General features: G+C 66.9%; 199 protein-coding genes and 3 pseudogenes (2 of these 202 cut by a window edge). 87 read left to right on the plus strand and 115 right to left on the minus strand.

What is annotated here, in order from left to right; genetic code table 11:
- Both ACSYAO_RS11305 and ACSYAO_RS11310 read left to right on the plus strand, forming a co-directional pair.
- A protein-coding gene (locus ACSYAO_RS11305; RefSeq protein ID WP_149908520.1) for a response regulator transcription factor crosses the window boundary here: on the plus strand, positions 1-156 show its 3' end. It extends 486 nt beyond the left edge of the window; the window shows 156 of its 642 coding nt (coding positions 487-642); its start codon lies beyond the left edge, outside the window; it ends in the stop codon at positions 154-156.
- Positions 153-698 carry a DUF1697 domain-containing protein gene (locus ACSYAO_RS11310; protein WP_149908521.1) on the plus strand — a complete coding sequence of 182 codons (546 nt, stop codon included), beginning with the start codon at positions 153-155 and terminating at the stop codon, positions 696-698. The genes ACSYAO_RS11305 and ACSYAO_RS11310 overlap by 4 nt, the downstream gene beginning before the upstream one ends.
- 99 nt (positions 699-797) lie before the next feature.
- On the opposite strand, the gene ACSYAO_RS11315 is transcribed toward ACSYAO_RS11310, so the two are convergent.
- Positions 798-1,970, minus strand: a complete 1,173-nt coding sequence (locus tag ACSYAO_RS11315) for a low temperature requirement protein A (protein ID WP_149908522.1) — start codon at positions 1,968-1,970, stop codon at positions 798-800.
- A 9-nt stretch (positions 1,971-1,979) separates the two neighbouring features.
- Complete coding sequence (locus ACSYAO_RS11320) at positions 1,980-2,246, minus strand: hypothetical protein (RefSeq protein ID WP_006369821.1); 267 nt, start codon at positions 2,244-2,246, stop codon at positions 1,980-1,982.
- A 203-nt stretch (positions 2,247-2,449) separates the two neighbouring features.
- Here ACSYAO_RS11320 and ACSYAO_RS11325 point away from each other — a divergent pair, with 203 nt between their 5' ends.
- The 4 genes from ACSYAO_RS11325 to blaL1 all read left to right on the plus strand — a co-directional run bounded on the left by ACSYAO_RS11325 (position 2,450) and on the right by blaL1 (position 7,291).
- Positions 2,450-2,974, plus strand: a complete 525-nt coding sequence (locus ACSYAO_RS11325; RefSeq protein WP_065723390.1) for an RNA polymerase sigma factor — start codon at positions 2,450-2,452, stop codon at positions 2,972-2,974.
- Positions 2,971-3,822: a FecR family protein gene (locus ACSYAO_RS11330; RefSeq protein ID WP_149908524.1), complete on the plus strand. Its 852-nt coding sequence runs from the start codon at positions 2,971-2,973 to the stop codon at positions 3,820-3,822. The genes ACSYAO_RS11325 and ACSYAO_RS11330 overlap by 4 nt, the downstream gene beginning before the upstream one ends.
- A gap of 71 nt (positions 3,823-3,893) precedes the next feature.
- Positions 3,894-6,323: a TonB-dependent receptor domain-containing protein gene (locus ACSYAO_RS11335; RefSeq protein WP_049462643.1), complete on the plus strand. Its 2,430-nt coding sequence runs from the start codon at positions 3,894-3,896 to the stop codon at positions 6,321-6,323.
- Between the two features lie 95 nt (positions 6,324-6,418).
- Positions 6,419-7,291, plus strand: coding sequence for a L1 family subclass B3 metallo-beta-lactamase (blaL1, locus tag ACSYAO_RS11340; RefSeq protein WP_149908525.1), 873 nt, complete (start codon positions 6,419-6,421; stop codon positions 7,289-7,291).
- Positions 7,292-7,419: 128 nt separating this feature from the next.
- Here blaL1 and ACSYAO_RS11345 read toward each other — a convergent pair whose 3' ends face one another.
- Both ACSYAO_RS11345 and ACSYAO_RS11350 read right to left on the minus strand, forming a co-directional pair.
- Positions 7,420-7,959, minus strand: coding sequence for a DUF411 domain-containing protein (locus ACSYAO_RS11345; protein ID WP_080356555.1), 540 nt, complete (start codon positions 7,957-7,959; stop codon positions 7,420-7,422).
- A gap of 477 nt (positions 7,960-8,436) precedes the next feature.
- Positions 8,437-10,722, minus strand: a complete 2,286-nt coding sequence (locus ACSYAO_RS11350) for an FdhF/YdeP family oxidoreductase (RefSeq protein ID WP_049462645.1) — start codon at positions 10,720-10,722, stop codon at positions 8,437-8,439.
- Positions 10,723-10,965: 243 nt separating this feature from the next.
- Between ACSYAO_RS11350 and fdhD the strand changes: the two genes are divergently transcribed.
- Positions 10,966-11,805: a formate dehydrogenase accessory sulfurtransferase FdhD gene (gene fdhD / locus ACSYAO_RS11355; protein ID WP_149908526.1), complete on the plus strand. Its 840-nt coding sequence runs from the start codon at positions 10,966-10,968 to the stop codon at positions 11,803-11,805.
- A 70-nt stretch (positions 11,806-11,875) separates the two neighbouring features.
- Here fdhD and ACSYAO_RS11360 read toward each other — a convergent pair whose 3' ends face one another.
- The gene (locus ACSYAO_RS11360; protein WP_149908527.1) at positions 11,876-12,412 is read right to left on the minus strand and encodes a carboxymuconolactone decarboxylase family protein; all 537 of its coding nucleotides are present in this window, start codon (positions 12,410-12,412) and stop codon (positions 11,876-11,878) included.
- Positions 12,413-12,518: 106 nt separating this feature from the next.
- On the opposite strand from ACSYAO_RS11360, the gene ACSYAO_RS11365 reads away from it, so the two are divergent.
- Positions 12,519-13,400, plus strand: a complete 882-nt coding sequence (locus ACSYAO_RS11365; RefSeq protein ID WP_149908528.1) for an AraC family transcriptional regulator — start codon at positions 12,519-12,521, stop codon at positions 13,398-13,400.
- A 116-nt stretch (positions 13,401-13,516) separates the two neighbouring features.
- Here ACSYAO_RS11365 and ACSYAO_RS11370 read toward each other — a convergent pair whose 3' ends face one another.
- The 8 genes from ACSYAO_RS11370 to ACSYAO_RS11405 all read right to left on the minus strand — a co-directional run bounded on the left by ACSYAO_RS11370 (position 13,517) and on the right by ACSYAO_RS11405 (position 20,144).
- On the minus strand, positions 13,517-14,074 hold the full coding sequence (locus ACSYAO_RS11370; RefSeq protein ID WP_100434731.1) for a TetR/AcrR family transcriptional regulator: 558 nt from the start codon (positions 14,072-14,074) through the stop codon (positions 13,517-13,519).
- Between the two features lie 4 nt (positions 14,075-14,078).
- Positions 14,079-15,611, minus strand: coding sequence for an MFS transporter (locus ACSYAO_RS11375; protein WP_149908529.1), 1,533 nt, complete (start codon positions 15,609-15,611; stop codon positions 14,079-14,081).
- Positions 15,612-15,762: 151 nt separating this feature from the next.
- On the minus strand, positions 15,763-16,491 hold the full coding sequence (locus tag ACSYAO_RS11380; RefSeq protein ID WP_149908596.1) for a hypothetical protein: 729 nt from the start codon (positions 16,489-16,491) through the stop codon (positions 15,763-15,765).
- Positions 16,492-16,508: 17 nt separating this feature from the next.
- Complete coding sequence (locus ACSYAO_RS11385) at positions 16,509-17,129, minus strand: DUF3299 domain-containing protein (protein ID WP_049462650.1); 621 nt, start codon at positions 17,127-17,129, stop codon at positions 16,509-16,511.
- Positions 17,119-17,670 (minus strand): DUF3299 domain-containing protein, encoded by a 552-nt coding sequence (locus ACSYAO_RS11390; protein WP_149908530.1) that lies wholly within the window; start codon positions 17,668-17,670, stop codon positions 17,119-17,121. The genes ACSYAO_RS11385 and ACSYAO_RS11390 overlap by 11 nt, the downstream gene beginning before the upstream one ends.
- A 2-nt stretch (positions 17,671-17,672) precedes the next feature.
- Positions 17,673-18,926 carry an ABC transporter permease gene (locus ACSYAO_RS11395; RefSeq protein ID WP_149908531.1) on the minus strand — a complete coding sequence of 418 codons (1,254 nt, stop codon included), beginning with the start codon at positions 18,924-18,926 and terminating at the stop codon, positions 17,673-17,675.
- The gene (locus ACSYAO_RS11400) at positions 18,919-19,614 is read right to left on the minus strand and encodes an ATP-binding cassette domain-containing protein (RefSeq protein WP_032129457.1); all 696 of its coding nucleotides are present in this window, start codon (positions 19,612-19,614) and stop codon (positions 18,919-18,921) included. The genes ACSYAO_RS11395 and ACSYAO_RS11400 overlap by 8 nt, the downstream gene beginning before the upstream one ends.
- Positions 19,611-20,144 (minus strand): ZrgA family zinc uptake protein, encoded by a 534-nt coding sequence (locus tag ACSYAO_RS11405; RefSeq protein WP_049462652.1) that lies wholly within the window; start codon positions 20,142-20,144, stop codon positions 19,611-19,613. The genes ACSYAO_RS11400 and ACSYAO_RS11405 overlap by 4 nt, the downstream gene beginning before the upstream one ends.
- Before the next feature lie 32 nt (positions 20,145-20,176).
- Between ACSYAO_RS11405 and ACSYAO_RS11410 the strand changes: the two genes are divergently transcribed.
- A complete protein-coding gene (locus tag ACSYAO_RS11410; RefSeq protein ID WP_049462653.1) occupies positions 20,177-20,653 on the plus strand; it encodes a MerC domain-containing protein in 477 nt (158 codons plus the stop codon).
- Positions 20,654-20,715: 62 nt separating this feature from the next.
- On the opposite strand, the gene ACSYAO_RS11415 is transcribed toward ACSYAO_RS11410, so the two are convergent.
- Positions 20,716-22,848 carry a TonB-dependent receptor gene (locus ACSYAO_RS11415; protein ID WP_197655831.1) on the minus strand — a complete coding sequence of 711 codons (2,133 nt, stop codon included), beginning with the start codon at positions 22,846-22,848 and terminating at the stop codon, positions 20,716-20,718.
- 188 nt (positions 22,849-23,036) lie between these two features.
- Here ACSYAO_RS11415 and ACSYAO_RS11420 point away from each other — a divergent pair, with 188 nt between their 5' ends.
- The 5 genes from ACSYAO_RS11420 (at position 23,037) to ACSYAO_RS11440 (ending at position 27,382) form a co-directional block, all read left to right on the plus strand.
- Positions 23,037-23,891 carry a helix-turn-helix transcriptional regulator gene (locus ACSYAO_RS11420; RefSeq protein ID WP_049462655.1) on the plus strand — a complete coding sequence of 285 codons (855 nt, stop codon included), beginning with the start codon at positions 23,037-23,039 and terminating at the stop codon, positions 23,889-23,891.
- Between the two features lie 110 nt (positions 23,892-24,001).
- Positions 24,002-24,379, plus strand: a complete 378-nt coding sequence (gene copC, locus ACSYAO_RS11425) for a copper homeostasis periplasmic binding protein CopC (RefSeq protein WP_049462656.1) — start codon at positions 24,002-24,004, stop codon at positions 24,377-24,379.
- A gap of 10 nt (positions 24,380-24,389) precedes the next feature.
- Positions 24,390-25,274 carry a copper homeostasis membrane protein CopD gene (gene copD / locus ACSYAO_RS11430; RefSeq protein ID WP_049462657.1) on the plus strand — a complete coding sequence of 295 codons (885 nt, stop codon included), beginning with the start codon at positions 24,390-24,392 and terminating at the stop codon, positions 25,272-25,274.
- 45 nt (positions 25,275-25,319) lie between these two features.
- Positions 25,320-26,018: a heavy metal response regulator transcription factor gene (locus ACSYAO_RS11435; RefSeq protein ID WP_049462658.1), complete on the plus strand. Its 699-nt coding sequence runs from the start codon at positions 25,320-25,322 to the stop codon at positions 26,016-26,018.
- Positions 26,015-27,382 carry a heavy metal sensor histidine kinase gene (locus tag ACSYAO_RS11440; protein ID WP_049462659.1) on the plus strand — a complete coding sequence of 456 codons (1,368 nt, stop codon included), beginning with the start codon at positions 26,015-26,017 and terminating at the stop codon, positions 27,380-27,382. The genes ACSYAO_RS11435 and ACSYAO_RS11440 overlap by 4 nt, the downstream gene beginning before the upstream one ends.
- A 65-nt stretch (positions 27,383-27,447) precedes the next feature.
- On the opposite strand, the gene ACSYAO_RS11445 is transcribed toward ACSYAO_RS11440, so the two are convergent.
- Positions 27,448-28,341 carry a LysR family transcriptional regulator gene (locus ACSYAO_RS11445; protein WP_049462660.1) on the minus strand — a complete coding sequence of 298 codons (894 nt, stop codon included), beginning with the start codon at positions 28,339-28,341 and terminating at the stop codon, positions 27,448-27,450.
- A 106-nt stretch (positions 28,342-28,447) separates the two neighbouring features.
- On the opposite strand from ACSYAO_RS11445, the gene ACSYAO_RS11450 reads away from it, so the two are divergent.
- Positions 28,448-29,191 carry an SDR family oxidoreductase gene (locus ACSYAO_RS11450; RefSeq protein WP_049462661.1) on the plus strand — a complete coding sequence of 248 codons (744 nt, stop codon included), beginning with the start codon at positions 28,448-28,450 and terminating at the stop codon, positions 29,189-29,191.
- Positions 29,192-29,302: 111 nt separating this feature from the next.
- Here the strand turns inward: ACSYAO_RS11450 and ACSYAO_RS11455 are convergent, their stop codons facing one another.
- The 3 genes from ACSYAO_RS11455 to ACSYAO_RS11465 are packed head-to-tail and all read right to left on the minus strand — an operon-like array spanning position 29,303 to position 34,793.
- A complete protein-coding gene (locus tag ACSYAO_RS11455; RefSeq protein WP_049462662.1) occupies positions 29,303-32,380 on the minus strand; it encodes an efflux RND transporter permease subunit in 3,078 nt (1,025 codons plus the stop codon).
- Positions 32,377-33,549 carry an efflux RND transporter periplasmic adaptor subunit gene (locus ACSYAO_RS11460; protein WP_049462663.1) on the minus strand — a complete coding sequence of 391 codons (1,173 nt, stop codon included), beginning with the start codon at positions 33,547-33,549 and terminating at the stop codon, positions 32,377-32,379. Before ACSYAO_RS11460 ends, ACSYAO_RS11455 begins: the two co-directional genes overlap by 4 nt.
- On the minus strand, positions 33,546-34,793 hold the full coding sequence (locus tag ACSYAO_RS11465) for a TolC family protein (protein ID WP_049462664.1): 1,248 nt from the start codon (positions 34,791-34,793) through the stop codon (positions 33,546-33,548). Before ACSYAO_RS11465 ends, ACSYAO_RS11460 begins: the two co-directional genes overlap by 4 nt.
- A 62-nt stretch (positions 34,794-34,855) precedes the next feature.
- On the opposite strand from ACSYAO_RS11465, the gene ACSYAO_RS11470 reads away from it, so the two are divergent.
- Together ACSYAO_RS11470 and ACSYAO_RS11475 are read left to right on the plus strand one after the other, a co-directional pair.
- Positions 34,856-35,530, plus strand: a complete 675-nt coding sequence (locus ACSYAO_RS11470; protein ID WP_049462665.1) for a response regulator — start codon at positions 34,856-34,858, stop codon at positions 35,528-35,530.
- Positions 35,523-36,902 (plus strand): sensor histidine kinase, encoded by a 1,380-nt coding sequence (locus ACSYAO_RS11475; protein ID WP_049462666.1) that lies wholly within the window; start codon positions 35,523-35,525, stop codon positions 36,900-36,902. The genes ACSYAO_RS11470 and ACSYAO_RS11475 overlap by 8 nt, the downstream gene beginning before the upstream one ends.
- A gap of 436 nt (positions 36,903-37,338) precedes the next feature.
- On the opposite strand, the gene ACSYAO_RS11480 is transcribed toward ACSYAO_RS11475, so the two are convergent.
- The 3 genes from ACSYAO_RS11480 to ACSYAO_RS11490 form a co-directional block, all read right to left on the minus strand.
- Entirely contained in the window at positions 37,339-39,684 is a 2,346-nt protein-coding gene (locus ACSYAO_RS11480) for a GH92 family glycosyl hydrolase (RefSeq protein WP_049462510.1), read from the minus strand.
- A 102-nt stretch (positions 39,685-39,786) separates the two neighbouring features.
- Entirely contained in the window at positions 39,787-40,110 is a 324-nt protein-coding gene (locus ACSYAO_RS11485; protein WP_049462508.1) for a thioredoxin family protein, read from the minus strand.
- Between the two features lie 5 nt (positions 40,111-40,115).
- Positions 40,116-40,532, minus strand: a complete 417-nt coding sequence (locus ACSYAO_RS11490; protein WP_149908535.1) for a baeRF12 domain-containing protein — start codon at positions 40,530-40,532, stop codon at positions 40,116-40,118.
- Positions 40,533-40,694: 162 nt separating this feature from the next.
- On the opposite strand from ACSYAO_RS11490, the gene ACSYAO_RS11495 reads away from it, so the two are divergent.
- The 3 genes and pseudogenes from ACSYAO_RS11495 to proP all read left to right on the plus strand — a co-directional run bounded on the left by ACSYAO_RS11495 (position 40,695) and on the right by proP (position 42,887).
- Positions 40,695-40,922 (plus strand): hypothetical protein, encoded by a 228-nt coding sequence (locus ACSYAO_RS11495; protein ID WP_049462507.1) that lies wholly within the window; start codon positions 40,695-40,697, stop codon positions 40,920-40,922.
- Positions 40,923-41,007: 85 nt separating this feature from the next.
- Positions 41,008-41,136 carry a hypothetical protein gene (locus tag ACSYAO_RS11500; RefSeq protein WP_256200907.1) on the plus strand — a complete coding sequence of 43 codons (129 nt, stop codon included), beginning with the start codon at positions 41,008-41,010 and terminating at the stop codon, positions 41,134-41,136.
- A gap of 263 nt (positions 41,137-41,399) precedes the next feature.
- Positions 41,400-42,887: pseudogene (proP, locus tag ACSYAO_RS11505) on the plus strand (glycine betaine/L-proline transporter ProP).
- A gap of 84 nt (positions 42,888-42,971) precedes the next feature.
- On the opposite strand, the gene ACSYAO_RS11510 reads toward proP, so the two are convergent.
- The 11 genes from ACSYAO_RS11510 to ACSYAO_RS11560 form a co-directional block, all read right to left on the minus strand.
- On the minus strand, positions 42,972-43,592 hold the full coding sequence (locus ACSYAO_RS11510; protein ID WP_149908597.1) for a hypothetical protein: 621 nt from the start codon (positions 43,590-43,592) through the stop codon (positions 42,972-42,974).
- A gap of 109 nt (positions 43,593-43,701) precedes the next feature.
- The gene (locus ACSYAO_RS11515) at positions 43,702-44,328 is read right to left on the minus strand and encodes an AAA family ATPase (RefSeq protein ID WP_049462504.1); all 627 of its coding nucleotides are present in this window, start codon (positions 44,326-44,328) and stop codon (positions 43,702-43,704) included.
- 3 nt (positions 44,329-44,331) lie between these two features.
- A complete protein-coding gene (locus ACSYAO_RS11520) occupies positions 44,332-44,673 on the minus strand; it encodes a type II toxin-antitoxin system prevent-host-death family antitoxin (RefSeq protein WP_149908536.1) in 342 nt (113 codons plus the stop codon).
- Between the two features lie 70 nt (positions 44,674-44,743).
- Positions 44,744-46,339: a PAS domain-containing sensor histidine kinase gene (locus ACSYAO_RS11525; protein ID WP_049462501.1), complete on the minus strand. Its 1,596-nt coding sequence runs from the start codon at positions 46,337-46,339 to the stop codon at positions 44,744-44,746.
- A gap of 9 nt (positions 46,340-46,348) precedes the next feature.
- Positions 46,349-46,753 carry a response regulator gene (locus ACSYAO_RS11530; protein ID WP_024956513.1) on the minus strand — a complete coding sequence of 135 codons (405 nt, stop codon included), beginning with the start codon at positions 46,751-46,753 and terminating at the stop codon, positions 46,349-46,351.
- Between the two features lie 136 nt (positions 46,754-46,889).
- Positions 46,890-48,344 carry a porin family protein gene (locus ACSYAO_RS11535; protein WP_149908537.1) on the minus strand — a complete coding sequence of 485 codons (1,455 nt, stop codon included), beginning with the start codon at positions 48,342-48,344 and terminating at the stop codon, positions 46,890-46,892.
- An 89-nt stretch (positions 48,345-48,433) separates the two neighbouring features.
- Positions 48,434-49,198: a Slam-dependent surface lipoprotein gene (locus ACSYAO_RS11540; RefSeq protein ID WP_032129432.1), complete on the minus strand. Its 765-nt coding sequence runs from the start codon at positions 49,196-49,198 to the stop codon at positions 48,434-48,436.
- A gap of 53 nt (positions 49,199-49,251) precedes the next feature.
- The gene (locus tag ACSYAO_RS11545) at positions 49,252-52,374 is read right to left on the minus strand and encodes a TonB-dependent receptor (RefSeq protein WP_049399755.1); all 3,123 of its coding nucleotides are present in this window, start codon (positions 52,372-52,374) and stop codon (positions 49,252-49,254) included.
- 182 nt (positions 52,375-52,556) lie between these two features.
- Complete coding sequence (locus ACSYAO_RS11550) at positions 52,557-53,513, minus strand: FecR family protein (RefSeq protein ID WP_049462498.1); 957 nt, start codon at positions 53,511-53,513, stop codon at positions 52,557-52,559.
- Positions 53,514-53,595: 82 nt separating this feature from the next.
- The gene (locus ACSYAO_RS11555) at positions 53,596-54,099 is read right to left on the minus strand and encodes an RNA polymerase sigma factor (RefSeq protein ID WP_049462496.1); all 504 of its coding nucleotides are present in this window, start codon (positions 54,097-54,099) and stop codon (positions 53,596-53,598) included.
- A 185-nt stretch (positions 54,100-54,284) separates the two neighbouring features.
- Positions 54,285-55,211, minus strand: coding sequence for a LysR family transcriptional regulator (locus ACSYAO_RS11560; protein WP_440565541.1), 927 nt, complete (start codon positions 55,209-55,211; stop codon positions 54,285-54,287).
- 151 nt (positions 55,212-55,362) lie between these two features.
- On the opposite strand from ACSYAO_RS11560, the gene ACSYAO_RS11565 reads away from it, so the two are divergent.
- The 5 genes from ACSYAO_RS11565 to ACSYAO_RS11585 all read left to right on the plus strand — a co-directional run bounded on the left by ACSYAO_RS11565 (position 55,363) and on the right by ACSYAO_RS11585 (position 59,703).
- Positions 55,363-56,229, plus strand: coding sequence for a pirin family protein (locus ACSYAO_RS11565; protein WP_049462492.1), 867 nt, complete (start codon positions 55,363-55,365; stop codon positions 56,227-56,229).
- A 71-nt stretch (positions 56,230-56,300) separates the two neighbouring features.
- Entirely contained in the window at positions 56,301-56,981 is a 681-nt protein-coding gene (locus tag ACSYAO_RS11570) for a hydrolase (RefSeq protein ID WP_071227966.1), read from the plus strand.
- Between the two features lie 54 nt (positions 56,982-57,035).
- Positions 57,036-57,677: a hydrolase gene (locus tag ACSYAO_RS11575; protein WP_005409869.1), complete on the plus strand. Its 642-nt coding sequence runs from the start codon at positions 57,036-57,038 to the stop codon at positions 57,675-57,677.
- Positions 57,678-57,792: 115 nt separating this feature from the next.
- Positions 57,793-58,182: an OsmC family protein gene (locus ACSYAO_RS11580; RefSeq protein WP_032129425.1), complete on the plus strand. Its 390-nt coding sequence runs from the start codon at positions 57,793-57,795 to the stop codon at positions 58,180-58,182.
- A 126-nt stretch (positions 58,183-58,308) separates the two neighbouring features.
- Positions 58,309-59,703 carry an ABC-F family ATP-binding cassette domain-containing protein gene (locus ACSYAO_RS11585; RefSeq protein WP_049462489.1) on the plus strand — a complete coding sequence of 465 codons (1,395 nt, stop codon included), beginning with the start codon at positions 58,309-58,311 and terminating at the stop codon, positions 59,701-59,703.
- A gap of 131 nt (positions 59,704-59,834) precedes the next feature.
- On the opposite strand, the gene ACSYAO_RS11590 is transcribed toward ACSYAO_RS11585, so the two are convergent.
- The 6 genes from ACSYAO_RS11590 to ACSYAO_RS11615 all read right to left on the minus strand — a co-directional run bounded on the left by ACSYAO_RS11590 (position 59,835) and on the right by ACSYAO_RS11615 (position 66,619).
- Entirely contained in the window at positions 59,835-60,164 is a 330-nt protein-coding gene (locus ACSYAO_RS11590) for a hypothetical protein (protein WP_005409871.1), read from the minus strand.
- 98 nt (positions 60,165-60,262) lie between these two features.
- Positions 60,263-62,008 carry a putative porin gene (locus tag ACSYAO_RS11595; protein WP_049462487.1) on the minus strand — a complete coding sequence of 582 codons (1,746 nt, stop codon included), beginning with the start codon at positions 62,006-62,008 and terminating at the stop codon, positions 60,263-60,265.
- Positions 62,009-62,050: 42 nt separating this feature from the next.
- A complete protein-coding gene (locus tag ACSYAO_RS11600; protein WP_049462486.1) occupies positions 62,051-62,716 on the minus strand; it encodes a cell envelope integrity protein TolA in 666 nt (221 codons plus the stop codon).
- Between the two features lie 39 nt (positions 62,717-62,755).
- On the minus strand, positions 62,756-63,169 hold the full coding sequence (locus ACSYAO_RS11605; protein ID WP_005409874.1) for an ExbD/TolR family protein: 414 nt from the start codon (positions 63,167-63,169) through the stop codon (positions 62,756-62,758).
- A 10-nt stretch (positions 63,170-63,179) separates the two neighbouring features.
- Entirely contained in the window at positions 63,180-64,964 is a 1,785-nt protein-coding gene (locus tag ACSYAO_RS11610; RefSeq protein WP_049462483.1) for a DUF2341 domain-containing protein, read from the minus strand.
- Positions 64,965-65,002: 38 nt separating this feature from the next.
- Positions 65,003-66,619: a ShlB/FhaC/HecB family hemolysin secretion/activation protein gene (locus ACSYAO_RS11615; protein ID WP_049462481.1), complete on the minus strand. Its 1,617-nt coding sequence runs from the start codon at positions 66,617-66,619 to the stop codon at positions 65,003-65,005.
- Between the two features lie 201 nt (positions 66,620-66,820).
- Here ACSYAO_RS11615 and ACSYAO_RS11620 point away from each other — a divergent pair, with 201 nt between their 5' ends.
- Positions 66,821-67,156 (plus strand): hypothetical protein, encoded by a 336-nt coding sequence (locus ACSYAO_RS11620; RefSeq protein WP_049462479.1) that lies wholly within the window; start codon positions 66,821-66,823, stop codon positions 67,154-67,156.
- Between the two features lie 130 nt (positions 67,157-67,286).
- Here the strand turns inward: ACSYAO_RS11620 and ACSYAO_RS11625 are convergent, their stop codons facing one another.
- Complete coding sequence (locus ACSYAO_RS11625) at positions 67,287-67,751, minus strand: general secretion pathway protein (RefSeq protein WP_180862749.1); 465 nt, start codon at positions 67,749-67,751, stop codon at positions 67,287-67,289.
- A 104-nt stretch (positions 67,752-67,855) separates the two neighbouring features.
- Between ACSYAO_RS11625 and gspH the strand changes: the two genes are divergently transcribed.
- From gspH to ACSYAO_RS11640, 3 genes are read left to right on the plus strand one after another with little or no spacing between them, the layout of a single operon-like run.
- Entirely contained in the window at positions 67,856-68,302 is a 447-nt protein-coding gene (gspH, locus tag ACSYAO_RS11630) for a type II secretion system minor pseudopilin GspH (RefSeq protein ID WP_049462512.1), read from the plus strand.
- A complete protein-coding gene (gene gspI / locus ACSYAO_RS11635) occupies positions 68,299-68,661 on the plus strand; it encodes a type II secretion system minor pseudopilin GspI (protein ID WP_032128115.1) in 363 nt (120 codons plus the stop codon). Before gspH ends, gspI begins: the two co-directional genes overlap by 4 nt.
- Complete coding sequence (locus ACSYAO_RS11640; RefSeq protein ID WP_049462478.1) at positions 68,658-69,272, plus strand: prepilin-type N-terminal cleavage/methylation domain-containing protein; 615 nt, start codon at positions 68,658-68,660, stop codon at positions 69,270-69,272. The genes gspI and ACSYAO_RS11640 overlap by 4 nt, the downstream gene beginning before the upstream one ends.
- A gap of 542 nt (positions 69,273-69,814) precedes the next feature.
- Here ACSYAO_RS11640 and ACSYAO_RS11645 read toward each other — a convergent pair.
- From ACSYAO_RS11645 to ACSYAO_RS11720, 16 genes are all read right to left on the minus strand, one after another.
- Positions 69,815-82,198, minus strand: a complete 12,384-nt coding sequence (locus ACSYAO_RS11645) for a filamentous haemagglutinin family protein (protein WP_440565547.1) — start codon at positions 82,196-82,198, stop codon at positions 69,815-69,817.
- Between the two features lie 200 nt (positions 82,199-82,398).
- Complete coding sequence (locus tag ACSYAO_RS11650) at positions 82,399-83,574, minus strand: substrate-binding domain-containing protein (RefSeq protein ID WP_049463623.1); 1,176 nt, start codon at positions 83,572-83,574, stop codon at positions 82,399-82,401.
- Between the two features lie 400 nt (positions 83,575-83,974).
- On the minus strand, positions 83,975-85,150 hold the full coding sequence (locus ACSYAO_RS11655; RefSeq protein ID WP_049463074.1) for a substrate-binding domain-containing protein: 1,176 nt from the start codon (positions 85,148-85,150) through the stop codon (positions 83,975-83,977).
- A 271-nt stretch (positions 85,151-85,421) separates the two neighbouring features.
- Positions 85,422-86,621 carry a type II secretion system inner membrane protein GspF gene (gspF, locus tag ACSYAO_RS11660; RefSeq protein ID WP_049463073.1) on the minus strand — a complete coding sequence of 400 codons (1,200 nt, stop codon included), beginning with the start codon at positions 86,619-86,621 and terminating at the stop codon, positions 85,422-85,424.
- Between the two features lie 7 nt (positions 86,622-86,628).
- A complete protein-coding gene (gene gspE, locus ACSYAO_RS11665; RefSeq protein WP_049463072.1) occupies positions 86,629-88,062 on the minus strand; it encodes a type II secretion system ATPase GspE in 1,434 nt (477 codons plus the stop codon).
- Complete coding sequence (gspD, locus tag ACSYAO_RS11670) at positions 88,059-90,440, minus strand: type II secretion system secretin GspD (protein WP_049463071.1); 2,382 nt, start codon at positions 90,438-90,440, stop codon at positions 88,059-88,061. The genes gspE and gspD overlap by 4 nt, the downstream gene beginning before the upstream one ends.
- The gene (gene gspM, locus ACSYAO_RS11675) at positions 90,437-90,964 is read right to left on the minus strand and encodes a type II secretion system protein GspM (protein ID WP_049463070.1); all 528 of its coding nucleotides are present in this window, start codon (positions 90,962-90,964) and stop codon (positions 90,437-90,439) included. The genes gspD and gspM overlap by 4 nt, the downstream gene beginning before the upstream one ends.
- The gene (gene gspL, locus ACSYAO_RS11680; RefSeq protein ID WP_049463069.1) at positions 90,961-92,124 is read right to left on the minus strand and encodes a type II secretion system protein GspL; all 1,164 of its coding nucleotides are present in this window, start codon (positions 92,122-92,124) and stop codon (positions 90,961-90,963) included. The genes gspM and gspL overlap by 4 nt, the downstream gene beginning before the upstream one ends.
- Positions 92,121-93,026, minus strand: coding sequence for a type II secretion system minor pseudopilin GspK (gene gspK, locus ACSYAO_RS11685; RefSeq protein ID WP_049463068.1), 906 nt, complete (start codon positions 93,024-93,026; stop codon positions 92,121-92,123). Before gspK ends, gspL begins: the two co-directional genes overlap by 4 nt.
- 9 nt (positions 93,027-93,035) lie before the next feature.
- Positions 93,036-93,473, minus strand: a complete 438-nt coding sequence (gene gspG / locus ACSYAO_RS11690) for a type II secretion system major pseudopilin GspG (RefSeq protein ID WP_049463067.1) — start codon at positions 93,471-93,473, stop codon at positions 93,036-93,038.
- Between the two features lie 57 nt (positions 93,474-93,530).
- A complete protein-coding gene (locus ACSYAO_RS11695) occupies positions 93,531-94,091 on the minus strand; it encodes a hypothetical protein (RefSeq protein ID WP_223224629.1) in 561 nt (186 codons plus the stop codon).
- Positions 94,092-94,235: 144 nt separating this feature from the next.
- Positions 94,236-94,787: a hypothetical protein gene (locus tag ACSYAO_RS11700; RefSeq protein WP_049463065.1), complete on the minus strand. Its 552-nt coding sequence runs from the start codon at positions 94,785-94,787 to the stop codon at positions 94,236-94,238.
- A 58-nt stretch (positions 94,788-94,845) separates the two neighbouring features.
- Positions 94,846-95,826: a FecR family protein gene (locus ACSYAO_RS11705; protein WP_049463064.1), complete on the minus strand. Its 981-nt coding sequence runs from the start codon at positions 95,824-95,826 to the stop codon at positions 94,846-94,848.
- 69 nt (positions 95,827-95,895) lie between these two features.
- On the minus strand, positions 95,896-96,426 hold the full coding sequence (locus tag ACSYAO_RS11710; protein ID WP_032128154.1) for an RNA polymerase sigma factor: 531 nt from the start codon (positions 96,424-96,426) through the stop codon (positions 95,896-95,898).
- Between the two features lie 16 nt (positions 96,427-96,442).
- Positions 96,443-97,123 (minus strand): TonB C-terminal domain-containing protein, encoded by a 681-nt coding sequence (locus ACSYAO_RS11715; RefSeq protein ID WP_149908541.1) that lies wholly within the window; start codon positions 97,121-97,123, stop codon positions 96,443-96,445.
- A 553-nt stretch (positions 97,124-97,676) separates the two neighbouring features.
- A complete protein-coding gene (locus ACSYAO_RS11720) occupies positions 97,677-98,141 on the minus strand; it encodes an Lrp/AsnC family transcriptional regulator (RefSeq protein WP_005409896.1) in 465 nt (154 codons plus the stop codon).
- Between the two features lie 127 nt (positions 98,142-98,268).
- Here ACSYAO_RS11720 and ACSYAO_RS11725 point away from each other — a divergent pair, with 127 nt between their 5' ends.
- The 6 genes from ACSYAO_RS11725 to ACSYAO_RS11750 all read left to right on the plus strand — a co-directional run bounded on the left by ACSYAO_RS11725 (position 98,269) and on the right by ACSYAO_RS11750 (position 103,056).
- Positions 98,269-99,000, plus strand: a complete 732-nt coding sequence (locus tag ACSYAO_RS11725; protein WP_049462742.1) for an AzlC family ABC transporter permease — start codon at positions 98,269-98,271, stop codon at positions 98,998-99,000.
- Positions 98,997-99,311: an AzlD family protein gene (locus tag ACSYAO_RS11730; RefSeq protein WP_049462743.1), complete on the plus strand. Its 315-nt coding sequence runs from the start codon at positions 98,997-98,999 to the stop codon at positions 99,309-99,311. The genes ACSYAO_RS11725 and ACSYAO_RS11730 overlap by 4 nt, the downstream gene beginning before the upstream one ends.
- Positions 99,312-99,531: 220 nt before the next feature.
- A complete protein-coding gene (locus ACSYAO_RS11735) occupies positions 99,532-100,113 on the plus strand; it encodes a hypothetical protein (RefSeq protein ID WP_149908543.1) in 582 nt (193 codons plus the stop codon).
- A gap of 380 nt (positions 100,114-100,493) precedes the next feature.
- Positions 100,494-100,967, plus strand: a complete 474-nt coding sequence (locus tag ACSYAO_RS11740) for a hypothetical protein (protein ID WP_049462744.1) — start codon at positions 100,494-100,496, stop codon at positions 100,965-100,967.
- Between the two features lie 134 nt (positions 100,968-101,101).
- Positions 101,102-101,530 carry a PAS domain-containing protein gene (locus ACSYAO_RS11745; protein ID WP_005409905.1) on the plus strand — a complete coding sequence of 143 codons (429 nt, stop codon included), beginning with the start codon at positions 101,102-101,104 and terminating at the stop codon, positions 101,528-101,530.
- A complete protein-coding gene (locus ACSYAO_RS11750) occupies positions 101,527-103,056 on the plus strand; it encodes a diflavin oxidoreductase (protein ID WP_049462745.1) in 1,530 nt (509 codons plus the stop codon). The genes ACSYAO_RS11745 and ACSYAO_RS11750 overlap by 4 nt, the downstream gene beginning before the upstream one ends.
- Positions 103,057-103,418: 362 nt before the next feature.
- Here ACSYAO_RS11750 and ACSYAO_RS11755 read toward each other — a convergent pair whose 3' ends face one another.
- The 19 genes from ACSYAO_RS11755 to moaA form a co-directional block, all read right to left on the minus strand.
- Entirely contained in the window at positions 103,419-104,087 is a 669-nt protein-coding gene (locus tag ACSYAO_RS11755) for a sulfate/molybdate ABC transporter ATP-binding protein (RefSeq protein ID WP_049422059.1), read from the minus strand.
- Positions 104,077-104,760, minus strand: coding sequence for a molybdate ABC transporter permease subunit (gene modB, locus ACSYAO_RS11760; protein WP_049459011.1), 684 nt, complete (start codon positions 104,758-104,760; stop codon positions 104,077-104,079). Before modB ends, ACSYAO_RS11755 begins: the two co-directional genes overlap by 11 nt.
- A gap of 3 nt (positions 104,761-104,763) precedes the next feature.
- Positions 104,764-105,507 (minus strand): molybdate ABC transporter substrate-binding protein, encoded by a 744-nt coding sequence (gene modA / locus ACSYAO_RS11765; protein ID WP_049459012.1) that lies wholly within the window; start codon positions 105,505-105,507, stop codon positions 104,764-104,766.
- Between the two features lie 19 nt (positions 105,508-105,526).
- Positions 105,527-106,303 carry a helix-turn-helix domain-containing protein gene (locus ACSYAO_RS11770; protein WP_049401325.1) on the minus strand — a complete coding sequence of 259 codons (777 nt, stop codon included), beginning with the start codon at positions 106,301-106,303 and terminating at the stop codon, positions 105,527-105,529.
- Positions 106,304-106,314: 11 nt separating this feature from the next.
- Positions 106,315-107,529 carry a coproporphyrinogen III oxidase gene (locus ACSYAO_RS11775; RefSeq protein WP_049462795.1) on the minus strand — a complete coding sequence of 405 codons (1,215 nt, stop codon included), beginning with the start codon at positions 107,527-107,529 and terminating at the stop codon, positions 106,315-106,317.
- Between the two features lie 194 nt (positions 107,530-107,723).
- A complete protein-coding gene (locus ACSYAO_RS11780; protein ID WP_014037437.1) occupies positions 107,724-109,055 on the minus strand; it encodes an MFS transporter in 1,332 nt (443 codons plus the stop codon).
- Between the two features lie 23 nt (positions 109,056-109,078).
- A complete protein-coding gene (locus tag ACSYAO_RS11785) occupies positions 109,079-109,978 on the minus strand; it encodes a peptidylprolyl isomerase (RefSeq protein WP_049462746.1) in 900 nt (299 codons plus the stop codon).
- Positions 109,979-109,981: 3 nt separating this feature from the next.
- Positions 109,982-110,689, minus strand: a complete 708-nt coding sequence (gene narI / locus ACSYAO_RS11790) for a respiratory nitrate reductase subunit gamma (RefSeq protein ID WP_049462747.1) — start codon at positions 110,687-110,689, stop codon at positions 109,982-109,984.
- A complete protein-coding gene (narJ, locus tag ACSYAO_RS11795) occupies positions 110,686-111,366 on the minus strand; it encodes a nitrate reductase molybdenum cofactor assembly chaperone (protein WP_049462748.1) in 681 nt (226 codons plus the stop codon). Before narJ ends, narI begins: the two co-directional genes overlap by 4 nt.
- Complete coding sequence (gene narH / locus ACSYAO_RS11800; RefSeq protein WP_012511273.1) at positions 111,366-112,910, minus strand: nitrate reductase subunit beta; 1,545 nt, start codon at positions 112,908-112,910, stop codon at positions 111,366-111,368. The genes narJ and narH overlap by 1 nt, the downstream gene beginning before the upstream one ends.
- Positions 112,910-116,716, minus strand: a complete 3,807-nt coding sequence (locus ACSYAO_RS11805) for a nitrate reductase subunit alpha (RefSeq protein WP_049462749.1) — start codon at positions 116,714-116,716, stop codon at positions 112,910-112,912. The genes narH and ACSYAO_RS11805 overlap by 1 nt, the downstream gene beginning before the upstream one ends.
- Before the next feature lie 72 nt (positions 116,717-116,788).
- On the minus strand, positions 116,789-118,207 hold the full coding sequence (locus ACSYAO_RS11810) for a NarK family nitrate/nitrite MFS transporter (RefSeq protein ID WP_049462750.1): 1,419 nt from the start codon (positions 118,205-118,207) through the stop codon (positions 116,789-116,791).
- Positions 118,208-118,352: 145 nt separating this feature from the next.
- Positions 118,353-118,718, minus strand: a complete 366-nt coding sequence (locus tag ACSYAO_RS11815; protein ID WP_012511276.1) for a hypothetical protein — start codon at positions 118,716-118,718, stop codon at positions 118,353-118,355.
- A complete protein-coding gene (gene mobA / locus ACSYAO_RS11820; RefSeq protein ID WP_049462751.1) occupies positions 118,715-119,257 on the minus strand; it encodes a molybdenum cofactor guanylyltransferase in 543 nt (180 codons plus the stop codon). The genes ACSYAO_RS11815 and mobA overlap by 4 nt, the downstream gene beginning before the upstream one ends.
- A gap of 141 nt (positions 119,258-119,398) precedes the next feature.
- On the minus strand, positions 119,399-119,899 hold the full coding sequence (locus ACSYAO_RS11825; RefSeq protein WP_049444673.1) for a molybdenum cofactor biosynthesis protein MoaE: 501 nt from the start codon (positions 119,897-119,899) through the stop codon (positions 119,399-119,401).
- 3 nt (positions 119,900-119,902) lie between these two features.
- Complete coding sequence (locus ACSYAO_RS11830; protein ID WP_049462752.1) at positions 119,903-120,163, minus strand: MoaD/ThiS family protein; 261 nt, start codon at positions 120,161-120,163, stop codon at positions 119,903-119,905.
- Positions 120,163-121,416: a molybdopterin molybdotransferase MoeA gene (locus tag ACSYAO_RS11835; RefSeq protein ID WP_049462753.1), complete on the minus strand. Its 1,254-nt coding sequence runs from the start codon at positions 121,414-121,416 to the stop codon at positions 120,163-120,165. Before ACSYAO_RS11835 ends, ACSYAO_RS11830 begins: the two co-directional genes overlap by 1 nt.
- The gene (gene moaCB / locus ACSYAO_RS11840; RefSeq protein ID WP_049462754.1) at positions 121,416-122,411 is read right to left on the minus strand and encodes a bifunctional molybdenum cofactor biosynthesis protein MoaC/MoaB; all 996 of its coding nucleotides are present in this window, start codon (positions 122,409-122,411) and stop codon (positions 121,416-121,418) included. Before moaCB ends, ACSYAO_RS11835 begins: the two co-directional genes overlap by 1 nt.
- Positions 122,412-122,419: 8 nt before the next feature.
- Complete coding sequence (gene moaA / locus ACSYAO_RS11845; RefSeq protein WP_049462755.1) at positions 122,420-123,400, minus strand: GTP 3',8-cyclase MoaA; 981 nt, start codon at positions 123,398-123,400, stop codon at positions 122,420-122,422.
- Positions 123,401-123,594: 194 nt separating this feature from the next.
- On the opposite strand from moaA, the gene ACSYAO_RS11850 reads away from it, so the two are divergent.
- Entirely contained in the window at positions 123,595-123,999 is a 405-nt protein-coding gene (locus ACSYAO_RS11850; protein ID WP_049462756.1) for a hypothetical protein, read from the plus strand.
- On the opposite strand, the gene ACSYAO_RS11855 is transcribed toward ACSYAO_RS11850, so the two are convergent.
- Entirely contained in the window at positions 123,993-124,322 is a 330-nt protein-coding gene (locus ACSYAO_RS11855; RefSeq protein WP_049462757.1) for a hypothetical protein, read from the minus strand. The genes ACSYAO_RS11850 and ACSYAO_RS11855 overlap by 7 nt on opposite strands.
- A 570-nt stretch (positions 124,323-124,892) precedes the next feature.
- On the opposite strand from ACSYAO_RS11855, the pseudogene ACSYAO_RS11860 reads away from it, so the two are divergent.
- Positions 124,893-125,250, plus strand: a pseudogene (locus ACSYAO_RS11860) (hypothetical protein).
- A 45-nt stretch (positions 125,251-125,295) separates the two neighbouring features.
- On the opposite strand, the gene ACSYAO_RS11865 reads toward ACSYAO_RS11860, so the two are convergent.
- From ACSYAO_RS11865 to ACSYAO_RS11875, 3 genes are read right to left on the minus strand one after another with little or no spacing between them, the layout of a single operon-like run.
- The gene (locus ACSYAO_RS11865; RefSeq protein WP_049462758.1) at positions 125,296-125,631 is read right to left on the minus strand and encodes a DUF6984 family protein; all 336 of its coding nucleotides are present in this window, start codon (positions 125,629-125,631) and stop codon (positions 125,296-125,298) included.
- A gap of 10 nt (positions 125,632-125,641) precedes the next feature.
- The gene (locus ACSYAO_RS11870) at positions 125,642-126,031 is read right to left on the minus strand and encodes a hypothetical protein (RefSeq protein ID WP_049462759.1); all 390 of its coding nucleotides are present in this window, start codon (positions 126,029-126,031) and stop codon (positions 125,642-125,644) included.
- Positions 126,032-126,034: 3 nt separating this feature from the next.
- Complete coding sequence (locus tag ACSYAO_RS11875) at positions 126,035-130,822, minus strand: RHS repeat-associated core domain-containing protein (RefSeq protein ID WP_223224632.1); 4,788 nt, start codon at positions 130,820-130,822, stop codon at positions 126,035-126,037.
- Positions 130,823-131,129: 307 nt separating this feature from the next.
- Here ACSYAO_RS11875 and ACSYAO_RS11880 point away from each other — a divergent pair, with 307 nt between their 5' ends.
- A complete protein-coding gene (locus ACSYAO_RS11880) occupies positions 131,130-132,071 on the plus strand; it encodes an aspartyl protease family protein (RefSeq protein ID WP_080356560.1) in 942 nt (313 codons plus the stop codon).
- A 1-nt stretch (position 132,072) separates the two neighbouring features.
- Here the strand turns inward: ACSYAO_RS11880 and ACSYAO_RS11885 are convergent, their stop codons facing one another.
- On the minus strand, positions 132,073-132,702 hold the full coding sequence (locus ACSYAO_RS11885; protein ID WP_049462760.1) for a cation transporter: 630 nt from the start codon (positions 132,700-132,702) through the stop codon (positions 132,073-132,075).
- An 84-nt stretch (positions 132,703-132,786) separates the two neighbouring features.
- On the opposite strand from ACSYAO_RS11885, the gene ACSYAO_RS11890 reads away from it, so the two are divergent.
- The gene (locus ACSYAO_RS11890) at positions 132,787-133,197 is read left to right on the plus strand and encodes a MerR family transcriptional regulator (RefSeq protein ID WP_049462761.1); all 411 of its coding nucleotides are present in this window, start codon (positions 132,787-132,789) and stop codon (positions 133,195-133,197) included.
- Positions 133,198-133,227: 30 nt separating this feature from the next.
- Here ACSYAO_RS11890 and arsH read toward each other — a convergent pair whose 3' ends face one another.
- Positions 133,228-133,956: an arsenical resistance protein ArsH gene (gene arsH / locus ACSYAO_RS11895; protein WP_049462762.1), complete on the minus strand. Its 729-nt coding sequence runs from the start codon at positions 133,954-133,956 to the stop codon at positions 133,228-133,230.
- Positions 133,957-133,973: 17 nt separating this feature from the next.
- Here arsH and ACSYAO_RS11900 point away from each other — a divergent pair, with 17 nt between their 5' ends.
- From ACSYAO_RS11900 to ACSYAO_RS11930, 7 genes are all read left to right on the plus strand, one after another.
- Positions 133,974-134,303, plus strand: a complete 330-nt coding sequence (locus ACSYAO_RS11900; RefSeq protein ID WP_049462763.1) for an ArsR/SmtB family transcription factor — start codon at positions 133,974-133,976, stop codon at positions 134,301-134,303.
- A 15-nt stretch (positions 134,304-134,318) separates the two neighbouring features.
- Entirely contained in the window at positions 134,319-134,822 is a 504-nt protein-coding gene (locus ACSYAO_RS11905) for an arsenate reductase ArsC (protein ID WP_049462764.1), read from the plus strand.
- A gap of 14 nt (positions 134,823-134,836) precedes the next feature.
- On the plus strand, positions 134,837-135,868 hold the full coding sequence (gene arsB, locus ACSYAO_RS11910) for an ACR3 family arsenite efflux transporter (RefSeq protein ID WP_049462765.1): 1,032 nt from the start codon (positions 134,837-134,839) through the stop codon (positions 135,866-135,868).
- 161 nt (positions 135,869-136,029) lie between these two features.
- Positions 136,030-136,377, plus strand: a complete 348-nt coding sequence (locus ACSYAO_RS11915; protein WP_049423027.1) for an RcnB family protein — start codon at positions 136,030-136,032, stop codon at positions 136,375-136,377.
- Positions 136,378-136,449: 72 nt separating this feature from the next.
- On the plus strand, positions 136,450-136,986 hold the full coding sequence (locus ACSYAO_RS11920; protein ID WP_049462766.1) for a nuclear transport factor 2 family protein: 537 nt from the start codon (positions 136,450-136,452) through the stop codon (positions 136,984-136,986).
- Between the two features lie 49 nt (positions 136,987-137,035).
- Positions 137,036-137,662: a hypothetical protein gene (locus ACSYAO_RS11925; protein ID WP_049462767.1), complete on the plus strand. Its 627-nt coding sequence runs from the start codon at positions 137,036-137,038 to the stop codon at positions 137,660-137,662.
- Positions 137,663-137,744: 82 nt separating this feature from the next.
- Complete coding sequence (locus ACSYAO_RS11930) at positions 137,745-138,137, plus strand: diacylglycerol kinase (protein WP_049462768.1); 393 nt, start codon at positions 137,745-137,747, stop codon at positions 138,135-138,137.
- 49 nt (positions 138,138-138,186) lie between these two features.
- Here ACSYAO_RS11930 and ACSYAO_RS11935 read toward each other — a convergent pair whose 3' ends face one another.
- The 4 genes from ACSYAO_RS11935 to ACSYAO_RS11950 form a co-directional block, all read right to left on the minus strand.
- Positions 138,187-138,942, minus strand: coding sequence for a DUF3307 domain-containing protein (locus ACSYAO_RS11935; RefSeq protein WP_134951469.1), 756 nt, complete (start codon positions 138,940-138,942; stop codon positions 138,187-138,189).
- 96 nt (positions 138,943-139,038) lie between these two features.
- A complete protein-coding gene (locus ACSYAO_RS11940; RefSeq protein WP_032129974.1) occupies positions 139,039-139,731 on the minus strand; it encodes a hypothetical protein in 693 nt (230 codons plus the stop codon).
- A gap of 2 nt (positions 139,732-139,733) precedes the next feature.
- A complete protein-coding gene (locus ACSYAO_RS11945; protein ID WP_049462769.1) occupies positions 139,734-140,144 on the minus strand; it encodes a hypothetical protein in 411 nt (136 codons plus the stop codon).
- An 84-nt stretch (positions 140,145-140,228) separates the two neighbouring features.
- Positions 140,229-141,146, minus strand: coding sequence for a M14 family metallopeptidase (locus ACSYAO_RS11950; RefSeq protein ID WP_032129976.1), 918 nt, complete (start codon positions 141,144-141,146; stop codon positions 140,229-140,231).
- 144 nt (positions 141,147-141,290) lie between these two features.
- Here ACSYAO_RS11950 and ACSYAO_RS11955 point away from each other — a divergent pair, with 144 nt between their 5' ends.
- The 7 genes from ACSYAO_RS11955 (at position 141,291) to ACSYAO_RS11985 (ending at position 150,043) form a co-directional block, all read left to right on the plus strand.
- Positions 141,291-141,944 carry a DUF3348 family protein gene (locus ACSYAO_RS11955; protein ID WP_049462770.1) on the plus strand — a complete coding sequence of 218 codons (654 nt, stop codon included), beginning with the start codon at positions 141,291-141,293 and terminating at the stop codon, positions 141,942-141,944.
- 10 nt (positions 141,945-141,954) lie between these two features.
- Positions 141,955-144,219: a DUF802 domain-containing protein gene (locus ACSYAO_RS11960; protein ID WP_049462771.1), complete on the plus strand. Its 2,265-nt coding sequence runs from the start codon at positions 141,955-141,957 to the stop codon at positions 144,217-144,219.
- The gene (locus ACSYAO_RS11965) at positions 144,216-144,854 is read left to right on the plus strand and encodes an OmpA family protein (RefSeq protein ID WP_046986176.1); all 639 of its coding nucleotides are present in this window, start codon (positions 144,216-144,218) and stop codon (positions 144,852-144,854) included. The genes ACSYAO_RS11960 and ACSYAO_RS11965 overlap by 4 nt, the downstream gene beginning before the upstream one ends.
- Positions 144,772-145,221 (plus strand): DUF2894 domain-containing protein, encoded by a 450-nt coding sequence (locus tag ACSYAO_RS11970; RefSeq protein WP_223224633.1) that lies wholly within the window; start codon positions 144,772-144,774, stop codon positions 145,219-145,221. Before ACSYAO_RS11965 ends, ACSYAO_RS11970 begins: the two co-directional genes overlap by 83 nt.
- A 155-nt stretch (positions 145,222-145,376) precedes the next feature.
- Entirely contained in the window at positions 145,377-145,934 is a 558-nt protein-coding gene (locus tag ACSYAO_RS11975) for a YrhA family protein (RefSeq protein ID WP_223224634.1), read from the plus strand.
- 305 nt (positions 145,935-146,239) lie between these two features.
- Positions 146,240-148,558 (plus strand): TonB-dependent receptor, encoded by a 2,319-nt coding sequence (locus ACSYAO_RS11980; RefSeq protein ID WP_049462774.1) that lies wholly within the window; start codon positions 146,240-146,242, stop codon positions 148,556-148,558.
- Positions 148,559-148,579: 21 nt separating this feature from the next.
- Positions 148,580-150,043 carry an esterase-like activity of phytase family protein gene (locus ACSYAO_RS11985; protein ID WP_049462775.1) on the plus strand — a complete coding sequence of 488 codons (1,464 nt, stop codon included), beginning with the start codon at positions 148,580-148,582 and terminating at the stop codon, positions 150,041-150,043.
- Positions 150,044-150,251: 208 nt separating this feature from the next.
- Here the strand turns inward: ACSYAO_RS11985 and ACSYAO_RS11990 are convergent, their stop codons facing one another.
- The 10 genes from ACSYAO_RS11990 to ACSYAO_RS12035 form a co-directional block, all read right to left on the minus strand.
- Complete coding sequence (locus ACSYAO_RS11990) at positions 150,252-150,698, minus strand: REP-associated tyrosine transposase (protein ID WP_049462776.1); 447 nt, start codon at positions 150,696-150,698, stop codon at positions 150,252-150,254.
- 216 nt (positions 150,699-150,914) lie between these two features.
- Positions 150,915-151,673, minus strand: a complete 759-nt coding sequence (locus ACSYAO_RS11995; protein WP_049462777.1) for a 2,3-dihydro-2,3-dihydroxybenzoate dehydrogenase — start codon at positions 151,671-151,673, stop codon at positions 150,915-150,917.
- Positions 151,664-155,554 carry an enterobactin synthase subunit F gene (locus tag ACSYAO_RS12000; protein WP_100437633.1) on the minus strand — a complete coding sequence of 1,297 codons (3,891 nt, stop codon included), beginning with the start codon at positions 155,552-155,554 and terminating at the stop codon, positions 151,664-151,666. The genes ACSYAO_RS11995 and ACSYAO_RS12000 overlap by 10 nt, the downstream gene beginning before the upstream one ends.
- On the minus strand, positions 155,551-155,808 hold the full coding sequence (locus ACSYAO_RS12005) for a phosphopantetheine-binding protein (RefSeq protein WP_049462779.1): 258 nt from the start codon (positions 155,806-155,808) through the stop codon (positions 155,551-155,553). The genes ACSYAO_RS12000 and ACSYAO_RS12005 overlap by 4 nt, the downstream gene beginning before the upstream one ends.
- Complete coding sequence (locus ACSYAO_RS12010) at positions 155,808-156,440, minus strand: isochorismatase family protein (protein WP_049462780.1); 633 nt, start codon at positions 156,438-156,440, stop codon at positions 155,808-155,810. Before ACSYAO_RS12010 ends, ACSYAO_RS12005 begins: the two co-directional genes overlap by 1 nt.
- Positions 156,440-158,092, minus strand: coding sequence for a (2,3-dihydroxybenzoyl)adenylate synthase (locus ACSYAO_RS12015; RefSeq protein WP_049462781.1), 1,653 nt, complete (start codon positions 158,090-158,092; stop codon positions 156,440-156,442). Before ACSYAO_RS12015 ends, ACSYAO_RS12010 begins: the two co-directional genes overlap by 1 nt.
- On the minus strand, positions 158,089-159,282 hold the full coding sequence (locus ACSYAO_RS12020) for an isochorismate synthase (protein ID WP_049462782.1): 1,194 nt from the start codon (positions 159,280-159,282) through the stop codon (positions 158,089-158,091). The genes ACSYAO_RS12015 and ACSYAO_RS12020 overlap by 4 nt, the downstream gene beginning before the upstream one ends.
- Positions 159,279-160,475, minus strand: a complete 1,197-nt coding sequence (locus ACSYAO_RS12025) for an MFS transporter (protein WP_049462783.1) — start codon at positions 160,473-160,475, stop codon at positions 159,279-159,281. Before ACSYAO_RS12025 ends, ACSYAO_RS12020 begins: the two co-directional genes overlap by 4 nt.
- 154 nt (positions 160,476-160,629) lie before the next feature.
- The gene (locus ACSYAO_RS12030; RefSeq protein ID WP_049462784.1) at positions 160,630-160,941 is read right to left on the minus strand and encodes a DUF3817 domain-containing protein; all 312 of its coding nucleotides are present in this window, start codon (positions 160,939-160,941) and stop codon (positions 160,630-160,632) included.
- A gap of 125 nt (positions 160,942-161,066) precedes the next feature.
- Positions 161,067-162,002: a TIGR03571 family LLM class oxidoreductase gene (locus ACSYAO_RS12035; protein ID WP_049462785.1), complete on the minus strand. Its 936-nt coding sequence runs from the start codon at positions 162,000-162,002 to the stop codon at positions 161,067-161,069.
- Positions 162,003-162,068: 66 nt separating this feature from the next.
- On the opposite strand from ACSYAO_RS12035, the gene ACSYAO_RS12040 reads away from it, so the two are divergent.
- The 5 genes from ACSYAO_RS12040 (at position 162,069) to ACSYAO_RS12060 (ending at position 166,094) form a co-directional block, all read left to right on the plus strand.
- Complete coding sequence (locus ACSYAO_RS12040) at positions 162,069-162,518, plus strand: GNAT family N-acetyltransferase (protein ID WP_032970811.1); 450 nt, start codon at positions 162,069-162,071, stop codon at positions 162,516-162,518.
- 119 nt (positions 162,519-162,637) lie between these two features.
- Positions 162,638-164,158, plus strand: a complete 1,521-nt coding sequence (locus tag ACSYAO_RS12045; protein ID WP_149908545.1) for a thioredoxin family protein — start codon at positions 162,638-162,640, stop codon at positions 164,156-164,158.
- Between the two features lie 399 nt (positions 164,159-164,557).
- Complete coding sequence (locus ACSYAO_RS12050) at positions 164,558-165,187, plus strand: superoxide dismutase (protein ID WP_049462787.1); 630 nt, start codon at positions 164,558-164,560, stop codon at positions 165,185-165,187.
- Complete coding sequence (locus ACSYAO_RS12055; RefSeq protein ID WP_033833194.1) at positions 165,184-165,759, plus strand: flavin reductase family protein; 576 nt, start codon at positions 165,184-165,186, stop codon at positions 165,757-165,759. The genes ACSYAO_RS12050 and ACSYAO_RS12055 overlap by 4 nt, the downstream gene beginning before the upstream one ends.
- Positions 165,759-166,094: a tetratricopeptide repeat protein gene (locus ACSYAO_RS12060; protein WP_049462788.1), complete on the plus strand. Its 336-nt coding sequence runs from the start codon at positions 165,759-165,761 to the stop codon at positions 166,092-166,094. Before ACSYAO_RS12055 ends, ACSYAO_RS12060 begins: the two co-directional genes overlap by 1 nt.
- A gap of 5 nt (positions 166,095-166,099) precedes the next feature.
- Here the strand turns inward: ACSYAO_RS12060 and ACSYAO_RS12065 are convergent, their stop codons facing one another.
- Together ACSYAO_RS12065 and ACSYAO_RS12070 are read right to left on the minus strand one after the other, a co-directional pair.
- A complete protein-coding gene (locus ACSYAO_RS12065; protein ID WP_024957648.1) occupies positions 166,100-167,248 on the minus strand; it encodes a fatty acid desaturase family protein in 1,149 nt (382 codons plus the stop codon).
- Positions 167,249-167,259: 11 nt separating this feature from the next.
- Positions 167,260-168,330, minus strand: coding sequence for a ferredoxin reductase (locus tag ACSYAO_RS12070; protein WP_049462789.1), 1,071 nt, complete (start codon positions 168,328-168,330; stop codon positions 167,260-167,262).
- Between the two features lie 92 nt (positions 168,331-168,422).
- Between ACSYAO_RS12070 and fabR the strand changes: the two genes are divergently transcribed.
- The 4 genes from fabR to ACSYAO_RS12090 all read left to right on the plus strand — a co-directional run bounded on the left by fabR (position 168,423) and on the right by ACSYAO_RS12090 (position 174,867).
- On the plus strand, positions 168,423-169,079 hold the full coding sequence (fabR, locus tag ACSYAO_RS12075; protein ID WP_005409961.1) for an HTH-type transcriptional repressor FabR: 657 nt from the start codon (positions 168,423-168,425) through the stop codon (positions 169,077-169,079).
- Between the two features lie 362 nt (positions 169,080-169,441).
- Complete coding sequence (locus ACSYAO_RS12080) at positions 169,442-171,898, plus strand: autotransporter family protein (protein ID WP_049462790.1); 2,457 nt, start codon at positions 169,442-169,444, stop codon at positions 171,896-171,898.
- 259 nt (positions 171,899-172,157) lie between these two features.
- Positions 172,158-174,317 carry a TonB-dependent receptor plug domain-containing protein gene (locus ACSYAO_RS12085; protein WP_049462791.1) on the plus strand — a complete coding sequence of 720 codons (2,160 nt, stop codon included), beginning with the start codon at positions 172,158-172,160 and terminating at the stop codon, positions 174,315-174,317.
- Complete coding sequence (locus ACSYAO_RS12090) at positions 174,307-174,867, plus strand: thioredoxin-like domain-containing protein (RefSeq protein ID WP_049462792.1); 561 nt, start codon at positions 174,307-174,309, stop codon at positions 174,865-174,867. Before ACSYAO_RS12085 ends, ACSYAO_RS12090 begins: the two co-directional genes overlap by 11 nt.
- A 68-nt stretch (positions 174,868-174,935) precedes the next feature.
- Here the strand turns inward: ACSYAO_RS12090 and mntR are convergent, their stop codons facing one another.
- Positions 174,936-175,406, minus strand: a complete 471-nt coding sequence (mntR, locus tag ACSYAO_RS12095; RefSeq protein ID WP_049462793.1) for a manganese-binding transcriptional regulator MntR — start codon at positions 175,404-175,406, stop codon at positions 174,936-174,938.
- 116 nt (positions 175,407-175,522) lie between these two features.
- Here mntR and ACSYAO_RS12100 point away from each other — a divergent pair, with 116 nt between their 5' ends.
- Positions 175,523-176,854: an Nramp family divalent metal transporter gene (locus ACSYAO_RS12100; RefSeq protein WP_049462794.1), complete on the plus strand. Its 1,332-nt coding sequence runs from the start codon at positions 175,523-175,525 to the stop codon at positions 176,852-176,854.
- A gap of 239 nt (positions 176,855-177,093) precedes the next feature.
- Here ACSYAO_RS12100 and ACSYAO_RS12105 read toward each other — a convergent pair whose 3' ends face one another.
- The 4 genes from ACSYAO_RS12105 to ACSYAO_RS12120 all read right to left on the minus strand — a co-directional run bounded on the left by ACSYAO_RS12105 (position 177,094) and on the right by ACSYAO_RS12120 (position 181,398).
- The gene (locus ACSYAO_RS12105; protein ID WP_049461515.1) at positions 177,094-177,420 is read right to left on the minus strand and encodes a thioredoxin family protein; all 327 of its coding nucleotides are present in this window, start codon (positions 177,418-177,420) and stop codon (positions 177,094-177,096) included.
- Positions 177,392-177,859: a flavodoxin gene (locus tag ACSYAO_RS12110; RefSeq protein ID WP_080356501.1), complete on the minus strand. Its 468-nt coding sequence runs from the start codon at positions 177,857-177,859 to the stop codon at positions 177,392-177,394. Before ACSYAO_RS12110 ends, ACSYAO_RS12105 begins: the two co-directional genes overlap by 29 nt.
- 25 nt (positions 177,860-177,884) lie before the next feature.
- Positions 177,885-178,925 (minus strand): ribonucleotide-diphosphate reductase subunit beta, encoded by a 1,041-nt coding sequence (locus tag ACSYAO_RS12115; protein WP_049461514.1) that lies wholly within the window; start codon positions 178,923-178,925, stop codon positions 177,885-177,887.
- 109 nt (positions 178,926-179,034) lie between these two features.
- On the minus strand, positions 179,035-181,398 hold the full coding sequence (locus tag ACSYAO_RS12120) for a ribonucleoside-diphosphate reductase subunit alpha (RefSeq protein ID WP_049461513.1): 2,364 nt from the start codon (positions 181,396-181,398) through the stop codon (positions 179,035-179,037).
- A gap of 433 nt (positions 181,399-181,831) precedes the next feature.
- On the opposite strand from ACSYAO_RS12120, the gene ACSYAO_RS12125 reads away from it, so the two are divergent.
- Both ACSYAO_RS12125 and ACSYAO_RS12130 read left to right on the plus strand, forming a co-directional pair.
- Complete coding sequence (locus tag ACSYAO_RS12125) at positions 181,832-182,809, plus strand: zinc-binding dehydrogenase (RefSeq protein ID WP_049461512.1); 978 nt, start codon at positions 181,832-181,834, stop codon at positions 182,807-182,809.
- A gap of 227 nt (positions 182,810-183,036) precedes the next feature.
- The gene (locus ACSYAO_RS12130) at positions 183,037-185,661 is read left to right on the plus strand and encodes a TonB-dependent receptor (protein ID WP_149908547.1); all 2,625 of its coding nucleotides are present in this window, start codon (positions 183,037-183,039) and stop codon (positions 185,659-185,661) included.
- 98 nt (positions 185,662-185,759) lie between these two features.
- On the opposite strand, the gene betT is transcribed toward ACSYAO_RS12130, so the two are convergent.
- Positions 185,760-187,739 carry a choline BCCT transporter BetT gene (betT, locus tag ACSYAO_RS12135; RefSeq protein WP_049400600.1) on the minus strand — a complete coding sequence of 660 codons (1,980 nt, stop codon included), beginning with the start codon at positions 187,737-187,739 and terminating at the stop codon, positions 185,760-185,762.
- 195 nt (positions 187,740-187,934) lie between these two features.
- Positions 187,935-188,315, minus strand: coding sequence for a VOC family protein (locus ACSYAO_RS12140; RefSeq protein WP_049461510.1), 381 nt, complete (start codon positions 188,313-188,315; stop codon positions 187,935-187,937).
- Between the two features lie 151 nt (positions 188,316-188,466).
- On the opposite strand from ACSYAO_RS12140, the gene ACSYAO_RS12145 reads away from it, so the two are divergent.
- From ACSYAO_RS12145 to ACSYAO_RS12155, 3 genes are all read left to right on the plus strand, one after another.
- The gene (locus tag ACSYAO_RS12145; protein ID WP_005409975.1) at positions 188,467-188,985 is read left to right on the plus strand and encodes a sigma-70 family RNA polymerase sigma factor; all 519 of its coding nucleotides are present in this window, start codon (positions 188,467-188,469) and stop codon (positions 188,983-188,985) included.
- A complete protein-coding gene (locus tag ACSYAO_RS12150) occupies positions 188,982-189,926 on the plus strand; it encodes a FecR family protein (RefSeq protein WP_049461509.1) in 945 nt (314 codons plus the stop codon). Before ACSYAO_RS12145 ends, ACSYAO_RS12150 begins: the two co-directional genes overlap by 4 nt.
- Positions 189,927-189,995: 69 nt before the next feature.
- Positions 189,996-192,941, plus strand: a complete 2,946-nt coding sequence (locus ACSYAO_RS12155; RefSeq protein WP_149908548.1) for a TonB-dependent receptor — start codon at positions 189,996-189,998, stop codon at positions 192,939-192,941.
- A gap of 125 nt (positions 192,942-193,066) precedes the next feature.
- Here ACSYAO_RS12155 and ACSYAO_RS12160 read toward each other — a convergent pair whose 3' ends face one another.
- Positions 193,067-193,390 carry a DMT family transporter gene (locus tag ACSYAO_RS12160; RefSeq protein ID WP_014037506.1) on the minus strand — a complete coding sequence of 108 codons (324 nt, stop codon included), beginning with the start codon at positions 193,388-193,390 and terminating at the stop codon, positions 193,067-193,069.
- Positions 193,390-193,743: an SMR family transporter gene (locus ACSYAO_RS12165; RefSeq protein WP_010485170.1), complete on the minus strand. Its 354-nt coding sequence runs from the start codon at positions 193,741-193,743 to the stop codon at positions 193,390-193,392. The genes ACSYAO_RS12160 and ACSYAO_RS12165 overlap by 1 nt, the downstream gene beginning before the upstream one ends.
- A gap of 160 nt (positions 193,744-193,903) precedes the next feature.
- On the opposite strand from ACSYAO_RS12165, the gene ACSYAO_RS12170 reads away from it, so the two are divergent.
- Positions 193,904-194,755 (plus strand): LysR family transcriptional regulator, encoded by an 852-nt coding sequence (locus ACSYAO_RS12170; protein WP_049461507.1) that lies wholly within the window; start codon positions 193,904-193,906, stop codon positions 194,753-194,755.
- A gap of 95 nt (positions 194,756-194,850) precedes the next feature.
- On the opposite strand, the gene ACSYAO_RS12175 is transcribed toward ACSYAO_RS12170, so the two are convergent.
- Positions 194,851-195,771 (minus strand): M14 family metallopeptidase, encoded by a 921-nt coding sequence (locus ACSYAO_RS12175; RefSeq protein WP_049460968.1) that lies wholly within the window; start codon positions 195,769-195,771, stop codon positions 194,851-194,853.
- Positions 195,772-195,902: 131 nt separating this feature from the next.
- Between ACSYAO_RS12175 and ACSYAO_RS12180 the strand changes: the two genes are divergently transcribed.
- The 3 genes from ACSYAO_RS12180 (at position 195,903) to ACSYAO_RS12190 (ending at position 200,637) form a co-directional block, all read left to right on the plus strand.
- Positions 195,903-197,984 (plus strand): TonB-dependent receptor family protein, encoded by a 2,082-nt coding sequence (locus ACSYAO_RS12180; RefSeq protein ID WP_049460966.1) that lies wholly within the window; start codon positions 195,903-195,905, stop codon positions 197,982-197,984.
- A 62-nt stretch (positions 197,985-198,046) separates the two neighbouring features.
- Positions 198,047-199,819, plus strand: a complete 1,773-nt coding sequence (locus tag ACSYAO_RS12185; protein ID WP_049460970.1) for a chloride channel protein — start codon at positions 198,047-198,049, stop codon at positions 199,817-199,819.
- Between the two features lie 101 nt (positions 199,820-199,920).
- Positions 199,921-200,637 carry an MgtC/SapB family protein gene (locus tag ACSYAO_RS12190; protein ID WP_149908549.1) on the plus strand — a complete coding sequence of 239 codons (717 nt, stop codon included), beginning with the start codon at positions 199,921-199,923 and terminating at the stop codon, positions 200,635-200,637.
- Positions 200,638-200,710: 73 nt separating this feature from the next.
- Here the strand turns inward: ACSYAO_RS12190 and ACSYAO_RS12195 are convergent, their stop codons facing one another.
- Positions 200,711-201,118 (minus strand): MerR family transcriptional regulator, encoded by a 408-nt coding sequence (locus ACSYAO_RS12195; RefSeq protein ID WP_032128067.1) that lies wholly within the window; start codon positions 201,116-201,118, stop codon positions 200,711-200,713.
- A 63-nt stretch (positions 201,119-201,181) separates the two neighbouring features.
- On the opposite strand from ACSYAO_RS12195, the gene ACSYAO_RS12200 reads away from it, so the two are divergent.
- Positions 201,182-202,009, plus strand: coding sequence for a class I SAM-dependent methyltransferase (locus ACSYAO_RS12200; RefSeq protein WP_049460964.1), 828 nt, complete (start codon positions 201,182-201,184; stop codon positions 202,007-202,009).
- Between the two features lie 117 nt (positions 202,010-202,126).
- On the opposite strand, the gene ACSYAO_RS12205 is transcribed toward ACSYAO_RS12200, so the two are convergent.
- From ACSYAO_RS12205 to ACSYAO_RS12220, 4 genes are all read right to left on the minus strand, one after another.
- Complete coding sequence (locus ACSYAO_RS12205) at positions 202,127-202,417, minus strand: DUF6959 family protein (protein WP_019659952.1); 291 nt, start codon at positions 202,415-202,417, stop codon at positions 202,127-202,129.
- Positions 202,418-202,538: 121 nt separating this feature from the next.
- Positions 202,539-203,375 carry an OmpA family protein gene (locus ACSYAO_RS12210; protein WP_012511335.1) on the minus strand — a complete coding sequence of 279 codons (837 nt, stop codon included), beginning with the start codon at positions 203,373-203,375 and terminating at the stop codon, positions 202,539-202,541.
- Positions 203,376-203,436: 61 nt separating this feature from the next.
- Complete coding sequence (locus ACSYAO_RS12215; protein ID WP_149908550.1) at positions 203,437-208,464, minus strand: YadA-like family protein; 5,028 nt, start codon at positions 208,462-208,464, stop codon at positions 203,437-203,439.
- A 235-nt stretch (positions 208,465-208,699) separates the two neighbouring features.
- The gene (locus ACSYAO_RS12220) at positions 208,700-209,680 is read right to left on the minus strand and encodes an AraC family transcriptional regulator (protein ID WP_032128070.1); all 981 of its coding nucleotides are present in this window, start codon (positions 209,678-209,680) and stop codon (positions 208,700-208,702) included.
- Positions 209,681-210,366: 686 nt separating this feature from the next.
- Between ACSYAO_RS12220 and ACSYAO_RS12225 the strand changes: the two genes are divergently transcribed.
- From ACSYAO_RS12225 to ACSYAO_RS12285, 13 genes and pseudogenes are all read left to right on the plus strand, one after another.
- The gene (locus tag ACSYAO_RS12225; protein ID WP_019337868.1) at positions 210,367-210,558 is read left to right on the plus strand and encodes a Flp family type IVb pilin; all 192 of its coding nucleotides are present in this window, start codon (positions 210,367-210,369) and stop codon (positions 210,556-210,558) included.
- Positions 210,559-210,624: 66 nt separating this feature from the next.
- The gene (locus ACSYAO_RS12230; protein WP_032128071.1) at positions 210,625-211,170 is read left to right on the plus strand and encodes an A24 family peptidase; all 546 of its coding nucleotides are present in this window, start codon (positions 210,625-210,627) and stop codon (positions 211,168-211,170) included.
- Complete coding sequence (locus tag ACSYAO_RS12235; RefSeq protein ID WP_149908551.1) at positions 211,167-211,643, plus strand: TadE/TadG family type IV pilus assembly protein; 477 nt, start codon at positions 211,167-211,169, stop codon at positions 211,641-211,643. The genes ACSYAO_RS12230 and ACSYAO_RS12235 overlap by 4 nt, the downstream gene beginning before the upstream one ends.
- Before the next feature lie 23 nt (positions 211,644-211,666).
- Complete coding sequence (cpaB, locus tag ACSYAO_RS12240) at positions 211,667-212,704, plus strand: Flp pilus assembly protein CpaB (RefSeq protein ID WP_049460959.1); 1,038 nt, start codon at positions 211,667-211,669, stop codon at positions 212,702-212,704.
- Between the two features lie 18 nt (positions 212,705-212,722).
- Positions 212,723-214,080, plus strand: a pseudogene (locus ACSYAO_RS12245) (type II and III secretion system protein family protein).
- Positions 214,081-214,107: 27 nt separating this feature from the next.
- Positions 214,108-215,364: an AAA family ATPase gene (locus ACSYAO_RS12250; RefSeq protein ID WP_032128075.1), complete on the plus strand. Its 1,257-nt coding sequence runs from the start codon at positions 214,108-214,110 to the stop codon at positions 215,362-215,364.
- Positions 215,349-216,698: a CpaF family protein gene (locus ACSYAO_RS12255; RefSeq protein WP_032128076.1), complete on the plus strand. Its 1,350-nt coding sequence runs from the start codon at positions 215,349-215,351 to the stop codon at positions 216,696-216,698. The genes ACSYAO_RS12250 and ACSYAO_RS12255 overlap by 16 nt, the downstream gene beginning before the upstream one ends.
- A 2-nt stretch (positions 216,699-216,700) precedes the next feature.
- Positions 216,701-217,657, plus strand: a complete 957-nt coding sequence (locus ACSYAO_RS12260) for a type II secretion system F family protein (protein WP_032128077.1) — start codon at positions 216,701-216,703, stop codon at positions 217,655-217,657.
- 28 nt (positions 217,658-217,685) lie between these two features.
- Positions 217,686-218,621: a type II secretion system F family protein gene (locus tag ACSYAO_RS12265; RefSeq protein WP_032128078.1), complete on the plus strand. Its 936-nt coding sequence runs from the start codon at positions 217,686-217,688 to the stop codon at positions 218,619-218,621.
- Positions 218,621-219,517, plus strand: a complete 897-nt coding sequence (locus ACSYAO_RS12270; protein ID WP_049460957.1) for a Flp pilus assembly protein TadD — start codon at positions 218,621-218,623, stop codon at positions 219,515-219,517. Before ACSYAO_RS12265 ends, ACSYAO_RS12270 begins: the two co-directional genes overlap by 1 nt.
- On the plus strand, positions 219,514-219,972 hold the full coding sequence (locus tag ACSYAO_RS12275) for a DUF3613 domain-containing protein (RefSeq protein WP_049460955.1): 459 nt from the start codon (positions 219,514-219,516) through the stop codon (positions 219,970-219,972). Before ACSYAO_RS12270 ends, ACSYAO_RS12275 begins: the two co-directional genes overlap by 4 nt.
- Positions 219,973-219,980: 8 nt before the next feature.
- Positions 219,981-222,140 (plus strand): TadG family pilus assembly protein, encoded by a 2,160-nt coding sequence (locus ACSYAO_RS12280; RefSeq protein WP_049460953.1) that lies wholly within the window; start codon positions 219,981-219,983, stop codon positions 222,138-222,140.
- A gap of 99 nt (positions 222,141-222,239) precedes the next feature.
- On the plus strand, positions 222,240-222,953 hold the full coding sequence (locus ACSYAO_RS12285) for a DUF2968 domain-containing protein (RefSeq protein WP_043402505.1): 714 nt from the start codon (positions 222,240-222,242) through the stop codon (positions 222,951-222,953).
- Positions 222,954-223,022: 69 nt separating this feature from the next.
- Here the strand turns inward: ACSYAO_RS12285 and ACSYAO_RS12290 are convergent, their stop codons facing one another.
- Positions 223,023-223,409 (minus strand): hypothetical protein, encoded by a 387-nt coding sequence (locus ACSYAO_RS12290; RefSeq protein ID WP_049460951.1) that lies wholly within the window; start codon positions 223,407-223,409, stop codon positions 223,023-223,025.
- Between the two features lie 186 nt (positions 223,410-223,595).
- On the opposite strand from ACSYAO_RS12290, the gene ACSYAO_RS12295 reads away from it, so the two are divergent.
- Complete coding sequence (locus ACSYAO_RS12295) at positions 223,596-224,420, plus strand: alpha/beta fold hydrolase (protein ID WP_049460949.1); 825 nt, start codon at positions 223,596-223,598, stop codon at positions 224,418-224,420.
- Positions 224,421-224,579: 159 nt separating this feature from the next.
- On the opposite strand, the gene ACSYAO_RS12300 is transcribed toward ACSYAO_RS12295, so the two are convergent.
- The 3 genes in view from ACSYAO_RS12300 to ACSYAO_RS12310 are tightly spaced (each overlapping or abutting the next) and all read right to left on the minus strand, a layout consistent with a single transcriptional unit that may run on beyond the window.
- Positions 224,580-226,229 (minus strand): MFS transporter, encoded by a 1,650-nt coding sequence (locus ACSYAO_RS12300; protein ID WP_149908552.1) that lies wholly within the window; start codon positions 226,227-226,229, stop codon positions 224,580-224,582.
- Positions 226,223-227,506, minus strand: a complete 1,284-nt coding sequence (locus ACSYAO_RS12305) for an alginate export family protein (RefSeq protein WP_049462861.1) — start codon at positions 227,504-227,506, stop codon at positions 226,223-226,225. Before ACSYAO_RS12305 ends, ACSYAO_RS12300 begins: the two co-directional genes overlap by 7 nt.
- Positions 227,485-229,052, minus strand: the 3' portion of a protein-coding gene (locus tag ACSYAO_RS12310) for an amidohydrolase (protein ID WP_180844381.1). Its footprint extends 280 nt past the window's final position; only the last 1,568 of its 1,848 coding nucleotides appear in the window; its start codon lies beyond the right edge, outside the window; the stop codon is at positions 227,485-227,487. The genes ACSYAO_RS12305 and ACSYAO_RS12310 overlap by 22 nt, the downstream gene beginning before the upstream one ends.

A 229,052-nucleotide genomic window follows, 5' to 3' on the forward strand; every position in this document is an offset into this window, starting at 1 on the left:
GTGCGCGGCCGCCTCAACAAGCAGATCGCCGGCGACCTCGGGGTCAGCGAGATCACGGTGAAGGTGCGCCGCGCGCAGGTGATGCGCAAGATGGGCGCGCGTACGCTGGTCGATCTGGTACGCATGTACGACCGCCTGCAGGCAGGTTCCCCATGAGCGTGCATGTCGCACTGCTGCGAGCAGTCAATGTCGGAGGTACCGGTAAGCTGCCGATGGTTGAACTGGTGGCGATGTGCGAGGACGCGGGCTTCACCGACGTCCGCACCTATATCGCCAGCGGCAACGTGGTGTTCCGCAGCGGACTTGACGAAGCCGGCGTGCGGAAAGCCCTTGGCCAACGGCTGCAGGCCTATGCAGGAAAACCGGTGGGTGTGCTGGTGCGCTCGGCAGCCGAGATCGCGGCGGTTGCCGCCGGCAATCCGTTCCCGCACGCCGCCGGCAATCGCGTGGTCGCGCTGTTCGTGGATGAGGCACTGCCCACTGATCCCTTGACCGGGGTGACCGGCCTGCGCGATGAGCAGCTGGCGCTGGGTACCCGCGAGATCTTCGTCCACTATGGCGACGGCATGGCCGACTCACGCCTGCGGATTCCCTATGCCCAGCAAGGCACCGCCCGCAACCTCAACACGGTCGGCAAGCTTGCGGCAATGGCCGCCGCGCTCGGCCAAGCCACCTCAGGCGGTAGAGGGCGGCGGTAGAGTCGACTGTCAGTCGACTATCGCGCGCAGCGCGGGATTTTCCACAACCTTGTGGAAGAGCAGTCGACCAACATTCGGCTCTGCCCGGCAGAGGGCTGATCACGCCCGTTGCAGACGGTGCTTCAACCGCGTATCCATCAACCCCACCGCCAGCAGCACCGCACTGGTCAACCAGCCAGCGGCCAACAGATGGGTCTGCGGCAACACCACGCCCAGCACGCCCAGCGCCACCGCGCCGATCAGATGCGAGTACGGTGCGCACCCGTATACCACCCGCTTGTACAGCGCGCTGCCCAGCAGGTAGATCAACGGGCCGGCCACCAGCACGGCCGCATACACCGGCGTCACCACAGCATGCGGGTGGTCCATGACCAGGTCATTGCCCACCGCCGTAGCGATGATCCCTGCGATCAGCAACGCGTGCACATAGTGGAAGTTGGCGCCCATCCGGCCCGGGTCTTCGGCATGGCTGATGGCCTCGGTGGCGTCGCGGCTGGAGATGCCGAAGTACAGCCACCACATGGCGATCGTGCCGGCGAAGGTGGCAAGCACTGCGGACACCACCGCCCCACTCCACTGTTCGACTTCGCTGAGCACGCCACCGGTGGCCAGCAACGTCTCGCCCAGTGCGACGATGACGAACAGCTGGCAGCGCTCGGCCAGGTGCCCGCCTTCGATGGTCCACTCACGGGTGTGCGAGCGGCCCAGCCCCGGGAACGCGAAGCCGAACATCGGTGAAACGTATTCGCACGCCACCGCCACCGCCCACAGCGCCAACCGCGTATTGCCCTCGGCTGCCGCACCTGCCAGCCAGAAGCAGGCCGACACGCTCACCCAGGCCAGCATGCGACGGAAGTTCGGTGCCAGTGGATGCGTGCGACCGACCTCCAGCAACACGAAGGCGGTGCGCCCGACCTGCATGGTGGCGTAGGCCCCGGCAAACACCCAGGCGCGGTCAGCGAACGCCTCGGGTATGGACGAGGACATCAACAAGGCCAGCAGCATGGTGGCGAACAGCAGTCCGCGGATGCGCGGCGCTTCCGGATCGAACCAGTTGCTGACCCAGCAGGCGTACTGCCAGCCCAGCCACACCGCAAACCACAGCACCAGGGTCTGCAGCACGCCGGCCAGATCCAGGTGATGCAGCAGATGGTGGCTGAGCTGGGTGACCGCGAACACGTAGACCAGGTCGAAGAACAGCTCTTCGTAGGTCACGCGCGCATGGTGGCCGTCGCGCTGGCGCAGGGCCGGCAATCGCAGTCGTGTACTCATGGCTTTCCTTCAGCGCGCCAGGCGCCAGTAGAGCAGACCGGCCAGCAGGGCCGGCACCGCGAACACCAGCAGCAGGATCGGCAGTTCTTCGCGCATCCCGTAGCCGGCCTTGCTGACGCCCACCCACAGGTTGGCCACCGTCACCAACAGCCAGGTGGCAATGAACGCGATCAGGGCCGTGGGCAGCTGTGAGGTGCCTACGCTCCACAGCCGTCCGAACAACAGGAACACTCCCAACAGCACAATGCCGCCCACCATCACCAGAAGCACATGCATGGTCCACCTCCTTGAGCCTGCAGGCAGGCTAGCCGTGGGCGATTCTGCGCTCCAGCCGATGATCGTGGATTCACTTTCCAGACGCGGCGAACAATCGCCCTGGCGATCGCGGCATGGCAAACGAGAACAGTTCCCATTAGTATTGCGTCATTACGCAGGGATGACCTCCCGGCACCCGCCTTTCACCCTTGCTGCCCGTCCGGATGTCCCAGCCGACACTTCCCCGCCCACCTGCGCTGCCGCTGGTGACCTCGCTGGTGCGCCACTACGAGGAACTGGTGGACTACCTGCATCGCCGGTTCCGCTCGCCCGGGCTGGCCCGCGAAGTGGTGCACGATGTCTGTGTGCGCCTGCTGGAACGCCCGGCCGTGCATGACGCCCGCCAACCGATCGCGCTGCTGCGCAGGATCGCCCACGATGCGGCGGTCGACCGCTGCCGCGCCGAGGATCTGCGCCGGCACTGGGTGGAGCCCCGCGCCGAGCTCCCCGAAGGCGCCTGCGAGCGCCCCGGACCCGAGCGCCAGGCGCAGGGCCAGCAGGCGCTGCAGCGGCTGACCACCAGCATCGAGCGCATGCCCTGCCGGCGGCAGCAGGTGTTCATCCTGCACAAGATCCACGAGCTGCCCCAGGCCGAGGTGGCGCAGCGGATGGGCATCGGCCTGAAGGCAGTGGAACGTCATCTGCGCCTGGCCATGGCCGACTGCCGGCTGCACGGTGCGCTGCGGTGAGTCCTGCATCCCCCGATCCGGCACCGCCGTCGCAGCCCACCGAACCGTCCGCCGAGGACACGCTCGATCAGCACCGGGAGGCACTGAAGGAGCGTTTCCCGTTGCCAGGCCCGGAACAGCTGCAGCGGCGCCGCGGCGGATCTGGCGCGAAACGGGTACTGCCGGTGCTGTTGCTGGCGGCCGCCGCGCTGCTGCTGGCCGACCCGGCCTGGCAGGTGCGTGACTACCAGACCGCCGTCGGCGAGCGCCGCGACATCGAGCTGCCGGACGGCAGCCGTGTGCTGCTCGACGCAGGAACCCACCTGCAGGTCCGTCGCCATCTGCGTTCGCGGCAGGTGCTGCTGGCGCAGGGCCATGCGCGCTTCGAGGTGCAGCATTCAGCGTGGCGCCGCTTCCAGGTCGATGCTGGGCCGGTACAGGTACGCAACTACGGCACGGTGTTCGATGTTGACCGCCAGGGCGATCTCAGTGAGGTCACGCTGTGGCGCGGCGAGGTCGGTGTCAGCGTGGATGGCGGCGGCACCGAGCAGCGGCTGAAGCCGGGGCAGCGCCTGCTGGCCCAGCCGGGCTCGCTGTCTCCGCCGGAAGCCGTGGATCCGGACCGGGCCGACTGGACCACCGGTCGGCTGCAGTTCGACCGCATGCCACTGAGCGAGGTGCTGCGCATCCTGCAGCGCTATCACGACCGTCCGATCGTGCTGGACGACCCGGCACTGGGCCCGCTGCAGGTGTCGGGCGTGTTCGATGCCGATCGTGCCGAGACGGCGGTCGCGCTGCTGCCGGAGATCCTGCCAGTCCAGGTGCATACCGCCGCCGACGGCAGCCTGCATCTGCGCGCCCGCGATTGATTGCCACGCCGAGGGTGGGTTGCGCGCCGTCCCATCCGGCAAGTGCTTGAACCCTTCCGAAGGACCCCCGCATGACCCGCCCTGTTCCGCCCGCCGCGCTGCGCCGGCTGGCCCCCACCCTGCTCGCTGCCTGCCTGTGTGCGGCGCTGCCCGCCACCGCGCAGACCGCTGCGTCCGCACCCGTCGAACTGCACCTGCCGGCCGGCCCGCTGCAGGCTTCGCTCAACTCGCTGGCGCGGCAGAGTGGCATCCAGCTGCTGTTCGCGGCCGACAGCGTGAGCGGCCGCAACGCGCCCGCCCTCGACGGCCGCTACACCCCGCACGACGCCCTGCAGCGCCTGCTGGCCGGGCAAGGCCTGGCGATGCAGGAGCGCTCGCCGGGGGTGTTCGTGGTGAGTGCCACGCCGGCATCCCCCAAGCCCCGCGCTCCGGCCCGGGCCGCGTCATCGGCAGCGTCCCAGGCCACGACCACTTCGCTGGCCCGGGTCACGGTATCGGCCTCGACCGCGCGCATGCCGCAGGGCGAGACCGCGATGCCCAACACCATCACCGTGCTGACCCGCGAGGACATTGCGCAGCAGCTGGCGCTGGGCTCGGATGTCTCGCGCGTGCTGTCGGCGCAGATCCCGGCATTTGCCCCGGCGCGCGAGAAGATGTCCAACTACGGCGAAACCATGCGCGGCCGCGGCATCCTGTACATGGTAGACGGCGTGCCGCAGTCGACGCCGCTGCGCGATGGCTCACGTGATTCGCACACCATCGATCCGGCGATGATCGAACGCATCGAGGTCATCCACGGTGCCAACGCACTGCAGGGCATCGGCGGTACCGGTGGCATCGTCAACATCATCACCCGCAGCGCGCCCAGCGAGCCCGGCGCCTTCCTGCTCGATACCAACATCAGCTACAGCTCGGCGCTGCCCAGCCGCCGTGATGACAACGGCCAGCGCGGCTCGGCACTGGTCGGCGTGCGCGGCGAGCAGTTCGATCTGGTGGCCGGCCTGGCCTATGAGAAGCAGGGCCTGTACCACGACGGCGAGGGCCGTTCGATCGGTACCAACGCCCAGGGCGAACTGATGGATTCGACCTCGTCGAACGTGTTCGCCAAGCTGGGCTGGAACATTGCCGAGGGCCACCGCCTGCAGCTGATGGCCAACCGCTACGAGCTGCGCGGGCTGGACAACTACCTGGCGGTGAACGGTGATTACCGCACCGGTCGCCCGACCATTTCGGTGCCCGGCGATACCCCGTTGGAGCCGCCGATGAACCGCTCGCGTTCGTTGACGCTGGACTACAGCGCCGCCGATCTGCTTGGTGGCCGCTTCCAGGCGCAGGCCTTCGCGGTGGACTTCGAAGGCCGTTATGGCGCCAGCCAGTGGGACCCGTGGGGCAACACCGGCGCCAACGCCGCCTGGGACCAGACCCAGAACGAATCGGACAAGCGCGGCTTCAAGCTGACCCAGAGCTGGGCCCGCATCGCCGACACCACGCTGGACGTGACCCTAGGCCTGGACGGCCTGCGCGACCGCACCCACCAGGTGCTGCTGGCCAGCGGCATGAACTGGGTGCCGCAGACCACCTACCAGAGCCTGTCGCCGCTGCTGCAGCTGCACTGGTGGCCAACCGACCACCTGATGCTGTCCGGCGGCCTGCGCTACGAAAAGGGCGAGCTGGAAGTAGGCGACTACACCACCCTGCCCCGCTACGGCGCACGCAAGGTGGCTGGCGGCAAGCCGACCATGAGCGAGACCCTGCCCAACTTCGGCGCGGTCTGGTACATCAACGATCGCCTCAATGCCTACGCCTCGTATTCGGAAGGCTACACCGTGGCCGACGTCGGTCGCGTACTGCGCGCGATCAACCGCGACGGCCAGCGCGTTGACAATCTGATTGACCTGTCACCGGTGGTGTCGGACAACCGCGAGATCGGCCTGGAGTACGACGATGGTCGTTTCAGCGGTGACATCGCCTACTACACCTCCGAATCCAAGCTGGGCTCGGTGCTGATCTACGATCCGGGCATCGACGCCTATGCGGTGCAGCGCCAGGCCACCCGCGTGGAGGGCTTCGAAAGCAACCTGCGCCTGCGCCTGGGCGACAGCCGGCTGGGCCTGGGTTATGCACGCGCCAACGGCCGCTACGATGCCGACGTCGACGGCCGCCTCGACAGCGACCTGGCCGGTGTCAACATCGCGCCGAACCGGCTGACCGCGTTCTGGGAACAGAGCTGGACGCCGCAGCTGAGCACCCGCCTGCAGGCCAGCCATGCCTTCGACCGCGACTTCGACCTGCGTGGCGCGCGGGTGGCGGAGTTCAAGGGTTACACCACGGTGGACCTTGTGGCCCGCTACGTGCTGGACAAGCACGCCTTCACGCTGGGCGTGCAGAACCTGGCGAACAAGCAGTACATCAGCTACTACTCGCAGACCACGCCGTCGAACCCGAGCTATTTCTCGGGCCGTGGCCGGGTGGTGACGCTGGGGTGGCAGTACCGGTACTGATCCATGGCGCCCTTATGGGAGCCATGAAATCTATGCGCGACGCGATGAAGGAGGCCCATGCTAGTTTCTGGGCCTCCTTCAAACGGACGTGAACCATGCGTTTTTCCCCGCTCGCCTTCGCCCTGGTCACTGCTCTCCCGATCGCGCACGCCAGTGGCGCCGAGACACCACTGCCGCAGCTGCGGGCCTACACCGTGGACGCCTCGTGGCTGCAGCCGATGGCACCGCTGCAGATTGCCGACCACACCTGGCAGATCGGCACGCAGGACCTGACCGCCCTGCTGGTGCAGACCGCTGACGGCGCGGTACTGCTCGACGGCGGCATGCCACAGATGGCCGGCCACCTCATCAGCAACATGAAGGCGCGCGGCGTGGCCCCGCGGGACCTGCGGTTGATCCTGCTCAGCCACGCACACGCCGACCATGCCGGGCCGGTGGCGGAGCTGAAGCGCCGTACGGGCGCCAAAGTAGCGGCCAGCGCCGAATCGGCGGTGCTGCTGGCGCGCGGTGGCAGCGACGATCTGCACTTCGGCGATGGCATCACCTACCCGCCTGCCAGTGCAGACCGCATCGTGATGGATGGCGAGGTGGTCGAGGTGGGCGGCATCGAATTCACAGCGCACTTCATGCCCGGGCACACCCCGGGCAGCACCGCGTGGACCTGGAGCGATACCCGCGATGGCAAGCCGGTGCGCATCGCCTACGCCGACAGCCTGAGTGCACCGGGCTACCAGCTGCAGAGCAACCCCCGTTATCCGCACCTGATCGAGGATTACAGGCGCAGCTTCGCGACGGTGCGGGCGTTGCCCTGTGACGTGTTGCTGACCCCTCATCCGGGTGCCAGCAACTGGGACTACGCCTCCGGCAGCAAGGCCAGCGCCAAGGCACTGACCTGCAAGGCCTACGCGGATGCGGTCGAACAGAAGTTCGACGCACAGCTGGCCAAGGAAACAGCCCGCGCCCGCTGATTCTGTAGAGTCGAGCTTGCTCGACTGAAGCAGAGCAGTCGAGCATGGCTCGACTCTACAAAGAGCACTCCGAGGGTGGGCTCGGCTCTCCAAAGGGTGCCGGTCAGGACGACCGGCACCCGCGACCATCAGCCGCCCTGGCCGTGCTGGGCAAACGGCTCGGTGGTGCCATCGTTGCGCACCAGTTCAACGGTGTACGGCTGCACGTAGCCATCCGGCATTTCCATGCCCGGCGAGCCGGCCGGCATGCCCGGCAACACCAGGCCGCGCGCTGCCGGCCGCTCCGCCAGCAGTCGCTTGATGTCCTCGGCCGGGATATGGCCTTCAACCACGTAGCCACCGATCTCGGCGGTGTGGCAGGAGGCCTTGCCGACCGGCACACCCAGCCGGACCTTGATCGGGTTCATGTCATCGGTATTGCGTACATCCACCTGGAAGCCTTCGGCCTTCAGGTGGTCGACCCAGATGCCGCAGCAGCCGCAGCTTGCGGTCTTGTGCACGATGGCGATGGGCAGTGCCGGATCCACCTGCGACGGGCTGGCCTTGATCGGTGCCGCCGGGGCTTGGCTGGCAACCGGTGCGGCAGGCGATTCTTCAGCTGCACGTGCGCAGGCGGTGCTGACCAGCACGGTGCCCAGCAGCAGGCCGAGGGAGAGAGAACGGTTCATGGTGTTGATTCCTTTGCAGATGCGGGCAACGCGGCCCGCTGCCTGCGCATCGAAGGCACAGGCAGAGTCGAGAATGAGTCGAGCAGCTACGGCAGGCGCTTGAGGCCTGCAGGGAATCACACGATGGGAGGCCGTAGCGGATCCGGCAACGGCGGCGGTGCGCGTTGCTGGGTGCTGGCTGGCAAAGGCGCCTCACGCCAGGGTGACGCTGGCGTTCCGCTCAGGGTGGCCAGCATGCCGAGGCTGGCCGGCGGGCATTCGCACTCATTGCTCTGGCAGACCGTTGATGCTGCCTCGTCGCAGCATCCGGCCATGGCCGCCGAATGCGGTGCGGCGCAATGCTCCGCGCTGGACTGCGCCGCGTACGAGGATGAGGCAATCGCAAGCGCCGGTGCGTTCAGCACCAGGGCAAGGAGGAGCATCCATCGCAGCAGCAGGCCAGGCAGGTTCACCGGACGATGATAGCCGATGAACGCATCACGCAATTGCCTCGGCCATCGCCCGCATCCGCACCGGAATCGACTTGGCCGCCGGCGTGCCGCTGACCCGGTCGTAATAGTCCAGCGGCAGCAGCGGGTTCAACTCGGGGTAGTAACCGGCCAGCGCGCCGCGCGGCATCGGGTAGTCCAGCACGGTCAGGCCCTCGATGCGCCGGTTCACGCCGTCGCCACTGATCGTCTCCAGGCTGACCAGCGCTTCCTTCTCCAGCCCGCGCGCCAGCCGATCCTCGATGTTCATGAACAGCACCATGCGATCGTTGTACACGCCGCGGTAGCGGTCGTTGTAGCTGTAGATGGTGGTGTTGTACTGGTCGTGCGAGCGCACTGTGGCCAACCGCAGCATCTCGGGGTCGTCCACCGGCGCGTCCACGTCCAGGCCCGGCATCACCAGGATGTTGGCCTTGCCGTTGGGCGTGGGCCACACCCGACGGCGCGGTGGAATGTCCAGATGGAAGCCGTGCGGCTGCTGGATGCGCTCGTTGAAGCCGGTGTAGATCTCCGGGTACACCGCCGCGATCAGCTCGCGGATGGGAGCGTAGTCATGCATGCACCCCGCCCAGTCGACCTTGCTGTGCGGCAATGTTGCCATCGCCATGCGGCAGACGATCTCGACCTCCGGGAGCACGTCCGTGCTGACCGGCTCGAGCACGCCGCGCGAAGCGGTCACGTTCGACATCGCGTCTTCGATGGTGACGAACTGCTCGCCGGCAGGCGTAACGATGCGCTCCGAGCGCGCGACCACCGGCAGGATCAGCGCATCGCGACCATGCACCAGGTGACCCCGATTGAGCTTGGTGGCGATGCCGACCGTCAGCTCCAGGCCACGCATGGCCTCGTACGCGCGCGGTGTATCGGGCACGGCGTGGATGAAGTTGCCACCCATACCGATGAACACCTTGGCGCTGCCGTCCAGCATCGCCTCGATCGATTCGACCACGTGATGACCGTGCTCGCGCGGCGGATCAAAGCCGAACACCTGCTGCACGCGGTCCAGATAGGCCGGTTTGGGTTTCTCGTCGATGCCGACGGTACGGTCGCCCTGCACGTTGGAATGGCCACGGATCGGTCCGATGCCTGCGCCGGGCTTGCCGAAGTTGCCACGCAGCAACAGCAGGTTGGCCACCTGCTGCAGCAGGGTCGAACCGTACTGATGCTGGGTCAGGCCCATGCCATAGCAGATCACCGTGGCCTTGGAGCGGATGTAGATCTCGGCGCAGCGGCGGATCTGCGCCTGGGTGATGCCGGAGACCTCCACGATCTCGTCCCAGTCCTGCGCCAGCACGTCTTCGCGTAGCGCCTCCAGGCCCACCGTGTGTTCTGACAGGAACTCATGGTCGAGCACGCGCTCACCCTGCGCCTCGCGCTCGAACATCACCTTCATCATGCCCTTGATCAGGGCCAGGTCGCCGCCGATGCGGATGTGCACGAACTCGCTGGTGATCTCGGTCGAACCGAACGTGGCCATCTGCACCATGTCCTGCGGTTCGGCGAAACGGATCAGCGCGCGCTCGGGCATCGGGTTGACCGCCACGATCGGGATGCCGCGTTTGCGCGCCTCGACCAGGTTGCTCATCATCCGCGGCGAATTGGTGCCGGTGTTCTGGCCGATCACGAAGATCGCCTCGGCGTGCTCGAAATCCTGCAGCACGATGGTGCCCTTGCCCACGCCGATGGCCGGCGGCAGGCCGCGGCTGGTCGGCTCGTGGCACATGTTCGAGCAGTCCGGGAAATTGTTGGTGCCGAACTCGCGCACGAAGATCGAATACAGGAACGCGGCTTCGTTGGGTGTACGGCCGGAGGTGTAGAACTCGGCCTGGTGCGGGCTGTCCAGCGCCTGCAGATGACGGCCGATCAAGGCAAACGCCTCGTCCCAGCTGCACGGAACGTAATGATCGGTGGACGCGTCGTAGCGCATCGGCTCGGTCAGCCGGCCCTGCATCTCAAGCCAGTAGTCGGTCTGCGCCATCAGCTCGGTGACCGTGTGCTGGGCGAACAGCTCGCGGCCAGCACGGAACTGGGTGGCTTCCCAGGCCAACGCCTTGGCACCGTTCTCGCAGAATTCCAGCTTCTTGCGTTCGTCGGCATCAGGGAACGCACAGCTGGGGCACTTGAAGCCACCGGGCTGGTTCATTGCCAGCAGCGCCTTCGAGCCCTTGCCGATCACACTCTGCTGCAACAGCACCTTGGCCGTGGCACCGGCGGCACCCCAGCCACCGGCCGGCTGGTTGTAGGGCTTGTAACGCGGCGGCTTCTGCTCGGACATGTTCGGGAACCTGGCGGGAGGAACACAACAATCAACGGCGCGGGATGGGCCGGATGCGGCTTCTGCAGCGCGGCCAGCCCCGCAGTCAAGCACGGACAAGGCCGCTTCGCCAGAGGCAAAAGCTGTTTTCAGCGCAGCCTGCCATGACAACGGTTACACCCGCGTCAGCGCCCGGCCACTGCGCTATTCTCGAAGCCGTGGGTGGTCCACCACCTGCGTATTTCCCTTGCCCGGACGCGCTGCATGCCTGACTCGACCCCGCCGCACACCCCGCCTGCCGGTACGGCCCAGCGCCCGTTGCAGCGCTGGCGCAGCGAGGGGCACCAGCAGCAGGTCGACGTGGTGGCCGAGGAAGTGCCGGTTGCACTGCGCTACAACGAGGCCGCCTTCGCGGTGATGATGGCCACGCCCTGCGACCTGGAAGACTTCGCGCTGGGTTTTTCGCTCAGCGAGGGGCTGATCACTACGCCCTCGCAACTGCTGTCGATCGAGGTCCGCCCGCAGCTGGAGGGCATCGAACTGCAGATGACCGTTTCCGAAGACGCACCAGGTGCCGATCTGGATCCGGCCAATGGGCGCCTGCTGCCCGGTCGCGGTGGCTGCGGCCTGTGCGGCACGCGCCAGCTGGAGGATGTGCTGCGCCCGCTGCCGCAGATCCGCGAGCGTCGCACCTATCCGCATGCCGCGTTGCAGCGGGCACTGGCCACGCTGGCACAACATCAGCCGATGAATGCGGTGAGTGGATCGACGCACGCCGCGGCCTGGGCCGATGCCAGCGGGCGGATTGGCTGGGTGCGCGAAGATGTGGGCCGTCACAATGCGTTGGACAAACTGATCGGCGCCCTCCATCACAACGAGCATGCCATCGACGGTGGGTTGCTGGTGATTTCCAGCCGCGCCAGCTATGAGATGGTCAGCAAGGCGATACGTGCGGGTGCCAGCGTGCTGGCAGCGGTGTCGGCGCCGACCGCGCTGGCGATCGACCTGGCTCGCAGTGCCGGACTGTGCCTGGTCGGATTCGCGCGGGAGAGCGGGTTCAATGTGTATACGCACCCCGAGCGGCTGCAGGCGGACGACAGGTAGCGCCGATCACCCCGTCTGCTCCATTTCGACCGGCCCGGGCGGCCCATTGCCACCCGGGCCAGACCGTACCTCAGCGCAGCGCCACCTTCGGGAAGTCCACCGGCACGTCGAACGCCACGTTGACGTAGTTGGTGAACAGGTTGAGCGCCACATGGGCGAGGATCTCGACGATCTGCTCGTCATCGAAGCCGGCTGCGCGCAACGCCTGCACATCACTGTCGGCGATCTGCGCACGTTGCTCGACCACCTTCAGCGCGAAGTCGAGCGCCGCCGAAGTGGCCGGATCGCTGGACTGGCCGATCTGCGCGGCAGCCATCTGCTCGCTGCTGGCGCCGGCCTTGCGACCCAGCGCCGTGTGCGCGGCCAGGCAGTATTCGCAGGCATTGCGGTTGGCGATGGCGACGGCGATCTGCTCGCCCAGCAGCGGCGACAGGCGACCGCCGCCCAGTGCGCCGAACGAGCCCCACATGCTCTGCAGGGCGGCCGGCGAATTGGCCACCGCGCGGAACATGGCCGGGGTGGCACCGAAGGCGGCGTGGACCTGGCCCAGCAGGGCCTGGCGGTCGGCGGTGGTGTTGGCGGCATCGATCAGGCGGACACGGGACATGGTGGATCTCCTTGGGAAAGCGCCCGGGATTGGACGACCCGCTCATCCTAGGTAGACTTATTGGACGAATCAGGCCGTATCAGCCACATCTTTTGTCCATACGTCCATGAGCATTTCCCTCGACACCACCGCGCCCGACCGCCTCTCCTCTCTGCTGGAACGCTTCCGGGTGCAGGCCGCGCTGTTCCACAGCGGTCCGCTGTGCGGGCGCCATGTCTTCGAGCCGCAGCCCGGTCGTGCGTTCCTGCATATCCTGCGCCAGGGTGAGATGGAGGTCCGCCATCCCGATGGCGATACCGCGCTGCCACGGTTGAAGATCGACACCCCCAGCCTGCTGCTGTACCCGCAGCCACTGCACCACGTGTTCTTCAATGCGCCGCTGGATGGCCCCGACTTCACCTGCGCCACGCTCGACTTCGATGGTGGCGCGCGCAACCCTATCGTGCAGTCGCTACCGCCGGTGATGGTGGTGCCGCTGGCCGCGATCAGCGAACTGGACGACACCCTGCATCTGCTGTTCACCGAGGCCGACCGCCAACGCTGCGGTTCGCGGCTGCTGACCAACCGGCTGTTCGAAGTGGCGCTGATCCAGATCCTGCGCTGGGTGGTGGATCATCCCGATGCGGCCGGGGTCAGCCACGGGCTGATGCGCGGGCTGTCCGACGCGCGGCTGGCACGCACGCTGGTGGCGATGCACCAGGCGCCGCAGGACGAATGGACGCTGCCGCGCATGGCGTCGACCGCCGGCATGTCGCGTAGCGCGTTCGCAGCCGTGTTCAAGGAGGTGATGCAGGCGACGCCGGCAAGCTATCTGCTCGACTGGCGGCTGAGCCTGGCCTGCGCGCAGCTGCGGGCAGGTGTGGCGGTCAAGCAGGTGGCGATCGAGGTGGGGTTTGCCGATACCGCGTCGTTGTCGAAGGCGTTCCGCAAGCGGTTGGGGGCTTCGCCGAGGGCGTGGTTGGCTGCGAGTGCAGCGCAGGTCGAGTAAATGGAGAGGGGTAGAGTCGACCGCTGGTCGACTATCGCGCGAAGCGCGGGATTTTCGTGAGCAGCCGACCAGCGGTCGGCTCTACCAAGAGCGGCGTCCCCGCGTCGGTCGACGGCTCAGCTGGACGTCCCATCAGACTTCGCCAGCAGCCCGGCGATACGCTCCGCCACCTGGGCGCGCACGCTTTCATCCAGCTGCCCTTCGTACATCGCTTCGTAGATCCACAGGCCATCGGCCGCCAGCCGCGCTACGAAATTGTCGAGCGCGGCCGGATCCTGTTCCGCGGCCGACGGCGGCAACGGTGCCCAGCGCCGCACTGCCGGTCCCCACGGACGCTCGTCGGCGTCCGGGTCGGCCGATTCGAGCATGAACATCAGCTCGGCGCGGGTGGCGCTCTGCGCCGACACACGCACGAAGGTCTGGTAGCGCTCCAGCGCCGTGGCCTCGCCTGCGGTCTTGCCCAGCAGCGACTCCATCGACGCTTCCCAGGCCTGCACCAGGTGCTCGTCGATACCGCGCAGCAGCGCTTCGCGCGACGGGAAGTGATACAGCAGGCCGCCACGGGTCAGCTTGGCCTCGGCCGCCACCGACTCGAAGGTCACCGCGCGCACGCCGTCACGATTGATCACGTTGACGGCGGCGTCGAGGATGCGGTCGCGCTTGCTGGTTCTCATCGCGTCATTTTACGCGATCGGCCGCACCCTCGCGGCCACCGACGCGCCCCCGCAGCAGGCGCGCGATGATCGCCGCACCCACTGCCAGCACCACCGTGATCACCAGCAGCACGATCTGGTAGCCACGGTCATATGCGGCCGCAGCCAGCGCGAACCACTCGCCCTGCCCGCTTTCGCGTGCGGCATGCAGCGCCTGCGTGAAGCCCTCTCGGGCAAGCTCGGGCATGTCCGCCGAGACCGGCAGGAAGGCACCGTACATTGCCGCACTCAGGCTGCCCAGCATCGCCACCGCCAGCAGGCCACCGAATTCGTAGGACACCTCTTCCACCGACGAGGCCATGCCCGCGCGGTGCGCCGGTACGTTGTTGAGGATGGCAGTGGACGCCACCGAGATGGCCGAGCCCATGCCAAAGCCGGTGATGGCCATGCCAGCCACCACCCAGCCGAGGCCATGCGGGAAGCCGAACGCCACCACGCCGACACCCAGCGCACCTGCGGCGAGACCGCCGCAGATCAGCGGGCGCAGGCCCACGCGGTGCAGGATGCTGCCACCCAGCAGCGCACTGGGCAGGCTGCCCAGCGCCGCCACCGATACCAGCAGGCCTGCCTGCAGCGGTGTGAAGCCTGCCACCAGCTGGAAGCGCTGGGTTGTAACCAGCTGCAGGCCGGCCATCGCGAACAGGGTGAACACCGCCGACAGCGTGCCGGCCAGGAACGCCGGATTGCGGAAGATCGCGAAGTCCAGCAACGGGTACGGCAACTGCTGCTGGCGACGTGCGAACGCCGCGCCGCTGATGACGGCCAGCAACAGCGCACCGGCACCCAGCGCATACGACGGCGGCGTAGCGATCAGTGACTTGATCGCCAGCACCAGGCCGGACAGCGCCGCCAATGCCAGCAACGAAGACACCAGATCCCACGGCCGCGAGGTATCGCGCTGGCCTTCCGGTGCCAGCAGCAGCGTGGCCACGAATGCGACCACCACCACCGGCACGTTGATCAGGAACACCGAGCCCCACCAGAAGTGCTGCAGCAGCCAGCCGCCGATGATCGGACCCAGCGCTGCACCGACGATGGCCACCGAGCCCCAGATCGCGATGGCGATGTTGCGCTCTCTCTCTTCGTGGAAGCTCAGGCCGATCAACGCCAACGTGGCCGGCATCATCGCGGCCGCGCCGATCGCCAGGAACGCGCGCGCGGCAATCAGCTGCGCCGCTGTACCAGCGAACGCCGCTGCCAGCGAGGCGATGCCGAACACCACCAGGCCGATCAGGAACATGCGGCGGTGGCCGATGCGGTCGCCCAGCGTGCCCGCGCCCAGCAGCAGGCCGGCCATCACCAGCGGATAGGCGTTGATGATCCACAGCGCCTGGCCGGCACTGGCCGAGAGTTCCTCGGTCAGGGTGGGCAGTGCGGTGTAGAGCACGGAGTTGTCGAGCGTAACCAGCAGCAGGCCAGCGGCGACGGTGAACAACAGTGCCCATCGACGGGCACGCGACAGGGCCGGAGCACCGGCCAGGGGCTGGGACAAAGCCATGGGAGAACCTGGTGGGATCGAGTACGGCCATAACTATACCGGATATCCTGTATAGTTATGATCTTCGGAATCCACCAGTTCAGGGTCTGTAGGGGCAAGTCTGTTTGGCTGAACCGCCAGCCAGGCATGGCCTGGCTCTACTGGTAAACGCTTATCGGCAGTGTTCCGGCAGCGCGGAAATCGCCGACACCACCGCACCCTGCATGCCCTGCCCCACGGCCATGTCCAGTTCCCCGCCCGTTCCCCCATGCTGGCGCCGCAGTTCGTCCTCGCACAGCCCGCGCACCCGCGCACGGGCATTGGCGCGCAGGCTGCTGCATCGCCAATCGGTGCCACCCAGCGGCAACACCGAATACACCACGCTGTTGCAGGCGTTACCGGCCCGCTGCTGCAGCGACAGGCCGCCGAAATCACGCGGTTCGCTGCTGCGCTGCGGATCGAAATAGCTGTCCGGGAAGGTGCGCGCGTACTGTTCGATGTCCACCTGCATGCTGCGCCCGCCGGCCAACGGCATCTGCAGCGGCTGGCCACAGCGCGTGGCGTCGGCCCGATGCTGGATGTACTGGTAGATCGGCCGGTCCAGCGTTGGATCCTGCTGGGTCACCGCACTGACCGCCGCCAACACCGGCAGCGATGCACGATTGGCCATGCGCGCCAGCAGCCCCGTCTGTGCCGGCTGGCAGCGGTCGCGCAACGTTGCCGCAAGCAGGAACAGCACGTCGTTGCGAAAAGCGTGGTCTTCGCCGAGGCGTTGTTCGATGCGCTGGCTGGCATCGGTCGCGGGTGCCGGGAAGGCGATCGCCGGTGGCTCGGTCACGTCGACGCGCAGGTGCCACCACACCAGCAACACCACGCTGGTGACCAACACGCCCGCAACGATGATCCAACGCGTGCGCTTCAATTGTGGATCGCCGTCAGTGTCGCCGCAGCCGCGTCGTAGGACGCGCTGGCGATATCCGCATCGAAGCGCTTGACCTGCAGGCGACCGGCCAACCGGTACGGATCCCACAGGTCGCCCAGTGCGATCGGCGTGGCCAGGGTCACATGGATGATCTGGTTCGGTGGCGGTGGCGGCACATGGATGCAGGCCCCGTAGAACGGCACGAACAACAGTTCCTCGACCAGTCCCGCGTCGTTGGTGCCCAGCGGCACCACGTAGCCATCCAGATCCACCGCGCGACCGTCGACAGCGTCGACCACGCGCGAAGAGCCGAACTGCTTGGCGCGATCCGGGCTGGAATGGTCGATTTCCTGTCCCGGTGGCGTGCCCGAGCCGGTGTCGTCGATCAGCCCGCCCACCCCGTCCATGCCATTGCGTGACAGGCCGATCTGCGGCGGCGGACGCTGGTAGGTCACTTCGTCGGGCCGCAACGCGTCCCAGCGAGCGATGGGCGCTTCGGTCGTGGCGGAGGGCGCCGGTTTGCCCTGCGGCGTGACCACGACGGCATCGTCGCCCGGCGACGTACAGCCTGCCAACCAGACGCATCCCAGCACCAACAGCAGATGACTACGGCTCATAAGGCCTCAACTGTGCGTCACGCATGGTATAGGCGGAGCCGGCCAGATCGTCATCCAACCGTTCGGCACGCAGTGTGCCGGCCAGGAAGAACGGCGAATACATGTCCGGCATCTCGATCGGGCGCGGCAGCACCACGTGCACGATCTGGTTCGGCGGTGGCGGCGGCACATGGATACAGGCGCCGTAGTACGGCACGAACAGGAATTCGGTCAGCCGCCCGTCCTCCGCGTTGGCCAGCGGCACTACATAACCCGGCAAGCGCACCGGCCGCTGCAATACGGTGTCCACGGTGCGGAACGTACCGAACTGCGGCATGCGCCGGTTGCCGTTGTGCTCCACCTCCGGGCCCTCGCCGCGCTCCAGCGCCGCCAGTTCTTCCTTCGGCATCATCTGCAACCAGTCCAGTTCCTGTTCCTCCGCAGCTGCCGGGGCATCGCGATCGATCACCGGCGACGGTGTCAGCGCCTGCACGCCGGTATCGACCGGGCGTTCGCAGGCGGTCAGCACCAGCAAGATTGGCAACAGCGGCAACCAGCGCATGCTCAGCCCCCGGGTGACAGGCCATCGGCCAGCGTGCGCCGATAGGCCAGCAGCGCCGGTACCAGGCCGGCCACCGCGCTGATCGCCAGCACACCCGCGACCCACGCCAGTTCGCGGCCATCCGGCCAGATGTGGGTGATCGACAGGCCGAAGTTGGCCAGCGCCCAGCCGCGCCCGGCCAGGCTGGCCACCACCAGTGCGGCCAGTGCGAGCACGCAGGCAAGCGCGCTGGTCGCCACCGCTTCCACCACCAGCAGGCTGGCGATATAGCCAGGGCGTGCACCGATGGCACGCAGCACCGCCATCTCGCGCCGGCGCTCCTGCAGGGTCGAGACCAGCAGCGCCACCAGCGAGAACATGCCCAGCAGCACCACCATCGCGCTGATCAGCTGCAGAGCCCGCTCGGCCGTGCCCAGTGACTGCCACAGCTGCTGCAGGGTCACGCCGGGCAGGATCGCCAGCATCGCCTCATCCGGATACTCGTTGATCCTGCGCTGTACCGAGAACGTGGCGATGCGCGAATTCAGGCCGAGCATGAAGGCGGTGATGCTGGTCGGGGTCAGGTCCAGATGGCGCGCCTGCTCGGCGCTGACACTCTGGCTGCGCAGCTGCACACCAGAACGCCAGTCGACATGGATCGCCTCGATGGCCGGCAGCGAGACCAGCAGCGACGAATCCACCGGTGTGCCGGTGCGCTGCAGGATGCCGGCCACGCGGAACGGTTTGTCGGCGTGCGTGGCCAGGGTGACTGCGCCGGTGCCGTGCGCCAGCACGATCTCGTCGCCAACACCGACCTTCTGCGCGCGCGCCACCTCGGCACCGATCACTGCATCGTACAGATCATCGAATGGCCGCCCCTGCGCGAACGCAAGCGCATGGCCCGCGCCGTAGCGGTAGTGCTCGAAATAGCCACCACTGGTGCCGACCACCCGGTAGCCGCGCCACGAATCGCCCAGCGACAGTGGCACCGCCCACTTCACCTGCGGCAGCGAGGACAGCTCCTGGTAGGACTGCCAGGACACGTTGTTGGTCGGGTCGCCGATATGGAACACCGAATACAGCAGCAGGTTCACCGGGCCGGAGCGGGCACCGACGATCAGGTCCGTGCCTGAAACGGTGCTGGCGAAACCTTCATGCGCCTGCGTGCGCACGCGCTCAACACCGAGCAGCAGCACCACGCTGAGGGTGATCACCAGCACGGTGAGACTGACGCTCAATGCGCGGCTGCGCAGGCTGGCCCAGGCAAGTTCAAGCATGGGTGCCACCTGCGTGATTGATCTGCGACAACGCGATGGTGCGGTCGAACAAGGGCTGCAGGCTTTCATCGTGGCTGACCACCAGAACCGTGGTACCGGCGGCCCGGCACTGTGCGGACATCAGCTGCAGGAAGGCGGTCGCGGCTTGGCGATCCAGCGCCGAGGTCGGCTCGTCGGCCAGCAGCACCGCCGGCCGGCCGATCAGCGCACGTGCAGCGGCCACGCGTTGCTGCTGGCCGACACTCAGGGTGCCGGCCGCACGCTTGGACAGCGCCGGATCCAGCTGCAGCGCTTCCAGCAGGCGCAGGATCTCATCGTCCAGCGGCCCGCTGATGCGCTCGCTGCGCACCGGAGAAAAGCGCAGGCCCAGCGCGATGTTGTCGCGCACGCTGAGGAACGGCAGCAGGTTGAACTGCTGGAAAATCACGCCCAGGTGATCGGCACGAAAGCGATCACGCGCGGCACCCCGCATCATCTGCAGCGCGTGACCCGCCACTTCGACGCGCCCCCTGCCGGGCAGCAGGACGCCGGCCAGCAGGCCGAGCAAGGTGCTCTTGCCGCCACCGCTCACTCCACGCAACAGCACGCTGCTGCCCTGCTCTATCAGCAGCTGCGGGATATCCAGCACCAGGCGTGTTGCGTAGCCGAACTGCACATCCTCCAGGGCGATCACCGCTGGCGTGCTCACGGCGCCAGCACCACGCGCAGGTTGTCGGCACTCAGCACGCTGCGGTCCTGGCCGTTGGCCGTCGCACTGTTGACGATGACTTCGTGCAACCCGGGGAACAGCACCGGCAGGCGCACGACCAGGGCGCGCAATGCACTCGGATTCGTGCAGCGATACTGCAGGTTGGCACTGAAACCGGCGTGGCGATGCTGCCCGGCCGCTGGCACAGCGGCGGTCGCAGCGAAGCCTTCGGCACTGGCGTCACTGCTGGCCAGGCGGCAGTTGGCGGCGGTGGGCAGGGTGACCCAGCTGCCGCCCTTCAGCAATGCCGTGGCGCGCGACAGTGCCGCCTGCTCGGTCGCGTTGGCGGGCGGTCGCTCGAAATCAAGAATGCCGATGCCCGGCGCCTGCAGGGCGAACTCCAGCGTTCCCTGGTCGAGAGCGAGATCAACAGTGGCCTGGCCGTGCACGTGTGGCGCGTGCTGGCGGACATCGTGTGCCTGAGCCGCGTTGGCAGCCAGCAGCAGGAAAAGAGCAGCAGGAAGCTTCATGGGGGAGACTCCAATTGTTACTATGTAACATAATGGACCACATCCCCCCGACCCCCGCAAGGGCTCTGGCCCAGCCGCCAACTTCGGCACGCTGGCATCCCCGTTTCGATCTGGCCGGCGCCTGGCTGTCGCTGGCCTGCGCCGCCCATTGCATCGCCCTGCCCCTGCTGCTGGCCTTCGTGCCGGCGGCAATGATGGCGCTGCGCTCGTTCCAGCACCCCGGCCACGGTGTGATGACGCTGCTGTTGATGATGTCGCGCTGGGAATGGTTGTTTGCATTGATGGCCTCGACTCTGGCGCTGGCCAGTACCACGGCCGGGCTGTACCGGCATGGGCGCTGGCTGCCGATGCGGCTGGCCGTGGTTGGCGCGATCCTGCTGGTGTCGGCGTCGCTGTACCTGCCGCTGAAGGAATCGCTGCTGTGGCATGGCGTGGCCACCGCCTGCGGTGGCGTGCTGCTGGCATGCGCGCACATCGGCAACCGGCGGGCATTGCACGGCCCACGGTAGCGCCGGGCCATGCCCGGCGGGGTGCCGCCATCCACGCTTGGCGTGGATCTACCGTGGATTCGTCAGAAGCGGTAACCCACTTCCGCGCCGAAGATGCGCGGGCTGTCGACCGGGCCGTAGTAGTTTCCGTCGCGCCCGAAGGCCAGGTTGTCGAAGATCAGGCCATTGATGCGGCGCTTGTTGGTCAGGTTCTGCACGAACACCCGCGCGCTCCACGGCCCGGTCTCATAGCCCAGCTGCGCACCGAGCACGGCCACTGCGGGCTGGAACGCGCGGTTGCGTTCATCCAGTGCACTGGAGCCGGTGAACTGCGATTCCAGCCGTGCATGGATGCCTGAGTCGAACTGATAGCGCGCCGCCAGATAGCCAGTGTAATGAGGGGTCAGCTTGACCCGCTTGCCATCCAGGTTCTGGTCCACGCTGACCCACAGCTTGGTGTACTTCGCATCGACGTAGCCCACATTCGCCATCAGGGTGAAGCCCGGCAGCACTTCAAACACGCCCTCCAGCTCGGCACCGCGCGAACGGATCGAGGCATCCGAACCTACGTAGTCCGACGAGATCGGGCGGCCGTTGGCATCGGTGGCCACCTGGATCTCCTGCCATTTGTCCGAGGTGATGTGGAACAGCGCGCCGCCGATGTGGCCACGACCTCCGGCCAGGTTCATCTTGAAGCCCAGCTCATGGCTCCACATGCGCTCGGATTCGTAGCGCAGTACCTTGTCGTTGACCACATCGCTCTGCGCCGCGGCCAGATTGAAGCCACCCGGAATATAGCCCTTCGCCGATGCCGCATAGAACGACAGATCGTCGGTGGCGTCGTAGCGCAGCGACACCCGCGGCAACGTGGCCGAGAAGGTGTGCGCCAGTGCGGCATCGCGATACAGCACGCGGCCGCCGGCGCCCAGGTCCAGCGCACCGGCGCGCTGTTCGGTGGAACGCCGCGCCTGCTCATGGCGCAGGCCGGCGCTGGCGGTCAGCTTGGGCAGCCCCGGGAAGGTGTAGCTGGCGGTGGCGAAGACGCTGTAGTCCTCGCCCTTGGAGGTCTGCCGCGGTGCCAGGTTGTAGCTGTCCAGCCCATGCAGCGCCGGGCCGACGAAGGTGCCGAGGATCGAATCCTTGCTGTTGCGGTAGGTCGACACACCGGCCATCCAGGTCAGCGCCTGGTCGCTGGGCGAGCTGAAGCGCGCCTCGGCCGTCCATTCCTTCTTCCTGTCGTAGATGCGACCGGCCAATGCCGGGCTGTTGGTCATGTCGAAGTCGTAGCCGGCCGAGGTCACCTCCTCGTCCCGCCAGGAAGCGGCCACGTCCAGCGTGCCGGCCTGCAGCTGCCATTGCGCACTGAGGCCGCCCACCGTTTCGTCCTTTTCGGTGCGCTTGGGCGCATCGTTGATGTAGGTGAAGTCACCGGCACGGCGCCCGCCATTGAGCGAGGTGCCGTAGGTGCGGTTGTAGAGGCCGGTATCCAGCGGCAGGTATTCATACTCGAACATGCCCGGCGCGCGGGTGCGCAGGTGGTAGGCCAGCGCGTTCACCGAAACGTAGTCGCTCGGCCGCCAGCGCAGCTTGCCCTGCAGGTAGCCTTCGCCGACCTTGCCGCGTGCACCGGAAGGCGTGAGGTTCTTCAGGTATGCATCCTCGTCGGAGCCCGTGAACGCCACCGAGCCGGACAGGCTGTCCGTCTTGTTCAGCGGCCCTGCCAGGAAGCCGTCGAGAGAGGTGCCATTGCCGTTGCCGAACCAGGTGCTGCGCACATTGATCTCGCCCTCGCGTGCATCAGCCGGGCCGCGTGTGCGCACCAGTACCAGGCCGGATTCGCTGTTGGCGCCGTACAGCGTGCCCTGCGGGCCGCGCAGCACCTCCACCGACTTGACCTGGTTGAGCACGGCATTGCTCAGCTCGCGGAACGGAATGCCATCGATGTAGACCGAGGCACGATTGACCAGGAATGGATTGGACTCGATGCCGCGGATCGAGATGAACATGTTGCTGAGCTGCCCCATCGCATTGAACTTCACGTTGGGCGCGAGCTTGTCGAGGTCACGGAACTCGATGACGCCCGCTTCTTTCAGCGCCTGCCTGTCGAGCACCGTCACCGACAGATCGCTCTTCAGGTATGGGGTATCGCGCTTGGAACCGGTGACGCGGACACCGTCGAGCGTGGCCGGGTCGGCCTGCTGGGCAAGGGCGGGCAAGGCAGGAACGAGCAGGGATGCTGCGATGAGCGCGGCAGCAGGCGTGGACGACTTCAAAGCGGGAACCTCGACGGATGGAGTGGCGGACGCGCGGGCGGCGGCAGCGCGGGACAAGAGTGTTATCCTGTAACATTCGCGTCCTGCCGCCACTCCATTTCCGGCAGCGCCGCTCCATTCCCGGATCCGTGATGCCCGCCCTCGCCGACCAGCTGCTGCAGGAAACCCGGTCGCAGGCCCCTGCGGCCTACGCCAGCCACGATGGTGCGGTGGTGCTGCTGCGCCATCGCTTCGATGCCAGCGAAGGTGAGATGGGACATCCGCAGCAACTGCGCCTGGGCCTGGCCGTGGGCGGCGGCGGTCGGCTGCAGCAGCACACCCTCAGCGGTCTTCTGCAGGCGCCGTGGCGGCCCGGCCAGTTCAATCTGGTGCTGCCGGGAGACACCGGCACCTATGCCAGCCCCGCGGTCGATCTGCTCGGCATCGCCATCGATACCCACCTGCATCCGCAGGATCCGCAGCAGTTGCAACAGCTGCAGCCGCTGGCGGCGCGGCTGCACCACGACCCGGTGATTACTTCGGTGCTGCAGGCGCTGTGGTGCAGCGCGCAGGCTGATGTTTGCCTGCCCGGCCTCCTCGAGCATGGCGCGCAGGTGCTGCTGCACCGCCTGGGTCAGCTTGCCGGTCAGCCGCGCCAGGCGCGTGGCACGGTGTCCCCACTGTCGGCCCGACGGTTGCGACAACTGGAGGCCTACATCGACGCGCAACACGGCCAGGCGCTGACCGTTCCACAGCTGGCCGCTGCAGTGCAGATGGAGGCCGCGACGTTCGGCCGCGCGCTGCGTGCGGCCACTGGCCTGCCGCCCTATGCGTTCCTGACCGAGCACCGCATGCAGCGGGCGCGCGCCGAACTCGCGCAGGGCCGGCGTGTCACCGAGGTTGCGCTGGCCAGCGGATATGCCAATCCCAGCAAGTTCAGCGCGGCGTTCCGGCGTGTGGTCGGTTGTTCGCCGTCAGCATGGATCGCGCAGTCACGGGCCCGGTAGTGCCGGCCGCTGGCCGGCCGCCAACATTACAAACTGGTAATGTCCAGGTCAGGGCCTCGAAAGGCGGTGGACGTCACCCTGCAGGCCACTTCCTCATCGGTGATCCGCATATGACCCGCTCCCTGTTCCGCGTCGCCCCGCTCGCCCTGCTGCTGTCCGGCCTTTCGGCCGCGCCGCTGGCGCTGGCCCATCCCAGCCTGGTGCGTTCGACGCCAGCGGCCGATGCCACCGTGGCCCCGGCCAGCCAGATCGAGCTGCAGTTCAGTGAGAAGGTGATGCCGCGTGCCACCCGCATCGAACTGAGCATGGACCACGGCCGCATGAAGATGGCGATGCCAACCACGGCGCAGGAGATCTCCGAGGACGGCCACACCCTGCGCGCGCGCTTTGCCAAGCCGCTGCCCGCCGGCAGTTACGCACTGCAGTGGCGCGCGGTCGGCCAGGACAGCCATCCGATCACCGGCACCTACAGCTTCACCGTGAAGTAAGGCCATCGCTGTGGCCGAGCTTTCGCCATACGCGCTGCGGCTGGCGCTGTATCTGGCCCTGATGCTGCTGTTCGGGCGGATGCTGTTCGTCCGCCCCGGACTGCCGCGCAGCGTCTCGCTGGCCCTCGTTCTGGTGGCACTGGTGCTGGTCGGCATCGATGCGGTCACCCGATTGTCCGGCGTGCTTGGCATATCACCGGTCGACATCGATGGCGAGACAGCGCGCTGGTTTCTTACCGGTACGCCGGTGGGCGAGGCGGGACTGCTGCGCATCCTGGCCCTGCTGGCGATGCTGCCGCTGCTGGCAGTCAATCGCCCGGTGCAGGGCCTGCGCCGTCCTGCACTGCTGGCACTCTCGGCGGTGACCCTGGCCAGCCTCGCCTGGAACGGCCACGCCGCTGCTGGCGATGGGGTCGCTGGCCGGCTGCGTCTTGCTGCCGGCATCGTGCACCTGCTGGCGGCCGGTGCCTGGATCGGTGCGATCGCCGCCATCGTGCAGCTGGCACTGCGCCGCCAGGGCCTGCGCCTGCGCGAACGCACCCACGAGCTATGGCAGGCCGCGCACGGCTTCGCCCTGCCCGGCACGATCATCGTCGCCCTGCTGGCGATGACCGGCACCTATACCTATGTCGATCTCGGCGGTTCCATACAGACCCTGACCGGCGCCGCGCATGGACGCTGGCTGCTGCTCAAGCTGGCACTGGTGGGTGGCATGCTGGGCCTGGCCGCGCTGCATCGCTGGCGGCTGGTGCCGGCGCTGGCGGTCTCCATCCGGGGTGGCTGGCAGCCCAGGCCGCTGCGTTCACTGCGCCACAGCCTGGCCTGCGAATCGGTACTGGCGCTGCTGGTGCTGGCCTGTGTCGCGATTCTCGGCACGCTGGATCCGCTGGCATGAGACTGCGCAGCCAGCCCACGCCCAAGCTGCGATGATGGGCGCACCATGAAACTGCTGATCGTCGAAGACGAACCCAAGACCGGCAACTACCTGCGCCAGGGCCTGATCGAGGCCGGCTACGTGGTCGATCTCGCCTGCAACGGCGTCGACGGGCTGCACCTGGCCGGTAGCGGCGAGTACCAGCTGGTCATTCTCGATGTGATGCTGCCCGGTCTGGATGGCTGGAGTGTGCTGTCGCGGCTGCGCGAGGCCGGCTGGCAGGTGCCGGTACTGTTCCTGACCGCGCGCAGCAGCATCGCCGACCGCGTGCAGGGCCTGGAGCTTGGGGCCGATGATTACCTGGGCAAGCCGTTCGCCTTCGCCGAGCTGCTGGCACGCGTGCGCACGCTGCTGCGCCGTGGCCAGGCGCTGCCGCAGGCCGAACGCATCGTCATCGCCGACCTGGTGGTGGATACCCAGCGCCGCCGGGTGGAGCGTGGCGGCCAGCGCATCGCGCTCAGCCAGAAGGAGTACACCCTGCTGGAGCTGCTGGCACGCCGCCGTGGCGAAGTGCTGCCGCGCTCGCTGATCGCCTCGCAGGTGTGGGACATGAACTTCGACAGCGACACCAATGTCATTGATGTGGCGATCCGCCGCCTGCGCGCGAAGATCGACGATGATTTCGACGCCAAGCTGATCATTACCGTGCGCGGCATGGGCTACGTGCTCGAAGCACCAGACGACGGCGCTGTGAGCAACGGATGAGCCTGCGCCGTTCCATCGCGGTGCGGCTGACCCTGCTGTTCGCCATCGTGGCCACGCTGGTGCTGGCCGCATTGGGCGTGGCCATCTATGTCAGCGCCCGCCATGACCTTGTCGCCCAGGACTTCATCGAACTGGAGAACAAGGTTGCATTGATCCGCGATATTGCTGGCAATGGGCCCGCCGCCGCACGCGGCCCGCGGTTGGCAGAGGCGCTCAGCCATCATCCCGATATCGCCTTCCACATTGTCGATGGCCACGGAGCCGTGCTGTTCTCGACCGCACCTGCACTGCTGCGCGAGCACGCACGCAGCCAGCCCATCGACGCCGCGCCACGGCGGCACGACTGGATTCTCGACGATGGTCGCTGCATGCATGCCCTGCACCTGCGGCAGACCCTGGCCGACGGCAGCCAGCTGGTCACCCTGCTGGCCATCGATGACGACCGCCATGCCGATTTCCTGCAGCGCTTCCGCCATCTTCTGGCGATCGCCATCATCGGCGCCGCCGTGGCCAGCAGCCTGCTCGGCGGCTACGTAGTGCGACGCACGCTGCGACCGCTGCGCACGTTGGCCGATGAAGCCCGGCAGATCACCGCCGGTCGATTGCAGCGGCGTCTGAGCGCGCGCACGGCACCGGCCGAACTGGAACAGCTGGCACAGACACTCAACGGCATGCTGGCGCGCCTGCAGCAGGACTTCGCGCGCCTGACCGAGTTCTCTGGTGATCTGGCCCATGAGCTGCGCACGCCGATCACCAACATGCTGACCCAGGTACAGGTGGTGCTGGCCCACCCGCGCAGCAACGAGGCCTACCGCGAGACGCTGGCGTCGTGTGCCGAGGAGCTGCAGCAGCTGGCGCAGACCGTAGGCGACCTGCTGTACCTGGCGCAGGCCGAAGCGCCGGGCGCACTGCCCTCGCGTGAGCCGGTGGCGCTGGATGCGGTGGTGGATTCGCTGCTGGAGTTCTATGACCTGCTGGCCGAGGACCGGCAATTGACCCTGCGCCGCGACGGCGTGGCGAGCGTGGAAGGCAACCGTCTGATGCTGCACCGGGCGATCGCCAATCTGCTGTCGAATGCGTTGAAGCACGCAGCCGTGGGCAGCGAGGTGCGGGTGCAGCTGGTCGAGGGCGATGGCGTGTGCAGGGTCAGCGTGCACAATCTCGGCCCGCCGATTGCCGAAGCAGCACTGCCGCGCCTGTTCGATCGCTTCTATCGCGGCGAGCGTGGCCGCCACGAAGGTGCCGGACTGGGCCTGGCGATCACCCGTGCGATTGCACAGGCGCATGGCGGAACGGTAAGCGTGACCTCCGATGAAACCGGCACCGTGTTCGAGCTGGTGCTGCCAAGCGCATCAGCCCGGTAGTGCCGGCCGCTGGCCGGCAACCTTGGCACATCACGCGTGTTGCAGTTGCCGGCCAGCGGCCGGCACTACCTCATCTGGTCGAACACCCCGGCCACCCAGTCGATGAACACCCGCAGCCGCGGCGACGGTGTGCGGTTGCGGGGGTAGACCAGGCTCAGTGGACTCGGTGTCGGCGGCGCGTCCGGCAACAGCTCGACCAGCTGCCCGCTCGCGATGTAGGGGGCCATCCGGTAGCGCGGTGCCTGGATGATGCCGAGACCCGCCAAGGCGGCACCAAGGAATGCGTCCGCGCCGGAAACCCTCACCCGCGCGGGCAGCGGCACATAGCGCACCTGCCCACCCTGCTGGAACTCAAGCGGAATCAGCTGGCCGGTGGCGCTGGAGCGATAGCCGACCATCTGGTGGCCTTGCTCCAGTGATTCGATGGTCTCGGGCACACCGTGCGCCTGCACATAGCCCGGTGCGGCCACCGTAACTTCCCGCAACATCGTCAACCGGCGCGCCGCCAGATCGCTGTCGGCCAGGGTCCCCACCCGCAACGCCGCATCCACGCCTTCGCGCAGCAGGTCGACATAGCGGTCGCCTTCGCTGACCTCCAGTTCGATCTCGGGGTAATGCTGCAGGAAGTCCGGCAGATGCGGAAACAGCAGGTGCCGGCCCAGCGTGCCATGCACTTCAATCCGCAGCGGGCCGCGCGGCGGCACGTCACGGAACGCGGCTTCGGCGTCGTCCATGTCGGCGATCAGGCGCAGGCAACGGCCATAGAAGGCCTCGCCCTCCAGGGTGGGCACCACCAGCCGGGTGGTCCGGTGCAGCAGGCGCACGCCCAGCCGATTCTCCAGTGCCTTGATCGCATCGGTCACCGTGGCCCGCGGCAGGCCCAGGTCCTCGGAGGCCCGGGTGAAGCTGCGGCGCTCGACGATACGGACGAAGGCACGCATGGCCGTGAATCGGTCCATTGTTCGGCAATCCGGATGATGTTGGCGGATTATGCATGATTATCCGAACTGATGAGATGGCGAAGATGGCACTGCGCCAGTCCGGCGCGCCCTGCTGGAACCAACCATGCCCACCTCCTCCGCCCGCCGCGTCGCCCTGGTCACCGGCGGTTCCCGTGGCATCGGCGCGGCCATTTCGCGCCGCCTGGCCGCCGACGGCCATGCCGTGGCGATCAACTACGCCGGCCGCCGCGACGATGCCGAGGCACTGGCCGCCGAACTCACGGCCACTGGCGCGCAGGCCATCGCGCTGCAGGCCGATGTGGCGGACCCGCAGGCGGTGCGCCAGCTGTTCGACGCCATCGAGGCCCGCTTCGGCGGTATCGACGTGGTGGTGAACAGCGCCGGCGTGCTGCAGCTGGCGCCGCTGGCCGACAGCGATGACGCGTTGTTCGAGCGGGTGATCGGCATCAACCTCAAGGGCGCGTTCAACGTGCTGCGCGAAAGTGCACGACGGGTGCGCGACGGCGGCCGCCTGATCAGCCTGTCCACCAGCGTGGTCGGCATCAGGCTGGAGAACTACAGCGTGTACGCGGCCAGCAAGGCGGCGGTGGAAACGATGGCAGCGATCCTCAGCAAGGAGCTGCGTGGGCGCAACATCACGGTGAACACGGTGGCCCCCGGCCCGACCGCCACCGACCTGTTCCTGGAGGGCAAGTCACCGGAACTGATCGAGCGGTTGGCGAAGATGAATCCCCTGGAACGGTTGGGTACGCCGGAGGACATCGCCGGTGCGGTGGCCTTCCTGGCCGGTGCCGATGGCGGGTGGATCAACGGCCAGGTGCTGCGCGCCAATGGCGGGATGGTGTAGGTAGTCGCCCACCTTGGTGGGCGCGTCGCCGCGTGCCCACCAAGGTGGGCACCTACCGGGCCATGCCTGGCGGCCGGGTCGCAGCCGAGCATGGCTCGGCTCTACACGTCGTCATCCGGCGCGGGCCTCGCGGCGCCGGTGCACCCAGTAGTACAGCGTCGGCAGCACCAGCAGGGTCAGCAGCATCGCCGACAGCAGGCCACCGATCACCACCACCGCCAGCGGCTTCTGGGTCTCTGCACCGATCGCATGCGAGGTCGCCATCGGCAGCAGGCCGAACATCGCCAGCAATGCGGTCATCAGCACCGTGCGCAGGCGCTGCAGCGAGCCCTGCACCACCGACTGCAGCAGGTCCATGCCCTGCTCGCGCAGCTGGGCGAAGCGACTGAGCATCACCACCCCGTTCAGCACTGCCTGCCCGAACAATGCAATGAAGCCGATCGCCGCCGACACCGACAGTGGAATGCCGGTCAGCCACAGAGCCAGGATGCCGCCGATCATCGCCAGTGGCACGTTGGCCAGGATCAGTGCTGCGCTGCTGATGTCCTTGAAGGCGTCGAACAGCAGCACGAAGATGAGCAGCACCGACAGCGGAATCACCCAGCCCAGCCGCTTCATCGCACGCTGCTGGTTCTCGAACTCGCCGGACCATTCCAACCGGTAGCCTTCCGGCAGCTGCACACTGGCATCCACGCGCTTGCGCATGTCGGCCACCACGCTGCCCATGTCACGCCCGGCGATGAAGATGCTCACTGCCTTTACCCGCTGTGCGTTCTCGCGCGAGATGTTGATCGCGCCGCTGGCCATGCGGAAGTCGGCCACGTCGGACAATGTCACCGTGTGGCCATCGCCGATACCCACTGGCACCGTGCGCAGCCGTTGCAGGTCGCGGTCGGCATCGTCCAGGCGCAGCGAGATCGGGAACTTGCGATCGCCCTCCCATAGCTCGCCTACCTGGCGCCCGCCCAGCGCGGTCTCGATCACTTCGTCGATGTCGCGCACGTTCAGGCCATAGCGTGCTGCACGGTCGCGGTCGATCTCGATCTGCAGCTGCGGCAACGAGCCATCGCGGTCGATGAAGGCGCTCTCCACGCCCTCCACCCCGCGCACCTGGCCCAGGATGGCCTGGGCGTGCTGGTTGAGCACGTCCAGATCCGAACCGCTGACCTTGATCACCACCTGGCCCTTGATCTGCGAGATGCTTTCCAGGATGTTGTCGCGCACCGGCTGCGAGATCGAGAACTCCGGCCCCGGAATGCGCTGCTCCAGCGTGCGCTGCAGGTCACTGACCAGCTGCCGCTTGTCCACCCCCTTCGGCCATTCCTTCTCCGGCTTCAACGCCACCAGCGCCTCGATCTGGTTGGCGCCCTTGGCATCGGAGCCGTCTTCCGGCCGCCCCAGCTTGGCCACCACCGTCGATACCTGCGGGAAGGTTCCAACCAGCTCGCGGATGCGCCGCGACTGCTGCTGTGCTTCGGCCAGGCTGGTGCTGGGGTCAAGCGTGGCGGTCAGCCAGATCGAGCCCTCGTCCAGCTCGGGCAGGAACTCCGAGCCCAGGCGGGTACCCAGTGCCAACGTACCCACCAGCAATGCGACCGCGGTCAGCACCACCGCACGCGGTCTGGCCAACGCACGCTCCAGGATCGGCCGGTACCAGCCGGTCAGGCGGTCCATCAGCGGATTGCCATCTCGCATGCGGTCCCGTCGCAGCCACCAGTAGCAGAACAGCGGCACCACGGTCAGCGCCAGGATCAACGCACCGATCAGGGCCGAGGTCACCGAGTACGCCATCGGTGCGAACATGCGGCCTTCCTGCCGCTGCAGGGTGAAGATCGGAATGTGCGCGGCGATGATGATCAGCATCGAGAAGAATGTCGGCCGGCCCACTTCCGATGCGGCTGAAAGAATGGTCGAGAACCGCGTCTTCCGGTCGGCCGTAGGTGGCAGCTTCGACAATCGCGAGACGATGTGCTCGGTGACGATCACCGCGCCATCGATGATGATGCCGAAGTCCATCGCACCCAAGGACAGCAGGTTGGCCGGCACGCCCCACAGGTGCAGGCCAAGGAAGGTCGACAGCAGCGCCAGCGGCATCATCGCCGCCACGATCAGCGCGGCGCGGGCGTTGTACAGGAACAGCCACAGCACCAGGAACACCAGCACCGCACCTTCCAGCAGGTTGCGGAAGACCGTCTTCAGCGTGATCGTGACCAGCCACGAACGGTCGTAGAACGGCTCGATGCTGACCCCGGCCGGCAGCTGGTTCGCTTCGATCTCGGCGATGCGCGCATGCAGGGCGTCGAGCACGTCGGACGGATTCTCGCCCTTGCGCATGAGCACCATGCCGAACACCGCATCGTCATTGTCGTCCTGGCCGACCAGGCCCTGCCGTGGCAGGCCGGTATCGGCGATGCCGGCCAGGTCGCGCACCAGGATCGGCGTGCCACCGCGCTGCGCCACCACCGCGTTGCCGATGTCACCCGGCGAACGCATCAGGCCCACGCCGCGGATCAGGAACTGCTGCTGGCCACGCTCCACGTAGCCGCCGCCGGCATTGGAGCTGCCCTTCTCCAGCGCCTCGGCGAATTCACCGAGGCTGATGCCGCGATCACGCAGCTTGTCCAGGTCCGGTTTGACCTGGAAGGTGCGCGCGAACCCGCCGAAGCTGATCACATCGGCCACGCCCGGCACGGTGCGCAGGCTGCGCTCCATCGTCCACTCCTGCACGGTGCGCAGCTGGGTCGGTGTCATGTGCGGGCCCTTGAGCACGTAGCGGTAGATCTCGCCCACCGCAGAGCTCATCGCCTCCAGCTCCGGGGTCACCCCTTCTGGCAGCTCCACACCCTGCAAGCGCTCCAGCACCTGCTGGCGCGCGAAATAGTCGTCGGCCTTGTCGTCGAAGGTCAGGATGATCATCGACAGGCCGAACTGGGTATGCGAGAACACCCGCACCGAATGCGGGATGCCGGACAGCGCCACTTCCAGTGGCATCGTCACTTCGCGCTCCACCTCTTCGGCGGCGCGGCCCGGGTGCAGCGACACCACCGTTACCTGGGTGTCGGAGACGTCCGGGAACGCCTCCACCGGCAGCACGCGGAACGCGGCAATGCCGGCGCCGATGAACAACAGCAGTGCCAGCATCACCATCAGCGGCTGGCGCAGGCAATAGGCAATCAGGCGATCGATCATGGGGCGGCATGCCCCGCGCCGGTGCTGGCGGCCGCTGGCGCGCTGTCGACCAGCTGCTGCAGCAGCAGGCCGCCTTCGACCACCACCCTGCTGCCAGCCGCCAGACCGTCACGCACCCACAGTCGGCCGTCACCCAGCTCCTCGGCGTGCACGGCGTGGCGCAAGTAGCGGCCCTTGCCCTCTTCCACGAACACCACCTGCTTGCCGTCGATCAGCAGCACCGCCGCATCGGGCAACGAGACACCGCCCTCGGCCGGCAACGCCACCTGGGCACGCACGTACTGCCCGGCCTTGAAGCCGCGTGCGCGATTGTCCAGCTCGGCGCGCGCCTGCACCACGCGGCGTTCGCTGTCGACGAAGTCATCCACGTGCTGGAGGGTCGCCTGCAGTGGTTGCCCATCGGCGCCGGGCACGCTCACCTGCATGCCCGCCTTCAAGCGTCCGGCGAGGCTTTCGGGGATGTCCAGCAACAGCCACAGGCGGTCCGGATCGCCGATCACTGCCAACGGCTGTTCACTGTCCGGGCTGACCGACATGCCCGGGCTCATTCGCCGCTCCACCAGCACGCCATCGATGGGAGCGCGCAGCGGCAGGCGCTGGTCGACGCGCTGGCCGTTGCCATAGGCCTTGGCGAAGGCGGCCGCGCGTGCATGATCAGCCTGACTGCCAGCGAAGTTTGCCTCGGCCTCGTCCAGTTCACGACCCGACGCCACTCCCGCCGCATGCAGTTCGCGGGTACGGTCCAGTTCCTTGCGTGCCTGCTGCAGCTCGGCGCGACCACGGGCACCTTCAGCCTGAGCCTGGCCGAACTCGGGCGAGGTGATCCAGGCGATGACCTGGCCGGCTTTCACCTTCTGCCCCGGCTGTGCCTCGATGCGCGCTACCTGCCCCGACAGCGGCGTGTGAAGTGCGCTGGAGCGCGTCTCATCCCAGACCACCCGGCCCGGCAGCTGTAGGCTGGCGCTGGCGCCGGCACTCACTGTCTCGCTGCGCAGCACGTCCAGCTGGCGGCTGTCGGAAGGAAACTGAATCTGGCCGGCGCTGACCCGAGGTGCGTCCTCAAGATAGGAAGCTGGCTCTCGACCACAGCCGCCCAGCAGGATCAGCGCCAGCAAGACGGGCAGCACGGCGTATCGCGCCTGCGGGCGATAGGCGACGGTGGACTTCATCGGGATTCTCCTTCGGCAACGGATGTGGCGGCTTCCCAGCGCGCCAGTGCAATGGCATGGTCGGTGCGCGCCTCGATCAGTGCGGCCTCGAAGTCGCGCCAGCTGCGGCGCGCATCCAGCAGATCGGTCAGATTGGCGGCACCGCGCCGGTACGCCAGTTCGATGCCCTGCACCGCCTTGCGTGCGGCGTCGGACTGCAGTCCCTCATACTCGCTGCGGCGCTGTGCGGCGGACTGCGCGCTGGCCTGCAGCTGGTCCAGCTCGGCGCGTGCTTCGCGCTGCAGCACCTGCAGCTCCAGCGCGGCCCTGTCACGGTCGGCCTCGGCACGCTGGATCGCGCCGCGCGCGCGCGACGGCCCCCCCAGCGGAATGGTCAACGACACGCCCCAGGTAACACCGCTGATGTCGGTCGGCTCTCGTTCGGCCTCCACGCCCAGCTGGATATCGCGATGGCGCTCGCTGCGCGCCAGGGCCACGCCGGCATCGGCGGCTGCCAGGCGCGAGCGTGCAGCGCGCAGATCCGCGCGCTGCTGCGGATCGAACGCGCGCTCATCGGCCCTGGCTGCGGGGTCTGGCCACGGATCATCGGCGCTGAGGTCATGGCTGTCGTCACGTCCGAGCAGCATCCCCAGCACACTCCGCGCGTCACGCAGATCCAGTGCTGCCTCGCGCGCCGCATCCGCCACAGCCAGGTCGTCCACCGCCAGGCGCGCGCGATCCACCGGTGCCATCGCCCCTGTCGCAACCTGCTTATCCGCCGCCGCCATCTGCTCGGCCGAACTCTGCCGGTTGGCGTCGGCAATCTGGGCCCGCTCCTGCGCGCCCTTCAGGCCGAAATAGGCTTCATGCAGTGCCACCTGTTGTCGGCGACGGGTATCGAGCATCTCCAGCCCTGCGACTTCCAGCAGCGCGTCGGCCTGGCGGATGCGCAACGCACGCTTGCCACCACGTTCCCAGGTCCAGCCCAGGCCCACGGTGCTGTCCACGCGCTTGTCCTGCCAGCGCCCCGGGCCGATGCCATGCTTGGGGCTGATCTTGCTGGTACCGAGCGACAGCTCGGTGGCCGGGCGCAATGCCGCCGTCTGCGCATCGCCCTGCACACCGCGCAGCTCCAGTGCCGCCGCACGCAGGTCAGGGTTGTGTGCGTCCATTGCGCGCTGCGCGTCCTGCAGGGACAGCGCCGAAGCCACAGGCGCGCACAGAAGAGTGGCCAGCACGGCCGCAAGACGAGAGGAGAAATTCATGCACGTCACGGTAAGGTGACGGACTTGCGCCAAACTTGCCCCAACCTTGCACGAAGCTTGCAATGCGAATCCTGCTGATCGAAGACGATGCCGCCCTGGCCGATGGACTGATCCGCGCCCTGCAGGGTGCCGGCCATCTGTGCGACCACCTCTCGCGCGGACTGCACGCACCTGCGGCGCTGGCCAGTGCACCCTATGACGTGATGGTGCTGGACCTTTCCTTGCCGGACGTGGATGGCCTCGACCTGCTGTCGCGCCTGCGCAACGATGGCGCCACCCTGCCGGTGCTGATTCTCACTGCACGCGATGGCGTGGAGGATCGCATCCTTGGCCTCGACCGTGGCGGCGATGACTATCTGGCAAAACCATTCGCGCTGGGCGAGCTGGAAGCGCGCCTGCGTGCGTTGTCGCGCCGCCGCAGTGACGCACCGGCGCAGAAGCGATTGGGCCGGCTGTGCTTCGACAGCATCCGCAACGAAGTGCAGGTGGACGGCCAGCGTATCGAGCTGACCGCGCGCGAGCTGTCGCTGGTCGAAGCGTTGATGCAGCACCCTGGCCGCACCGTGACCAAGCAGCGGTTGTTCGATGCGTTGTACAGCTGGGACCACGAGGCCAACCTGTCGGTGATCGAGGTGCATGTCAGCCGCCTGCGCCGCAAGCTGGAACAGGCGCGTGCCGGCGTCGGCATCCGCATGCTGCGCGGCCTCGGCTACCGGCTGGAGGCCATGGGTGACTGAGCGCGTGCACAGCCTGCGTGGCCTGCTGCTGCGGCGCCTGTGGCTGCCGCTGCTGGTGCTGCTGCTGTGCAGTGCGGTGGGTTCATTCGCGTTGGCGCGCTTCTATGCCGGCCAGGTCTACGACCGCTGGCTGCTGGATTCGGCGATGTCGTTGTCCGAGCTGGTGACGGTGCAGGACGGCCGCGCATCCATCGAGATCACCCCGGCGGTATCACGCATGTTCACCTGGGACAACGCCGACGAAGTGCATGGCGAGGTGGTCGATGCGGATGGCGGGCGCCTGTATGGCGACCTGCCCGAGGCATTGCCACGTCCGGCGAGCGCCGCCGCGAATGACGATGCGGTCTACTACGATGCGCGCCTGCGTGGTCAACCGGTGCGCATGGTCGAAGTGGTGGTCAGCGCCGGGCCGGGCCATGACATCCGGCTGCGCGTGGCCGAGACACTGCGCAAGCGCCACCGGCTGGAACGCAAGCTGCTGCTGACCAGCGTTCCGTTCCAGGCCGCGATCCTGGCACTGGCGGCGTGGCTGGCATGGTCCGGTACCGGCGCCGCCGCAGGCCACGCCAACCTGGTCGCGCGGAAGCTGGCCAGCCCGCGGCCGGATCCATTGGCACCGCTGGATCCGGCGCAGGAGGCACCGCGCGAACTGTGGCCGGCGGTTGAGGCGTACAACGCCCTGCTGCAGCGCCTGGACGCGATGCAGGATGCGCAGCGGCGCTTCGTCAGCAACGCCGCACATCAACTGCGCACACCGTTGGCGGCCATGCAGGTGGAGCTGGAGAGCTCATTGCGGCAGCATGATCCGCAGGCCCAGCAGCTGGCGCTGTCCGGCACGCTGGCCGGGTTGGCCCGCTTGCAGCATCTGGTCAACCAACTGCTGATGTTGAGCCGCTCCGAAGATCCACATGGCAGCGCACTGCCGCTGCAGCCAGTGGACTTGGCCGCGTTGGCGCGTAGCGTGGTGGAGCGCTATGCGGACCGCGCATTGGCTGCAGGCGTGGACCTGGGTTATGACGGGCCCGACGACGGCGTGCAGGTACAGGGCGATCCGCAGCTGCTGCGCGAGGCGTTGGGCAACCTGCTGGACAACGCGCTGCGCTACGGTGCCGTGCCAGGCGTGATCACCCTGGGACTACAGCAGGGTGCCGAGAGCGTGCAGGTGTGGGTGGACGATGACGGCTCCGGCATTGCCGAAGCCGAGCGCACGCGCGTCACGGAACGCTTCTACCGGGCCAGCACAGAAGGCGACGGCTGCGGACTGGGATTGGCGATCGTGGCCGAGATCGCGCAGCGGCATGGCGCGATCCTGATGATTGATACCGCCCCGATCGGTGGCGCGCGGGTGGGGTTGCGGTTTCGTTCCCGCTGACGTGCCGCGTGCCAACCGAGGTTGGCACCTACCCGGTCACGCCATCCGGTAGACGCCCACCTTGGTGGGCGCTGTTGACGTCCCGCATGCCAACCAAGGTTGGCACCTGCCAAAAGCACCCCAGCCGGCGGATCCCGGTAGATGCCCACCTTGGTGGGCGCCGTTGACCTCCCGCATGCCAACCAAGGTTGGCACCTACCAAAGGCACCCCTCCGGCGGATCCCGGTAGATGCCAACCTTGGTTGGCGCTGTTGACGTCCCGTGTGCCAACCAAGGTTGGCACCTACCAAAAGCACCCAGCCGGCGGATTCCGGTAGACGCCAACCTTGGTTGGCGCCGTTGATGTTCTGCATGCCAACCAAGGTTGGCACCTACCAAAAGCACCCCAGCCGGCGGATTCCGGTAGATGCCAACCTTGGTTGGCGCCTACCCATCATCATCGGCTCATCGAATACGGCGCCTGCGCGCCCTGCCCCGGCCAGTCCCTGTTCGGCTCGGCCTGCATGCTGAAGCGTAGTTCGCCACCTGCCAGGATCTCGTCGTGGCGCAGGAAGGTGCGCTGCAATGGCTTGCCGTTGAGGCTCACATTGCCCACATAGGTGTGCCTGTCATCCAGCCCATCGGCCACGATGGTGAACGTCTTGCCGTTCGGCAGGCGCATTGCGGTCTTCGGCAGGAACGGGCGACCCAGGATGTACTCGCCCGAGCCCGGGGCCACCGGGTAGAAGCCCAAGGCGGTGAACAAGTACCACGCCGACATCTGGCCGACGTCATCATTGCCGGCCAGGCCATCGGGGCGGTCGGCGTACTGGGTGTCCATTATCTGCTTCAGGCGCGCCTGCGTGCGCCACGGCTGACCGGCATACGCATACAGATAGGCGACGTGGTGGCTGGGCTCGTTGCCGTGCGCATACCAGCCGATCAGCCCGGTGATGTCTTCCATGTGCTCGAAGATGGACGGGTCGACCTTGGCGTTGAACACCTCGTCCAGGCGCGCGAGCAGTTTGTCACTGCCACCGTGCGCTGCCGCCAGACCGGCCACATCCTGCGGCACGTACCAGGAGTACTGCCAGGCATTGCCCTCGGTGTAGTCGGTGCCGTATCCACTGGCGCTGGGGTCGAATGGCGTGCGGAAGCTGCCATCGCGCTTGCGTGCGCGCATGAAGCCGGTGTCTTTGTCGAAGGCGTTGCGCCAGTTGCCGGCGCGCTTGTCGAAGGTGGCCGCAACATCGGTCTTGCCCATCGCCTGTGCCATGCGCGCGATGGTCCAGTCGTCGAAGGCGTACTCCAGTGTCTTGCTGGCCGCTTCGCCTTCCTCGTCGATCGGCACATAGCCCAGCTCGCGATACTGCGAGATGCCATCGTACGGGCCGTAGTTGGCGGTCTCGACCATCGCCTTCAGCGCCTTGTCGGCGTCGAAGCCGCGGATGCCCTTCACGTAGGCGTCGGCGATCACCGGCACCGCGTGATAGCCGATCATGCACCAGTCTTCCAGGCCGTGGAACGACCACACCGGCAGCATGCCGTACGGGCTGTGCTCATGGTGGGCCAGCATCGAATTGACGAAATCGCTGTTGCGCTTCTCCGGCTGCACCAGCGTCAGCAGCGGATGCAGCGCGCGGTAGGTATCCCACAGCGAGAACGTGGAGTAGTTGGTGTAGCCCTTGGCCTGGTGCACGGCATTGTCCGAGCCGCGGTACTGGCCATCGGCATCCATGAACAGCGTTGGCCCCAGCATCGTATGGTACAGCGCGGTGTAGGCGCTGCGCCGGGCATGTTCGGGGGCGTCGATATCGAGCACCGACAGCGCCTGCGTCCATTCCTGCTTTGCCTGCGCGCGAACGCGGTCGAAATCGAAGCCGGCCACTTCCGCGTCGAGGTTTGCGATGGCACCGGCTTCACTGACCGGCGAGATCGCCACCTTGACCACCAGCGGTGCATCCAGTTTGCCGAAGGCGAAGGTGCCGACCAGCTGGCGCCCCTCGATCTGTGCGCGCTGCGCCGGATCCTTCTCGCCCGGCGGCGGGAAGCCCTTGTAGACAATGTCCTGCTCGGTGTTGTGCAGCTCATGCCCGGAAAGCGGCCGCGAGAAGCGCATCGCGAAATACAGCTGGCGGCCTGGCGCCCAGCCACGGGTTTCGCGGAATCCGGTCACCGTGCCATCGGCGCGCACCCGCACCCGCGACCACAGCACCTTGCCCGGGTAGTCGTACATGCTGGTGCGCATGTCCAGCAGCACCTTGGCATCGGTGCCCTTGGGGAAGGCATAGCGGTGCACGCCCACGCGCGCACTGGTGGTCAGCTCCGCGCGCACCTTGTAGTCATCCAGGGTGACTGCGTAGTAGCCCGGCTCGGCCTTCTCGTCGTCGTGGCGGAAACGCGAGGCGTAGCCGCTGCGTGGCTTTTCCGGATCACCGCGCTCCAGGCCGGGATTGCCGGTGAACGGCATCAGCAGGATGTCGCCGAGGTCCGAATGACCGGTGCCGGAAAAATGCGTGTGCGAGAAGCCGACGATGCTGCTGTCGTCGTAGCGATAGCCGGCTGCCCAGCCATAGGCCTTTTCGCGTGGTTGGATGCGTGTGTCCGGGCTGAGCTGGACCATGCCGAACGGCACTGTGGCACCCGGGTAGGTGTGGCCTTCACCTCCAGTACCAATGAACGGGTCGACCGAGGCGTAGGCCTTGTCGGCGGCGGTTTTGGCGGGAGCGGCCGACGCCAGGCCGGAAGCGAGCATTGCCGTGGCGGCGACAGCGATCAGGAGACGACGGTCCAGCGTGGGCATCGGCGTTTGGATCGATTCAGGTGGTAGCCGGATGCTAGCACCGGGCCTGTCACGCCGCATGCTGCAGTGCGACTGCCCGGTGTCCCGCGCCGGGTTCAATCATCAACCGGGAAGCGCGCTCTGCAACGACATGAGGTCCGCACTGTCCAGCGGCCTCACCACCCGCGCGACCTCTTCTCCATCGCGCAGCAGCACCACTGTCGGCCACAGCTTCACCTTGAACGCTCGCCCCAATGGCCTTCCCTTGCCATCCTCGATCTTCCAATGCGGCAGATCGTTCGCTTCGACGAAGGCCTGCAACGCGGGCTGCGCGGCCTGGCAATGACCGCACCAGGGCGCACCGAACTCCAGCACCTGCCACCCAGCCTGCGCCGCCACCCCCGCAAAGGTGGGCTCGTTCGGAAGGTGATCACGCATGAACGGCATGAGCGCTACGCCGCCAGTGCCTTCTGGATGTCTTCCAGCGGCGCGTTGGTCAGGTCCTTGGCAATATCCCCGAGCAATCGCGCCTGGACCTCTTTATGCAGCAGCGGACGGATGCGACCCAGCGTGGCCGGGTCGGCGATCAACACCAGGTGCGCATAGCGGTTCTTCAAGGCATCCTCATTGAGCTGTTCGGCCACCTGCTTGGCGAACGTCGCCTCGTTGAGCTGCGAGACCGACATGTCCTTCGGCACGGCACCCGCAGGCCCCTGCCCGGACACGCCCTGCTCACTGATGTCCTGCAGGCGCAGCTCGCCCTCCTGTTTCAGGGTCAACTGATGGTTGCTGCCCACGTTGGTAAACACCCGTGCCGAACCACCGTCGGCTACCACGATCAGCGTTCCTTCGGGAATCGTCCGCGCCATTGCATCCTCCATCAATTTGAAAAATGGGTGTGTGCTCCACCTTATGCACGCCGATGTCACCAGAGCGCGTACAGGATGTGATTCCGTCATCGCAATCTGAAATCGGCCCTAAATTTACCGGGAGGCCTGCCGCTATGGCCTCCATCATCGCGAGGAACCGCTGTGCACGCTGGCTCACTGTTCCACGTCTGCTTCGCCACCAGCCTGGCCATTGCCGGCTGTGCCGGCTGCATCCACCAGTTCCTGCAGGGCCAACCGTTCTTCGCCCTGGCCATCATGCTCTCGGTGCTCACGATGATCGGCGCCGCACTGGTCACGCGGAAACTGGCACTGCCGGGCGCCTTGGCGATGGCCTGCACGGTGTTCGGTTTGCTGGCGAAGTCAGCCTGAGCCTTCTGAACAGGCGACGTGGAACACAGCGTGCAGATCAGCCCGCTTCGCTGCACGCTCACGCCGGTGCCGTTATGATGAACGGATGATCGACACGACCCACTACGTGACGGGCGCACCTGTTACGTGGGAAGCACTGCCGACCGGCGCTTCGCTTGCCACGATTGCTCCCGCCCTGCATTTCCATCGCCTCGCGCTGGATCCCGGCGGATGACGCCCGCAGGCCCACGGCCTGCCATCCCCACACGCTGATGTGACACGCGGCTGCCAACTGCGCGGCCGTTGTGATCCCGTTGCCGCGTTTCCGCCCTTGCGGCGGTGCTTTGCCGTTCGCGTGGCGTTGCGCCTGCACACATTCCCCGGCCCCCACGCCGCCTTCCGATGCCCCTGCGCCACTTGCGCCTGCATCGCCGTTTCCGATTTCCGGGACACACCACAGCACCCATTCCCCTATTTCATACCTACAAGGGAGCCCCTATGCAGGACACGCCCGATTCCCATGCCCACTTCGGCTGGTTCAAACGCCGCCGCCACCTGAAGGTCGATGAGATCACCGTCGTCGACAAGCCCATGCTCAAGCGCGCCGTCGGTGCCGCTGCACTCGGCAATGCCATGGAGTGGTTCGACTTCGGTGTCTACGGCTATCTGGCCGTCACCATCGGCCAGGTGTTCTTCCCGTCGAGCCATCCCACCGCACAGGTGATCGCGGCCTTCGCCACCTTCACCGTGGCATTCCTGGTGCGTCCACTCGGCGGCCTGGTGTTCGGCCCGCTCGGCGACCGCTATGGGCGCCAGAAGGTGCTGGCGTTCACCATGATCCTGATGGCGCTGGGTACCTTTGCGATCGGCCTGATTCCTTCCTACGAGCGGATCGGCATCTGGGCACCGGTGCTGTTGCTGCTGGCGCGTGTGGTGCAGGGCTTTTCCACCGGCGGCGAGTACGGCGGTGCGGCCACCTTCATCGCCGAGTATTCCACCGACCGCAACCGCGGCCTGATGGGCAGCTGGCTGGAGTTCGGTACGCTGGGCGGATACATCGCCGGCGCCGGTACCGTGACCGCGCTGCACATGCTGTTGAGCAGCGAACAGATGCTGGACTGGGGCTGGCGCATTCCATTCCTGGTGGCCGGCCCGCTGGGCCTTCTCGGCCTGTACATGCGCATGAAGCTGGAAGAGACCCCGGCATTCCGCGCCTTCGCCGAGGAAGCCGAGAAGCGCGAACATGATCGGCCCGGGCTTGGCGCGCTGTTCCAGGTGCACGGCCGCCAGCTGCTGGTGTGCATGGGCCTGGTGCTGGTGTTCAACGTGACCGACTACATGCTGTTGACCTAAATGCCCAGCTACCTCAGCGTCACCATGGGCTACGCCGAGAGCAAGGGCCTGCTGCTGATCATCATCGTGATGCTGGTGATGATGCCGCTGAACATCGTCGGCGGATTGTTCAGTGACAAGCTGGGCCGCCGGCCGATGATCATCGGCGCCTGCATTGCGCTGCTGGTGCTGGCCATTCCGTGCCTGCTGCTGGTCGGCAGCGGCAACGACTGGATGATCTTCCTCGGCCTGATGCTGCTGGGCCTGGCGCTGGTGTGCTTCACCAGCTCGATGCCATCCACGCTGCCGGCGCTGTTCTATACCCCGGTGCGCTACAGCGCGCTGTCGATCGCCTTCAACGTCTCGGTGTCGCTGTTCGGTGGCACCACGCCGCTGGTCACCGCATGGCTGGTGGAACGTACCGGCGACCCGCTGGTGCCGGCCTACTACCTGATGGGCGCGGCGGTGGTCGGCCTGATCACGATGCTGTTCGTGAAGGAAACCGCCGGCCTGCCATTGCGTGGTTCACCGCCGGCCGTCGGCAGCGACAGGGAAGCTGCGGCGCTGTTGAAGAGCGATGTGCCGGTCACGGTGGACCCGAGCCTGCCGCCGCTGCCGGACGTTGCTGAGCCCGAGCAGGTGAAGCCGGCCTGAGGCTCGCCGCGAAATGCCACACGCATGGCCTGGATCTACATGGGGCCTGTGGCGCCGGGCGGATACGCCCGGCGCTACCTGGCGCTATTTCTTGATGCGGGTCAGCTTCCCCGGCGTCCAACGCAGCGTCCATGTGTAGTTTCCGTCCGGCGGACAGACGTGGCGGTTCGGGCTCTTCCATTCGCAGACCGTCGCCCCGGCACTGACGGTGAAATCGACAATGATGCGATCACCCTGGATGCGGATCGCGCGGATGGCGCCTGGAATCTGTTCAGCCGCATCGTCAGCATAGCCATACCTGCGGATGGCGGCATAGTCCTCTGCTTCCACCGGCGACAGGCTGTTCGGGTTCTCCTGGCCGCGCGGATCGTTTGCCGTCAGCGCCGTCATCACCGCAACAACGTTGCTTTGGGCGAAGCTGCCGCCGGAATAGTCGGACGTGTAGAAATACACGACCTCGGCACGGCCATCGCCATCGAGATCGGCAACAGCGGTCCAAACCGGGCGGAAGCCGGATTCAATGTCGCCGCCGGGAATCAGCCGCAGGTTGGCTTCGGCGGCGTGGAAGGCCTGCACCAGGCTGGGCGGCGATGGTCGCTTGGCGGCAGGCGACGCTGCCATCGTCGGCATGCAGGACAGCGCCAGCGCCAGCGCGGCAAGCACCAGGCAGATGGAACTGGAGCGGAACGTCGCAGGTCCGTGCATGTCGTCCTCCATGAGTGTGCGGTCAGTCTAACCGCAGCTCCGGTGGCGCCCAGTCGTGCACGGCGCGGTTTCGCGCGATGCGTGAAAGACATCCACACATGGCGTGGATCTACTGCGGGGTGTCCAACTCCATCGCACGCATCACGATGGGTTTGGCCCAGTCCGGCGTGTGCAGCAGTTCGGCCACCGAGACCGGATACTGCAGCTGGCCGCGCTCCATCGCCAGCACCGGGAGGGGCGCGACGCAGCCTTCTGCGTCGGCCGGCGCGCTGTTGTCGTAGACATGCAGCTCAGCCAGGTGCGGCAGCAGGTCCAACAGGTTCTCGCGCGCCGAATCGAAGCGGGCGTGGATCTTTTCCACCGGAATATCGTGGCCACCGGCCTCTACTCGCGCCGCCACGCGGGCGATGTGCAGCTCGACCGTGGCCAGGCCACAGAACCAGATCGCGACGTGATGGTGCTCGCAGGCCTCGCGAAGCAGGCGTGGAATGGTGTTGCCACCCAACGTGGTCTCGAAGGCGAAGTCCGTGCCATCGGCCATGGCCTGGCGCAGGCGGCGGGTGCCTTCCTGCCAGGCCTCGGCATTGGCTTCGGGCAGCGGCCAGCCAGCCTCGACCAGGCGGCGGGTGAACGAATCGGGGTTGAACCAGCTCAGTCCTTCGGCTTCCAGCCAGGTACCCAGCAGCGAGCTTTTGCCGGCGCCATTGACGCCGGCCAGCACCAGGATCCGCCCCATCGTTCAGAGCGGACGGCCGAGGGTGACCTTGCGGCCACGGCGGATCGGCTGGCCCAGCACCTTGCCCAGCCCCTCACCGCGCTGCAGGCTGGCCAGGGTCTGGTCGAACTCACCGCGCAGGCGCAGCAGTTCTTCACTGCGCTCATCGGCGTCACCGCCGGCGGCCTTGGCCAGCAGCTCCTGGTACGTGCGGATATCCACGATCACCGCTTCCGGATGATTGTGGTTGGTGATGACCAGTGCCTGCTTCTCGCGCACGGTGCGCATCAGGCTCGGCCAGCCACGGGTCTTCACCGACGAGGCCGGGGCCTTTTCGAGGCCAGGCAGATCCAGCGGCAGGGTCATGGCACGGCTCCAGACGGGGATAGTTGAGGCCATTATGCCCAATTTGGCCCAATTGGGGATAAATGGACCTTTACCTGACGGAACCCTCCGCCGCCGCGCCCGGAGCATCGGTCTGCAGCAGGCTGTCGCGCTCCCGCAACGGGAAGCGGATCCAGGCATCCAGGCCTTGTGGGCCAAAGCGCAGCTCCCCGCTGCCAGCCAGCTCGTACGGCACGCGCTGCTCGATCAGCGCCCGGCCCAGGCCGCGCTGGCGTGGCAGCTCCCAGTCCTCCACCTCGGCATGACGCTCGCACCAGTGCAGGCCCAGCCATGGCTGGCCGGCCTGAACCTGCAGATCCCAGGTGACCTCGATCCGGCCATCCTCATGGGTGAGCGCGCCATGCCTCAGCGCGTTGGTCGCTAATTCGTGGATCGCCAGGGACAGTACTTCGGCTGCTTTCGGCGGCAGCAGCACGTCCTCGCCCTGCAGGCGGTAGGCGGCCGCTGCCGGCGTCTGCGCAGCGATCTCCTCTTCGAGCATGCCACGCAGGCAGACGCCGGCATTGGCACCACGGGTCAGCAGGCTCTGCGTGCGTGCCAGCGACATCAGTCGCCCGCACAACCGTTCAGCGTATTCATCCACACTGCTGACCGACTCGCGGGTCCGCCAGGCGATGGCATGGATGGTCGACATGATGTTGCGCACCCGGTGCTGCAGTTCGGCCAGCAATACCGATTGACGCTCAGTGGCACGCTTGAGGTCGTCGATGTCCACCGCGATGGCAAATACCCCGCTGACCTCACCGTCGCCATCGCGCAGGGGCGCGGCAGCGACCCGGGTCCAGCGCGCGCGGCCATCATCATGCAGGTACTGGAACTCCAGCCCCGGCACCACGGTCTCGCCGCGCATCGCGCGGGCGATGGCGAAGTCGTCCGGTGCAATGGGGGTGCCATCGGGATGGCAGCCGTGCCAGCGATGCTGGTTGTCGGCGTCTCTGGAAGGCACCTTGCCGGTGGGCAGATAGGCGCGCATCTGATCGTTGGACAGCAGCATGCGGCCCTGCAGATCAACAATGCACAGGCCGACCGGCAGCATCCTGAAGGCCAGCTCCAGGCGCCGCTCGCTCTCGCGCCGCCGTAGTTCCTCGCGCTCGCGCGCGGCCAGCGCAAGATGCGCGGCGGTGGTCTCCAACATCGTCACCAGCACGCCGTTGATCCGCCCTTCCTCGCCGCGGATCGGGCTGTAGGTGATCGTGAACCAGATGTCTTCCAGCCGGCCGCGCCGGACCAGCGGATACAGTTTGTCTTCGAAGGTGAGCGTCTCGCCCTGCCAAACCCGGGTATAGAGCGGCCCGTTGATGTGCCACACCTCGGGCCAGCACTCGCGGGTCGGCTGGCCGAGCCCGCCGGGATGCTTGTCGGCCAGGATCTCGGCATAACCATCGTTGTAGAGCTGCACCAGCTGCTCGCCCCACAGCACGATCATCGGGAAACCATGGGCCAGCATCAGGTCGACGGTGGCGCGCAGATGGGGCGGCCACTGCTCGCAGGCACCCAACGGCGTGGATGACCAGTCGTGGCGGGCGATGCGCGCGGCCATGCCATCGTGGCGCACATGCAGCTGCGGTGCAGGTGGCATCTGGCCACGCAGCTTGGCGGCGTGGATGTCTTCAGGACGGCGCGACATGCCGCGCAATCAGGCAATGCCCGCAGAGACCTGCGGCGCCGCCACCAGCGCGGCCAGCTGCTGCACCAGCGCTTCGATGTGATAAGGCTTGGTACAGCGCGGCGCGCTGGCAAAGCGGCTGGGCAGGTTGTCGTCGTAACCGGAGGTCAGCAGGAAGGGGATACCCGTCTCGGCCAGCCGATCGGCCAGCGGATAGACCTGCTCACCGCCCAGGTTGATATCCAGCAATGCCACATCGATGGGATGGGTATCGACCAGCCGCCCCAACGCCTGCAGATCACCGGCAGGCCCCACCACCTGTGCGCCTTTCAGCTCCAGATAGTCGACCAGGAACATCGCGATGGCGAATTCATCCTCCGCCACCAGTACACGCAGCCCTTTCAGGCCCTCTGGTTTGTTGCCCGCTTCCAGCACGACCGGCGCTCCTCGATACACGCGGCCCACCTCCGCCGCAACGCCCGCAGGATGCGCGAACCGGGCTACAAGGGCGCGTGATGATCGATGAAGATCGGCGCCATGGCGCATTCACTCCGGCATTGCAGCGGCACGTTCAGAATGCACGCTCCCATTTCAGGCTGAGCAGGCTGCGGTCGTGGCTGTACAGCCAGCCGACGCTGCTGTCGATGCGCGCGTAGCGCAGGCTCAGGCTGGGTACCAGCCCGGCCACGGCAAGGCGCTCGCTGCGCACGATGGCGATCAGGTTCTGTTCGCTGTCCTCACGCCGCGCCTCCAGCAGCGGACTCCACGCGTCGTAGTCGCGCTCGCGCAACGAAACGAATACGGTGGCGGTGGTGCCACTCCATTGCCGCGCTGCACCCAGCCGCACGCCGCGCTGGCGGTAGCCGTTGGCTGGGTTGGCAGCGCTGCTGTCACTCAGGTCCAGCCCGGCAAAGAGCGTCCAGCGCGGGTTGAGCGCACGGAACCAGGTGGCATACACCGCGGCCAGCTCACCGTCGTAATTGCTGGCCAAGCCACGCTGGCGATAGCACTGGCGCTTCCAGTCGGCCTCCAGCTTGAGCAGGCTGCGCGCGTCCAGCGCATATTGCCATTCGCCATGCAGCCCGCTGCCGCCCTGCAGGGCCCGGTTGCCGAGGCCCTGATAGTCATAGCTGGGGGCGATCTGCAGGGTATGCCGTGCGCTACGCCAGCTGTAACCCGCCTGCACGTTGGCATTGAGCTCGTTGTAGGCGCTGTGCCCACGCCATGCCTGGCCGAATGCGAGGCCACGCACGTACACGCCATGGTGGCCCTTCAGGGCCCAGCGACGTTCGAGGTTACCGTCGTAGTCCAGGCCCATGGCGCGCTGGGCATCGGGAAGATTGCGCTGGATGATGCAGGTGTCGCCTACCCCGAACAGGCAGGTGCGGCTGGCCGAACTGCGGTTGATGTTGTCGCTCCATGCCGGGCCGGCGGACAGCGCGCCTTTCCAGCGCTGGCGCGCCTGCAGCGCAGCCAGATAGGCGTCCACCCGTCCGCGTACACCTGCGGTGGCGGGGTCATCGGCACTGATGCCATCCGCGATCGCCGTGAACAACGCCACCGCATCGCGATCGCGCTGGTCTTCGGCGTAGACGCGCGCAAGTTCAAGGCGGGCCGGCAGGAAATCCGGCTGTGCCTCCAGCAGCGCCTCGTACTCGTTGGCCGCGCGATGGTGATTGCCGGCCACCCGCGCCAGGCCGCCCTGCGCATAGTGGCGCAGCAACGGGTCGTGGCCAGGCAGTTCGATGTATTCATCCAGGAAGCGTTGCGCGGCGCCCCATTGCTGATGCTGCAGTGACAGGTACAGCGCCTGGCCCAGATCATCGACCGTGCGCTCCACGCGCAGGGTCTGGCCGTCGATGGTGATGGTCGGTCGCTCCGACTCGGCCCGCTGCAGGCGCTGCTGGTCCTGCTGCTGGTGGCGCAGGTCGGTGCCCTGTTCGAGCACGCGGCGAAGATCGTCCTGCTGGGCGCGCACGTCGGCGGCCGCCAGCAGCAGAACGACAAGGAAGATGGGATGGCGCATGGTCGATCCGTGGTGGTGCATGCAGCGGGCCGAAGCAGGGACTGGCGGATCGCGGCTTGTCCCTGCCCTGCCCTTCAGGGGCGTGGCAATCAGTTCTTGCTGCCGCCGAAGGCGGTGTCGTACTGGCTGTTGCCGCTGAAGGTGGCGATACCGGCCAGGGCAGCCGCGTTGGCGCCGAAGAACTGCCCCTGGGTGGTGCCGGCAACGCTGCCGTTGGCGGTGGCCGAACCCGCGAACGATGCGTCGGCACTGTTGATGTTGGCAACGATGGCCAGGTTCAGGCCGTTGCCCGACAGCGCACCATCCAGGGTGCCGGCGCCGAAGTCGGCGTCGAAGGTGCCGCTCAGCAGGTTGCTGCCGTTGAACTTGTTCAGGCCAGCAACGGTGTAGGACGCCACGCCAGCAGGCAGCGTGGTGCCGGCGCGGTCACCGACGAAGTAGACCTGGCGGTTGTTGAAGCCACCGGCGGCGCCATCCTTGGACCATTCACCGAACCAGACATCGCCACTGCCGACCTTGACGAAGTTGAAGTGGCCCATGCCGGCGTGGCTGCCCGGTGCGCCGGTGATCGGCATGGCCAGGGTACGTACCGTCACGCCATTGACGGTGGTCGGTGCCGAGTAGGCGCTCAGACCCTGGAAGTCCACCGGCTTGGCCTGGGACACGGTACCGACACCGATACCGGCCTTGCCAGCGCGGTGCGGGCCGCCATTGACCTGCGATTCGCCAACCGCCACATACAGCTCGGCATCGGTCTTGGCACTGGCGGCACCGACGATATCGGCAGCATGCGCGGCACCGACCAGAGCCAGCGAGGCAGCAACGGCGAGAACCGAACGGGAGATCATTTTCATGGTATTGCTCCTTGGTTGAGGGAACTACGGGTACAACGCTTGAAGGTGGGAGATCAGAAGCGTGCGGTGACGCCGAGCTTCAGGGTGCGACCCGGGGCCGGCAGCGTGGACCGCGTGGCTGGATCGACGTAGTAGCGGTTGCCGAGGTTGCTGCCGACCAGTTCGACGCTGGCATGCTCGTTGAAGCGCCAGCGCGCATAGGCATCGACGGTGGTGATGTTTCCCCAGGTGAACGGCACGTTCTGCCAGAGCAGGCCGCTGCCACCGCTCAGCAGGCGGTCACGGTAGGCCTGCAGATCAGGGTTCTCGTGGCGCTGGTAGTGCACGATGCGGCTGCCAAGCTCCAGGCGCTCATCGAACAGGCGCGTGCCCAGCGACCAGTTGATCGACAGCTTGGGAATGGCCTGGGTCAGCAGGTAGCCACCGACGAAACCATCCTGCACGCAGTTCGGGACCAGGCCGCGGTTCGCATCCAGGAGCACCGCCGTGCTCTCGTCACACACCTCGTTTTCCAGCGTGCGGGTGATGCCCAGATCGGTGAAGAAGCGCCGGTTGTCGAAGCGGGCCTGCAGTTCGATGCCACGGATGGTCTGCTTGTCGATGTTGTCGAACAGGAAGTTGCCATCGCGCTCGATCACGTCACGGGTCTTGTGCACGTAGTACGCCAGCTTGACGTCGGCATCGGCGGTGTTGCCGAACAGGGCCGACAGGTTGTGCACGTAGCCCACTTCGTAGTTGTAGGCGTGCTCGGGCTTGAGCGCATGCAGCGGATTGAGGCTGCCGGAGAAGGCGATGGTGCTTTCGAACATGCTCGGGAAGCGCACCGCTTCGCTGTAACGCACGTAGGCACGGGCGGCCGGGGACAGGTGTGCAGTGGCCGAGAAGGTCGGCAGCCAGGCATGGTCGCGGCGGCGGCTGTTGCGTGCATCGACCGGCTGCGACTGTACGCTGTTGCCGATGTTGCAGACCTGGTCGCTGCCGGCAAACACCGGCTGCACGCCGGGAATGGCCGCCACTTCGCCATTGAGGCAGGGATTGCCGGCGCGGGTGTAGTTGCCATCGGCATCGGGCAGCCAGGGCCGCGTGTACCTGACCGGACGCGGCGTCTCGTACGGCGCCAGCAACGCACGGATGCTGTCATCGATGAACCAGCCCATGCCGCGCTTTTCCCATACGGCGCGGCGTGCTTCCAACGCGTCGATGCGGGCCTGCAGATTGGCGGGACGGGGCGGCAACTCGTTCACGGTGTACTGCGCTTCCTTGCCACCTACGCCCTTGGTCAGCAGCTCGGGGTGCGCCTCGAGGAAATCGTCGAAGGCCCAGTAGCGGCTGTAGCGCACGCCTGCATTGAGGGTAAGGAAGTCGACCGGCCGCCACTCCAGGGTGAGGTAGCCCTCGCCCTCCTGCCGGCGCCCGGCACGCGGGAACATGCGCCAGCCATCGGTGGTACCGAAGTACGGATCGCTCGAGCCGAGCTTCTCGTACTGCCAGTTGCCGCCCACGGTCAGGTCCAGGGTCGAATGCAGGGCGAAGCGGTTGCTCAGGATCAGGCCGGTGCGGTCGTTGCGCGCGTTGGCCAGCGCGGTGTTGCGCAGGATCGGGCTGGCGTCCGGGTTCCATGCCGGATTACCCACTGCGAAGTTCGGGAAGCCGCCAGCACTGTAGGTATCGCTGTCCGTCTCCGTGCGCCACAGGTTGGCGTAGAGGTCCAGCCAGCGGCTGCCGGCCGGTTGGAAGCGGTATTCCAGGTTCCAGGCATCGGACGCAACCCGGCTGAGCGGCCACTGGATGCGCCCGTAGTCGGGCGCGGACAGGATGCGCGACGGCATGATCTCGCCGTAGTGCGACAGCGTGCGCCGCCAGGTGGCCTTCAGCTGCTGGTCGTCGTTGATCTGCCAGCTGCCCTTGACCAGCCAGGACTCCTGTTCGCTGGAGGTATTGGGCACTTCATCGCCCGGTTTGAAGTAACGTGCCAGCGTGGTGATGTAGTCGATGCCCTGGTACTCGTACTGCTCGCGCCGGTCCTGGTCGTAGTACGCGCTCCCTTTGCTGCCGGAGAAGTAGTTGCCGCGCTTGCGCCAGGCGTAGGCGGCCATCAGGTCGACGTTGTCGCCGCGTACGCCCAGTGCCAACCGCCAGGCCTGGTCTTCGCCATCGAAGGGGTTGTTGCCGCTGCGCGACTTCACCGGCACCACCAGGGTGCGGTCGTCATAGGGTGAGTTCGGCGAGCCCTGCGGGAACCCCGGCACGGTGCGGTAATCCTCGCCGGTGTGCAGCCTCGGCAGGCGCGGTGCCACCGCATTGCTGCTGCCTTCGATCTTCAGCTCCCCGCCGAAGCGCTCGCCGGCAGCAACAATGTCGTCAACGTCGATGGTCTTGATCACCAGCGCACCGCCGATCCCGCTGTGCACATCGCGCACCAGCCCTGGCCCCTTGATGACCTGGATGCCACCAATCAGGTTGGGATCGATGTAGTTGCGGTTGCTGACGCCGTTGTAGCCGCGCCAGACCGTGAGCGCCTGTTCGCCACCGTCGATGCTGACCGGCACCCGCCCGGGCCCCTGGATGCCACGGATGTTGACGTCCAGCGCGCCGCTGTTGCGCGCATCGCCGCTGAACACGCCGACCAGATCCTTGACCACGTCGGCCGGATTGGAACCACGATAGCGCTCCACCCGGTCGCGCCCCGAATACGCCGTGGTCAGGTCCAGCGCGAACACATCATCGTAGCCGCGCCGATCGCGCGCCTCACCCCCTTCCGACTGAAGGCGACCGGCCACGTCCAGTGTTTCGGTCACCCGCACCCCCTCCCCTTCACCCGCCTCCGCTGCGGCCCGCAGGCTCCAGGTACCGTCCATGCCGCGCTGTGCGCGCACGCCGCTGCCGCGCAGCAGCTGCTGCAGGGCCTGCATCTGGCTGTACTCGCCACTCACCGCACTGGAGCGGCGGCCCTCCACCAGGTCACTACGGAACACCACCTGCACATCGGCCTGGCGGCCAAAGGCACGTACGGCATCAGCCAGTGGCTGCTCCGGGATGGCGTACTGGCGCACCGGCGCGACGATCGCCGGTTGTGCCTGCACGGCCGGCACCCAGGCCAGCGGCAGCAATGCGGTGGAAACGGCCAGGGCCAGAACGGTGGCGCGACGATGACAGGCGGATGCCGTGGACGGCATGGACAGGAACTCCTCAAGCGTGGCTGGACCACGGGCACATCCGGTGCCGGTGGTGTGTCTGGCTTGAGGAAAAACGGTGTTTCGCTCTGGCTATACCTCTATAGACAGCGGGACACTGCAGGTGCCCACGGTTTTTTCATGCTTTTTTCATGCCGCGTATTCCGCCATGAACCGGCGGCACCTCACCACAGCACCAACGCGCCACCGGGCAAGCGCTGCACGCGCAGTCCTGCCTGTGCGGCCACGGCATCGATGGCCGTCTCCGGCTGCTGCAGGTGGAACAAGCCACTGACCCGTACGCTGGCACCCTGCCCCCCCAGTACCCAGACCGGGGCACGACGGTAGCGCGCCAGATCGGCGATGGCCTGCGCGGCCGGCCGATCATCGATCACTACCTCGCCCCGCCGCCATGGCGCCACGGCCTCGGGATCTTCCAGCCGCACAGGCTGCAGCCAGCGACCGTCACGGAACGCCCGTGACTGCCCCGCATGCAGGCGCTGTACGCTGCCATCGCCCGGACGCACCTCGACCACACCCTCGCTGACCTGGGTGGTGACCGTGGTATCCAGCATCGACACACTGAAGGCGGTACCGATGTCACGTACCAGGCCGCCCACCGCCTCGACCTGGAACGGGCGCGCCTCGTGCGCCACCTGGAACCAGGCCTGGCCGCGCAGCAGGCGCAGGTGCCGCTGCTGGCCATCGAACTCGACCGCCAATGCGGTGCCCGCATCGAGCACGGCAGTGCTGCCGTCGTCCAGCTGCACCACGCGCGGCGCATCACTGCTGCGCAGGTCACTGCGTGCCAGCAGCAGCGCGTGCGGTGCCGCCGTCACCATCAGTGCGACGGCGGCGGCACTGGCCAGCAGCCATGGCAGGCGACGGCGCGGCGCGATCGGGCGCAGGCCCTCGCGATCGGTGGTGAGCTCGGGCAGCGCCGCCAGCACGTCGGGCCCGGCGGCATCCAGCCCCTGCCAGAAGGCCTGCTGCTGGCGCCAGGCCAGCGCATGGCGCGGATCGGCCTGCAACCAGCGCTGCAGGGTTCGTTGCTGGCGTTCTGGCAGCGGGCCTGCACTGCACCGGATCACCCAGCGCAACGCCTGCCTGGCCTGACGCGGCGAGGGTTCGGACGTGGTCATGGTTGTGGCCTGCCGCACCACGAACGGGTGCGCTTTCCTGTTGTGACAACGGCGGGCGCGATCTGCCCACTGCAATCGCCGCTCATCGATGCATTCCCTGCTGGTGCTGCTGGATCAACAGTGCCGCGCGCAGCACATGCTTGCCGACCAGGCTCTTGGAAATACCCAGCCGTGTGGCGATCTCGCGCTCGCTCAGGCCCAGGTAGCGGTTGAGCACGAAGCACTCGCGGACCTGCGCTGGCAGCGCGAGGATGGTCTGGGTGATCTCGCGCAGCTGTGCCTGGTCCAGTGCCTGGGCCTCGCCGTCGTGGCCCGCCTCGGCCATGTCGGCGGCGTACTCGGCCATCGCGCGCCGCTCGCGTGCGTCGGCCTGGCTGCGGTTGAGCGCATGGTGATAGGCCATCCGGTACAGATAGCCGCGCGGCTCCAGGATCGGTGGATCACCGGGCACGCTGCTGGCCTTCAGGTACAGGTTCTGCAGGGTGTCCTCGGTACTGGCCGGGTCGAGATAGCGCGCGATGAAGCGAGACAACGCACGGCGCTCGCGGATCAGCAGCTCGACCAGCGCCAGGGCATTGGGAGACATAGGTGCCAAGGCCGGACCGGGGAATGATGGGCGTGATGGCGACGGTCCGGACATGGATTGTGGGCTGCGCGGCCGCAGGCGGCAAGCGAAAGCCCGTCGCGCGGCACCAGGATCATCCACGCATGGCGTGGATCTCCCAGGCGGCGCCGGATCCAGTAGATCCACGCCATGCGTGGATGCGGAGCCTACGGTTCGTCCAACGCCTCGAAACGCTCGGCGAGGTAATCGATCAACGCACGCACCGCCGGCAGCAGCCCACGCCGCGAAGGGAACACCGCATGCACGATGCCGTATTTCGGCACCCACTCGGGGAGCACCGGCAGCAGCGCCCCGCTCTCCAGCTCATCGGTGATCATCATCCGCGGCAGCATCAACAGCCCGACCCCGGCCACCGCGGCTGCGCGCAACGCGATCATGTCATCGCTGACCAGGCGCGGGCGGTGATGCACGCTGGCCTGGATCTCGCCGGGCCCACTGTATTCCCACACATGCTGCTGACTGGGCGAGGCCAGATCGACGGTCGGCATCATCGCCAGGTCGGCCGGCACCTGCGGCGTGCCCAACCGTTGCAGCAGCGCCGGGCTGGCACTGGTGCACCAGACCCGGCGTGCCAGCACGCGCACCACCAGGTCGCTGTCTTCCAATGGCGGCGGCCGTACCCGGATCGCCACATCCACGCCCTCGCCCACCACGTCCACGCGGCGGTTGGTGGCGTCCAGCTGCACCGTCACCTGGGGGTGCAGGGCCAGGAAGTCGGCCAGCATCGGGCCGATGCGCGCGTGCAGGATCGCGATCGGGCACGCCAGGCGGATGGTGCCGCGCGGCTCGGCGCGTGACATCGCGATGGCTTCCTCGGCTGCTTCGGCCTCGACCAGCATCGCCTTGCAGTGGCGGTAGTAGCCCTGGCCGACCTCGGTGACCGAGAAGCGCCGGGTCGAACGCTGGATCAGGCGCACGCCCAGGCGTTCCTCCAGCAGCGCGATGCGCCGGCTCAGTTTCGACTTCGGCATGGCCAGCGCCCGGCCGGCCTGCGAGAAGCCGCCGTGCTCGACCACCATGGCGAAGTAGAACAGGTCGTTGAGGTCGCAACGGCGGATATCAGCGGTGAACACGGGGCGATCTCCTGTGGCGCAAGGCCCGCACCAATTGTTCACCAGACAGGACTATGACGGCAAATATTGGCGTCTACCGGCCCCATTGTCGCGGCGATATCGTCCCCTGCAACGAAGAACAGCGGCCGGCAACCCCGGCCAGGAGATCGCCATGAAGCGTGTCACCGGTACCTACAGCGCCCCCCGCCCGCACTGGGTGGGCGACGGATTCCCCGCCCGTTCGATGTTTTCCTACAACACCCACGGCCAGCACCTGAGCCCGTTCCTGCTGCTGGACTATGCCGGCCCCTACACCTTCGCCCCCAGCGATACCCCGCGTGGGGTCGGCCAGCATCCGCACCGCGGTTTCGAGACGGTCACCATCGTCTATGAGGGCGAGGTCGCGCACCGCGATTCGACCGGGGCCGGGGGCACCATCGGCCCGGGTGACGTGCAGTGGATGACCGCCGCCTCCGGCATCCTCCACGAGGAATTCCACACGCCGGAATTCAGCAGGCGCGGTGGCACGCTGGACATGGTGCAGCTGTGGGTGAACCTGCCGGCACGCGACAAGATGGGTGCGCCGGGCTACCAGACCCTGCTCGATGCAGACATTCCCTCGGTGGATCTGCCCGACGGCGCCGGACGCGTGCGGGTCATCGCCGGCCGCTTCGACGGCCACGCCGGCCCGGCGCGTACCCACACGCCGATGGATGTCTGGGACATCCGCCTGCAGCAGGGCCACCACGCCGAACTGCCGGTGGCCGATGGCCGCACGCTGGCGCTGGTGGTGTTGAAGGGCCAGGTCCGGATCAACGGCGGCCAGCCGGTCGGCGAGGCGCAGCTGGTCACCTTCGACCGCAGCGGCGAGGACGTGTTCGTCGACGCCGACAGCGACGCCACTGTGCTGCTGCTCAGCGGCGAGCCGATCGACGAGCCGGTGGTGGGCTATGGCCCGTTCGTGATGAACAGCCAGGCCGAGATCAGCCAGGCGGTCAACGATTTCAACAGCGGCCGCTTCGGCCGGATCGCGCACTGAGCGCTTCCGCGCGGCGGGTGATGACCCGCCGCGCCAATGGGCCATCGCCCACCTTCCCCAGGAGACTGACCATGAGTACCCCCGCCAACTTCAATGGTGCCCGCCCGGTGATCGATCCGGACAACGCCGCGATGCTGCTGATCGACCACCAGAGCGGCCTGTTCCAGACCATCGGTGACATGCCATTCACCAGCGTGCGCGCCCACGCCACTGCGCTGGCGAAGATGGCCACGCTGGCAAAGATGCCGGTGATCACCACCGCCTCGGTCCCGCAGGGCCCGAACGGCCCGCTGATCCCGGAGATTCACGACGCGGCCCCGCATGCCCAGTACGTGGCGCGCAAGGGTGAGATCAACGCTTGGGACAATCCGGAATTCGTTGCTGCAGTGAAGGCCACCGGCCGCAAGCAGCTGATCATCGCCGGCACCATCACCAGCGTGTGCATGGCCTTCCCGTCGATCGCCGCCGTGGCCGATGGCTACCAGGTGTTCGCGGTGATCGATGCCTCGGGCACCTATTCGAAGATGGCCGAAGAGATCACCCTGGCCCGCGTGGTGCAGGCCGGCGTGGTGCCGATGGACACCGCCGCGGTGGCCTCGGAAATCCAGCGCAGCTGGAACCGCGACGATGCCCAGCAGTGGGCCGAGGTCTACACGAAGATCTTCCCGAACTACCAGCTGCTGATCGAAAGCTACCTGAAGGCGCAGGACGTGCAGAAGAACCAGGAGCAGCTGGATTCGCAGCGCAGCTGAGCTGCCCCCGGGGTGCCGGCCAGCCGCCGGCCCCCTCCCAACCGGAGACCCACCATGTCCAGTGAACCGATCCGCGACCCGGCCAGCGACCACCTGCTGACCCCGCAGAATTCCGCCTTCATCATCATCGACTACCAGCCGGTGCAGGTAAACTCCATCGCCTCGATGGACCGCCAGCTGCTGGTCAACAACATCGTCGGCACCGCCAAGGCCGCTGTGGCTTACGGTCTGCCGATCGTGCATTCGACGGTCAACGTCAAGACCGGCCTGAACAAGCCGCCGATTCCGCAGCTGCGCAAGGTGCTGGGCGACTACCCCACCTACGACCGCACCACCATCAATTCCTGGGAAGACGTCGAGTTCCGCAAGGCGGTGGAGGCCACCGGCCGCCGCAAGCTGATCATGACCGCACTGTGGACCGAAGCCTGCCTGACTTTCCCGGCCCTGGATGCGTTGAAGGAAGGCTATGAGGTGTACGTGGTGGTCGATGCCGTTGGCGGCACTTCGCTGGCGGCGCATGATGCCGCGTTGCGCCGCATCGAACAGGCCGGGGGCCAGCTGATCAGCGTGCCGCAGTTGTTCTGCGAGCTGCAGCGCGACTGGGCCCGCTCAGAAACGGTGCCGGCGTTCATGAACCTCTTCATCGAAACCGGTGGTACGGCAGGCATCCAGTTCTCGTACGATCGTACCGAGTGATTTCGTGGCGGCGCTGGCCTTGGCTGGCGCCGCCTTTTGGAGCAGTCGAGCACGGCTCGACTTTACAGTGGGTTGGTCGAGCATGGCTCGACGCTATAGACAGATGGAGACTCCGATGGCCTACGCGCGCATTGTTTCGACCGGCGACAACTACCTGCACCACATCAGCAATGGAAGCTTTGATGTGGATGCGGACGAGCCCGCCTCGCTGGGCGGTCAGGGCAAGGGCTTCGCGCCCTTCGATCTGTACCTGGCCTCGCTGGCGGCCTGCACCGCCATCACTCTGCGCATGTATGCGCAACGCAAGGGCTGGGAGCTGGGCGAGTTCCATGCCGAGCTGCGCTCGGAACGCGACGAAGATGGACGCTTCCACGTGCACCGCGTGCTGCATGCCAGCGCCGAGCTGAGCGATGCGCAGTGGCAGCGGTTGCTGGAGGTGGTGGAAAAGACCCCGGTGACGCTGGTGATGCGCGAAGGTGCGCGCATCACCAGTGAGCGCGGCTGAAGGAGGTCTGGCCCACCTGCGGCGGATCTTGGCCGGTTCCTCGCTTGTTCCGGCCTCGCCCCTGTTCCAAGCTGCGCGTCCGCGTTCGGATGCAGTGAGCGCGCAGCAACAGGAGGACCGCACGCGATGTTACGTGCCCATGCTTTGGATCTGGATTTCAACGGCCGCGCCCTGCTGGCCGACGTCAACCTGCACCTGCCCTCAGGTGCCCGCATCGCCCTGATCGGCGACAACGGCAGCGGCAAGAGCTGCCTGCTGCAGATATTGGCCGGTACTCTGGTGCCCAGTGGCGGGACCATCATCCGGCGCGATGGCGCACGCATCGCCTACGTGCCGCAGCACGTACCGGATGACTCCTCTCGCAGCGGCGGCGAGCAGATGCGCCATTCGCTCGCCCGCGCGCTTGATGCCGAGCCCGACGTACTGCTGCTCGATGAACCCAGCAATCACCTGGACCGCAGTGCACGCCGCTCGCTGATCGCGCGCCTGCGCCAGTTCCATGGCGCGCTGTTGGTGGCCACCCACGATGAAGCCCTGATCGATGCGCTCTGTAATGAGCTCTGGCACATACGTGGCGGGCGCGTGAGCCACTTCGGCGGCCGCTACCGCGACTATCGGGCGGACCTGCAGCAGCGACGCGAGGCCAGCGACCGGCAGCTGCGCCAGCTGGATCAGGAGCGCGGCCAGGCCCATGAGGCGTTGATGCGCGAACAGCAGCGCGCTGCCAGCTCGCGGGAACGCGGTGTGCGCAAGGTGGAACAGCGCAAGTGGGGCGGCGTGCGTTCAGCCACCAAGCTCGGCCGTGGCAATACCACCGCCGGCAGCAAGCAACTGCTGATCCGTGAGCAGCAGGAAGACATCGTGGCTCGTCGCAATGACCTGCAGCGGGAGACCATCATCGAGCCTGCCTTCGCGTTGCCGGCCGGCTGGCGACGTGAGGGAGTGGTGGTGCAGCTGACCGACGCCAGCGTGGCGCATGCCACGGAAACGGTGCTGGGTGGACTGCATCTGCGCCTGGATGTCGGCGATCGCCTGGCGATCACCGGTGACAACGGCAGCGGCAAGTCCACGCTGGCACGCGCGCTGTGCGGCGACCCAAGCATCCGCCGTGATGGTGACTGGTTGCTGCCGCCAGCTGATCAGATCGCCCTGCTCGACCAGCACTACCGGGACCTGCCGATGCAGGCCACGCCTCTCCAGGCGCTGTCTGCCCAGATGCCGGACTGGAGCCAGACCCAGTGCCGGCTGCACCTGGCCGACTTCCTGTTCCGCGGCGATGCCACGGCGCAGACGCCCGTGTCCGCATTGTCCGGTGGCGAACGGGCGCGGCTTTCATTGGCATTGATGGCGGCCAAGCCCCCAGCGCTGCTGGTTCTGGACGAACCAACCAACAACCTGGACATGACGCTGCGGATGCACCTGCTGCAGGTGCTGCGGATGTTCCCGGGCACTTTGGTGGTGGTGTCGCATGACGACGCGTTTCTGCAGGCGCTGGAACCGGGACAGGTGCTGGCGTTGTAGCTGCGGCCGAGTGTGGCCTATCCACATACGGCGTGGATCTACTGTAGAGCCGAAGGCAACGGCAGGGGCTGTTGCCAACGTCGCGTGCACCCGCCCGAAAAGCCGAGCATGGGCCCGGCTCTACGGAAGGCTCAGCGCCGCGAATGCAGCACGGTGCGCTGGCGCATCGCGTTGAATTCCTGCTCCACCTGCTGGATGTCCTCGGCCTGGAAACCGGCCGCATCCAGCAGCTGGTCGGCGGCAGCCGCCGCCAGCGGATCATCGTCACGCTGGCGCCAGCAGCGCGCCGGCAGGAAATAGCCCACTTCGCTGCGCCCGCGCATGATCACCACCGGCCGGCCCGCATACAGCAGGAACTCGGCCAGGTGCTGGCGCAGGCCCTCCACTGAAACATAGGCCGGTCCAACACCCAGCATCTGGCTGGACGGTTCGGGACTCTCGAACAGCTTGCGACGGCTCATCCACTCCTCCTTTTGAACAACGCGTGGTCTCCTTTCCTTAGACGGGCGCATCGCTGCGCCCCCGCCACGCACTACGTGATCCGCATCACGCCCGCCACTCAGAAGCCGGTGTTGAACTCCAGCTGGAACACGTCGATCGACAGCGGCGCACCGGACACTTCCTTGGCCGCCATCCACTTGCCGCTGATCCAGCTGCGCGCGTCCAGCGCGTAGGCACCGCCCACGTAATAACCGCGGGCGTTGGTGCCGCCCAGGTGGAAGTTCGGATCGTTGTAGGCGTCGGGCAGCGCGTCGGCCTCAATGTGCTTGTAGCCCAGCAGTGCCTGCCACTGGCCCTTCTCCTTCAGCTCGGTGGCACCGAAGGTGGCCTGCAGCATCCAGGCGGTGTCGCCGCTGCGGAAGGTATCGATGCCGACAGTATCGCCGGCGCCGTAGTTGTTGACGATGCCGTTCTGGGCACGACTGAACATGGCCTGCTTGTCGTAGGCCAGGTTGCGGATGTAGTCGCCATCCAGGCGCAGACCGATGCCCTGCGCCAGCTGCGTGTCCCAGCGCAGGTTCAGCGTGGCCAGGCGGAAGGCCGAGGCCAGGCCGACATACTGCGGGGTCGGCGTACCGGCCGGATCCACCGGATTGCGCGCGATGTTGCGGATCAGCATCAGGGTGTTGCCCTTCTGCATGAACGCCGGGCGCGACCAGTCGGTGTCGCAGCCTACCGCGCCCGAATACAGCGAGCACGTTGAGGACAGGCGGCCGCTGATGTTCTTGAAGTCGTAGTAGCCCAGCGCGGCACGCAGCGCGTTGTCATCGTTGAAGCGCCAGTTCACGCCTACCTGGGCACCGGACAGCCACTTGTTCTCGTTCGGAGTCTTGACCTTGCTCTGGCTCGGCGAGCTGTCGGAGGTGTACTCCAGCGGCACCACCGCGAGGTTGCCGAACAGGTCGAGGTCGCCACCATCGAAGTCATACTTCAGGTTCGCGGCCAGGCCATCGAAGTTGAGATCGCTGGAGAACAGCGTGTCGCTGGTCCAGAACGGATTGCCGAAGCGGCCGCCACGCACCGTCACCCAGTCCGCCGGGCTGTAGGCCAGCCAGGCCTGGTCCAGCCACACGTCCTTCTTGCTCAGGCCGCCGCCGAGCTGCTCGGTGGTCGACACCGGGCCATTGCTGCTGCCGCTGGCCAGGCGCACGCCGGCCGTGGTGTGCTGGCCAATGGTTGCCTCGATGCCCAGGCGGGCACGGATGCGCCACAGGTTGCGGCGGTCCTGGCGGGTGTTCAGCAGCGGCGGCAACTGCAGGTTGGTATTGGTGTTGGTGTCGAAGCCGTTGCCGGCGTTGATCGACGACCAGTTGCTCACGATGTCGCTGTTGCGCTCGGAGTAGAAGCGCGACTCGCTGCGCACACGCATGTCACCGGTGACCTTGATGCGCTTGGTCCACTCGGCCACTTCGTTGGGTGCCGCCCAGCCTTCCGACTTCGCCTGCGCCATCACGTCCTGGCGCACTTCGTCACGGATACCGTCGCGCACGCTCTGCGGTACGTACGGCACGCGCACGTCACCGGCTTCCAGTGCCACGCCACCGCTCGCTGCGGTGCTGCCCGTGGCTGCAGTGCGCTGTGCGGCCGCCGCTTCGGCCTCGGCCTGCACCAGCAATGCCTGGCCATCTTCGGGCTTCAGCGCACCGCTGGCGATCAGGCCCTTGATCAGCTTGACCATGGTGGTTTCGGCGGCCATCGCACCGGCCGGGGCGGCCAGGCTGAGCAGCACGGCGCAGCACAGCAGCGCCCGTCGGGCCGGCCGCGGGCGGCGGGAGTCGGTTCGTGCGCGGACGTGGTCGTTCATCACGGTTCTCATCGAAAGAAGGGAAATCACGGAGGTCGGGAATCAGGCCCCGGGCCGGCGGCCCTGGATCAGGACGCGGGCGGGGAAATCGAGTGACGGCGGCGGTGCCTGGTCAACCTTGCCGATGCGACGCAGGGCATCGAGCACGGCCGCGTCGGCCTCCTCGTTGCCACTGCCGCGTACCAGCTCGACCTTCTCCAGGCGGCCGTCGTTGGCCAGCCACACATTCACCTGCAGCTGGAACGCCAGGCGCTTGACCTTGTCGTCGCGCGAGATCGCCTGCTGCATCAGGTAGCCCAGGTAGCGGCCGTAGGTAGCGTTGCCGGCGCCACCACGGCCAACGCCGGACGAACCGCCACCACTGCCGGACTGGATACCGAAGTTGTCACCACCGGCCTGCGCATCGGCGTTCATCGTTACCGGATCGGCGTTGTCCGGCGTCGGCGTCGGCTCTTCGGCCGGCGTCGGCTGATCCAGCGGCTCCGGCTCGGGCATCGTCTCTTCCGGCGGCGTCTCCGGCTCCGGTGGTTTTTCCGGGGGCGGCGGGGGCGGCGGCGGAGGGGGTGGCAGCGCCAGCATCGGCGGCTGCACCACCGGCCGACGGGTGCTGGCGGTGTCCTTGAACAACAGCCACCACACCGCGATGCCGAGCACCAGCAACGCGGCCAGCACCAGTGCCACGGTCACCAGCAACTGGCGACCGCGCATGCCGGGCTCCGGCCGAGGGGGTTGATGGGCCGTCATGCCTCAGCCCTGCGCCTTGCCGGTGACCAGGCCGACCTGGGCCAGCTCCAGGCGCCGCAGCAGGTCCAGTACCTCGACCACGCGGGCGTACTGCACCTGCGCATCACCGCGCACGATCACCGGGAAATCCGGTGTGGTCGCGCGTTCGGTACGCAGCCGGTCTTCCAGCTCGGCCATCGTCACCGGGTAGGCATCCAGGAACACCTGGCCACTGGGGTCGATGGTGATCGCCTTGGTCTTCGGCTTTTCCAGGGCCACGCTGTTGCTGGCCTTCGGCAGGTTGACCTCGATGCCGGGGATGGAGGCGTTGCTGGTCAGGATGAAGATCACCAGCACCACCAGCAGCACGTCGACGAAGGGCGTTACGTTGATGCCCTTCTCGCGCTTCTTGATGCCGAACTTCGCCTTCTGGCCCATGGCGCGCCCCTCAGCCCTGGACCGCGGCCGGGCCGCGCCCGTCCTGCTCTTCGGCCAGGCGCGCGGCGAACTCGTCGATGAACACCGCCATGTCCGCGCCGATCGCTTCGGCACGCGCACCCAGGTAGTTGTAGCCGAACAGTGCCGGGATGGCGACGCCGAGGCCGGCAGCGGTACACAGCAGCGCCGCGGCCATGCCTGGCGCCACCGAGTTGATGTCCACCGCGCCGGCCATCGCCGCCACCACGAACACCAGCATGATGCCGATTACGGTGCCGAACAGGCCCACGTACGGCGCACCTTCGATGGTGGTGGACAGCCAGTTCATGCGCCGCGCCATCGCTTCCTGCTCGCGCACCATCACCGCATCCATCGAGGCGCGGATCGCGGCGATGGTGGCGCCGCTCAGGTAGCCACTGTTGCCGTCGCGCTGGTGGCGCTGCTGCATTTCGTCGATGGCCACCTGGTAGATGCGCCACAACGAACCATCGTGCATGGCGGTCGGTGCCTTGCCCTGGCGATCCATGTCCGACAGGGTACGCAGCGGCACGCCGGACAGCTTGCCGAAGCTCTCGGTGAACACCGCATTGGCCTTGCTGGTACGGCCGAAGTGGCGGCTCTTGGCGATCATGATCGCCCACGACAGCAGCATCATCAGGCCAAGGATGGCGACCACCACCCAGGCATCGAACGGCATCGCCTTGAGGATGAAGGCGAAGTGGCTCTGGCCGGCCGACTGCTCGTCGGCACCGTAGCTGATCAGGCGTGAATCGGCGCCCTGCGCGGTGGCGTCGGCCAGCAGCAGCGCCGCCGGACGTGCAACCCGCGAGATGCGCAGCTCATCCAGAGCGCCTTCGAAGTTGGCCAAAGGCTGTGCAGCACCCGGGGCATCGGCGCCCACCACCGGCGCGGTACCCATCGCCGGCAGCTCGCCGCTCAGCTGGGCCACTACACGGCCGTTGAGGTACAGCTGCAGCGCGCCCTTCTCCGCGGTCAGTGCCACGTGCGCCCACTGCCCTTCCGGAATCGGCTGTGCCGGCGTGCTGCGCTGGCCATTGAGCTGCACGAACGGCACCCGGTTCTCGATACCGACCACCAGCTCGGAGGCGCCATCGCGACGGGCATAGATTGCCTGCGCCGCATTGTTGCTGCCCGGCTTGATCCAGGCCGAGAGGGTCAACGGCGCGCCCGCTTCCTGTGCCAGCGAGGCGCTGGCCGGCAACGGCAGCGGGCCTGCGCCCAGCTGCACGCCACGACCGATCACCGCGCCTTCGGACGGCGGCACGACGGCGCCGGCATTGTTGCCGTAGGCGGTGGTGTCGCGTGCAGGCGCATTGGCTTCGGCGAAGTGGTAGACCAGCGTGTAGTCCGGGTCGAACACCTGCTGGCCGTTGCCGCTGGCCGGGGCCTTCTCGTTGCCGTAGTACATCCAGATCGTCTGCGGCGCGGCGGCGCTGACTGCCGGCACGTCCACCCAGACCAGGGCCAGCCCCAGCTTGGGATCGAACTGTTCGATCTGATGGGCCAGCACGGTGCGGCCATCGCCCGACACGAAGCGCAGGTCGTTGCCCGCGTCCTGGGTACCGTCGAAACCGAAGTTGCCGGTATGCAGGCGCAGCAGCAGCGGCGTGCGGCCCGGGTCACCGGCCAGGCCCGCGCCCTGCGGGCCGGCATCGACGGTGATCGGCTTGCGGTACTTCCATTCGGCCTGCCACCAATTGGCATCGGCCGCAGCAGCAGGCAACGCAACCAGCGCGGCCAGCAGCAGCAACACTCGGGAAAGCAAACGGTCCATGCGAAGGGTCTCCGGAGAACGCATGTTCAAGGGAAGGGTCAGTAACTGGTGCTGATGTTGAAATGCAGGCGTGGGTCGTCCTTGCGCGTGACCGGGCCATCGGCATAGGGCCAGGCGTAGTCCAGGCGCAGCTGCAGGTGCTCACCCAGGCGCAGCTGCGCGCCCAGGCCGACCGAGACCAGGTTGTACTTGTCACGCTGTTCGGGCAGCGGCTGGCGCAGGCGCAGGTAGGCGGCGTCGGCAAAGCTGTAGACGCGCAGATCCGTGCCGCTCCACAGCGACCACGCCGGGGTACGCCATTCCAGGCTGGCCAGGCCGCCGTAGTCGCCGATCGCCTCGGCCGACAGATAGCCGCGCACGGTGTACATGCCACCGGCGGCGAACTGCTCGGCCGACACCAGCGGTGCGTCGGTCACCTGCAGCGAGCCGCGCGCGTACCACTGCCAATCGCTGCCGAAGGTGTGGGTGTTGGCCACATCGGCCTTGAACGCGATGAAACTGGGGTCCGCCCAGTAGCGCTTCTGCCCGAATCCGATGGCATCGCTGCCATAGCCGAACAGGCGGCGGGTGCCGGCCACCAGCTGGGTGTTGATGCTCAACTGATCCTGCTCGCCCTGGCGCACACCGACAAACGCCAGGGTGATCGGCGCGTACTTCAGCGGCGTCTTCAGGCTTTCCTTGCCCATCTGCGTGTCTTCCTCGGTGTCCTTGAAGTCCACGCCGAGGCTGAGCTGGCGCCACCACTGGCTGCTGCCGGCCAGTCGATAGTTGAGCTTGAGACCGATCGAATGGCCGTTGCCGATCACATTGGTTCCGGTGCCGGTACCGACCTGTCCGCCCGCGTTCAGCACGCGGCTGTCGGACTTGTAGCCGGACGCTTCCAGGCTCCACGGCGTGCCCTCGAACGGCATCATGTACGAGGCCGAGAACACCTTGGCCTGCTTGGTATCTTCCGGCGCCAGGTACACGCCGATGTTGGCGCTGTGCCCGCGCTTCCACAGGTTGTCGTAGGCCAGCGATGCACTCAGGCGCAGCTTCTCGGTGTCGGCGCTGTGGTCGTTGTTGAGCGCCGCGCTGGCACGCCACGGCGACTTCTCCTCGACCTGCAGGTCCACATCCATCGTGCCCGGCACCTGACCCTCGCGCACCAGCGGCATCACCTGCCGACGTCCACCTTCATTCAGCGCGGTCAGTTCCTTCTGCGCCTGGTCGAAGTCCGGCACCTTGCCCTCGGCAAGTGCCGGCACGCGTTCGCGGATGCGTTCGGACGATTCGTGCTTCGTGCCTACGACCCGCAGCTGCCCGATCGGCGTCTGCTGCACCTTCAGCAGCACCACGCCACCACTGACCTGCTGCTCGGGCAGCTCGACGTAGACCGACTGGTAGCCTGCCTGCTGGTACAGCGCATTGACGGCATCGCGCGCCTTCTCGACATCGGCCAGGGTCTTGCCCGGGCCGAGGAACGGCTCCACCGCACGTTCGATCTGGCGCGGATCGAGCACGGTGTTGCCGCGCACGATGTATTCATTGATGTTCACGCTGGGCGCAGGCGCCGCGTCCTGCGCGAACAATGGCAGCGGCATCGCGGCCAGAGCCAGCACCAGCGGATGCAGGCGCAGCGGAAGGCGGACGGCTCGGCACGGAACAGGAGTCATCGAAGGCATCGCGTCGTATCGAAGGGAGTGGCCAGGGAGCGGCGCGTGGGTCTATCAACAGGACGTGTACGTCGCGTCAAAACCGCCAATAGTTTTGTGACAGTGCTGTCATCTTTTGACAGCGCCGGAACAGTTGCAGGCGGACACTGTCTTCGCCATACGTCTTCATTGCTGAGCGTCGGTTTTCGCAGGAGATTCAAGATGGGTGAGTCGTTGAAGGCGGGCCTTCGCCCTGCCCTCGCCCTTGCCTTGTTGCTGGCGTTGCCATCGGCCTGGGCCGGAGAGACGAAGAAGCAGGACGATGCCGCACCCTGCATCGAAGTACAGGTCAACGGCGAGCGCATCCCCGCCTGGGAGTGCCTGCAACGCAAACTGGCCCCGGCACCGAAATCGGCGAAGTCACCGGCGCTGCCTGAAGCCGAACGCCTGATGCGGCAGCCGGGCAACCAGCTGATGCAGTACAACCTGGAAGGCACACGACAGCGCATGGGCGATGCCTTTGGTCGTTCGGTGGAACCGCAGCGTCCGGCGCGTTGAGCCTGCGCAGCTGTAGAGCCGGGCCCGCGCTCGGCAGGATTCTGTAGAGTCGAGCCATGCTCCACTGGATTTTGTAGAGTCGAGCCTTGCTCGACTGTTCTTCCAGACGCAGCCGAGCGTGGGCTCGGCTCTACAGGGAGCCGGCGGGCACGATGCCATCGCTTGGCACCGGTGGCAGCGCGGGCACCGGCAGGCTGCGCGATTGCCCGGCCTGGTTCAGTTCCACTGCGCTGGCACTGATGCTGGCCAGTACCGTGCAGGGTCCGAGTCGTTGGCCGGGCGCATACGCTTCCGCTGGGCGTCCATCTACCGAGAGCAGGGCCAATGGCGCATGGTCACCCGCCATCACGCCCAGCACCACCACCTCGGTCTGCACCGCGCCGGGCGACAGCAGCCGCACCAACGGCAGGCTGGCCACTGCATCGAACATCGGCCGTACCGGCGCCTCGGCATGCGCTTCGCTCGCGGCCGCCGCTGGCGCCACCGCAGACAGGGTGACGCTCCAGTAGGCCACCACGGCCAGCAGCAGCGTCGCCGCCAGCAGGGTCAACATCCGATTCCGATCCCAGCGCCTGCCGTCCATGTTCCACATCATCGCCACGTTCGTGTCCGCCTACGCTAGCAGGTGCGGCTGACGCTTTTGTTTCATCATGCGGGCCTACGCTGGCACGCATCGGCAAGGGACAGGAGGCAATGTCGATGCGACGCATCCCGCGTGGTTTCACCCTGCTGGAACTGATGGTGGTGCTGGTGATCATCGGCATCTGCACGGCAGGCATCGGCCTGGGCCTGGGCAGTCTGCTCGACCCCGCGCGCCAGCTGCGGCAGGAAGGCGAACGCTTGGCGCAGCGCCTGCAGGTGGCGCGCGACGAGGCCCGCATCGATGGCCGCCCCCTGCGTTGGCAGGCCGACGCAGCCGGCTATCGTTTCAGCCGCCTCGAAGGCAGCCGCTGGGTCACCGTTGAACGCGATGATCTGCTGCGTCCACAGAAGTGGCAGGCTGCAGGCATCGCGGTGCAGCCCACCAACGCCATCGAGCTGAGCCCGGAGTGGATCGGTACCGCCTGGGAGCTTGGACTGTCGCTGGACGGCCGCGCACTGCGTCTTCGTGATGATGGCAGCGGACAATTGCAGGTCGTGCAGTGAAGCAGACGGCGCGCGGATTCACCCTGATCGAGGTGTTGATCGCGCTGGCGATCGTATCGATTGCACTGGCTGCGGTGATGCGCTCGGTGGCAGTGGCGACCGACGATCAGTCACGGCTGCGCGACCGTCGCCTGGCGCTGTTGTGTGCACAGGACCGCTGGCAGGAGCTGCGCCTCGCCGGGCAGCCGCCGCAGGATGCGCGGCAGCGCTGTGTGCAGGGACGCGGCAGCTTTCTGGTCCTGCAGCATCTGGGCACTGGCAGTGACGGGCAGCCGCAACTGGAATTGACCGTGGTGGCCGAAGATGCACCGCGACAGTCGCTGGCGCGGATGCAGCTGCCGTGGACGGCGGCGCAATGAGGCGCGCCGCACGCGGCTTCACCCTGATCGAGGTGATGATCGCGATCACCATCATGGGCGTGCTGGCGCTGATCTGCTGGCGTGCGCTGGACAGCGTGGCCAGCAGCGACCAGCGCCTGCGCCAGGCCGATGCCGGGACCACGACGGCGCTGCGCGTGCTGCAGCAGTTCCAGCGCGATATTGAAATGCGTGCCGACGATGCGCTGATGAATGGCGCGGTGCGCCCGGCAGATCGTCCGCAGCGATTGCTGCCCCCGTCGCTGGTGAGCGAGCGGCACCCGGATGGCAGCTTCGCGCTGGAGATCACCCGCAGCGTGGGCAGCGATGGGCTGCACTGGCAGCGGGTGCGCTGGTGGCGGCAGGGCAGCACGCTGTGGCGGGCCAGTGGTGCGGCTACGGACCGGTATCCCCTGCCCGCACCGGATCCGTCGAAGGGCATTGCGGTGGCGCGCGATGTGCAGCGGTTCGAGGTGCGGGCGTGGCAGCCTGGAACGGGATGGGCCGTGTTGCCGAGCGAGGGCGAGGTATTGCCGGCCACCGGACTTGAACTGCGGTTGGGCCTGCGCGATGGGCGTGGGCCGTTGAGTTACCGGCGGGTGCTGGAGCTTTAGGGCGCTTTCCTGCAACGCATCCACGCATGGCGTGGATCTACTGCCGAGCGGCTTCTACTGCCAGGCCTGCTCTGGTGGGTGCCGACCGTTGGTCGGCACTGGAGCTGGCCAAGCCATCCACGCATGGCGTGGATCTACTACCGAGCCCACCCGGTGGGTGCCGACCTTGGTCGGCACTGAAGCTGGCCCAGCCGTCCGCGCATGGCGTGGATCTACTACCAAGCCCGCTCCGGTGGGTGCCGACCGTTGGTCGGCACTGAAGCTGGCCCAGCCATCCACGCATGGCGTGGGTCCACTGCCGAGCCTGCCGCCGGGTGCGCTCCTGCACCCGGCGGCGCTGTGTCGGTGGTCCTCACCGCTGATGGCCGCTCCCTGCCCTCCGTGCCGTCCTGGCTGGGGCCGCTGCCGTTCCGTGGCGGCTGGCCCGATGCTGTCGGTTCCTGCGGGCGAACTGCATCCACGCATGGCGTGGATCTACTACCGGCCACGTTCGGCAACATTGCGTGCCGACCAAGGTCGGCACCTACCGGGGCGTGCTATGCCTATCGGCGCTGCGTGCCTTCGTCGCGGCTTGCCTGCGGGAACTGGAAGGCGCTGTTGGCGTCGTAGCCGCTGCTGGCGGTCGTGCCGCGCGCCGGCGGCGCAATGCTGCTGGTGCCGCTGCCGAAGCCGAGAATCTGCACGCTGATCACCGAGGGCTGGTTGCGCCGTGCGTCGTCCTGGCTCTTGCGCATCACGTCCTGTGCCGCCTGGCTGGCACTGTTCGCTACCGCACTGGCCGAAGCCAGCGCATTGACGTTCACCGTGGCCAGCACCGGCAGGCCCTTGCTCTCACCCTGCACCTGGATGTTGGCCGCGTTGAGCACCTGCAGTGCGGCGAGGTTGATGTTGCCCGAGACACGGATGCCCGCTTCGCCCGCATCGATGGTGCCCAGCGGCGCGATCAGGTCGACGTCGCCCGGCGGCACTTCGGCGATGGGGTTCAAGGTCGCAATGCCTGCGCCACTGGCGGGAGCCTGCGGCGACAGGATCACATTGCCCCAGCCGTCATAGAGGCGACGCGGTGGCGTGTACAGCAGCGTCGTCTGCGAACCGCGACCGGCATTGATGTCACCCTGCTCCGACCAGGCCAGGATGTCGCCGCCGAACGTGGTCATCACCCGCGACAGGCCCAGCAGGACGCTGTCCTGGCTGAACAGGCGGATATCGCCCTGCCCCTGGGTGACGAGGCCGGCGCTGGCAGGCGGCACCACGCCCTGTACGCCGACCACGATCTGTCCGCCCGGTGCCATCAGTTCGACGTTGCCGCCCGCCTCGGTGCGCACGCCGGAACCGCCGTACATCACGATATCGCCGGTACGGTCGATCGTCGCACCGGCCGCATTCCTGTCCGGCATCAGCGTGGCAATGGCTTCGCGCCCGCGCAGGTAGGAGCCGAAGCGGGGCCCTTCTGCATCGGTGTACTCACGCCCACCTTCGCGCAGTTCGGCGTAGTACACCTGACGCAGGAAGATGCGCTGCTGTTCCTGCGGCAGTGCGTCGAATGCAGCCAGCGCCCCGTCGCCGTCGGCAGCCACGCCGAAGCGCTGCTGCAGCCACTGCTTCAGCTCCTGGTTGTAGACCTTGACTGCCTTGCCCGGCTGCGACGCGAGCGATTGCGCGGGATCGGCAAGGTTGACTGGGTCCAGATAGCGGGCACGCAGGGCCGCGAAATCGATCTGCTGGTTGCCGGCCGTCAACGCGATGCTGGCGCCGGGACGGGCATCGCCCTGCACGATGCCACCGAGGCTGACGATGCTGCCCGCATCCTCCTGGCGCAGCTGGCGGCCGGCACTGACCTCGGTGTCGCCGGGGCCGGCGATGGTCGCGTTCAGATGCACGATGTCGCGGCCCGCCGCCACCACCGTGATGTCGGTGGGCGCGGTGTTCAAAGCGGTCATCGACACCCCGAGGATGTCCCGGCCTGCCCGCAGTTGCACGGCGCCGGCGGCCTCGAACCAGTTCAGCTGCGTGCGCCGCCCCCCGTTGGCATCCAGCGTGCGTTGGGCGCCGGTGGCCAGACCGATGATGTCGCCCTGCACCGCGTAGAAGCGGCTCGGTGCCAGTGCCGCAGAGACCGTGGACAGCGGTGTACCGGGGCCGAAGGCGAACAGCGGAAGCGATGCCTGCGGCGATGCAATGTTGCCGTCCACCGACAGGTTGTGACGCGAGCGGGTCACATTGCCGCTGGAATCCCCCTGCTCGGCCATGAATGCAGGGTCGAAGGGTCCCGGCAGGCGCGCGTCGCTGGCGGAGCGCGCGATCTGGGTCGCGCCACGCTGGGCGAAGATGCCGCCACCGGCCAGGACGTCCAGCCGTCCTGTCGCCGAGGGTGCCAGCAGGATCACATCCTGCGTCCCCGGCGTGGTGCTGATCCGGTGCAGCTTGACGTCGCCCTGCGCAGCAATGGCGCTGAAGCGCGAAGGATAGAGCCAGTAGTTCAGCAGCTCCTCCCGGCTCCCCGGTGCCAGCGCAACCTGCTCGGGCCACAGATTGCTGCCGGTCACGTTATCCGGCCCGGCCAGGCCCGGCGCCAGGTCGCCACCGGCACTGAACAGGTCCACGGCGGTCGTGTCGGTCCACAGGGAGAACCAGGTGCTGCCTGCAGCGCGGCTGCCGTTGTCGTGCACCACCGCGCTGTAGTTGGCCAGTGGAACCCGACCGGCATCGGCGACGCCGCCGAGCACGACGTCACCCCGCGCCTGCAGCTGCGCGACCGCATCGCCCAGCACCAGCACCGGCCCGCCCATCGGGCGAGCGGCGTCGGCGGCGAACAGATCGGCCGCACGCAGCTGGCCCAGCGTCGCGTAGCTTTCCAGGGTGACGCCCATTGCACCGATGCGTCCCGCATCCAGCTGCAGGCTGCCACGCAGATTGCTGAAGGTACCGTTGAGGTCGAGATTCTGTCCCGCCCTGGAGGCATTGAGGCTGGAGAACGTCGCCCGCAGATTCGGATTCAGTGCGCCACCGATACGCAGTTGCAGGTCGCCGCCGCCGGTCAGGTGCAGCTGGCCATCGCTGACCCGGCCGGTCGATCCCACCGCCGCGATGATCGCACCCGAGCGCGGTGCGATCGTCGAGTCCAGCGCGTCACCTATCGCATCGCGCACGCCGGCGTCACGCCCGGCCTCCAGCGTCAAGTTGCCGCCGCCCAATGTACCGAAGCCGGTGAAGCCGACCATCCGCGGAGAGGCGCCAGCAGCAGCGGACACGTTGGTGTAGGCGCCAAAGTTCACCCACCAGCTGGTCGGCACCGGCTCCACGCCGGTGGTGCTGCCGGTTCCCTGCCGCCACAGCCAATTGCCGACCGCGGCACTGGAGTACAGCGCCCAGTCACGCTCGCTGGTGCCCGACTCTGCGCGCCCGGTCCAGACGTCACCGGCGATATCTCGCCCGGCTTCGACGCGCAGGTTGCCGCCATGATCGGGATACCAGGCCTGATAGCCGGCCAACGCGGCATCATAGCTGCCCGGCACCAGGTTCGGACCCAGCAGTGCGGTGTTCCTGGGGGCTGCTGCACGGGGCGAATTGAAGGCAGCGTCGCGGCCCTCGCCCAGCGTGGTGGGAGTGCCCGCCGTGTACACACCGAAGCCGGACTTCATCACGACATCACCGGCAGCGAGCAGTTCCAGGTCCCCCTTGCCGGTGCGCAGCACGCTCCAGGCCGGCGTGCCCGCGCGCTTGCCGTAGGTGGTCACTTCGGTCTGCGTGCCACCGCCGGCGCAGTAGCTGGGTGCGGTGCTGCAGAACTCGTCTTCGGTCATGCCGAACATCGCCGCGAAGTCCTTCGCAGGGGTGCCCACGTAGGACTCATCGCCCCAGTAATCCAGCGAGCCCTGCGCGGCCACCTGGCGGGGGGCCGGGCCGCAGTAGTCAGCCGACATCGCACAGAACTCATCTTCGGTGAAGCCGTACATGTCGGCCAGCTCCGCGATCGGACGGCCCGCATAGGAGGTGTCGCCGATCCAGTCCAGCGATGCCCGCTCAGTCAACGCACGATCACCCACCCAAATGATTTCGGTCTTGACCGTACCGATTGAGCCCTGGTGGGTGTCGGCCAGCACCACGCTGCCTTCGGCGCCCCAGCGCCGGCTGCGTGGATCGGCCGCCCCGGAATCGGCACCGGCAACCACGGTCAGGTCCCAAGATGTGGTGCCCTCGGCCAGCATCGGCGCCAGCGCCCAGTTGCGCCCCTGGTTGCCGTTGGCATCGGCCGGCCGCAGATTCACCGGCCCGTTGCCGGGCAGCTCCACCTTGGTCAACGATGGGATGTAGGCGCCCACCTTGAGCTCGACTTCGCGTGCCAGGCGCAGCGCAACCGGCAGCACCGCGCCGGCGGGCCACTCCTGTGCCGCCATCTGTACGGCGCTGCGCAGGCGGAAGCCGGCCCCCAGGCGCGCACCGGCCGCCAGCACCAGCGGCTTCTGCAGCACGGTGCCCGCCGCCAGCGTCTGCCCGGAGTCGGTGGTCACCGCCGCACCCAGCACCGTGCCCGCAGGCAGGCGCAGGGTCTGCGAGATCACCATCGGCGCGGGCAGCACGGTACCGACCGGAAGCGTTACCGATTCGACCGGCACGTCATAGTTCAGGCGGGTGCCGGCCTGGAACTCGGTGCCGGGCTGCAGCTTCACTCCGTCCACCGGCACCACCAGGTCGCCACCGAAGGGGGTGTGCCCGGCGCTGCCATTGCGAGCCTCATACAACTGCCAACCGCCCTCGTCCGGCGTGGACGGCGGCGGTGCGAAACCATCGTTGATGCTGCCATGGACGTTGATGTTGCCTTCGGCGCGCAGTACCAGCGAAGCCGATTCACCGAAGCCACGCCGCGATGGATCGGCGCGGTTGGCTTCGGGCCCGTAGCGGTAGCCGGACAGATCGATGTCGCCGGCAATGGTCAGGTCGCCCTCGGGATTGGCCTCGCTGCGCCGCGCCACCACCTGCACGCCGGGACGCAGGCGGACGTCGCCCAGCGCGGCGGTGCGCTGCTGCAGATCCGGATTGCCCAGCGCGCCATCGATCCAGGCCACGCTGTGCGGATCGACCACCTGGTCCAGCCACTGCTGGGTGACCAGCTGCGCGCGGTTGCCGCGCACATCAGCGGTGCTGGCCAGGGGCGCATCGTCGTAGCGACGGACACCATTGAGCTGGATGTCGGCCGCGCCATCGATGCGCAGGCCGCTGGCCGCAGCAATCGCCGCGTCGTTGCTGCCCAGCCGCGGCACATCGATCTTCAGCGAGCCCCGCGCCATGCCGTCGTTCTGTCCAGGGCCGTCACCGAGGGCAACGTCGCTGCCTGCACGCATGTCCAGGTGCGCCGCGCTGCCCAGACCAACGGCGCCTTCGGCGCTGCCCAGCGTGATGGTGGCCCGGTTCGGACTGTCGATGATCTTGCCATGGCTGTCCACGCGCAGGCCGGTACCGTGCGCGTCCAGCGTGCCGTCCACCTGCAACTGATCACGGGCGTACAGGCGGATGCTGCCGACCTGCTCGCCGCTGGCGTCGATGCGGCCGGCCACGGTCATGCTGCCCGCGTCGACACTGATGTCGACCCGGCGCGCCTTCACTTCGTCGCCGATCCGCAGATCGCCTTCACCGATCTGGAAGCTGCGACCACCGACGACGCCGCCGGCGGTCAATCGCTGGTTGAGGCCGGTGAAGTCTTGCAACTGGCGTGCCCGCACCACAAGTTCACCACCGTCGTAGGGCACCAGCGTGCCACCGGCATCGTAGCGGCCACTGGCGGTGCCCTGCAGATCACCCGCCAGATCGGCTCGGCCGGCCATTGCGGTGACCGTCATGCGCCCGCCGCGGTTGTTGCGGGCGGAAACATCGATGCGGGAGGCCGCATCGGTGCGGATGTCCCCCGTGTCGCTGGACAGCAGGACATCACCGCCCCAGCTGAACTTGTCCACGTCGTACAGCGAGACCTTGCGCCCGGCAAGGTCCAGCGCCGCCCGGCTGCCAAGCGTGATGCCCTCGCGCGCGTTCGCAGACAGCCGTCCTGAAGCCAGCGCGATCGTGCTGTCCAGCGTGATCCGGTTGGCGTCGATGCTCAGCTCACTGCCCAGTGCATCGCCACCCGCCTTACCGGTGCCCCCCTGCAGGCGGAAGTCGCCGCCGGTGCGCACGCGCAGCTGCGCGGCGGGATCGGCGGTCAACAGCGGTGTATCGATACCCAGGCTGCCTCCGCTGTACTGCCAGCCCTTGTCGGCCAGATAGTCGCCGCGCTGCTGGAACACGTCCAGCGTGCCCTGCGCGGAGAACGACAGCTGCTCCGAAGCACTCAGGTTCAGCGCACTAAATCCGAGTACCTGACGGTTGGCAGGCACCTCGGAGCTGGGACGGCTGAACGGGGCGCGCGCCAGCTGCAGGTTGCGGGTGACGATGTCCAGCTGCCCCGCGCCGAGCCGGTCCACCATCGGATCGGCCGGCGGCACCGACGCATCGCTGCCCGGCGCCTGCGTCGCCGCCAGCGAACCGTCCCAGACCAGTGTGTCCACCAGGATGCGCGCACGGTCGCTCGCCGCACCATAGCCATGGATGGCCTGCGCGCCCAGTACCAGCGTCTGCAGGCCACCGCGGCCGGTGGCACTGTCGCGCGCATCCAGGTCGACGCTGCCGAAGACGTTGACCGAATCCCGTGCGACCAGGCTCAGCGTATCCAGCGCCGGTGCGCCGGTGGCATCATTGCCGCGCAGCAGCTGCTGCAGCACGGACTGGTTCATGGTCATGCCATTTGGCAACGCCCCTGCGGCCGCCGCCTGCGCGATCGCCTCGGCGGTGCCGAGGTTGAGCGCCGCCATGCTCACGCCAAGCTGACGCGTGCCGTAACGGGCGGAATCGCGCATCTGCAGCACACCATCGGTGGCCACCCCGATGCTGCCATCGGACACCAGCCGTGCCTCGCCTTCGCAGTCGTTCTGGCAGCCGCCGATGTCGATCGCGACCGGCCCGGCCGCCACACCGGTCGTACCGGTGATCAGGTTCAGGCGCTGGTTCGAGACGGCCAGCAGGCCGCCATTGACCTGATAGGGCACGGTCGGCGCGGACGCGCTGTCGCGTGCGAAAGACAAGGTGTCGAGTGTCGCCCCGGCTTCGACCAGGATGCCGCTGCCACCGGACGCCGCAGCCACCAGTATCTCCGGTGCCTGCAGGGTCGCACCGGAGCGGATCGCCACATCGCGCACCGAGCCGGACACCGCCACCAGCGAAGCCGACTCGTTGAACTGTCCGCCGATCACCATGCGTTCCGGCCGCAGCGCATTGAGTGCGTCGTCGGTGAAGGTTGCGCCGCGATCGTGCGCCTGCGACGGACTGCCGGCAGCAGCGACCTCCAGCGAACCCACGGCCGGGCTGGCGAGCGTGGCGACCAAGGTACCGCCGCGTCCCTTTTCATTGGCCGCGGAGAAACGCGCCGTGCCGGCGAAGTCGATGGCCGCGGTTCCCTCGCGACCAGCGCCTTCACCCAGTGCCAGGGTCAGGCCCAGCGCATCGATGGTCTGCCAGCCGCGCGCCTCGCCACGACGGTCGGCGGTGGCCTGCACGAAGCTGTTGTAGCTGGTTTCGTTGTAGCCGGAATGCCGGCGTACCACCGCCGCCGGCGTCAGCAGGATATCGGTGAGCAGCGGCGACGCCACCCCGCCCAGTGCCGATCCCTGCCGGCCGGACACGCGCCAGGTACCGGTGCCGGTCTGGATCGGCTGTGGCACGCCGGAGGTCCCCGTCGCGCCCAGCTCGACGCGGAATGCACCCGGCTGCAGCGCGAAGCTCGCCGGCAGCAATGTGTAGGTGCCCGCAGGCAGGCCGGGAACGCCGGCGGGTACGGTGATCTGCTGGCCCACCGCTGGAGCAGCGAAGCCATCATCACTGCTGGGTGCGAAGCTGCCGGCACGTCCCGGCACGATCGCGTACACCGGGTTGCCGGAGGCACTGAACGCATAGCGCGGGTTGGCATCGGCCAACGCGGTGCGCAGCACGTCGACGGAGCCACCGCGGCCTGAGACGAATGCCGCGCCGGTCAGTTCGCCGCCACCTGACACGTCCAGCAGCGCACCGGCATGCACATCCACGTCGTTGGCGGTAAGGGTCACGCCCTTGGACGCAATGCCGGCCGGCGTCAGTGACTCCAGGCTGCTGCTGCCCCTTCTCCACGACACACCGTCCACGGTACCGCCGTAGGGCAGCGCCAGACCTGCGCCACTGGTGGAGGTGATGCTGCTCGGCAGCAGCTCCACCCGGCTGGCGCGTGTGCCGCCCAGGACCAGGCCGCCCAGCTGCAGCGCCCCCATCGGCGCCTGCACGTTGCCGCCCTGCTGCACGGTGGCTGCCACCAGCTGCAACGCGCCCAGCGCTGACTCGGGCGGAGTGGTCGCCGCCGTACCCGTACCCCGGATGCGCAGCACCGCATCCGGATCTGACCAGTATCCGGGCGTCGCCACGGTCGCCGCAGACGCACCCGCGACCAGATAGCCCGTCGCACCGGAGGTGGGGTACAGCCGGGCGGCACTCACGTCCATCGACCCGCTCGCCATCAACGCACTGATCGATCCGCCGTTGGACACCGCGTTGAGCAGCCGCACGTCGCTGCGGCTGTCGAGCACGACCTGGTTGAAGCCGGGCAGCCAGGTGACATCACGGATGTCGATCAGATCAGCCCTCGCCGACAGCACGTGGTCGCCTTCCGCAGCCGACGCCACGGTATCGGTGACCACCAGGTTCTCACCCGGCAGCGACTGCCAGTGCGACTGTGCCAGCAGCAGGTGCGGAGCACTCAGCGAAATGCCGCTGGACTGCGGTGCTGCCACGGCCATGCCGAGGCTTGACTGCCCCTGTCCGTAGATGCGCAGGCTCTGGCCCATGCGCAGGTCGACATCGCCCTCCGCGCGGACGTCACCGAATACGGACAGGGTGTCGAAGCCACCGGCCTGGATCTGCTCCACCGACAGCGCCGCGTGCCCATACTCCAGCCGGTCCGGCAGCACCGCGTCGGCCGGGCTGCGCTGGCTGAGCGTAATGCCGCGCGCGCGCAGCACCTCCTTGCTCGCGCCGCGCGCATGAACACTGCCACCAAAGGCCACGCCCAAGGTGCCGCCATGCGCGCCACTGCCGCCGGCAGAGGCATCCATTGCGCCGTCCAGGTACAGAGCGTTGGCCGAACGCAGCACGATCTGCCCGCCGTCGCTGTCTACCCGGGTGCGCCCCTTCCCGTCGACATCCAACGGCGCCGAGGCGCCCGCTGCCCGCAGCTGCGCGCCACGCTCGAGCACGACGAAGGCTTCAGGCGGACGGTTGTCCACCGACGCGGAGCTCTCCCAGTCGAGCGCGCCGCCGATCTCGATGCGCCCCCCCGCCCGCACCTGTCCCTGCAGGCGGCCACCGGCGTCGGCCAGTGACACCGCATCCGCACTGGCATCCAGCAGCGCACCGTCGGCGAACCGCCAGGTCCGCTCGCTCCGCTGCCCGGCATAGAGCGTGGTCGGCAGGCGCACATCGTCGATGCTGATGCGTCCTCCCTGCGCACGCAGCGTGCCTTCCACATCGATGTTGCCGGCGCCGAGCAGGGAGATCGCCTGCCCCGGGTCGACCTCGATCAGTGCGGCCTTGCCCACCCGCAGGTCGCCGCCGACGCTGTTGCGATCCGAGCGCAGGCTCACGCTGGCACCGCTGCGCTGGCGGACCAGCCCGCTCATCGGATCGGCACTGTAGAGCGGTGCCAGCCAGCTCTCCAGTGCCTCCTTCCGGTCCGTCGCGACGCGCGCGTCTGCGGTCATCCGAAGGCCCGGCATGCGCGCTGCCAGCTGCGTGCCATCGGCAACCTCCAGCCCTTGATGGCCATTGATGTCGTACTGGGCAAAGCCACTGCCGAACAGGCCGGCATCCACCTGCAGCGCTGCTGGGTCCGCCGGATCCGCATCGCCCACCCGCACCCGGCCACCGGTGCCCAGCGAGAACGTGCCGCTGCCCTGGCCACGGCCACTGAACCGGCTCCCCTCGCCCAGCTGCACCCGGCCACTGCCGTCGGTCGCAACTGTGCTGCTGTTCGCCTGCAGGCTGACGCTGCCCCCTTTGCCGATGCGGCCCTTGCCGCGCAGGTCCAACGCGGCGCCGGCCTCCACGTCAACCGTTGCCTCGGCGCCCACGACCACGTCATGACTGTTGCTCAGGCTCAGGCGACCACCATCCGTCCAGGCACCGCTGGCGTCGAGCGGCATCGCCAGTGACGCATTGCTCCATTCACCGGAGAGATCGATCCGCGTGCCGTCGGCAATGGCGGTGCGGGCGCGGCCATCGTGCAGCAGCGCCGTCGGCCGGCCCTGGACATCCAGCAGGTTGCCCGCCGACAGCTGGCCGCCGGCAATGCCGATGTCGCCTGCCAGTTCCACCTCGCTGCCGGTCAGATTGAGCTGTCCGCCTGCCTGAAGGCGAAGGCTGCCATCGATGCGGATGCGATCGGCGGTCGCCAGGTCGATCCGTCCCCACTGCTGGGCACTCAGCTCTGCGGTATCCAGCCACACTGTGTCACGCCGCTCCTCGTTGACCGGCGCCAGCAGCGACCACGCCGCCTTCGTCGGAGCCTTGTCATCCAGGCGCACCTCCGAGCCGAACACACCGCTGCGGCCCTGGCCGTCGTAGCGCCCCAAGTACAGCTGCGCGTTGCGTGCGGCCGCCGTCTGCGCCTGCGCATAGCCCTCCAGCGCGGAATCCGGCCTGCGGTTCTGCTGCGCGCCTTGGAAGGTGGCAGTCTCAACCTGCCCATCCAGCACCGCGGTCGGTGCGGAGACGATCAGGCGTCCTGCGTCGCGGCCGACCGTGTACCCGTTATCGACACGCTGCGCCGCGAATACGATCGGATCACGGAAGGTCTCGGTGATGCCCCAGCGCTCCTGCTTTACTTCGTGGCCCCTGTACAACCCATCGAACAGCATCTCCGCCGGCGCATCATCGAGGCGGTAGACCTGGCCATCGACGCCGCGCACCCAGCTCTGCCGGATCACGCCGCTCTGCACATCCAGGCTGCCGCCGGCAAGGTTGATGCGTGAGCCGCCATGCGTGATCACTTCCCTGCCGCCCAGCAGGACGGTGCCTCCCTGCGCGGCCCATTCGCCGATCGAGTGCCCCTGGTTGTCGAGGTAGCCGCCCACTTCCAGCAGGCCACCCGCCGCGTACCAGCGCTCACCCTCGTAGCCCCCGGTACCGGCCGGAACGTGGACCAGCCTGCGGCGGTCGACCCAGATCTCGCTGCTGGTCAGCTTGCCGCTGTCGCGGTTGTCCAGGGCGTCGCGCAGTTCGTTGCCCTGCACCTTGACCTGGACATTGTTGCTCTCCATCGACACCTGTACGCCCACTGCGCCGGACACGTCCACGCGCGCGGCGTCGCCTACGTAGCTGCGGGCCGCCGCATCGGCGATGATCTGGCCGCCCGTGGCAACCGTCAGCGAATCCGCACTGAAATGGATGTTGCCACCCGAAACGATCTCCACCCGCGACTGGTCCCGGCGATCATTGTGCTGGGACAGATTGTCGAAGGTTGCCGAGCGCGCGCCGGCGCGGATCGCGTCCTGCTCTGCCGACTCCTTGATGAGGCTGTTGCGCTGGGTATCCAGCACCGTGGCCTTGCCATCGTCCTCGATCAGCACCGCCGTGGTGGCTCCATCGGCAAGCGTGACGCTGCTGCCGGCATCACTGGCCGAAGCCAGAAGATGCACGGTGCCGCGCTGCGCAAGCGTGGTGCTGGCCACGGCCACACCGGCCTGCTCGACGCTGCGCCCGGCCAGGGTCACGTCACCCTCGCGGGCGCGCAGCAGGCCGGTGTTGCGCACGCTGCCAGCCGTGCTGCCAGCGATGAAGCGCGGCGCGATTTCATTGCCGCGGGTGGTGGAGCTGGTATTGGTCGCCGTACCCACGCCGCGCCGGATCACGAAACTGTCACCGGCAGCGAGCTGCACCTGGCCTTTGCGCGCCTCGATCTGGCCGGCGTTCTCCACGCTGTGTCCCGCCAGCAGCACGTAGCCACCGCCGCGCGTCGCACTGGTCGGCTCATGGGTCGCGATGCGGGCGCCCTGCTCCACCATCACCTTGCCGAATGCATCGCTGAGCGCGCTGCTGCTGGCGTCGGGGCTGTACAGGCCGTTGTCGCGGAACTGCGCATCGCTGATCCGCGCTGCGGCTGCCAGCAGGTTGCGTACATTGACCTGGCTGTTGTTGCCGAACACCACGCCATTGCGGTTGGCCAGGAACACCGTGCCGTTGGCGTTGAGCTGCCCCAGGATCTGGCTGGGCCGCGCAGCCGGGTCGTTGACCCGGTTCAGCACGGCCCAGTCAGGGTTCTGCAGGAAGTTCAGCGTGGTGTTACCGCCGATGTTGAAGGTCTCCCAGTTCAGGATCGCCTTGTCCGCGGTCTGCTCGACCGTGACCTGCACCCGTCCGTCGCTGCCCTGCGACTGGATCGCCTCGCGCGCGTTGAGCCAGCCACGGGTCAGCGGGTTCTGGTCGACGCTCAGGCCGTCCTTGCCGAGGCCATCGGCAACGATGAAGCCAGCCTCGCGGCGCGCCTGCCGCGCCTGTTCCTGCAGTCGCTGCTGCAGGGCAATCGCCTGCGCTGCGGTGCCGAGATTGTCGATCGACTGCTGCAGCTTCTGCCGTGCTGCATCCTGCTGCTGGGCCGGCAACTGGAACTGGATCGGCACGCCGTTGGGCATGCGGCCACTCTGTGCCGCGCTGCCCTGGGCCGCACCGCGGTCGGCGAACCAGCCCGGGCTGAACGCCTGCTGCGCTTGGCTGGCCGGGGCCACCATGCTGCCCAGTGCGACCGCGATGGCCCACGCCATCGGATGATTGCGGCGCATCGGCGCGGCCGGATGAAAAGCGGACGGGAGCGGGTGCGACATCGGAACCTCATCAACCTGGTGGGCCGCGGCTGCGGCGACGATCGGGGAGGCACGCGCAACGCATGCCCTGCCACTGATAGACGGTTCACGTGACACGAAGCCGACAGCGAAGCGCTGCGGCGGCGGGACCGTCGCGGAAATGGCGACGCCGGCCCAGGGGGCCGGCGTCGGGTCAAACAGAGTTCAACCGGTGTTGCGGATTACAGCGGACGGCCGATGCCCGAGCAGGTGCTCGGATTGTTCAGGCCGGCTGTGCTGCTGGCCAGCACGAAACGGTTGCGGATCGCATCGCGCCACATCTTGGGCAACGGGGCGAAGCCATGGCCGGTGATCGATGCCTCGTAGGCTGCCGGGTAGGCCGCCGAATAGTGGCGAGCCAGGAAACCCCTCAGCTTATTGGCAACCGTCTGATCCTTGTAGCACTGACCAATCAAGAGGTACGTGTAGCCGATGATGGGGTAGATGACTGAAGGATTGCCCATGTAGGGAGCCCAGTTGGCAGGGTCCTGAGCAGCGATGCCGGACGGAGGATCGAAAACAGTCAGGATGAATTCCCATTGCGCCCGATCCGGCGAGAAGCCTCTGACCTTTGCGACCTTGGTCGCATCGGTCAGGCTCGGGATCACGTCCGGCCCGGCGTAGCCGATACGGCCTTCAAACGCGTAGACAGCGTTGTACAGCGAGGTGTCCCCGGTGGCCGGGGCGGCCACCAGGAACCCCGGCAGGCTGCCGTTGGCATCGCGCTTGTAAAGGTCGGCGAAGGTCGACTTGATGGCGAACGTGCCGCCCACCAGGTTCGAGGTCTCAGCCCGCTCACGGGCGCAGTTAGTGGCAAGGAATCGGGTGAGAATCTCGCTGGTTCCGCTGCTTTCCGGACGGTACACGACCTGGATCGGGCCGCTGCGGTCGGTGTCGATGGTCGACCAGTCGCTGATCGCACCCGAGAACACGCCGCAGATCTGCGCCACGCTCAGGTCCACCGCCGAACCGGCCTTGTTGAACGGGATGGTGACCGAGGTGGCCACCGACGGCACCTGGATCAGCGCGCCGTAGCGGTTGGCGTTGGTCGGCCGGTTGAAGTTGGTGGTGTAGGTACTCAGCTCGGCGCTGCTCAGCACCGAATCGCTGCCAGCGAAATGGACGGTGCCGGTGGTCGAGAACAGCGCCGAATTGTTTTCCAGAAACGCCTTCTTGCCGGTACCCGATCCGGTCACGGCGTAGCTGAAGTTCGCCGGCAGGATGCTGTCGGCCGAACCCTTGTAGAGGTCGGCGGGCAGCGAGGCACCGCCGCCGGTAACGGTCTGCGCCGAGGCGGCGCCCACGGTAGCGAGCAGCATGGTGGCAACCAGCGCGGCGAGAGTCTTGTACTTGTACATGATCTTCTCCTGAAGGGTTTACTGCGAAGGGAAACGCCAAGGGAGGTACCGTTACTGCACGCCCACTGTCATCTCCCAGCCCGCTGCATGAGGACACGTCCATCCTCATTCGTGCCTACGCGAGCTCTGCAGCGCAGCCCCGTGTTGCCGGACCACCAACCGCAGCTGGAGGCGTCCGACGCCGTGCATTCGCCTGATGCGAGTGACCGCGCACTGGACCGCACCGGCGGCGGTGATCGGAGACACGCGCAACGCATGCCCTGCCACTGATAGACGGTTCGCGTGACATGAAGCCGACAGCGTGCAGCGGACCATGACGTTGCACGCCGCACGGCGGAAATGGCGACGCCGGCCATAGGGGCCGGCGCCGGGTCAAGCTGGGTTCACGCGGTGCTGCGGATTACAGCGGACGGCCGATGCCCGAGCAGGTGCTCGGATTGTTCAGGCCGGCCGCGCTGCTGGCCAGCACGAAGCGGTTGCGGATCGCATCGCGCCAGGCCTTGGTCAGCGGGATGAAACCATGGCCGGTGATCGACGCCTCGTAGGCCGCCGGGTAGGTCGCCGGATAGTGACGGGCCAGGAAGCCGCGCAGGCTGGTGGCAACCGCCGAATCCTTGTAGCACTGGCCGATCACCAGGTTGGTGTAGCCGGCAATCGGATAGCCGGCCGACGGGTTGCCGAACACCGGCACCCAGTTGGCGGGGTTCTCGGCAGCGGTGCCGGTCGGCGGAGCGACAGTATCCAGGGTGGCCTGCACGCTCACCTGGTCAGGCGAGAAGCCCTTGACCTTGGCAACCTTGGTCGCATCGGTCAGGCTCGGGATCACGTCCGGGCCGACGTAGCCGATGCGGCCATCCGCCGCATAGACAGCGTTGTACAGCGAGGTGCCGCCCGTGGCCGGCGCGGCAACCAGGAAGGCCGGCAGATTGTTGTTGGCATCGCGCTTGTACAGGTCGGCGAAGGTCGACTTCACGGCGAACGTGCCGCCGACCAGGTTCGAGGTCGCAGCCGGCTCGGCGGCGCAGGCGGCAGCCAGGAAGCGGGTGAACATTTCGCTGGTTCCGCTGCTCTCGGTGCGGTAGACCACACGGATCGGACCGCTGCGGTTGGCGTCGATGGTCGACCAGTCGCTGATCGCGCCCGAGAACACGCCGCAGATCTGCGCCACGCTCAGGTTGACGGCCGAACCCGGCTTGTTGAACGGGATGGTCACCGAGGTGGCCACCGACGGCACCTGGATCAGCGCGCCGTAGCGGTTGGCATTGGTCGACTGGTTGTAGTTGGTGGTGTAGGTGCTCAGTTCGGTCGCGCTCAGCACCGAGTCGCTGCCAGCGAAATGGACGGTGCCGGTGGTCGAGAACAGCGCCGAATTGTTCTCCAGGAACGCCTTCTTGCCGGTGCCCGAACCGGTCACGGCGTAGCTGAAGTTGGCCGGCAGGATGCTGTCAGCCTGGCCCTTGTAGAGGTCGGCCGGCAGCGATGCACCGCCGCCGGTAACGGTCTGCGCCGACGCGGCGCCCACGGTAGCGAGCAGCGCGGTGGCAACCAGCGCGGCCAGGGTCTTGTACTTGGTCATGATCTTCTCCTGAAGGGTTTACTGCGAAGGGAAACGCCAAGGGAGGAACGGTCATTGCACGCCTGCTGTCGCCAGGGGCCTCCCAGCCCGCTCTGCGACGACGTGACTATGCTGGTCCGTGCCGATGACAGGCCGCTTAAGAAACCTGTGGAAGATCGAAAAAAGGTGTGGAGGATTGTGTGGAGAAATCCAGGCACCAGTAGATCCACGCCATGCGTGGATGTGCCGCCCATGTCGCGCGTCGGTTGATCCATCCACGCATGGCGTGGATCTACTGCACCAGCTGATTCATTTCCATGATCGGCATCAGCACGGCCAGCACGATGGTCAGCACCACGCCGCCCATCACCAGGATCATGGTCGGCTCCAGCAACGCGGTCAGTGCCATCGCGCGGCGCTCGATCTCGCGCGAGATCGTCTGTGCCGCGCGATCCAGCAGTGGCGCCAATGCGCCGGTCTTCTCGCCACTGGCTACCAGATGCACGAGAATCGGCGGATACACCTTCTGCACCTTCAGCGCAGAGCCAAGCGCGGCACCTTCGCGTACGCGCGCGGACACGTCATCAGCGCAACGCGCCAGCAGCGCATTGCCAAGCGTCTGCCGCGCCGCTTCCAGTGCACGCAGCAGCGGCACGCCGGCATCCAGCAGGATCGCTAGGGTCGAGGCAAAGCGCGCACTGTTCACACCCAGTACGAAACGACCGACCATCGGCACCCGCAGCAACATCGCGTCCCAGCGCAGGCGCAGCTCGGGCCTGCGCAGAGCCAACCGCCATGCCACCACCAACGCAGCGATGCCGAGCCCCGCCCACACTCCCCAGATGCGAACGAATGCACTGGCCGCCAGCATCACCTGGGTCAGCATCGGCAGCGTCTGCCGTGCCTGCACGAACGCGGTCACCACCTGCGGCACTACGTAGCTGAGCAGGAAGATCACGATCGCCACCGACACCAGGCTGATTGCCGCTGGGTAGATGAAGGCGGTCAGTACTTTGGCCTGCAGCGCGTTGCGTTCTTCGATGTAGTCGGCAAGGCGCTCCATCACCCGCGCCAGGTCACCGGAGTCTTCACCTGCGCCCACCAGCGCCCGATAGATCGGCGGGAAATCGCGCGGCCGCGCGGCCAGCGCAACGGTCAGGCGCTGGCCGGCACGCACGTCGGCGCGTACGGCGGTGAGTGCCTGGGCCACATGCGGGCGCTCGGCCTGTTCGATCACCGCAGTCAATGCGGCTTCCAACGGCAGGCTCGCGGCCAGCAGGCTGGCCAGCTGGCGCGTGGCCCAGGCCAGCTCGCTGGCAGACAGCCGGCGGGCGCCCCAGCCACTGCCCGCACCGCGCGCCGCGCTGACCTGCACGGGTGTCAGCCCGCGACCGCGCAGCAGCTGGCGTGCGCCGCGCGGGCTGTCGGCGTCCAGCTGACCCTTCTCGATGCGGCCCTGCGCGTTGGCAGCCTGGTAGTCGAACAGTGCCATGCAGGCCTCAGTCGTCGCCGGTGACGCGCAGGATCTCTTCCAGCGTGGTCACCCCGCTGTCGACCCAACGCTGGCCGTCCTGGCGCAAGGTCCGCATGCCGGCACGCCGCGCAGCCTCGCGCAGCGCAGGTTCACCCTGCCCTTCATGGATCAGCGCACGCACGCGATCGTCGACCACGAACAGCTCGTGGATGCCGGTACGCCCCCGGTAGCCGCTGTTGGCACAGGCCGCGCAGCCCACCGCGCGCCACACGGTACGGCCCTCGCCGTCCACCTCGGCGCGCCGGCACTGCGTGCACAGCCGCCGCACCAGCCGCTGCGCCAGCACGCCGCGCAGCGACGAGGCCAGCAGGAACGGTTCCACGCCCATGTCGGCCAGGCGGGTCACCGCCGAGATCGCGTCGTTGGTGTGCAGGGACGCCAGCACGCCATGGCCGGTCAGCGACGACTGCACCGCAATCTGTGCGGTTTCCAGGTCGCGGATCTCACCGATCATGATGGTGTCCGGGTCCTGGCGCAGAATCGCGCGCAGCGCCGTGCCGAAGCTCATGCCGATACGCGCGTTGACCTGGATCTGGCCGATGCCGGCGAAGTCATACTCCACCGGGTCCTCCACGGTGAGGATGTTGCTGGTGCTGCTGTCGAGCTGGCCCAGCGCCGCATACAACGAGGTGGTCTTGCCGCTGCCGGTCGGGCCGGTGACCAGCACGATGCCGTGCGGCTGCCGGATCAATCCGGTGAACGTAGCCAGGGTGTCATCGGCCATGCCCAGGCGCTGCAGCTGCAGACGGCCGGCATCCTTCTCCAGCAGGCGCAGCACAGCACGCTCGCCATGCCCGGTCGGTACCGTGGAGACGCGGATATCCAGCGGCCGCCCCCCCACCCGGATCGCGATGCGCCCGTCCTGCGGCAGGCGCTTCTCGGCAATATCGAGGTGGGCCATGATCTTGATGCGCGACACCAGCGCCGCGTGCAGTGCGCGCCGCGGCTGCACCATGTCGCGCAGGGTGCCGTCCACGCGGTAACGCACCACCGAGTGGGTCTCGAATGGCTCGATGTGCAGGTCGCTGGCGCCATCGCGTGCGGCCTGTGCCAGCAGCGCGTTGATCATGCGGATCACCGGCGCATCGTCCTGCGCGTCCAGCAGGTCGGTGACTTCCGGCATGTCCTGCATCAGCCGGTCCAGATCCACTTCACTTTCAGCAGCCCCGACCAGGGCAGCGGCATCGCCGCCGTCACGGTACTGCTCACCCAGCCGCTGCTGCCAGGTCGCTGCATCCAGCGCCTGGAACGGCAGCGGGCCATGCCGTCGGCGCAGTTCGGCCACAGCCCACGCCGCGGTGTCGGCGGTGCCCAGCAGCACCGACTCGCCGCCAACTTCGGACAGCATCACGCCATGGCTGCGCACCCAGGCGTACGGCAGTGGTGCGGCGGCGCTCACGGCCCGATCACCAGTTCCGGCGTGTAGCCCAGCCCGCGCAGCTGCTGCAGCGCCGGGTCCAGCGTCGCCGGATCGCGCGGCAATCGCACGCGCAGGCGTTGCCCGCTCTCGCCGGGCGTCGCTTCGGCATAGGCCTGCAGGCCCAGTGCCCGCACCTGCGCCACGCCCTGGCTGGCACGCGCCGGGTCCAGCCCCTGCGCGAACTGCACCAGCTGCGCATCGCCGTCACCAGACGGGTACAGCGCCGCCAGGCTGCTGTTCTGCAGCGGCTGGCCCTGGCCATCGCGTGCATTGCCCTGGCCGAGTACAGACAGGTCCTGCGGTGGCAGCTGCGGTGCCGACAGCGCCGGCAAGGCCCAGCTCTGTACCGGCTGCGCGCCGGCCTGCGCGTTGCGCATGTAGTCGTAGCGGTCGCGGGTCAGGCGCTGGCCGGCGGCCGGGTCACGCACCACGTGCGGGCGCAGGAACACCATCAGGTTGGTCTTGGCGCGCTTGCGCGTGTCGCTGCGGAACAAGGCACCCAGCACCGGGATCTTTCCCAGCCCCGGCACCGCATCACGGCCATGGCTGACGCTGTCTTCCAGCAGGCCACCCAGCACCATGATCTGGCCATCGTCCAGCAGCACGCTGGTATCCAGGGCGCGCTTGTTGGTGATGATGCCGGCCGTGCTGTTCGCGCTCTGCGCGTCGATGCTGCTGACTTCCTGGTAGATGTCCAGCTTCACCGTGCCGCCCTCGGAGATCTGCGGGCGCACCCGCAGCTTCAGGCCCACGTCCTCGCGCACGATGGTCTGGAACGGGTTGTTGCTGCCACCACCACCGTCGGTCACGTAGCGGCCGCTGACGAACGGCACGGTCTGCCCGACCATGATGCTGGCCGCTTCATTGTCCAGCGTCATCAGGTTCGGCGTGGACAGGATGTTGGCACCGCCCTTGCTCTGCAGCGCGTTGGCCAGCGCCTTCATGTTGAGGATCTGGCCGACGCCGGGCAGGTTGATGGTGCCGTCGATCACGCCGATCTTCAGGCCATCCTTGGGCAGCACGTCCAGGGTGGTGCGTGCGGTGGTGTTCAGCCCGCTGCCACCGGTGGTGCCGCCGAAGTGGGTGCCGCCGAAGGTGCGGCCATTGCCCAGCATCCACTGCACGCCCAGTTCGGCCGCGTCGGTCTGGTTGACCTCCACGATCAGGCTTTCCACCAGCACCTGTGCACGACGCTGGTCGAGCTGGTCGATCACCCGCCGCAGGTTGCGGTACACCGGCTCGGGGGCGGAGATCAGCAGCGTGTTGGTGGCCACGTCCGCCTGCACCGAAATGCCATTCTGGCTGAAGCCGGTGCTGCCGGCGTCGATCGGGTCGCGGCGGTTCGGGTCCAGCCGCTGCGATTCCAGCGCATTGCCACCGGTCTTGGCCTGCTGCGGCTGCGACGGCTGCGCCGGTGTGGCGCGGTTGGCGTCACCCGGCAGTGGCGTGATGCCTTCGTTGCTGCCCATTGCCGGTGCATCGCTCTGCCCGGCCACCACGCCGCGCAGCACGCCGGCGAGCTGGTTGGCCTGGGCATTGCGCAGGTAGACCACGTGCAGGTTGCCGGACTCGTCCTGCGCGCGGTCCAGCTTCTCCACCAACTGCCGCGCCAGGCGGGTGCGGCCCGGGCTGCTGGAACGCAGCAGCACGCTGTTGCTGCGGGGGTCGGCCATCACCACCACCTTCTGGCTGGGCTCGGCGCCCTGCGCATCCAGCAGCGGCGCGACCATCGCCGCTACGTCAACGGCAATGCCCTGCTGCAGCTTCACCACATCGGTGTCCATGCCGGCCGGTGTATCGACACTGGCGATCACCCGCGCGATGCGCTCCAGGTTGTCGGCATAGTCGGTGATCACCAGGGTGTTGTTGCCCGGATTGGCAGTGATCGGGTTGTCCGGGCTGATCATCGGCCGCAGCACCGCCACCAGCGCGGCCGCGTTCTCGTAGCGCAGCGCGAAGGTGCGCGTGGCAACCTCACCGCCCGCACCGCCGGTGCCGACGCGCCCGCCCAACAGCTTGGCGTCGGCCTGCGGCACCACCCGGCTGACGCCGCCGTTCTCGACCACCGCAAAGCCACGCATGCGCAGCGCGCCCAGCAGCAACTGGTAAGCCTGGGTACGGCTGACCGGACCATCGGAAACCACGGTCATCTTGCCGGTCACCCGTGGGTCGACCAGGAACTGGCGCCCGGTGAACCGTGCTGCCATGCGCAGCACGCCGCCGATATCGGTATCCACCAGGTTCAACTGCACCGGCTCATCGCGGGCGTCCTGCGCCTGTGCCGGCGTAACAACGTGAGCGGCACCCACGATCAGGGCCAATACAGTGCTGCAGGCAAGGCTGCGCATCGCCCTCATGAATGGCCACCCGCAGTGAGTGCCATCACGATGTTTCCGGATATCCGTGCCGCCGGCATGTTCGCATCCCCTGTGCGTGTCAGTTGCAGCTGCTGCAGTTCGATGGCCGGATCGGCCAGCACGGGCAGCAGCCAGTTCCACAGTGCGTCAGCAGGTACCGCCTGCACCTGCAGGTGCCAACGCCCGTCGCGTGCTTCGACATGCAGTCCATCGGCGAGGCCGGCGGACTTGATTCCATTACGCAGCGCGGCCAGCGTCGGGCGCTGCCCCTGCACCTGCTGCTGGCGTTCGCGTGCACGCAGCAGCGGCGCCAGTGCGCGCGCCTGCGCCTGCAGCCGCGGCAGCTCAGCCTGCCAGTGCGCACGCTGTTTCAGCAGCGGCTCCAGCCAGAAGGACCACAGCCCCGCTGCCAGCAGCGCCAGCACCATCACCCACAGCATCCAGCGGTCGCGCGGCGGCAGGTGCTGCCAGCGTCGCTGCAGACCGGCCACACCCTCGCCCAGGCGCATAGCTCTGGCGGTCACTGTCCGCCCCCGCTCACGCGCAGGCGTCCACCGGCCTCGCGCGCCAGCTGCAGGCCCTGCGCCTGCGCCGCCTGCTGCCACTGCTCCAGCCGCTGTGCGTCATCGGCTACCGCCTGCGCATCGGCGTCCAGCTCCAGTTCCAACTGGCCGGGTTGATAGTGCAGGCCGCGCACCTGGCCGCCCAACTCCGGAATCGCCTGCAGCGTCGTTGCGACCTGCCGCTGCACCGGTGGCAACGGCGGCGCCGGCAACGGCACGGCCAGCGCGCGCCGCGCCTGCAGCACCGGGTCCACCACATCGGTGATCTCCGGAAAGTGCGAGCTGAACTGCCGCGCCATGTCCTGCTGCAACGCCTCGCCCTCGCTGCGCCAGCGCGAGACCTGCAGCTGCAGCCCAAGCGCAGCCAGCAACACCGCCGCCAATGCGAGGCCGATCGCCACGCGGGGTGCCTGCCTGCTGCGACCCGGCAGTGGCAACGACCACGCTGGCACGGGTCCGCACGCCTGCCGTTCATGCGCGACCACGGTGGCCGGCAGGTTCTCCGGCCACGCCGACGGCACGCTGTCGATCCACTGCACGGCCTGCACCCCGGATTGCTGAAGACGCGCCGCGAGCGACTGCAGCACCGCCGCTGTGTCGCGCCCACCGCACCACTGCACAAAACCACGATCGCGCCCGCAGCGCACCAGCAGATGCTCACCGTCAGCCTGCAGCGTTGCCTGGCCGTTCTGCCACGGCAGCAGCAGCGGCGTCGGATACAGCGCCTGAAGCTGCAGTGCGCACGAGGCCAGCAGCTGCTGCGCCTGCAGGACTGCCTGCTGGCCGAGCCAGGCCACCGGAACCGTGCCGTCCGCCGCCTGCGCACCGTGTGCCAACGCGACCTCCTGCAGGTCATCCAGCAGCATCGCCTCTACTTCGCCCTGCAGTGCGGCCTGCAGCCTGCGGCCCGACAGTGGCGGCAGCTGCAGTTCCAGCAGGATCAGGTCCTGCGGATCGAGACAGGCCAGCACCTCGGCCTGCGGATGACGTTGCCCGAGCACGGCCAAGCCCTCGCGGCCATGGGCCAGCACCCCACCCTTGTGCATCTGCGCCCACTCGACCGTACTGTCGGCGCGCAGGTGTTCCAGCGCCGGCAGGCGCACCCTCAGCTGCACGCTCATGCTCCAATCCTCGTCCACACACGCTGCACGCGCACACTGTCATCGCGATACTCGCGCCAGATCAGGGCCCGGAAGTCGACCGCATTGCCATCGGCCTGTACCTGGCCGACGGCAAGGAACCATTCGCTATGAATGCCAAGCGGCACCACGGCCATCTGCGCGCTGCTCAGTTGCAGTCGATTGGCGATATCACCGCGGTTGAGCAGCCAATGGCCACCGTCGCGCTCACCGAGCAGCGCCTGCAGGCGCCCCGGCTCCACGCCGGGAGTGACCGCCTGCAACACGCTGATGTCACTGGTGTTGGCATTGACCAGGGTCTGGGCCGGCAGCACCACGGTGCGCCCAGCGAGTGCCTGCACCGCCACTGGGTCGGCGCCCGCCAGGGCCTGCTCGATCAGCGATTCACGCGGCAACGGCGCCTGCGCCTGCAGGTCGCCATCACGCAGCCGCGCCTGGATGTGGTCGGCAGCAGATGCACAGGCACCCTGCCCCAGCCCCTGCCCGGCACACAACGCGATGAACGCGCGTCGCGCCTCGGGGTTCGGCCGGCCAAGCGCCAGCAGGTTGCGCAGGTTGAACATGGACTGTGCATCGACCAGCTGCAGCTGCACCGGCAGCGGCGCCTGCAGCGTCAGTGGACGCGCCCAACGGCCGCTGCGCACCGTGGTCAACTGCTCCTTTACATCGTCACGCAGCTGCTGCGCCGCGCGCTCCAGGGTGGCATCGACCGCCATGCGCACCTGCGCACGCAGCTGGTCGCCACGCAGCGCACGCAGCTGTGCCGACTGCCGGGTCAGCAGTGCAGTGGCAATCACCGCCACCAATGCCACCACCAGCAGGGCGACGATCACCGCCATGCCGCGCTGGCGGGTGCACGGGACCGAACGCGTCCGGGCTGTCATCTGCACGCCTCACAGCTGCCAGGAGCCGATGTCCGCGTTCCCGGCGTCGCCACCGGACTTGCTGTCCGCACCCAGCGAGAACACATCGATGTCGCCATGGGTTCCGGGAATCTGGTACTGGTACGGATGGCCCCATGGGTCATTCGGCAGGCGATCCAGATACGGTGTCACCGGCATCGCACCGCCGCCCTGCGGCGGCTTCACCAGCGCCTGCAGGCCCTGTTCGGCGCTGGGATAGCGACCGTTGTCCAGCTTGAACAACTTCAATGCCTGCATCAGCGCCGCGATGTCCTGGCGCGCCGCCACCACGCGCGCCTGGTCGGGACGGTCCATCAACCGCGGCACGATCAATGCCGCGAGAATGCCGATGATCACCACCACCACCATGATCTCGATCAGGCTGAAGCCCTGCTGCCGAGCCCTGCGACCACCCACCTGCCTTGCCATTGTTCCGCCCTCGTCATCCTGGAAGAGACCGCTGCGCCATGGTCAGCGGTGCATGTGTCAGTACGATAAACATCCGCCTGCTATTCGCTGCGCGTGTGCCTGTGCAGGCGCAGCACGTGCCGCAGGTACACATGCAGACTCGAACAAGTGCTGCGGCACGCTGGCCAGCGCATCGTCGATGCAGCCGCGCAGCAACGGGTGCGCGCAGGCCTGCAGCAGGCGCACGCACTGCATCGGCGACCACGCGGTGCCATGGTCGAGGCCGATGAACATCCGGTAGGCCTGGTGGTAGCGCAGATCGTCGTACACGCGCTGCGCACTGTTGAGATCACGCATGACCACCAGCAACGCCGCACGTTGCAGCTGCCGCACATCGCCCGCGTCAAGCGGCAGCGTGTTCATGGCCGCTTCGGGCCAGGGCCGCAGCTGCAGATCGAGGGCGCGCCGCAGCGCGGCCAGCGGATGCGCGCTGCTGTCCAGTGCCGCCCAGCGCGCCGCATCGGCCCAGGCATCACTGGACAGCACCCAGACCCACGAGTGCCCATAGCGCTGCACGTTCACAGGCGTGTGCCGAGCCTGCTCCAGCGACTGGCTCAGGTGGCGATCCAGTTCCAGCATGCTGATCCTGCGACTATCTGCCATCGGCGCCGCCCGTGCTCCACGACGCGTGGTGCGTCGTACTCTGGAGAAGACGTCAGCAAGGCAGGTGAAGCGACAACGCGAATGCGTCTCTGTGCGCTGCGTGGCGCTTCATCAGCAACGTCATCGCAGCGTCATCTGCCTGCAGGCTTCGCGCTCCAGTCGCGGCGCTTCGCCCCCGCAACGGCGCGCCAGTATCGCCACATCGCTGCGTGCGGCGAACGTTGTCAGCGCATTGGACATATCCACGTCATCGCACCATGACGCCATCGCAACACGCAGCGCCGGCAGCTGCCAGCCATCCATCACGCCCTGGGTGCCGGCCACGAACCAGTGCCAAAGACGATGGTGCTGCACCTGTTCGTGCAGTTGCACGAGATCGTCGATGCCGTGCATGCCCATCAGCAGCAGCACGCGCGCCATCGCCGCAGGCGGCAGCGTGCCGGCCTCAGCGAGGGGCAGCACCTGCTGCTGCAGCCGCAACAGCATCGCCAACGGGTGGGACTGCGGATCGAACTCCAGCAGAACGGCCTGTTGCTGCCATTGCGCATCGGAGACCACGCACACCCACGGCGATCCATAGCGATGCACCATCAAAGGCCGTCGCTGCGTGGTTTCCAGCAGCGCCGACAGATTGCGGCGCAGATCCAGCACACCGATGGTCTCGTTGCGCATCCTTGGCGTCTCCTTGCTTGCAACAGCCCTGCGCGGCGCGCACGGCCAGCGTCTTCACCTAACCAAGGACGGCAATGCCACCCGGAAAGCGACGCAGATCCAGCGACATCGTCAGTCGCAGCTGCTCCAGCGCCGCGTCCGGATCATCGATGCGGAAACGGCCGCTGACCGGGGCCCGCGCCAATGCCGATTCGCCCAGCAGCACCTTGCCGCGGCGGTAGCGGTTGATTTCATCCACCACCTCGCGCAATGGAGCGCGGCGGAACACCAGCATGCCCTCGGTCCAGGCGCTCACTTCCGAGGCCAGGGCTTCGGCCACCACGCCACTGAGGCGCTCGTCGTACTGGGTCTGCTGGCCCGCCTGCAGCTGCAGGCGGCCCTGCGGGTGCTCGATGCGGGCGCTGCCCTGCAGGCAGGTTACCCGTACCTGGCCGTGGGTGTTGCGGACGTCCAGGCGCACCGCACCTTCATCGGCAATCACGCAGCCCGGCCCCGCGAACAGGGCAAGGCGCAGGCCTGCCTGGGTTTCGATCGCGGCCTGGCCCTGCACCAGCTCGAAGCCTTCGCCCTGCGTGTCCGAACGACGGCGCAGGCTGCTCTGCGTATCCAGTTCGATCTTCAGCTGCGGCAAGGGCGCGATCTGCAGCCGTTCACCGGTGCCGGTGTGGAAATCGGCCGCCATCGCCGTCACCGAGGGCCACAGCCCCAGCGGCGGGCGGATCGCCGCCACCACCACCAGACTGGCCGGTGCGGCAATCGCGGCGCCCAGGAAGGCGCGCCGGCTCCAGCGCTGGGCCGGTATCGGCGCGACCGGCTGGCGCGCAGCGGCGGGCAGCTGTTCGCCGGCCAGGCGTACCTGCTCCCATTGCCGGCGCGCACGGCCGAATGCTTCGCGATGACGCGGGTCAGCCTCGCACCACTCACGGAACCTGCGCCCATCGGCGGCGGTGGCCTCGCCCGAGGTCAGCCGCACCACCCACGCGTGGGCCTGACGCTCGACGGCATCCAGCGGGCGTTGCGGGCGATCGTCAGGATCCATGGGGGCTCATGCCGGACCCGCACGCTGCGGGGTTCTGCTCGGCGTCAAAGTGTAGACGGATGCCGCCGCTCAGAACCGCACCTGGCGCCCCTGCCCGCTGCGCTCGGCCAGGTAATCCTGGGCCGCCTTCAACTCACGCTGCACCAGCCGCAGCGACACGCCAAGCTGGTCGGCGACGTCGCGCTGCTGCAGGCCATCGACGCGGATCGCCAGCAGGATGCGGCGTCGGCGCTCGGGCATGCGCTGCAGCAGGCCGACCATGTCTTCCAGCGCGAAATCCAGTTCGGCCGCCTGCGCCGGGCCCGGTGCCGGGTCGGCCATCTCCATCAGCGTATCCACCTCTTCCAGGCTCAGCAGGCGGTGGTCGGCACGCTGGCGGTCGATCACCGTGTTCATCGCCATGCGCAACAGGTAGGCCGCGGGGTTCTGCACGGCATCCAGGCGGTCACGGCGCGCACTCAGGCGCATCCAGGTGTCCTGCAGCGCATCGCCGGCCAGCTCCTCCGAGCCCAGCTTGCGCACCAGCCGGCGCTTCAGCTCGTCGTAGGCCCCCAGAAGGTGGTCCATCAGGTCAACTGCCCCAGCCGTACCGTTGCTCATGTTCGAATCCTTGAAGTCATGGAAGGGGCGCGCGCCGGCCACAGTCGTGGTCGGCGCCGGAAGGACGGATCTGCAGGGTCACCGGCTGCGGCAGCGCAGCGGCATCGCGCGCCAGCACCAGGCCCTGCAGCGCCTGAAGCAGGCGCGCATCGCGGCGGGCACTGCCACTGCCGGACAGCAGCTCGGGCTGCTGCACCTGGCCCTCGCCGTCGACGCGGAAGCGCAGCGTTGCGGCATAGCGGCCGGGCGCGATCTCGGGGTCGTCACAGAACGCCGCACGCAGCCGCTGCTGCAGGCCGCCATAGCGGCGCCGACACTCGGCATCCGGGAGCTCGGCGCCAATACCAGGTTCGGCTGCCGCGGGCGTGCCCCGGCGTAGCACCACGCGCTGCTCGCCGATCACCTCGGCCTCGATACCGGAATCCTGCAGCAGCATCTGCAAGGCAGGCAGCGGCGCAAGGCTGGCGCGCAGCGCATGGCTGCTACGGCCGGCGGCAAGGTCGCCCGGGTACATCACCGACCACCCGCTGATGACGCTGAAGCGCTCGACCGCCTGCTCCAGCGGCTGCGCAGGGATGTCGTAGGCGTGAACACCGTCCTGCGCCACAGCGGCAAAGGACAGCAGCAGCCATGCGGCGATGGCCACCTTCCAAGTTCTGACCGCATGGTGTCCATTCAGCCCCCTGACGTAGAACACATGACCCTCGGCAGCGACAGCAGCTGCAGTGGACGCGCGCCACGACCGAAGACCCGGCCCGCGCGCGACCAGCAAGCGGGCTCAAACCGTACCGGGGCCAGATGTCATTGCGATGACCGCTGCCTACGGCCGGCGTTGAGCCAGGCTCCGTGAACCAAGTCACGCATCAGGAATCAATGAATCGAACAGACATGTCCATCTGCTCCCGGGGTCAGAGCCCGTTGCACAGCAACGGGATCCGACCCCTTGCCGACCCAAACGTGTCGACCAAGGTCGACACCCACCAAGAGCGGCTCATGCCGTTCCGACAGATCGCGGAAATCTGTCGAAGGCGGGGTGGGTCCGGTTGCGGGGGCGTGAGCCGCATGGATGCGGCGACCGAGCTTACATGGACGTACTTGCAGCGTCCCCCGCAATCGGACCCACCCCGCCATCCCTCAGCAGGCCTGCTGTTGCTGTTGCTGTTGCTCCTGACGTTGCTCCTGACGTTGCCGGCCAGCGGCCGGCACTACCGCGGGTGCCGGGTGCAACCCGGCCGGAAACCACCCGTTACTCAAAGAGGCAACTGGGTCGTCTGCTTGATCCGCTGCATCGGAATCTCGGTCTTCGTGTTCTGCACCCCGGCAATCCGGTTCAGGTGCTGCATCTGGAACTGCCGGTAGGCATCAAGATCCGCCACCGCCACCCGCAGCAGGAAATCGCAGTCGCCCGCCATCAGATGGCATTCAAGCACTTCCGGGAAAGACTTGATGCTGTTGATGAAGTGATTGGTGGTGTCCTCGTCCTGCCCGCGCAGCCAGACCCGCACGAACACCGTGAAGCCACGCCCCACCTTGGCCTCATTCAGCAGGGCAACGTAGCGGTCGATGTAGCCGCCTTCCTCCAGCAGCCGCACCCGCCGCAGGCAGGCCGAGGGCGAAAGGCCCACCTGCCGGGCCAGCTCCAGGTTCTGCAGGCGTCCGTCACGCTGCAGGGCGTCGAGAATGCGGCGATCAAGGTTGTCGAGCTGGTACTGCATGGAATTTCACCGTTGGCGACATTGGCCGCATGGAATCTCAATATTCCCGAATCGAATGGCATCAACGCAACCCGATTTCGCGATCAGGCCGCTAGCATGGGCCACCCCCACCTCGTTGTGCCGTTCGATGGACGCCCGTACCACCCTCCCCCTGCCCGATACCTGCGATACCGCCCCGCGCGCCGAATTCCTGCGCGGCCTGCGCGCCGCCGTACCGGTGATGATCGGCTTCATTCCCTTCGCCCTGGTGCTCGGCGCCCAGGCCGCCCAGAAGGGCCTGAGCGCACTGGAAGTGCCATTGATGACCGGCCTCAACTTCGCCGGCGGCTCGGAATTCGCCGCCGTCGAACTGTGGAGCTCGCCGCCGCATATCGCGCTGATCGTGGCGATCACCGCGCTGGTCAACAGCCGCCACCTGCTGATGGGCGCCAGCCTGGCCCCGCTGTTGCAGCACCTGCCGCGCCGCCGCGTGCTGCCGGCACTGTTCTTCATGTGCGACGAGAGCTGGGCGATGGGCGTGGCCGATGCGCGCCGCCGTGCGCTCGGCTTCAGCCTTTCCTACTACCTGGGCGTGTCGGCAGGCCTGTACACGGTCTGGGTGGCCTGCACCGCGCTGGGCGCGATCGTTGGGCCGATGCTGGGCGACATCCACGCCTACGGCTTCGACATGGCCTTCCCGGCCGTGTTCCTGGTGCTGCTGCGTGGCATGTGGCAGGGCATGAAGGCCGCGCGCCCGTGGCTGGTCAGCCTGGTGGTGGCCGCGGCCACCTATCTGCTGATCCCGGGCGCGTGGTACGTGGCCAGCGGCGCATTGGCCGGCCTGGCCGCGGCCTGGCTGCTGGCGGAGGACCCGGCATGATCTTCAACGGACTGATCCACTGGACCTCGGTGCTGACCATCGTGCTGATGGCCGCCGCCACCTACCTGACCCGCATCGTCGGCTTCCTCGCCCTGCGCAACCGCACGCTGAGCAAGCGCGCGGTAACGGTGATGGAAGCCGCGCCGGGCTGCGTGTTGATCTCGGTGATCGCCCCGGACTTCGTTGCCGACAAGCCGGCTGATCTGGCCGCGCTCGCCATCACGCTACTCGTCGCCACGCGCTTTTCAATGCTGCCCACGGTGCTGATCGGCGTGGTGTCGGCCGGCGTGTTGCGTTACCTGATGGGCTGACGCAGAAGCGCCTCCACCACGTGGTGCGACTGGAGACACAAGTGTCGCCATTGGCACGAACTGTGCATTTGTCTGGCGCGTCAAATGTGGCTCCGAACCAACTACTGGAGGTATTTGAAACAATTCCGATTGCCTGATCGAGCCTGAGCCGATACGGATTGATTGCCGAAACAGCAGGTTGAGCTGATCGGTCAATCGAAGTCCAACATGGAGAATACCAATGAGCAATCTACGAATTATCGTGGCAGCTGTCGGTATCACCCTCACCTCTACTGGCTGCGGGCCAATGGAGTGGCAGTTGAGCGCATCGTGCGAAGAAACCAAGAAGTGCCGGATGGAAGGCAGGATTGGAGGCAAGATCGGCGGAGGCGAACGCGACGGCCTACCTTGGTTCGAGCGGATTCTGCTGGCGTCGACATCAGAAGTACCAGACGCCGCGCAGTTCGAAATCGACGTCTCGGGTTCATCCATAGCCTTCCCGGCCAATGGGTCTGTAACCCTGCTGCTGTTTGATGGCCGGCAAGGAGCCACCATCGCCGCCAAGCTGTTCCAATGGCATCGAACAGGAACCATCCTCCGGCTTGTCGATCCGGATGGAGTGAACGCGTGGGCCGCATCCGCGTCCGGTCCAGCGACCGAGTTGAGGTACGACCTCGCAACATTCGATGTAAGTGCAGCCCCTGGACCAAACACCATCGCGGCGGCCTCACGATACGGCGGAGCCACCAAGGCGGCCTCAGTCTCGGACTTTCAAGTCTGTACGAAGTATCCATCGCCGTATCAATGCGGGCTGACCCCCTGATGCAGCGCCGTCAGTCCAGGCGTGCCCAACCGGGCCTCCCCCTCGGGCTCTATGCTGGGCTGGCGGCAATCCTTCTGGCCACAAGTGCGTGCCAATCCATCCAGCTGCCTCCCCGGAACCTGGTCAGTCCCGATGGAGGGTATGCCACCCTGCTGCGAGGCCCTTCCTCACATCTGAAGATCAGCACAGTGTCGGTGCTACCCGGCCCGGAAAGCTCGGAGTATCCCAATCGATCCATCGAGTGCGGGTGGTCATCCGTCACAACTCGAGTCCTCTGGCAAGATCGAGCGCTTTCAGTCATGCAGGCGTCGCGGCTCTGCGAGGCCGCCGCACGATCCGCTGGATTGCCGCTCCAGGCCAATGGGCAGGAACGGACACCAATGCGCTATCAGCTCACGATCGTAAGTGACGGAGGCGGCATCTGGCGACAGCTGCCGGGACCAGAGCCGCCGGGTCAGATGGTCAGCTTCTGGTTTCCCTCCGGCCCCGACACCGACTCGCTGCGCAGGCGCGTGATCGCCACCACCGCCCATGAGTTCCAGCATATCGCCACCGCATTGGCAGGACACCCTCGGCGCGGCGGGCAGCGCGAACCAGACGCCTATCTGGCAGGCGCATGTGCCCAGCTGATGATCGAAGGCGCCGTTGCACGTGCGGATCTGCCTGGCGGACACGATCCGCGAGCTGATCCGTTTCTGCCATCGGCAGCCAGGCGCTCCGCGCATGCAGGCAGTACGACCGGGGGAGCGCTGCTGCGGTTCTTCGGTGACGCGGACACCTTGCACATCAATGAGGGAGGCCGCCACCTGATGCGGCATTGCCACGAGACGATCGGCTTTCCCCTGCAGCAGTGAACGCACCCTGCGACACCCGGTCGCAGCCAATCCAGCCACCCGCTTGATCAATGTCAATCCGCCCGCCGCTGCGCGGGCGTATCTCTATGCAGGAACCCAATACGCCGGCGTCACCGGCATCCAAAGGACCTGCGATGAGCTACACCCCCGACAACGCCCAGCTGCTGAATGCCATGCAGAACGTCATGGTGATCTCGACCACCGACCTGCAGGGCAACATCACCTACGCCAACGACCTGTTCTGCACGCTCACCGGGTTCGCGCGCGAGGAGCTGATCGGCCAGCCGCACAGCATCGTGCGCCATCCTGATGTGCCCAAGGCGGTCTACAAGGACATGTGGGACACCATCAAGGCCGGCAAGACCTGGACCGGCATCGTGCCCAACCTCGGCAAGGGTGGCGTGCTCTACGTGGTCGACACCACCGTGCAACCGCTGTTCGACGCCGACGGCAACATCACCTCGTACATCAGCATCCGCCGCGTGGTGAACGACCTGATGCAGAACTACGACCTGGTCGAGTTCAGCAAGGAAAAGTTCGACGACTTCTACGAGGCCGCGTGAACGCCCTCCCGACCAGTACGCCCTTCAGCCGCCTGCTGGTGGGTTTCGCGTCCGAGTCGGGCAATGCCCGCGCCCTGGCCCAGCGCCTGGGCGCGGACCTGCAGCCGCACGCGCCGCAGGTGCTCCCGTTCAACGATATCGACGTGGCCAGTCTCGGCCACGGCGATGTACTGCTGGCGATCTCCAGTTCCTTCGGCGATGGCGAACCGCCGGCCAACGGCGAACAATTCTTTGAAACCCTGCGCCAGACTCCGACACTGAGCGGCCTGCGCTATGCAGTGTTCGGCCTCGGCGACACCGGCTACCCCAGCTTCTGCGGCTTCACCAAGGCACTGGATGCGGCGCTGAGCGAGCGCCAGGCGCAGCCATTGCTGCATCGCGTCGATGCCGACCTGGGCTACGAGCAGTTCTTCCAGCAATGGCAGCCGGTGCTGGGCCAGGTGCTGGATGGCGACGCGAACGCTGGCCAGGACCTGCACCTGCAGGTCACTGCCTATGGCGAAGACAATGCCTTTGCCGCCCCCATTCTCGAACGCCGCCGCTTGAACAGCAGCGACCCGGCTGCCTGGCACCTGCAACTGGACATTGCCGGCAGTGGAATGGCCTACCGCGCCGGCGACACCCTGCACGTGGTACCCGAGAACGACCCTGCCCTGCTGCAGGCATTGGCCACCTGGTACGGCGACACCGCCGCTGTGGCTGCGCTGCATGATCGGGAGCTGCGCCTGCTGAGCAAGGGCGTGTTGCGCGAACTGGCCAAGCTCGGTGGCAGCGACGTTCTAAAGAGCCTGTTGAAGGTCAGCCAGAAGCGCGAGCTGGAAGCCTACCTGCACGGCCTGGACCTGCTGGACGTACTGCAGGACCACGCCACCCCGGACAGCATTCCGCTGGCCCGCCTTCGCGAACTGCTGTCACCGCGCCTGCCGCGCGCCTATTCCATCGCCTCGCACCCCTGCGACGACCAGCTGAGCCTGTGCGTGCGCGAAGTGCGCTACACCCTGCGCGGTCGCGAGCGCTTTGGCACCGCCACAGGCAGTCTGCTGCACGGCGGCGATACCGCTCGGGTGTACTGCCGCTCCAATCCCGGCTTCCACCTGCCCGATACCGGCGAGGCACCGCTGCTGCTGGTCGGCACCGGCACCGGCATCGCACCGTTGATGGGCCTAATGCAGGAGCTGCAGGCCGGTGTCTGCGAACGCGAAGTGCACCTGGTGTTCGGCGAGAAGCACAGCCAGCACGATTACCTGTACCGCGAACAGCTGCAGGACTGGCACGCGCGCGGTGTGCTGGCCGGCCTGCATACCGCGTTCTCGCGCGATGGCGCCGAAAAGGTCTATGTGCAGCATGTGCTGCAGCAGCGCGCCGCCGAAGTGCGCGATGTATTGGCCCGCGGTGGGCATCTCTACCTGTGCGGCAACAAGAGCCACCTGGAAGGCGCGGTGCGCGAGGCCATCGATGCCATCGGTGGCGAAGGGCACTGGAACGCACTGCGGAGCGAAGGCCGCACGCACTGCGAATTGTATTGATCCATCACCACTGGACCGCACGAACCCTGGAACGGTAGAGCCGGCCGCTGGCCGGCTGCCCCAGATTCCGTGGTTGCCGGCCAGCGGCCGGCACTACCATCAGATGCAACCATTCATCGCCTGAGCGTCGCGGAACTCCTGAACCGGTAGAGCCGGCCGCTGGCCGGCTGCCCCGGATTCCATGGTTGCCGGCCAGCGGCCGGCACTACCATCAGCTGTAGTCAACCATCGCCTGTGCGTCGCTGAACCCCTGAACTGGTAGAGCCGGCCGCTGGCCGGCTGCTCCGGATTCCATGGTTGCCGGCCAGCGGCCGGCACTACCATCAGATGTAGCCATTCATCGCCAGTGCGTCCATCGCGGGTCAACCGCCGACGATGCGACCATCCACCACGCGTGCTACCTGCTGGCCGAACATGGCCACATCCTGCGGGTCGTGGCTGATCAACAGCAACGGAATACCAGTCTTGTCCAGCACGGTCTCAAGCTCCTGGCGCAGGTGCTGGCGCAGATCATGGTCCAGCGCGGAGAACGGCTCATCCAGCAGCAGCGCCTGCGGCTGTGTCACCAGGGCCCGTGCCAGTGCAGTGCGCTGGCGCTGTCCCCCGGATACCTGTGACGGTAGAAGATCACCGACCGTGTCGATGCGGAATGCGTGCAACCACTGCTCCACCGCTTCGAAGCGCTGCCCGGCGCGCGGATTCAACCAGCCCTTCTGCAGACCGAACGCCACGTTCTGGCGCACGCTCAGGTGCGGGAACAGTGCGTAATCCTGGAACACGTAGCCCAGCCGGCGGCGCTGCGGCGGCAGGTCCACGCCGGCCGCCGCGTCAAACAAGGTCTGCCCCTGCAGGCGCACGTGGCCCTGGCCCGGCCGCAGCAGCCCGGCCACCGCCTTCAGCGTCAGGCTCTTGCCCGCGCCCGAGGGCCCGAACAGCACCACCTGCCGCTGCGTGCACTGCAGCGATACGTCCAACACGAAATCCTGGCCGGCCGCCTGCAGCCGACGCTGGACCTGCAGATCAAGCCACATCACGCAGCTCCCGGCGACGCCCGCCCACCAACCGTGCGGCCAGCAGCAGGATCACGATGCACACCACCGAGGTCAGGATCACCAGCGCGTTGGCCTTGCCGTCCTGACCGGCCTGCACCGCCTCGTAGATGGCGATCGACAACGTCTGCGTGCGGCCCGGAATACTGCCTGCCACCATCAGTGTCGCGCCGAACTCGCCCATCGCACGTGCAAACGCCAGCAGCAGGCCGGCGAGGATGCCGCGCCAGGCCAGCGGCAGCGTGATGCGGAAGAACACCGCCGCTTCGGACACACCAAGCGTACGTGCGGCCTGCTCCAGCTGTCCGTCCACTTCCTCGAACGCCGCGCGTGCCGGCTTGAACACCAGCGGCAGCGAGGCCACCGCCGCAGCGATCACTGCCGCCTGCCAGGTAAACACCAGGTTGATGCCGAACCACGACTGCAACCACGCACCGATCGGTCCGTTACGGCCGATCAGCACCAGCAGGTAATAGCCCAGCACCGTCGGTGGCAGCACCATCGGCAGGGTCAGCAGCGAATCCAGCAGCTCGCGGCCGGGAAATCGCCGCCGCGCCAGTAGTGCGCCCAGCGCCACGCCCACTACAAGATTGATCGCGGTGGCCCAGCCGGCCACCTTCAGCGACAACCCCAGTGCGCTCCAGTCGAGATCCATGCCTCAGGGCTTGCCGAACCCGTGCCTGGCCAGGATCGCCTGGCCCTGTGCCGAACGCACGAAGGCGGTGAAGCGCTTGGCTTCAGCCGGTTGCGTACTGGCCTTGGTCACCGCCAGCGGATAGGCAATGCGCCCCGCCACAGGCACCGCGAAAGCGCGGCGCACGCGGTCGGGCATTGCCTGCGCATCGGTGGCATAGACGAAGCCGGCGTCCACTTCACCGCGCGCGACGTAATCCAGCGACTGGCGCACGTTCTGCGTGGTGATGGTCTTTCCCTGCACCGACGGCCACAGGCCCGCCGCTTCCAGCGCGCCCTTGGCGTAGCGGCCGACCGGCACGCTGTCCGGGTTGCCCAGTGCGATGCGCTGCACGCTGCCACCGGCCAGGTCCTTCAGGGTACGCGGCGCGGCCTTGGCCTGCGGCGGCACCACCACCCACAGCGCGTTCACCGCGAACACCTCGCGGGTACCGGCCGCCAGCAGGTCCTGCTGCTGGGCCTGGTCCATCGTGGTTTCATCGGCCGAGGCGAACACGTCCACCGGCGCGCCACGACTGATCTGCTGCAGCAGCACGCCTGAGGCGGCGAAGTTGAAATCGACCTTGGTTCCCGGGTGCGCCTTCTCATAGGCGGCGCCGAGTTCGCGGAAGCTCTCGGTCAGGCTCGATGCCGCCGACACCGTCAGGTCGGCCGCCCAGGCTGGCAGCGTGGCCAGCAGTCCCAGCAACAACAGTCCAGCGCGTTTCATCGTCGGCTCCCGGCTAGGTTCAGTTCGAATCGGATTCGTCGGCCACCGCCAGCGCCGCCAGGCGCTCGGGCTGCAGCAGCAGAATCTCGCGCTGCTTCACCGCGATGATCCCATCATCGCTCAGGCGGCGCAGCACGCGGCTGGCGGTTTCCGGCGCCATCCGCAGGTAGTTGGCGATCTCGGTACGCGCCATGGTCAGGTTGAAGCGCGTGGCGGAAAAACCGCGCCGCGCGTAACGCTCGGACATGTCGAGCAGGAACGCCGCCATGCGCTCTTCGGTACGGTGATTCGCGGCTAGCGTGGCGACCTTGCCGATCTCCGCGCTGAGCAGGCTGAACAGCTTGGCCTGCAGCCCCGGCATGCGTGTGGCCAGCAGGCTCAGCTTGGGGAACGAGATGCGGCACAGGTGCACGGTGTCCAGCGCCACCGCATTGCAGGGGAAGCGCGAGCCGTGAATCGCATTCAGGCCGATCACTTCGCCCGGCAGGCTGAAGCCCAGCACCTGCTCGTTGCCCTGGCTGTCATCGACGAAGGTCTTGACCATACCGGCGCGCACCGCAGCAATCGAATCGAACGACTCACCGGCGCGGAAGATGTAGTCGCCGGCATGGAACGGACCGACGTGGTCGACCAGCACATGCAGGTCACCCAGCGCGGTCTTGTCGTAACCCTGCGACATGCAGGCATCGGAAAATGCACAGGTACTGCAGAAGTGCAGCGCGTCGCCATCATCGGCGGCGGCGGGGTTCGGCGTGGCCCGGCCGAGGCGACCCTGGGAAGGCGGAGTTGAAGACATCGGGGCAGGACTCAAGCGATGGCGGCCGCCGGCCGGAAGCATGCGGCCATCATACGCCACAGCAACCGCCCTTCTTCGGCCAGCCGCAGCACACGTGCATCCCACTGCGCCCAGCCGCGCGCCAGCAGCGGCGACAGCGCCGGCAGCTGTTCGGCGAAGCATTCCTCGAAGGGTTCATCATTACGCCACTCGAAGGCGGCCGCATCGAGGGCATGGTCGCAGGCGATGCTCTGTGCCACCTCGGCCGCCATCCGCTCGTCCTCGGACAGGATCAGGCCCGCGGCCACGCCCATGTGACCGGACTGCAATCGCGCCCGCCATTCGCCCAGCTCGTCCTCCAGCCGATAGAACACTTCGCCGATCTGGCTGCAGGCGGACAGGCCAAGCCCGATGAAATCACTGCGGTCACGGCGCGGCACGCCGGCCAGGTCGCAGTGGCGCTGGCCATCGCCGGGCCCATGCGGATTGGGCAGGTCACCACGCTGGTAGTGGTCACCGCCGATGGGTTCATAACCGGCATCGCGCAGCAGGCGCCAGGCCTGCAGCCAATGCGCTGCCGACGGACGCTGCGGCAGCGCGCACGGTGCCGGCAGCAGGATGCGCTCGGGTGCCTCGGCCAGCACCTCATGCAGACGCTCGATGAAACCGGTGTCCTCACTGGCGGGAATGCGCAGCTGGTAGTAGCGCGCAGTGAAGCCGACCTGCCGCGCCTGTGCCAGCAGGGTCGGCCCCGGCGCATCGGCACGGTCGATCACGTTCAGGCGGGTGCACCCCACCGCGCGCAGCTGCGCCGGTGACAGCGCGCTGCCGGCGTCCAGCCGCACTTCCACCTGCGGCCGCGCCACCGTGCGCAGGTGCTGCGGCACGGCGTCCAGCAGCTGGCCCAGCTGCGGCGGCGGCAATGTCTCCGCCAATCCCAGCTGCAACACCATCGCCACCACTTCGCGGTCCTCGGCCAGGGCATCGGCCTGCAGCTGCAGGGCCAGCAGCAAGGTGTCCAGATACGCCTGTGGCGGCACATCGCGACCACCACGACCGGCCTGGAAGCCGAGCGTCAAGCCACGCGGGATCAGGTGCTCATTGCTGGCGCGCACGGCGGCGCGCCAGCCGCTTTCGCCAAAGCCGGTGCTGAACTGGTCAGCCGCCGGGAACAGCACATGCCGGGGCTGCCGCAGCAATGCTGCCTGCAGCGCAGTGTCCTCACTCTCATCGACGTGGAAGCTCATGGCAGCCATCTTCGGGCGTTCCTCTTCGCGTGGCCCTGATTGAAATCAAGCGTGGCGCATCGGTGGGTTCATGCCGGCCAGCGGCCGGCACTACCCTTTCGCCCGCTACCCGGTAGTGCCGGCCGCTGGCCGGCAACCCCCTCCACCCACCGCGCACCGTTCCGGTAGTGCCGGCCGCTGGCCGGCCCCCCCCTTCACCTGCCGCGCACCCGCTCGGCGGCGGCCGCATCGATGGCTTCGGGCAGGTCGGTCTCGCGGTCGATCTGCGGGAAGTGACGGCGTTCCATGCGGCGTATCGCAAAGTGCATCCATGCCAGTGCAGCCGCCACCAGCACGAACAGCAGCATGAAACAGCTGCTCCAGATGCCCACGGCATCGTTCAATGCGCCGAACACGATCGGCAGGATGAAGCCACCCAGGCCGCCGATCATGCCGACCACACCGCCCACCGCACCCACGTGCTGCGGGTAGTACACCGGAATGTGCTTGTAGACCGCCGCCTTGCCCAGCGACATGAAGAAGCCCAGCACGAATACCAGCACGGTGAACATCACCACGCCGATGGCCAGATGGAAGTGGATCGGGCCATGGATACCCTTCACCACGTACTCGGTATCCGGGTAGGCCAGCAGGAAGGTGCAGATGGCCGACACGCCGAAGGTCCAGTACATCACCCGGCGCGCGCCCATCCGGTCCGACATCCAGCCACCGACCACGCGGAACAGGCTGGCCGGGATCGAATAGCACGCCGCCAGCATGCCGGCATGACCCACGTCCATGCCGTAGGCGCCCACCAGGTAGTGCGGCAGCCACAGCGCGAGCGCCACGAAGCCACCGAACACGAAGAAGTAGTACAGCGAGAACCGCCAGACCTGCAGGTTCTTCAGCGGTGCCATCTGCTCGGCGAACGGCACCGGCTTCACGCCCTCGCGGCGGCGCTGCTCCAGCGACGGATCTTCCTTGCTGAAGAGGAAAAACAAGACCGCGGTGACGGCCAGCGCGACCGCCCATACCTTGGCAACCATGGTCCAGCCGGCCGCCACCATCACCAGCGGCGCCAGCAGCTTGGTCACCGCCGAACCGATGTTGCCGGCACCGAAGATGCCCAGCGCGGTGCCCTGCTTGCTGGCCGGGAACCACTTGGAGACGTAGGCCACGCCCACCGAGAAGTTGCCGCCGGCGATGCCCACGCACAGCGCGGCGATCAGGAACTGGGTGTAGGTCTGCGCATAGGTCAGCATCCAGGTGGCCACTGCGCCACACAGCATCACCAGCACCATCACCTTGCGGCCACCGAACTGGTCGGACCAGATGCCGAGGAAGACGCGGCTGACCGAACCGGTCAGTACCGGCGTGGCGATCAACAGGCCGAACTGGGTGTCATTCAAACCAAGCTGTTGGCTGATCTGGATGCCGATGATTGAAAAGATCATCCACACCGCGAAGCACACGGTGAAGGCGAACGTGCTCAGCCACAGCGCACGCTGCTGCTGCCCGGCACTGGCGGGGGCAAGGGCCTGGTTCATGGGGTCTCCTCGTTCAATGGGGGTCAGCCGATATCCGCGTCGGCTTCGATCTCGTCCAGCCCGCGCACCGGGTAGCGTTCCTGCAGCTGCAGCAGGTAGGCCTGCACCTCGCGCTGGCGTACCTGCAGTTCCAGGTAATCACGCAGCTGTGGCAGCACCGCCTCGAACGACTGTGGCTGGCCTTCCTCGCGGGCATCGACGCAGACCACGTGGTAGCCCCAGCGCGATTCCACCGGGAATCCCGCCAGGCCCTCGCGCAGGCGGAACACCTGGCGGTCGAACTCCGGCGTGGTCTGCCCACGCTGCAACCAGCCCAGGTCGCCGCCTTCGCTGCTGGACGGGCAGCGCGAATGGCGCAGGGCGAAATCGGCGAACAGGTGCGGCGACTCCTTCAGCAGTCCGACCAGCCGCTCGCCTTCGGTGCGTGCGGCAAACCGCCCGGCCACGTCGTCGGCCGGCGCCGCCAGCAGTATATGGCGCAGGCGCACGCGATCGGGCGAGCGGAAGCGCTCCGGGTTCTGCTCGAAGTAGCGGCGGCAGTCCTCGTCGGTCGGCACGCGGTCTTCGATCGCGTCCTCCAGCAGCTGCTGGATCAGCACTTCCTCGTCGCTTACCCGGTTGCCCTCCGGTGCCTGCAGGCCCAGCCGCTGCGCTTCCAGGCGCAGCAGCTCGCGCACCACCAGGGCACGCGCTGCTTCGGCGCGCGACTGTTCCGGGCGCATCGCCCGGTGGTGCTGCATCTCGCGGGCGATGTCGGCCTCGCTGATCGCGGTCTCGTCCACGAACAGCCGGCAGGGTGCCGGCTGCCCAAGCGAGCGCGACCCCTGCTCCGCCGCGTCGTGGTGATGCGAATGCGCCTCGGCAGGCACCGGTGCGGCGGAGTCGATCACGGTGACCGGCAGGAATTTCGGCAGGCTGCCCATGGTTTACTCCCGCGGACCGTAGCGCAGCGTGGCCTGGCGGCGGCGCACCACCTGGTACGGCCGCCACAGGTAGCTGATCGGAATGCTCCACACGTGCACCAGGCGGGTGAACGGCGCGATCAGGAACAGGGTCAGGCCCAGGAAGATATGCATCTTGTAGACCCAGCTGACGCCCTCGATGTAGTCGGCGGCACCGGCGCGGAAGGTCACGATGTGCTGCGCCCATTCGGCCAGCTGCACCATCACCCCACCGTCCAGGTGGCCGGACGAGATGCGGATGCTGTAGAGGCCCAGGCATAGCTGGGCGAACAGCAGCACCAGCACCAGGGTGTCACCGAAACTGCCGGTGGCCCGTACCCGCGCATTGAACAGGCGGCGTACCAACAGGATGCTGATGCCGATGAAGCACAGCGCGCCGAACACGCCGCCCACCACCATCGCCAGCATCTGCTTCTGCGACGAGGTGATGAAGTGCTCGTACACCGCATGCGGGGTCAGCAGGCCGACCAGATGGCCACCGAGGATGGCCAGGATGCCGATGTGGAAGCAGTTGCTGCCGATCCGCATGCCCTTGTCCGACAGCATCTGGCTGGAGCCGGTGCGCCAGGTATACATGGCCTTGTCGTAGCGGGCCCAGCTGCCGAACAGCAGCACCGCCACGGCGATGTACGGGTAGTACTGGAAGGCGAATTGATGCAGGGAGTAACTCATGGCTGGACCTCTCGATGCGAAGGACGGGCCGGCGAACGCACGGGCGGCTTGCAGTCTTCGGCGGGGGCTTCGGCGCCGAAGCGCACCGCCTCCTCCTCCCACAAGCGGTCCATGGCCTCGGCGGTATCGTCGCGGACTTCTTCGCTGGCACGCTGGCGCAGCGCCTGCAGATCGGCCTTGCCGTCACCGGCTTCGACCAGGATCTCGAACAGCACCCGGTGCGGCAGCTCACGCTCGGCGGCACGCGCCGCCAGCATCCCGGCGATATGGCCGATGTGGTGCAGCCACTCGCGGGCCTCACTGCCGGGGCGATGGGCCAGGAACTCCAGCAGCAGCGGCAGGTAGTCCGGCAGCTCGCGCGCATCCAGTTCGAAGCCGTTGCGGCGGTAGGTCTCGACCAGATCGACCATGGCCTGGCCACGATCTCGCGACTCGCCATGGATGTGTTCGAACAGCAGCAGGCTCATCGAGCGGCCGCGGTCGAAACTGGCCAGCCATGCGGCCTGTGCGTCCAGTGCATCGGTGTCCAGCAGCTGCTGCACGAAGCTGCGCAGCTGCTGGCGGCGGGCGGCGTTCAGCGCCGGGTCGTCGCAGGCGGCGAGCAGTTCCTCGCCGTGCTGCCACAGTTCTTCACGGGGGTAATCCAGCAACACCCCGACCAGCTTGAGCACGCTCATCACACCACCTCCTTGCGGCGGTGGTTCGGGCCCTTGTCCACCACGAAGGTGGTGCTCTTGCGCTGGCCGAACAGATCGGCCGGGCTGTCACCATTGCAACCGTTGCCGAAGGTGAAGCCGCAGCCGCCGCGCTCGCCGAAGGCATCGTTGGCATACTCGCGGTGCCCGGTCGGAATCACGAAACGGTCCTCGTAGTTGGCGATGGCCAGGTAGCGGTACATCTCTTCCACCTGGGCGATGCTCAGCCCAGTCTGCTCCAGCACGGCGGTGTCTTCCACGCCGTCCACGTTCTTGGCCCGGCGCCAGGCACGCATCGCCATCAGGCGCTCCAGTGCGCGTACCACCGGCGCTTCGTCACCCGCCGTCAGCAGGTTGGCCAGGTAGCGCATCGGGATGCGCAGCGAGGCCACGTCCGGCAGCTCGCCGCTCATGCCCACGCGGCCACGCTCGGCGGCGGACTGGATCGGCGACAGCGGCGGTACGTACCAGACCATCGGCAACGTGCGGTATTCCGGGTGCAGCGGCAGCGCCAGCTTCCAGTCGATCGCCAGCTTGTACACCGGCGACTGCTTGGCCGCATCCAGCCAGCTGTCCGGGATGCCTTCCTTGCGCGCCGCAGCGATCACCGCCGGATCGTTCGGGTCCAGGAAGATGTCCAGGTGGGCCTGGTAGAGGTCCTTCTCGGCGGCCACCGAGGCGGCCTCGGCAATGCGGTCGGCGTCGTACAGCATCACGCCCAGATAGCGGATGCGCCCCACGCAGGTCTCCGAACACACCGTCGGCTCACCCATCTCGATGCGCGGGTAGCAGAAGATGCACTTCTCCGACTTGCCGCTCTTCCAGTTGTAGTAGATCTTCTTGTACGGGCACGCCGACACGCACATGCGCCAGCCGCGGCACTTGTCCTGGTCGATCAGCACGATGCCATCTTCCTCGCGCTTGTAGATCGCGCCCGACGGGCACGCCGATACGCACGCCGGGTTCAGGCAGTGCTCGCACAGGCGCGGCAGGTACATCATGAAGGTCTTCTCGAAGGCGCCGTAGATCTCCTTCTGCACCTGGTCGAAGTTGTAGTCGCGCGAGCGCTTGCTGAACTCCGAACCCAGGATCTCCTCCCAGTTGGGGCCCCACTCGATCTTCTGCATGCGTTCGCCGCTGATCAGCGAACGCGGCCGCGCGGTGGGCTGGTGCTGGCTGTCCTTGGCGGTGTGCAGGTTCTGGTAGTCGAAATCGAACGGCTCGTAGTAGTCGTCGATCTGCGGCAGATCCGGATTGGCGAAGATCTTCGCCAGCATGCGCCAGCGGCCGCCAGCACGCGGCACCAGCTTGCCGGCGCGGGTGCGCACCCAGCCGCCGTTCCACTTGTCCTGGTTTTCCCATTCCTTCGGGTAGCCGATGCCCGGCTTGGTTTCCACGTTATTGAACCAGGCGTATTCGACGCCCTCGCGCGAGGTCCAGACGTTCTTGCAGGTGATCGAGCAGGTATGGCAGCCGATGCACTTGTCCAGGTTCAGCACCATCGCGATCTGTGCACGGACCTTCATCACACCACCTCCTTGCTGGCCGATGCCGAAGCACCAGCAGGCTGCTCATCGGTCGCTCCTGCGCGTCCTGCGCCCGCGACACTCGAACTTCCTTGTTCATCGTCCAACCAATCGATCTTGTCCATCTTGCGCACGATCACGAACTCGTCGCGGTTGGTGCCGCAGGTGCCGTAGTAGTTGAAACCGTAGGCCAGCTGCGCGTAGCCGCCGATCATGTGGGTGGGCTTGAGCACAATGCGGGTCACCGAGTTGTGGATGCCGCCGCGGGTCCCGGAAATCTCCGAGCCCGGCACGTTGATGATGCGTTCCTGGGCGTGGTACATCATCGCCATGCCCGGCATCACGCGCTGGCTGACCACCGCACGCGCGGCAATCGCACCGTTGACGTTGAACAACTCGATCCAGTCGTTGTCGACGATGCCGGCACTGCGCGCGTCGTCCTCGCTCAGCCACACGATCGGGCCACCGCGCGACAGCGTCTGCATGATCAGGTTGTCGCTGTAGGTGCTGTGGATGCCCCACTTCTGATGTGGCGTGATCCAGTTCAGCACGATCTCCTTGTTGCCGTTCGGGCGCTGGTTCAGCAGCGGCTCCACCGTGCGCGTGTTGACCGGCGGCCGGTAGCCCATGAAGGCCTCGCCGAAGTCGATCATCCACTCGTGGTCCTGGTAGAACTGCTGGCGACCGGTCACCGTGCGCCACGGAATCAGCTCGTGCACGTTGGTATAGCCGGCGTTGTAGCTGACGTTGTCGTCTTCCAGGCCCGACCAGATCGGCGAGGAGATGATCTTGCGCGGCTGCGCCTGGATGTCACGGAAGCGGATCGCCTCGTGCTCCTTGCCCACCGCCAGGTGGGTGTGCTCGCGGCCGGTGAACGTGCCCAGCGATTCCCACGCCTTCACTGCCACGTGGCCGTTGGTTTCCGGTGCCAGGTGCAGGATCACCTCGGCCGCGTCGATCGCGGTCGAAATGGCCGGACGGCCCTGGCTCACGCCCGCGTCGTGCACGGTGTGGTTGAGTTTGCCGAGGAATTCGACTTCGTGCTTCGTGTCCCAGCTCATGCCCTTGCCGCCGTTGCCCAGCTTGTCCAGCAGCGGGCCCAGCGAGGTGAACTTGCGGTACAGGTTCGGGTAGTCGCGCTCCACCACCGTCATCGACGGCATGGTCTGGCCCGGGATGGCCTCGCACTCGCCCTTCTTCCAATCAGCCACGCCGAACGGCATGCCCAGCTCGTTCGGGGTGTCATGCAGGGTCGGTACCAGCACCAGATCCTTCTCCACGCCCAGCACACCCGGCGCCATTTCGCTTACGGTGCGGGCGACCTCCTTGAAGATCTCCCAGTCGCTGCGCGATTCCCAGGCCGGGTCCACCGCCTTCGACAGCGGGTGGATGAACGGGTGCATGTCCGACGTGTTGAGATCGTCCTTCTCGTACCAGGTGGCCGTGGGCAGCACGATGTCCGAGTACAGTGCGGTGGTGCACATGCGGAAGTCCAGCGTCACCAGCAGGTCGAGCTTTCCTTCCGGCGCTTCGTCACGCCACTTCACCTCCTCCGGCTTGACCGCGCCCATCTCGCCAAGGTCCTTGCCCTGCAGGCCATGACGCGTGCCGAGCAGGTGCCGCAGCATGTACTCGTGGCCCTTGCCCGACGAACCCAACAGGTTCGAGCGCCAGATGAACATCATCCGCGGATGGTTCTGCTGTGCATCCGGATCGGCGAAGGCGAAGTCCAGCGAGCCGTCCTTGAACTTGCCCAGCGCGTAGTCGGCCGGGGCAACACCCGCCGCTTCGGCCTCGCGTACCAGCTGCAGCGGGTTGCGGTCCAGCTGCGGCGCACACGGCAGCCAGCCCATGCGCACCGCGCGCAGGTTGAGGTCGGCCAGGCTGCCGCTGTACTTGCTCGCATCCGCCAGCGGCGACAGCAGCTCGTCCACCTGCAGCTTCTCGTAGCGCCATTGCCCGGTGTTGAAGTAGAAGAACGAGGTGCCGTTCATGTGGCGCGGCGGGCGGCTCCAGTCCAGGCCGAAGGCCAGCGGCTGCCAGCCGGTCTGCGGGCGCAGCTTTTCCTGGCCCACGTAATGCGCCCAGCCGCCACCGGTCTGGCCCACGCAACCGCACATGATCAGCATGTTGATCAGGCCGCGGTAGTTCATATCGTTGTGGAACCAATGGTTCATCCCGGCGCCGACGATGATCATCGAACGGCCATGGGTCTTGTCGGCGGTACGTGCGAACTCGCGGGCGATCTCGATCACCTCGGCGCGCGACACGCCGGTGATGCGCTCCTGCCACGCCGGTGTGCCCGGCACCATGTCATCGAAGCTCGATGCCACGTTGCCGCCGCCAAAGCCACGGTCCACGCCGTACTGGGCCAGCAGCAGGTCGTAGACCGTGGCCACCAGGGTCTCGCCACCGTCTGCCAGCGCCAGGCGACGCACCGGGATGTTGCGTTCCAGTACCTCGTCGGCCGGCGCGGCGGTCCAACCTTCCGACTCGATGCCACCGAAGTACGGGAAGCTGACCGCCTCGATGCCCTCATGGGCGTCGGCCAGGCTCAGCCGCAGGCGCGTATCGGCGCCCTTGCTTTCCTTCTCCTCGATGTTCCACTTGCCCTTCTCGCCCCAGCGGAAGCCGATCGAGCCGTTGGGCACCACGATCTGGCCGCTGTTCTCGTCGTAGGCCAGGGTTTTCCAATCCGGGTTGTTGGCTTCACCCAGCCCGCCCAGTTCACTGGCACGCAGGAAACGGCCCGGCACCAGGCGGCCGTCATCGCGGCGCTCCAGGCGCACCAGCATCGGCATGTCCGAGTACTGGCGGCAGTAGTCCTGGAAATACTGCGAGGGCGAATCGACGTGGAACTCGCGCAGGATCACATGGCCGAAGGCGAAGGCCAGCGCCGCATCGGTGCCCTGCTTGGGGTGCAGCCAATGGTCGGTCAGCTTGGCCAGCTCGGAATAGTCCGGGCAGATCGCCACCGTCTTGGTGCCGTTGTAGCGCGCCTCGGTGAAGAAGTGTGCATCGGGCGTGCGCGTCTGCGGCACGTTCGAGCCCCAGGCGATGATGTAGCGGCTGTTGTACCAGTCGGCCGATTCGGGCACGTCGGTCTGCTCGCCCCAGATCTGCGGCGAGGCCGGCGGCAGATCGCAGTACCAGTCATAGAAGGACAGGCAGGCGCCACCCAGCAGGGACAGGTAACGCGCGCCGGCGGCATAGGACACCATCGACATCGCCGGAATCGGCGAGAACCCGACCACGCGGTCCGGGCCGTACTGCTTCACCGTGTACAGGTTGGAGGCGGCGATGATCTCGTTGGCCTCTTCCCACTGCAGGCGCACGAAGCCGCCCATGCCGCGGCGGGTCTTGTACGAACGCGCCTTCTCCTTGTCCTCCACGATGCTGGCCCAGGCATCGACCGGAGCCTTGCTCTTGCGCGCTTCGCGCCACAGGCGCAGCAGCGTGCCGCGGATCAGCGGGTACTTCAGCCGGTTGGCGCTGTACAGGTACCAGGAATAGCTGGCGCCACGCGGGCAGCCACGCGGTTCATGGTTGGGCAGGTCCGGGCGCGTACGCGGGTAATCGGTCTGCTGGGTTTCCCAGGTGACCAGGCCGTTCTTGACGTAGATCTTCCAGCTGCATGAACCCGTGCAGTTCACGCCGTGGGTGGAGCGCACGATCTTGTCGTACTGCCAGCGGGCGCGGTAGCTGTTTTCCCAGTCACGGCCTTCGCTCTTGGCGAATCCGTGGCCATCGGCAAAGGTCTGGGGGTCACGCTTGAAGAACTGCAAGCGATCGAGGAAATAACTCATCGGGGGTCTCCCTTTGCGGACATCGGCATCGTGGCTGTGTATGTCATCTGGCTGCGGTGCGTTTTCATGTCGTCAGCAGGGTGTCTCGGCACCGCGCCGGTAGTACCACCACCAGGTCACGGCCAGGCAGGTGACGTAGAAAACAACGAATCCGTACAGCGCCATGTCGGGGCTGCCGGTCAAGGTGATGGACGAGCCGTAGCTCTTGGGAATGAAGAAGCCGCCATAGGCGCCGATCGCACCGGAGAAGCCGACCACCGCGGCCGACTCGATGCTGGCCTGGTGCGCGGCCGTGGCCTTGCCTTCGGCGTTGTCGTTGGCCGACCAGCGCTCATGCAGGGTGCGGAAGATCACCGGGATCATGCGGAACGTAGTGCCGTTGCCGATGCCACTGAGCACGAACAGCGCCATGAAGCTGAGCAGGAAGCCATGGAAGTTGCCGCCCTGGCCGTGGCTGGGCAGGAAGTGCAGTACGCCGAACACGGCCGCGATCATCAGCGCGAACACCCAGAAGGTCAGGCGTGCGCCGCCCCAGCGGTCGGCCATGCTGCCACCCACCGAGCGCATCAATGCGCCCAGCAGCGGGCCGATGAAGGCGTAGGCCAGCGGGTTCACGTCCGGGAACTGGCTCTTCACCAGCATCGGGAAGCCGGCCGAGAAGCCGATGTAGGAACCGAAGGTGCCGATGTACAACCAGCACATCAGCCAGTTGTGCTTGCGGCGGAAGATCACCGCCTGCTCGGAGAACGACGAGCGGGCGCTGGTCAGGTCGTTCATGCCGAACCAGGCCGCGATGGCGCACAGCGCGATGGCCGGCACCCAGATGAAGCCGGCGTTCTGCAGGAACAACGGCGCCCCACCCTCCACCGTGGGCAACGGTGCACCACCCAGCGCACCGAACACGCCCACGGTGATGACCAGCGGGATCACCGCCTGCGCCACCGACACGCCCACGTTGCCCAGGCCGGCGTTCAAGCCCAGCGCCAGGCCCTGCTTCTGCTTGGGGTAGAAGAAGGAGATGTTGGACATCGACGACGAGAAGTTCGCGCCACCGAACCCGCACAGGATCGCGATGGCCACGAACACCCCGTACGGCGTGGCCGGGTTCTGTACCGCAAAGCCGAGCCAGAGCGTCGGCGCCAGCAGCGAGGCCGTGGACAGCGCGGTCCAGCGGCGGCCGCCGAAGATCGGGATCACGAACGAATAGAAGATGCGCAGCGTGGCGCCGGACAGGCTGGGCAGCGCCACCAGCCAGAACAGCTGGTCGGTGCTGAAGTTGAAACCGATCTTCGGCAGGCTGATCGACACCGCCGAGAACAGCACCCAGACCGAGAAGGCCAGCAGCAGCGAGGGGATCGAGATGACCAGGTTGCGGGTGGCGACCCGCTTGCCGGTGCGCTCCCAGTAGCCGGGATCTTCCGGCGTCCAGTCGCTGATGACGCGACCCGGACGGGCAGTGCTGCGGACAACAGGATCGCTACCGACGGTCATACATGGCTCCAAGGCTGTGGAATGACGTGGGTACTGCGTTTCAAGTTGTGACCCGTCGTCATGCAGCCATTAGGCCGCGCAGCAACAACGACGGGGTTGATCTGGATCAATCAGGGGCCGGTTTCCGCCGTGCCCCTGACAAATGTCAAACCGGTGAAGCGGTGTTGCGGCGGGTCACCCCGCGCTGGCGCACGCTGTCGCGCACGTCCACATCGAACTGCAGCTGAAGCTGGCCGCCATCTTCCAGGGCAATGTCGAATGGCAGCCCATCCCGGCACGGCAGCCGCGCCGCCAAGGCCTCGACTGCCGGGCGCGGCAGTACCAGGCGGCAGAAGGTGCCGCCATCGAGCAGCACCGGTTGATCGCCGCCATGCAGCGACACCGCCATGCCCCAGCCCTCGATGCCGCCAAAGCGGGTCATGTTCTCGACCGATTCACCGGCCAGCAGGCGCGCCAGTTCGGCCTCGTCCAGGCGAAGCCGTACTGATTGATCCTGCAACTGCACTTTCATGACGCAACATCCTCCCATTGTTCGGGGGTATTGCAGTTGACCAGGCAGGCTTCGTCAACGCTTTCCAGCAGCAGCGCGTGCATCTGCAGGCGGCGCTGGAAGGCCTGTACCGAGCGCGGCCCGTCCGCATCATCCAGCATCGCGGCCAGCACGCTACGAGTGGCATTGTCCACATTCAACCGCATGGGAAAGGGATGCCCGTCAAAGATCGTGCATGCGCCCTGCCCCTCGGCAGCCAGCCGTTGCAGCAGCCGTGGCGCCAGCAACGGCGTATCCACCGCTACCACCCAGGCCGGGCTGTCGGGCATCTGCTGCATCACGCTGTGCAGTCCACCCAGGGGGCCGCAGCGCGCTACCTGATCGGGGATGCCGCCGAAGGCCGGATAGTCACCGCTCACCCAGACCCGACCGGCGCCAGCCTGCAGCAGCAGGCCACGCATGTGTTCCAGCAGGGTGCGCCCCTTCCACGGCAGCAGCGCCTTGTCGCGCCCCATCCGGCTGGACAGGCCACCGGCCAGCACGATGCCGTTGATGCTCATCGCAGTAGTGCCACGCCATGCGTGGCTGCGTCGGCCGGATTCATCGGGAAGGCCGCATCCACGCATGGCGTGGATCTACTGAACCCCACGGCCATCCAGATATTCGGTGGTAGAGCCACGCCATGCGTGGCTGCAGCGGGCTCAATGCTGGTGGTCGTGCGCATGGTCATGGGCATGTGCGGGCTCGCTGTCCGCATGGCACAGGCTGCAACCCTCGCTCCACTCGCTGTCGCCGTCCTCGTAATGCTCCTGCTTCCAGATCGGGCACTGATGCTTCACCACCTCGATCAACTGGCGGCAGGCACGGAACGCCTCGTCCCGGTGCGGGCTGCCCGCAGCCACCACCACCGCCACATCGCCAATGCCCAACCGGCCCTTGGCATGGGCCACATACAGCTTCAGCTTCGGACCGAACGTCGCCTCGACCTCCGCGGCCAAGCGCTTGAACTCGTTCAACACCAGCGGCTCGAACAGGTCGTAGGTGATCCCGGTCACCGGTCGGCCGATATTGACGTCGCGCACCTTGCCGATGAACACATCGATGCCACCGAAACCCGGATCGGACACCGCAGCGATGCCCTCGGCCGGATCGATCGCCGCCTGCGCGCGGTCCACCACCTTGGCGATGATCTTCTCGCTCATCGCTCAGCCCCCGCTTACCGGCGGCAGGATCGCCACCCGGCCATCGTCGGGCAGCGCTTCGTGGTCACGCAGCACGCGTTGCTGGTCGGCGAACGCCGAGTAGTCCAGCAGGCCAGCGCGGAAACCCGGCCAACGCGTCGGCAGCAGCTCGCGCAGCGCCTGGCGCAGATCGGCCACGGTGCCACCGGCCACCTCCACCGCGATCTCGCGGCTGGCATCCAGATCGGAAAACGCACCAAACAACTGCAGATTCACCTGTTTCATCATGACTCCTGGCTCGCCAGCTGCACCGGGTCATGGTGACCCCAGCCCTGCACACGCACGTAGGTGCCAGCGTTGGCCAGGTCTCCCTCGGCCTCCAGCACCACCCAGGCGTTGGCCTGCAGCATGGACATCAAACGGAACGACTCCTGCCCGGACAGCACGCGCGCACTCAGGCGCCCCTGCGCGTCCACTTCCACCCGCGCACGCGCATGGAAGCGCAGGCCCGGCGGCTTGCGCACGTCGGCCTGCAGCGGCAGCTGCAACACGGTTTCCGGTGCCAACCCCAGCAGGCGGCGCAGCACCGGCTCCACGAAGAAGCGCTGGCCCACAGCGGCCGAGACCGGGTTGCCGGGCAGACCGAAATACAGCGCACCATTGGGCAGCACCGCGAACAGCAACGGCTTGCCCGGGCGGATCGCCACCTTGTGGAACACGATGCGCGCACCACGGCCACGCAGTGCATCGGGAACGAAATCGTAGCGGCCGGCCGACACCGCGCCGGTGCTGATCAGCAGCTGCGCGCCGGCAGCCAGCGCGTCGTCCAGCACCGCATTGAACGCCGCCACATCGTCACCCACCGTGCCCTGCCACACCACTTCGGCACCGGCCGCCTGCAGGCGACCCACCAGATACGGCCGGTTGCTGTCACGGATCTGGCCGGATTCCAGCGTCTGCGTCGCCTCGGTCACCAACTCCTTGCCGGTAGCGATCACTGCCGCCTTCGGCCGCGCCACCACCGCCACCTGGCCCACGCCGATGGCATGCAGCAGGGTGCGCGCATTGATGTCCAGCACCTGCCCAGCCTGCAGCACACGCTCGCCGTCGCTCACATCCTGGCCGCGCAGGCGCACGTTCTGGCCCGGCTTCACCGTGCCCTTCAGGGCAATGCGGGTCGGGCGTCCTTCCTCGCTGGCGAGGATCTCCACGTTCTCGACCGGCACCACCGTATCCAGGCCAACCGGCATGCGCGCTCCGGTCATGATTTCCCAGGCACCCTCGCCGCCTTCGGCACCGGCATCGCCGGCCGCCTGCCAGCCCTGCACCGCGAATTCGGTACCAGCCTCGAACGTCGCGCCGTTGGCGCGCAGCGCGAAGCCGTCCATTGCCGAATTGTCGAACGGCGGCAACGACTGCCCGCTGTGGATGTCACTGGCCAGGGTACGGCCGCCGGCCTCATGCAACGGCAGGCGCTCGGCCGGCAGCGGCGTGGCCGCATCCAGCAGGTGCTGCAGGGCTTCGCTATAGGCAATCATCAGTGGCCACCACCCTCGACCATCGCCAAAGCGTGGCCCAGCACCGGCGCCAGAATATCGAGGCACTGCGCCGCCGCCTTCGGGCTGCCCGGCAGTGCGAACACCAGCATGTTGCCCAGCTGCACCACCTCGGCGCGGCTCAGCCAGGCCATCGGCGTGTGCTGTGCGCTCAGTGCCCGCACCATCTGCGCCAGGCCATGCACCGGCCGTGCGTTCAAGGAACGCAGCGCCTCCGGGGTCAGGTCACGCGGGCCCAGCCCGGTACCGCCGGTGCACAGGCACAGGCGCACGCCCTCGGCGGCCAGTGCCTGCAGGCGGCCCGCCAACGGCTCGATGCCGTCGGGCAAGATCTCGGCGGCCACGACCTCACCGCCCAGCTTTTTCAGGCCGCTTACCAGGGTTGGGCCGGACACATCTTCATAGGTGCCCTCGCTGGCGCGATCGCTCAGCGTGATCACCGCGCAGGCCGCGCCCTCCAGGCCCTTCGGCGCACGCGGCTTGAAGCGCGCGCGCTCGGCATCGTCCATGCCATCCGGGTGCAGCCACACGCCGCGCTTGCCACCTTCCTTGAACAGCAGGCGGATGCCCTCGATGCGCAGTGCCGGTTCCACCGGCTTGCTCAGGTCGTACAGGGTCAGCAGCGCCGCGTTGACGCCGGCCAGTGCCTCCATCTCCACGCCGGTGCGCGCCTCGCTGGCGCACTCGCACCACACGCGGATCGCCTGCCGTTCCGGTACCGGCGCGCAGAACACCTGCACCAGTTCCAGCGGCAGCGGGTGGCACAGCGGCATCAGCATCGAGGCCATCTTGGCGCCCTGCAGGCCGGCAATCTCGGCCATCACCAGCGCATCGCCCTTGGGCAGGCGGCGCTCGACGATCAGCGGATAGGCCACCGGACCGGCATGCAGCTCGCCCACCGCCACCGCACGGCGGCGGGTGATGCGCTTGTCGCGGACATCGGCCATATGGAAGGCCGCATTCAATTCCCCACTCATCGTGTTGCTCATCCTCCGATGGAGGCCAGGTGCGGGGTCAGCCCGGTCTGGCCCTGGTGCAGTCCATGCCCGGCCGCTTTCAGGCCAAGCTGTGTGGTGATGCGTGCCAGCAGCGCGTCGTGGTCATCGTCGCTCTGCAGCAGCGGGCGCAGCGGCACGCCGAACTCGCCGAACAGGCACAGCCGCAGGTCGCCCTTGGCGGTCACCCGCAGGCGGTTGCAGCCCTTGCAGAAGTCACGCGAATACGGGGCGATGATGCCGATGCTGCCGCGATGGTCGGGGTGGCCGAACTCACGCGCCGGGCCGGCATCGGCCGCGCGTGGACGCTCGTGCCAGCCTGCGGCAAGCAGCTGCTCGATCACCACGTCGGCACGCAGGTGGTGGCGCTGGAAATAGGCTTCGTTGTCGCCGGTGCGCATCAGCTCGATGAAGCGCACGCTGAAAGGACGGTCACGCAGGTAGTCCATCCACTGCGGCAGCTCGTCGTCATTCAAGCCGCGCAGCAGCACCGCGTTGAGCTTGATCGCCGGCAGTCCCAACGCCTGCGCCAGGGCCAGGCCCTGTTCGATCTCCGGCAGGCGGTCATGCCCGGTGATGGTCCTGAAGCGTTCGCGCTGCAGGCTGTCCATGCTCACGTTCAGCGCGGTCAGGCCGGCGCGGTGCCAGCCCGGCAGGCGACGCGGCAGCAACGTGCCATTGGTGGTGATGGCCACCTTGCGGATGCCCGGCGCCGCCGCCACGGTGGCGATGATCTCGTCCAGATCCTTGCGCAGGCTGGGCTCCCCACCGGTCAGGCGGATCTTGCTCATGCCCAGCGCGGCAAACGCACGCACCAGGCGCGCGATTTCATCCACCTGCAGGAAGCGCGGGCGGCCATCGGCCTGGTAACCGTCGGGCAGGCAGTAGCTGCAACGGAAGTTGCAGGCTTCGGTCAACGACAGGCGCAGGTATGGAAAGCTGCGTCCAAAACCGTCGGTGAGTTGGCTCATGGCTGGTCCACCTTGTTGCTCCACCGTCTTGCCTGTGCCCGGAACGGCCCGGAAACCCTCGTCTGCTGGAACGATTGCCAGAGTACGCGGCAGTCAGTTCCATGGGCATGACTTAAATCAATCGCCTTCGGCCCCGCGCGGCAGGCGTTGTGGCAGCATGCGGCTTTCCGTGCAGCGGGCGTGTGACAACCCTCATGATGATGAACGATTTCCAGCAGCTGCTGCACGCCGCAGGCCAGCAGGCTGAACCGCAACGCTTGTTGTTCGTATTCGTGCGCGCCGAGCTGCCCGAATCGCCCACCAGCGACCAGCGCGACCGGCATGACCGCCGCGAGGGCGGCACCCTGTCGCCGGTGCTGTGCGTGGACAAGCTGCCGGCCGAGGTGCCCAGCTTCCAGGCGCTGGCTACGGAATCGACCACCACCGGCATCGACTGGGACCTGGTCTTCGTGGCGGCGCTGGACGGCCGTGGCGGTTTCGCGCCCAACAGCGACGAAGCCGCGCGCCCGCTGCAGCTGATGGTCAACGCCATCCATGACGGTCAGATCGGCCGCTTCGCCGCCTTCGACCGGGGCGGCGAGCCTGTTCAGTTCTATTGAGCCACCAGCTGCAGGGTCAGGAAGAAGATCACCAGCACGGTGTTCAGCCCCCAGGCCACCGTCAGCCCGCGCGCGGCCACGCCCAGGTTGGGGTTGTGCGCAGTGGGCGCCGCCCGCCACACCGCCGGGATGATCCAGCCGGTATAGAGCAGCAGCACGGCAAATACCCCCAGCAGCAGCGTGGTGCGCTGATTGGCCAGGGCCCAGAGGGCTACCGCCCACAGAATGTTGCTGGGAATCACGCCCTGCAGCCAGAACACACTCCAGAGGCGCGAACGGCCTTGGGTGGCGGGGGTTGGGTGCAGCGAAGCGGTCGCGGTCATAAGTCTCCTTCTGGTTAGGAAACGTGCCGGACCAGCCTGCGCTTGGTGGCTGGGAACGTCAACCCGAGTCGCACGTCACGCTTTGGCGCCGGGGGGGGGAGCCAGCGACGCTCGACTCAGGCCCTTGCGGAGCCTGTCGCCATCGCCCCGCCACACCCGTGCCCTTCCCTCCCCCAGCCTCGACACCTGTCGCAGATTGCACGGTGTGGACGGATCACCACGCCAGCCAGCGCTGGCAGTGCTTAACAGCGTGGGAGAATGCCGAAAGCGTCTCCAATCGAGTGATGTTTGCAACTCTTCTGATTGGCATTGCACAGCGCCAGGGGCTCAGATGGCGTGCCACCGGAAAAGGGTGGCCGGGCTTCGAATCCCGTGTTGGCTTTGAGTAAGTGCGCTTGCCAGCCGGCGTCACCATGCGTGGCGCCGGCTGGCAATCCGTCTGCCGGCTATGGCGGGCGGTGCGTTGGGGGCGTTCGCGCCCGCCGGCTTGAAGCCAACCCGGATTCGAACCACGTACCGCCCGCCACCTTTCGGGTGGCGGCTACCGATTGCCCTGCACGGAGCTCTGCCATGAACGAATCGGACTTCCCCCATCTGCACGCCTATCGCAGTACCGCCCACGACGACGGTTCGCCACAGGCTGCGCCCGCAGTGGACAGGAACACCTTCATTGCCAATCTCAACCGCATCGGCTCCGGTGCGGTGGCCGGAGCGGCATCAACTCCCCGGCCGCTGCCTGGCCCTGGCCGATGCCGATTGCGCGTTGAGCGGATTGCGGGTGGTGCTGGAAATGCTATTGGCGGCGGAGCGCACCCGCCAGAACGGCGAACCGGAAGAGTACGTGGGCGACCGGGTGATGGAGGGGTTGGTACTGGCCAGCCAGTCATTGTGCGCGCAGGCGGTGGGGCGGTTGCAGCCTGAAGGGTGAATGCCATGCGCCACGGCCTTCAGCGAGGACCGCTTTCAGCAGGCGTCAGTGCTCGCTGAAAGCGCTTCTCAGATCGACGCCGATGATCGAAGAGAAGTCCACCTTCCACAGCTCCAGCTCGAAGAGCTGATCGTGATTATCCAGGCACAGGGTGACTCTCACCGGCACGCCGTCAGCATCGGCAAGCATGGCCGTAGCAATGTCACTGCCGAAAAGCTGGGTCGTGCTGGACAGGAACACCACGCCCCCGAATCCGACGACACCCACATCCTCCACCTGAGCGAGCGCCAGATCCTTCAACAACCGTTCGGACAACTCGGTCGTCTCCGGCAGCAGCCTGTGGATGAGGGAGACCTCGTCGGGGGTGAGGAACCTGGGCATGGGATGTCCTTCAGGGCACCGCGTCCGCCATCGGCTGATTCTCGATCCGCCATGTCTTAGCGTAGATGAGAATGACGCTTCCGGTCGAGCTGGTCTCGATACGAAAACACTTCAGACCGGACAGCGGATAGCCGACCGCCTTCCAACGATCAAGAAGATCAGCGAGTCCCGGCTCGTCATCATCCACCATGGCGAACTCAATTCCCTCGTCACCCAGTACGCCGAAGTTCATGAGCGCCGAGCACCCGTAGGCTTCCGAAAAGCAAACGGTTGCCTGCCGGCCGTCCGGCCAGCGCACCTGAACCTTTACCTCATCGCATACGCCTGGATTGCTTCTGTCAATGTTGATAGCCAGCAACGTGGCATCACACCATTCAAGGGAGTTGAAATCTTCATTCATAAGCTAGAATCCTGGATCACGGTCCCCAGGCGCAGGACTGAAATGTTCACGTTTCTGGTCCAAGTGGTAGTGGGAGTAGTTCGGCCCTTTGGTACCCGGCGGCGTTGCCGGATCAATACGCAGTCGCTCTTGATACTTGCCACCCACCATCTCACCGAAGCTTCCAGGCCTATGCGGATTTTGAACATAGTGACTTGGAATCGCGTACTTACCACCAGGAGGAAGAGCAACCCCCGATTTTGTAACGTGAATGACCGCGCTGGACTTCCGTGCAGCAGACGCGGCTCTTATCCCCACCCTTCCAACTTTCGAAGAGATCTTGCCAAGAGGTCCGAGTGCTCCGCTGGCCAATGATACAAAGTTTCCAATGCTGGGGGACTCGCAGAATTCATCAAGTGCGCGCAGGTCACCCAATATTGGCGTGATGTCTGCAAGAAGCGGGAGCACGTCCCTTGCCTGCTGCTCGGTAGTGGGATTCATCATCTCCCGCGGACTTCCCATCACCTGAAGTCCGTAGGGATCGGACAGTGAAAGGGAATTCGCTTCAGCGTAGCCGTAGGTGCTAATACCGGCGTCCAACCCCAGCGGATCACTCTGCGAGTACCGCCCAACTACCGGGTCATACTCCCGCTGATTGTTGTAGAACAGCCCACTCGCATCCGTCGCCTGTTGGCCCGGGAATCGCAGCGCCAACTCGAATGCCACGCCATCGCCGTCCGGGTCGGTACTCGGAATCTGGTTGCCGAACACCTCGCTCTTGTTGCTCCACTCCCAGATCGCCACATCGCGCGCCGGGTCGATCACCACGCGCGGCGTACCCAGATGGTCCGGCTGGATGTAGGCCAACTCCGGCACACCTGCGCTTGGCACGCTGATCAGCGCCACCGGGTAGTTGTCCAGCCAGATGGCCTGCTGCTGCGCCTGGCCCGTGGCCGAGTAGTTGCCCAGCCACTGCCCTGCTTCGTTATACAGAGTGATCTGTGCAGCGCCACCAGCCGGGGTGCGCAGCACGCGCTCGCCGCGATGGTTGTAGGCGTAGCTTTCCAGTACGGCGTTGCCTTGCTTCACCGCGTTCATGCGGTTGGCATCGTTGTAGATGAACGTCTTGCCGCCGATGCTGGTGGTGTTGCCCACCGCGTCATGGTTGCGCGCTTCACCATCCACCGCAGTCAGGCGATGACTGGTTGCGGGATAGGTGTAGCTGGCAGTGCCCGCCGAAGTGGTCAGCGCGGTGCGATTGCCGGTGGCGTCGTAGGCATAGGTTTCAATCGGCGTGCCGGTCGCACCGTCCTGGGTCTGGGTCAGGCGACCCAGCGCGTCGTAGGCGTACTTGGCCAGTACCGTCGAGCCAGTGCCGTTCTTCAGCTCGGTGATCGAACCGACCGGATCATAGCCGTAGCCCAGCGACAGGCCACCTGCAGCCGGGTCATGTACCGCCTGCGGGCGGTAGTCCAGATCCAGCGGACGCTGCAGCTGGCGGCCATTGCCGTAGGTCCAGCCGGTCGCCGGACCGAAGGCTGCATAGCTCACGTTGTTCACCACGATCTGGCGCGCCTGGCCGGGCCGGGTCAGGCCGATCTGGCTGATGCGGCCCTGGATATCACGCACGTAGTCGGCCACGCTGCCGTCGGGGTAGGTCAACGCAGTCAGACGGCCCGACTTGCTGTAGGCGTAGCGCAGCGTGCTGGCCACACCATTGACGGTCTGCACCTTGCGGGTGACCTGACCGAAGCGGTCATGGCAGTACTGGGTGCTGCCGTTGGCATGCAGCACCTGCCCCAGCCGCCCCTTGGCGAAGCGCTCGTCGGCGGCGCAGGCAGCCGGCGCCACGTCATAGCTGTAGCCTACGTCCAGATTGGGGTCCGGATAGGCGACTCCGATCAAACGGTTCAGCGCATCGTAGTGATAGGTGGCGGTGACGCCGCGCGCGTCGGTAACGGTCTTGCGATTGCCTGCCGCGTCCACGGTGTAGCTGCTGGCGCCACTGTCCGGGCTGACCTGTCCGGTCAGATCACCGAAGCCGTTGTAGGCGTAGGTGGTGTGCAGGCCCTTCGGATCAGTGACCTGGGTGACCTGGTCCAGCGCGTTGTACTGGCTGCGGATCTCCGCCGCGACGCCGCCCACGTCCTGCAGGGTCTGGGCCAGGCGGTTCAGCGGGTCGTACTGCTGGCTGGTCACGCGCTGCAGTGCGTCGGTCACCGTCTGCAGGTTGCCGTTGGCATCGTAGGCAAAGCCGGTAGCGTGATTGCCTGCGTCCTTCAGCGCGGTCAGCTGGCCGAGTGTGTTGAACGTCCGTGCCAGGGTACGGCGCAGGGTGCCGCCGGTATCCAGCGTGTCTTCCTTGAGGCGGTTACCAGCATTGTCCAGCGTGTAGTGAATCGTGTTGCCCGCGTTGTCCTCGATGTCGGTCAAGCGCAGCGCAGCATCGTAGACGTAGGACACGCTGCTGCCATCCGGCTCGGTGATCTTCTGCACCTGGCCCGTCGGCCAATAGCTCAGCTGGGTGACCCGATCCTCGGCAGTGGTCGCGCCGCGTACGGTGATCGAGGTCGGCCAGCCGCGAGCATGGTACGTGTAATCGGTGACCACGCCGTTGGCGTCCTTGACCGACAACGGCCGCCCGAACGCGTCGTAGGCCAAGGTATCGACCGTCTGGCCCAGCGCATTGGTCACGCTGCGCAGGTCGCCCTTGCGATAGCTGCAGGCACCTCCGGTCGCGCACCCTGCATCATCCGCCGGGTAATAGGCATAGGTAACGGCATCGGCCACATCCGTGCGCGGGCCATCCACACTCTTCAGCAGCCCCTCCACCGGGCAGCTGCCTGCCGCTGCCACATCAGCGGCTTCGCAGTACGTGTAGCTGGTGATGCGCGTCTGACCGGAAGCGGTGTCGGTCACCGTGTTGGCCGTCGGCTGGCGTCGGGAATTGAAGGCCGTGCGGGTTTCGCGGCTACCGATCCGGGTGGTCAGTACCGCATTGGTTTCGACGTCGCGCGCCGTGGTCATCACCCGCTGCTCGGGCAAGCCGACCGCTTCGGTCACGGTATGGATGCTGACGGCACGACCGCTCACCGGATCGGTGCCCTGCGCATAGGCGTGCTTGGTCTGGATGCCGCGGCGATCGGTGTAGGTATTCAGACGCCGGCGGAAGTCGACACTCTGGTCGTAGTAGGTTCGGCTGACGGTTCCCTGCGAATCCGTCAGGCCGGTCACCTTGCGCGACGGAGCGCTATCGCCTCCGGGTGTAAGGGTGTAGTCGGTCTGCCGCCCCAGCGCGTCGGTCACCACCGCACCGCGATTGGGGCTGTAGGCCAGTGTCACGCCATCGGCACCGCCGGCGTGCTGACTGGAAATGACACGACCGTCGGAATCATAGGTAAAGGTGCTGTAGCGCCGGCCGTCCTCGGCGGTGATGCCGGTCAGGTGCTGGGGGAAAGCCTGGTTCTCGTAGTGATACGTGCGCACACCGCCACCCGCATAGGTCACCGTGGCGACCTGGTTCTGCGGCGTGTAGGTATAAGTGGCGAGCGCAATGCCCTCGACCAGTACCGAACTGATCAACGCCTCATAGTCGTTGGACTGGTAGACGAACTCCAGCGTGCGGCCACTGCTGTGGGTGACGGCCGCAAGGCGGTCGCTGTCATCGTAGATATAGGTCAGCGACGTGCCATCCGGGAAGCGCTTGGCGGCCAGGCGCCCGTCCGCGCCGAAGGTCGAGATGGAATCCGCCGAATACAGTGTCCAGTTGCCGTTCTGGACGAGACGATCGCCACTGTCGTCGTCCGCCTCATAGGCTGGGCCGATCTTCTTGAATGCACGCTGGAAACCGGTGCTTTCAATGATGCCCACACTGTCAACGCCATCCAGTGCCAGGTGGGCGCCCAGCGAATGGGTCCAGCCATAGCCGAAGCCACCGGAGGACGTGGAAATGCCGGAGTGATAGAAACGCGTCAGTGCGATCCAGCCAAGATCGAAGTCCTGCGCGATTTCGTACTTCTCGCCGGTTTTGACATCACACGGATTGCCTACGGTGCCGTCGCAAGGTGCCTTGTTCGCCGCCTCGCCCTCTTCTGTCGAAGGACAATTCGTCCCAGAACTGTCCTTGTCGCATTTCTGCGATTTGGAGGTGATGGTCGCAACGAATTCCTCGCTGACGCAGGCGTTGTGCTTGTTGGACCATTGCGTGAACGGAATGGGGCAGTTCAAGCGTCGCATGCGAGCGAGCCCTGTCGTTCCTGCGTCGAAGGGTACGCACGGAGACTCCGCCGTGTTGCTGCCCAGCATTCCGGTGACGCGGTACTCCCTGAACTCCGAAATCCCATCCATCTCTGGAGCAGTTGGGACCCAGCCTCCTTCCGGCACAGCGGTTTCCCCAGGACAGTGGGGATTGATGTCTTGCAAGTCTGCAATGAGCGCTTCCAGCACATCCTCTTCGGACTGGAAGCCACCATTTCCTGCGCCATGGTAAGTCCACTCAGGATCTGCTGGCTGAGATTTACCCATCCAGTAGGTGATCGACGTATTTCCGTTCAAGTCCACGACTTTGGACTTGATCTTGTCGACGTACTGCCAGCCGAACTGGAATTCCGGTGGGAACGGGCTGGGCGCGGGCAGGTTCTTGATGGCAGCCACCGCCGCCTGTTGGGTCTTGTATTGCGTCGCATCGCCGCCGGGCTGCGAAATGCGCCAGGTAATCTTGCTTTCCTGCGCCTGTGCCACTGCAGAGGCGAAGCAGCCGAGGGCAATCATCGCCAGCACGGCACGCGAGAGGGTCTTCAGTCGTTCCAACATCCCTGTTCTCCTTCCTGGACGAACACAGCGCCGGCGGGAACGAGAACGCGGGGGTAGAGCCCCATCACGTCATGCTTCGGATCGTCCCTGGTCCGGAATGCGGCAGTGCCACATGCCGCCTTTATCGTTGAAGACGGTGACATGTTCAAGTCAAGGCCCGCGACATCCGTCACATTTCCACCCGCGCGGATTCCAGATCCAGCCGATTACCGCGACAGCTTTCGGAGCAGCCTGCGGGCAGGAAACACCTGCAACCGCCTGCACCCCTCACGCATCAGAAGATCCTGGACACCCATGGAACAGGATCATGAGGCGCATTCCCCCGCATCGCCGTACCGCACTCGGCACTCGCCGTTGGCGCAGCACTGCCATCGCCATCCTCACTCTGCTGACGCTTCCCGTGGCCACCCTCGCCTTACCCGTGGCGGATAGCACCTGTACCCTCCCCGCCCGCCCGGGCGAGCGCATCATCGACGTTCCCTTTGACGTCGTCGACGGGCGTATCCATGTGCAGGTGCAGGTCAACGGCAGCGGCCCGTACCGCTTCGCCATCGATACCGGCGCCAGCGGCATGGCCCGCGCGGACGCCCGCCTGGTGCGTCAACTGGCGCTGCCGGCGGGCGCCAGCGCCCGCCACTCCGACGGCGTACAGACAGCGCAGGCCGATACGGTGCGCATCAACGCCCTCGCGCTCGGCGGACTGCGCCACAGCGACGTGACCGCGCTCACCCGCGACTACAACGCACGGCAATCCAAAGACGCAGCGTTCGACGGCATCCTTGCGCGCGGATTCTTCGCTGATGGCGTGCTGATCATCGATTACCCGCAACGGCGCCTGCAGTTCCGCCGCGACATCAGGCTCCTGCCCGCGCAACCGGACGCGCTCGCCTACTCACGCGCCTTCCGCATCCCGTTGACGATTGGAACAGTGACCACAGAGGCGCAGCTGGACACCGGCGCCAACGTCGCAATGGTGCTGCCCACTGCGCTCTTCCGGCAGGTCGCCGGTACCGCAGTGACCACCGGGGATCGACTGACCCTCAGCCACGGCGAGGTCGATGGCGGACGTGCACGGCTGGATGTTCCCGTGCTGATCGGTGGCCTGGCGCTGCAGGGGCTGCATGTACGGGTGTCCGACCGCTATCCCGAAGCGGTGGTGGGCGCCCATGCGCTGCAGGACGCAGTGGTGCTGATCGATCAGCGCAGCCAACAGGTGGCGATCTGCACGGGCAGGCATCACCGCAACTGAGTCACTGGCGGCGTGCTGCCCGCCATGCCGGCCACGCTTCGGCGATCACGCCCACTGCCGACCTCAGGAACAACAGGGCGATCACTGCGCCGACGACAATATCCGGCCATCCGCGCCCGGTCATGGCCACGCCACCTGCGGCCACCAGCACGCCCAGGTTCGCGGCCACGTCATTGCGCGAGCACTCGAACGTGCTCTTCATGTTGATGTTCAACCCGCGGAAACGCCACAGCAGCGCCAGGCAGGTGAGGTTCGCCACCAGGACAATGCCACCGAACACCAGCATCAGCGTGCTGGACGGTGGCACCCCATTGACCAGCTTGCCGGCCACTTCGAACACGATGAACACGAAGAAGGCCAGGATCAGCAGACCCTTGGCCAGCGCCGCGCCCGCCTCCCAGCGCGCGCCCCGGTTTACCGCCCACAGGCTCAGGCCATAGACGATGGCATCCCCCAGCATGTCGACCGCGTCGGCCTGCAGGGCGCTGGATCGCGCGGCAAGGCCCGCGCCGAACTCGATGAAGAACATCGCCAGGTTGATTGCCAGCACCGCCACCAGCACCCGCCGCTGGGCGCTGTGCAGCGCTATCGATGCCAGCTCCTGGCGTTTGTGGCCGCAGCACTGGTCCATGGAGGCGCTCCGCCGGGCGCGCCCGGGCTTGAAATGAAAGGGAGCTGCCTTTATCAACCTTGTAGCCCCTACAAGGTCAAGCCCATGACAGCCCCACTCACCATCGGCCAGTTGGCCCGCCAGACCGGCACCAAGGCAGAGACCATCCGCTATTACGAAAAGATCGGCCTGCTGCAGCCGCCGCTGCGTTCGCAGGGCAACTACCGCTGCTACGACGCACAGGACCAACGGCGGCTGGCATTCGTGCGCCGTGCGCGCGAGCTGGGGTTCGCCATCGAGCAGATCCGCGAACTGATCGCCTTTGGCGAACAACGCGAGCACCAATGCAGTTCGGTGGATGACGTGGTGAAGGCGCACATTGCCGACATCGCGCGCAGGATTGCCGACCTGCAGGCGCTGCAGGGCGAACTGCAGCGGATGATCGGCAACTGCCCCGGCGGGCGCGTGGCCGACTGCCAGGTACTGGAAGCCCTGCGGCCCGCGCCGGCTACCTGAACTGGAATCGTGCGCGATTCGGCATCTCCCTCAGACGCCGGTCGCTCCCGCCGCCCGCGCCAGCTCGACCGCCAGCGCATCGCCCTTCCGCTCGCTGTAACGGTCCACGAGGTAGTCGGCGCGGCCGCGGGTGAGCAGCGTGAACTTCACCAGTTCTTCGACCACATCCACCACACGATCGTAGTAGGGCGAAGGCTTCATCCGCCCGTCTTCGTCGAACTCCTGCCAGGCCTTGGCCACCGACGACTGGTTGGGAATGGTCAGCATGCGCATCCAGCGGCCCAGTACCCGCAGCGTATTGACCGTGTTGAACGACTGCGAACCGCCGCAGACCTGCATCACCGCCAGCGTCCGGCCCTGGGTCGGCCGCACGCTGCCGTCTTCCAGTGGCAGCCAGTCGATCTGGTTCTTGAACACGCCGGTCACCGTGCCGTGCCGCTCCGGGCTGACCCACACCTGCCCTTCCGACCAGTGCGACCACTCGCGCAGCCGCTGCACTTCCGGATGCCCCTTGTCCACGCTGTCCAGCAGCGGCAAGGCATGTGGATCGAACACGCGCGTTTCGCAGCCCAGATGCTGCAGCAGGCGTTCGGCCTCCAGTGCCAGCTTGCGGCTGAACGATTGCGGACGCAGTGAGCCATACAGCAGCAGGATGCGCGGCGGTCCCTGGCGTTCGGCCGCCAACCGCTGGTGATCTGGCTGGGGAAGCGAAGCCTCCCTCAGATGGGGCAGCGAAGGACTTGTGATCGGCTTATTCATTCGACTATTCTAGAAATATGGAAACGTCAAATGCAATCGCTGCGCTCACCGCGCTCGGCCACGCCACCCGCCTGGCAGCCTTCCGCCTGCTGGTCGAAGCCGGCCCGGCCGGTCGCATGGCCGGCGACATCGCCACAGCCCTCCAGGTTCCTCCCGCCACCCTCAGCTTCCACCTGAAGGAGCTGGTACAGGCTGGCCTGGTCGAGAGCGAGAGCCAGGGCCGCCACGTCTGCTACCGCGCGAACTTCAGCGCAATGACCGGCCTGATCGAGTACCTCACGCACAACTGCTGCGCCGGTTCGCCCAGCGAACAGTGCGCGCCGTTGGGCAATCCCTGCAGCTGCTGACTCGGAAACGCCATCATGTCCCGCTCCATCCTGTTTCTCTGCACCGGCAACAGCGCCCGCAGTGTGCTGGCCGAAGCCACCCTGCGCGCATGGGGCGGCGGCCGCTTCACGGCCTACAGTGCCGGCAGCCACCCGACCGGCCAGGTCAATCCATTCGCGCTTGCACAGCTGCGCGCGGAAGGCATGCCGGTCGCGGGACTGCGCAGCAAATCCTGGGATGAGTTCGCTGATGCCGCCCCCATGGATCTGGTAATCACCGTTTGCGGTGCGGCGGCAGCGGAAGCCTGCCCGGTGGTGTTCGGTGATTTCATCCGCAGCCATTGGGGTCTGCCGGACCCGGCCGCGGTAGGGGGCAGCGATGCCGACAAGGCTGCCGCCTTCGCCCACGCGCATGCCATCGTGAAGGCACGCGTGCAGGCCCTGCTGGCGCTGCCCGGGCACGTGTGGCAGGACCGCGGAATGCTGCAGCAGGCGCTGGACCAGATCGGCCATCTGCTGCCGGCAGCGCGCACGCCATGAGCACAGCGGCACCCATGGGCCTGTTCGAGCGCCACCTGACGCTCTGGGTCGCGCTGTGCATCATCGTCGGCACGCTGCTCGGGCACTTCCTGCCAGGTGCTTTCGCCTCCCTGGCGGCGACTGAAGTGGCCAAAGTCAACCTGCCGGTGGCGGTGCTGATCTGGCTGATGATAATCCCGATGCTGCTGCGGGTGGATTTCGGTGCGATGCGCCAGCTGGGCCAGCACTGGAAAGGCATCGGGGTGACGCTGTTCATCAACTGGGCGGTGAAGCCATTCTCGATGGCGCTGCTGGGCTGGCTCTTCCTGCGCCACGTCTTTGCGGACTGGCTGCCCGCCGGCCAGATCGACAGCTACATCGCCGGCCTGATCCTGCTGGCGGCCGCGCCCTGCACGGCCATGGTGTTCGTATGGAGCAACCTGTGCCGCGGCGATGCCAACTTCACGCTGAGCCAGGTGGCACTGAACGACGCGATCATGGTGGTGGCCTATGCGCCGGTGGTGGCGCTGCTGCTGGGGCTGTCGGCCATCACCGTACCGTGGGATACGTTGCTGCTGTCGGTCGGCCTGTACATCGTGGTTCCGGTACTGGTGGCCGCATTGCTGCGGCGCTGGATCCTGTCGCGCCATGGCGAATCCGGGCTGCAGACGGCGCTGCGCCAGCTGGGGCCACTGTCACTGTCGGCGCTGCTGCTGACGCTGGTGCTGCTGTTCGGGTTCCAGGGCCAGCAGATCGTGCAGCAGCCGCTGGTGATCGCGTTGATCGCGGTCCCGATCCTGATCCAGGTCTATTTCACCTCCGGCCTGGCCTACCTGCTCAACCGGCGCCTGGGTGTGGCGCATTGTGTGGCCGGGCCGTCGGCACTGATCGGCGCCAGCAACTTCTTCGAACTGGCGGTGGCGACGGCCGTGGGCCTTTTCGGTGTCCACTCCGGTGCGGCGCTGGCCACGGTGGTGGGGGTGCTGATTGAAGTACCCGTGATGCTTTCGGTGGTGAAGATCGTGAACCGGTCACGCAACTGGTATGAGGCGCGCGAGCGCGCTTGAGGCGGCCATGCCGGAGGCGGCGGCGTCGTGCCCGAGCCGCCAGCTGCAACGCCGTGGAATGCGCCCTGCTGCTACGGTGACAGCTCAAAAGTCCGTTCACATTCCTTGATCCATACTCCACGGCACGACGCCGCATGCAGCGGCAAGGCCCGGAGGTTGCGATGAACACCGCACGCTTGTTCGCCATTGCTTTGACCACGGCTGCCGCGCTGGCCGCGGCACCGGCCTTCGCCGATCCGCCGCACCATGCGCGCGGCAACGGGCCACCGCCGCACGCCGGTGGCCCGCACAACCGTGATGCACCGCCGCCGGGCTGGCAGAAGAAGGCCTGGCGTCGCGGTGAGCGCCTGCCATGGGCGGAAGTGGACCGCCGTTACTGGGTGGATGACTATGCGCGCTACCACCTGCGCGAGCCGGGCCGCGACCAGCGTTGGGTCCGGCAGTCCGATAGCGAGTACCTGCTGGTGGAGATTGCTACTGGGTTGATCATCGACGCGCTGCATCGTTGAATGAGGGGATGCGCCGGGGCGCTGATGTAACGAAACGTCCCGGCAGCATCCCCTTGTCCCCGGAAGCTGCAGATGCAGACATCAAGAGCACCACTCGCCCTCCTCGCGCTTCTGCTGTCAGCGTCGCCAGGCCATGCCGGCAACAACAGTCCAGCCCACAGTCCAGCCGATGGAAAAGCCATCGAACAGGTTGTCGAATCCTTCCGCACCTCGTTGATCAACAAGGACAAGCCGACCTACATGAGCCTGTTCTTCTCGGACAAGGCGGAAGACATCGGCTGGCAGTTTGTCTCCGAGGATGTGCGCCTGCAGGACATCCGCAAGGCCAAGCCCGATGCGATCAAGGCACGGCAGATTCCCGCCAACAACTTCATCGCGCTGATCGACGGCGTCGTTGCGTCGCCGAAACCGAAGGAGGAGACATTCTCCAACACGAAGATCGAAACGGATGGCGATGTGGCCTCGGTGTCGTTTGACTACAGCTTCCACGACGATGGAGTGAAGACCAACTGGGGCAAGGAAATGTGGCAGCTGATCCGCACCGAACAGGGCTGGAAGATCTTCTCGGTGATCTATTCGATCCGCGATTCACGCAGCCCGGCCGAATGAGTGATCTGTCAGAGTGGTGCCCACCGTTCGTCCATGCCAGCCAGACCCGATGACCCGGATTGCCGACCTCAACGCCGACCAGCTCGCCCACCACGCGCTCAACATCTTCATCGCCCAGGGCCGTCACGTGGAAGGCGCCCGCGTGATCTACCGTGCGCTGCAACTGGACCCGCATCATCCCGCTGCACTGCGCTGCCTGAGCGATTTCCTGGCCCACCAGGGCACCGAGCCGTTCGCAGCGGCCACGCTGGAGCACGCCCTGTCCGGCGCCGTTCCACTGAATGACGATGCGCGCCGGATGCTGGATGACCTGCGCTTCCTCGACATCTGGTCCTGGGGATTCTCCCGGCACGTCTCCGGCGAAACCAACCTCAGCGGCGAAGCGTTCAAGAACCGCGAGGATTTCATCTTCGATGGCCCGGCCTATGCAGCCTTCCTCAACACGGTCACCGAGCCGGCCGGTTCATTGCAGGGTGCCTTCCAGGCGGCCGTCCGCATCTGCGGGCTGATGTCCGGACTGCTGCGCCATGCGGAGAAGGACAATCCGGCATTCGATGATGTGCTGCGATCCTCCGCCTTCGTCGAGACCGAGGCGTACCCGGCATGGCTGGCCTCGCCGACCGACGATCTGGATGCCCTCGACCAGGCCATCCAGGCGCAGCGCCAGGCCGGCTGAAGGAAAATCCAACGGGCGTCCGACGCTTTCCCGACGCCCGCCTGCACATCCTGTCGTGAGATCACTTCATGGCAGGACCGGCATGCAGCCACCCTCCCCCAAGGACAGCGGCAAGTACCCGCATGGCAAGACCGGCCTTCGCCGCATCTTCTACACGCTGATCCATTCGCGCGACGGCTTCATCGCCACCTTCCGTGGCGAAGCCGCATTCCGGCAGCTGTTGCTGCTGCATGCGCTGCTGATCGCCACTGCGTTCCTGCTGGACATCAGTCCGGTCGAACGCGCCGTGGTGCTGGCCGTCTGCTTCATCAGCCTGCTGGTGGAACTGCTGAACTCGGCCATCGAAGCGGTGGTCGACCGCATCTCGCTTGACCACCACCCACTGTCCAAGAACGCCAAGGACATGGGCAGCGCCGCCCAGACCACCGCACTGCTGATGGTCGGCACGGTGTGGGGCGTGATCCTGCTGGGTTAGCTCGCGCCCGACCCGCCGGGCATGGCCCGGTGCCACAACGCCGCAGCCGCTAGCGCCAATGCGAGATGGCGAGCTTGGTCAACATGGTTGCGGCGATGGCCCAACCGAAGCTGAGCATGGTACCGATGATCACATATTCGGTGTGTGCCCGCGCCTGCCGGTCGGCGAAGCGCAGCACCGATTTGGCGGCCAGCATCAACCCCACGCCCTCCGGCTGGCCCAGCAGCAGGAACATGAAGATCAAGCCTCTTTCCAGCCGCCCGATATAGCGCCCTGCGGTCTGCATACCCTTGTGATCGTCGCTCTGCACGGCTGCGGTCGTAGGCGCCGATTCTGCGCTTCCCATATTGAGTCCTGCCGTGAACGGCGCAAGCAGCTTCTCCACCAGGACGCCGCCGACGTTGACCACCAGGATCAAGCCGCTCGCGATCGACATGCCCTGATACATCAACAGTTGGACCTGGGTCGGGATCATCCCGTACCAGCCATCGCGGGCAACGTGAGGGAACATCAACGCGATCAACACGATGAAGGCGATATGCACCAACTGGTCAATGACGAATGCGTGCACGCCATCGGGGAGCCAATGCACCTTGATCCAGTCCATCACCGCATGGCTGAAACCGATGATGAGATAGACCCATGGGTTGATTGAACCGGTCAGCGCGGCGATGACGAGCAGCACCACTGCTACGTGCAGCAGCAGGCCATGCAGTTCCTGCTTGCGCGCGATCATCTTCGTGGTCTGAAGCACGAAATCGGCGACAAGGTGAGCGGTCAACAGTACGAGCAGCGTTTCAAGCATGTCCTTTCTGCCTGTGAGTCCTTCCTGTGGCTCGCTTCGCGATAGCCAAGTCGCCGCCAGAAGCAACGAAATTTAGTTGCTTAAGCCAAAGCAACGCTATTTAGTTGCTTTTCCAGAACCGTGAACGCTCCCGTACGGCTGCATCAGTGCACGTTCAGCCGCGGTGATCAGCGCCAGCAAGGCAAAGACGCCAGCATCGTGATAGACCCGGTTCACCGATTGTCGGTGCCGGTTCAACGCATTGGCAGCTTCCAACTGCGAGGGGGCATCGGGGATCAGAAACAACGACGCCACCTCAGCCTGACTGCGTGTCCAGCGCGCGACAATAACATCGCAGGCAGACACCACTGCCGGTAACCAGTACAGATCCTCCCGTTGTACTGGCAGGGCTACGTCCATGTCCTGCGTGCGCCCCATGGATTCAAGCAACCGACCGGACAGCACGAATGCCTCACCCAGCGAACGCGACACCGCCTTCCGGTCCAATGCCTCTACCGTACCCAGTCCAATCGCGATCCGGGTGCGCGCCCGCGACTCCGATGCGGCAAGCTTGGCCTTGATCCAGGTCGCCAACCTCAGGAAACCGTGCGGCTGGGTGACCGCCAGCTGCCAGGCATCGCCCCGGTAGAACTCGGGGCCGACAATGCCCGGCAAAGGCCACTCCATGGCCTGGGCCACGGCAACGGAAATCACTTCACGGACGTCATCAATGGTGGCCGCGTCCATCTCCGTGGACTTGACCAGGTCGCCGGTAAGCACGGCAATCAGATCAGACGATGTATCGGGCATGTTCATACCTTGGGCTGCACAGGCTGTACCTCACAGGACATCTGCGGCTGGCCAGCGCCGGCCACATCTGTGCCGGGCCCGCTCAACGCCATTCTACCGTCGTAGCGGTTGATCACCGCCTGCAGCCTGCCCGCGCCAGCGACCGGCGGAAAATCCAGCCGATACACGTTTGCCTCCACCTCCAGCCTGCCCGCGCGCGCGCTCGGACGGTTGACCCAGACCACCGACGCCTGGCCGGAGTCCAGGATCAACACCATCGGCGTCTGGGGCGTGGCGCTTGTGCTGCTGCAGGACAGCTGGATCACCCGCGGCGGCGTCAGATCGAGCGCCGACAGCTTGCATCCACCGAGTGCGGTCGTCGCCACCAAGACCGATACGAGTGATGGCCGGGGCAGAATCTTGATCGTGGTCATCGCCCGATCGTAACCCGACAATCGATCCTATGACCCGGCGCATCGTGCAGGAACCTGCCGGGTCCGCTTGCACACCCACGTGCCTTACTTCGTCAGGGCGAAATCCAGGCCTGCGCACACCGCCGCCACCTGCGCATCATTGCATTCCTGCGGGTTGGTACGCGGGCTGTCCGGGTAGACCTCGGTGGTGGTGGCAAAGCGCGCGTCGGTGAAGCCGGCGCAGGCGCCGATCGAACGCGACTCACCCCAGACCACGCCTGGCGACTGCAGCGGCAGGCCGACCAGGTTGCCTTCGGCGTCTGCCGGGGCGATGTGGGTGATGGGCGCCACTGCGGCGATCAGGGCCTTCTGGAACTCGGCCTGCGGATCTTCACTGTTGCCGATCACGTAGAAGCCATCCGGAATGGTGTCGCGCTCGAACGGCTTGCCGTCGCGGGCGCAGCGCGCCGGATCGAACTCGTGCAGGTCGCTGTCGGTGGTCTCGTGCAGGTCCAGGTGCACCAGCAGGTTCGGCTTGCGCTCGGCCACCCAGCGCATCAGCGCGGCGGCTTCCTCGATCTGGCCGCCGTCACGGAAGCTGCGGTTCGGGTCGATGGCATCCGGGTTCCAGCGCTGGATGCGCTCGTAGCCCCACGGGCTGACGCACGGCGCCACGATCAGGTTCAGCCGGCCCAGGTAACGCTCGGCCTGCTGTTCCAGGAACTGCAGCGCGCCGTGCACGCCGCTGGTCTCGTAGCCATGCACGCCACCGGTGATCAACGCGGTCGGCAGCGCCGGGTTCCAGTCGTGGTTGACCACGGCGAACAGCGGGTAATGGTCAGGTGCATAGTCCAGCTGACCGTACTGGATCACATCGAAGCTGTCGTCCAGGCGTTCAAGGGCGGCCACCACGTCGTCGTGGTAGCTGCGCTGGCGCTGCTGGCGGGCCCGCCACTGTGCGCGTTCCGCGTCGCCCCAGGGCTGTCCGGGGGTGCCGATCGGGTAGAACTGCGCAACAGTCATGGGGTACTCCAAGGGTCGAACGGATGGGTGCAGCCGGACATTCTAAGCCCTGTCGCGCCTGCGGGTGCCCTCCCCCGGCCCCGCCTTCATCCAGGCCGGGTCATCTGGTTGTAAAATCGACGGTTTTTGGCCCCTCACCCCTTGATGGCGAACGCAGCGCAGCCGGTCCTGGGTGGACCGGAATTCCTCCGCCTGCTCGCCCGTCTCAGCGACGGCGCGATGCCGGCCAGCAGTCCCGCCCTGACCGATCGCCTCGGCCAATGGGTGGACTGGAGCCGTGCCGTGGCCCTGTCCGGGGCGCTCGGCGGACGCCTGCCCGAGCCGGGTGAGGCCACCGAAGCGGCCGGGGATGTGCTGGGCGACTGCGCCCAGGCCCATGCCAGCCTGCTGGCCTCGATCAGTGAGGATGCCGAGGCCGAGCGCCTGCTGGACCTGGCCGAAGCCACCGCCGCACCCAACTTCGCCTCGCTGCGCCAGCGCTACCGGGTGCTGCAGCAGGCCATCCAGACCGCCACCGGGCGCCTGCGCGGCCGCCTGCGCGACCAGCTGGTGCAGGTTTCACCCGAGCTGGCACGGCTGGCCGAGGTCGATGCGGTGATGGAACAGACCCTCACCCCGCGCGAGCACAGCCTGCTGGCCACTGCGCCGGCGGTGCTCGGCGCCCGTTTTGAACGCGTGCACGGCCAGCCCGGCTGGCGCGCGGCCTTCCGCCATGACATGCGCATCCTGCTGCTTGCCGAGCTGCAGCTGCGCTTCCACCCGATCGAAGGGCTGCAAGACGCCCTGCGCTCCCACTGACCGGAACACCATGTCCAGAACTGCTTTCCATGTCGTTGTTTTCCTTGTCGGCCTGCTGGCCGTGTGCTGGATCGGCATTGGCTACGTTTCGGTGCATCCGTTGGGTGCAGCGGTGGCGGCGATCATCGCGGCCTGCTACATCGCCGGTGGCGTGGAGCTGCATCGCTATCGGCAGGCCAGCAACGGCCTGCGCAGCGCGCTGAGCGATCTCTCCAGCGCGAAGGAAAGCCTTGCCCCCTGGCTGGAGCGCGTGCCGATGGGCCTGCGCAACGCCGTGCGCCTGCGCGTGGAAGGCGAGCGCACCGCCCTGCCCGCGCCGGTGCTGACCCCGTACCTGGTTGGCCTGCTGGTGCTGCTGGGCATGCTCGGCACCCTGCTGGGCATGATGGACACGCTGCGTGGCACCGGCCTGGCCCTGCAGAGCGCAACCGACATGGCCGCCATCCGCGGCTCGCTGGCGTCGCCGGTCCAAGGCCTGGCCGTGGCATTCGGCACTTCGATCGCCGGTGTGGCCAGCTCGGCCATGCTCGGCCTGCTGGCAGCGCTGCTGCGTCGCGACCGTCTGCAGGCCGTGCAGCAGCTGGACCGCGCCATTGCCGGCGACCTGCATCCTTACTCGCAGGCCTGGCAACGCGCCGAGTCGCTGCGCCTGCTGCAGGCACAGTCCGCGGCGCTGCCAGCGCTGGTCGACCGCCTGCAGGCGATGACCAGCACTTTTGAACAGCACAGTGCGGCCGCCAATGAGCGCCTGCTGGCCGGCCAGGCCGAGTTCCTGACCCAGAGCCAGGCGCTGCAGGAACGCCTGGCCGTCTCGCTGCAGCAGTCGCTGCGCGAGGGTGCCGAGGCCAGCGCCGCCGCCATCGGTGGCGCGCTGCAGCCGATGGCCGAGACCACCCTGGCCGGACTGGCCCACCATGGTGAGGCGCTGCATGCCCGTGTCGAACAGGCGGTGCAGCAGCAGTTGTCTGGCCTGAGCGAAGGCTTCGAGCGCAGCCGCGTGGCGACCGAGGCCAGCTGGGCCAAGGCGTTGAGTGAACAGAGCCAGACACAGCAGGCACTGGTCAGTGATCTGCGTCAGCACCTGCAGGCCTTCAGCGATGGCCAGGGCACGCAGGCCGAAGCACTGGTGACACGCATCGGCGAGCGCCTGCATGCCGATGCCAGCGGCAATGCCGAGGCCTGGCGCGCCGCCGCCGAACAGCAGCAGGCGTTGAATACCGCGCTGGTCGAACGCCAGCAGCAGGCATTGCTGGCCACCAGCGAGCATCTGGACGCGCGTGCGCAGGCGCTGCTGCAGGCACTGGAACAGCATCACAGCGCCAGCCAGGCGCTGCTGCAGAATCATGAAGAGCAGCGCTCGCAGCGGTGGCAGGCCGCGCAGGCCGCCGCCGCGACCGCGCACGCCGAACTGCAGGCCAGCCTGGACAGCCGCGAGCAGCAGCGCCAGGCACGCTGGGATGCGGTCAGTGCCGAACTGCAGCAGGCCCACGCCGCGCTGCAGGCCCAGCTGCAGGCCGGCGACGAACAGCGCCTGCAGCGCTGGAGCGATGCCCTGCAGCACGTTTCCGCCGATCTGGCCGAGCGCCTGCAGGCCAACGGTGAACGCCTGGCCGCGCAGCAGCAGCAGGTCTGCGACACGCTGGCGGCCACCGCACAGCAGATCGGCGAGAACGGCCGCGCCCAGGCCAGCGCCACGCTGGCGGAAGTGTCCACCCTGCTGCAGACCGCCGCCGCTGCGCCGAAGGCCGCCGCCGACGTCATCAACGAGCTGCGCAGCACGCTCTCCGAGAGCCTGGTGCGCGACAACGCGATGCTGGAAGAGCGCGGCCGGCTGCTGGCCACCGTGCAGACCCTGCTGGATGCGATCAACCATGCCTCGCACGAGCAGCGCACCGCCGTGGACGCGCTGGTCGGTGGTTCGGCCGAGCTGCTGGAACGCGTCGGCAACCGCTTCACCGACCATATCGCCGCCGAGACCGGCAAGCTGGATGGCATTGCCGCAGCGCTCAGCGGCAGCGCGGGCGACGTTGGCCAGCTGGCTGGCGCCTTCGGCGACGCGGTTGCGCAGTTCGGCAGCGCTTCCACCGAGCTGTCCGGCCGTCTGGAACAGATCGGCGGCGCACTGGATGCCTCGCTGGCGCGCAGCGACGAGCAGCTGGCCTACTACGTGGCGCAGGCACGCGAGGTGGTCGACCTCAGCCTGCTGTCGCAGAAGCAGGTGATGGAAGAACTGCAGCAGCTGGCCACGCGCCGCGGCAAGGCCGGCAGCGCATGAGCGACGAGCTGGAGGTCGACGGCGGCTCACACGCCCCGATCTGGGCCGCCTTCGGCGACCTGATGTCGGTGCTGCTGGGCGCGTTCGTGCTGATACTGGTCGGTGTGGTTGCCGTGCAGCTGGAGCTGTCGCAGCGACTGGACCAGGAAGTGAAGCAGCGCCAGGCCGAAGCCAAGCGCCTGCAGACCTTGGAACAGGCGCTGGCGGGCCCGCTGGCCGCCGGTCGCGTGACCCTGGTCGATGGACGCATCGGCATCAGCGGCAGCGTGCTGTTCGCGCTGAACTCGGACCAGCTGCAGCCGGAAGGCCAGGAGCTGCTGCGCAGCCTGGCCGCACCGCTGGCCGCCTATCTGGGGACGCGCGAAGAAATCCTGATGGTCAGCGGCTTCACCGATGACGCACCGGTGCGCGAAGGCAACCGGCGTTTCGCCGACAACTGGGAGCTGTCCGCGCAGCGTTCGCTGACCGTGACCCGCACGTTGATTGCCGATGGCGTACCGGCTGACGCGGTATTCGCCGCCGCGTTCGGCAGCGAGCAGCCGGTCAGCTCCAATGCCAGCGAAGACGGCCGCGCGCGCAATCGTCGCGTGGAAATCGCGCCGATTCCCAAGCCCAAGGCCGCGGATGCCAAGTAAGCCGCCCGCACTGGAGGGCCTGCGCGCACTGGTGCGCGATCTCGATGCGGGATCGCGTTCGCTGCCGCATTACCCGCAGGTACCGATGCTGCAGCAGGTGCAGCGCGAGTGGTCGGAACTGCGCAGCGAACTGCAGGTGCGCCGCTCGCTGCGCACCGAGGCTCCGGCCGATGGCGGCCCGTTGAACTCGGCGGTGCTGGTGCAGCGCATGCTCGACACGATGCAGTCGACCAGCCCCGGTTACCTGCGCCACTTCATCGACTACGTGGACACCCTGTCCTGGCTGCAGGCGCTGCAGGATGGCGCCGCCAGCGGCGGCGATACCGCGAAGCCAAAGCGCACGCGCAAGCCGCGCAACGCGGGTTGATCGCGCATTGACGCCGCCCCCGTTCGGCGCTCCTGGATACGAGAATCCTGATCCACGCTTCTGGTAGACGCCAACCTTGGTTGGCGCTTTTCGATTCCCAGCCGCGCTGCTGCCCAATCGACGCCGATTGCCAATCGCGTCATTGATTGACTGGCTTGACCTGTCTGGAACGCCTTGAATTGACGTCGGGTGATGAATCTCGCCAATGTCTGCCTGATACCCTCGCCCGTGAGCTCCAACCTCAGCAGATGCAGCCTTCAATAGAAGCCAGACTTCTCAAGCTCCGCGCGGCTCTCAGCAAAGCCGAGATGTACCTTGGCCCTTCACTTGGACGTTCCTGCATCGAAGCCCTCCAGAGCTTGGCGCTTTCTACGCTTGGCATCGCCCTGCCGGAGTCCTATCTGGACTTCCTTTCAAGCCACGACGGTCTGGCAGCAGAGGGAGCATTCCTTTACTCGAGCATTCCACGCCCCTATTCCGATGGCGGCTCAGCCCTTGCGTTGGTGGAAATGAATCTCCTTGCACGCGACCAGGGATTCATGGACGGCTATATAGAGCTCGGAGAGAGTGATATGGACTGCTATGTCTTCGACTCTGGAACCGGCCTGGACCAAGTCCGCGACAAAGTGGCGTTCGATAACGTCTATGAAGAGTTTGCCTCCTTCGACAGACTTCTGTCCCACATACTCGATTTGATAGAACAACGCTGTTGACGGCAACCTGGGCCGAAACTCTTACAACTGAGTGGCGCAGCATCCATTCAACGCTGCGCATGCCAACCAAGGTTGGCATCTACCAATGCAGTAAACCGGCCGTTTGGAGTGCAACGAGACGCCGCGCCGCGGGCCAGTTGCCAGCACAAATGACAGTGTCACCAGACAGTCATCTGTCTAGCGCACCATTTTCACGTTGATCCACGGCGCCTGCAGCGTCACCGGTCGCATCGGTTGTCTCCCCTTTTGAACTCCATGAGCTCCGCGCCCGTGCGGTGGCTTGTGCCTGCCTGAGTGTCCGTAACATGACGAAGACTTTGTTGGCCGCTGCGCTGTCGATCGCGCTCGCTCCCGCGGCCTGGGCGCAGGATGCTGCCCCGACCTCCACTGGCACCTCCGCCACCGATCTCGATGCGGTCTCGGTGATCGGCAGCGGTGAAGCGCGCCAGGTGCAGCGCATCACCCGCGAGAACCTCGACATCCTGCCGCCGGGCACCAGCCTGCAGAAGACGCTCAATCTACTGCCTGGCGTCAACGCGCAGTCGGCCGATGCGCTGGGCACCAACGAGCAGTCGATGACCCTCAGCCTGCGCGGCTTCAACTCCACCCGTCTCGGTTACACGCTCGACGGCGTGCCGCTGGGCGATGGCGCGTACAACAACTACAACGGCCTGACCATCAACCGTGCGCTGATCAGCGAGAACATGGCCGGCGCGGAACTGGCGGTGGGCATCGGCAGCCTCGGCACGCCGTCCACCAGCAACCTCGGCGGCACGATTTCCTATACCTCCGACCGCCCGGCCCAGGAACTCGGCGGCCGCGTGGTGCAGACCTTCGGCAGCGATGCCAACCGCCGCACCTTCGTGCGCGTGGACAGCGGCGAGTACAACGGCTTCTCCGGCTATGTTTCCGGCATGAATGCCGTCTCCGATCTGTGGAACGACCAGACCGCCTACAACAAATCCACCACCAAGCAGTTCAATGCCAAGGGCGTGTGGAACTTTGGCCGCGGCCAGATCACCGGTTTCGTCGATACCTCACGCACCACCCAGGCGGACTACTTCTACCTGTCCAAGGACGAGATGTCGCGCGGCCTGGGCTGGGACTGGGGCGGCTACGCGCCGGACTGGAACAAGGCCGTGGCCAAGGCCTACTGCAACACCGCCAGCTTCAACGCGAAGAAGTGCGACAGCAGCGGCCCGGACAAGGATGCCGATGGTGCCTTCACCGCCGGGCAGATCCTGCGCGACGATAACCTGTACTACCTGGCCGGCGACTTCTTCCTGGCCGATGGCTTCAACCTGCGCGCCCTGACCTACCACCACGATGACCGTGGCGAAGGCCACAACTGGAACAGCGGCGCGTGGTCGAACAAGGGCACCGCGCAGGAGATTCCGATCATCTTCCGCAACACCATCTATACCATCGACCGCGACGGCGGCACGCTGTCCTTCGACTGGGAACTGGGCGCGCACCGCATCGAAGGCGGCGTCTGGTATGAGCGCAACACCAGCAGCGCCGAGCGCTACCAGACCGCCGTGGACGGCCCGCGTGACCTGAGCGGCATGAACACCCTGCCCTCCGATGTGGGCGTGTTCGCCCAGCGCACCCGCTGGAAGACCCATCAGTTCTTCCTGAAGGACACCTGGCGCCTGCTCGATGACCGCCTGACCCTGGAATTTGGCGCCAAGAGCCCGCACGCCACTTCCGACGCACAGGCACTGCCGGGCGACGCGAAGACGCCGATCTCGCCGACCTCCAACAACCAGTTCGCCACCGGCTCGCTAAAGGCCAGCAAGAACTTCCTGCCCAGCATCGGCGCCAACTTCCGCTTGGCCGAGCACCACGAGATTTTCGCCAGCTATGCCGAGAACATCGCCATGTTCCAGGGCGGCTTCAAGCTCGGTCCGCAGGCGGTCAGCCAGGCCACCTGGAACGCACAGGGCAACCTGAAACCGGAGGAGTCACGCTCAGTCGAAGCCGGCTACCGCTTCGTCACCGATACCCTGCAGGCCTCGATCGCGGCCTACAGCGTGCGCTTCGACAACCGCCTGCTGCAGTACAACCCCTGCGATTCGCGGCAGCCGGTCGGCCCGACCTGCGGCAACCGCTTCTACAACGTCGGCGGCGTCGACAGCCGCGGTGCCGAGCTGACCGTGCTGTGGACCCCGAACGAGCACTTCAGCTGGTACACCTCGGCCTCGCTGAACCGTTCGACCTACGCCTCCAACTACGTGCAGGCCGGTGTCGAGCAGCAGATCAAGGGCAAGATCCAGACCGATACGCCCAAGCAGCTGCTGGCCACCGAGATCACCTGGCGTGACAACGGCTGGTTCGCCAGCCTGCGTGGCAAGTACACCGGCGAGCGCTTCTACACCTACACCAACGACCAGGGCTTCGGCAGCTTCACCGTGTTCGACCTGGCCGGTGGCTATGACTTCGGCCAGGTCGGCTTCGCCAAGGGCATGCGCCTGTCGTTCAACGTGACCAACCTGACCAACAAGCGCTACGCCAGCAACCTGGATTCGAGCGTGTTCGCGCCCAGCGACCCGGCCGGCAAGCTGTACGTGTTCCATGCCTCGGCACCGCGCCAGGTGTTCGGTACGATCGACCTTCGCTTCTGATCGACCACCCGGAGTCCACCGATGCTCGCGACCGCCCTGCTGCTGGCCACCCTCTCCGCCAGCGGATACTCCGCTCCGCATGAGGCAACGGGTGCACCACCGCGCACCCTGCAGCTGGGCGGTCGTACCTATGTGGACAAGGGCCTGGTCGCCGCCGGGCGATTGCCCGCGGGCACGGTGGACTTCCTCGGCGATACGCTGGGCTCGTTTTCGTCGCTGGCGGTGCAGCCCGGCACCTGGAAGCGCACCGCCAGCGGCTACGAAGGCGTGCTCTGGACCCTGCCCGACCGCGGTCGTAATGATCCCGAGGCCGGCCTGTTCTACGACTACGCCGGTCGCGTGGAGCGCATGCAGCTGCGCATCGACGTTACCCCGGGCAAGCCTGCGCTTGGCACGCTGAGCATGGTGCCCGACAAGGGCGTGGTACTTAAGGATTTCAAGGGGCAGCCGTTCACCGGTGCCGACCCGGGTGAGCACACGATCACCCAGCGCGAGGTGGTGCTGCCCTCGCCGGCCAGCGGCGCAGGCGCAGGCGCAGGCAAGGTCTCGCTGGATGCGGAGTCGCTGCAGTTCACCGCCGATGGTCATTTCTACATCGGCGACGAGTACACCGCCAACGTCTACTACTTCGATGCACAGGGCCAGCTGCAGGGCGTGATCGTGGCGCCGCCGGCGATCCGTCCGCAGCGAGATGGCAAGCCAGCGTTCGGTTCACTGGCGCCACCGCAGACCGGCCGCCGCAACAACCAAGGCGTGGAAGGCATGGGCCTGTCACCCGACGGCAGCCGCCTGTTCGTGGCCCTGCAAAGCGCGACGCTGCAGGACAGCGCGCAGGGCAATGCGGCCGGACGCATCAACACCCGCGTGCTGGTCTACGACGTGACGGCCTCGCCAACGCCACAGCAGCCGATCGGCCATTACGTGATGGCCCTGCCCGCCTACGCGCACGACGGCAAGGGCAAGCTGGACCGCACCGCCGCGCAGAGCGAGCTGCGTGCACTGGATGCCCACCGCTTCCTGCTGCTGGCCCGCGATGGCAACGGTCTGGGCAAGGACGGCGATGACCCGATCGTCTACAAGTCGGTGCTGCTGGTGGATGTGGCCGATGCCAGCAACCTGGCAGGAAGCAACTATGAGTCCGGTACGGCCTCGGTGCTGGCCGACCCGGCGGGCACCGTGTTGAAGGACGGCATCGTGCCCGCACGCAGCGACGAACTGCTGAACCTGCTCGACCGCCCGCAGCTGGCGCGTGCCGGCCTTGACCTGAACACCAAGCGCGGCCCGCATGCCGGGCTGCTCTCGGAAAAGTGGGAAGCCATGGACGTACTGCCAGCGCTGGACCCGCAGCATCCGAACGACGTGCTGTTGCTGATCGGCAACGACAACGACTTCATCGCCCGCCACTGCCGCATGCAGGGCCAATCCTGCGACAGCGCGTACGACAACGACAACCGCGTGCTGGTTTACCGCTTCACGCTACCCTGACTGCAACGGGTAGTGCCGGCCCCTGGCCGGCAACCGCCATGTTCGAACCCCTGGTAGTGCCGGCCGCTGGCCGGCATCACGACCAGACCGACCACGCATACGGATAATTGCCAATCTGCCCAGCAACACCGACGCGTACCGGATTCCCAGGATGTACAGCGCCTGCTCAGCCCTCACCGCAACCGGTAGTGCCGGCCGCTGGCCGGCATCACGCCCATATCGACCACGCATGCGGATACTCGCCAACCTGACGGGCAAGACCGGCGCGTACCGGATTCCCCAGGATGTACAGCGCCTGCCGCGCCAGCGACTCCTCGGCCCTCACGGCGTGGTCGAAGTAGCCAGGCTGCCACACCGTACTTCGACGACCCGCCAGGCGATTCAGGGCAAGCGCGCTCGACGACTTCATTCGGCGCGCAATGCCTGAAAGGTGAGCTGCACGCAGCTCGAACATCCAGTGGACGTGATCCGGCATGACGACCCATGCGAGTGACTGTACGAGCCCGCGCTGTTCGATGTAATGAAGCTGGTCGATTACACATGCCACTGCAGCTTCGCTTTCAAAGAGCCGGCGGCGCTGATGTGTGGTCGTTGTCAGAACGTAGACCTGGCCGATGATCGAGTGACGGCCCAGGCGGAGGCGATGGCTGCTCATGCCCCATGGTGGAGCGATCATTGCGCGTTGAACGTCAGGCCCTGCCTCGATGGAAGTTCGGAGATGTCTGAAGTTGAATGAGGTTGCCGGCCAGCGGCCGGCACTACCGGAGACTATGGGCTGCCGGCCAGCGGCCGGCACTACCAGGGACCATGGATTGCCGGCCAGCGGCCGGCACTACCGGGGCCATGGGTTGCCGGCCGGTATCGACAGGACTCAGCCGCGCAGGGTGGCGCCGCCGTCGACGTACAGGTCGCTCATTGCCACGTGCCCGGCCTGCTCGGAGAGCAAGAACATCACCGAATGGGCAATGTCTTCCGGGGTCGCCAGCTTGCGCAGCGGGATGCCGGCCTTGTACGTCTCCAGGTTGCCGGCAATCACCCGCTCGGCACCGTGCTCGTCCTGCCACATGCCGGTCTGCATCGGGGTCAGCGTTGAACCCGGGGCGACGATGTTGCAGCGGATGCCCAGCGGCGCCAGCTCCAGCCCGAGGCAGCGGGTGAACATCGTGGCGGCAGCCTTGGACGCGGCGTAGGCGGCCATGCCGTGCCGCGGCACGCCGGCGGCATTCGAACTGACGGTGACGATCGCGCCCTGGCCTCGCGGTGACATCACCCGCGCCAGCGCACGGCCAACATGGAACACACCATCGGCATTGACTGCGAACACCCGGCGCCAATCGGCATCGGTAGTCCCGGTCACCTCGCCCACGTGCAGGACCCCGGCCACGCTTGCGGCGAGACCGATCGGCCCAATGCTGGCTTCCACACGATCCACCAGTGCGTCCACCGCTACGCTGTCGGTCACATCGAGCGCAAATGCCTGTACACGTGCATCCATTACCACGGGCGCCTCGCGGTCGGTTGCCACCACCGTGCAGCCGGCCTCGGCCAACAGCCGTACCAGGGCCTCGCCGATGCCGCCGGCGGCGCCGGTCACCAGTGCCACGCGACCTTCAAAGCCGGTCAACTGCATGTTGCGATCTCCTGTTGCTCATCCCAGTGGCGCAGGCGCGCCGACAACCACGGTGCCAGCTGCGCCACCGCATCGCGGCCGGTCAGCTCGGCGTGCAGGAACGGCAGCTCCAGCGCCTGCACCTTGCGCGCGTGCGTGCGCCACAACGCCGACTGCAGCTGCGGCCGCGTCTGATGATCCCGACCAGCGCGCACGTGCACCAGCGTGCCGTCGAACGGTTGGTGGATGTGTTCGCGGATCAAGCGATTGGTGCCGGTCACCGCACGCACCACGCCATCGAGCACTACATCCGGCAGGCTACCGAGCGCACTACCGCCACGGCGCAGGAAACCAAGAATGCGTTCACGGCTGTCCAGCTCCGGATGCGCCTCCGGGTCATGGCCGGCAATCGCCAGCAGCGCACGCAATGCGGCGATGGCATCGGGTTCCGGCTCAGCCCGCCAGCATTCGCTGGGGTAGGCGTCGAGCAGCACCAGTTCACCGACTTCACGCCCGATTTCATGAAGACGCACCGCCATCGCCTGGGCGAGGATGCCGCCCACCGACCAGCCCAGCAGATGCACCGGTCCCTTCGGTTGCAGCGTGACCACCCGCTGCACATAGTCATTGGCCATGGCTTCGATGCTGGACGGCAACGGCTGCTTCGGATCCAGCGCGGGCGACTGCAGGCCATATACCGGGCGTGCCGGCTGCAGGGCGCGCGCCAGCGTCCGGTAGTTCCAGGCGATGCCACCGGCCGGGTGCAGCACGAACAACGGAATGGGCCCATCAGCGTCAGTCGCAGCCAGCGAGATCACCGGCCCCAATGCGTGGTCGGCCAGCGCCGGCGGTTCGGCAATGCGCGTCGCCAATGCGGCCACGGTCGGCTGCGCGAACAGGGCACCGAGGCCGAGGTCACAGCGCCAGCGTTTTTCGATGGCCAGCAGCAGGTGCACCGCCGAGAGCGAGTCGCCGCCGAGGCTGAAGAAGTCCGCATCCACCGCCACCGGTGTCTCGCGGCCCAGCGCCTGTGCGAACAGCGCGGCCAGTTCCTGTTCCAGCGGCGTGCGCGGCAACAGTCCACCCGCTTCCTGCTGCGGTGGTTTCGGCAGCGCGTTGCGGTCCAGCTTGCCGTTGGCGGTCACCGGCCAGTACTCCACGCCGACAAAGGCCGACGGCACCATGTAGTCCGGCACCCGCGTGGCCAGATGGCTGCGCAGCGTCGCCGCATCGGCAAGTGCCGAAGGCACGTAGGCCACCAGCCTGGCGTCACCGGGAGCGTCCTGGCGCAGCAGCACCTCCACCCGATCCATGCCCGGCAGCTCGCGCAATGCCGCTTCAATTTCACCGAGCTCGATGCGCAGGCCGCGCAGCTTTACCTGATGGTCGCTGCGGCCCAGGTATTCGACTGCGCCGTCGCTGCGCCAGCGCGCCACGTCGCCGGTGCGGTAGATGCGCTCCCCTGGCAGGAAGGGATCGGCCAGGAAGCGCTCGGCGGTCAAATCATCGCGGCCGAGGTAGCCACGCGCCAGCTGCACGCCACCCAGATACAGGTCGCCCGGCACACCCACCGGCAGCGGCTGCATCCGCGCGTCCAACACGTACAGGCGGGTATTCCAGACCGGGAACCCGATCGGTACCGGCCGTGAGCGGTCATCGGCCGAAGCCGGCCAGTAGCTGACGTCCACTGCCGCTTCGGTCGGGCCATACAGGTTGTGCAGTTCGGCCTGCACGCGCCCATGGAAACGATCGCGCAGCGATGCGTCCAGCGCCTCGCCACTGGTGAATACCCGGCGCAGCTGCAGCCCTGCCGAGGCCGGTGCGGCGAGGAAGGCATCGAGCATCGACGGCACGAAATGTGCGGTGGTGATGTCGTGGGCACGCACAAGCCGTGCCAGCTCGGTCGGATCGCGATGCGCGTCCGGGCCCGCCACCACCAGCGTCGCGCCGCACAGCAGCGGCAGGAAGAATTCCCAGACCGAAACATCGAACGTGGCCGGGGTCTTCTGCAGAACACGGTCATCGGAACGGATGCCGTAGTGCTCGCGCATCCACAGCAGGCGGTTGACGATGGCGCGGTGCTCGATGACGACGCCCTTCGGCTCGCCGGTCGAACCGGAGGTATAGATCACATAGGCTGCATCGCTGGGCGCCGGATCGGCCCACGGTGCTGCGAAACTCAGCGCGGTCCATTGGTCGGGGGCAAGCACCGGCACGCCGTCCATGCGCGCCGATACCTCTGCCGCAGCCAGTACGCACGCCGGCTGCGCCGAGGCGAGAATACGCGCGAGGCGCTCATCGGGATGCGCAAGGTCCAGCGGCAGGTAGGCGGCACCCGCACGCAGCACCGCCACCAGCGCGATTACCAGTTCCAGCGAGCGCGGCAACGCCACCGCCACCACACTGCCCGGACCGACCGCCATCGCCCGCAGTTGTGCCGCCAGCGCGAAACTCCGCGCTTCCAGCGTTGCGTAGTCCAGCGTAGTGTCGCCGAACACCAGCGCAGGCGCGTGCGGATCACGGTCCATGCCCTGCTGCAGCAGTTCAACCAACGTAGTCTGTGGCAGCGCATGCGCGGTGGCATTGAAACCATGCACCACCTGCTGCGCTTCCGCGACGGTGGCCAGCGGCACCGCCGCGATGTCTCCGGCCTCCAGCGCCGCCGACACGAAATGCAGCAACCGGGTCGCGTGCGCCTCCACATCGTCCCGACTGTACAACGCGGGATTGGCTTCGATCTCAAGGTCCAGCAGGTGCTGGCCATCGCCACGGAAGCCCAGCGTCAGATCATCCACCGGACCGGTGCACAGCACCTCCAGCGTCGCCCGCACGCCGCTCAGTGCCAGTGGCTTGTAGAACGGCTGCACATTCACCAGCGGACCGTGCAGGCGCTGCTGCGCGCCGACCAGGCCCAGGTCCCGGCGCAACTGCTCACCGCGGTAGCGGCCGTGCTTGCGGCCCTGGCTGAGCTGCCGGCCCAGGCCGCGGGTAAAGGCCTCGACGCTGCCCTCGCCGGCCGCCACGCGCAGCGGCAGCACGTTCATCACCATCGCCGGCACCCGCGCCGACGCGTTGCCAAGCCGCCCCATGTAAGGCACGCCCAGCACCACTTCATCGGCAGCGCTCATCCGTCGCAGATACTCGGCGGCGAGCGCGGCCAGTACATCCGGCCACGGCTGCAACCAGCGCACCGATGCCTGCAGCAGCTGCTCCCGGAACCCCGCATCCAGCGGCTGCACCCAGCGCAGCGCATCGTCGCTGGCCGCCACGGTACCCGCCAGGCCTACGCCTGCCGGTGCGCCCTGCATGTACTCGCGCCACCAGTGGCCGGCCTGCGTACGGCGCGGATCGGCACGGTAGGCGGCATCATCAGCCAGCACGCCCGCCAGCCCCGGCAGTGACTCACCGATACGACCGGCATACAACGCGCACACGCGATCAGTGAACAGCGCCATGCCGTAGCCATCGGCTGCAAGGTGATGCACACGCAGATACCAGACCCAGCGCTGCCCTCCCAGATCGAACAACACCTGCTGGCTTATGCGGTCGCGGGTCGGATCGACCGCACTGAGCCGGTCGGCCTGCATCAGGGCACGCGCTGCCGATGCCGGATCGGCCTCGACGGATAGATCGCGCACCGACAGCAGCGGCACATGTGCCGGGTCATGCCACTGCAGCGGCTGGCCGTCGGCCCCCTCGGCAAAGCGCAGCGCGAAGGCCTCGGCTTCAACCGCCGCCCGGTTGGCAGCCGCCATGAACGCGGCCACGTCCAGCGGACCGTCGATCCACACCGCATGTGCGGTATTGAATGACGGATTGTCCGGTGCCAGCCGCTGCGCGAACCACAGTCCGGCCTGGGCCTCGGTCAGTGCCACCGGCGTGGCCAGCACAGCGACGTTCATGCGTTCTGCGCGGCCTGCAGCTTCTGCACCACACCCCACCACTGGCGCAGCGTGGTGTGTTCGGCCAACTGCGAGAACTCCAGCGGCAACCCGGTGTTGCCCCAGGCCAGGACCAGGCCGAGCATGCGCATCGAGTCCAGGTCCAGGTCGATCAGATTGTCGTCGTCACCGATCTCGGCCGGCGTGCACTCCAGCACGCGCGCAACGTCGGCACGCATCCGCTCCAGATCCAGCGCATCACCCGTGGCAGCCATCACAGCACCTCCAGCAACTGATCGGTGGTCATCGGCACGCCACAGGTGCGTGCGATCCAGTGCAGCGCCTGATCGTGATCGGCACGCGAGAAGTCCGCCACCGCATCGGCTGCGATGAAGGCCTCGATATCACGCTGGAACGCCTCCACCACGGTCGCGGTGCAGCCGATATGCGCGTACACGCCGGTGACCAGCAGCTGGTCGCGGCCGCGCACCCGCATCAGCGTCTCCAGGTTACTGCGCTGGAACGCGCTGTAGCGGTGCTTCACCAGCACATGCTCACCCGGCTGCGGTGCCAGCGCCTCGATGATCGGCTCATGATCGGCACTGCGGCGCATGCCCGGGCCCCACAGGTCGGCCTGCAGGCCACGGTCACGGCGATCCTGGTCGCCATGCTGGGCGGTGTAGAAGACCGGAATGCCATGTGCGCGGCAATGCGCCAGCAGGCGCGCGATGTTGTCCACCGCCGGCCGCAGCGGCGCGTTTCCGGCATCGAACGCGGCCAGGAAGTAGCGCTGCATGTCGTGTACCAGCAGCGCGACACGATCGCGTTGCGGGCGCCAGGGCCCGCGCGCCTGCGGCAGTTCGGCAGCGGTCGGCAAGGAATAGTTGGTGATGCGGGGCAGCGCCATCAGCGCGTTCCTCCTGTCTGTTGCAGATGACGCGCGCGCAGCTGCGCGCGCAGTTCGCGGCGGCTGATCTTGCCGACCGCGGTGGTATCGAAACTGTCGACGAACACGACCTGATCCGGCACCTTGAAGGCGGCCAGGCCGCGCGTACGCATCCAGGCTTTCAGTGCCGGCGCCTTGATCGGCTCCCCCTGCTGGATCACGAACGCGCAGCTGCGCTCACCGAGATACTCGTCGGGAATGGAGACCACGGCGGCGTCGAACACGCCGGGGTGGGCCAGCAGGTGATCTTCAATCTCCTCGGCGGAGATCTTCTCGCCCGCGCGGTTGATGTGGTCACCGGCGCGGCCCTGCACCACCAGATAGCCGCCGGGCAACTGCTGCACGCGGTCGCCGGTGCGGTAGAACCCATCGTCGGTGAACGAGCGCGCGTTGGCCACCGCATCGTTGTGGTAACCACGGATGGTGTACGGGCCGCGGGTCAGCAGATGGCCCACTTCGCCCTCAGCCACCGGCTGGTCGTGGTCATCGACCACGCGCACTTCGTCGTCCGGGCTGATCGGCCGGCCCTGGCAGGCCACGATCAGTTCCTCCGGATCATCCAGCCGGGTGTAGTTGACCAGGCCTTCGGCCATGCCGAACACCTGCTGCAGGGTGCAGCCCAGGCCGTCGATCACTCGCCGTGCGGCTTCCGGTACCAGCTTGGCGCCGCCCACCTGCAGTACCTGCAGGCTGGACAGGTCGTGCTTGCTCGTAGCCGCCGCCTGCGCCCACAGCAGCGCCAGCGGCGGCACCAGTCCGCAGCAGGTCACCTGTTCGCGGGCGATCAGCGGGAAGGCCGCATCCGGGCCGGGACCGGGGCTGAGCACCACGCGGGCGCCGGCATACAGCGCACCGAAGAAGCCGGGCGAACTCATCGGGAAGTTGTGCGCGGCCGGCAGCGCGACCAGGTAGACGCTGTCGCGGTCGATGCCGCAGAGGTCATTGCTGGCGCGGAACGAATAGATGTAGTCGTCGTGGGTACGCGGAATCAGCTTGGACAACCCGGTACTGCCACCGGAGATCTGCAGGAACGCCACCGACTGCGGGTCCGGGTCGGCCGGCAGCTCGCTGCGATCGCCCTGCAGCGCCTGCAGCGCGGTGAACTCCGCCGCATCGCCATCGATGACCACGTGGCGCAGCGCCGGCACCTCGGCCTGCAGCGCCCGCGCCAGCCCGCGATGATCAAAGCCATCGTGCAGGTCGGCAGTGATGTAGGCACTGGCCTCGGCCTTGTTGGCGAAGTGCACCAGTTCGGTGATGCGATGCGCCGGCAACGCGTATACCGGCACCAGACCCGCACGGAACAGACCACAGACCGTGGTGATGAAGCCTGCGGTGTTGCCCAGCTGCACCAGCACCCGCTCACCGGGCTGCAGGCCGAGTGCCAGCAGGCCGGCACCGATGCGACCGGCTTCGTGCCAAAGCTGCGCGTAGCTCAGGCGGACGTCACCGGCGACCACCGCGATGTCATCCGCATAGCGTTCCGCGCGCTCGCGCAGGAACGCCGGGAAGGTCTCGCCGCGCCAGTGACCGGCCTCGCGATAGCGCGCCGCCAGCGTATCGGGCCATACCTGCTTCAGTGGCAGGCGGGAGGAATCAATGGAGGTAGTCATGCGGCAGGCTCGATGGCGGGCGCGGATTCATGGACACCCAGCGCGTTCAACAGGGCAGCGAACTTCGCCGCGGTTTCGGCCACCTCGGCCTCGGGTTCCGATTCGGCGACGATGCCGGCACCGGCATACAGGCGCAGCTGCGTGCCCTGCAGGCGTGCGCAGCGGATCGCCACGTACCAGTCGCCGTCACCCTGCGCATCCAGCCAGCCCACGGCGCCGGCGTAGAAGCCGCGCGGCACCGGTTCCAGTTCGCGGATGCGCTGCAGTGCCGCCAGCCGCGGCGTACCGCAGACCGCCGGCGTGGGGTGCAGCTGTGCCAGCAGTTCGGCGGCAGACGTCTGCGGATCCTTCAGGGTGGCATGGATGCGGGTGCCCAGGTGCCACATGCTGGCGGTGGCATGCAGCATCGGCCGTGGCTGTGCATCGATGTGGCTGCAGTACGGTGCCAGGCCCTCGACGATGGCGTCCACCACATGGCGATGCTCGTCATGGTCCTTGGTCGAGGCCAGCAGCGCCTGCGCGGCACGCTCGTCCTCGGCAGCATCGGCGCTGCGGCGTGCTGACCCGGCGAGCGGATGCGACAACAGTTCGGCACCGCGCTTGCGCAGCAGCAGTTCCGGGGTTGCCCCCACCAGCCACGCCGGCGCCTGGCCCAGCTCCACCGGCAACGGCACCGCGTAGGTCGCCACCGACGGATCCGCGCCCAGGCGTGCCAGCAGCACGTCCGGCGACAGCGCCTGGCGGGTGCGCGCCAACAGGCTGCGCGCCAGCACCACCTTGTGCAGGTTCTGCTCGGGCGCACGCAGGACCTGCACCGCCGCGGCAACCGCTGACGCATAGTCCTGCGGCACAGGCTCGGCCCGCAGGGCGCCGTCCAGCGGCGGTGCGGCCTGCGGTTGCAGTGCCAGCGCAGGCAGCAGGCGCTCGGGCTGGTACAACGCATCGTCCGCGCGCGGTTCGAACGGCACCGCGCCAACCAACAGGCCCGGACCACCGCGCTGCTGGGCAAAGAACTCCGAAACGCGCTCTGCCAGCGTCGCCAGTGCACCGACCGGCAGCGCGGCGCGGCACCCGCGTGCGTGCACGTGCTGGCCCGCATGCTGCAGCAGGAACAGCGACGCGTCGTCGGTGTTCTCCTGCGGCGCTGGCGCAGCCTCCGGCCACGCGCCCTGCATCAGGGAATCGTTCATGGGGTCTCCTTCATCCGATGCGCTGCGGCCAGCGCGCACAGCAACAGCAGCAGCGCGCCGACCAGCAGGTAAGGCAGGCTTGGCCCGCCGCGATACAACAGCGTGCCGAGCATCGGCCCGGCCACCATGCCCAGCCCCTGCGCGGCCGCCACCGTGCCGGCCGCGGCGCCCTGCTCGTGCGCCTCCACCGCATCGGCGGCCAGCGCCTGGAACGAGGGGAATACGAAACCCATGCCGAACGCGGCCAGCGCGTACGCCGCCGGCAACTGCCAGGCCTGCTGCACGCCCGCCACCGAAGCGAAGCCGATGCCGGAAATGAGCGCGCCGAGGACGATCCAGCGGCGTGGATGTACCTCCAGCTTCATCACCAGCGCCTGCGCCAGGATCAGGCCGACGCCAACCGCTGTGAGTGCAATGCCGGCCATGCGCGCGCCCGCCGCTGCATCCAGGCCGAGGCGGTCGATCGCGAAGAAGCCGACCGTGACCTGCGCGATGGTCACCGAGATCATGGCGATGAACGCCGCCAGCTGTGGCAGGCGCAGGCGCGGGTCGAGACGGCTCATCGGCTGGCGGCGTTGCGCAGAAGCGCTCTCCACCGGCGGTGTGGCCGGCAACCGCCACGCCAGCAATGCCAGCGCAAGCAGCGGCAACAATGCGGCCACATACAGCGCCAGCGACAGATTCGTATAGGCCAGCCAGCCAGCGGCGGCCGGGCCAAGCACCATGCCCAGTGCGTTGGCGCTGCCCAGCCGGGCGAGGAATTTCGCACGCTGCCCGGTCGGTGCCTTGTCGGCGATCAGCGCGGCAGCGGCAGGAGGCACCGCGGCGTAGAACAGGCCGATCAGGCCACGCGCACCGACCAGCACCAGCACCGATACCAATACAGGCGGCACCGCCTGCAGGGCCACGTCGATGAACACCGCCAGCGCGATGTAGACCACGGTGTAGGCACTCATCGCCAGCATCAGCACGCGCTTGCGGCCGATGCGGTCGCTGAGCTGGCCCCACGGGCGCGCGGCCAGCATCCACAACACACCGGCGGCGGTGACCGAGAGGCCGGCATGCCACTCGGACAAACCGAGCATGCGGACCACCGGGCCGATCACGGCGACGAAGGACATCATCGCCATGGTGCCGATCAGGGCAGCCAACACCAGCGCCGGCAAGCCGGGAACGACGGGACGTGCGTGCATGAAACACCAGCCGTAACAGGAAAGGATGGCCGGGTGCGTCTGTACGCCCCCGCCCGGCATCAGTCCTGCTCAGGGCCCGATGCCATCCTTAAATGATAACGGCTCGTATTTGCATTTGATACCCATTCTCTTGAATGGGCATGCAACAGTGGGTTCAGCGCATTGCACGCAGGCCCAGCAGACCACGGCGCTTGAACCACCACTCCAGCGGCAGCGTCACCAGCGGCGGGATCGCCGCCAGCAGTGCCAGGGCACTGGCCCACCACGGCCAGCGTAGCCGCACCGCCGCGAACAGAGTGACCGCCACATAGGCCAGGAAGGCCACGCCGTGCAGGGGCCCGAACAGCTTGACCAGCGCAACGTTGGCCATCGGGCCGTACTTCATCCACATGCCGATGAGCAGGCCGGCCCAGGTCACGGCCTCGATGAAAGCGACCACCGCGAACAGGCGTCCGGTCGGGTGCATGGGGGAACGTTGGGTCACGCGGAGCTCCGGCATCGGGGTATCAAATGCGAATGATACGCAGATGCGAACCCCATGTAGAATCGAGCCGTGCTCGACTGCTGGAACGTGTCCACCAGGGTGGACACCTACCGGAGCACATCCGGCAGAACCTGCTCGCCGATCTCGCGCAGCACGGCGCCCATCGACCGCCCGTTGTCGACCAGGTTGAACATCACATGTGCCACGCCCTGCGCATGCACGCGCAGCAGGTAGTCACGCAGGCCATCGCGGCCGACCTTCAGGCCCAGCGGCAGCGGCTCGGCTGGCGCCTGCGGATCGGCCTGCAGATCCAGCAGCATCGACTGCACGAAAGGCTTGGCTGGCCCACCACGCTGCACCAGCGCCTGCTGCCACAGGCCGATGCGCCCTTCCTGTGCGGCCTCGTCGCGATGATAGGTGGCCCAGCCTTCGGCCTCGCGCGCGATCCACTGCAGGCTCTGCCGCGCGGTACCCACCACCAGCATCGGGATGCGGGTTGCCGGCGCCGGCAGCACGTCGAAGCCACCCGTCGCCTGCAGTACGGCCGTCCGCTCATCGGCCTCCGGTGACAGCGCCGCCCGCAACAAGGTCCAGCGCTCACGGAACGTCGCCGCCCTGCCCTCCAGATCCTCGCCGAATGCGGCGAACTCTTCCGGTCGGTCACCCGAACCCAGGCCCAGCACGAAGCGTCCGCCACTGATCCGGTCCAGGCTCAAGGCCGACTTGGCCACCTGCAGCGGCTGGCGCAATGGCAGCACGATAGCTGCGCTGCCGACCACGATGCGCTCGGTCGCGGCAGCCAACATGCCCAGCCACAGGAACGGGTCATCCAGCGCACTCGCTGTTGCATCCGGGCCCTGCGGCACCATCAACGGTACATCGCGGGTCCAAAGCGCGGCGAAGCCAAGATCATCGGCCAGTCGCGCAATGCGCCGCGCCTCATGCGGATCGGCCAGTCCATGTGCGGCGACAGGCGTCATCAGGCCCAGGCTCAGACCCTGTTGCGGAAACAAGGCAGCGTAAGCAGGATTGAAATCACTCATGCCGCCAGCTTAGCGCGCAGGCCTGCGGCGACGATGACGCGCCGCCTACCACTGGAAGAACACTGCATGCCGACGATCCGCCCTGCCCACGTCGATGACCTGCCCGCGATCAGCGCGGTGTGCCTGGCTGCGTTCACTGCAGCGGTCGCGCCTTCGCTCAGCGCGGCCGGCATCGCCACCTTCGGCAGTGTCGCTGCAGCCGATGCGTTTGGTGCACGCCTGCAGGGTGACAACCACATCCTGGTGGCCGAGCAGGATGCGCGCGTAATCGGCGTGGTCGAATTGAAGGAGGGCCGGCACCTGGCGATGCTGTTCGTCGATCCCGCCTGCCAGGGCCAGGGCATCGGCCATGCCTTGTTCGAAGCCGTGCTGCCGCAGGTACGCGAGCCGGTACTGACGGTGCGCGCCTCGCTCAATGCAGTGCCTACCTACCTGCGCTATGGCTTCGTGCTGGATGGCGAGGTCGGCGAGATCAACGGGCTGGTGTACCAGCAGATGGTGCGGGCAGCGGCCTGAAGGCATCCGCCCGGCAATGCCCGGTGGGCGTCATGCCCTGCGGCACGCCTGTCATAAGCAAACTGAATCAGCAGGCTCCCCGGCGGTTCCTACAATGGCCTGTCACCCTGCCCTTCGAGATGCTGCCGATGCGCGTCGCGCTTTCCGTGTTGCTGCTGGCTTCGGCGCTGAGCGCCTGCACCCCGGCCCCGGTATCCACCGCCAACTCTGCCGAGGCACCCGCGCCGGCATCCGCCATCGCCTGGCGCCAGGGCGATGTGGACGATGCCTTCGCCGAAGCCGCCGACAGCGGCAAGCCGGTGCTGCTGTACTGGGGTGCGGTCTGGTGCCCGCCGTGCAACCAGCTCAAGGCGGGCCTGTTCAAGGACCCGGCCTTCATCGCGCTGACCAGCAAATTCGTTCCCGTCTACCTGGATGGCGACGAGGAAGGTGCGCAGGCCTGGGGCGAACGCTTCGGCGTACGCGGCTATCCCACGCTGATCGTGCTGGACCCACAGCGCAACGAAATCACCCGCGTGGCCGGTGGCAATGACGCCGCCGAACTGACCCGGGCCCTGACCGTCGCCGCAGGCCGCCGCAGTGCCGTTGCGGCCACCTTGGCCACCGCGCTGGCAACGCCGGACCAGCTGGCCACCGAAGACTGGCAGGTACTGGGCGACTACGGCTGGGAAGTGGACGCCAACCGCCTGGCCGGCGAGCGCAGGAGCCAGGACGTGCTGCGCCAGTTGTCCAGGGCGGCACCCGACGCCGCCCTGCAGCGCCGTTTCGCCCTGCTGGCTCTGGCCACAGCCGAGAAGCCCGATGCCTCGCCCACCGAAGTGCGCGAGCTGCTGCAGGCCGTACTGGCACAACCGGCGGAAGTGCGCCGCAATCGTGAGTTGCTGGGCTATGCAGGCGTGCAGCTGGTCAAGCAGGCCAATGCAGGCCCGGCCACGTCCAGCACCCTGGGCCAGCAATTGCTGGTCGCACTGGAGCGCGCCGATGCCGAGCGCGGTGACCGCGCCGACGACGCGTTGTCGCGTGCGCTGACCGAAGTATCGCTGGCCCGCCAGCAACAGCCCAAGGGCGCACTGCCCGCGCCGCTGGTCGAGCGGGTCAAGCAGCGCGTGGCCGCTGCCGATGCCGCCGCCACCGATGCGCATGCACGCCAGGCCACGATCAGCAGCGCGGTGTACGCGTTGCGCGAGGTAGGTGACGACGCGGGTGCCGAGGCACTGTTGCTGGCCGAGCTGAAGCGCAGCGAGCAGCCGTACTACTACATGCCCGAGCTGGCCGAACTGGCCGAGCAGCGCGGCGACACCGCCGGCGCGCTGGGGTGGTTGAAGCGCGCCTACGATGGTGCGCAGGGCCCGGCCACCCGAGTGCAATGGGGCGTGCTGTACGTGGAAGGCCTGCTGAAGCTGGCGCCGGACGATGCACCGCGCATCGAGCAGGCGACCGCCTCCTTGATTGCCGAACTGGAGGCGCAGCCTTCGGGCTACCACCAGCGTACCCGCCAGCGTTTCGAGCGACTTGCCGGGCAGTTGAAGGCGTGGAGCGGCAAGCACCAGGGTGCGGAGACGCTGGCACGGCTGCAGCAGCGGATGCAGCAGGCGTGCGGTGACCAGGTGGATGGCGCCTGCAAGGACTGGTTGAGTTGAGTTGATGAAAGCGCTGGCGGCGGGTTCGCCTGCCGGCGCTTTTGTTGATCCGTGTGGGAGGGGGCGGGGGCCGCTGGCCAGGACACGCAAAAGCCCCTCCATGGTGCTCGATGGCGCCATCCTTGGCGCCAACGGTCCTGGCCAGCGGCCCCCGCCCCCTCCTGACAGTTTCCTGCGAGCGCGGGCAGCGCATCAGCGCGCCGGTGAGGGTTCGGAAAGCGGGTTCTGGTAGTGCCGGCCGCTGGCCGGCAACCCGACCTTCGCTGAATGCCGGCCAGCGGCCGGCACTACCATGCCTCCGTCTTGACCTCTTGATCTATTGACCTCAACCAATGTTGAGGTGCGATAACAGTCTCCCCACGGCCAGCCCCCTTGGCCTTCCCCACGGAGATTGCTTCGATGTCGTACTCGCTTCCCCCGCTCCCCTACGCCTACGACGCCCTCGAGCCGCATTTCGATGCGCGCACGATGGAGATCCACCACAGCAAGCACCACCAGACCTACGTCAACAACCTCAATGCCGCCATCGAGCAGGCCGGCATCGCCGAGCAGCCGGTCGAGGCGCTGATCGCCAACCTCGATGCAGTGCCCGAGGCGCAGCGTGGCGCAGTCCGCAACAACGGCGGTGGCCACGCCAACCACAGCCTGTTCTGGACCGTGCTCAGCGCCAACGGCGGCACGCCCGATGATGAGCTGGCCGCCGCCATCGACCGCGATCTGGGTGGCTTCGATGCCTTCAAGGAGGCCTTCACCAAGGCCGCGCAGACCCGCTTCGGCAGTGGCTGGGCCTGGCTGACCAGCGATCGCGACGGCCGCCTGAAGGTTGAAAGCAGCGCCAACCAGGACAGCCCGCTGATGGGTGCAACGGTCGGCCTGTCCGGCAATACCCCGATCCTCGCACTGGACGTCTGGGAACACGCCTACTACCTGCACTACCAGAACCGCCGCCCGGACTACATCGGTGCGTTCTTCAACATCATCAACTGGGCCGAGGTCGGCCGGCGCTACCGCCAGGCCCGGGCCTCATGAGCGGCGAGACACTGCCGTACGCCGGGCCGTGGGCGGGGGTCTTCCCCGCCCCGGCCCCGGTGCCGTCGGTCGAGATGCCGCCGCGTGCCCTGCGGCGGCTGCTCGGCCACTTTCCTACCGGCGTGGCCATCGTCTGCGCGCGCGATGCGCAGGGCAAGCCCATCGGCCTGACCATCAATTCGTTCGTGCCGGTGTCATTGCAGCCGCCACTGGTGCTGTGGAACCTGGCGTTGCACGCGCAGAGCCTGTCCACCTTCCAGCGTGCCACCCGCTTTGCGATCAGCGTGCTGGCGGCCGACCAGGAAGCACTGGCCCGGCGCTTTGCCGATCCGCAGGTACGCAACCGCTTCGACGGTCTGGCATTGCTGGATGACGACGAGGACGCCCCACCGCGCATCGCCGGTGCGGTAGCGCACCTCACCTGTACCCGCCACGCGCAGTGGCCGGTCGGCGATCACCTGCTGCTGGCCGGCCGCATCATCGAAGTGCACGAGAACGGCGGCGCGCCGCTGCTGTTCCATCGCGGCCGCTTCCAGCCGGGACCGGCCGAGCTGCTGGTGGAGGTGCGCTGATGAACATCGAGACTCTGGAATGCATGCTCGCCAGCGGCAAGGACGGCGCGCTGCTGCGCTTCGGCCTGGGCAAGGGCTGGCTGGATGCCGGCAACCCGGTGCGCGCAGCGACCCATCTGGGCCGTTGCGTGGTCCTTGATCCGCAGTATTCGGCAGCGTGGAAGCTGCTGGGCAAGGCCTGGCTGGCCAGTGGCCAGCCGCAGGCGGCGCGCGAAGCGTGGCAACGCGGTTTGAGCGTGGCCGGCAGCAAGGGCGACCAGCAGGCACGCAAGGAAATGCAGGTGTTCCTGCGCCGCCTGGACCGCGAGCAGGCGGCTCTGGCGAAGGCGGGCTGAGTCGATCAGCCCGCGTTGGCCGATGCCGGTGCGGACATGATGTCCGACATCGGCAGGCGGCGCGGCTTGCTCGGGAACGCGTGGCGCAGGATGCGCCAGACGACCTGGCCGAACTGGCGCGGCAGCGAGCCGTTGTTGTAGTGCTGGCCGTAACGGCGGCAGATGTCCTTCACTTCCTTGGCGATGGCCGCATAGCGGTTGGCCGGCAGGTCCGGGTAGAAGTGGTGCTCGATCTGGTGGCTGAGGTTGCCCGACAGCACGTTGATCAGGAAGCCGCCGCTGATGTTGGACGAACCGCGCAGCTGGCGCAGGTACCAGTGACCGCGCGACTCATTGCGCAGGCACTCCTTCGGGAAGGTTTCCGATTCGGCGGTGAAGTGCCCGCAGAAGATGATCACGTAGGTCCAGATGTTGCGCAGGCCGTTGGCCACCAGATTGCCCAGCATCACGGTGAGGAAGAACGGGCCGGCCAGCAGCGGGAAGAACACGTAGTCCTTCAGCACCTGACGGGCCATTTTTCGCGCCACCGGGCGGGTCTGCATCCACATCGCACGGCCACTGATGCGGCCCTTCAGCCAACGGCCCAGGCGCAGGTCCTGCGCGGCCACGCCCCACTGGAACAGCAGCGCGAAGATCGGCGCGATGATCGGCTGCAGCAGGTAGAACGGCTTCCAGCGCTGTTCCGGGAAGATGCGCAGCAGGCCGTAGCCGATGTCATCGTCCATGCCACGCACGTTGGTGTAGGTGTGGTGGCGGAAATTGTGGGTCTTGCGCCAGTTGTCGGCGGTGGCAACGATGTCCCACTCGTAGGTGTTGCCGTTGAGCTTGGGGTCGCCGGTCCAGTCGAACTGGCCGTGCATGACGTTGTGGCCCAGCTCCATGTTCTCCAGGATCTTCGACAGCGCCAGCAGCAGCGTGCCTGTGATCGCGGCCGGCCACAGCAGCGGCATCCAGAACAACGGCGAGAACGCCGCCAGGAACAGCAGGCCACGGCCACCCACGCCGAACCAGCGCACGGCGGCGGCCACGCGGCGGATGTAGCGGGTATCGGAGGCGCCGAGGCTGCCGATCACACGGTCGCGGATCGCGTCGAGTTCCTCACCGAAGGCATGCATCTCGGCAGTACTCAGGGCACGGTCGGTAGCGCGGGTCATGGCAGGCGTCCTCAGAGATCCAGGGTCAGGTCGGTGGTCGGTGCGCTCACGCAGATCCGCACCGGCTGCGCCGATTCGGACTGCAGGTCGCCGGTGCGCAGGTGGCGGGTGGCGCCACTGACGCGGTCACAGCTGCAGCTGTTGCAGATACCCATGCGGCAGCCGTGTTTGGGCTTGATGCCGTGGGCTTCGAGGCTTTCCAGCAGCGAGCGGCCACGCGGCACGCTCAGCTGGCGGCCACTGCGGGCCAGCGTCAGCGAGACTTCGCCTTCACTGTCGGCATCGCGCAGCGGCGCTGGCGGGGTGAAGGCTTCGGCCTGGAAGCCGGCCACCTGGTGCGCCAGGCGCTCGCGCGCGGCGGCAACGAAGCCATCCGGGCCGCAGGCCAGCACATGGCGCTGCGCCAACGGCGTGTCATCGCCGGCCACCTGCAGATCGTGGGTATCGATACGCGCGGCCGGTGCTTCGCCTTCTCGGGTGGTCAGCAGGTGCACGCGCAGGTTCGGGTTCGCTGCGGCCAGCGCCTGCAGTTCATCACGGAACTGCAGGTGGGCGGCGGTGCGTTCCCAGTAGAACAGGTCCACCGGCGCCGCGAGCGGGCGCTGGCAGGCCTCGCGCAGGAGGCTGCGCATCGGCGTGATGCCACTGCCGGCCGCCAGCAGCAGCACCGGCGCCGCGGCCGGCATATGGAATTCGCCGAAGGCGGCATCGAGACGGAACAGTTCGCCCGGCTGCGCATGGTTGACCAGATGCTGGCTGACCCGGCCGCCGTCGATCGCCTTGACGGTAATCGCCAGCTCGCGCCGACCCAGTGCGGTCGGGCTGTAGCTGCGCTGCCACAGGCGTCCTTCAATCTCGACGCCGAGGGTGACGTGCTGGCCGGCACGCATGCCGGCCCAGTGCCGGTTGGTGCGCAGGACCAGGGTCGCCGCGCCCTCGCCGGCCGGCTCGCGCCGGACCAGGCGGGCCACCGGCTCGCGCAGGGTCCACAGGGGATTGAGCTGGCCCGCCCAGAAATCGAACAGCGACGGCGAGACCCAGCGGTACGGAGAGAACAGGGACGGACGGACGACAGCGCTCATGGGCGCACTATACGGGCGCACATACACCTGTGTATACATGTGTATATTGAACCGGATTGGGTATGATTCAGCCTCGCCCCACCGGAACCCCCATGGCCGCCGCCACCGCCTTGTCGACGCCCGAAGATGCCAACAGCCCGGCCCGCCGTACGGTGAGCCGCGAGGATCTGCTGGCTGCTGCCCTGAAACTGATCGGGCCGCACCGCAGCCTGTCCACGCTCAGCCTGCGCGAAGTGGCACGTGAGGCCGGCATCGCGCCGAACAGCTTCTATCGGCAGTTCCGCGACATGGACGAACTGGCCGTGGCGCTGATCGATGCGGCCGGCCGCTCGCTGCGCACCATCATCGGCGAGGCCCGCCAGCGCGCCACCTCCACCGCCACCAGCGTGGTGCGGGTCTCGGTGGAGACCTTCATGGAGCAGCTGCGCGCCGACGACAAGCTGCTGCACGTGCTGCTGCGCGAGGGCGCGGTCGGCTCGGACGACTTCAAGCATGCGGTCGAACGCGAGCTGCACTATTTCGAGGAAGAGCTGCAGCACGACCTGGTGCGCCTGGCCGCACTGGATGGCGCCGTACTGCATGCCCCGGAACTGGTGGCCAAGGCCATCACCCGGCTGGTGTTCGCGATGGGTGCCACCGCCATGGACCTGCCACCGGAGAAGGATCCGGAGCTGGTTGAACAGATCTCCACGATGATCCGCATGATCATCGTCGGCGCCCGTACCCCCGCCGCGTTCCGCCGCGGCTGATCGAGGCCCCTGGGTCGGATCCCTTTCCAGAGGAAAGGGCTCTGAGCCGTCCCCGACTCCATGCCCCCCGCCACGCAGCGCCACGGCGCCGATGAACTGTGGCCGCTGTCACGGATTTAGATTGCAGATGCGCAGCTTGAGCATCCTGCACGCGCCATTCACTGCGCTCTCACGCACGCTGAATTATTCAGACCACGCGCTCCATTCAGTTTGGTGAGTTATTGAACGGGGTTTGAATCCGGCAAGTGCCGCTGCAGTCGTTTCAGATTAATTGCATGGCCCAGGCAAGACCCGATCCGCACAGTGCCGCCTCCGGTCCTGCGGATGCAGGTCCCCCCAATAGGCTTCAAGGAGAAACACCCATGCGCATGATGCAGTTCACGCCGAAGTTCCGCGTTATCTCAATATCACTCGCCAATCCAATGGACGTCTCCACGCGGCGGCGCGTTTCCTACCCGGCCGTGCTGGCAAGCGCACTAATGGCATGCCTGGGCCTGTCCATGGCAGATGAATCAAGCGCCCAGATCGTCGTGCGCAACGGTCAGACCTTCACTCTGCGCGCAGGCAGCCCCTTCGAGGGACAAAGTGCACAGGTCATCGAACAGTCCACGCTCAACGTCATTGGTGCGAGGATTCATGGCGTCTCATCGACACTCAGCCAAGTGAACCTGGATCAAGCAACCGTCACCGGACAAACCCAGTTCATCAACTCTTTCGTCAACATCTCCGACTCCTCCATCATCGGTGGAAGCTGGAACTACGGTCTTGGGACTGGATCCAACCTCAGGGCGCCGCCTGGAACCCCCCTGACGGTGGTGACTATCAACAACAGCCGCGTGGCGGGCAATCTGGCCGCCGCAAACGTCAGCGGAGGTGCATCCATACTGGCAAATAGCACTATATTCTCCGGCACGCGATATGGAGTGCAGGCACTGGCTGGCGTGCTGGAGCTCCGCAACGGATCGACAGCCGTTGGTGGGCAGGACGGGATTTTTGCTTCTCTATCAACCGCCGGCCAGCCTGCCATCGCAGACCCTGACGACTGGTACGCGCTGGTCGACGGCTCGCGCGTGGAAGGTCTGCAGGGCAGCGCTATTCGTGCCGCAGGCAGGGGCAGCAGTACGGCACTCGCACGCATCATCGTACAGAACGGTTCCACCCTCATCGGCGGAAACGGCGTGATCGTGGAAGCCGCTGACAACGCCCTGCTCGATTTCACCGCCCGCACCTCCAAGCTCAATGGCGACATCACCATCGCCGATACCGCCACCGCAAAGATCAGCCTGCTCGACGGCCTCGACCTCACCGGTCGCATCCTCGGCCCGGCCGACGTCATCGTCGACCAGGGCGGTCGCTGGACGCTGTCCGGCGACAGCAACACCGGCAACCTCACCCTGGGTGCAGGCAGCAATATCTTCCTCGGTGCCGCGGGTACGGCGGCCTATCCGCAGCTGACCGTCAACGGCAACTACACCGGCAATGGCGGCACCCTGCACTTCAACACGGTGCTGGCCGGCGACGACGCAGCAAGCTCGCGCGTGCATGTCACCGGCAATACCAGCGGCACCACCCAGGTCACCGTCAACAACATTGCCGGCGCTGGTGCACAGACCGTCAACGGTATTCCGCTGGTGCAGGTGGACGGTGCCAGCAATGGTCACCTCGCGCTGCAGGGCCGCGCCATCGGCGGCATGTACGAGTATTTCCTGCGCAAGGGCACTCCGGGCGCGACCAACGGCAACTGGTACCTGACCTCGGCCTATACCGGTAATCCGTGCGATATCAATCCGTCACTGCCGGAGTGCCAGGGCACTGGTCCGGTGGATCCGGTCGATCCTGTGGACCCGGTCGATCCCATCGATCCCATTGATCCGGTCAATCCCGTCGATCCAGTGCCGGTGCTGCGTCCGGAACCGGGCGCCTACCTGGCCAACCAGGCCGCGGCCGTGCAGATGTTCCAGCTGCGCCGCCACGACCGCGGCGAGTCCGGCTTCGACCGCGCCCGCATCGGCACCTGGGTGCGCGCCGGGCGTGACCAGCTGCAGGCGAACGTGGCCGGCCAGGTTGACGCCCGTACCCACATCAACACCCTGCAGCTGGGCAGCGATGTCTGGCGCTGGGGCGATGGCCGTGGCCAGGTCGGCGTGATGCTGGGCACCGGCGAGGCGACCACGCAGGCGGTGTCGACGCTGAGCGGCTATGGCACCCGCGGCAAGGTCAAGGGCAAGTCGGCCGGTGTCTACCTGGGCTGGGTGCAGGATGCGCAGAGCAGTGCCGGCCTGTATGTGGACGGCTGGCTGCAGGCGGCGCGCTTCGACAACGAGGTGCAGGGCGAAGGCATCGCCCGCGAGACCTACGATTCCAGGACCCGCAGCGCATCGCTGGAAGCCGGATATGCCTGGGCCATCCGCAGCAGTGAGGCCAGCACGCTGTACCTGCAGCCGCAGGCGCAGCTGACCTGGACCGACTACGACGGTGACAGCCTGGTCGAAAACAATGGCACCACGGTCGAGGATGGCCGCGGCGGCGGCCTCAACAGCCGCCTCGGCGTACGCCTGTTTGGCCAGGGCACGCTGCAGGGCAACCGCGTGCAGCCGTTCCTGGCGGCGAACTGGCTGCGTGGCCAGCGCGATGAGGCCATGCGTTTCAACAGTGAGTCGTTGAGCGCGAAGACGCCGGAGAACCGCTACGAAGTGCAGGCCGGTGCCCAGCTGCAGCTGGGCCAGCGCTGGAGCGCATGGGGTGACCTGCGTGTGCAGCGTGGCGACAGCGGCTATCGCAACCACGGTGCCCAGGTGGGCCTGCGCGCCGCCTGGTAATCCCCTCGCCGCCCCGGGGCCAGACCGGGGCGGCGTTCCTCGATTTCGATCGCACCCTGCCGGGCATGACATCCGGCAGGGTTCTGGCGTTGATTTGTAATGTTATAACACTGTCGTCCGCGATGTTCTGATCCTGCTTCCGGCTTCGTGATTGCACGGACTTATTTATATAGCAATTGCTATATCTATGACCCTCTGCTTTCATATGCGTCAGCCAGGTCGCCCTCGCCGCCTTTCCTCTCCCAAGGACGACGCCTTCATGCCCGTTTCCAGACCCCTTTCCCGCCGGCTGCCTCTGGCTGCCGCCATCGCCCTGACCCTGCCGTTGCCCGTGCTGGCAGCCACACCAAAGCCGACCGAGCTGGACCGTGTGCAGGTCAAGGTCAGCACTGCCACCCGCAGCGAACGCCTGCTGTCCGATGTCCCGATCCGCACCGAAGTGCTGCGCAAGGAAGACATCGCGCTGCGCGCGGCCACCGACTTCTCGCGTGCCGCCGAACTGATCAATGGCCTGCGCGTGGAAAGCAACTGCCAGAACTGCAACACCAGCGAGGTACAGCTGCTGGGCCTGCCCGGCGCCTACAACCAGCTGTTGTTCGATGGCATCCCGTTGCTGTCCACGCTGGGCAGCGTGTACGGCCTGGAACAGATTCCGGCCGGGTTCGTCGACCGCATCGAAGTGGTCAAAGGCGGTGGTTCGGCGCTGTATGGACCGGGCGCGGTGGCCGGTGTGATCAACCTGATCCCGCCGCTGCCGGCGCGCAGCGGTGGCCATGTGCAGGCCGGCGTGGATGTGCTGAAAGGCACGCCGCAGAAGAATGCCGATGTGCGCCTCGACCTGGTGGCCAAGGATGCCGACGCCGGGCTGTCGGTGATTGCCCAGCGCAACTGGAACAGCGGCATCGACTACAACGGTGACGGCTACACCGAGATCACCCGCAAGAACCTCAAGGTCGGCGGACTGCAGGCCTGGTATGCGCCCACACCGGGCACACGGCTGCGCCTGGACCTGCAGGTGACCGATGAAACCCGCCGCGGCGGCAACCGCCTGGACCAGCCAGAATACCTGGCCAACATCGCCGAATCGCTGGATACGAAGTACCGGCGCGGCAGCGTGTCGTGGAATCAGGAGATCAATGCCGACGTTGATTTCCGCCTGGCCTATGCCTTCGCCGACATCGACCGTGACAGCTTCTATGGCGGCCTGGGCGATGTGGTCACCGATCCGTCTGCGCCTGGCTATGACCCGTCGCAGCTGGACCCGAACGTGGCCGGCAGCGCGGCCTCGCGGTCGTGGCGCCAGTACGGCCGCACCCACAACCCGCTGCACTACATCGACAGCCAGTTGAACTGGCGGTTGGGGGCGCACGCGCTGGCCTTCGGCGTGCAGTACAAGCACGAGGCGCTGCGCGACGACAACCGCACCGGTGACGGCCAGCGGTTGGCAGTGCTGGAGGACGCTACCTTCCACAACCTGGGCGCCTTCATCCAGGACGAGTGGAGCCTGCGCGACAACGTCGACCTGGTGCTGGGTGCGCGCGTGGACAAGAGCTCGGAGCTGGACAGCGCGGTGTTCTCGCCGCGCATCGCGCTGGCCTGGCAGGCCACGCCCAACCTGAAGTGGCGCGCCGGCATTGCCACCGGCTTCCGTGCCCCAGAGATCTTCGTTGAGGATGTGCATGTCGATACGCTGGGTGGCGAACAGGTGCGCGTGCGCAACACCGACGGCCTGAAGGAAGAGCGCGCGTTGACCACCCTGTTCGGCTTCGACTGGCGCTCGGACCCGGCCAATCCGGTGTGGAGCTGGGATGCCGCCGCCTCGTATGCGCGCATCCGCGACACCTTCGCACTGGGCGAGATCCAGCGCGGCGATGACGGACAGCTCAGTCAGCTGCGCTACAACGCGTCCGGTTCCAACGTGCTGGGCGCGGAAACCAACCTCGGCTGGCAGCCGTCGCCACAGTGGCGCCTGACCGCGGGTGCCTCGTGGTACCGCTCGCGTTTCCGCGAACCGCAGCGCATCTTCGACGACACCGGCGACGGCGGCGACACCGTGATCGAAAGCCGGGACTACCTGAAGACCCCACGCTGGACCGGCCTGGCCCAGCTCAGCTGGATGCCGGCCGAGCCGTGGGAGACCTTCGTCGCGCTGCGCCACACCGGGCCGATGTCGGTGCTGAACAACCGGCTGGGCGAACTGCACCGCACGCGTTCATTCCTGGTGACCGATCTGGGTGCGCGCTGGCACCGCCACCTGGGCGCGCAGGCGCAGCAGGAAGTGTCGGTGGCCGCAGGCGTCAAGAACGTGTTCGACCAGCGCCAGAAGGATCTGGAAGTGGGCGCGCTGCGAGACAGCGACTATGTCTATGGGCCGCGCTTCGCGCGCTCGTGGTACGTCAACCTGCGCTATGCGTTCTAAGCCGCTACGAGCGTTGTTGCTGGCCTGTGCCGTGCTGCTGGCCGCACCAGCGATGGCTGCGGACCTCCACGCGCAGGTCTCGGCCTCGCTGATGCGGCCGGATCAGCGCTCGCTGCGGCCGATGCAGTGGTCATCGCCACCGAAGCTGGTGGCGTTGTACTTCGGCGCCGACTGGTGCGCGCCCTGCCATGCCTTCGTACCCACACTGCGCAGCGTGCGTGACGCATTGCGCGAGGCCGGCGCCGATACCGAAGTGGTGTACGTCAGCCTGGATGAGAGCGAGGCCGCGCTGCGCCGCTACATGCATGCGCAGGAGATGCCGTGGCCGGTGCTGGACCCGCGCCGCGCCGCGCGCATGCCGGCACTGCAGGCATTGGCTGGGCTGGCACCGCCGAATCTGGTGCTGATCGATGCCGACGGCAAGGTGCTGGCCAATGGTTGGCAAGGCCGGCGTTACGAAGGCCTGCAGCCCGTGTTGAAGGAATGGACGAAGCAGGCGTGTGCGCAGCAGCAGGCCCGTTGCCCCAACGCCGGCATCCAATCGCGGTAGCGCCGGGCCCTGCCCGGCGAAATGCGTGACGCAACATTACGGCCGCCGGGCATGGCCCGGCGCTACCGTTACGGCGCCGCGCCCCTGGCCTTGCGCACAAACGCTTCGAACAACGCCAGCGTCTGCTCGCTTACATGGTGCTCTATACCTTCGGCATCGCGCCGTGCGGTATCCGCGTCCACGCCCAGCGCCAGCAGGAAACGCTCCACGGTCTGATGACGCTGGCGGCTGGCATGCGCCAGCGCCTCGCCTTCCGGGGTCAGGAACACGCCGCGGTACGGCCGCTGCACCACCCAGCCATCACGGGCCAGCCGCCGCAGCATCTTCGCCACGGTGGGCTGGGCTACGCCCAGGCGGGTGGCGATGTCGACCTGGCGGGCCTCGCCGCCGTCGGCCAGCAGGTCCGAGATCAGCTCGACATAGTCCTCCACCAGCTCCATACGGTGCGCCTCGCGCACTTGCCGGAAGCTCTCGACCTGGCGCTCGGCCTCGATCAAGGGGGTGCTTTTCAGCGATGTCGAATCGTCGGTCTTGCCCACGCCTGCGCCTGTCCTTCCGGTTGTTCCGGTGTTGAACCTGAATTCTGGACCAGTAACGCGATAAAGACGATTGTTTCACATTGCTAATGACTATAGCAGGAGCTATATTCGGAGCCATGAACACCCTGGCATCCCGCGACCCCTCGGCCTCCACTCCGGCCAGCCTGGGCGCGCTCAACGCCTCGGTGGCGGTGCCCGACAAGGGCCACTGGTGGTTCCGCCTGCTGGCCTTCCTCGGCCCGGGCTACATGATCTCTGTCGGCTACATGGACCCGGGCAACTGGGCCACCGACCTCGCCGGCGGTTCGCGCTTCGGTTACCTGCTGCTGTCGGTCATTCTCATCTCCAACCTGATGGCAGTGATCCTGCAGGCGCTATCGGCGCGGCTCGGCATCGCCACCGGCATGGACCTGGCACAGGCCTGCCGCGCGCGTTACCCGAAGCCGGTGAACCTGGCGTTGTGGGGGCTGTGCGAGGCGGCGATCATCGCCTGCGACCTGGCCGAGGTGATCGGCACCGCGATCGCACTGAAGCTGCTGTTCGACCTGCCGTTGCTGTGGGGCGCGGTGATCACCGCGCTGGACACGCTGCTGGTGCTGCTGCTGATGAACCGCGGTTTCCGTGCGCTGGAAGCCTTCGTGATCGCATTGCTGATGGTGATCTTCGGCTGCTTCGTGGTGCAGATCGCGCTGGCTGCACCGCCGGTGATGGAAGTGCTGGGCGGCTTCATCCCGCGCGCGCAGGTGGTAACTGATCCGCACGCGCTGTACATCGCCATCGGCATCATTGGTGCCACGGTGATGCCGCACAATCTCTATCTGCACTCGTCCATCGTGCAGACCCGTGCCTACCCGCGCACCGATGAGGGCCGACGCAGCGCGCTGCGCTGGGCGGTGACCGACAGCACCCTTGCACTGACCCTGGCACTGTTCATCAACGCCAGCATCCTGATCCTGGCGGCGGCGGTGTTCCATGCCAATGGCCGATTTGATGTGGAAGACATCGAGCAGGCGCACCAGCTGCTGGCGCCGATGCTCGGCGTAGGCGCGGCGGCGACACTGTTTGCGATTGCCCTGTTGGCCTCGGGCCTGAATTCAACGGTGACCGCCACGCTGGCCGGCCAGATCGTGATGGAAGGCTTCCTGCACCTGCGTCTGCCGCCGTGGCTGCGTCGGCTGATCACGCGGGCGCTGGCGATCATTCCGGTGGTGGTGGTGATCATGCTGTTTGGCGACCAGGGCGCGGTAAAGCTGCTGGTGCTGAGCCAGGTGGTGCTGTCGATGCAGCTGCCGTTCGCGATCATTCCGCTGGTGCGGATCGTGACCGACAAAGTGACGATGGGCGCGCTGGTGGCCCCGCGCTGGCTGGGCGGCATCGCCTGGGTGATCGCGCTGGTGATCGTGGTGCTGAACGTGAAGCTGCTGGTGGATACCTTCAGCGGCGGGTAATGCCAAACGCCGGGCTCGGTCCTGCCCCAAGTAGATCCACGCCATGCGTGGATGCCTTTGTAGAGTCGAGCCATGCTCGACTCATCGCACACCGCGCGCAAAGCAGTCGAGCATGGCTCGACTCTACAGAAAGCAAATCCCGCCAGTAGATCCACGCCATGCGTGGATGCCTTTGTAGAGTCGAGCCATGCTCGACTCATTCCATCACCGCGCGAACAGCAGTCGAGCATCGCTCGACTCTACAGATACAGCGCAATGGCGGCTTCAATCTGCTGCGGCGACTGGAACCCGGCCAGGCGGGTGCGTTCGTCGCCGTCACGGAACAGGGACAGCGTCGGCGTCTGCCGCAACCCCAGTCCCCTGAAGAACGCTTCACCCAGCACTTCCAGCTGCACGCGCAGCAGGGTGATGCCCTGCCCTGCACTGCTGGTCGCCACGCGGTGCAGCGACATCTCCAGCATCCGGCACCCTGGGCACTGGTCCTTGTGGAAATCCACCAGCACCCGCGGATGTTCGGCCAGCAGCTGCTGGAACTGCTCAGGCGTGGTGGCGTCGATGATCTGCATCGGTGTTGCTCCAGTAATGGGCCAGGACCGCGTCGGTCCAGGCCTCGATGGCCGCGGCATGGCGAACGCCATGCGGCATCTGTTCGATCTCCAGCGGCGGGTAGTCGCTGCGGAAGTAGCGGATCAGCCGGTGCACGGCACCGCAGTAGTACTCCTGCCCCCACTGCGTTTCGCCGGTGCCGAACACCGCCAGCTGCCGTGGCCGCTCGCCGCGCTCGGCAATGCCGGCCACCCACGCCTTCATCTCCGCCGGCGTGCGGCCGGCGTTGTCGGTCCAGCAGCCCAGCAGGACCAGATCGGCCTCGCCGGCGGCCAGCGGCGGCGCCTGCCGCAGGTCGTCGGCCTCGTGCCAGTGCACGGCGTGACCTGCAGCGCGGCAGCGCTCGGCGATCTGCCGGCCGAGCTCTCGGGTGTTGCCGCTCAAGGAGGCGACCACCAGCAGAATGCTCAGCGCTTCGCTGGGCTCAGAGGTCGTCGAAGCCGTTGTCGACGTTGGTCTTCTTGTAACTTGCATTGCGCATCTCGAAGAAGTCGGTCTTGGTTTCGGTGAAGTTGTCGGCGTAGGCCTTGATCCACGGCATCACATTGTCGGTGGTGTCGCTGTACAGGCGTTCGATGCCGAGCATGCCGGCCATCTTGTTGGCGCGGTACTTCACGTAGCGCACCATCTCGTCCACGTCGATGCCGTCAATACCGTCCAGCACCTCCGACGACCATTGCGTCTCCAGCTCGATGGCGTGCTCGAACGATTGGTGCACGTAGGCGGTCAGCTCGTTGGTCTGAAGCTCCGGGTTCTCGCCGATGATGGCGCGGATCAACTCGCTGATGAACTTGGTATGCGCCAGCTCGTCGCGGTTGATGAAGCTGATGATCTTGCCGGTGCCGTTCATGCGGTTCTGCCGCACCATGTTGTAGAAGTAGGCGAAACCGGAATAGAAGTTGATGCCTTCCAGGATCGAGGACTGGATCAGCGACTTCAGCAGGGTCTCGGCGGTCTTCTCGCGCATGAAGTCGTCATACGCGCCCATGATAGGTGCGTTGCGCTTGATGATGGTCGGGTGGGTGCGGGCGATCTCGAAGATGCGGTTCTGGTTCGGCAGGTCGGTGATCGAGGCCAGCACGTAGCTGTAGCTCTCGTTGTGGATCACTTCCTGCTGGCCGATGATCGCTGCATTGGCATGCGCGGCGGGATCGGTGATGTACTCGGCCACGTTGTAGATGAAGCGGGTCTGCGGTGAGTCGAGCGTGGCCAGCAGGCCGATGATGGAGTCGTAGGCGTTCTTCTCACGCGCGTTGAGCTCGCCGTACTGGCGGGCATCGAGCTTCATGTCGACCTCGTCGGGAATCCAGAAGTTGGTCGACAGCTCCTTGTAGGCCCGATAGAACGACGGGTAAGGAATGTCGTTCCAGTTGAGGATGCCGCTGGTGCAGCCGTTGATGATGCCGGTGCTGCGGTTGGGATGGCGCGGTTCGAGGATCTTGATGCGGTCGAGGGGGGTTGCCATGGGTTTCTGCCTTCGTTCTCGTTCTATCGTGTTGCCGGCCAGCGGCCGGCACTACCGTGGATCGCGGGGTTGCCGGCCAGCGGCCGGCACTACCGTGGGTCGCCGGCGGTCAGCTGGAGCACCACTCGCATTCGCTGATGTCGATGTCGTTGGAACGCACGTAGTAGGTGGTCTTCAGGCCTTCGCGCCATGCGCTCAGGTGCAGCTCCAGCAGCGTGCTGGCGCGGATCGTGCTAGGCACGTACATGTTGAAGCTGATCGACTGGTCGACGTGGCGCTGGCGGCGCGCGTTCTGGCGCACGCTGGCGAACTGGTCGACCTTGTAGGCACCCTTCTCGTAGTACGGCCAGGTCTCCAGCGACAAACCCGGAGCGGCCACCGGACGCCGGAAATCCTTCTTTTCCTCGTAGTAGAACGCGCTGTAGATCGGGTCGATGGAGGCGGTGGAACCGGCAATCTGCGCGGTGCTCATGTTCGGTGCCACCGCCAGCAGCCAGCCGTTGCGCAGGCCGTGCGTGGCGACCTCGCGGGCCAGGCTGTCCCAGGCCGCGCCGCTGTAGTCGCGGTCACTGAAGTAGCGGCCGTTGTGCCAGTCGCTGCCGGTGAACATCGGGTAGCTGCCTTTCTCCTTCGCCAGCTGCGCGCTGGCCTGGATGGTCAGGAAGTTGATGCGCTCGTAGAGGCGGTCGGCCAGCGCTTCGGCATCCGGCGATTCCCATTGGATCGCCTGCTGCGCCAGCAGATGGTGCCAGCCGAAGGTGCCCAGGCCGATGGCGCGGTATTTGCGGTTGGTGATGGTGGCCTGCGGCACCGGCAGCGCATTGAGGTCGATCACGTTGTCGAGCATGCGCACCTGGATCGGGATCAGGCGCTCCAGCACGTCGGTGGCCAGCAGGTCATCCGGCGCACTGATCGCACGTCCGAGGTTGATCGAGGACAGGTTGCAGACCACGAAGTCACCGGCGCGGCGCGTAGTCACGATCTGGTCGCCGCTGACGATCTCCTGGATCATCCGCGTCGGGCTCATGTTCTGCAGGATCTCGGTGCACAGGTTGCTGGAATAGATCATGCCCGCGTGCTTGTTCGGGTTCCGGCGGTTGACCTCGTCGCGGTAGAACAGGAACGGGTTGCCGGTCTCCAGCTGGCTGAGCATGATCCGCTTGAACAGATCGATGGCCTTCACCGTGCGGCGGCTGATGCGCTCATCGGCCACCAGCTCGGCGTAGCGGTCACGGAAGCTGCCAGAACCACGCTTCTCGTCGTAGAAGTCCTGCAGGTACCAGCCCTTGGCCTGCTTCACCTCGTGCGGGTCGAACAGGTACCAGTCGGCGCGACGTTCGACCGCTTCCATGAACAGGTCGGGCACGCACACCGAGGTGAACACATCGTGCGCGCGCAGGCGCTGGTCGCCGTTGTTGAGGCGCAGGTCCATGAAGGCTTCGATATCGCGGTGCCAGATGTCCAGGTACACCGCCACTGCACCCTTGCGCTGGCCGAGCTGATCAACCGACACCGCCGTGTTGTTGAGCTGCTTGATCCACGGCACCACGCCACCGGAGGAATTGGCCACGCCACGGATCGGCGCGCCGCTGCTGCGCACATAGCCCAGATAGGCACCAACGCCGCCGCCGTGTTTCGAAACACGGGCGATATCGGTGTTGGAGTCATAGATGCCCTGCAGGCTGTCGTCCACCGTGTCGATGAAGCAGCTCGACAACTGCCCGCCCACCTTGCCGGCATTGGCCAGGGTCGGTGTGGCCACCGTCATGTACAGGTTCGACAGCGCCCAGTACGCCTCACCGACCAGCTGCATGCGCCGCTCGCGCGGCTTTTCCTCCTGCATCAGGTACAGCGCGATGGTCAGCCAGCGCTCCTGCGGCAGTTCATAGACCTCGCGGCTGCGGTCGCTGGCCAGGTAGCGCGTGGCCAGCAGGTACAGGCCGTTGTAGGCGAACAGGCGGTCCCGTTCCGGGTCGATCATCTCGCCGGCCTGCTGCAGCTCTTCCTTGGAATAGCAGCGCAGGATGTCGTTGCTGTAGATGCCGCGGTCGGCCAGGCTTTCCTGCAGGCCCACGTAGGAACCGTACTTCAGTCCAACGTCGTAGAAGCGGTTGCGGCTGGCGCGCTTGTACAGGCGGCGCAGGTAGATGCGCGCGGCAAACTGTTCCCACTCCGGCGCGACCAGGTCCACCCGCGACTCGGCCTCGCGGATCAGCAGATCGACCAGGTCATCGGCGCTGATGCTCGGTTTGCGTTCGACCATCGCCTGCACCACGCGGCGGTAGTCGCTCACATCCAGCTGCGGGAACTCGGCATGCACGGCATCGATGCTGCGCTGCAGGCGCTCGGCCTCGAACGGCAGGCGACGGTTGCCGGCCTCCTTGGTGATCCAGGTCGGCACGCGCTCGCCACCGGCGCGCAAGGCGTCGCCGGCGCCGGCCAGATCGGCCACGCGGAAGGTACTGTCGGTCATGGTGGTGAAACTCCAGGCTCGCACGCGCGTTGGCGGTCGATGCCATGGCGGCCCTGCACGCGATACCGGCGCACGGGGCGGTCGGGGTGGGATGCCAAAGCGCGGGAACACCAGATCGTCGGCAACAGCCTGCGCCTGCGGCCGGTATCCGGGCCGTGGGGGCGATCTGGGTCCGCTCGATGGCGGCCGCGTCGACACGGCAAGCCTTCAGGGGCGGGCCGCGGGACGTTTGCTGCATGTCCGGCGGCGGCGGCTGACCGGGAGTGACGGACACAACATAGTGGGGATATTCCAGCCCGTCAACACAAGATGCGGTAATCAACACATGTCGCGACGATCAGTCGCAGGATGCCGTGTTGCACCTGCGGCGCCTTGTCGACAACGCCTGCGTCCCCAGTTCGGTACAACATCAACTTTCCCCGGAACACCGCCCATGCGCGCTGCCCAGTACCCCTCCTTCGGCGACCCGGCCGACGTCCTTGCCATTGCCGATGCCGCCTTGCCCGAGCCCGGCCCCGGCGAGGTGCGCATCCGCACCGTGCTGGCCTCGATCCACAACCACGACCTGCTGACCGTGCGCGGCCTGTATGGCTACAAGCCAACGCTGCCGGCGATCGGTGGCAGTGAAGCACTGGGCGTGGTCGATGCACTCGGCGACGGCGTCGACGGCCTGCAGATCGGCCAGCGGGTGGCCGCCGCATCGGTGCACGGCACCTGGGCCGAGGCCTTCATCGCACCGGAACGCATGGTGATTCCGATGCCGGAGGCGATCCCCGACGAAATGGCCGCACAGTTGATCGCGATGCCGCTGAGCGCGCTGATGCTGCTGGAGTTCCTGCACGTCGAGGCGGGCCAGTGGGTCGTGCAGAACACTGCCAACGGCGCGGTGGGCAAATCGCTGGCGATGCTGGCGCGGGCGCGTGGCGTGCATGTGGCCAACCTGGTGCGCAATGCCGATGCGGTCGCACAATTGCAGGCGCTGGGCATCGATCATGTGTTCGACACCTCGGTGGACGGCTGGAAGGATCGCGTGCGTGAGGCGACCGGCGAAGCACAGGCCGCGGCCGCGGTGGATTCCATTGGCGGCGACGCCAGCGGCGATCTGGTCGACCTGCTTGGCCACCACGGCACCCTGGTGTCGTTCGGTGTGATGAGCGGCGAACCCATGCGCATTCCCGCCGGCGGCCTGATCTACAAGGAAGCCACGGTGAAGGGTTTCTGGGGCAGCAAGGTCAGCCAGGCGATGGCGGTGGAGGACAAGCGCCGGCTGGTTGGCGAACTGCTGAAGCGCGCGGCGAGCGGCGAACTGACCCTGCCGGTGGAGCAGATCTTCGCACTGGACGACATCGCCCAGGCGGCAAAGGCCGGTGCGGGTTCGGGCCGCAACGGCAAGGTGCTGCTGCGGCCTTGATGGCCGGACAACCGGGGTCGGATCCCTTTCCGTTGGAAAGGGATCTGACCCGCAGCAGGAGTGCGGACCAACGGTCCGCACCCACCGAAGCACAGACCGCCCCACCGAGGCCACAGACTTTCGTTAAGAACCTGTGATGTATAACTGAATGCGCTTTCGTCATTGGAAGGCGCACGTGGCTGCGTGCGGTACTGACGGCTCCTCCCCCGTTCGGCGTTGTCGCTTCCATGTACCGCACCACCCTGAACCTGCTTGCCGGCGCGATCGCGCTGGGCCTCACCGCCGGCGCTGCCGGCGCCGCTGAAACCGCCGATACCGGCAAGGACAGCACCACCTTGGGCGCCGTGCTGGTGACCGGCTCCAACATCAAGCGCAGCGATACCGCCGGGCCGAATCCGGTGCAGATCGTCAGCCGCGAACAGATCGAGCAGACCGGCCGCTCCACCCTCACCGACGTGCTGCGCAACCTGTCGGCCAATGCCGGCAACAGCTTCGACGAGCAGTACACCGGCAGTTTCGCCGCCGGCTCGGCCTCGATCGGCCTGCGTGGCCTGTCTCCGAAGAACACGCTGGTGCTGGTCAACGGCTACCGCGTCTCCAACTTCGGTTTCGCGCTCAACACCCAGGACACCTTCGTCGACCTCAACGCGCTGCCGATCAGCGCGGTCGAACGCATCGAAGTGCTGAAGGACGGCGCTTCGGCGGTGTACGGTTCCGATGCCATCGCCGGTGTCATCAACATCATCCTGCGCAAGAACTTCCAGGGCGTGGAAGTCGGCGGCGGCTTCGGTACCGCCACCCAGGGCGGCCTGAACGAGCGCAAGGCCAGCCTGCTGGCTGGCTTCGGTGACCTCGAACAGCAGGGCTGGAACGTGCTGTTCGGGCTGGACCTGCTCAAGCGCGACCGCCTTGATGGCGATGACCGCGCCTATACCCGCAGTGGTGACTTCCGCGACAAGCCCGGTGGCCGCCTGGCCGGCTGGTCCACTGCCGGTGGCAACTGGCTGAGCAACCCCCGTGCACCGCAGCCGTTCGCCAACTGCCCCGACGGCAGCCAGCTGCGCCCGTACAGCGACTTCGGCAGCACCCTGCCCGGCCAGGCCTGCGCCTTCAATGCGCAGCCGTTCAAGACCCTGCAGCCCGGCGCCGAGCGCCTGCAGGCGTCGCTGAGTGCGACCTACCGCTTCAATGACAGCGTCGAAGCGTTTGCCGATGTGCTGTACAGCCACAACAAGGCCGACCAGATCTTCAGCGCGCCACTGACCGTCGGGCCGGGCCTGCGTGCCTACAACCCGGCCACCGGCACCCTGATCGATGTGCCGGCGGTGCTGCCGGTCGGCCACCCGAACAACCCGGGCAGCACGCCGCTGCCGTTCGAGTACACCTTCTACGATCTCGGCCCGCGCCTGAAGGACAACACCCAGGTGTTCTACCGTGCCCTGGCCGGGGTGCGTGGCAGTGGCGAGCGCTGGGACTGGGAAGTGGCAGCGCTGACCTCGCAGAGTGCACAGCGCGAGTACGTCGACAACTTCGTCAACCGCTACGCCTTCGAGCAGATCCTGCGCGATGGCAGCTACAACTTCCTCAACCCGTCCAGCACGCCGGGGGCGCTGGATGCACTGCGCCTGCAGACCAAGCGTCCGGGCTGGTACAAGCTGCACTCGTTGAACGTAAAGGCGTCGACCACGCTGTGGGAGCTGCCGGCCGGTGCAGTCGGCTTCGCCTGGGGCGCCGAGTTCCGCAAGGAATCATTGGATGCGCGCACCAGCGCACAGGTGCTGTCGGGTACCGAGCTGCGCCCGGCCATCAACGTGGTCAACGGCGAGCGCCAGGTCAGTGCCGCCTACGCCGAACTGAGCGTCCCGCTGCACCGCACGCTGGAACTGCAGCTGGCCGGTCGCGGCGACCGCTACGATGACTTCGGCAAGGCGTTCTCGCCGAAGGTGGCATTGCGCTGGCAGCCGCTGGACAGCCTGCTGCTGCGCGGCTCGTTCTCGCGTGGCTTCCGTGCGCCGTCGCTGCCGGAGATCGCGCCGGGCCAGACCGTCAGCTACGGCTCGGTGATCGATCCGTTCGACCCACTGCAACCGGGTGGCAGCCGCGGCGTGACCAACATCCGCACCGGCAACCCGGACCTGAAGGCCGAGCGCTCGCGTAACTTCAACGTGGGTGCGGTGTGGTCGCCGGATGGCGATACCAGCATCGGCCTGGACTGGTACCGCATCGAACAGGACAACCTGGTCAAGCCGGACAGTGCGCAGTTCATCGTCGACAACCCGACCCTGTTCCCGGGCCGCGTACAACGCGAGAACGGACGCATCCAATTCATCACCAACCAGTACGCCAACCAGGGCGAACTGACCACCTCGGGGCTGGACCTGGACGCCAGCCGTACCTTCCGCACCGACGGTTGGGGCAACTTCACCGTCGCCGGCAGCTGGACCCACCTGCTCAGCTTCAAGCAGCCGCTGGTGGCCGGCCAGGCGCCCTATGACGGGGCCGGCAACAACCGCCACGGCGCACTGCCGCGCACCCGCGGCACCACCTCGCTGAACTGGGCGGTGGGCGACTGGAGCAGCACGCTGAGCCTGCAGTACGTGAGTGGCTACGACCAGCGCGTGGCGACGGCCACCAGCAACCCGGGGCTGCGTGACCGCATCAAGCCGTATCACCAGCTGGACCTGTACGTGGCGTACGAAGGTATTCCCCACACCACGTTGTCGCTGTCGGTGCTGAACCTGACCGACAAGGACCCGCCGTTCGACCCGGCCGGTGGCTCCAACGGTTTCGACATCAGCCAGTACAACCTGCGCGGGCAGTTCGTCTCGCTGGGGGCGCGCTACCGGTTCTGATGCGATATCGGGGCGGCGGTGATGCGCCGCCCCAATTGTGCTGCCGGCCAGCGGCCGGCACTACCACTGACCGCCGGGGCCAGCCCGGCGGTCGTGCATCAGCGGCTCAGGTGCAGGAACTGCAGGTGCCGTTCGTACTGGCTGATGATGTCGTTGATGATCTGCTTGCGGCTGTAGCCGACCAGGTCGTAGTCCTGGCTGCCTTCGAACAGGTGCACTTCAGCGCGGTAGTAGCGCTGGTTGCGCAGCTGCTGCGCGGCGAACGACGGGGTCAGGTAGCCGCTCAGGATCACCCGGTACAGGAAGTCCTGCTGCTCGCCGTGATTCACCGTCAACTCCATGTCGCCAGCCTCGAAGCGCGTCGCCACGTCCCAGCCCTGCCCGCGCAGCTGTTCGGCCACCGCCTCCATCGCTGGCTTCACGGTGTCGTCCATGAAGCGGTAGACCTGGTCGCGCACCGGGAAGTGCATGGCCTGGCTCAGGCGCTGGCGCCAGCCCTGGTGGTGGCGGTCGTCACCGATCAGCGGCGAGGGACGGTACTGCAGCGCGCGCTTGCGGTGCGATTCGTCACTGAAGGCGCGGGTCAGGCCCCACATCATCAGCAACAACACCGCCGAGAACGGCAGCGACGCCAGCACCACCGCCGATTTCAGCGCATCGATGCTGCCGGCCAGCAGCAACCCGGCGGTCAGCACCGCGATCACCGTGCCCCAGAACACGCGCAGCCAACGCGGACCATCATCCTCCGGCGCCCCGCCATGCGAGGACAACGTCGACAACACCACGGCCCCGGAATCCGCCGATGTCACGAAGAAAATGAAACTGACGAACACCGTCACCGCGATCACCGCCTTGCTCCACGGATACCCATCCAGCAGGGCATACAGCACGGTGGGTGGATCATCCACCGCCAGTTGCGCCAGTTGCTGCTGGCCATGGTGCAGCACCTGGTCCAGTGCACTGTTGCCGAAAATCGACAGCCACGCCAGGGTGAAGCCGAGCGGGATCAGCAGCACGCCGAACACGAATTCGCGGATGGTGCGGCCACGCGAGATGCGGGCGATGAACAGGCCGACGAACGGCGCCCAGCCGATCCACCAGGCCCAGTAGAACACCGTCCAGCCGCCCAGCCATTCCGGTCGGCCGCCATAGGCGTACACATCGAAACTCTTGCCGACCACGCTGCCGAGGTAGTCGCCCAGGTTCTGCATCAGCGTGCTGAGCAGATACTGGGTGGGGCCGGCGCACAGCATGAACAGCACCAGCGCGATCGCCAGCAGCATGTTGATGTTGGCCATCCAGCGCACGCCCTTCTCCACGCCTGAAACGGCCACGGCCACCGCCGCGCCCATCATGCTGACCACCAGGATGATCTGCACCAGGTTGGAGTGCGGGATGTTGAACAGGTGCGACAGGCCAGCGTTGAGGTGCAGCACGCCGAAGCCCATGTCGGCGCCGATGCCGAACACGGTGGCGACAATGCCCAGCGCATCCACGGTATAGCCGATCGGGCCATTGATGCGCTTGCCGATCAGCGGGTACAGCGCCGAACGCAGGGCCAGCGGCAGGTTGTGGCGGTAGGCGAAGTAGGCCATCGCCATCGCCGCGAGTGCGAACACGCCCCAGCCATGCAGGCCCCAGTGCAGGAACAGCAGCTGCATGGCCTGGCGCGCACCAGCCTCACCGGCCGCCGGATCGCCCTGCGGCGGCTGCAGGTAGTGGGTCAGCGGTTCGGAGACGCAGAAGAAGAACAGGGTAATGCTGATGCCGGCGGCGAACAGCATGCCGGCCCAGGAGAGATAGCTGAACTCCGGCTCGTCATGGTCGGCACCGAGCTTGATGCCACCGTACTTGGACAGCGCCACGCCGACCACGAACACCAGGTAGAGGGTCATCGCCAGCAGGTAGTACCAGCCGACATTGAGTGCGGCCCAGTCCTGCGCCTTGACCAGAAGGCGGCCCGCACCGAGCGGGAACAGGCTGACAAACAGCGCGAACGCCACGACAACGATCGCCGCGAAGGCGAACACAGGTCGGAGGGTGCGCACCGGGGATTGTTGCGGCTCCAGTACTTCCATGGGGCGGCGTTCTCCGGTAGATCAAAGGGTTAGCCGACCGATTCTGGCTGAACCGCAGTGGACAGAGCATGAAGTTGCGGCCTGCGGTCACAGGCCCGGCCCACCATTCCGTGCTATCACGCGCGCGCCGAAGCGTGCCTGCGAGCGCAGCCGCGCGCGGACCGCGTGCATCGCGGCCACGCGCGTACTGTCCAATCACGACATCACATGCACCGCGCACAGCTTGTTGCCATCCGGGTCGCGCAGGTAGGCCAGGAACAGCTGCCGCCCGGCCATGTTGCGGATGCCGGCCGGGTCTTCGATGGCGGTGCCACCGTGGCTTACGCCCGCATCCTGCCAGCCACGCACCGCCTCGGCGCTGTCGAGGGTGAAACCAATCGTGCCGCCGTTGGCATGGCACGCCGGCTGCCCATCGATCGGTGCGGTGACGATGAACATGCGGCCGTCCTTGAAGTACACCAGCCGCCCCTTGTCATCGAAGACACCCGGACGGGCGCCCAATGCGGTGAACACGGCATCGTAGAAGCGATGCGCGACGTCCATATCGTTCGTTCCGACGGTGATGTGACTGAACATGCGGGCACTCCTTGTGGAAAGACCGCAGTGTCGGCGAGCGCGGCGGGCATCGCAAATGCACGCCTCCGGCCTGCTGCCAAGTGCGCAGGGTTTGTCGTACACCGCTCGATCACCCTATAATGGGAATCATTCTCATTAATGATCGATGCCGATGGCCGTGCCCGCCGCCTCCAGCACCGCGCTGGCGGGGTTCTACCGCGAACACCATGGCTGGCTGCTGGGCTGGCTGCGCCGCCGCACCCACAACGCCGACTGCGCTGCCGACCTGACCCAGGACACCTTCCTGCGCCTGCTCAGCCGTCGCGTCGATCCGTCCGAACTGCGCCTGCCGCGCGCTTACCTCAGCACCATCGCGCACGCCCTGCTGGTCAACCACTGGCAGCGCGCGGATCTGGAGCGCGCCTACCTGACGGCCTTGGCCGCGCAGCCGGAGCCGGTGCATCCATCGGCGGAAGAACGCACGCAGGCGTTGCAGCTGCTGCATGCCATCGCCGACATGCTGTCCGGCCTGGCCGAGCGGCCACGCCGTGCGTTCCTGCTGGCACGACTATCTGGCCTGGGCTATGCGGAGATCGGCCAACAACTGGGCGTGTCCGAGCGCATGGTCAAGAAGTACATGGCGCAGGCGATGCTGCATTGCCTGCGCCTGTCCGGCGACGCGGCGGCATGAGTGCGGCATTGGCTGGCCCGGCCCTGGAGCAGGCGGCAGAGTGGTTCGCGCTGCGCGAGCAGGGCTGGACTGATGACGAGCAGTACCGCTGGCGCGCATGGCTGCAGGCTGATGCCGGCCACGCCGATGCGTGGCGTCGGGTCGAGTCGGTCTGGCAGTCCTTTGCGCCCCTGTCGGCGCCGGCCGCCGCCACCGCGCTGGATGCCGCAGGCCGTCGTCGCCGGCAGGCTCTGCGCAGCCTCGGTGGTGCACTTGGCATCGGCGCGGTTTCACTGCTGGGCCTGCATGGCCTGCAGGCGCAACGCGGCCTGCAGACGCAGCGCACCGTTGCCGGGCGCACCGGGCACTGGAGGCTGATTGATGGCAGCCAGTTGTGGCTCAACGCGGACAGCGAAGTCACCATCGACATCGGCAGCGGCCGCCGCGCCCTGCATCTGCTGCGTGGCGAGCTGCTGCTGCAGACCGGCCATCACCCTGCGTTCGCCGGCCAGCCGTTGACCGTGCATGTGCCGGGCGCACGCCTGCAGCCGATCGGCACCCGCTTCGCGGTCGGTCGTGAGGCGCAGGGCAGCCGGCTGGATGTGTTCGAGGGCGTGGTGCGCTGCCTGCCGATGTTCGGTGCGGCGCTGGATGTGGCTGCCGGAGGCGCGGTGCGGATCGGCCCGATGGGCGGGCTCACAACGGTCGCTGCCGATCCTCTGCGCGGTGACTGGCAGGACGGACGACTGCAGGTACAGGACACGCCTTTGATCCGCGTCATCGATGAGCTGGCCCGCCACCATCAGGGCTATCTTGGCTGTGATCCGGCGCTCGCCGCATTGAAAGTCACGGCAGTACTGCCACGCCTGGACAGCACCCAGGCGCTGCATCTGCTGGCCCGCGCCCTGCCGATCCGTGTCGAGCAGCGCTGGCCGTGGTGGACCGTCGTGCGTCCGCTTTGAAATCGCGGTTCCCTTTCTGCGCGCTCACCGGGCACTACAAGGGAACCCATTGCGGATGTTGCCGCCCCCATGAAACTGCCCTGCCCCTCCCCTCGCCCCCTGGCCATCGCGCTGTGCCTGGTCATGGCCTCCCCGTGCCTGCTGCCGGCCTCGGTCCATGCACAGGAGACCGCCGCGGTCCGCTGGCAGATTGCGCCCGGCCCGCTCGACCAGGCCCTGACCGCGTTCGGCCAGCAATCGGGCCTGTCCATCGCCGCCGACGCACGCCTGACCCGCGGCCGCCACAGCAGCGGCGTGCAGGCCACGCTCGGTACTGACGCCGCATTGGCGCAGCTGCTGGCCGGCACCGGCCTGGCCTTCCAGCGTGATGCCAGCGGCGTGGTGCTGCAGGCGGCACCTACCGCTGAAGCCGGGGTACGCCAGATCGGCACCCTGCGCGTGGCTGGCCAGGCCGGCGAAGGCGCTTCACCGTGGGGGCTTGCCGATGCCGATGCGGTCTACCGTGACAGCGGCTCCCGCGTGCACCTGGACCATCAGCAACTGGAACGCTTCCGCGGCCAGTCGATCGGCGACGTGCTGGCCGGTGCGGTGGGCGTGCACACCGCTGACGTTCGCAACGGCGGTGCGCTGGACGTCAACATCCGCGGCCTGCAGGGCCAGAACCGGGTGCCGGTGATCATCGACGGCGGCCAGCAGGCCATCGACGTGTACCGCGGCTATGCCGGCGTGCAGCAGCGCAGTTATCTCGACCCGGACCTGATCAGCGCGATCAGCATCGAGAAGGGGCCGAGCCTGGCCGCCAACGCCGCCAGCGCGATCGGCGGCGTGGTCTACATGGAGACGCTGAAGGTCGATGACATCCTCGACGATGGCCAGACCTGGGGCCTGCGCGTGCGCGGCGGCGTGGCCGACAACAGCATCGACCGCACCCGCACCTTCAAGCAGATCGCGCGCGGCAGCGACAACCGCAACAGCCTGCGCGACCCGCGCGACTGGAATGGCAGCGTGGCCTTCGCCCAGCGTGGCGAAGACTGGCAGCTGGTCGCGGCCTATGCGCGGCGCCGCCAGGGCAACTTCTTCGCCGGCAGCAACGGCGCGCATCGCTACGACAACCAGCACCTGTCCAGCGGCGGTACCGGCATGTCCAGCCAGGCCGTATCCAAGCTCTTCCATCCGGGCGATGAGGTGCTCAACACGCATACCGACAACGAATCGGCATTGCTGAAATTCACCTGGACGCCCAACCCGGACCAGCGGTTGGAGCTGAGCCACCGCTACTTCAACTCCAGCTTCGGCGAGATCATGCCGTCGGCGATCGGACGCGTGGGTGAGTCCAATGAATGGGTGACCTACGTGGACAAGACCAACACCATGTTCCAGTTCGAGCCCGGGAAGATGCGGGTCAACGCCACCTCGCTGCGCCACCGCTACCGGCCCGAGGCACATCCGTGGCTGGACCTGAGCAGCACGCTGTGGTTCACCACCGCCACCAGCCGCATGTTCAACAGCAACATCGCCAACACGCCGCTGTTCAAGGACGTGCCCAACGACCAGATGCCGGACACGCTGGGCGAAACCTACGGCCCGGGACTGCAGTCGGACGTGAAGACCCAGCGCTGGGGCGTGGACAGCAGCAACACCACGCGCTTCAGCAATGATCTGGGCGACTGGACGCTGCGCTATGGCGCGTCCTTCCAGCACGAGGACACCGCGCCCAACTCACCGGTGCTGCCGGTGGATTTCAACAACAACCGCTACCTGCGCTCGGGCACGCGCCGCGAGGCCAGCGTCGTTGCCTCGCTGCAATGGCAGCCGTGGGACTGGCTGTCGCTGACCGCGGGCGGCCGCTTCACCGACTACCGCACCCGCGACCGCAACCGCGTGGCCTTCGTCAGTGAATCGCGCGGCCTGCGCTACACCTTCGCGCGCCTGAGCAAGGGCGGCCAGCTGCTGCCGGGCTGGTACAAGGAGTGGTACCCGGATGCACAGGGCAACTACACCTACGACTCGCTGCGCGCCACGCCCTATGGCGACAGCACGCTGGGCCAGGCCTACGATTTCGACGGCTTCATTCCCGATCCGCGCGGCGCCAACGGCTTCTATACCAAGCAGATTCCCACTGCCTGGGGCTACAAGCCGGCGATCCGGCGCTCCGGCCACGGCTTCGCGCCCTATGCCGAAGCACGCTTCAACCTCGACGAGGACATGTTCTTCTACGTGAAGTACGCGCAGGGCTGGAAGATGCCCAGCCTGTTCGAGTCGACGCTGGGCAACAGCACCTCGGCACCGGTGGCCGACCTGAAGCCGGAGAAGAACCGCTCGTGGGACATCGGCTTCAGCCTGCTCAAGCAGGACCTGTGGCGCAACGGTGACCGCCTGGCGTTCAAGGTGGCCTGGTTCAAGAACGATATCGACAACGCGATCACCCGTCGCTTCGATTCCAGCAACTGGGCGTTCTACGTCGACAACGTCGACAACTACACGGTGTCTGGCTATGAGCTGCAATCCGGTTATGACGCCGGCATCGCCTACCTGGACCTGTCGGCCAGCTACTACCAGCGCGCGCGTACCTGCGATGCGGCCACCGCCAAGCGCCTGCGCGAAGACCCCTATGCGAAGTGGAGCAAGCTGGACACCACTCCGGACTGCGTGGACGGCGGCTTCGGCACCTCGTTCGTCAACGCGCAGAACCCACCGAAGTACTCGATTCACAGCACGCTGGGCTTCCGCCTGTTCGACAAGCGGCTGGATACCGGCATCCGCCGCACCTACAACAGCGGCCCCACCCACGAACTGGACAAGCCCTGGAACACCACCGGCTCGACCGGCCTGCAGAACATCTACCTGCCGACCGCGATCTATGACTTCTATGCGCGCTGGCAGTTCACGCCGCGCAGCGAAGTGGAGCTGGTGGTCAGCAACCTGCGCAACACCTACTACATGGACACGCTGGCGATGAGCCTGATGCCGGGCCCGGGGCGCACCACGCGGCTGAACTTCACCGCACGCTTCTGAGTGCTGCAGAAGCAGCAACGCCCCGGGGAGATCATCCCCGGGGCGCTTGCTTGCGGCCGCTCACGCTCTGGAAGGTGCCAACCGTGGTTCTGGTAGGCGCCAACCTTGGTTGGCGCAACGATGCATCACTTCGCGGTACTCAGCAGCAGCACCGCAACAGTAACCAGACCGATGCCGACCCAACCGATCGGGCGCAGGCGGTTGCCGAACAACAGGCGGCCGCAGGTGGCGGTACCGATCACGCCGATCGCACCCCACATCGCATAGGCGGTGGCCAGATCCATGTAACGCACAGCCTGGCCCAGCAGGGCAAAGGCGATCCAGACCATGACGATCGCAGCGACGCCCCAGCGCCAGCGGCGGAAACCTTCCGACTTGGCCACCATCATGTTGGCGGCGACGTCGATCAAGGCCGAACAGATCACGAAAAACAGGGCCAGGGTATTCATCAGTGCGCCTCCCCGAGGGTGACGCAGACGATGCCGACCACCGCCAGCACCAGGCCGGCCAGCTGCTGCAGCGACAGGCTTTCACCAAAGACGGTGAGGCCGACCACGGTCAGCAGGGTCAGGCCGAGGCCCTCCCAGACCGCATAGGCCACGCCAACGGCGATACGGCGCACCGACTGCGCCAGGAAGAAGTAGGACAGCGCCAGCGCGCCGGCCATGATCAGGTAACCGGTCCAGCCACCATCGCGAGCGGCATGGGCCATGAACGAGGTGCCGACCACTTCGGCGACGATCGCCACGGTCAGGCAGGCCCAGGCGACCAGCGCGCCACGGGCGGGAACAGTACGGGACATGTGAAGCTCCTTGCAGGGCGGGGACCACGCCGCCTCATCAATGGATCCACGCCGAGCGTGGAGGGTCCGGAACGCCCCGCAGACGGGGGCGACGGAAGCAAGTATCATCGCCTTTTACGGTGGTATCAAAATGGATTCCATCGACAGGAGCGATGGATCAATGCCCTACTCCCCTGAATCCCTGCAGGCCTTCGTGGAAGCCGCGGCGCTGGGCTCGTTCTCGGCGGCGGCGCGACGCCTGCGCAAGACCCAATCGACGGTCAGCACCGCCATCGCCCACCTGGAAGCCGACCTGGGCGTGAGCCTGTTCGACCGCAGCGGGCGCTACCCGCAGCTGACCGAAGCCGGGCGCCAGGTACTTGGGCACGCGCAGGAAATTCTGGCTGCCGATGCCCGCCTGCAGCGGTTGAGCGTGCGCCTGGCCGCACCGGTCGAGCCGCGCTTGACCGTCGCGTTCTCCGACGTCTACCAACTGGACCCGGAACAACGGGTGCTGCAACGCTTCGCCGAGGCGTTCCCGGAGATCGAGCTGGAATGGCTGGATGCCGAGGGCGAGGACGTGCTGGAACTGGTGAGCAACGGACGCGCCGCGCTGGGTCTGCTGCCACGGCAGGAGCACTATCCGGACGGACTGGTGGCACGTCCGCTGGCGCACCACAGCGAACTGTCGGTGTATGTGGCGCGCGAGCATCCGCTGGCCAGCGCTGGCCGTCGCGCCGCCGCACAGCTGGCGCGGCATAGACAGGTGCGCCTGAGCGCGGAAGTCGATCAATCCCGCGTGGTCACCGGCCTGGCCTGGACCGCAACCGATTACCTGATGGTGATGGAGATGGCCGAGGACGGCCTCGGCTGGGCCGAGCTACCGCGCGCACTGGTACAGCGCTACGACCGCGGGCGGCTGGTGGAACTGCTGCTGCCCGGCTGGCCACGGCGCATCCACAGCGACCTGCTGTGGCGCCGCGACACGCCACCGGGCCCAGCCGCACTCTGGTGGGCCGACGCGCTAGGGTGAAAAGGGGACGGAGGGGATTAAGTCGTTTGTGGCACAAACGACTTAATCCCCTCCGTCCCCTTTTTCGATTGCCGGCCAGCGGCCGGCACTACCGATCAGCGATGGGCCAGCGCGTAATCCAGCGCCGAGCACACCGCCGCCACCTGTGCGTCGTTGCACTGCTGTGGGGTCGCACGCGGGCTGTCCGGGTAGACCTCGGTGGTGGTGGTGTACTTCGCCCCGCTAATGCCGGCGCACAGGCCCAGCTTCACCAGCGGGTACTCGATCACGCCATGCGCCACCACCGGCGAACCGATGATCTCGCCCTTCTCGTCGGCCGGCGCGATGTGGGTGACCTTCTCCACCGCGGCGATCACCGCCTGCTGGAACGCCGCCTGCGGGGCCTCGCTGTCGTCCACCAGGTAGAAACCATCTGGAATCAGGCCCGGCTCGAACGGCTTGCCGTCACGCGCGGCCAGCGCCGGGCGGAACTCGCTCTCGTCGCTGTCGGTGGTTTCGTGCAGGTCGATGTGCAGCACGAACTGGCCCTTGATCGGTGCGATCAGTTCGATCAGCGCGGTCGACTCGCGGGCCGGGCCGTCGGCGCGGAAGTTGCGGTTCGGGTCGATCGCATCGAAATTCCAGCGGTTGATGCGCTCGAAGCCCCAAGGATTCACGCACGGTGCCACCAACAGGTTGGCCTTGCCGGCGTAATCGGCGGCGTGCTTTTCGAGAAACTCCAGCGCGCCCATCACGCCGCTGGTCTCGTAGCCATGCACGCCACCGGTGACCAGCGCGGCCGGCAGCGCCGGGTTCCAGTCGCGGCTGCGCAGGGCGTACAGGGTGTAGGTCTCGCCAGCGTAATCGAGCTGGCCATAGGCCACCTTGTCGAAGCGCGATGCCAGGGCTTCGATGCGCGGCAGCACCTCCTCGTCGTAGCGACGCAGGCGCTGCTGGCGGCCACGCCACGCCTCCCGTTCCGCCGCTCCCCACGGCTGGCCAGGGGTTCCGACGGGGTAGAAAGCGGCTTGGGACATGGCAGATCTCAGCGAGTCAGGAAGCAATCACCCACTTTACCACCGGCCCATCAGCATGAACCGGAGACGCATTCCATTGGCGAATGGAATCAGCAATAATTCTCATTTACGCCCTTCCACGACCTGCATCGATGCCCATCCACGCCCCGCAAACGGCCCGCCTGCCACTGGCCGCCGCCCTCGCCCTGTGTCTGCTCCCGGCTGTCAGCGCCTTCGCCCAGGACGGCGCCACCACGCTGGACAGCATCCAGGTCTCCGGCAGCTGGCTGGGCACCGGCCTGCACGACAGCGTGAAGAGCTTCGCTGGCGCGCGCACCGTGGTGGACCGTCAGCGCATCGAAGCCAGCGGCGCGGCCAGCATCGGCGATGCCATGCGCCGCATCCCCGGCGTGCAGGTCACCGACAACTCCGGCACCGCCGGCAGTTCGGTCTCGCTGAACATCGGCGTGCGCGGCCTGACCGGGCGCTACTCGCCGCGCTCGACCGTACTGCTGGACGGCGTACCGCTGGCGGTGGCGCCGTATGGCCAGCCGCAGCTGTCGTTCGCACCGACCAGCCTGTCCAACATCGAATCGATCGATGTGGTGCGTGGCGGCGGCGCGGTGCGTTACGGGCCGCAGAACGTGGGCGGCATCATCAACTTCAGTACCCGCGCCATTCCCACCGGTGCCGGCCTGCACGGTGAGGCCGGCGTGCGCTACACCGCCTACGACCATGGCGGCGGAGACAGCACCCAGTACAACGCTTTCCTCGGCGGCACCGGCGACAACGGCCTGGGCGCGGCCCTGCTGTACTCCGGCCAGGACGGCCGCGGCTGGCGCCAGGGCAGCGATGACCGCTTCAACGACCTGGCGCTGAAGTTTGCCTATGCCATCGACGAACAGCAGGAACTGCGTGCCAAGTTGTCCTACTACGATGTGCGCTCGCTGACCCCGGGCGGCCTGACCCGCGCCCAGTACGAGGCCGACCCGTTCCTGAACACCCGCCCCACCGACTTCTGGAAGGGCCACCGCACCGGCATCGACCTGGGCTACACCAACACCCTGTCGGCCAACAGCGAGTTCGAGCTGCTGGCCTATTACAACGAAAGCAGCCGTGCCAGCTCGCTGATCAACGCCGCCAATACCCAGCTGACCGTGCAGCCGCGCGACTACCGCGTGCTCGGCATCGAGCCGCGCTACACCCAGCGCCTGCACTGGGGCGCCAGCGTGCACGACATCACCGCCGGCTACCGCTTCCTGCGCGAGCGTGGCAACGACCGCAGCTACACCGTCACCCGCCGCACCGGCGCGGCCAGTGCAACCACCCGCTTCGACAACGCCACCGATGCCCACTCCTTCTACATCGACGACCGCATCGCGATCGGCCAGTGGCGCATCACCCCGGGCGTGCGCATGGAGTGGATCGACATGGACCGCCGCCAGGCGGGTGGCGCGGCGACCTTCAGCAGCCGCAACGACAAGGCGCTGCCCTCGATCAACGTCGCCTACCTGCTGACTCCGCAGCTGACCGTGTTCGGCAACTACACCACCTCGTTCGGGCCGGTGCAGAACATCCAGCTGAACTCACAGACCGCCAGCAACCCGCTGAATCCGGAAATCGCCAAGACCACCGAACTCGGTGCGCGCTGGCAGGACGGTGCACTGCGCGCGGAAGTGACCGTGTTCAAGATGCGCTTCGACAACCAGATCCTGCAGGTGCCGGGCATCACCCCGCCAACCTTCCAGAACATCGGCGCCACCGACCACAAGGGCGTGGAAAGCGCGCTGGAGTACCGCTTCGCCGAAGACAGCGCACTGGCCGGTCTGGAGCTGTACGCCAACTACACCTGGACCAAGGCGATCCAGCAGTCCGGCGACAACCGTGGCCTGGACGTGCCGTTCTACTCGCGCGACACCGACAGCGTCGGCGCACGCTATGCACTGGCCGGCTGGACCTTCAATGTCTCCAGCACCCACCAGAGCGGCCAGTTCTCCGATGCGGCCAACACCTGGGCCGAGAGCGCCGATGCGCGCGTGGGCCGCGTGCCCGGCGTGCGCCTGTGGAATGCCCAGGTGGCCTGGCAGGTGCCGGGACTGGGTGACAGCGAGATCGCGCTGGGCGTCAACAACCTGGCCGACAAGCGCTGGTACACCCGCAACGTCGATGGCAACGCCGGCCGCATGGTGGCTGCGCCGCGCACCTTCTACGTGCAGGGCCGCTACCGCTTCTAAGCCGGTAACCACCCGATGCAGTGACGGCGGCGATCACGGTGGCGGCGTATCATGCCGCCACCATGTCACTGCCTGTTTCGCCATCGCGCCTGCATGCTGCCTTCCAGGGCCTGCGCCTGCGCCTGCGTGGCAGTGACTTGTGGTTCATTGCGCTTGCCCTGCTGGTCGGCCTGATCGCCGGCTACCTGACCCTGCTGCAATCCGGCATCGCACGCTGGCTGCAGGGCACCCTGTACGGGCTGGACGAAGGCATGCGCCTGAGCTCCCTGCCCTCGCTGACCTGGACTGCGCTGCTGGTACTGCCGCTCGGTGGCCTGCTGGTCGGGCTGGTCAGCCTGGCCGCGACCCGGCTCAAGCGGCCCCTGCTGGATGCGGTGGAAGCCAACGCCCTGCATGGCGGCCGCATGTCGATGCGCGACAACCTGATCGTGCTGACCCAGACCCTGGTTTCCAATGGCTGCGGCGCTTCGGTCGGCCTGGAGGCCTCCTATACCCAGATGGGCGCCGGCAGCGGCTCGCAGCTGGGCCGGGTGATGCGCCTGCGTCGCAACGATGTGCGCATCCTGGTCGGCGCCGGTGCCGCCGGTGCCATCGCCGCCGCCTTCGGTGCACCCTTGGCCGGTGCGTTCTACGCCTTCGAGATCGTCATCGGCGCCTATACCCCGGCCGCACTCGCCCCGGTCGCGGTCGCCGCGCTGGCCGGCGCGTTCGTGGCCGACCAGGCCGGCATCGAGGCCTACCTGCTGCCGGCGGCCTCGACGATTGATGTCCGCGCCGCCGACTACGCCATCTACGGTCTGCTCGGCTGCTGCTGCGCGATGGTCGGCATCGCGGTGATGCGGCTGATTGCCTCGATCGAAGGCACGGTCAAGCGCAGTCCGTTGCCGCTGTGGGGACGGCCGGTGGTGGGCGGCCTGCTGCTGATTCCGCTGGCCCTGGCCAGCCCACAGGTGCTGTCGTCCGGCCATGGCGCGCTGCACCTGGACCTGACCACGCATCTGCCACTGATCTGGATCGGCGGCCTGCTGACCCTGAAGTGCCTGGCCTCCGGCATCTCGCTGGGCTTCGGCTTCCGTGGCGGCCTGTTCTTCGCCTCGCTGTTCATGGGCACCCTGGTCGGCGCGTTGTTCGCCGGCCTGCTGGCGATGGCCACCGGCGTGCCGGTGATTGATGCAACTTCGGCCGCACTGGCCGGCATGGCCGCACTGGCCGCCGCCGTGGTCGGCGCACCGATGACCATGGCCATGCTGGTGCTGGAAGGCACGCACGACTTCCTGCTGACCAGCGTGGTGATGAGCGCGGTGCTGGTCTCCAGCACGCTCGTGCGGCAGTGGTTCGGCTACTCGTTCTCGACCTGGCGCATGCACCTGCGCGGCGAGACCATCAAGAGCGCCCGCGACGTCGGCTGGGTGCAGAACCTCAACGCCGGCCGGTTGATGCGCAAGGGCGTGGCCACCGCCCCGGCCGACCTCGATGCCGCCGCCTTCCGCCAGCGCTTCCCGCTGGGCTCGGGCAGCCGCGTGATCCTGATCGACAGCGAAGGCCATTACGCCGGGATCGTGCAGATTCCGCGCGTGTACGGCGACGGCGTGAAGCCCGAAACCATGATCGGCGAACTGGCGGAAAACCGCGACGTGTCACTGTTGCCGAGCGCGGACGTGGTCACCGTGATGCAGCGCTTCGACCACACCCAGGCCGACGAACTGGCCGTGGTCGCTGCCGACGGCCAGGTGCTGGGCGTGGTCTCCGAAGCCTTCGTACGCAAGCGCTACGCCGAGGAACTGGACAAGCGCCAGCGCGAACTGATGGGCGAGCGCGTCGAGGACACCGACTGACCCCGCAAAAAGGGGACGGAGGGGATTAAGTCGTTTCTGGCCGCCTCGAAATCCACGCATGGCGTGGATCTACTGTCACCTCGACCGGGTAGACTCCGGCCATGCGCTTCATTGAAACCTTCCAGGCCGGCCCCTTCGCCGACACCGTGGTCAGCCTGCTGGCCGCTTTCGTGCTGGGCACGCTGATCGGCGCCGAGCGCCAGTACCGGCAACGCACCGCCGGCCTGCGCACCAACGTGCTGGTGGCGGTCGGCGCCGCTGCCTTCGTCGACCTGGGCATGCGCATCGCCGGCAGCGCCGAGGCGGTGCGGGTGATCTCCTACGTGGTCTCCGGCGTCGGCTTCCTCGGCGCCGGCGTGATCATGAAGGAAGGCATGAACGTGCGCGGGCTGAACACCGCCGCCACGTTGTGGTGCTCGGCGGCGGTCGGTAGCTGCACCGGCGCGGACATGTTGGCCGAAGGCGTGCTGCTGACGGTCTTGATCATCGCCGGCAACACCCTGCTGCGGCCGCTGGTGAATGCGATCAACCGCATCCCGATCAACGAGACGGCCACCGAGGCCACCTACGAGGTGCGCCTGAGTGTGGATGCCGAAGCGGTGCCACGTGTACGCGAACGCCTGGTCGATGCGCTGGAAGCGGCGCAGTATCCGGTCGGTGATGTGCAGGTGGTCGAGCATGCCGACGCGCCCACCGATGTGATCGCGGTGCTGGTCAGTACCGCCGTCAGTGCCGATGAGCTGGACGTTGTGCTGGAGCGGATGGAGCACGTGCCGGGCGTGCTGCATGCCACCTGGGAAGTCAGTACCCGCGATTGATTCATCCACGCATGGCGTGGATCTACCGAGGTTGTGGTGCAGTAGATCCACGCCATGCGTGTATGCGCTTCTCTCACCCACCCGCCAGGCGCTGCTGGGCCCTCAACAACTTGCGGAACGAACCGCACTGGCGCGCGTCCTGTGCTTCCGGGCAGGCCGCCGCGCGCTGTAGATGACGGCGCACCCGCTGCAGCTGGGAGATCTGCTGCTGCAGCACATCGGCCTGTGCCAGCAGGGCTTCGCGATCCAGCGTAATGCATCCGTGCTGAGGCGGCAGCGACAACCCGATCTGCTGCAGCGACAACCCGGCCGACTGGCCAAGGCCGATCAACGCCAGGCGCTCCAGCACCTGATCGTCGTACTGCCGGCGCAGGCCGCGACGGCCCAGCGACTGCAGCAACCCGAGCTGCTCGTAGTAACGCAGGGTCGAGGCCGGCACGCCACTGCGCTTCACCACCTCGCCGATATCCAGTTCACGCATGGGCTTGACCTCAAGTCGCCTTCAAGCATCAACCTATGGGCAACTTCCCGGCAGGACAAGGCCATGGCCAGTACATCCACCGTTGATCAGAATGCGCTCTGGAATGGCCCAGGCGGCCAGATCTGGGTCGCCCAGCAGGCCATCCTCGACGGCCTGTTCCAGCCCATGGCCGACCTGCTGGTGGCCGAGCTCCCGCAAACCGTCACGCAACTGCTCGATATCGGCTGTGGCACCGGCGCGAGCCTGCTGGCATCAGCCGCCGCTCGCCCGGCGACACACAGCACCGGCCTGGACATCTCCGAGCCGATGCTGGCACTGGCCCGTCAGCGCGCCGAGGCGGCAGGACTGAACGCGGACTTCATCGTGGCCGATGCGCAGCAGCATCCGCTGCCCTCCGCGCACTTCGACTGGATCCAGTCGCGGCTGGGTGTGATGTTCTTCGAGGATACCGGCGCGGCCTTCGCCAACCTGCATCGTGCTGCAACGCCAGGCGCCGGCCTGCGTTTCATCGCCTGGCGCAGTGCCGACGAGAACCCGTTCATGACCACGGCCGAACGCGCCATTGGTGATGAACTCGAGCTACCACCCCGTGCGCCTGGCGCACCGGGCCAGTTCGCCTTTGCCGATGGCAAGCGCGTGCAGCGCCTGTTGCAGGCCGCCGGCTGGAAGGACGTCGAAGTGGTTGCGGTCGACCTGCCCTGTTCGATCGCCCGCGACGAGCTGCCAACCTATGTCGGCCAACTTGGCCCGCTGGGACTGGCGCTGCGCAATCTGCCCGAAGACCGCGCCACCTCGCTCCGGAACAAGGCTGTGGCGGCATTCACCCCGTTCATCGAGGGCAACCGGGTACGCGTGGATGCGGCGTGCTGGCTGGTCCGCGCCCGCGCCTGATACAAAAAAGGGGACGGAGGGGATTAAGTCGTTTCCGGCACTGCCGGGGCAAGAACGACTTAATCCCCTCCGTCCCCTTTTTCAGAACGACTTAATCCCCTCCGTCCCCTTTTTCTTCTACAGCGCCTCGCCAGCGTCGGCCAGGCGCGACTCGATCAGCGCATACCACTGCTGGAGCACGTCGATCAGCATGTCCAGCTCGGCGTCGGTGCGCTGCGCGCGCCCACTGCGCAGGCAGGCCTGGGCTTCCTGCAGCTGGGCCAGGAAGCCGGCCACGGTGTCTGCCTGCAGGATCAATCCCGGCAGTCGCCGCCCGGGAATGCGCACCACCGCATGATTGCCGAGCTGGCCGTACACACTCAGTGTGGTTTCCGTCTTCATGGAAAGAGGCAGGAATTGGGCGTTCATCGCGTGCACCATGGAAAACCTGAGCCGCCGGCAGGCGTGGACAACGGGGGAGACGTGGCCACGTCCTGCCGGCGGTCAGGGGGGACTCGGGATGCCGGGGACTTGCCCCGGCGCAGGATTCTCAGCGTGGCTGCGCCACACCCGCGATCTGCACGCGCCGGTTCGGCGCCAGGCAGGCGATCAGCTCGCGACGGTTGCGCTGCTCGCACTGCACGATCGGCTCGGCCGCGCCGCGTCCTTCGGCACTGATGCTGGCTGCAGGCACGCCGCCCTGCACAAGCGCGCTGCGCACGGCCTCGGCACGTCGCTGCGACAGTGCCTGGTTGTAGCTGGCACTGCCGATACGGTCGGTATACCCGGTCACCCGGATTGACTGCACCTGACTGGCCTCGCGCACCTGCGCCAGTACGCCCTGCACGGCCTGCTGGCCTTCGGCACTGAGCACCGCGCTGTCGAAACCGAACAGCGCATCGGCGGACAGGCGCAACGGCTGCTCCGGCAACGGCGCCGGTGCAGGCGGGGCCGGCGGCCGCGGCGGGTCCAGCACCGCCGCACATGATTCAGGCTTCCAGTAGCCGCCCTGGGCAATGCCCTTGCTGTCGAAGCGGACCTGGAACTGGCAGGTGAAGTATTCGGCCCCCTGTGCGGTGCGGAAGTTGAACAGGTAGTTCCACTCGCGCACGCCCCACATGCCTTCATTGAAATGCGGCGTGCCCAGCAGCGTGTACAGCTGGCGCTTGCTCATGCCCGGCGCGAAACGGCGCAGGTCGGCGACGTCGGGATAGATGCCTTCCTTCAACGAGGCCTTCGAGGCCTCCGGGAACTGCACGGCGGTGGTTTCGGCAGGACCCTCGGCGGCCGGCGCATGGCTGCGGCAGGCGGCCAGCAGGCCCATTCCCAGGACCAGGCCCAGCACTGCGGCCATCTGGCCGGTGCGGGCGATGCGATGCTGTTTCATGTCATTCCCCCTTTGGACGTTTCCGCGATGCCGGGCCGCGCGTGCGGCCCGGCGGCGGGGATCACCACTGGATGCCTGCACCGACGGCCACACCGGCCTCGCCACGGCTGTTGGTGGAGCCGCTGAACTTGTAGATCCAGCGCCCTCCTTCGGAGACACCGGAGATACCAACCGCCACGCCCGACTCGCCGTTGTAGCTGCCGGCGGCGACCGAGGCCATGCTGCGGCCCGCTTCGCTGGGCTGCGGCAGTGCTGCGGTGGCCATAGCCGAGGCGATACCGGCCGAGGCGCGGTTGTCGGTCTTGCGCAGGTCGCGCTCGAAGCCACCCATGCGCTCGTCGGTGTAGGCCTTCGACCAGTCCAGGGTCTGCGCCATGCCCGACTTCAGCTGGTCGACGTTGACTGCGTCGGTACCGGCGGTGCCGGCGGCGACGTTACGCACCGTGGTCGGGCCGCTGTTGGTGCTGCCCAGCGTGACACTGTTGTAGTTGGTCGCGCCGTTCACCGTGGTGTCGTAACGGATCGTGCCCTGCTGCGAGGCCTGCAGCTGGCGTACGTTGACCGCGTCGGTCGCCTGCGAACCGTCGGCCACGTTGACCACCTGGCGTTCGGCACCGGCGGCACCCACTGAGACCGTGTTGGCCCGGTTCGCCACCGAACCCGCACCCAGCGCCACCGAGTTGTCGGCCTGCGCCTGCGAGCCATTGCCCAGCGCGGTCGAGTTGGCACCGGCGGCGGTGGAGCCAGCGCCACCTGCGGCCGAATTGGCACCGCTGGCGGACGGATCGGCCAGGTTGTTGGTGTTGTTGGCGCGGAAGCTGCCGGCCACGTTGGTGATGTTCTGGATCTTCTGGTCGGTGTACTTCTTCGATTCGTCGATGGCGTAGTTCACGCCGTTCTTCAGCTGGCCGACGTTGGTTGCGTCGTACGTATCGGAACCGTCGGCGACATGGGTGATCTTGCGCTCGCTGCCGGTGCTGCCGACCGAAACCTCACCGGCCGAGTTGCTGGCGCCGGTCTGGCCATAGGCGCCGGTGTAGCCGCTCTGCGCACCGACGCTGGCCACCGACCCGGCACCCAGGGCGACGCTGTTGCCGGCACTGGCGCTGGCGCCGTTGCCGACCGCCACGCTGTTGGCACCGGCCGCACTGGCCTGCGGGCCGACCGCCACCGCTTCCGCACCGGCAGCCGTTGCAGGCGCTGCGGTCGAGTTCACTGCCAGGTAGGCACTGCCACCGCTGTTGTTGGTGATGCGTTGGTTGAGGACCTTCAGCGAGCCGTCCACCGCAGTGAAGGCGGCGGTGACATTGTTGTAGTCGCCGCTGGTGAAGGTGCCGTCGGTGGCGATGCTGGAGATGCTGAACTTCGGCGCGGTCCACACGTTGGTGGTGCCGTTGTACGCGGTGGTGCCACCGAAGTAGTTGGCGATGGTGCTGTTCGTGCTGAACAGCTGGTCGCCGGTGATGGCATCACTGCTGCCGGCCAGGATGCTGCCGGCGGCGACGTTGGTGATCTTCACCGCGCCGGTGCCGGTACCCGTCAGCGTCACGCTGTTGAGCACGTTGCCACTGCCATCGACGTCGTACTTCACGGCCAGCTTGTCGATCTCATCGGTCTGGTCGGCAACGTTGGCCAGCGAGTTGCTGACCGCGTCGAAGGCGGTGCCGACATCGTTGTAGCTGCCCTTGGTCACGGTGCCGTTGGCGGCGACGTTGTTGATCGAGTAGGTCGGTGCGGTCAGCACGCCGCTGGCGTTGACCGCCGCGCCACCACCGAGGTGGGTGGCCACGGCCTGGTTGGCCGCAAACAGCTGGGCACCGTTGATGGCCTCGCTGCTGGTGGCACTGACCTGACCCGGGCCGAGATTACGCAGCGTGGTGGCCGTGCCGGTCTGGCCGAGCGTGGCACTGGCGTAGTTGACGCTGCCATCGCCATTGAGGTCATAGCGCAGTGCCCCCTGTTCCGACGCCTGCAGCTGGCCGACATTGACCGCATCGGTGGCGGCGGTACCCGCAGCCAGGTTGGTGACCTGACGCTCGGCACCGGCGGCACCGATGGACACGCTGTTGGCACGGTCAGCCAGGCTGCCGGCACCCACCGCGATGCTGTTGGCGGCGGTGGCGCGGGCGTTGGTACCGACCGCGATCGAGTCGGCGCCGCTGGCCAGTGCCTCGGTACCGGTCGAGTTCACCCGCAGATACTTGGTGCCACCGTTGCGGATGTCGGTGATCTGCGTGTTGAGATTGACCAGCGAACCATCGACCGCGGCGAAGGCATCGGTGGCGTTCTCATACAGACCCTTGGCGATCGCACCGCCGGTGGAGATGGTGCTGATCTCGAACAGTGGTGCGGTGAATGCACCGCTGGCCGGATCGAAGGCTGCGCGACCGCCGAAGAAGCTGGCGATGGCCGCATTGGTCGCCGCCAACTGGCCGCCATTGACCGCTTCCAGGCTGCCGGCGGTGACCGCACCGCCGGCCAGGTTGCCGATGGTGGTAGTGCCGGTGCCCGCACCGAGCGTGACGCGGCGATAGTTCGGATTGCCGGCACCGTCCAGATCGTAGGTCACCGCAGCAGCCGCCACATCATCGATCAGGCTGATGGCACCCTTCAGCTGGGCCACGTTGACCGCATCGGTATTGACACTACCGGCGGCCACGTTGGTGATCTGGCGCTCGCCGCCACCGGCGGTACCCACCGACACTTCACCGGCCGAGACCTGCGGCGCAGTGAGGCCATAGGCGCTGTAGCTGGCCTGGGCACCGCGCAGCGCGGCCGAACGGTAGCCCAGTGCGACCGAATTGGCCTGGTTAGAGGTCGCCTCGGCACCGAGCAGGGTCTGCCCGTTGGCCGTACCCACCGCGCTGTCGCCGACGATCACCGAATGGCCCATGCGTGCGGCGTAGTCCGCGGTCGGCACGCCGGTCGGGTTGCTCGGGTCATTGGTGCCTGCACCCGGGAAGGCCACGTTGGCATCGACCTTCGGCAGTTCGTGGCGGGCATTGGCGCCGATCACCACTTCCTTAGAACCGTTGGCAAAGGCGCCGTCACCCATCAGCACCTGGTAGTCCTGCGCCGCATTGACTGCCCAGCAGGAGATGTCGGCGAGGACAATATCCAGGCACTTGGCCGCCCATGCCGGCGAATCCTTCGGCAGCAGCAGCCCGAGCAGGCCGCCCGGATTGCCGTTGTTGATGTTGTAGATGTAGCTGTCGGAGGTGACACCGCCGATCAGGGTCAGGTGCGAGCTGCCGCCGGTGACGGCGCCGCCCAGGCCATTGAGGGTGCTGCCGACCGGCGACAGGTTGACCACCGGCAGGCCCAGCACATTGACCGTCGAGTAGGTCTGCATCACGTTGGCGTTGCTGAGCTTGAGGTTGCCGTTGCTCAGGTAGCCGTTGCCGCCGAACAGGCTGGTGGTGGTCGGGCCGATCAGCTGCCCGACATTGCCGACCAGGCCACCGGTGCCGATGATCAGGCCCGCGTTCGGATCGGCCGGAGCCGGCGCCTTCGGGCTGGTCGGCGGAATCGCCGAGGGCTTGGTCAGGCCGAGGCCGCTCAGCGTGCCACCGACCAGGCCACCCACGGCACTGCCGAGATTGCCGATGGTGCCGTTGAGGTTGCCATTGAGCAGGTTGCCGACGGCGCCGCCGACATTGCCAAGCGTATCGCCCAGCAGGCCCCCCAGGCCGCCGGTACTGCCACCTGTAGCGCCATTGAGTACACCGCCGACGGTGCTGCCCACCGCACCCACTGTATTGTTGAGCGTGCCGCCCACGGTGCCGCCGACTGCACCCACCGTGCCAACTGCACCGTTGAGTGCCCCGCCGACGGCGCTGCCGACCGAGCCGACCGTGCCGTTGAGTGCACCACCCACAGTGCCGCCGACTGCACCCACCGTGCCAACCGCTCCGTTGAGTGCGCCGCCGACGGTGCTGCCGACCGAACCGACCGTGCCGTTGAGTGCACCACCCACAGTGCCGCCGACTGCACCAACCGTGCCAACGGCGCCATTGAGCGTGCTGTCCACTGCTCCGCCCACCGCACCAACCGTGTTGCCTACGGTGCCATCAAGCACGCCACCCACGGCGCCACCTGCCGCGCCGACAACGCCGCCCACCAGGCCACCCACGCCCAGTGCGCTGTTCTGCGCTGCCACAGTCCCTTGGCCGGCCAGCTTCAGATTGCGGTCGGCCACGACTTCCTGGCCATCGGGCGCCTGCACGCGCACTTTGCCGGCAACACCGGTATCGAAAGCTGCGGTGATCGCACGATCATGGGTCTCGCCCGGCAGCTCCTCCTTTGCCGGCAACGTGACCGCCGCCGTCGCCTTGACCTGCCCCTGACCATCGATCTGGTGGCCCGCCAGCTTCAGCTGCGAATCCACCTTGCCGTCAACGGACGCCTTGAGGCCGGACAGCGAGCCAGCGGATGCGCCAGCAACAGCGGCGGCCGCCTTGGCACCGGTATCGATCGAGGCCACCTGGGCACCGGCGATGCCAACCCTGGCCTTCGCCTGCGCATCCGCAGCCACACCGAGCGGCGCATGCGCGGACGGCGCAACGTTGGCCGCCAGCGAGGCATCCATCTTCGCCACATTGGACGCTGCGTGCCCCAGCCCGACATTGGCGCGAACATCGGCGGCCAGTGCAGGAACCGCGACCTGCTTCGGCGCGGCGTTCGCCGCCAGCTTCACCTGTACGGTAGCCGGCAGCACGTCGCGCACGATCGGCAGCGAGGTCGTACTCAGCTGCAGGCCCACACGCGCGTCTGCGCTGATCGCCGGACTGCTCTGCGCCTGGCGCGATGCCGCGGCCAGCGCGACTTCTGCGTCGACCTTGACCGGCATCGGCTGCGCGTACTTCGCGGCCAGTGCCTGCAGATCACGCAGCGACTGATTGGATTCGGATGCTCCTGCATGCCCGCTGGCCAGCGCACACAGCAGGGCCAGGGCCAGTGCGGTCGGCATCAGCAGGACACTGCGCGGATCGCGGGCAGCGCTGCCGCCGCTATCGCCGGTGGCCAGTTCCGAGGCCACAACCAGAGCATTGAGCTGGCGGTTCCATACACGCCGGTAGATGCGGTTCATGAGCATTTCCCCCGTAGGCGAACAACTGGAATGTCAGTGGACTTGCCGTTAGGCAGGTGACTGACATTTCAGCGTTTGCAACGGCGGCTGCGCACTTCATTCCGGCACGGCAATCGCGCATTCCGGCAAATCCACGGTCGGAATCGGCAGCCGGTTATGCAGAAGCGGCAACCATATCGGCAAGCGGATATGCAATTCCGGCAGGAACCGCCGGGAAACCCTTATGGGGCCTGGATCAGGCGGGCTGGCCGATCTGCGCGGGTGCGCGCATCAGCGTGTCACGCGGCAGTTCACCGAAGACCTTGCGGTAGTTGTCGGCGAAACGCGACAGGTCCCACAGGCCACAACTGAGGGCGATGGCCTTGACCGAACGGCGGCTGGAATCGGCCATCGACAGGCTGCGGCAGGCTGCGCACAGGCGCAGCATCGACAGGTAACGATTGGGCGACGTACCGAACAGGTCCTCGAACGCGTAGCGCAGCCCACGCTCACTGACACCGGCAGCGTCGCAGATCTCATTCATGTAGATATTGCGGCGCAGGTTGAGGCGCATGAAGTTTTCCGCCCGCTGTGCGATCAGATAATGCGTGCGCCGCGCACGGCTGCAACCCGGGCGTTCGGCGGAACCCGCACCCAGCAGTGCCTGCACGTGTTCGTGCAGCAGCCGCTCGGTTTCTTCCGGCTGCAGGCCCGTGCCCTGGCCCAGCTGCAGGTGCAGCTGCTGGTAATGCTGTGCCAGCGGGGCGGCCTCGCTGGCGAGATTGAACAGTGAAAGCGCCTGTCCGGCCGGCGGCGTGCTGCGCAGGCTCAGTTCGGTCAGCTTGCGTTGCACCCGTGCCACCGGCACCAGCATCAGGGTCATGTGCGTGCCCGGGCTCAGGGTGAACTCGCTGATGCCCTCGGGCATCACGGTCAGCGCCATCCCAGGGGCAAGCGGTACGCCATGGCACCAGCTCAGGGTTTCATCGGTCGCATGCAGATACCCCAGCATCGCCCAGTCCGGCGGCAGCATGAAACGTCCACGGCAATGGAATCCACAGCTGATGCTGCAGAACAACGCCTCCTCGTGCACGCGTGACGCGAAGGCCGCCCGCGGCCCATTGCCATCGAGCAGAAGCAGTTCGACATCACATACACGAAGCACGCCGCTCAGCGTCGCCAGGTCGATCGACCGCAGGCCGCTGTCGTCGCTGTCTCCTACCCCACCATCGACCATGACAGTGTCGTCCCCCCGATTATCCGCCGTGCGGTACGGCCCCCACTGCCTGACAGGGCGCGCACCTCTCATGGAATCTCTTCCATCACCGGGATGCGCGCCGCCAAGGTGCGCACCCCAAAAGAAACGCGAGTACTTGAATGCGAGTATGCCCGATAATTCAACGGGGTAAACATCTGCACCGCGTTGAATAAGATGGATACAGAGGTGAAAATCAGAATGTCGCGTTTGGCACAGTTTTCGCATGCGACCTGAAGCCTGCCTCACATTATCTGCACGTCGATGAATCGTTGTGCGGGCGAACGGATTTCCGTCACAGAACCCGGCTTTGAAATTAAGGACCAATGGGATTCTGCCGAATTTGCATATAGGTTCCGGTTGCAGCCGGCCGCCATTCAGGCAAAGTCGATAACACGGTGATCCGGTCTTTGATAATGACCGCACCCAGGGGGACAGCATGACCATGCACGTATCGCTCGACACGTCGACCACCGGCCCCGCGCCGCGCGGTCGCGGTTGCGCGAACGGCGTCCCGCCTGGAAACGATCACCCTGCTTGAGCACAGCGGGTCCATCCCGCCGTGCCTCCTCCGCCAGGACGTGCGGAGGTCCACGGACGATCCCGGCGGAGCCGGGCCACCGCCCAACAGGTGTCCTGTAGCAGACAGGTAGAGGGAGACAAACGTCATGAACGCATCGATCCGCAAGTTCCTGAAGGAAGAAGATGGCGTCACTGCACTCGAGTACGGCCTGCTGGCGGCTGTGATTGCGGGTGTCCTGATCGCACTGGGCAGCACGCAGATCAAGGATTTCTTCGAAACGCTCTTTGAGAATCTCACCAAGCTTGCCGACAAGGCATCGGGCAACACGCCGGCCTGAGCCGCGTCCCAGGCTGATCAGGGACAGCAACTGCTGAGCGTCCACTGACGGACAATGGAGGGTGCGATGACACTGCTGGGATTGCTGGCCATCGGTGTGTGCCTGCGGATCGCGATCAGCGATCTGTACGCCCGTCGGGTGCCCAACGCCTGGCTGCTGTCCGCATGCGCGATCACCGTTGTCGTGCTCATCGCCGGACAGTTCAACGCGCCGCGCCTGCCGTGGGCTTCCCACGTTGCCGGCGCGGCGCTCGGCCTGGTCGCATTGCTGCCTTTCCATGCAGTGCGCTGGATGGGCGCCGGTGATGTCAAATTCTTTTCGGTACTGGGATTGATGCTGGGCTGGCAGGCACTGCTGCCGATCTGGATCGCGGCCAGCCTGGCAGCGGGCGCACATGCCGCACTGGTGCTGGTATCGCGACGGTTGGGCCCAGTACTGCCCATCGGCCTTCAAGCCCATATGCATCGGGCAAGTTCGCAATGGCATTCGCACCCGGCGCTGCGCGGGATGCAGAGCGCCCGCCAGGGACGCCAAGGCATTCCCTACGCCGCCTACCTGGCGGTATCCGCCATCGCCTGGGTCCTCATCAGCACGTACGGAGGCGTGGCATGAACATCCACAACCGACGCCGGCAACGTGGCGCGGCCAGCATCGAGTTCGCGCTGATGTTGATGCTGGGCCTGCTGCCGCTGCTGCTGTTCACGTTCTCCGGCGTAATGATCATGGCGGCCCAGCAGACGTTGGCAACCGCCTCGGCCGAGGGTGCACGTGCATCGCTGCGCTATGGCAGCGCCAACGAACGCCGTACTGCCGCCTGCGTTGCAGCGCGTAGTTCGATGCAGTGGCTGCTGAACTTCTCGGGTCAGCCGGTCGACTGCAGCAATGGCGGAAACAACGCCATTCTGGTTTCCGCGCAGGCCCCCTGCGCCGGACTGGCCAGCGCCCAGTGCATGACCGTAACGGTCAGCTACGACTACGCAAGCCATCCCTTCCTGCCCGGCACCGCCACGCTTTACAAGTTGGTGATGCGGGCTCCCATCCGCAGCGTCGCGGTCGCTCAGCTCGACCTCGGCAGCGGCAACTGACGTTCGGTACAGGAGACGGTTCCATGCTCAAGTTGACCCGCATTGCTGCCGTCGCCCTGATCGGGCTGGCTGTGCTGCTGGCGGTGATCGCCTTGATGATCGGGCGCAAGCAGGCCGCACCGGCAACGGTTGCCCCGATGACGCAGAGCGAAGCCCAGGCGATCACCGTGGTGGAAGCGGTGGCGCGACTGCCGGCCGGCGAACCGATCTCTGCCAACGGACTGCGTCTCGCACAGCGCAGCGCCCCGGTTGCCGGTGCCGCCACCAGCATTTCCGCCGTGGTCGGAAAGGTGCCGGTGCAGGACATCGCCGAAGGCACGGCGATCAGCAGCAACGCACTCGCGCAGGGATTCTCGCTGCAGCTGCGCCCCGGGGAACGCGCACTGGCGGTCCCGGTCGACGAGCTGGTGGGGGCCGGCAACCGCATCCTGCCCGGTGATTTCGTCGACGTGTTCCTCAACCTGCGCACTGCCCAATCCAACCCCAGCGGCCCGGCCGACGCAGCACAGACGCGCCTGCTGCTGTCGCGCCTGCGCGTGCTCAGCTATGGCCAGCAGGACATCGCCCCGGCCAACCATGACGCTGTTGCCAGCAACGAGGCCGATGGCCGCAACGATCCACGCGCCGCCGACATCACCGGAAGCAGCAGCACCCAGAGCACGGGCAGCGGGACCGCCCAGCCGGCACGCAGCGCGGTACTGGCGGTGCCGGTGGCCGATGCCAACCGACTGCTGCTGGGTGCGCAGCAGGGCAAGCTGTTCCTCGCCCTGCGCAACCCTGCCGATTCCGGCCAGCCCGATCTGGCGCTGTTCCCGCAGGCACGCGGGGTGATTGATCCCCTGCGTGGCCTGGATGCGGAACAGCAGCTTGCGCTGCAGCGGCCAGAGAATCACGCCTTCGCCGGCATCGACGGCGATGCATTGGCCGGCCGCAGCAACGCAACCGCGCGCAGCACCCAGGATGCCCCGGCACGCGTGCCCGCACCACGGCGCAGCGCCCCACGCGCATCGGGCATCGAAATCATCCGAGGTGACAGCTCCGCCCCCCGTGGTTCCCTTTGACCTGCATCGAGCGCATCCATGACCGAACGTCGCCGCAGTCCACGCCCTTCCCCCGCCAGCGCTGGCTGGCCCTGCTGCTGGTGCTGCTGGCACCGGCGACAAGCGTGGCCGCCGACGACCTGGTGCTGCAGGCGCGTGAGCAGCGCCCCTGGACCCTGCCGGGTGATCTGGAGCGGGTCGCCATTGCCGATCCGGGCGTGGCCGATATCGTGATGCTGCGCGGCCAGCGCCAGGCCCTGCTGGTCGGCAAGGCGCCGGGCACCACCACGCTCCTGCTCTGGCACCGCAAGCAGACCGAACCACAGCGCCTGCAGGTGCGGGTACAAAGTGCGGTGCAGGGTGCGGCCGACGCCGGCGCGAACGGGCTGGTATTCACCCAGCAGGACAATCAGGGCCTGCTGCAGGGAAGCACCGAGAGCGTGCTGTCGCACATGCAGGAGCAGAAGGCTGCCGCCATGGCCCTGGGCAAGGATGGCCTGCTTGCCGACGCATCCACGGTGAGCAGCGGCGGCGTGGTCCAGGTCGAGGTCAAGGTGGTCGAGTTCAACAAGACCGCACTGAAGCAGATCGGCATCAGCTTCCAGAACCGCAATGGCAACTTCGCCTACGGCTTCGCCCGCCCGGGCGGCCAGCTGCCGGGCAATACCGGCATCCTGCCCGGCATGAAGGAAGGCAACTCCGGCAACGAAGCCGAATCGCCCATTTCTTCGGCCTTCCGCCTGGTGTTCGGCTCGACCAAGGGCCTGTGGAATGCCGACGTCGACCTGCTGCAGAGCAATGGCATGGCGCGTGTGCTGGCCGAACCGACACTGGTCGCGCTGTCCGGGCAGAGCGCCAGTTTCCTGGCCGGCGGCGAGCTGCCGATCCTGGAACCGCAGGGGCTGGGCACCACAACCATCACCTACAAGCCCTTCGGCATCGGCCTGACCGTGACACCGACGGTACTGGCACCGAACCGCATCGCCCTGAAAGTCGCACCGGAAGCCAGCGACCTGGACTACAGCAACGCCATCGCGCTCAACGGCGTACAGATTCCCTCGATCACCACCCGCCGCGCCGATACCACGGTCGAACTGGGCGATGGCGAGAGCTTCGTGATCGGTGGCCTGGTCAGTTCCAACGTGGTTTCCAGCGTCGGCAAGATCCCGCTGCTGGGTGACCTGCCGATCATCGGCTCGTTCTTCCGCAACTTCGACTACAAGCGCCAGGACAAGGAACTGGTGATCATCGTCACGCCACGCCTGGTGAAGCCGTTGGCACGCAACACCGAGCTGCCGCTGCCCGGCGACCGCGAGGCCAAGCCGCACATGCCCGAATGGGGCGCCTGGCTGCTGGGTCCTATCAGCCAGGACCCGGTGCCCGGCTTCTCACGCTGATTCCATGATGCCTGCGATACCACGCCCATGCCCTACGCCACTGCCCAGCCGCTGCATCCGCAAGGACCGCCGATGAACCTGGTCCTGTACGGAATGGATCGCGAACTGCTGCCCCGGCTGGCGGCGAAACTGCCGCCAACCACCACCCTGCACTGGCAGGACAGCAGCACGCCGACCTCCGCCCAGGACCTGCAACGCGGGCCGCAGAGCCTTGTGCTGCTCGACTTCCGCCCGGAACATGCGGCCGCCTCCAGCGTGCTGGCGCAGCAACTGCAGCAGACCGAGCCGGATCTGGCATTGGTTGCAGTCGGTGCCACCAGTGCCGGCCAGGTGGAAGGCGTTGTCATCGCATTGCGGGCGGGCCTGCGTGATGTGCTGGACCTGGACAGCGACAACGTCGGCATCGAGGCCGCGCTGCGTCGCGCCCTCTCACCACGACCGGCTGCCGCCGCGCAGCAGGCGCACAAGGCCCGCCTGATCGTCCTGCTGGGCGTGCGCGCCGGGGTCGGCACCAGTACGCTGGCCGCGCATCTTTCGGTGCTGGCACAGCAGACCCGTGCACTGGCACAGGGCGAGGCACTGCAGCAGGATGGCCTGCTGATGGAGCTGGCCCAGCCTTCGGGCGACCTCGCCCTGTACCTCAACCTGGACAGCCGCTTCCACTACGAAGACGCGCTGCGCAACGCCAGTCGCATCGACGCCACGCTCGCCCGTACGGCCATGGCCCGTCACGATTCCGGGCTGGTGCTGCTGGACCGCGCCAGCGGCAGCGATGCGGTACCGCCGTCCGATCCGGGTGCGCTGCTGCAGCGCCTGCGCACCGTGTTCGCCAGCGTGCTGTGTGATGCCGGTGGCTGCCCGCTGCGTCAGCTGCCGCCGCTGCTGCTGGACCAGGCCGACGAGATCTGGCTGGTCACCGATGCCTCCATTGCCACGCTGGTGTCGCTCGACCAGGCACTGAAGCATCTTGCCGGCCAGCGCGAACGCGAGAAGCGCCTGCAGCTGGTGATCAACCGCCACGATGACAGCAGCGGCATGAGCCCGGAGCAGATCGCGCGCCGCTTCGAGGTTCCCCTGCTGGCCACGCTTCCCGAACGACCGCGCGTGCGCCTGGCTGCCAGCCAGGGCCACCTGCTGCTGCAGGATGCGCCGCGCGACCCCTACCTGCGTGCCCTCGCCCCGCTGGTTTCGCGCCTGGATCCGGCTGCCTGCCCGGTCCAGGCGCAGGGCCTGCGGGAAAGACTCTCCCTTGCCCTGGGTGGATCGCAATGGAAGACAAGGTAACCCCGTTCCCGCATGCCGTTGCCCGGCCGGTGCTGCCCGAAAGCTCGCCGGGCCATCAGCCGTTCGCGCAGACCGAGCAGTACCAGAAGGTGCTGTCGGCCGCGCATGAGCACCTGCTCAACAGCATCGAGGACGAGCGCATCGACATCGATTCCTGGGCCCCCGACACCATCGCCCGCTGGGTGCAGGTGCAGACGGTGAGCTTCATCCAGGAATGGCGCATCCCGATCAACGAAGAGGAGATGCAGGTGGTTGCCGACGGCCTGGTCAAGGAGCTGACCGGCTTCGGCCCGCTGGACGACCTGCTGCACGACCCGTCCATCGAAGACATCCTGATCAACGGTTTCAAGGATGTGCACGTGTCCCAGGGCGGCCAGCTCAAGCGGGCCACCCAGCGCTTCACCGACGATACGCATCTGCTGCGCATCCTGCGCCGCATCCTCGCCCCGCTTGGGCGCCGCCTGGATGACTCCAATCCGATGGTCGATGCGCGCCTGCCCAACGGCGGCCGTCTCAACGCGATCATCTCGCCACTGGCGGTGGATGGACCGATGGTGTCCATCCGCAAGTTCCGCAAGGACCCGTTCACCCCCGATGAACTGCTGGCCAAGGGCACCTTCGATGCGCCGATGCAGGCCTTGCTGAAGGCGATGGTACTGGGTCGCTGCAACATCCTGGTGTCCGGCGGCACCAGCTCGGGCAAGACCTCGCTGCTGAACGCCCTGGCCAGCTACGTCCCCGCGAACGAGCGCGTGATCACCGTCGAAGACACCGCCGAGCTCTCGCTCAACCACCCGCATGTAGTTCGCCTGGAAAGCCGTATCGGCGGCGCCGAAGGGCACGGTGCGGTCAGCATCCGCGATCTGGTCCGCAACAGCCTGCGCATGCGCCCCGACCGCATCGTCGTCGGCGAAGTGCGCGGTGCCGAGGTGCTGGAAATGCTGCAGGCGATGAACACCGGCCACGACGGCTCGATGGCCACCATCCACGCCAATTCGCCCCGCGACTGCCTGTACCGGATCGAGATGCTGGCCGGTTTTGCCGGCTTCCAGGGCAGCGAGGACAGCCTGCGCCGGCAGATCGCCAGTGCCATCGACTTCATCGTGCAGATCTCGCGCCTGGGCAGCGGCCGCCGCGTGCTGGTCTCGATCACCGAGATCACCGGTGTCAGCGACAACCTGATCACCACCCAGGAAATGTTCCGCCACGAGCTGCAGATCGACGGCAACGGCAAAGAGATCGATCGCTGGGTCGGGCTGGGCTTCCATCCGCACTCGCACAAGCTGGAGCCGTTCCGCCAGCAGCTGCGCGAATCGCTCTACGGAGACTTCTGAGCATGGGAACCGGCGCGCTGCTGGGCATGCTGAGCATCATCGCGGTGCTGCTGGCGCTGGCAGCCTGGCTGTGGGGCACGGCCAGCAGCCGTGAGCAACGCCAGGTTTCAATGCGGCACGCCGAGCAGCAGCTTTCGCGCGGAAGCGCCACGGGCGGAGCACCCGCCGGGCCGTCCGTCACCGCTGCCAACGACCCGGCGCGGCCCGCCAGCGCCGGGCGCCGCGTGCTGCCGCTGGATGGCCTGCTGCAGCGCGCAGGGCTGCAGACCGGCTGGAAAATTCCCATCATGCTGCTGGTACCGGGGCTGGTACTGTCGGTGGTGGCGATGCTGCGGCTGGGCACCGCATGGATGTTTCCGCTGACCCTGCTGCTGTACCTGCTTGGCTGCTGGCTGTGGGTGATGCGGCGGACCACGAAGCTGCGTGCGCAACTGCTGCATCAGCTGCCGGACTTCCTCGACAACCTGGTGCGGCTGACCGCACTGGGCAACAGCCTGCAGGCCGCGTTCCAGGTTGCGTCGATGCAGACGAGCGCGCCGTTGCGCGGGCTGCTGGACACCACGGTGCGCTTTGCACGCAGCGGCATGGAGCTGGACCGTGCACTCGCACAGGCCTCGCATCCCTATCGCATGGATGTGCTGAAGGTGTTGTCGGTGGTGATCGGTGTCAGCGTGCGCATCGGCGGGCGCTCCGACCAGATCCTGCAGCGCATGGGCGATTTCATGCGCGATCTGGAACAGGCCCAGCAGGAGCTTGCAGCGACCACCTCGGAGACGCGGATGTCAGCGTGGGTGCTGGGCCTGTTGCCACCGGCCTGCGCGGTATTGATGGCGATCACCAGCCCGGACTTCTTCCAGCCGGTGCTGCACGATCCGCTCGGCCACAAGATCCTGCTGCTTGCACTGGGCATGGAACTTGTCGGTGGCTTCCTGCTGTATCGCCTGGCCAAGTCGCTATGAACCCCCTTCGCCCCGCCGGAGACAACCGATGAGCGCCAGCGCCTGGTTCGCCCTCTCCCTGCTCGTGCTGGCCGCCGGTATCGCCCTGCTCGGTATCGGCGGCTGGGTACGCAGCCATCGTGAGCAACGTACAACGGCCACCTTGAAGACCGCCCTGCAGCCGCGCGAGGCGTCCCGTGACACCGAGCCTGCGCGGCACGATTCGCTGGGCTGGCTGGAACGCTTCGGCCGTGCCCTCAGCGGCGGCCGGCTGGAAACGGCACTGCTGGCCAATGAAGACCGGCTGCTGTTGGATCTGGCCGGGTGGAACACCCGCCGCGGTACGGCCATCTACCTCGGCCTGCGCCTGCTGCTGGCCGTGCTGGTGCTGGTACTGGTGCTGACATTCAGCAGCGTCACCGGGCTGGCCAGGATCATGGTGATCATCGGCGCCCTCGCCGCCGGCCTGCTGCTGCCCAAGTTCGTTCTCTCCTCCTGGGTGAAACGGCGCCGACGAGCGGTCGACAACGAGCTGCCGCTGCTGATCGACCTGCTGCGTCTGCTGCAGGGCGTGGGCTTCAGCATGGACCAGAGCCTGCAGACGCTCGGCGACAAGCTGCGCGATGCATTGCCGGTCCTCGGCGGCGAGCTGCAGGAGGCCAACATCGCCTATACCCACGGCCGCACGCGCGCACAGTCGCTGCGCCGGCTGAGCGAGGTCTATGCCGACGATGACCTGACCAGCCTGATGCAGCTGATCCTGCAGGTGCACGCCCATGGCGGCGCGGTGCAGGAGCCCCTGCGGCAGTTCAGCATCCGCCTGCGCGAACAGCGTCGCAACACGCTGAAGGAAAAGGTCGGCAAGCTCTCGGTGAAGATGACCGTGGTGATGATGCTGACCCTGCTGCCAGCGTTGATGCTGGTCCTTGCCGGTCCGGCGCTGGTCGCGCTGGCCACCACCATGTCCAAGATGGGGTCCCCCTGATGCCTGCCCTGCGCACTTCCTGCCTGATTGTTGCCCTGGCTGCCGTTGCCGGCGCCAGCGGCTGTGCATCGACCACGCCGAAGTACCTGCGCGCGCCCAGCCTGGCCGCGCCCGAACCGGCACCGCAGGACAGCCGCAATGCCTACCTGGAGCTGATCGAGCGCATGCAGCAGCAAGGCGCATGGTATGCCTCGCTCGCCCACGTCGACGCCTTCCGCCAGCGCTACGGCGATCCGCCGGCGTTGCGCCTGCTGCAGGCCGACGCGCTGCGCGAGACCGGCCAGGCCGATGCCGCGGTCACCCTGTACCGCGATCTTTCCAGTGGCCCCCAGGCCGCTGCGGCCGCCCATGGTCTGGGCCTGATTGCCGCGCGCCGCGACGACGACACCGGCAGTGAGCAGGCGTTGGCGCGGGCGACCGAACTGCAGCCATTGAATACAAGTTATCTCGGCGACCTGGGCTATGCGCGGCTGCGCGCCGGGCAGTTCGAGCGCGCGCGCGAACCCCTGGCCAAGGCGCTGGAGCTGTCGCCGGGCAATGCCAAGGCCACCGCCAACCTCGCCCTCTGGGCGGTGCTGCGGGGCGACACCGCCACCGCCGAACGCCTCGCCCAGCAAGCGAACCTCAACGACGAGACCCGGCTCAGCATCCAGCAACAGGCGGCGCAGATCCGTGCCCGCCTGCAGCAGCGCCAGGCCGCAGCGGCAGCCGCCGCAGTCGTGCCGGCCACTGCCCGTGCTCTCGCCAGCGATGCCGCCGGCAACCCGCCCGGCGCCACGCGACTGGCGGCGGAACCGCGCCGCGACAGCCGCGATGAACGCGATCCGCAGCGCCTGCCGCCCTCGATGCTGGAACGCTTCAGCGCCTCCGACCACCCGAACGGGAACACACCATGACCGCGACGCCCCTGACCCGACGCCTGCTGCCCGTTCTGATCTGCCTGCTGCCAGCCGCCGCCGTGCAGGCGCAGCAACAGCCGCTGACCGGGCAGATGCTTGGCGGCAGCACGCCGGCTGCGTCGGCTTCGCAGCCGCTGCAGTCCGAGTCACTGCCCACCGTGGACCTGGCGGCCCCGCCAGCACCGGTGCCGCAGGCGGCGCCTGCAGCAGTGGCCATCACCGACGGCAGCACTGCAGCCCCGCGGCCCGGCCGCAGCCAGATCGGCGATACCACGCGCAACCTGTTCCGCCTGCAGGCATCGGGGCAACAGGCCGGACAGCACCTGCCGATCCTCGGCGACCAGGCGACGCTGAGCTACGCCCGCTACATGAAGAGTTTCGAACACGAGATCCCGGACTTCTTTGAAGCCGATGTCGCCAAGTCCAAGGGATCATCCTCATCCGGACGCTGAGGTAGGCCATGAAACGCCCACGCCAGTTCAGTTTCAGCCGCCCACGGGGCGGCATGTCGATCACCATGATGCTGGTCATGCTGGCACTGCTGGCGATGCTGGGCCTGATCGAGATCGGTTACCTGTTCTGGGCCAAGCGCGATGCACAGAAAGTCGCTGATCTGGCCGCACTGGCCGGAGCGCAGCGACTGGAACTGTGCACCTCGGACAACAGCGACAACAGTGCTGCGCGGCAGAGCGCACTCACCCAGAACACCTTCGCAGGAAGCCTGGAAATCCGCTGCGGAAACTGGAACGTGACCCGCGCCACCGAAGGGCACTTCAGCCCGGTCGTCGATGCAGCGAATCAACGCAATGCTGTCCGTGTCATCACCCGCCGCGCGGTGCTTCCCTTCTTCGGGCAGAACAGCAGCCTGCCGACCGTGACCGCACAGGCGGTGGCGCGCCGTGCAGAACCCACGGCGGTTTTCAGTGTCGGCTCGCAACTGCTGCGCATCAATGGCAACACGCCACTGGGAAATGTCCTGAAACTGGTGGGCGCCGACCTCGACAAGACCACCCTGCTCGGCTACGACGGCCTTGCACAGGCGCATATCACCCCGAATGGACTGCTGCAGGCACTGGGCATTCCGATCGACGTCAACATGGGCGTGGCGGAGTTCAACAATCTGCTGGCCGGCCGCAAGGTCAAGCTGGGCAAGATCCTTCAGGCGACCGTTGACCTGCTCACCCAGCAGGGCGTTGCCCACGTGGACCTGAGTGCACTGGAGAATGCCCTGGTCGTGAAGGGCATCGACCTCAAGCAGCTGGAGGTGAAACTCGGCTCCGATGACAGCGGTGGCGGCCTGTTCGCACGCGTGGTCGCGCCGGATGGAACGATTTCCAGCGCGCTGCAGGCCGATGTCAATGTGCTGGACCTGATCGGCACCAGCATCAGCATCGCCAATGGCGGCCGTGCGGTCTCGGTCGATGAACTCAACCTGCTGGGCCTGGTCAATGCCAAAGCCGCTGTGGTGGAACCGCCGTCCATCGCCATCGGTGGCGTTGGCTCGCGCGCTTACAACGCGCAGATCCGTGTCTTCCTCGACATCGACACCAACAACATTCCCGTTGCAGGCGGCGTGCTTTCACTGCTGGGCATCCGCCTGAAGCTGCCGGTCCATGCGGACGTGACCAATGCAATGGCGACCCTGACCAGCCTGCAATGTGGCAGCACGCCTCCCACGGCGACGATCAAGGTCGAGTCTTCCGTGCTGCGCGCCTGCGTCGGCAAGGTGGCCGACAGCGAGCGGTTCTCCAAGCAGAATGTCTGTGGCGACACCCTGCAGAAGGAACAGATGCTCACACTGCTCGGCGCCCCGTTGATCAATGACAGCATCAAGGTCAATACGCTGACCGACACGCAAAGCCTCACCCTCCCCGCCGGCGCGACCGGTTCAACCCAGGTCAACTCCCTGGAGGTGGGCACCGCCGTGTCCGAGCTGGTCAGCGAACTGCTGCGCGTACTGTCCGGCATGCTCGATCCGCGCGACGATGGCATGAGCCAGGGCTCGACCGCAGCGCAGTTGGCCGATCGCTACCTGAAAGCAGCCAACGTTGGTCGCAAGCGATACGATGTTGACGCAACCATCAAGCTGCTGGAATTCGGAGACAGCACGCAGGGATTGAAACCACTTGGAAACTGGGACGTCACCAAGGGGGTACCTACCAGCTGTGTGCTGGTGACCTGCATGGTCGACGGCAAGGTCTGGCAAGGATTCCGCAACGCAGTGACCGGGGTTGGCTCGGGGCTCCTCGATGGCGTACTGGGAGCGCTTGTGGGTGGGCTGCTGGTCAAGCAGTGCAACAGCCTGATTGGCGCGCTGGATGACACCACCTACAACAACTGCATGAAGTACAACCTGACTTCCTACCTGCAGACCGCCGATGCCGGCTTCCTGGACCAGTTCGCCGGCGACGGCGTCACCGCCCCCGGCAATGGCCCGGTCAGTTGTTCGGGCCTGCTGTGCTTGCTGCTGAAGCCCGCCCTGGACGTCCTGAAGCCGCTGCTCAACAGCGTCGGCTCCCTGCTGCGCTCGCTGCTGGCGCAGGTGCTGGGCCTGGAACTGGGCCGTACGGATGTGCATGTCCAGTCCATCCAGTGCACGCCCGCACAGCTGGTCTACTGACCCGTGACGGGCGCCCTTGGCGGCGCCCGCGCACATGCTAGACTCCCGGCGGGGAACCACCTTCATCTCAACCCACACTCATCCGTGGATGGTCTAGACATGCGAGAAACTTCAGGGGGCGCGGTCTTCGCCCGGCACGCGCGCGGCGCGGCACTGCTGGCCGTGGCCATGATGCTGGTGGCACCGGCGGCGATGGCTGCCCGTGGCGACCGCGAAGCAGCCGCAGAGCCGGCCGCACGTACCGCACCGGTGGTGCGCAACACCGTTGACGAGCTCAAGCAGCTGATGGATGCCCGCCAGCTGACCGAGCTGCGCACCACCTACAACGGCAACTACGGCGCCAGCCTGCTGTTCAATGCCAACACCCTGACCTACTACGTCGCCCTGTTCCAGGAGAAGAACTTCTGGCGGGTGATCAAGACCGATGCCGTCGACAACGCCGAGCGTGTCTACCGCACCTTCGCGCAGCAGTCAGAGCAGCTGGCCCAGGTCTACATCGACACCACCCGACTGGAAGCCGGCAAGCGCTATACCGAGCGCCTGGTGGCCTACAACGAGGAGCGCCTGCGCACCCTGCAGCAGGAAATGGAACAGCAGCAGGCACAGTCGGCCCAGGTCAGCGCTGCCCTGCAGCAGGCCCAGCAGCAGGCGGTCAGCCTGAGCAGCGACGTGCAGAGCACCAACAGCCAGCTGGATTCCCTGCAGCGCCGCATCCAGATCCTGCAGGCCGAACAGGGCAACCCGGAGCTGAGCCTGCCCAAGCCGGACAGCGTGCCCTCGCCGGCACCGGCGGCCGCCAGCGACGGTCGCTGAGGTCCAGCGCCTGGCGTGCCGTCCAACGGCGCCTACGGGCGCCGTTGTCGTTTCCGGCACCATTCCATTTCAACGGCACGCCTCATGCACGGCATCGTCCAGTTGCCGGCGCTGCACGAAGTCCATGCGCTTGCCATTGGCCAGCACCTTCCCACGATGCTGCCGCGCGCGCTCACAGGCGGCGGGATCCGCGCTGATCGGTATCAGTGCAGCCCGCGCACGCCGCTGCTGCACCACACGCGGACGCATTGAAGCTGGGCTCGCTGCCTTGGCCGCGCTCGCACCTGTCGAGGACGGCTCCGCCGGCACCTCCCAGCGCCATTCCGCGCGCCCCTGGCACGGCGTCTGCTGGTAGACCGGATGCGGCCCGTCCACACATTTGTAGACGTTGGTCTGAGCATGCGCCCCCGTGGCCAGCAGCAGGTACAACAGCGGGCTCCAACACGCGTTCGACATTGCAGGCTCCTCGTCAGGGCTGCCGCCATCCTCGATGCCGGCACGGCTTCGTGCCAGAGCGATACACGTCACATCCGGCGTAATCCAGCACAGCCGTGCAAGTCGTCGGTCTGGCGCTGCGCTGTACTGCCGAAGGCACCGGCATCCACGCCAGCGCCCTCCCTCCCTTCCGTCAAGGAAACCACAATGAGCAACTTCGTCACCGTCGCCGACGGCGCGCGCATCTTCTACAAGGATTGGGGTACCGGCCAGCCGATCGTGTTCGCCCACGGCTGGCCGCTGTCCTCCGATGCCTGGGACCCGCAGATGCTGTTCATGGGCCAGAACGGCTTCCGCGTGATCGCTCACGACCGTCGCAGCCACGGCCGCTCCAGCCAGACCTGGGACGGCAACAACATGGACACCTACGCCGACGACCTGGCCGCCGTGCTCGAGGCGCTGGACCTGAAGGACGCGATCCTGGTCGGCCACTCCACCGGTGGCGGCGAAGTGGCCCATTACATCGGGCGCCACGGCAGCAAGCGCGTGGCCAAGGTGGTGCTGGTCGGCGCCGTGCCGCCGCTGATGCTGAAGACCGATGCCAACCCGGCCGGTACCCCGCTGGAGGTCTTCGACGGCATCCGCAAGGGCACCGGCGGTGACCGCTCGCAGTTCTTCAGGGACCTGACCACACCGTTCTTCGGCGCCAACCGCGACGGCAACAGCGTTACCCAGGGCATGCGTGATTCGTTCTGGCTGCAGGGCATGCTCGGTGGCGTCAAGGGCCAGTACGACTGCGTGCACGAATTCTCGGAAGTGGATTACACCGAAGACCTGAAGAAGATCGATGTGCCAGCGCTGGTGGTGCATGGCGATGACGACCAGATCGTGCCATTCGATGCCTCGGCCAAGCTGTCCTCGCAGATCATCAAGGACGCCGAGTTGAAGGTGTACGCCGGTGCGCCGCACGGCCTGACCGTCACCCACGCCGACCGGTTCAACGCCGACCTGCTGGCGTTCGCACGCAAGTGACATGCGGCGGCGGCGCCACCCAGCGCCGCCGCCCCCTTGGTAGAGCCGGCCGCTGGCCGGCTGCGCAGGATCGGGATGGATTGATCGCGCAAAAAGGGGACGGAGGGGATTAAGTCGTTTGTGCACAAACGACTTAATCCCCTCCGTCCCCTTTTTGGGTCAGATATCGCTGTGGTGGTGCGGGACCCCGGTCTTCGGCAGCGGGTCATGCCCGCCCACGAAGTGGCGTACCACCGGTGCACGCTCACCGCGATGCAGCCCGCGCAGCACTTCCTGGATCGCCTTGTCATCGGCAGTGATGCGTTCGTGCTGGCGCAGATGCTCCAGCCACGACGGGGTCACGAAATACTCCAGGTGGATGCCCGGGCTGGCCACGTCCTCCACCACACCCCAGACCACGGCGCCATCGCGGCGGCGGATCGTGCCCAGTGCGCGCATCTGCGCCTGGAATGCGGCGCGATCAGCATCGTCAATGCGGTACTCGATGGTCACCAGCACCGGGCCACGATCGTTGGATACCGGCACCGACAGTTCCGGTGCCGGCCAGTGTCCCGCCGGGCGCAGGTTCAGGTCTTCAGTACCGGCAATGCGCACGCGCCACACCAGCAATCCGCCGATCACCGCACCCGCGGCAGCCACCAGCAAGACCAGCTCCGGCGAGGTGCGCTGCGCCAGTGCACCCCAGCTCAGGCCACCAGCCGCCATGCCAGCGGAAAACACCATGATGTACAGCGCCAGTGCACGCGCCCGTACCCACGCTGGCACTGCGGTCTGCGCGGCAATCTGCAGCGACGACAGCACGGTGATCCAGGCAAAGCCATTGATCAGCATCACCAAGGGCAGCACGTACCAGCTGCGGGTCAGCGCCAGCCCGACCAGGCTGAGCGCCAGCGACAGCGTGGCCAGCAGCACCAGCAGGTCGCGATCCATCTGCGCGCGCAGCTTCGGCAGCAACAACGCACCACCCACGGCACCGATCCCGATGCAGCCGAGCAGCATGCCGTACTGCCCCGCCCCACCCTGCATCTGGCCGCGTACCACCACCGGCAGCAGTGCATTCATTGCTGCAGCAAAGAAGAAGAAGCCGACCGACTTGATCAACACCGCCTGCAGGCGCCCGGCGCGGCTGGCATAGCGCAGGCCCGCCTTCAGGCCGGCACCGAAGCCTTCCGGCGGCAGGCTGGACTCCTTCGGGTCGCGCTTCCAGCCCCACACCACGAACAGCATCGCGGCGAAGGTGATGGCGTTGAAGCCGAACGCCCAGACCGCACCCAGCTGGGCGACGATCACGCCGCCGATGGCCGGGCCGATCGAGCGCGCGATGTTGATGCCGATCGAGTTCAGCGCCACTGCTGAAGCCAGCATCGGCTGCGGCACCAGTTCGGACACGATCGCGGCCTGCGCCGGCATCGCCATCGCCGCACCGCAGCCCATGCAGAAGGTCAGCAGCACCAGCAACTGCGGGGTCAGCATGTCCAACGCAGTCAGGGCCGCCATCACCGCGGCGACCAGCAGCATCCAGCCCTGGGTGGCCAGCAGGTACCTGCGGCGATCGACGATGTCGGCCAGGGTGCCGGCGGCCAGCGCCAGCAGCACGATCGGCACCGTGGTGGCCGACTGCACCAGCGCCACCATCAGTGGTGAGCCGGTGCGCTCGGCCATTACCCAGGCGGCGGCCACATCGTTGACCCAGGTGCCGATGTTGCTGGCCAGGATCGCCAGCCAGATCGAGCGGAACATCCGGATCTTCAGCGGGGACCAGGCACCTGCGGCCTGTGCGGGGGGTTGCGACGCGGTTGCGTTCACCATTGCCATGCTCCAACGATCGAGGCGAACAGCGTGTCCTGGCCTCCGGCCTGCTTCAGTGCAGGACCGGCATCGACCCAGGCCAGCTGCAGCTGCCATTGCCAGTGTTCGCTGGCCTGCCAGCGTGTTTCGGATTTGTATTGATTACCGATGCGGCGCGCGCCACCGGCGCTGCCCGGCAGTGCCACCAGCGGCGCCGGCGTGGTGTAGACCGCATCGGCGCGCCTATGCTTCCAGGCCATCTGTACGCCCAGTTCCGTCGTCACCGCGTCGTGCAGGCGCAGGGTCAGGGTCGGCTGGAGGTCCATCAGGTTGGCCGGGGCCAGCAGGCTGGCCTCGCTGAAGTAGGCCGATTTCGGAAACAAGGCGTTGAAGGTTCCCAGGCGGCCATCCTGCAGATTTCCGTCGCCACTGGCGATGTCGGCCTTCAGCCCCAGCCGCGGCTGCAGCGGCAGGTTCGTCCAGCGCCACCCCGTATCGGTCGCCAGCGTCCAGGCGCGGATATCGAGGGTGCCGGCGGTCGTCCGAAGCTCACCGCCCTGCGCCACCAGCTCGCTGTTCCAGTCCAGTGCACCGGCCTGGCCGAACCAGCGCGCGCCCAGGGTCTGCCGACGTTCGGTACCGCTGCCTGCGGCGAAGCGCGCGCCTTCGCGGCGGTAGTCCAGCAGATACAGATCCCACTGTCCCGCGCCCTGTCCCCGCACCGTGGTGGCATAGGCACCCCACAGGTGGGCACCGTGCTCGCCGCGATCATCAAAGGCACCCGGTCGGTTTTCCACTGGCCGCAATGCCATCAGATCAAGCGTACCGAGACGACCTTTCCAACCCACACGCGCACCGTCGAACGCCAGGCGGATGTTCGGCCCGTCGCGCACCGACAGCAGCCGTGAACTGCCATAGCCGGCTTCCTGCCGGCCGAGTTGCAGGTGGAAGCTATCGCGCTGCCAGCGCCAGTACGCCTGCTGCACATCCAGCGCGCTGCGGTCGGTGCGACCCGGGCCGCCGGCCTTGCCATTCTCCCCATGCACACCCAGCTGCAACTTCGCCTGCCAGCTGTCTTCCACATAGGTGGCCGAGGCCAGCGCGCGCAGCAGGCCATAGCCATCCTCGCTGCCGCCAATGCCGAACCGGGTCGGGTCGTAGTACAGGCCACGTGCCCGCAGCGATGCATCCCATTGCAGCTGGCCGTCCCCAGCCGCACTGCAATGACCGCCGTCGCAGGCCTGTGCAAGCGAAGGTGCGGCCAGCAGCGCCAGGCTCAGAACGCGAAGCACGAGCATCCCATGGCGCCCCAGAACGCGGTCAGGTCATCGGTGGGCGCCGCGTGCCGTGCAGCATGACCATGAGCACCGTGGGTGCTGCAGGCTACGCCGTGATGGTGACGATGGGCGGCGGCCAACCCGGTGGCGGTACCGCCGACGTGGTAGCCGCCGAACCGGTTGACCGGCGACCAGTTGGGCATCGCCGGCGGCAGCTGCGGCGCAAGCCCTGCATAGTCGGCGTCGGCATGCACGATGCGGCCACCGACCACGGTCAACACGCTGGTGATGTCGGCGATCTGCGCATCATCCACGCGGAAGAAATCGGCAGAGAGCAGGATGAAATCGGCCAACTGGCCGACCTTCAACGTACCCTTCACTGCTTCGTCGCCAGAGAACCACGCGCTGCCCTGGGTCCACAGGCGCAGTGCCTGCTCACGTTCGAGCAGGTTCTCATCGCCATACAGGGCCAGCCCGCCGACGGTGCGCCCGGTCACCAGCCAGGACAACGCCACCCATGGGTTGTAGCTGGCCACACGGGTGGCATCGGTTCCAGCACCGACCGGCACGCCTTCGGCCAGCATGCGCTTGACCGGCGGCGTATGCCGCGCGGCCTGCACGCCGTAGCGCTCGACGAAGGCTTCGCCCTGATAGGCCATGCGATGCTGCACGGCGATGCCGCCACCCAGCGCACGGATGCGCTCGATGTTGCGCGGGGTGATGGTTTCGGCGTGATCGATGAACCAGTGCAGGCCATCGAACGGCACCTCGCGGTTGACCTGTTCGTACACATCGAGGATGCGGGTGATGCTCTCGTCGTACGTCGCATGGATGCGGAACGGCCAACGCTTCTCGACCAGCAGCTTCACCACATCGTGCAGTTCCGGTTCCAGCTCCGGCGGCAGTTCCGGGCGCGGCTCGTTGAACAACTCGAAGTCGGCCGCCGAGAACACCAGCATCTCGCCGGCACCGTTGTGGCGCAGCAGGTCATCACCCTGCCGCGGCTGCAGCATCTCGCTCCATCCGCGGAAGTCATCCACTTCCTTGCCCTTGTTCTGGGTGAACAGGTTGTAGGCGATGCGCACGGTCAGCTGGTCATCGCGGTGCAGCTGCTCGATGACCTGGTAGTCCTCGGGGTAGTTCTGGAAACCACCGCCGGCGTCGATCACCGAGGTGATGCCGAGCCGGTTCAGTTCACGCATGAAGTGACGCGTCGAATTGGCCTGGTACTCGATCGGCAGGCGCGGCCCCTTGGCCAGCGTCGCGTACAGGATCAGCGCATTCGGCTTGGCCAGCAGCAGCCCGGTCGGGTTGCCGAGCGAATCACGCACGATCTGCCCGCCCGGCGGATCCGGGGTGTCCTTGGTATAGCCACAGGCACGCAGTGCGGCGCGGTTGAGCAGCGCACGGTCGTACAGGTGCAGCAGGAACACCGGCGTGTCCGGCGCGATGTCGTTGAGCTCCTGCAGCGTGGGCAGGCGCTTCTCGTTGAACTGGGTGGCGGTGAAACCACCGACCACGCGCACCCACTGCGGTGCAGGCGTGCGATCGACCTGCGCCTTCAGCA

It is taken from the genome of Stenotrophomonas sp. STK16_22 (assembly GCF_051984505.1).
Lineage (GTDB): Bacteria > Pseudomonadota > Gammaproteobacteria > Xanthomonadales > Xanthomonadaceae > Stenotrophomonas > Stenotrophomonas maltophilia_A.

Excerpts from the sequence above, each read along its gene's own strand:
- narI (WP_049462747.1), bottom strand. The coding sequence starts at position 110,689 with ATGAGTTACTCCCTGCATCAATTCGCCTTCCAGTACTACCCGTACATC.
- ACSYAO_RS12125 (WP_049461512.1), top strand. The coding sequence starts at position 181,832 with ATGCGCGCTGCCCAGTACCCCTCCTTCGGCGACCCGGCCGACGTCCTT.
- ACSYAO_RS12270 (WP_049460957.1), top strand. The coding sequence starts at position 218,621 with ATGCCTGCCCTGCGCACTTCCTGCCTGATTGTTGCCCTGGCTGCCGTT.
- ACSYAO_RS11965 (WP_046986176.1), top strand. The coding sequence starts at position 144,216 with ATGAGCGACGAGCTGGAGGTCGACGGCGGCTCACACGCCCCGATCTGG.
- mobA (WP_049462751.1), bottom strand. The coding sequence starts at position 119,257 with ATGAGCATCAACGGCATCGTGCTGGCCGGTGGCCTGTCCAGCCGGATG.
- ACSYAO_RS11655 (WP_049463074.1), bottom strand. The coding sequence starts at position 85,150 with ATGACCAAGTACAAGACCCTGGCCGCGCTGGTTGCCACCGCGCTGCTC.
- ACSYAO_RS11950 (WP_032129976.1), bottom strand. The coding sequence starts at position 141,146 with ATGACTGTTGCGCAGTTCTACCCGATCGGCACCCCCGGACAGCCCTGG.
- ACSYAO_RS12205 (WP_019659952.1), bottom strand. The coding sequence starts at position 202,417 with ATGAACGCCCAATTCCTGCCTCTTTCCATGAAGACGGAAACCACACTG.
- ACSYAO_RS11770 (WP_049401325.1), bottom strand. The coding sequence starts at position 106,303 with ATGTCTTCAACTCCGCCTTCCCAGGGTCGCCTCGGCCGGGCCACGCCG.
- ACSYAO_RS11620 (WP_049462479.1), top strand. The coding sequence starts at position 66,821 with ATGGGTGAGTCGTTGAAGGCGGGCCTTCGCCCTGCCCTCGCCCTTGCC.
- ACSYAO_RS12020 (WP_049462782.1), bottom strand. The coding sequence starts at position 159,282 with ATGAACGATTCCCTGATGCAGGGCGCGTGGCCGGAGGCTGCGCCAGCG.
- gspF (WP_049463073.1), bottom strand. The coding sequence starts at position 86,621 with ATGGCACTGTTCGACTACCAGGCTGCCAACGCGCAGGGCCGCATCGAG.
- ACSYAO_RS11990 (WP_049462776.1), bottom strand. The coding sequence starts at position 150,698 with ATGAGCAGCCATCGCCTCCGCCTGGGCCGTCACTCGATCATCGGCCAG.
- betT (WP_049400600.1), bottom strand. The coding sequence starts at position 187,739 with ATGGAAGTACTGGAGCCGCAACAATCCCCGGTGCGCACCCTCCGACCT.
- ACSYAO_RS12290 (WP_049460951.1), bottom strand. The coding sequence starts at position 223,409 with ATGTCGAACGCGTGTTGGAGCCCGCTGTTGTACCTGCTGCTGGCCACG.
- ACSYAO_RS12215 (WP_149908550.1), bottom strand. The coding sequence starts at position 208,464 with ATGAACCGCATCTACCGGCGTGTATGGAACCGCCAGCTCAATGCTCTG.
- ACSYAO_RS11460 (WP_049462663.1), bottom strand. The coding sequence starts at position 33,549 with ATGAAGTCCACCGTCGCCTATCGCCCGCAGGCGCGATACGCCGTGCTG.
- ACSYAO_RS11365 (WP_149908528.1), top strand. The coding sequence starts at position 12,519 with ATGAGCATTTCCCTCGACACCACCGCGCCCGACCGCCTCTCCTCTCTG.
- blaL1 (WP_149908525.1), top strand. The coding sequence starts at position 6,419 with ATGCGTTTTTCCCCGCTCGCCTTCGCCCTGGTCACTGCTCTCCCGATC.
- ACSYAO_RS11700 (WP_049463065.1), bottom strand. The coding sequence starts at position 94,787 with ATGCGCAACGAGACCATCGGTGTGCTGGATCTGCGCCGCAATCTGTCG.
- ACSYAO_RS11980 (WP_049462774.1), top strand. The coding sequence starts at position 146,240 with ATGACGAAGACTTTGTTGGCCGCTGCGCTGTCGATCGCGCTCGCTCCC.
- ACSYAO_RS12065 (WP_024957648.1), bottom strand. The coding sequence starts at position 167,248 with ATGACCCGCGCTACCGACCGTGCCCTGAGTACTGCCGAGATGCATGCC.
- ACSYAO_RS12265 (WP_032128078.1), top strand. The coding sequence starts at position 217,686 with ATGAGCGCCAGCGCCTGGTTCGCCCTCTCCCTGCTCGTGCTGGCCGCC.
- ACSYAO_RS12295 (WP_049460949.1), top strand. The coding sequence starts at position 223,596 with ATGAGCAACTTCGTCACCGTCGCCGACGGCGCGCGCATCTTCTACAAG.
- ACSYAO_RS11590 (WP_005409871.1), bottom strand. The coding sequence starts at position 60,164 with ATGAGCCGTCGCAAGCTGTTCGAGAGTCCCGAACCGTCCAGCCAGATG.
- ACSYAO_RS11370 (WP_100434731.1), bottom strand. The coding sequence starts at position 14,074 with ATGAGAACCAGCAAGCGCGACCGCATCCTCGACGCCGCCGTCAACGTG.
- ACSYAO_RS11945 (WP_049462769.1), bottom strand. The coding sequence starts at position 140,144 with ATGACCACGATCAAGATTCTGCCCCGGCCATCACTCGTATCGGTCTTG.
- ACSYAO_RS11575 (WP_005409869.1), top strand. The coding sequence starts at position 57,036 with ATGTCCAGTGAACCGATCCGCGACCCGGCCAGCGACCACCTGCTGACC.
- ACSYAO_RS11780 (WP_014037437.1), bottom strand. The coding sequence starts at position 109,055 with ATGAACCAGGCCCTTGCCCCCGCCAGTGCCGGGCAGCAGCAGCGTGCG.
- cpaB (WP_049460959.1), top strand. The coding sequence starts at position 211,667 with ATGCTCAAGTTGACCCGCATTGCTGCCGTCGCCCTGATCGGGCTGGCT.
- ACSYAO_RS11595 (WP_049462487.1), bottom strand. The coding sequence starts at position 62,008 with ATGAACGACCACGTCCGCGCACGAACCGACTCCCGCCGCCCGCGGCCG.
- gspD (WP_049463071.1), bottom strand. The coding sequence starts at position 90,440 with ATGAGGGCGATGCGCAGCCTTGCCTGCAGCACTGTATTGGCCCTGATC.
- ACSYAO_RS12140 (WP_049461510.1), bottom strand. The coding sequence starts at position 188,315 with ATGTTCAGTCACATCACCGTCGGAACGAACGATATGGACGTCGCGCAT.
- ACSYAO_RS12225 (WP_019337868.1), top strand. The coding sequence starts at position 210,367 with ATGAACGCATCGATCCGCAAGTTCCTGAAGGAAGAAGATGGCGTCACT.
- ACSYAO_RS11510 (WP_149908597.1), bottom strand. The coding sequence starts at position 43,592 with ATGCACGGACCTGCGACGTTCCGCTCCAGTTCCATCTGCCTGGTGCTT.
- ACSYAO_RS12255 (WP_032128076.1), top strand. The coding sequence starts at position 215,349 with ATGGAAGACAAGGTAACCCCGTTCCCGCATGCCGTTGCCCGGCCGGTG.
- gspK (WP_049463068.1), bottom strand. The coding sequence starts at position 93,026 with ATGACAGCCCGGACGCGTTCGGTCCCGTGCACCCGCCAGCGCGGCATG.
- ACSYAO_RS11730 (WP_049462743.1), top strand. The coding sequence starts at position 98,997 with ATGATCTTCAACGGACTGATCCACTGGACCTCGGTGCTGACCATCGTG.
- ACSYAO_RS11835 (WP_049462753.1), bottom strand. The coding sequence starts at position 121,416 with ATGATTGCCTATAGCGAAGCCCTGCAGCACCTGCTGGATGCGGCCACG.
- ACSYAO_RS11345 (WP_080356555.1), bottom strand. The coding sequence starts at position 7,959 with ATGAACCGTTCTCTCTCCCTCGGCCTGCTGCTGGGCACCGTGCTGGTC.
- ACSYAO_RS11315 (WP_149908522.1), bottom strand. The coding sequence starts at position 1,970 with ATGAGTACACGACTGCGATTGCCGGCCCTGCGCCAGCGCGACGGCCAC.
- ACSYAO_RS11755 (WP_049422059.1), bottom strand. The coding sequence starts at position 104,087 with ATGTGGCTTGATCTGCAGGTCCAGCGTCGGCTGCAGGCGGCCGGCCAG.
- ACSYAO_RS11490 (WP_149908535.1), bottom strand. The coding sequence starts at position 40,532 with ATGGCGCGGACGATTCCCGAAGGAACGCTGATCGTGGTAGCCGACGGT.
- ACSYAO_RS11640 (WP_049462478.1), top strand. The coding sequence starts at position 68,658 with ATGAGGCGCGCCGCACGCGGCTTCACCCTGATCGAGGTGATGATCGCG.
- ACSYAO_RS12230 (WP_032128071.1), top strand. The coding sequence starts at position 210,625 with ATGACACTGCTGGGATTGCTGGCCATCGGTGTGTGCCTGCGGATCGCG.
- ACSYAO_RS12025 (WP_049462783.1), bottom strand. The coding sequence starts at position 160,475 with ATGCACGCACGTCCCGTCGTTCCCGGCTTGCCGGCGCTGGTGTTGGCT.
- ACSYAO_RS11720 (WP_005409896.1), bottom strand. The coding sequence starts at position 98,141 with ATGCAGTACCAGCTCGACAACCTTGATCGCCGCATTCTCGACGCCCTG.
- ACSYAO_RS12115 (WP_049461514.1), bottom strand. The coding sequence starts at position 178,925 with ATGGCAACCCCCCTCGACCGCATCAAGATCCTCGAACCGCGCCATCCC.
- ACSYAO_RS11335 (WP_049462643.1), top strand. The coding sequence starts at position 3,894 with ATGACCCGCCCTGTTCCGCCCGCCGCGCTGCGCCGGCTGGCCCCCACC.
- ACSYAO_RS12305 (WP_049462861.1), bottom strand. The coding sequence starts at position 227,506 with ATGCTCGTGCTTCGCGTTCTGAGCCTGGCGCTGCTGGCCGCACCTTCG.
- ACSYAO_RS12175 (WP_049460968.1), bottom strand. The coding sequence starts at position 195,771 with ATGTCCCAAGCCGCTTTCTACCCCGTCGGAACCCCTGGCCAGCCGTGG.
- ACSYAO_RS11705 (WP_049463064.1), bottom strand. The coding sequence starts at position 95,826 with ATGGATCCTGACGATCGCCCGCAACGCCCGCTGGATGCCGTCGAGCGT.
- ACSYAO_RS12060 (WP_049462788.1), top strand. The coding sequence starts at position 165,759 with ATGAACATCGAGACTCTGGAATGCATGCTCGCCAGCGGCAAGGACGGC.
- ACSYAO_RS11805 (WP_049462749.1), bottom strand. The coding sequence starts at position 116,716 with ATGAGTTATTTCCTCGATCGCTTGCAGTTCTTCAAGCGTGACCCCCAG.
- ACSYAO_RS12220 (WP_032128070.1), bottom strand. The coding sequence starts at position 209,680 with ATGGTCGATGGTGGGGTAGGAGACAGCGACGACAGCGGCCTGCGGTCG.
- ACSYAO_RS12055 (WP_033833194.1), top strand. The coding sequence starts at position 165,184 with ATGAGCGGCGAGACACTGCCGTACGCCGGGCCGTGGGCGGGGGTCTTC.
- ACSYAO_RS12300 (WP_149908552.1), bottom strand. The coding sequence starts at position 226,229 with ATGGTGAACGCAACCGCGTCGCAACCCCCCGCACAGGCCGCAGGTGCC.
- ACSYAO_RS12005 (WP_049462779.1), bottom strand. The coding sequence starts at position 155,808 with ATGGCTGCCACGGGTGATGCGCTGGATCTGGAGCGGATGCGTGCCGAC.
- ACSYAO_RS11540 (WP_032129432.1), bottom strand. The coding sequence starts at position 49,198 with ATGAAAATGATCTCCCGTTCGGTTCTCGCCGTTGCTGCCTCGCTGGCT.
- ACSYAO_RS11580 (WP_032129425.1), top strand. The coding sequence starts at position 57,793 with ATGGCCTACGCGCGCATTGTTTCGACCGGCGACAACTACCTGCACCAC.
- arsH (WP_049462762.1), bottom strand. The coding sequence starts at position 133,956 with ATGAATAAGCCGATCACAAGTCCTTCGCTGCCCCATCTGAGGGAGGCT.
- ACSYAO_RS11870 (WP_049462759.1), bottom strand. The coding sequence starts at position 126,031 with ATGAATGAAGATTTCAACTCCCTTGAATGGTGTGATGCCACGTTGCTG.
- ACSYAO_RS12275 (WP_049460955.1), top strand. The coding sequence starts at position 219,514 with ATGACCGCGACGCCCCTGACCCGACGCCTGCTGCCCGTTCTGATCTGC.
- ACSYAO_RS11310 (WP_149908521.1), top strand. The coding sequence starts at position 153 with ATGAGCGTGCATGTCGCACTGCTGCGAGCAGTCAATGTCGGAGGTACC.
- ACSYAO_RS12145 (WP_005409975.1), top strand. The coding sequence starts at position 188,467 with ATGGCCGTGCCCGCCGCCTCCAGCACCGCGCTGGCGGGGTTCTACCGC.
- ACSYAO_RS11875 (WP_223224632.1), bottom strand. The coding sequence starts at position 130,822 with ATGTTGGAACGACTGAAGACCCTCTCGCGTGCCGTGCTGGCGATGATT.
- ACSYAO_RS11650 (WP_049463623.1), bottom strand. The coding sequence starts at position 83,574 with ATGTACAAGTACAAGACTCTCGCCGCGCTGGTTGCCACCATGCTGCTC.
- ACSYAO_RS11485 (WP_049462508.1), bottom strand. The coding sequence starts at position 40,110 with ATGCCGTTCATGCGTGATCACCTTCCGAACGAGCCCACCTTTGCGGGG.
- ACSYAO_RS11420 (WP_049462655.1), top strand. The coding sequence starts at position 23,037 with ATGCCCGCCCTCGCCGACCAGCTGCTGCAGGAAACCCGGTCGCAGGCC.
- ACSYAO_RS12040 (WP_032970811.1), top strand. The coding sequence starts at position 162,069 with ATGCCGACGATCCGCCCTGCCCACGTCGATGACCTGCCCGCGATCAGC.
- ACSYAO_RS11960 (WP_049462771.1), top strand. The coding sequence starts at position 141,955 with ATGTCCAGAACTGCTTTCCATGTCGTTGTTTTCCTTGTCGGCCTGCTG.
- ACSYAO_RS11565 (WP_049462492.1), top strand. The coding sequence starts at position 55,363 with ATGAAGCGTGTCACCGGTACCTACAGCGCCCCCCGCCCGCACTGGGTG.
- narH (WP_012511273.1), bottom strand. The coding sequence starts at position 112,910 with ATGAAGGTCCGTGCACAGATCGCGATGGTGCTGAACCTGGACAAGTGC.
- ACSYAO_RS11395 (WP_149908531.1), bottom strand. The coding sequence starts at position 18,926 with ATGCTTGAACTTGCCTGGGCCAGCCTGCGCAGCCGCGCATTGAGCGTC.
- ACSYAO_RS12250 (WP_032128075.1), top strand. The coding sequence starts at position 214,108 with ATGCCCTACGCCACTGCCCAGCCGCTGCATCCGCAAGGACCGCCGATG.
- moaA (WP_049462755.1), bottom strand. The coding sequence starts at position 123,400 with ATGAGCCAACTCACCGACGGTTTTGGACGCAGCTTTCCATACCTGCGC.
- ACSYAO_RS11725 (WP_049462742.1), top strand. The coding sequence starts at position 98,269 with ATGGACGCCCGTACCACCCTCCCCCTGCCCGATACCTGCGATACCGCC.
- ACSYAO_RS11570 (WP_071227966.1), top strand. The coding sequence starts at position 56,301 with ATGAGTACCCCCGCCAACTTCAATGGTGCCCGCCCGGTGATCGATCCG.
- ACSYAO_RS11925 (WP_049462767.1), top strand. The coding sequence starts at position 137,036 with ATGACCCGGATTGCCGACCTCAACGCCGACCAGCTCGCCCACCACGCG.
- ACSYAO_RS11405 (WP_049462652.1), bottom strand. The coding sequence starts at position 20,144 with ATGAAGCTTCCTGCTGCTCTTTTCCTGCTGCTGGCTGCCAACGCGGCT.
- ACSYAO_RS12165 (WP_010485170.1), bottom strand. The coding sequence starts at position 193,743 with ATGTCCCGTACTGTTCCCGCCCGTGGCGCGCTGGTCGCCTGGGCCTGC.
- ACSYAO_RS11880 (WP_080356560.1), top strand. The coding sequence starts at position 131,130 with ATGAGGCGCATTCCCCCGCATCGCCGTACCGCACTCGGCACTCGCCGT.
- ACSYAO_RS12030 (WP_049462784.1), bottom strand. The coding sequence starts at position 160,941 with ATGCACCCGACCGGACGCCTGTTCGCGGTGGTCGCTTTCATCGAGGCC.
- ACSYAO_RS11985 (WP_049462775.1), top strand. The coding sequence starts at position 148,580 with ATGCTCGCGACCGCCCTGCTGCTGGCCACCCTCTCCGCCAGCGGATAC.
- ACSYAO_RS11585 (WP_049462489.1), top strand. The coding sequence starts at position 58,309 with ATGTTACGTGCCCATGCTTTGGATCTGGATTTCAACGGCCGCGCCCTG.
- ACSYAO_RS11695 (WP_223224629.1), bottom strand. The coding sequence starts at position 94,091 with ATGCTGGAACTGGATCGCCACCTGAGCCAGTCGCTGGAGCAGGCTCGG.
- fdhD (WP_149908526.1), top strand. The coding sequence starts at position 10,966 with ATGCCTGACTCGACCCCGCCGCACACCCCGCCTGCCGGTACGGCCCAG.
- ACSYAO_RS12260 (WP_032128077.1), top strand. The coding sequence starts at position 216,701 with ATGGGAACCGGCGCGCTGCTGGGCATGCTGAGCATCATCGCGGTGCTG.
- ACSYAO_RS12150 (WP_049461509.1), top strand. The coding sequence starts at position 188,982 with ATGAGTGCGGCATTGGCTGGCCCGGCCCTGGAGCAGGCGGCAGAGTGG.
- ACSYAO_RS11385 (WP_049462650.1), bottom strand. The coding sequence starts at position 17,129 with ATGAGCCGTAGTCATCTGCTGTTGGTGCTGGGATGCGTCTGGTTGGCA.
- ACSYAO_RS12285 (WP_043402505.1), top strand. The coding sequence starts at position 222,240 with ATGCGAGAAACTTCAGGGGGCGCGGTCTTCGCCCGGCACGCGCGCGGC.
- ACSYAO_RS12015 (WP_049462781.1), bottom strand. The coding sequence starts at position 158,092 with ATGACTACCTCCATTGATTCCTCCCGCCTGCCACTGAAGCAGGTATGG.
- ACSYAO_RS12050 (WP_049462787.1), top strand. The coding sequence starts at position 164,558 with ATGTCGTACTCGCTTCCCCCGCTCCCCTACGCCTACGACGCCCTCGAG.
- ACSYAO_RS11830 (WP_049462752.1), bottom strand. The coding sequence starts at position 120,163 with ATGAAACAGGTGAATCTGCAGTTGTTTGGTGCGTTTTCCGATCTGGAT.
- ACSYAO_RS11625 (WP_180862749.1), bottom strand. The coding sequence starts at position 67,751 with ATGATGTGGAACATGGACGGCAGGCGCTGGGATCGGAATCGGATGTTG.
- ACSYAO_RS11810 (WP_049462750.1), bottom strand. The coding sequence starts at position 118,207 with ATGACCGTCGGTAGCGATCCTGTTGTCCGCAGCACTGCCCGTCCGGGT.
- ACSYAO_RS11955 (WP_049462770.1), top strand. The coding sequence starts at position 141,291 with ATGGCGAACGCAGCGCAGCCGGTCCTGGGTGGACCGGAATTCCTCCGC.
- ACSYAO_RS11390 (WP_149908530.1), bottom strand. The coding sequence starts at position 17,670 with ATGCGCTGGTTGCCGCTGTTGCCAATCTTGCTGGTGCTGACCGCCTGC.
- ACSYAO_RS12120 (WP_049461513.1), bottom strand. The coding sequence starts at position 181,398 with ATGACCGACAGTACCTTCCGCGTGGCCGATCTGGCCGGCGCCGGCGAC.
- ACSYAO_RS11450 (WP_049462661.1), top strand. The coding sequence starts at position 28,448 with ATGCCCACCTCCTCCGCCCGCCGCGTCGCCCTGGTCACCGGCGGTTCC.
- ACSYAO_RS12000 (WP_100437633.1), bottom strand. The coding sequence starts at position 155,554 with ATGAACGTCGCTGTGCTGGCCACGCCGGTGGCACTGACCGAGGCCCAG.
- arsB (WP_049462765.1), top strand. The coding sequence starts at position 134,837 with ATGGGCCTGTTCGAGCGCCACCTGACGCTCTGGGTCGCGCTGTGCATC.
- ACSYAO_RS11710 (WP_032128154.1), bottom strand. The coding sequence starts at position 96,426 with ATGAGCAACGGTACGGCTGGGGCAGTTGACCTGATGGACCACCTTCTG.
- ACSYAO_RS11940 (WP_032129974.1), bottom strand. The coding sequence starts at position 139,731 with ATGCCCGATACATCGTCTGATCTGATTGCCGTGCTTACCGGCGACCTG.
- ACSYAO_RS11900 (WP_049462763.1), top strand. The coding sequence starts at position 133,974 with ATGGAAACGTCAAATGCAATCGCTGCGCTCACCGCGCTCGGCCACGCC.
- modB (WP_049459011.1), bottom strand. The coding sequence starts at position 104,760 with ATGGATCTCGACTGGAGCGCACTGGGGTTGTCGCTGAAGGTGGCCGGC.
- ACSYAO_RS11375 (WP_149908529.1), bottom strand. The coding sequence starts at position 15,611 with ATGGCTTTGTCCCAGCCCCTGGCCGGTGCTCCGGCCCTGTCGCGTGCC.
- ACSYAO_RS11480 (WP_049462510.1), bottom strand. The coding sequence starts at position 39,684 with ATGCCCACGCTGGACCGTCGTCTCCTGATCGCTGTCGCCGCCACGGCA.
- ACSYAO_RS12235 (WP_149908551.1), top strand. The coding sequence starts at position 211,167 with ATGAACATCCACAACCGACGCCGGCAACGTGGCGCGGCCAGCATCGAG.
- ACSYAO_RS11605 (WP_005409874.1), bottom strand. The coding sequence starts at position 63,169 with ATGGGCCAGAAGGCGAAGTTCGGCATCAAGAAGCGCGAGAAGGGCATC.
- ACSYAO_RS11825 (WP_049444673.1), bottom strand. The coding sequence starts at position 119,899 with ATGAGCGAGAAGATCATCGCCAAGGTGGTGGACCGCGCGCAGGCGGCG.
- ACSYAO_RS11815 (WP_012511276.1), bottom strand. The coding sequence starts at position 118,718 with ATGAAAGTGCAGTTGCAGGATCAATCAGTACGGCTTCGCCTGGACGAG.
- ACSYAO_RS12200 (WP_049460964.1), top strand. The coding sequence starts at position 201,182 with ATGGCCAGTACATCCACCGTTGATCAGAATGCGCTCTGGAATGGCCCA.
- ACSYAO_RS11470 (WP_049462665.1), top strand. The coding sequence starts at position 34,856 with ATGCGAATCCTGCTGATCGAAGACGATGCCGCCCTGGCCGATGGACTG.
- ACSYAO_RS11435 (WP_049462658.1), top strand. The coding sequence starts at position 25,320 with ATGAAACTGCTGATCGTCGAAGACGAACCCAAGACCGGCAACTACCTG.
- ACSYAO_RS11645 (WP_440565547.1), bottom strand. The coding sequence starts at position 82,198 with ATGTCGCACCCGCTCCCGTCCGCTTTTCATCCGGCCGCGCCGATGCGC.
- ACSYAO_RS11855 (WP_049462757.1), bottom strand. The coding sequence starts at position 124,322 with ATGACCGCGACCGCTTCGCTGCACCCAACCCCCGCCACCCAAGGCCGT.
- ACSYAO_RS12130 (WP_149908547.1), top strand. The coding sequence starts at position 183,037 with ATGTACCGCACCACCCTGAACCTGCTTGCCGGCGCGATCGCGCTGGGC.
- gspL (WP_049463069.1), bottom strand. The coding sequence starts at position 92,124 with ATGAGCGTGCAGCTGAGGGTGCGCCTGCCGGCGCTGGAACACCTGCGC.
- ACSYAO_RS11465 (WP_049462664.1), bottom strand. The coding sequence starts at position 34,793 with ATGAATTTCTCCTCTCGTCTTGCGGCCGTGCTGGCCACTCTTCTGTGC.
- ACSYAO_RS11350 (WP_049462645.1), bottom strand. The coding sequence starts at position 10,722 with ATGTCCGAGCAGAAGCCGCCGCGTTACAAGCCCTACAACCAGCCGGCC.
- ACSYAO_RS12185 (WP_049460970.1), top strand. The coding sequence starts at position 198,047 with ATGTCACTGCCTGTTTCGCCATCGCGCCTGCATGCTGCCTTCCAGGGC.
- ACSYAO_RS12170 (WP_049461507.1), top strand. The coding sequence starts at position 193,904 with ATGCCCTACTCCCCTGAATCCCTGCAGGCCTTCGTGGAAGCCGCGGCG.
- ACSYAO_RS11360 (WP_149908527.1), bottom strand. The coding sequence starts at position 12,412 with ATGTCCCGTGTCCGCCTGATCGATGCCGCCAACACCACCGCCGACCGC.
- ACSYAO_RS11545 (WP_049399755.1), bottom strand. The coding sequence starts at position 52,374 with ATGCCGTCCACGGCATCCGCCTGTCATCGTCGCGCCACCGTTCTGGCC.
- ACSYAO_RS11775 (WP_049462795.1), bottom strand. The coding sequence starts at position 107,529 with ATGAGCTTCCACGTCGATGAGAGTGAGGACACTGCGCTGCAGGCAGCA.
- ACSYAO_RS12090 (WP_049462792.1), top strand. The coding sequence starts at position 174,307 with ATGCGTTCTAAGCCGCTACGAGCGTTGTTGCTGGCCTGTGCCGTGCTG.
- ACSYAO_RS12100 (WP_049462794.1), top strand. The coding sequence starts at position 175,523 with ATGAACACCCTGGCATCCCGCGACCCCTCGGCCTCCACTCCGGCCAGC.
- gspG (WP_049463067.1), bottom strand. The coding sequence starts at position 93,473 with ATGGCAAGGCAGGTGGGTGGTCGCAGGGCTCGGCAGCAGGGCTTCAGC.
- ACSYAO_RS11890 (WP_049462761.1), top strand. The coding sequence starts at position 132,787 with ATGACAGCCCCACTCACCATCGGCCAGTTGGCCCGCCAGACCGGCACC.
- ACSYAO_RS11410 (WP_049462653.1), top strand. The coding sequence starts at position 20,177 with ATGGACCACATCCCCCCGACCCCCGCAAGGGCTCTGGCCCAGCCGCCA.
- ACSYAO_RS12155 (WP_149908548.1), top strand. The coding sequence starts at position 189,996 with ATGAAACTGCCCTGCCCCTCCCCTCGCCCCCTGGCCATCGCGCTGTGC.
- ACSYAO_RS11525 (WP_049462501.1), bottom strand. The coding sequence starts at position 46,339 with ATGTCGCGCCGTCCTGAAGACATCCACGCCGCCAAGCTGCGTGGCCAG.
- ACSYAO_RS11745 (WP_005409905.1), top strand. The coding sequence starts at position 101,102 with ATGAGCTACACCCCCGACAACGCCCAGCTGCTGAATGCCATGCAGAAC.
- ACSYAO_RS12080 (WP_049462790.1), top strand. The coding sequence starts at position 169,442 with ATGCGCATGATGCAGTTCACGCCGAAGTTCCGCGTTATCTCAATATCA.
- ACSYAO_RS11740 (WP_049462744.1), top strand. The coding sequence starts at position 100,494 with ATGCGCTATCAGCTCACGATCGTAAGTGACGGAGGCGGCATCTGGCGA.
- ACSYAO_RS11500 (WP_256200907.1), top strand. The coding sequence starts at position 41,008 with ATGATCGACACGACCCACTACGTGACGGGCGCACCTGTTACGTGGGAA.
- ACSYAO_RS11535 (WP_149908537.1), bottom strand. The coding sequence starts at position 48,344 with ATGCGCCATCCCATCTTCCTTGTCGTTCTGCTGCTGGCGGCCGCCGAC.
- ACSYAO_RS12035 (WP_049462785.1), bottom strand. The coding sequence starts at position 162,002 with ATGAGTGATTTCAATCCTGCTTACGCTGCCTTGTTTCCGCAACAGGGT.
- modA (WP_049459012.1), bottom strand. The coding sequence starts at position 105,507 with ATGAAACGCGCTGGACTGTTGTTGCTGGGACTGCTGGCCACGCTGCCA.
- ACSYAO_RS12195 (WP_032128067.1), bottom strand. The coding sequence starts at position 201,118 with ATGCGTGAACTGGATATCGGCGAGGTGGTGAAGCGCAGTGGCGTGCCG.
- ACSYAO_RS12210 (WP_012511335.1), bottom strand. The coding sequence starts at position 203,375 with ATGAAACAGCATCGCATCGCCCGCACCGGCCAGATGGCCGCAGTGCTG.
- fabR (WP_005409961.1), top strand. The coding sequence starts at position 168,423 with ATGGCCGCCGCCACCGCCTTGTCGACGCCCGAAGATGCCAACAGCCCG.
- ACSYAO_RS11520 (WP_149908536.1), bottom strand. The coding sequence starts at position 44,673 with ATGACCCTGCCGCTGGATCTGCCTGGCCTCGAAAAGGCCCCGGCCTCG.
- narJ (WP_049462748.1), bottom strand. The coding sequence starts at position 111,366 with ATGAGCGTGCTCAAGCTGGTCGGGGTGTTGCTGGATTACCCCCGTGAA.
- ACSYAO_RS11555 (WP_049462496.1), bottom strand. The coding sequence starts at position 54,099 with ATGTCTCCCAATGCCCTGGCGCTGGTCGAGCTGCTGATCCGCGAGCGC.
- ACSYAO_RS11930 (WP_049462768.1), top strand. The coding sequence starts at position 137,745 with ATGCAGCCACCCTCCCCCAAGGACAGCGGCAAGTACCCGCATGGCAAG.
- ACSYAO_RS11885 (WP_049462760.1), bottom strand. The coding sequence starts at position 132,702 with ATGGACCAGTGCTGCGGCCACAAACGCCAGGAGCTGGCATCGATAGCG.
- ACSYAO_RS11615 (WP_049462481.1), bottom strand. The coding sequence starts at position 66,619 with ATGACTCCTGTTCCGTGCCGAGCCGTCCGCCTTCCGCTGCGCCTGCAT.
- ACSYAO_RS11970 (WP_223224633.1), top strand. The coding sequence starts at position 144,772 with ATGCCAGCGAAGACGGCCGCGCGCGCAATCGTCGCGTGGAAATCGCGC.
- ACSYAO_RS12105 (WP_049461515.1), bottom strand. The coding sequence starts at position 177,420 with ATGCAGATCATCGACGCCACCACGCCTGAGCAGTTCCAGCAGCTGCTG.
- copC (WP_049462656.1), top strand. The coding sequence starts at position 24,002 with ATGACCCGCTCCCTGTTCCGCGTCGCCCCGCTCGCCCTGCTGCTGTCC.
- ACSYAO_RS12160 (WP_014037506.1), bottom strand. The coding sequence starts at position 193,390 with ATGAATACCCTGGCCCTGTTTTTCGTGATCTGTTCGGCCTTGATCGAC.
- ACSYAO_RS12010 (WP_049462780.1), bottom strand. The coding sequence starts at position 156,440 with ATGGCGCTGCCCCGCATCACCAACTATTCCTTGCCGACCGCTGCCGAA.
- ACSYAO_RS11440 (WP_049462659.1), top strand. The coding sequence starts at position 26,015 with ATGAGCCTGCGCCGTTCCATCGCGGTGCGGCTGACCCTGCTGTTCGCC.
- ACSYAO_RS11550 (WP_049462498.1), bottom strand. The coding sequence starts at position 53,513 with ATGACCACGTCCGAACCCTCGCCGCGTCAGGCCAGGCAGGCGTTGCGC.
- ACSYAO_RS12070 (WP_049462789.1), bottom strand. The coding sequence starts at position 168,330 with ATGAGCGCTGTCGTCCGTCCGTCCCTGTTCTCTCCGTACCGCTGGGTC.
- ACSYAO_RS11320 (WP_006369821.1), bottom strand. The coding sequence starts at position 2,246 with ATGCATGTGCTTCTGGTGATGGTGGGCGGCATTGTGCTGTTGGGAGTG.
- ACSYAO_RS11445 (WP_049462660.1), bottom strand. The coding sequence starts at position 28,341 with ATGGACCGATTCACGGCCATGCGTGCCTTCGTCCGTATCGTCGAGCGC.
- ACSYAO_RS11325 (WP_065723390.1), top strand. The coding sequence starts at position 2,450 with ATGTCCCAGCCGACACTTCCCCGCCCACCTGCGCTGCCGCTGGTGACC.
- ACSYAO_RS11785 (WP_049462746.1), bottom strand. The coding sequence starts at position 109,978 with ATGGGCAGCCTGCCGAAATTCCTGCCGGTCACCGTGATCGACTCCGCC.
- ACSYAO_RS11600 (WP_049462486.1), bottom strand. The coding sequence starts at position 62,716 with ATGCGCGGTCGCCAGTTGCTGGTGACCGTGGCACTGGTGCTGGCCGCG.
- ACSYAO_RS11610 (WP_049462483.1), bottom strand. The coding sequence starts at position 64,964 with ATGGACCGTTTGCTTTCCCGAGTGTTGCTGCTGCTGGCCGCGCTGGTT.
- ACSYAO_RS11865 (WP_049462758.1), bottom strand. The coding sequence starts at position 125,631 with ATGCCCAGGTTCCTCACCCCCGACGAGGTCTCCCTCATCCACAGGCTG.
- ACSYAO_RS11455 (WP_049462662.1), bottom strand. The coding sequence starts at position 32,380 with ATGATCGATCGCCTGATTGCCTATTGCCTGCGCCAGCCGCTGATGGTG.
- ACSYAO_RS12180 (WP_049460966.1), top strand. The coding sequence starts at position 195,903 with ATGCCCATCCACGCCCCGCAAACGGCCCGCCTGCCACTGGCCGCCGCC.
- ACSYAO_RS11915 (WP_049423027.1), top strand. The coding sequence starts at position 136,030 with ATGAACACCGCACGCTTGTTCGCCATTGCTTTGACCACGGCTGCCGCG.
- ACSYAO_RS11905 (WP_049462764.1), top strand. The coding sequence starts at position 134,319 with ATGTCCCGCTCCATCCTGTTTCTCTGCACCGGCAACAGCGCCCGCAGT.
- ACSYAO_RS11920 (WP_049462766.1), top strand. The coding sequence starts at position 136,450 with ATGCAGACATCAAGAGCACCACTCGCCCTCCTCGCGCTTCTGCTGTCA.
- gspH (WP_049462512.1), top strand. The coding sequence starts at position 67,856 with ATGCGACGCATCCCGCGTGGTTTCACCCTGCTGGAACTGATGGTGGTG.
- ACSYAO_RS12190 (WP_149908549.1), top strand. The coding sequence starts at position 199,921 with ATGCGCTTCATTGAAACCTTCCAGGCCGGCCCCTTCGCCGACACCGTG.
- ACSYAO_RS11995 (WP_049462777.1), bottom strand. The coding sequence starts at position 151,673 with ATGCAGTTGACCGGCTTTGAAGGTCGCGTGGCACTGGTGACCGGCGCC.
- ACSYAO_RS11850 (WP_049462756.1), top strand. The coding sequence starts at position 123,595 with ATGATGATGAACGATTTCCAGCAGCTGCTGCACGCCGCAGGCCAGCAG.
- ACSYAO_RS12045 (WP_149908545.1), top strand. The coding sequence starts at position 162,638 with ATGCTGCCGATGCGCGTCGCGCTTTCCGTGTTGCTGCTGGCTTCGGCG.
- ACSYAO_RS11515 (WP_049462504.1), bottom strand. The coding sequence starts at position 44,328 with ATGGGGCGGATCCTGGTGCTGGCCGGCGTCAATGGCGCCGGCAAAAGC.
- moaCB (WP_049462754.1), bottom strand. The coding sequence starts at position 122,411 with ATGAGTGGGGAATTGAATGCGGCCTTCCATATGGCCGATGTCCGCGAC.
- ACSYAO_RS11935 (WP_134951469.1), bottom strand. The coding sequence starts at position 138,942 with ATGCTTGAAACGCTGCTCGTACTGTTGACCGCTCACCTTGTCGCCGAT.
- ACSYAO_RS12085 (WP_049462791.1), top strand. The coding sequence starts at position 172,158 with ATGCCCGTTTCCAGACCCCTTTCCCGCCGGCTGCCTCTGGCTGCCGCC.
- ACSYAO_RS11735 (WP_149908543.1), top strand. The coding sequence starts at position 99,532 with ATGAGCAATCTACGAATTATCGTGGCAGCTGTCGGTATCACCCTCACC.
- ACSYAO_RS12280 (WP_049460953.1), top strand. The coding sequence starts at position 219,981 with ATGAAACGCCCACGCCAGTTCAGTTTCAGCCGCCCACGGGGCGGCATG.